This window comes from Phycisphaerales bacterium AB-hyl4, assembly GCA_041821185.1.
GTDB classification, from domain to species: Bacteria; Planctomycetota; Phycisphaerae; order Phycisphaerales; family Phycisphaeraceae; genus Natronomicrosphaera; species Natronomicrosphaera hydrolytica.
Window position 1 is genome coordinate 114,300 of the sequence record JBGUBD010000001.1, and the last position, 230,686, is coordinate 344,985.

At 64.1% G+C, this 230,686-nt stretch carries 187 protein-coding genes and 2 tRNA genes (2 of these 189 only partly in view); 110 read left to right on the top strand and 79 right to left on the bottom strand.

All coding sequences use genetic code 11. The annotated features are described in order from the left end of the window. The 8 genes from ACERK3_00490 to ACERK3_00525 all read left to right on the top strand — a co-directional run. Positions 1 to 225, top strand: the 3' end of a protein-coding gene (locus ACERK3_00490; protein ID MFA9476758.1) for an exosortase/archaeosortase family protein. The gene continues 1,860 nt to the left of window position 1, outside the view; the window shows 225 of its 2,085 coding nt (coding positions 1,861-2,085); its start codon lies off the left edge, out of view; its stop codon occupies positions 223 to 225. 30 nt (positions 226 to 255) lie between these two features. Continuing rightward, positions 256 to 4,713 carry a tetratricopeptide repeat protein gene (locus ACERK3_00495; GenBank protein ID MFA9476759.1) on the top strand — a complete coding sequence of 1,486 codons (4,458 nt, stop codon included), beginning with the start codon at positions 256 to 258 and terminating at the stop codon, positions 4,711 to 4,713. A 40-nt stretch (positions 4,714 to 4,753) separates the two neighbouring features. After that, positions 4,754 to 7,015 carry a polysaccharide biosynthesis tyrosine autokinase gene (locus ACERK3_00500; protein MFA9476760.1) on the top strand — a complete coding sequence of 754 codons (2,262 nt, stop codon included), beginning with the start codon at positions 4,754 to 4,756 and terminating at the stop codon, positions 7,013 to 7,015. Between the two features lie 67 nt (positions 7,016 to 7,082). Beyond that, positions 7,083 to 8,087, top strand: a complete 1,005-nt coding sequence (locus ACERK3_00505; GenBank protein ID MFA9476761.1) for an NAD-dependent epimerase/dehydratase family protein — start codon at positions 7,083 to 7,085, stop codon at positions 8,085 to 8,087. Beyond that, positions 8,084 to 9,427 carry a glycosyltransferase family 4 protein gene (locus ACERK3_00510; protein MFA9476762.1) on the top strand — a complete coding sequence of 448 codons (1,344 nt, stop codon included), beginning with the start codon at positions 8,084 to 8,086 and terminating at the stop codon, positions 9,425 to 9,427. The genes ACERK3_00505 and ACERK3_00510 overlap by 4 nt, the downstream gene beginning before the upstream one ends. A gap of 429 nt (positions 9,428 to 9,856) precedes the next feature. Then, positions 9,857 to 10,780: a 30S ribosomal protein S2 gene (gene rpsB, locus ACERK3_00515; protein ID MFA9476763.1), complete on the top strand. Its 924-nt coding sequence runs from the start codon at positions 9,857 to 9,859 to the stop codon at positions 10,778 to 10,780. Positions 10,781 to 10,931: 151 nt separating this feature from the next. Beyond that, positions 10,932 to 11,738 carry a translation elongation factor Ts gene (tsf, locus tag ACERK3_00520; GenBank protein ID MFA9476764.1) on the top strand — a complete coding sequence of 269 codons (807 nt, stop codon included), beginning with the start codon at positions 10,932 to 10,934 and terminating at the stop codon, positions 11,736 to 11,738. A 119-nt stretch (positions 11,739 to 11,857) separates the two neighbouring features. Further along, positions 11,858 to 12,562: a hypothetical protein gene (locus ACERK3_00525; GenBank protein MFA9476765.1), complete on the top strand. Its 705-nt coding sequence runs from the start codon at positions 11,858 to 11,860 to the stop codon at positions 12,560 to 12,562. Between the two features lie 121 nt (positions 12,563 to 12,683). Here ACERK3_00525 and ppdK read toward each other — a convergent pair whose 3' ends face one another. The 3 genes from ppdK to ACERK3_00540 form a co-directional block, all read right to left on the bottom strand. Beyond that, on the bottom strand, positions 12,684 to 15,392 hold the full coding sequence (ppdK, locus tag ACERK3_00530) for a pyruvate, phosphate dikinase (protein MFA9476766.1): 2,709 nt from the start codon (positions 15,390 to 15,392) through the stop codon (positions 12,684 to 12,686). A gap of 181 nt (positions 15,393 to 15,573) precedes the next feature. After that, on the bottom strand, positions 15,574 to 16,368 hold the full coding sequence (locus tag ACERK3_00535; protein MFA9476767.1) for a sugar phosphate isomerase/epimerase family protein: 795 nt from the start codon (positions 16,366 to 16,368) through the stop codon (positions 15,574 to 15,576). Positions 16,369 to 16,501: 133 nt separating this feature from the next. After that, the gene (locus tag ACERK3_00540) at positions 16,502 to 17,515 is read right to left on the bottom strand and encodes an amidohydrolase family protein (GenBank protein ID MFA9476768.1); all 1,014 of its coding nucleotides are present in this window, start codon (positions 17,513 to 17,515) and stop codon (positions 16,502 to 16,504) included. Between the two features lie 125 nt (positions 17,516 to 17,640). Here ACERK3_00540 and ACERK3_00545 point away from each other — a divergent pair, with 125 nt between their 5' ends. The 8 genes from ACERK3_00545 (at position 17,641) to ACERK3_00580 (ending at position 26,213) form a co-directional block, all read left to right on the top strand. Then, a complete protein-coding gene (locus ACERK3_00545; GenBank protein MFA9476769.1) occupies positions 17,641 to 17,967 on the top strand; it encodes a co-chaperone GroES in 327 nt (108 codons plus the stop codon). Between the two features lie 71 nt (positions 17,968 to 18,038). Continuing rightward, positions 18,039 to 19,385, top strand: coding sequence for a 3-phosphoshikimate 1-carboxyvinyltransferase (aroA, locus tag ACERK3_00550; GenBank protein ID MFA9476770.1), 1,347 nt, complete (start codon positions 18,039 to 18,041; stop codon positions 19,383 to 19,385). Further along, positions 19,382 to 21,238 (top strand): ABC transporter ATP-binding protein, encoded by a 1,857-nt coding sequence (locus tag ACERK3_00555; protein ID MFA9476771.1) that lies wholly within the window; start codon positions 19,382 to 19,384, stop codon positions 21,236 to 21,238. Before aroA ends, ACERK3_00555 begins: the two co-directional genes overlap by 4 nt. A 62-nt stretch (positions 21,239 to 21,300) precedes the next feature. Beyond that, entirely contained in the window at positions 21,301 to 21,612 is a 312-nt protein-coding gene (locus ACERK3_00560) for a hypothetical protein (protein ID MFA9476772.1), read from the top strand. A gap of 32 nt (positions 21,613 to 21,644) precedes the next feature. Continuing rightward, the gene (locus ACERK3_00565; protein ID MFA9476773.1) at positions 21,645 to 22,445 is read left to right on the top strand and encodes a TatD family hydrolase; all 801 of its coding nucleotides are present in this window, start codon (positions 21,645 to 21,647) and stop codon (positions 22,443 to 22,445) included. A gap of 90 nt (positions 22,446 to 22,535) precedes the next feature. Continuing rightward, positions 22,536 to 23,762, top strand: a complete 1,227-nt coding sequence (gene eboE / locus ACERK3_00570) for a metabolite traffic protein EboE (GenBank protein MFA9476774.1) — start codon at positions 22,536 to 22,538, stop codon at positions 23,760 to 23,762. Further along, on the top strand, positions 23,729 to 24,757 hold the full coding sequence (locus ACERK3_00575; GenBank protein ID MFA9476775.1) for a UbiA family prenyltransferase: 1,029 nt from the start codon (positions 23,729 to 23,731) through the stop codon (positions 24,755 to 24,757). Before eboE ends, ACERK3_00575 begins: the two co-directional genes overlap by 34 nt. 31 nt (positions 24,758 to 24,788) lie before the next feature. Beyond that, on the top strand, positions 24,789 to 26,213 hold the full coding sequence (locus tag ACERK3_00580; GenBank protein MFA9476776.1) for an alkaline phosphatase family protein: 1,425 nt from the start codon (positions 24,789 to 24,791) through the stop codon (positions 26,211 to 26,213). A gap of 9 nt (positions 26,214 to 26,222) precedes the next feature. Here the strand turns inward: ACERK3_00580 and ACERK3_00585 are convergent, their stop codons facing one another. Beyond that, positions 26,223 to 26,720: a hypothetical protein gene (locus ACERK3_00585; protein MFA9476777.1), complete on the bottom strand. Its 498-nt coding sequence runs from the start codon at positions 26,718 to 26,720 to the stop codon at positions 26,223 to 26,225. Positions 26,721 to 27,025: 305 nt separating this feature from the next. On the opposite strand from ACERK3_00585, the gene rplM reads away from it, so the two are divergent. From rplM to ACERK3_00600, 3 genes are all read left to right on the top strand, one after another. After that, positions 27,026 to 27,475, top strand: a complete 450-nt coding sequence (rplM, locus tag ACERK3_00590) for a 50S ribosomal protein L13 (GenBank protein MFA9476778.1) — start codon at positions 27,026 to 27,028, stop codon at positions 27,473 to 27,475. Positions 27,476 to 27,624: 149 nt separating this feature from the next. Beyond that, positions 27,625 to 28,023 (top strand): 30S ribosomal protein S9, encoded by a 399-nt coding sequence (gene rpsI / locus ACERK3_00595; protein ID MFA9476779.1) that lies wholly within the window; start codon positions 27,625 to 27,627, stop codon positions 28,021 to 28,023. A 132-nt stretch (positions 28,024 to 28,155) separates the two neighbouring features. After that, positions 28,156 to 29,115 (top strand): hypothetical protein, encoded by a 960-nt coding sequence (locus ACERK3_00600; protein ID MFA9476780.1) that lies wholly within the window; start codon positions 28,156 to 28,158, stop codon positions 29,113 to 29,115. Between the two features lie 143 nt (positions 29,116 to 29,258). Here the strand turns inward: ACERK3_00600 and ACERK3_00605 are convergent, their stop codons facing one another. After that, positions 29,259 to 30,473: a mechanosensitive ion channel family protein gene (locus ACERK3_00605; GenBank protein MFA9476781.1), complete on the bottom strand. Its 1,215-nt coding sequence runs from the start codon at positions 30,471 to 30,473 to the stop codon at positions 29,259 to 29,261. 288 nt (positions 30,474 to 30,761) lie between these two features. Between ACERK3_00605 and ACERK3_00610 the strand changes: the two genes are divergently transcribed. After that, positions 30,762 to 31,565, top strand: coding sequence for a phytanoyl-CoA dioxygenase family protein (locus tag ACERK3_00610; GenBank protein ID MFA9476782.1), 804 nt, complete (start codon positions 30,762 to 30,764; stop codon positions 31,563 to 31,565). 55 nt (positions 31,566 to 31,620) lie between these two features. Here the strand turns inward: ACERK3_00610 and ACERK3_00615 are convergent, their stop codons facing one another. Beyond that, positions 31,621 to 32,454: a transglutaminase family protein gene (locus tag ACERK3_00615; protein ID MFA9476783.1), complete on the bottom strand. Its 834-nt coding sequence runs from the start codon at positions 32,452 to 32,454 to the stop codon at positions 31,621 to 31,623. 371 nt (positions 32,455 to 32,825) lie between these two features. On the opposite strand from ACERK3_00615, the gene ACERK3_00620 reads away from it, so the two are divergent. From ACERK3_00620 to ACERK3_00630, 3 genes are all read left to right on the top strand, one after another. Next, positions 32,826 to 33,557 (top strand): cytidylyltransferase domain-containing protein, encoded by a 732-nt coding sequence (locus ACERK3_00620; protein MFA9476784.1) that lies wholly within the window; start codon positions 32,826 to 32,828, stop codon positions 33,555 to 33,557. Between the two features lie 20 nt (positions 33,558 to 33,577). After that, positions 33,578 to 34,480, top strand: a complete 903-nt coding sequence (locus ACERK3_00625; GenBank protein MFA9476785.1) for a hypothetical protein — start codon at positions 33,578 to 33,580, stop codon at positions 34,478 to 34,480. Between the two features lie 236 nt (positions 34,481 to 34,716). Next, on the top strand, positions 34,717 to 35,811 hold the full coding sequence (locus ACERK3_00630) for a glycosyltransferase family 2 protein (GenBank protein MFA9476786.1): 1,095 nt from the start codon (positions 34,717 to 34,719) through the stop codon (positions 35,809 to 35,811). A gap of 85 nt (positions 35,812 to 35,896) precedes the next feature. Here the strand turns inward: ACERK3_00630 and ACERK3_00635 are convergent. After that, positions 35,897 to 35,969 (bottom strand) — tRNA-Thr (locus tag ACERK3_00635). Positions 35,970 to 36,319: 350 nt separating this feature from the next. Here ACERK3_00635 and rpmF point away from each other — a divergent pair. The 9 genes from rpmF to ACERK3_00680 all read left to right on the top strand — a co-directional run bounded on the left by rpmF (position 36,320) and on the right by ACERK3_00680 (position 43,572). Continuing rightward, positions 36,320 to 36,502: a 50S ribosomal protein L32 gene (gene rpmF, locus ACERK3_00640; GenBank protein ID MFA9476787.1), complete on the top strand. Its 183-nt coding sequence runs from the start codon at positions 36,320 to 36,322 to the stop codon at positions 36,500 to 36,502. After that, the gene (plsX, locus tag ACERK3_00645; protein MFA9476788.1) at positions 36,502 to 37,533 is read left to right on the top strand and encodes a phosphate acyltransferase PlsX; all 1,032 of its coding nucleotides are present in this window, start codon (positions 36,502 to 36,504) and stop codon (positions 37,531 to 37,533) included. The genes rpmF and plsX overlap by 1 nt, the downstream gene beginning before the upstream one ends. Then, positions 37,530 to 38,540 (top strand): beta-ketoacyl-ACP synthase III, encoded by a 1,011-nt coding sequence (locus ACERK3_00650; GenBank protein ID MFA9476789.1) that lies wholly within the window; start codon positions 37,530 to 37,532, stop codon positions 38,538 to 38,540. Before plsX ends, ACERK3_00650 begins: the two co-directional genes overlap by 4 nt. Positions 38,541 to 38,609: 69 nt before the next feature. Then, positions 38,610 to 39,002, top strand: coding sequence for a four helix bundle protein (locus ACERK3_00655; GenBank protein ID MFA9476790.1), 393 nt, complete (start codon positions 38,610 to 38,612; stop codon positions 39,000 to 39,002). Positions 39,003 to 39,010: 8 nt separating this feature from the next. After that, the gene (gene fabD, locus ACERK3_00660) at positions 39,011 to 39,949 is read left to right on the top strand and encodes an ACP S-malonyltransferase (GenBank protein ID MFA9476791.1); all 939 of its coding nucleotides are present in this window, start codon (positions 39,011 to 39,013) and stop codon (positions 39,947 to 39,949) included. A gap of 61 nt (positions 39,950 to 40,010) precedes the next feature. Next, complete coding sequence (gene fabG / locus ACERK3_00665; GenBank protein ID MFA9476792.1) at positions 40,011 to 40,760, top strand: 3-oxoacyl-[acyl-carrier-protein] reductase; 750 nt, start codon at positions 40,011 to 40,013, stop codon at positions 40,758 to 40,760. Positions 40,761 to 40,910: 150 nt separating this feature from the next. Continuing rightward, positions 40,911 to 41,168 (top strand): acyl carrier protein, encoded by a 258-nt coding sequence (gene acpP, locus ACERK3_00670; GenBank protein ID MFA9476793.1) that lies wholly within the window; start codon positions 40,911 to 40,913, stop codon positions 41,166 to 41,168. 260 nt (positions 41,169 to 41,428) lie between these two features. Next, positions 41,429 to 42,673, top strand: coding sequence for a beta-ketoacyl-ACP synthase II (gene fabF, locus ACERK3_00675; GenBank protein ID MFA9476794.1), 1,245 nt, complete (start codon positions 41,429 to 41,431; stop codon positions 42,671 to 42,673). Positions 42,674 to 42,816: 143 nt separating this feature from the next. Next, on the top strand, positions 42,817 to 43,572 hold the full coding sequence (locus ACERK3_00680; GenBank protein MFA9476795.1) for a sugar phosphate isomerase/epimerase family protein: 756 nt from the start codon (positions 42,817 to 42,819) through the stop codon (positions 43,570 to 43,572). 86 nt (positions 43,573 to 43,658) lie between these two features. Here ACERK3_00680 and ACERK3_00685 read toward each other — a convergent pair whose 3' ends face one another. The 5 genes from ACERK3_00685 to ACERK3_00705 form a co-directional block, all read right to left on the bottom strand. After that, a complete protein-coding gene (locus ACERK3_00685; GenBank protein ID MFA9476796.1) occupies positions 43,659 to 44,960 on the bottom strand; it encodes a hypothetical protein in 1,302 nt (433 codons plus the stop codon). A 251-nt stretch (positions 44,961 to 45,211) separates the two neighbouring features. Next, complete coding sequence (locus ACERK3_00690; protein MFA9476797.1) at positions 45,212 to 46,372, bottom strand: PEP-CTERM sorting domain-containing protein; 1,161 nt, start codon at positions 46,370 to 46,372, stop codon at positions 45,212 to 45,214. A 211-nt stretch (positions 46,373 to 46,583) separates the two neighbouring features. Continuing rightward, positions 46,584 to 51,053 (bottom strand): DNA-directed RNA polymerase subunit beta', encoded by a 4,470-nt coding sequence (rpoC, locus tag ACERK3_00695; GenBank protein ID MFA9476798.1) that lies wholly within the window; start codon positions 51,051 to 51,053, stop codon positions 46,584 to 46,586. Positions 51,054 to 51,159: 106 nt separating this feature from the next. Beyond that, entirely contained in the window at positions 51,160 to 54,951 is a 3,792-nt protein-coding gene (gene rpoB / locus ACERK3_00700; protein ID MFA9476799.1) for a DNA-directed RNA polymerase subunit beta, read from the bottom strand. A 433-nt stretch (positions 54,952 to 55,384) separates the two neighbouring features. Further along, a complete protein-coding gene (locus tag ACERK3_00705; GenBank protein ID MFA9476800.1) occupies positions 55,385 to 56,566 on the bottom strand; it encodes a glycoside hydrolase family 57 protein in 1,182 nt (393 codons plus the stop codon). Between the two features lie 431 nt (positions 56,567 to 56,997). Here ACERK3_00705 and ACERK3_00710 point away from each other — a divergent pair, with 431 nt between their 5' ends. Continuing rightward, positions 56,998 to 57,696: a PEP-CTERM sorting domain-containing protein gene (locus ACERK3_00710; GenBank protein ID MFA9476801.1), complete on the top strand. Its 699-nt coding sequence runs from the start codon at positions 56,998 to 57,000 to the stop codon at positions 57,694 to 57,696. Positions 57,697 to 57,789: 93 nt separating this feature from the next. On the opposite strand, the gene ACERK3_00715 is transcribed toward ACERK3_00710, so the two are convergent. Both ACERK3_00715 and ACERK3_00720 read right to left on the bottom strand, forming a co-directional pair. After that, complete coding sequence (locus ACERK3_00715; GenBank protein ID MFA9476802.1) at positions 57,790 to 58,584, bottom strand: phosphatidylserine decarboxylase; 795 nt, start codon at positions 58,582 to 58,584, stop codon at positions 57,790 to 57,792. Positions 58,585 to 58,809: 225 nt separating this feature from the next. After that, the gene (locus ACERK3_00720) at positions 58,810 to 59,751 is read right to left on the bottom strand and encodes a helix-turn-helix domain-containing protein (GenBank protein MFA9476803.1); all 942 of its coding nucleotides are present in this window, start codon (positions 59,749 to 59,751) and stop codon (positions 58,810 to 58,812) included. 229 nt (positions 59,752 to 59,980) lie between these two features. Between ACERK3_00720 and ACERK3_00725 the strand changes: the two genes are divergently transcribed. After that, entirely contained in the window at positions 59,981 to 60,820 is an 840-nt protein-coding gene (locus ACERK3_00725; protein ID MFA9476804.1) for a metallophosphoesterase, read from the top strand. Between the two features lie 103 nt (positions 60,821 to 60,923). Here ACERK3_00725 and pheT read toward each other — a convergent pair whose 3' ends face one another. Continuing rightward, entirely contained in the window at positions 60,924 to 62,963 is a 2,040-nt protein-coding gene (gene pheT / locus ACERK3_00730) for a phenylalanine--tRNA ligase subunit beta (GenBank protein ID MFA9476805.1), read from the bottom strand. 90 nt (positions 62,964 to 63,053) lie between these two features. Between pheT and ACERK3_00735 the strand changes: the two genes are divergently transcribed. Further along, entirely contained in the window at positions 63,054 to 63,554 is a 501-nt protein-coding gene (locus ACERK3_00735) for a hypothetical protein (GenBank protein ID MFA9476806.1), read from the top strand. Positions 63,555 to 63,604: 50 nt separating this feature from the next. On the opposite strand, the gene ACERK3_00740 is transcribed toward ACERK3_00735, so the two are convergent. Next, a complete protein-coding gene (locus ACERK3_00740; GenBank protein MFA9476807.1) occupies positions 63,605 to 64,342 on the bottom strand; it encodes a ComF family protein in 738 nt (245 codons plus the stop codon). 59 nt (positions 64,343 to 64,401) lie between these two features. Here ACERK3_00740 and ACERK3_00745 point away from each other — a divergent pair, with 59 nt between their 5' ends. From ACERK3_00745 to ACERK3_00780, 8 genes are all read left to right on the top strand, one after another. Beyond that, positions 64,402 to 65,421 (top strand): hypothetical protein, encoded by a 1,020-nt coding sequence (locus ACERK3_00745; GenBank protein ID MFA9476808.1) that lies wholly within the window; start codon positions 64,402 to 64,404, stop codon positions 65,419 to 65,421. A 302-nt stretch (positions 65,422 to 65,723) separates the two neighbouring features. Continuing rightward, positions 65,724 to 66,686, top strand: a complete 963-nt coding sequence (locus ACERK3_00750; GenBank protein MFA9476809.1) for an FHA domain-containing protein — start codon at positions 65,724 to 65,726, stop codon at positions 66,684 to 66,686. 141 nt (positions 66,687 to 66,827) lie between these two features. Then, entirely contained in the window at positions 66,828 to 67,046 is a 219-nt protein-coding gene (locus tag ACERK3_00755; protein ID MFA9476810.1) for a hypothetical protein, read from the top strand. A 107-nt stretch (positions 67,047 to 67,153) separates the two neighbouring features. Beyond that, positions 67,154 to 67,837: a hypothetical protein gene (locus ACERK3_00760; protein MFA9476811.1), complete on the top strand. Its 684-nt coding sequence runs from the start codon at positions 67,154 to 67,156 to the stop codon at positions 67,835 to 67,837. Between the two features lie 329 nt (positions 67,838 to 68,166). Next, positions 68,167 to 69,582 carry a type I glutamate--ammonia ligase gene (gene glnA / locus ACERK3_00765; protein ID MFA9476812.1) on the top strand — a complete coding sequence of 472 codons (1,416 nt, stop codon included), beginning with the start codon at positions 68,167 to 68,169 and terminating at the stop codon, positions 69,580 to 69,582. 359 nt (positions 69,583 to 69,941) lie between these two features. Continuing rightward, complete coding sequence (locus tag ACERK3_00770) at positions 69,942 to 70,349, top strand: DUF1801 domain-containing protein (protein ID MFA9476813.1); 408 nt, start codon at positions 69,942 to 69,944, stop codon at positions 70,347 to 70,349. Between the two features lie 257 nt (positions 70,350 to 70,606). Next, the gene (locus ACERK3_00775) at positions 70,607 to 71,203 is read left to right on the top strand and encodes a hypothetical protein (GenBank protein ID MFA9476814.1); all 597 of its coding nucleotides are present in this window, start codon (positions 70,607 to 70,609) and stop codon (positions 71,201 to 71,203) included. Positions 71,204 to 72,006: 803 nt separating this feature from the next. Next, a complete protein-coding gene (locus ACERK3_00780; GenBank protein ID MFA9476815.1) occupies positions 72,007 to 72,975 on the top strand; it encodes a hypothetical protein in 969 nt (322 codons plus the stop codon). 137 nt (positions 72,976 to 73,112) lie between these two features. Here ACERK3_00780 and ACERK3_00785 read toward each other — a convergent pair whose 3' ends face one another. Continuing rightward, the gene (locus ACERK3_00785) at positions 73,113 to 74,759 is read right to left on the bottom strand and encodes a ribulokinase (GenBank protein MFA9476816.1); all 1,647 of its coding nucleotides are present in this window, start codon (positions 74,757 to 74,759) and stop codon (positions 73,113 to 73,115) included. Between the two features lie 5 nt (positions 74,760 to 74,764). After that, entirely contained in the window at positions 74,765 to 75,358 is a 594-nt protein-coding gene (locus tag ACERK3_00790) for a hypothetical protein (GenBank protein ID MFA9476817.1), read from the bottom strand. Positions 75,359 to 76,090: 732 nt separating this feature from the next. On the opposite strand from ACERK3_00790, the gene ACERK3_00795 reads away from it, so the two are divergent. Next, positions 76,091 to 79,036 (top strand): autotransporter domain-containing protein, encoded by a 2,946-nt coding sequence (locus tag ACERK3_00795; protein MFA9476818.1) that lies wholly within the window; start codon positions 76,091 to 76,093, stop codon positions 79,034 to 79,036. A gap of 161 nt (positions 79,037 to 79,197) precedes the next feature. Here the strand turns inward: ACERK3_00795 and ACERK3_00800 are convergent, their stop codons facing one another. Next, positions 79,198 to 80,604: a lysostaphin resistance A-like protein gene (locus ACERK3_00800; protein ID MFA9476819.1), complete on the bottom strand. Its 1,407-nt coding sequence runs from the start codon at positions 80,602 to 80,604 to the stop codon at positions 79,198 to 79,200. 146 nt (positions 80,605 to 80,750) lie between these two features. On the opposite strand from ACERK3_00800, the gene ACERK3_00805 reads away from it, so the two are divergent. The 6 genes from ACERK3_00805 (at position 80,751) to ACERK3_00830 (ending at position 86,682) form a co-directional block, all read left to right on the top strand. Then, the gene (locus ACERK3_00805) at positions 80,751 to 81,530 is read left to right on the top strand and encodes a phosphoribosylformylglycinamidine synthase subunit PurQ (GenBank protein MFA9476820.1); all 780 of its coding nucleotides are present in this window, start codon (positions 80,751 to 80,753) and stop codon (positions 81,528 to 81,530) included. A gap of 15 nt (positions 81,531 to 81,545) precedes the next feature. After that, positions 81,546 to 82,913 carry an MFS transporter gene (locus ACERK3_00810; protein ID MFA9476821.1) on the top strand — a complete coding sequence of 456 codons (1,368 nt, stop codon included), beginning with the start codon at positions 81,546 to 81,548 and terminating at the stop codon, positions 82,911 to 82,913. A 218-nt stretch (positions 82,914 to 83,131) separates the two neighbouring features. Continuing rightward, the gene (locus tag ACERK3_00815; GenBank protein ID MFA9476822.1) at positions 83,132 to 83,770 is read left to right on the top strand and encodes a hypothetical protein; all 639 of its coding nucleotides are present in this window, start codon (positions 83,132 to 83,134) and stop codon (positions 83,768 to 83,770) included. 5 nt (positions 83,771 to 83,775) lie between these two features. Then, positions 83,776 to 84,408, top strand: coding sequence for a hypothetical protein (locus tag ACERK3_00820; GenBank protein MFA9476823.1), 633 nt, complete (start codon positions 83,776 to 83,778; stop codon positions 84,406 to 84,408). Further along, positions 84,399 to 86,201 (top strand): hypothetical protein, encoded by a 1,803-nt coding sequence (locus ACERK3_00825; protein MFA9476824.1) that lies wholly within the window; start codon positions 84,399 to 84,401, stop codon positions 86,199 to 86,201. Before ACERK3_00820 ends, ACERK3_00825 begins: the two co-directional genes overlap by 10 nt. A 61-nt stretch (positions 86,202 to 86,262) precedes the next feature. Next, positions 86,263 to 86,682: a DUF1425 domain-containing protein gene (locus ACERK3_00830; GenBank protein MFA9476825.1), complete on the top strand. Its 420-nt coding sequence runs from the start codon at positions 86,263 to 86,265 to the stop codon at positions 86,680 to 86,682. A 28-nt stretch (positions 86,683 to 86,710) separates the two neighbouring features. On the opposite strand, the gene ACERK3_00835 is transcribed toward ACERK3_00830, so the two are convergent. The 7 genes from ACERK3_00835 to pilM (ACERK3_00865) all read right to left on the bottom strand — a co-directional run bounded on the left by ACERK3_00835 (position 86,711) and on the right by pilM (ACERK3_00865) (position 95,716). Then, positions 86,711 to 86,974, bottom strand: coding sequence for a hypothetical protein (locus ACERK3_00835; GenBank protein MFA9476826.1), 264 nt, complete (start codon positions 86,972 to 86,974; stop codon positions 86,711 to 86,713). 221 nt (positions 86,975 to 87,195) lie between these two features. Next, the gene (surE, locus tag ACERK3_00840) at positions 87,196 to 88,002 is read right to left on the bottom strand and encodes a 5'/3'-nucleotidase SurE (GenBank protein ID MFA9476827.1); all 807 of its coding nucleotides are present in this window, start codon (positions 88,000 to 88,002) and stop codon (positions 87,196 to 87,198) included. Between the two features lie 197 nt (positions 88,003 to 88,199). Continuing rightward, positions 88,200 to 88,883 carry a TetR/AcrR family transcriptional regulator gene (locus ACERK3_00845; GenBank protein ID MFA9476828.1) on the bottom strand — a complete coding sequence of 228 codons (684 nt, stop codon included), beginning with the start codon at positions 88,881 to 88,883 and terminating at the stop codon, positions 88,200 to 88,202. Positions 88,884 to 89,007: 124 nt separating this feature from the next. Further along, entirely contained in the window at positions 89,008 to 89,598 is a 591-nt protein-coding gene (locus ACERK3_00850) for a PEP-CTERM sorting domain-containing protein (protein MFA9476829.1), read from the bottom strand. Positions 89,599 to 89,917: 319 nt separating this feature from the next. Further along, positions 89,918 to 91,975, bottom strand: a complete 2,058-nt coding sequence (locus ACERK3_00855; GenBank protein ID MFA9476830.1) for a hypothetical protein — start codon at positions 91,973 to 91,975, stop codon at positions 89,918 to 89,920. A gap of 115 nt (positions 91,976 to 92,090) precedes the next feature. Further along, positions 92,091 to 93,473 (bottom strand): hypothetical protein, encoded by a 1,383-nt coding sequence (locus ACERK3_00860; protein MFA9476831.1) that lies wholly within the window; start codon positions 93,471 to 93,473, stop codon positions 92,091 to 92,093. Further along, positions 93,470 to 95,716 (bottom strand): type IV pilus assembly protein PilM, encoded by a 2,247-nt coding sequence (pilM, locus tag ACERK3_00865; protein MFA9476832.1) that lies wholly within the window; start codon positions 95,714 to 95,716, stop codon positions 93,470 to 93,472. Before pilM (ACERK3_00865) ends, ACERK3_00860 begins: the two co-directional genes overlap by 4 nt. A gap of 506 nt (positions 95,717 to 96,222) precedes the next feature. On the opposite strand from pilM (ACERK3_00865), the gene ACERK3_00870 reads away from it, so the two are divergent. The 3 genes from ACERK3_00870 (at position 96,223) to ACERK3_00880 (ending at position 99,888) form a co-directional block, all read left to right on the top strand. Continuing rightward, positions 96,223 to 97,287 carry a DUF4056 domain-containing protein gene (locus tag ACERK3_00870; protein ID MFA9476833.1) on the top strand — a complete coding sequence of 355 codons (1,065 nt, stop codon included), beginning with the start codon at positions 96,223 to 96,225 and terminating at the stop codon, positions 97,285 to 97,287. 401 nt (positions 97,288 to 97,688) lie between these two features. Beyond that, entirely contained in the window at positions 97,689 to 99,320 is a 1,632-nt protein-coding gene (locus ACERK3_00875; GenBank protein ID MFA9476834.1) for a DUF342 domain-containing protein, read from the top strand. A 295-nt stretch (positions 99,321 to 99,615) separates the two neighbouring features. Then, on the top strand, positions 99,616 to 99,888 hold the full coding sequence (locus tag ACERK3_00880) for a hypothetical protein (GenBank protein MFA9476835.1): 273 nt from the start codon (positions 99,616 to 99,618) through the stop codon (positions 99,886 to 99,888). 89 nt (positions 99,889 to 99,977) lie between these two features. On the opposite strand, the gene ACERK3_00885 is transcribed toward ACERK3_00880, so the two are convergent. Beyond that, positions 99,978 to 100,640, bottom strand: coding sequence for a protein-L-isoaspartate(D-aspartate) O-methyltransferase (locus ACERK3_00885; protein MFA9476836.1), 663 nt, complete (start codon positions 100,638 to 100,640; stop codon positions 99,978 to 99,980). 196 nt (positions 100,641 to 100,836) lie between these two features. On the opposite strand from ACERK3_00885, the gene ACERK3_00890 reads away from it, so the two are divergent. Both ACERK3_00890 and ispE read left to right on the top strand, forming a co-directional pair. Then, positions 100,837 to 101,541: a TetR/AcrR family transcriptional regulator gene (locus tag ACERK3_00890; GenBank protein ID MFA9476837.1), complete on the top strand. Its 705-nt coding sequence runs from the start codon at positions 100,837 to 100,839 to the stop codon at positions 101,539 to 101,541. A 189-nt stretch (positions 101,542 to 101,730) separates the two neighbouring features. Beyond that, positions 101,731 to 102,645 carry a 4-(cytidine 5'-diphospho)-2-C-methyl-D-erythritol kinase gene (gene ispE, locus ACERK3_00895; protein MFA9476838.1) on the top strand — a complete coding sequence of 305 codons (915 nt, stop codon included), beginning with the start codon at positions 101,731 to 101,733 and terminating at the stop codon, positions 102,643 to 102,645. A gap of 76 nt (positions 102,646 to 102,721) precedes the next feature. On the opposite strand, the gene ACERK3_00900 is transcribed toward ispE, so the two are convergent. The 3 genes from ACERK3_00900 to ACERK3_00910 all read right to left on the bottom strand — a co-directional run bounded on the left by ACERK3_00900 (position 102,722) and on the right by ACERK3_00910 (position 108,352). Continuing rightward, positions 102,722 to 105,049 (bottom strand): O-antigen ligase family protein, encoded by a 2,328-nt coding sequence (locus tag ACERK3_00900; protein MFA9476839.1) that lies wholly within the window; start codon positions 105,047 to 105,049, stop codon positions 102,722 to 102,724. A 172-nt stretch (positions 105,050 to 105,221) separates the two neighbouring features. Further along, on the bottom strand, positions 105,222 to 106,004 hold the full coding sequence (locus ACERK3_00905; protein ID MFA9476840.1) for a TatD family hydrolase: 783 nt from the start codon (positions 106,002 to 106,004) through the stop codon (positions 105,222 to 105,224). Positions 106,005 to 106,024: 20 nt separating this feature from the next. Beyond that, positions 106,025 to 108,352 (bottom strand): DUF255 domain-containing protein, encoded by a 2,328-nt coding sequence (locus ACERK3_00910; GenBank protein ID MFA9476841.1) that lies wholly within the window; start codon positions 108,350 to 108,352, stop codon positions 106,025 to 106,027. A gap of 199 nt (positions 108,353 to 108,551) precedes the next feature. Between ACERK3_00910 and ACERK3_00915 the strand changes: the two genes are divergently transcribed. The 10 genes from ACERK3_00915 (at position 108,552) to pilO (ending at position 119,489) form a co-directional block, all read left to right on the top strand. After that, positions 108,552 to 109,376 (top strand): hypothetical protein, encoded by an 825-nt coding sequence (locus ACERK3_00915; GenBank protein ID MFA9476842.1) that lies wholly within the window; start codon positions 108,552 to 108,554, stop codon positions 109,374 to 109,376. Between the two features lie 215 nt (positions 109,377 to 109,591). After that, complete coding sequence (gene rplU, locus ACERK3_00920; GenBank protein MFA9476843.1) at positions 109,592 to 109,915, top strand: 50S ribosomal protein L21; 324 nt, start codon at positions 109,592 to 109,594, stop codon at positions 109,913 to 109,915. Between the two features lie 139 nt (positions 109,916 to 110,054). Next, positions 110,055 to 111,317, top strand: coding sequence for a glycosyltransferase (locus ACERK3_00925; protein ID MFA9476844.1), 1,263 nt, complete (start codon positions 110,055 to 110,057; stop codon positions 111,315 to 111,317). A 389-nt stretch (positions 111,318 to 111,706) separates the two neighbouring features. Next, positions 111,707 to 113,593 carry a sensor histidine kinase gene (locus tag ACERK3_00930; GenBank protein MFA9476845.1) on the top strand — a complete coding sequence of 629 codons (1,887 nt, stop codon included), beginning with the start codon at positions 111,707 to 111,709 and terminating at the stop codon, positions 113,591 to 113,593. Between the two features lie 137 nt (positions 113,594 to 113,730). Beyond that, on the top strand, positions 113,731 to 114,066 hold the full coding sequence (locus tag ACERK3_00935; protein MFA9476846.1) for an STAS domain-containing protein: 336 nt from the start codon (positions 113,731 to 113,733) through the stop codon (positions 114,064 to 114,066). After that, positions 114,063 to 115,892, top strand: a complete 1,830-nt coding sequence (locus tag ACERK3_00940) for a GspE/PulE family protein (protein MFA9476847.1) — start codon at positions 114,063 to 114,065, stop codon at positions 115,890 to 115,892. Before ACERK3_00935 ends, ACERK3_00940 begins: the two co-directional genes overlap by 4 nt. After that, positions 115,889 to 117,148, top strand: coding sequence for a type II secretion system F family protein (locus ACERK3_00945; protein ID MFA9476848.1), 1,260 nt, complete (start codon positions 115,889 to 115,891; stop codon positions 117,146 to 117,148). The genes ACERK3_00940 and ACERK3_00945 overlap by 4 nt, the downstream gene beginning before the upstream one ends. A gap of 33 nt (positions 117,149 to 117,181) precedes the next feature. Continuing rightward, the gene (pilM, locus tag ACERK3_00950) at positions 117,182 to 118,273 is read left to right on the top strand and encodes a pilus assembly protein PilM (protein ID MFA9476849.1); all 1,092 of its coding nucleotides are present in this window, start codon (positions 117,182 to 117,184) and stop codon (positions 118,271 to 118,273) included. Then, complete coding sequence (locus ACERK3_00955) at positions 118,273 to 118,866, top strand: PilN domain-containing protein (GenBank protein MFA9476850.1); 594 nt, start codon at positions 118,273 to 118,275, stop codon at positions 118,864 to 118,866. Before pilM (ACERK3_00950) ends, ACERK3_00955 begins: the two co-directional genes overlap by 1 nt. A 47-nt stretch (positions 118,867 to 118,913) precedes the next feature. Beyond that, complete coding sequence (pilO, locus tag ACERK3_00960; protein MFA9476851.1) at positions 118,914 to 119,489, top strand: type 4a pilus biogenesis protein PilO; 576 nt, start codon at positions 118,914 to 118,916, stop codon at positions 119,487 to 119,489. Positions 119,490 to 119,562: 73 nt separating this feature from the next. On the opposite strand, the gene ACERK3_00965 is transcribed toward pilO, so the two are convergent. Both ACERK3_00965 and ACERK3_00970 read right to left on the bottom strand, forming a co-directional pair. Further along, a complete protein-coding gene (locus tag ACERK3_00965; GenBank protein ID MFA9476852.1) occupies positions 119,563 to 120,585 on the bottom strand; it encodes an N-acetylmuramic acid 6-phosphate etherase in 1,023 nt (340 codons plus the stop codon). An 85-nt stretch (positions 120,586 to 120,670) separates the two neighbouring features. Further along, on the bottom strand, positions 120,671 to 121,804 hold the full coding sequence (locus ACERK3_00970) for an anhydro-N-acetylmuramic acid kinase (GenBank protein MFA9476853.1): 1,134 nt from the start codon (positions 121,802 to 121,804) through the stop codon (positions 120,671 to 120,673). Between the two features lie 152 nt (positions 121,805 to 121,956). Here ACERK3_00970 and ACERK3_00975 point away from each other — a divergent pair, with 152 nt between their 5' ends. Continuing rightward, complete coding sequence (locus ACERK3_00975; GenBank protein MFA9476854.1) at positions 121,957 to 122,949, top strand: histone deacetylase family protein; 993 nt, start codon at positions 121,957 to 121,959, stop codon at positions 122,947 to 122,949. Between the two features lie 94 nt (positions 122,950 to 123,043). On the opposite strand, the gene flgM is transcribed toward ACERK3_00975, so the two are convergent. The 5 genes from flgM to ACERK3_01000 form a co-directional block, all read right to left on the bottom strand. After that, complete coding sequence (gene flgM / locus ACERK3_00980) at positions 123,044 to 123,331, bottom strand: flagellar biosynthesis anti-sigma factor FlgM (GenBank protein ID MFA9476855.1); 288 nt, start codon at positions 123,329 to 123,331, stop codon at positions 123,044 to 123,046. 463 nt (positions 123,332 to 123,794) lie between these two features. After that, positions 123,795 to 124,952 carry a hypothetical protein gene (locus ACERK3_00985; protein ID MFA9476856.1) on the bottom strand — a complete coding sequence of 386 codons (1,158 nt, stop codon included), beginning with the start codon at positions 124,950 to 124,952 and terminating at the stop codon, positions 123,795 to 123,797. Between the two features lie 197 nt (positions 124,953 to 125,149). Beyond that, a complete protein-coding gene (locus ACERK3_00990; GenBank protein MFA9476857.1) occupies positions 125,150 to 126,115 on the bottom strand; it encodes a prenyltransferase/squalene oxidase repeat-containing protein in 966 nt (321 codons plus the stop codon). A gap of 267 nt (positions 126,116 to 126,382) precedes the next feature. Beyond that, positions 126,383 to 127,186 carry a hypothetical protein gene (locus tag ACERK3_00995; protein MFA9476858.1) on the bottom strand — a complete coding sequence of 268 codons (804 nt, stop codon included), beginning with the start codon at positions 127,184 to 127,186 and terminating at the stop codon, positions 126,383 to 126,385. Then, complete coding sequence (locus ACERK3_01000) at positions 127,186 to 130,824, bottom strand: hypothetical protein (GenBank protein ID MFA9476859.1); 3,639 nt, start codon at positions 130,822 to 130,824, stop codon at positions 127,186 to 127,188. The genes ACERK3_00995 and ACERK3_01000 overlap by 1 nt, the downstream gene beginning before the upstream one ends. Before the next feature lie 141 nt (positions 130,825 to 130,965). Between ACERK3_01000 and ACERK3_01005 the strand changes: the two genes are divergently transcribed. After that, positions 130,966 to 131,673 (top strand): hypothetical protein, encoded by a 708-nt coding sequence (locus tag ACERK3_01005; protein MFA9476860.1) that lies wholly within the window; start codon positions 130,966 to 130,968, stop codon positions 131,671 to 131,673. 90 nt (positions 131,674 to 131,763) lie between these two features. Here the strand turns inward: ACERK3_01005 and recQ are convergent, their stop codons facing one another. Beyond that, a complete protein-coding gene (gene recQ / locus ACERK3_01010) occupies positions 131,764 to 133,611 on the bottom strand; it encodes a DNA helicase RecQ (GenBank protein ID MFA9476861.1) in 1,848 nt (615 codons plus the stop codon). A gap of 219 nt (positions 133,612 to 133,830) precedes the next feature. Here recQ and ACERK3_01015 point away from each other — a divergent pair, with 219 nt between their 5' ends. From ACERK3_01015 to ACERK3_01030, 4 genes are all read left to right on the top strand, one after another. Further along, positions 133,831 to 134,496, top strand: a complete 666-nt coding sequence (locus tag ACERK3_01015; GenBank protein MFA9476862.1) for an adenylate kinase family protein — start codon at positions 133,831 to 133,833, stop codon at positions 134,494 to 134,496. A gap of 289 nt (positions 134,497 to 134,785) precedes the next feature. Next, positions 134,786 to 135,241, top strand: coding sequence for a UvrB/UvrC motif-containing protein (locus ACERK3_01020; GenBank protein ID MFA9476863.1), 456 nt, complete (start codon positions 134,786 to 134,788; stop codon positions 135,239 to 135,241). Continuing rightward, positions 135,238 to 136,305 (top strand): protein arginine kinase, encoded by a 1,068-nt coding sequence (locus ACERK3_01025; protein MFA9476864.1) that lies wholly within the window; start codon positions 135,238 to 135,240, stop codon positions 136,303 to 136,305. Before ACERK3_01020 ends, ACERK3_01025 begins: the two co-directional genes overlap by 4 nt. A 125-nt stretch (positions 136,306 to 136,430) precedes the next feature. Continuing rightward, the gene (locus tag ACERK3_01030) at positions 136,431 to 136,928 is read left to right on the top strand and encodes a DinB family protein (GenBank protein MFA9476865.1); all 498 of its coding nucleotides are present in this window, start codon (positions 136,431 to 136,433) and stop codon (positions 136,926 to 136,928) included. 17 nt (positions 136,929 to 136,945) lie between these two features. Here the strand turns inward: ACERK3_01030 and ACERK3_01035 are convergent, their stop codons facing one another. From ACERK3_01035 to ACERK3_01045, 3 genes are all read right to left on the bottom strand, one after another. Beyond that, complete coding sequence (locus tag ACERK3_01035) at positions 136,946 to 137,389, bottom strand: hypothetical protein (protein ID MFA9476866.1); 444 nt, start codon at positions 137,387 to 137,389, stop codon at positions 136,946 to 136,948. A gap of 305 nt (positions 137,390 to 137,694) precedes the next feature. Beyond that, entirely contained in the window at positions 137,695 to 138,336 is a 642-nt protein-coding gene (locus tag ACERK3_01040) for a class I SAM-dependent methyltransferase (protein MFA9476867.1), read from the bottom strand. A gap of 36 nt (positions 138,337 to 138,372) precedes the next feature. Further along, positions 138,373 to 139,101 (bottom strand): TlpA family protein disulfide reductase, encoded by a 729-nt coding sequence (locus ACERK3_01045; protein ID MFA9476868.1) that lies wholly within the window; start codon positions 139,099 to 139,101, stop codon positions 138,373 to 138,375. Between the two features lie 209 nt (positions 139,102 to 139,310). On the opposite strand from ACERK3_01045, the gene ACERK3_01050 reads away from it, so the two are divergent. Together ACERK3_01050 and ACERK3_01055 are read left to right on the top strand one after the other, a co-directional pair. Beyond that, positions 139,311 to 140,141 carry a carbon-nitrogen family hydrolase gene (locus ACERK3_01050; GenBank protein MFA9476869.1) on the top strand — a complete coding sequence of 277 codons (831 nt, stop codon included), beginning with the start codon at positions 139,311 to 139,313 and terminating at the stop codon, positions 140,139 to 140,141. Between the two features lie 370 nt (positions 140,142 to 140,511). Continuing rightward, the gene (locus tag ACERK3_01055) at positions 140,512 to 141,120 is read left to right on the top strand and encodes a hypothetical protein (protein ID MFA9476870.1); all 609 of its coding nucleotides are present in this window, start codon (positions 140,512 to 140,514) and stop codon (positions 141,118 to 141,120) included. Positions 141,121 to 141,132: 12 nt separating this feature from the next. Here ACERK3_01055 and ACERK3_01060 read toward each other — a convergent pair whose 3' ends face one another. The 3 genes from ACERK3_01060 to guaA form a co-directional block, all read right to left on the bottom strand. Further along, a complete protein-coding gene (locus tag ACERK3_01060) occupies positions 141,133 to 142,419 on the bottom strand; it encodes an NAD(P)/FAD-dependent oxidoreductase (protein MFA9476871.1) in 1,287 nt (428 codons plus the stop codon). Between the two features lie 109 nt (positions 142,420 to 142,528). Then, the gene (locus ACERK3_01065; protein MFA9476872.1) at positions 142,529 to 143,422 is read right to left on the bottom strand and encodes an aminotransferase class IV; all 894 of its coding nucleotides are present in this window, start codon (positions 143,420 to 143,422) and stop codon (positions 142,529 to 142,531) included. A gap of 69 nt (positions 143,423 to 143,491) precedes the next feature. Continuing rightward, positions 143,492 to 145,120: a glutamine-hydrolyzing GMP synthase gene (gene guaA, locus ACERK3_01070; GenBank protein MFA9476873.1), complete on the bottom strand. Its 1,629-nt coding sequence runs from the start codon at positions 145,118 to 145,120 to the stop codon at positions 143,492 to 143,494. A gap of 262 nt (positions 145,121 to 145,382) precedes the next feature. Here guaA and ACERK3_01075 point away from each other — a divergent pair, with 262 nt between their 5' ends. Beyond that, positions 145,383 to 146,159, top strand: a complete 777-nt coding sequence (locus ACERK3_01075) for a hypothetical protein (protein ID MFA9476874.1) — start codon at positions 145,383 to 145,385, stop codon at positions 146,157 to 146,159. Positions 146,160 to 146,517: 358 nt separating this feature from the next. On the opposite strand, the gene ACERK3_01080 is transcribed toward ACERK3_01075, so the two are convergent. After that, positions 146,518 to 147,273 (bottom strand): LuxR C-terminal-related transcriptional regulator, encoded by a 756-nt coding sequence (locus tag ACERK3_01080; GenBank protein MFA9476875.1) that lies wholly within the window; start codon positions 147,271 to 147,273, stop codon positions 146,518 to 146,520. 275 nt (positions 147,274 to 147,548) lie between these two features. Between ACERK3_01080 and ACERK3_01085 the strand changes: the two genes are divergently transcribed. From ACERK3_01085 to ACERK3_01105, 5 genes are all read left to right on the top strand, one after another. After that, the gene (locus tag ACERK3_01085) at positions 147,549 to 150,002 is read left to right on the top strand and encodes a DNA topoisomerase (ATP-hydrolyzing) subunit A (protein ID MFA9476876.1); all 2,454 of its coding nucleotides are present in this window, start codon (positions 147,549 to 147,551) and stop codon (positions 150,000 to 150,002) included. Positions 150,003 to 150,067: 65 nt separating this feature from the next. After that, complete coding sequence (locus tag ACERK3_01090) at positions 150,068 to 150,442, top strand: hypothetical protein (GenBank protein ID MFA9476877.1); 375 nt, start codon at positions 150,068 to 150,070, stop codon at positions 150,440 to 150,442. Positions 150,443 to 150,473: 31 nt separating this feature from the next. Then, a complete protein-coding gene (locus ACERK3_01095; protein ID MFA9476878.1) occupies positions 150,474 to 150,929 on the top strand; it encodes a YhcH/YjgK/YiaL family protein in 456 nt (151 codons plus the stop codon). After that, a complete protein-coding gene (locus ACERK3_01100) occupies positions 150,926 to 152,833 on the top strand; it encodes a type IIA DNA topoisomerase subunit B (GenBank protein MFA9476879.1) in 1,908 nt (635 codons plus the stop codon). The genes ACERK3_01095 and ACERK3_01100 overlap by 4 nt, the downstream gene beginning before the upstream one ends. Before the next feature lie 51 nt (positions 152,834 to 152,884). After that, on the top strand, positions 152,885 to 153,532 hold the full coding sequence (locus ACERK3_01105; protein MFA9476880.1) for a hypothetical protein: 648 nt from the start codon (positions 152,885 to 152,887) through the stop codon (positions 153,530 to 153,532). A gap of 106 nt (positions 153,533 to 153,638) precedes the next feature. Here the strand turns inward: ACERK3_01105 and ACERK3_01110 are convergent, their stop codons facing one another. From ACERK3_01110 to ACERK3_01140, 7 genes are all read right to left on the bottom strand, one after another. Further along, positions 153,639 to 154,853: a type II secretion system F family protein gene (locus ACERK3_01110; GenBank protein MFA9476881.1), complete on the bottom strand. Its 1,215-nt coding sequence runs from the start codon at positions 154,851 to 154,853 to the stop codon at positions 153,639 to 153,641. A 90-nt stretch (positions 154,854 to 154,943) separates the two neighbouring features. Next, the gene (locus ACERK3_01115; protein MFA9476882.1) at positions 154,944 to 156,707 is read right to left on the bottom strand and encodes a GspE/PulE family protein; all 1,764 of its coding nucleotides are present in this window, start codon (positions 156,705 to 156,707) and stop codon (positions 154,944 to 154,946) included. After that, on the bottom strand, positions 156,707 to 157,045 hold the full coding sequence (locus ACERK3_01120) for an STAS domain-containing protein (GenBank protein MFA9476883.1): 339 nt from the start codon (positions 157,043 to 157,045) through the stop codon (positions 156,707 to 156,709). The genes ACERK3_01115 and ACERK3_01120 overlap by 1 nt, the downstream gene beginning before the upstream one ends. An 86-nt stretch (positions 157,046 to 157,131) precedes the next feature. Further along, entirely contained in the window at positions 157,132 to 158,784 is a 1,653-nt protein-coding gene (locus ACERK3_01125) for an HD-GYP domain-containing protein (protein ID MFA9476884.1), read from the bottom strand. 2 nt (positions 158,785 to 158,786) lie between these two features. Beyond that, positions 158,787 to 159,194, bottom strand: a complete 408-nt coding sequence (locus tag ACERK3_01130) for a response regulator (GenBank protein MFA9476885.1) — start codon at positions 159,192 to 159,194, stop codon at positions 158,787 to 158,789. Further along, positions 159,194 to 160,702 carry a sensor histidine kinase gene (locus tag ACERK3_01135; protein MFA9476886.1) on the bottom strand — a complete coding sequence of 503 codons (1,509 nt, stop codon included), beginning with the start codon at positions 160,700 to 160,702 and terminating at the stop codon, positions 159,194 to 159,196. The genes ACERK3_01130 and ACERK3_01135 overlap by 1 nt, the downstream gene beginning before the upstream one ends. A 106-nt stretch (positions 160,703 to 160,808) precedes the next feature. Next, positions 160,809 to 163,784, bottom strand: coding sequence for an autotransporter domain-containing protein (locus ACERK3_01140; GenBank protein ID MFA9476887.1), 2,976 nt, complete (start codon positions 163,782 to 163,784; stop codon positions 160,809 to 160,811). A gap of 229 nt (positions 163,785 to 164,013) precedes the next feature. Here ACERK3_01140 and ACERK3_01145 point away from each other — a divergent pair, with 229 nt between their 5' ends. Genes ACERK3_01145 through ACERK3_01155 form a run of 3 tightly spaced genes read left to right on the top strand, consistent with a single transcriptional unit; the run spans position 164,014 to position 166,596 of the window. Beyond that, positions 164,014 to 164,538, top strand: coding sequence for a CrcB family protein (locus tag ACERK3_01145; GenBank protein MFA9476888.1), 525 nt, complete (start codon positions 164,014 to 164,016; stop codon positions 164,536 to 164,538). Further along, positions 164,535 to 164,915, top strand: a complete 381-nt coding sequence (locus ACERK3_01150; GenBank protein ID MFA9476889.1) for a CrcB family protein — start codon at positions 164,535 to 164,537, stop codon at positions 164,913 to 164,915. The genes ACERK3_01145 and ACERK3_01150 overlap by 4 nt, the downstream gene beginning before the upstream one ends. A gap of 37 nt (positions 164,916 to 164,952) precedes the next feature. Next, a complete protein-coding gene (locus ACERK3_01155; protein MFA9476890.1) occupies positions 164,953 to 166,596 on the top strand; it encodes an ArnT family glycosyltransferase in 1,644 nt (547 codons plus the stop codon). A 31-nt stretch (positions 166,597 to 166,627) separates the two neighbouring features. Here ACERK3_01155 and ACERK3_01160 read toward each other — a convergent pair whose 3' ends face one another. Together ACERK3_01160 and galK are read right to left on the bottom strand one after the other, a co-directional pair. Beyond that, a complete protein-coding gene (locus ACERK3_01160; protein ID MFA9476891.1) occupies positions 166,628 to 167,908 on the bottom strand; it encodes an HD-GYP domain-containing protein in 1,281 nt (426 codons plus the stop codon). A gap of 270 nt (positions 167,909 to 168,178) precedes the next feature. After that, complete coding sequence (galK, locus tag ACERK3_01165) at positions 168,179 to 169,357, bottom strand: galactokinase (protein MFA9476892.1); 1,179 nt, start codon at positions 169,355 to 169,357, stop codon at positions 168,179 to 168,181. A gap of 206 nt (positions 169,358 to 169,563) precedes the next feature. Between galK and ACERK3_01170 the strand changes: the two genes are divergently transcribed. The 3 genes from ACERK3_01170 to ACERK3_01180 all read left to right on the top strand — a co-directional run bounded on the left by ACERK3_01170 (position 169,564) and on the right by ACERK3_01180 (position 172,662). Then, positions 169,564 to 170,205 (top strand): ATP-dependent Clp protease proteolytic subunit, encoded by a 642-nt coding sequence (locus tag ACERK3_01170; protein MFA9476893.1) that lies wholly within the window; start codon positions 169,564 to 169,566, stop codon positions 170,203 to 170,205. Between the two features lie 95 nt (positions 170,206 to 170,300). Beyond that, positions 170,301 to 170,897: a hypothetical protein gene (locus tag ACERK3_01175; GenBank protein MFA9476894.1), complete on the top strand. Its 597-nt coding sequence runs from the start codon at positions 170,301 to 170,303 to the stop codon at positions 170,895 to 170,897. A 274-nt stretch (positions 170,898 to 171,171) separates the two neighbouring features. Then, positions 171,172 to 172,662, top strand: coding sequence for an HDOD domain-containing protein (locus ACERK3_01180; protein ID MFA9476895.1), 1,491 nt, complete (start codon positions 171,172 to 171,174; stop codon positions 172,660 to 172,662). Positions 172,663 to 172,836: 174 nt separating this feature from the next. Here ACERK3_01180 and ACERK3_01185 read toward each other — a convergent pair whose 3' ends face one another. The 3 genes from ACERK3_01185 to ACERK3_01195 are packed head-to-tail and all read right to left on the bottom strand — an operon-like array spanning position 172,837 to position 175,691. After that, positions 172,837 to 173,643, bottom strand: coding sequence for a hypothetical protein (locus ACERK3_01185; GenBank protein ID MFA9476896.1), 807 nt, complete (start codon positions 173,641 to 173,643; stop codon positions 172,837 to 172,839). A gap of 45 nt (positions 173,644 to 173,688) precedes the next feature. Next, positions 173,689 to 174,342 carry an HAD-IA family hydrolase gene (locus tag ACERK3_01190; protein ID MFA9476897.1) on the bottom strand — a complete coding sequence of 218 codons (654 nt, stop codon included), beginning with the start codon at positions 174,340 to 174,342 and terminating at the stop codon, positions 173,689 to 173,691. A gap of 38 nt (positions 174,343 to 174,380) precedes the next feature. Then, a complete protein-coding gene (locus ACERK3_01195) occupies positions 174,381 to 175,691 on the bottom strand; it encodes a glutamate-5-semialdehyde dehydrogenase (GenBank protein ID MFA9476898.1) in 1,311 nt (436 codons plus the stop codon). A 290-nt stretch (positions 175,692 to 175,981) separates the two neighbouring features. On the opposite strand from ACERK3_01195, the gene ACERK3_01200 reads away from it, so the two are divergent. From ACERK3_01200 to ACERK3_01220, 5 genes are all read left to right on the top strand, one after another. Further along, entirely contained in the window at positions 175,982 to 176,290 is a 309-nt protein-coding gene (locus ACERK3_01200) for a hypothetical protein (GenBank protein MFA9476899.1), read from the top strand. 157 nt (positions 176,291 to 176,447) lie between these two features. Further along, entirely contained in the window at positions 176,448 to 180,536 is a 4,089-nt protein-coding gene (gene secA / locus ACERK3_01205; GenBank protein MFA9476900.1) for a preprotein translocase subunit SecA, read from the top strand. A 342-nt stretch (positions 180,537 to 180,878) separates the two neighbouring features. Beyond that, on the top strand, positions 180,879 to 182,321 hold the full coding sequence (locus ACERK3_01210) for an ATP-binding protein (protein ID MFA9476901.1): 1,443 nt from the start codon (positions 180,879 to 180,881) through the stop codon (positions 182,319 to 182,321). A 152-nt stretch (positions 182,322 to 182,473) separates the two neighbouring features. Beyond that, positions 182,474 to 184,453 carry a VWA domain-containing protein gene (locus tag ACERK3_01215; protein ID MFA9476902.1) on the top strand — a complete coding sequence of 660 codons (1,980 nt, stop codon included), beginning with the start codon at positions 182,474 to 182,476 and terminating at the stop codon, positions 184,451 to 184,453. An 85-nt stretch (positions 184,454 to 184,538) separates the two neighbouring features. After that, complete coding sequence (locus ACERK3_01220) at positions 184,539 to 185,687, top strand: site-2 protease family protein (GenBank protein MFA9476903.1); 1,149 nt, start codon at positions 184,539 to 184,541, stop codon at positions 185,685 to 185,687. Positions 185,688 to 185,922: 235 nt separating this feature from the next. Here ACERK3_01220 and ACERK3_01225 read toward each other — a convergent pair whose 3' ends face one another. From ACERK3_01225 to pilM (ACERK3_01245), 5 genes are all read right to left on the bottom strand, one after another. Further along, positions 185,923 to 187,746 carry a GspE/PulE family protein gene (locus tag ACERK3_01225; GenBank protein ID MFA9476904.1) on the bottom strand — a complete coding sequence of 608 codons (1,824 nt, stop codon included), beginning with the start codon at positions 187,744 to 187,746 and terminating at the stop codon, positions 185,923 to 185,925. A gap of 55 nt (positions 187,747 to 187,801) precedes the next feature. Further along, the gene (locus ACERK3_01230) at positions 187,802 to 188,545 is read right to left on the bottom strand and encodes a hypothetical protein (GenBank protein MFA9476905.1); all 744 of its coding nucleotides are present in this window, start codon (positions 188,543 to 188,545) and stop codon (positions 187,802 to 187,804) included. Further along, positions 188,542 to 189,117, bottom strand: coding sequence for a type 4a pilus biogenesis protein PilO (locus tag ACERK3_01235; GenBank protein MFA9476906.1), 576 nt, complete (start codon positions 189,115 to 189,117; stop codon positions 188,542 to 188,544). The genes ACERK3_01230 and ACERK3_01235 overlap by 4 nt, the downstream gene beginning before the upstream one ends. A gap of 64 nt (positions 189,118 to 189,181) precedes the next feature. Beyond that, positions 189,182 to 189,973: a PilN domain-containing protein gene (locus tag ACERK3_01240; GenBank protein MFA9476907.1), complete on the bottom strand. Its 792-nt coding sequence runs from the start codon at positions 189,971 to 189,973 to the stop codon at positions 189,182 to 189,184. A gap of 111 nt (positions 189,974 to 190,084) precedes the next feature. Continuing rightward, entirely contained in the window at positions 190,085 to 191,329 is a 1,245-nt protein-coding gene (pilM, locus tag ACERK3_01245) for a pilus assembly protein PilM (protein MFA9476908.1), read from the bottom strand. A 429-nt stretch (positions 191,330 to 191,758) separates the two neighbouring features. Here pilM (ACERK3_01245) and ACERK3_01250 point away from each other — a divergent pair, with 429 nt between their 5' ends. Continuing rightward, on the top strand, positions 191,759 to 192,418 hold the full coding sequence (locus ACERK3_01250; GenBank protein ID MFA9476909.1) for a hypothetical protein: 660 nt from the start codon (positions 191,759 to 191,761) through the stop codon (positions 192,416 to 192,418). Between the two features lie 462 nt (positions 192,419 to 192,880). Here the strand turns inward: ACERK3_01250 and ACERK3_01255 are convergent, their stop codons facing one another. Beyond that, positions 192,881 to 195,286: a hypothetical protein gene (locus tag ACERK3_01255; protein ID MFA9476910.1), complete on the bottom strand. Its 2,406-nt coding sequence runs from the start codon at positions 195,284 to 195,286 to the stop codon at positions 192,881 to 192,883. Beyond that, positions 195,283 to 197,400 carry a BatA and WFA domain-containing protein gene (locus tag ACERK3_01260; GenBank protein ID MFA9476911.1) on the bottom strand — a complete coding sequence of 706 codons (2,118 nt, stop codon included), beginning with the start codon at positions 197,398 to 197,400 and terminating at the stop codon, positions 195,283 to 195,285. Before ACERK3_01260 ends, ACERK3_01255 begins: the two co-directional genes overlap by 4 nt. 181 nt (positions 197,401 to 197,581) lie before the next feature. On the opposite strand from ACERK3_01260, the gene bcp reads away from it, so the two are divergent. From bcp to ACERK3_01275, 3 genes are all read left to right on the top strand, one after another. Then, positions 197,582 to 198,070 (top strand): thioredoxin-dependent thiol peroxidase, encoded by a 489-nt coding sequence (gene bcp, locus ACERK3_01265; GenBank protein ID MFA9476912.1) that lies wholly within the window; start codon positions 197,582 to 197,584, stop codon positions 198,068 to 198,070. Between the two features lie 329 nt (positions 198,071 to 198,399). Continuing rightward, positions 198,400 to 198,693: a DUF2934 domain-containing protein gene (locus ACERK3_01270; GenBank protein MFA9476913.1), complete on the top strand. Its 294-nt coding sequence runs from the start codon at positions 198,400 to 198,402 to the stop codon at positions 198,691 to 198,693. Positions 198,694 to 199,019: 326 nt separating this feature from the next. Continuing rightward, positions 199,020 to 200,033 (top strand): SGNH/GDSL hydrolase family protein, encoded by a 1,014-nt coding sequence (locus ACERK3_01275; protein ID MFA9476914.1) that lies wholly within the window; start codon positions 199,020 to 199,022, stop codon positions 200,031 to 200,033. Between the two features lie 17 nt (positions 200,034 to 200,050). On the opposite strand, the gene ACERK3_01280 is transcribed toward ACERK3_01275, so the two are convergent. Beyond that, the gene (locus tag ACERK3_01280) at positions 200,051 to 200,524 is read right to left on the bottom strand and encodes a Fur family transcriptional regulator (protein ID MFA9476915.1); all 474 of its coding nucleotides are present in this window, start codon (positions 200,522 to 200,524) and stop codon (positions 200,051 to 200,053) included. 211 nt (positions 200,525 to 200,735) lie between these two features. Between ACERK3_01280 and ACERK3_01285 the strand changes: the two genes are divergently transcribed. Both ACERK3_01285 and ACERK3_01290 read left to right on the top strand, forming a co-directional pair. Further along, positions 200,736 to 202,004 (top strand): hypothetical protein, encoded by a 1,269-nt coding sequence (locus ACERK3_01285; GenBank protein MFA9476916.1) that lies wholly within the window; start codon positions 200,736 to 200,738, stop codon positions 202,002 to 202,004. A gap of 27 nt (positions 202,005 to 202,031) precedes the next feature. Beyond that, positions 202,032 to 202,898: an NAD(P)H-hydrate dehydratase gene (locus tag ACERK3_01290; GenBank protein ID MFA9476917.1), complete on the top strand. Its 867-nt coding sequence runs from the start codon at positions 202,032 to 202,034 to the stop codon at positions 202,896 to 202,898. Positions 202,899 to 202,906: 8 nt separating this feature from the next. Here the strand turns inward: ACERK3_01290 and ACERK3_01295 are convergent, their stop codons facing one another. The 6 genes from ACERK3_01295 to ACERK3_01320 all read right to left on the bottom strand — a co-directional run bounded on the left by ACERK3_01295 (position 202,907) and on the right by ACERK3_01320 (position 207,149). Continuing rightward, positions 202,907 to 203,359 carry an RbsD/FucU family protein gene (locus ACERK3_01295; GenBank protein ID MFA9476918.1) on the bottom strand — a complete coding sequence of 151 codons (453 nt, stop codon included), beginning with the start codon at positions 203,357 to 203,359 and terminating at the stop codon, positions 202,907 to 202,909. A gap of 323 nt (positions 203,360 to 203,682) precedes the next feature. Further along, a complete protein-coding gene (locus ACERK3_01300; protein ID MFA9476919.1) occupies positions 203,683 to 204,645 on the bottom strand; it encodes a helix-turn-helix transcriptional regulator in 963 nt (320 codons plus the stop codon). A gap of 375 nt (positions 204,646 to 205,020) precedes the next feature. After that, positions 205,021 to 205,524: a beta-hydroxyacyl-ACP dehydratase gene (locus ACERK3_01305; GenBank protein MFA9476920.1), complete on the bottom strand. Its 504-nt coding sequence runs from the start codon at positions 205,522 to 205,524 to the stop codon at positions 205,021 to 205,023. Positions 205,525 to 205,592: 68 nt separating this feature from the next. Beyond that, positions 205,593 to 205,979, bottom strand: coding sequence for an acyl carrier protein (locus ACERK3_01310; protein ID MFA9476921.1), 387 nt, complete (start codon positions 205,977 to 205,979; stop codon positions 205,593 to 205,595). Between the two features lie 72 nt (positions 205,980 to 206,051). Continuing rightward, positions 206,052 to 206,459 (bottom strand): 3-hydroxyacyl-ACP dehydratase FabZ family protein, encoded by a 408-nt coding sequence (locus tag ACERK3_01315; GenBank protein MFA9476922.1) that lies wholly within the window; start codon positions 206,457 to 206,459, stop codon positions 206,052 to 206,054. 168 nt (positions 206,460 to 206,627) lie between these two features. Next, positions 206,628 to 207,149, bottom strand: a complete 522-nt coding sequence (locus ACERK3_01320) for a gamma carbonic anhydrase family protein (protein ID MFA9476923.1) — start codon at positions 207,147 to 207,149, stop codon at positions 206,628 to 206,630. Positions 207,150 to 207,257: 108 nt separating this feature from the next. Between ACERK3_01320 and ACERK3_01325 the strand changes: the two genes are divergently transcribed. Further along, positions 207,258 to 208,199, top strand: a complete 942-nt coding sequence (locus ACERK3_01325; protein ID MFA9476924.1) for an alpha/beta hydrolase — start codon at positions 207,258 to 207,260, stop codon at positions 208,197 to 208,199. A gap of 345 nt (positions 208,200 to 208,544) precedes the next feature. Then, positions 208,545 to 208,997 (top strand): 8-oxo-dGTP diphosphatase MutT, encoded by a 453-nt coding sequence (mutT, locus tag ACERK3_01330; GenBank protein ID MFA9476925.1) that lies wholly within the window; start codon positions 208,545 to 208,547, stop codon positions 208,995 to 208,997. Here mutT and ACERK3_01335 read toward each other — a convergent pair. The 4 genes from ACERK3_01335 to ACERK3_01350 all read right to left on the bottom strand — a co-directional run bounded on the left by ACERK3_01335 (position 208,988) and on the right by ACERK3_01350 (position 213,843). Next, positions 208,988 to 209,449 (bottom strand): DoxX family protein, encoded by a 462-nt coding sequence (locus tag ACERK3_01335; GenBank protein MFA9476926.1) that lies wholly within the window; start codon positions 209,447 to 209,449, stop codon positions 208,988 to 208,990. The genes mutT and ACERK3_01335 overlap by 10 nt on opposite strands. Before the next feature lie 78 nt (positions 209,450 to 209,527). Then, positions 209,528 to 209,959, bottom strand: a complete 432-nt coding sequence (locus ACERK3_01340; GenBank protein MFA9476927.1) for a DoxX family protein — start codon at positions 209,957 to 209,959, stop codon at positions 209,528 to 209,530. A gap of 102 nt (positions 209,960 to 210,061) precedes the next feature. After that, positions 210,062 to 212,836: a hypothetical protein gene (locus ACERK3_01345; GenBank protein MFA9476928.1), complete on the bottom strand. Its 2,775-nt coding sequence runs from the start codon at positions 212,834 to 212,836 to the stop codon at positions 210,062 to 210,064. An 80-nt stretch (positions 212,837 to 212,916) separates the two neighbouring features. Next, on the bottom strand, positions 212,917 to 213,843 hold the full coding sequence (locus ACERK3_01350) for an AAA family ATPase (GenBank protein ID MFA9476929.1): 927 nt from the start codon (positions 213,841 to 213,843) through the stop codon (positions 212,917 to 212,919). 864 nt (positions 213,844 to 214,707) lie between these two features. On the opposite strand from ACERK3_01350, the gene ACERK3_01355 reads away from it, so the two are divergent. Then, positions 214,708 to 216,366 carry a S26 family signal peptidase gene (locus ACERK3_01355; GenBank protein ID MFA9476930.1) on the top strand — a complete coding sequence of 553 codons (1,659 nt, stop codon included), beginning with the start codon at positions 214,708 to 214,710 and terminating at the stop codon, positions 216,364 to 216,366. 1,224 nt (positions 216,367 to 217,590) lie between these two features. On the opposite strand, the gene ACERK3_01360 is transcribed toward ACERK3_01355, so the two are convergent. Next, positions 217,591 to 218,076, bottom strand: a complete 486-nt coding sequence (locus tag ACERK3_01360) for a division/cell wall cluster transcriptional repressor MraZ (protein ID MFA9476931.1) — start codon at positions 218,074 to 218,076, stop codon at positions 217,591 to 217,593. 392 nt (positions 218,077 to 218,468) lie between these two features. Between ACERK3_01360 and ACERK3_01365 the strand changes: the two genes are divergently transcribed. After that, complete coding sequence (locus ACERK3_01365; protein MFA9476932.1) at positions 218,469 to 218,957, top strand: NYN domain-containing protein; 489 nt, start codon at positions 218,469 to 218,471, stop codon at positions 218,955 to 218,957. A 135-nt stretch (positions 218,958 to 219,092) separates the two neighbouring features. Continuing rightward, the gene (locus ACERK3_01370) at positions 219,093 to 219,302 is read left to right on the top strand and encodes a hypothetical protein (GenBank protein MFA9476933.1); all 210 of its coding nucleotides are present in this window, start codon (positions 219,093 to 219,095) and stop codon (positions 219,300 to 219,302) included. Positions 219,303 to 219,410: 108 nt separating this feature from the next. On the opposite strand, the gene ACERK3_01375 is transcribed toward ACERK3_01370, so the two are convergent. After that, entirely contained in the window at positions 219,411 to 220,463 is a 1,053-nt protein-coding gene (locus tag ACERK3_01375) for a M42 family metallopeptidase (GenBank protein ID MFA9476934.1), read from the bottom strand. Positions 220,464 to 220,592: 129 nt separating this feature from the next. On the opposite strand from ACERK3_01375, the gene guaB reads away from it, so the two are divergent. From guaB to ACERK3_01420, 9 genes are all read left to right on the top strand, one after another. Beyond that, on the top strand, positions 220,593 to 222,074 hold the full coding sequence (gene guaB / locus ACERK3_01380) for an IMP dehydrogenase (protein ID MFA9476935.1): 1,482 nt from the start codon (positions 220,593 to 220,595) through the stop codon (positions 222,072 to 222,074). A gap of 93 nt (positions 222,075 to 222,167) precedes the next feature. Beyond that, a tRNA-Ile gene (locus tag ACERK3_01385) sits at positions 222,168 to 222,241 on the top strand. A 114-nt stretch (positions 222,242 to 222,355) separates the two neighbouring features. Continuing rightward, positions 222,356 to 223,681, top strand: coding sequence for a tyrosine-type recombinase/integrase (locus ACERK3_01390; protein MFA9476936.1), 1,326 nt, complete (start codon positions 222,356 to 222,358; stop codon positions 223,679 to 223,681). Between the two features lie 154 nt (positions 223,682 to 223,835). After that, complete coding sequence (locus ACERK3_01395; protein MFA9476937.1) at positions 223,836 to 224,417, top strand: hypothetical protein; 582 nt, start codon at positions 223,836 to 223,838, stop codon at positions 224,415 to 224,417. 133 nt (positions 224,418 to 224,550) lie between these two features. After that, positions 224,551 to 224,730 (top strand): hypothetical protein, encoded by a 180-nt coding sequence (locus ACERK3_01400; GenBank protein ID MFA9476938.1) that lies wholly within the window; start codon positions 224,551 to 224,553, stop codon positions 224,728 to 224,730. Between the two features lie 21 nt (positions 224,731 to 224,751). Then, on the top strand, positions 224,752 to 225,450 hold the full coding sequence (locus tag ACERK3_01405; protein ID MFA9476939.1) for a hypothetical protein: 699 nt from the start codon (positions 224,752 to 224,754) through the stop codon (positions 225,448 to 225,450). Positions 225,451 to 226,195: 745 nt separating this feature from the next. After that, positions 226,196 to 226,615 carry a hypothetical protein gene (locus tag ACERK3_01410; GenBank protein MFA9476940.1) on the top strand — a complete coding sequence of 140 codons (420 nt, stop codon included), beginning with the start codon at positions 226,196 to 226,198 and terminating at the stop codon, positions 226,613 to 226,615. Further along, positions 226,590 to 226,754, top strand: coding sequence for a hypothetical protein (locus ACERK3_01415; protein ID MFA9476941.1), 165 nt, complete (start codon positions 226,590 to 226,592; stop codon positions 226,752 to 226,754). Before ACERK3_01410 ends, ACERK3_01415 begins: the two co-directional genes overlap by 26 nt. 164 nt (positions 226,755 to 226,918) lie before the next feature. After that, positions 226,919 to 228,109, top strand: a complete 1,191-nt coding sequence (locus tag ACERK3_01420; GenBank protein MFA9476942.1) for a hypothetical protein — start codon at positions 226,919 to 226,921, stop codon at positions 228,107 to 228,109. Between the two features lie 78 nt (positions 228,110 to 228,187). On the opposite strand, the gene ACERK3_01425 is transcribed toward ACERK3_01420, so the two are convergent. Together ACERK3_01425 and ACERK3_01430 are read right to left on the bottom strand one after the other, a co-directional pair. After that, positions 228,188 to 229,480, bottom strand: a complete 1,293-nt coding sequence (locus tag ACERK3_01425) for an McrC family protein (protein MFA9476943.1) — start codon at positions 229,478 to 229,480, stop codon at positions 228,188 to 228,190. Further along, positions 229,480 to 230,686 carry the final stretch of an MrcB family domain-containing protein gene (locus ACERK3_01430; GenBank protein MFA9476944.1) on the bottom strand. It continues 2,591 nt past the right edge of the window, so the window shows 1,207 of its 3,798 coding nt (coding positions 2,592-3,798); the start codon falls outside the window, past its right edge; it ends in the stop codon at positions 229,480 to 229,482. The genes ACERK3_01425 and ACERK3_01430 overlap by 1 nt, the downstream gene beginning before the upstream one ends.

Sequence of the window (230,686 nt, forward strand, 5' to 3'; positions counted from 1 at the left end):
CGTGACCGATACAGCTACTACTTCAAGGTCGAGCTTCAGATGCACCAGGTAGGTGACCGGGAACTAGCCAGCGAACGCGCGGCAGCGTTTCTGGAACACGCGATGCCGGAGTTGATGGCCTGCCTGCCGGATTGGGTCGATGTGACCGAAGGCCGATATCCAGTGGATGATCGACGTAGCTCGACAACCGCTGCTCAGGATCAACCCGCGTCGGCGTTGCCGTAACCCTGGCGAATGTGACGGAGAACTAAGTCGATGGCCGCACGTGTCAACACCAAATTTGTCTTCATGCTCAGCGCCGCGCTGATCCTTCTGGTCGGCGGGGTCGGCGCCTACTGGTTCATGTTCGTCCACCGCGATCCGGAGGAAATGATCCAGCGCGGCGACCAGGCCTTCGCCGCCCAACAGTATGACGAAGCGGTCGAACAGTACGGCCGGGCGCTGCGCCGTCGCTCGAACGACACGAACCTGCTCGAAAAATACATCGCCGCACTCGAAATCGCGCCGGTCGAAACCGAGCTGCTCGCACAGCGATACGCCGGCCAACTTCAGGAATCGCACCGCCTGGTCAGCGAACAACGACGCGACGATCCGGAAGCGCTCGAGCAATACTACGGCCTGCTCTGGCAGCTGGCGCGAGACAATCTCGCCTCCCATTCACGCATCTACACGCTCAGCGACCGCCGCCTCGCGGACGACCCGGACAACGTGGTCGCCCGGGGCTATCGCGGTATGACCCAGACCCGTCGCCTTACCCTCGACCGCTCGCGTGCCGATCAGCTACAGGCCCGCGAAGATCTTGAGTTCGCCCTCGAACGCCGGCCCAACGACACGGAACTGATGCACCACCTGGCGCTGTGGAAGCTGTTCGAAGCGAACCGGCTGGACAGGCCGGCGGGCAACCGCGAGCAGGCCGCCAACCTGCGGGCCGAGGCGGTCGCCTTGTCGCAGCAGATGCTCGAACACGCCCCGGACGATCGGCAGCGACAGGCGCTGCATCTGCGGCTACTGCTCGATCCGACGATCAACGAACAGGAGCAGGCCCGGCCCGTGCTCGATGCGCTCGAAGCACAGCTGCTGGAAGACCCCCAGCCGCGACATGTCGTGCTCGCTACGGTGGACATGCTCGTCCGCTCGGACCGCACGCCGGTTGAAGGCACGAACCGGACGCAAGGCGTGATGCGGGCGACGCAACTGCTGGAAGCCGCGACGCAGGCGTACCCCGACGAAGCGGTCTATCGCCTGACGTTGGGGCGATACATGGTCGCCCTCGGTGAACGTGACGAAGCACTCGACCAATTCGAACGAACGCGGCAGACCGCTCAACGAGCGCCGGCGCTAGCGTTTCTGCGCTGGCAGCAGGCCGGCACGGAGGCGGCGATCCAGCAGGCGGACCTGCTGATCGGGCGTATCCCGCAAGCCGAGTCCGACCAGCAGCGCGAAGCCCTGCGGCAAGAGGTGAATCAAATCCTCGAGCCGGTCCGCGAACGCGTGCCCGATGCACCGTCGCTCGCGTTGCTCGATGGCAAGCTCGCCCTGCTCGACGGTGAACTCGGCCAGGCCGCGATCATCTTCGACCAGGCCTCGGAGCGATACGACCATCGCAACCCCGAACCGCTGCGGCTGGCTGCCCACGCGCATCGGCGTCAAGGCGACTGGGGCGCCGCCGCCGAGCGACTGGAACAGCTGCTCACGCTGCAGCCCGGCCGTGTCGACACGCATGTCGAGTTGGCGGACATCTACCTCAGCGGCGGCCAGACCGAGCAAGCCCAGCAACGGCTGGATGCCGTGCTCAACGAAGTGCCCGATCACCCGCAGGCGCTTCGCCTGAAGGCCCGCCTGCTCAGCCAGCAAGGCGCGTCGGATGAAGCGATCGACATTTACCGCAGCCTGGAGAACCTTGACGACGGCCAGGCCGTGATGGAACTGGTGCAGCTTTACCTGCGGTCCGACCAGCAAGGCGAAGCCGTAACGCTGCTGAATCGTCGACTTGAAGCGGCGCCCAACGACCTGCGTGCACTTCAGGCATTGCTTGCCCTCAATGACGATGTCGCCGAGGCCGAGCAACTGTTCGAAGCGGCGCTCGCCGACGGCGCGAGCGAGCAAGCAGTCAGTCGGTTGCGTCGCCTGTACGCCGGTGAAGAGATCTCCGTTGACGAAGCCATGGAAGAAGCGATCGCGGCCCGCGAGGACCCGATCGAGCGAGCGCTGCTGCGGGCCGAGATCGCCCGCCGGCGGGGTGACATGGACCAGTTCCGCGCCGCGTTGGACGAAGCGGAACAGATCGACCGGCACCACCCGCGTGTGGTCGAGATGCAGTTTGACGTAGCACTGGCCAACGAAGACTGGGAGCGTGCCCAGCGATACGCGCAGGCGGGGCGCGACCGCAACCTTGACCTGGCGGAGGGTGAGTTTTACCGCGGTCGATTGGCGGCGGCGCGGGGCGAGTTCCGCACGGCGGTGGCGCACCTGCGGCGGGGCCTCTCCGCTCGGCCGGTCTACTCGGATGGATGGCGGTATCTCGGCGACGCCCAACGACTGAACCGCGACCTGGACGACGCGGCCGACGCGTATCGGCGTGCGGTCGAGCAGCGGCCGAACAATGTGCCGGCCCTGCGCGGCCTGGCGGCGGTGCACGACGGCCGCGGCGAGCATGATGCCGCGCTGAGCCGACTGCGCGAAGCGCTTCAGCATCAGGGCAACGATCCGCAACTGCTTGAACAGTACCTGCAATACGAGCAACAGCACGGCGACGTGCGGCAGGCAATTGCGTTGCGCCGGCAACTCGCGGAGCTTGCCAGCGATCAGTACGACAACCGCCGAACGCTTGCAGTGCTGCTGGCCCGCGCCGGCGAAGCGGACGAAGCCATCACCACCGCCGAGGCGTTGATCGAAGACGAAGGCGAAACGCGCACGAACGTCGCGCTGCTCGCCGAGGTGCACCGACTGGCGGACGATGCGGCGACCGGGCTGGCGACACTGGAAAATTACATCGCCCAGCGTGGCGATGAGCAATCGTCGGCCGACCAACGGCTGCTGGCCCGCTACAAGCTGTCGATCAACGACGGCGAAGGCGCGGTGGCCGCCTACGAACAGGCCATCGCGTTGGACGACGACCCGCAGCAGCCCGCCAAGCGCGAGTTCGCCGACCTGCTGTTCGACCGTGGCGTGTTTGCCGAGGCGTTGCCGTTCTATCAGAGCCTGCACGAATCGATGCCGGAGGACACGGTTGTCGCGCTTCGGCTTGCCGAAACGCACATCCAACTGGGCAACCCGGAGCATGCCGAGGCCATCCTCGCCGACGCGCCGGAGAGCGCGGAGCGATGGGCGCTGCAAGCGATCGTGGCGCGGGCGGGCGGCGACTTGGCGGGGGCGCGGCAGGCGATTGACCGCGCGATCGGCCGCAGCGATGCCAACGCGCTGCTTTATGTCGAGCGGGCGCGCATTCGAATTGAAGGCGAAGACGATCGGACCGCCGCGGCGTCGGACCTGCGTGAGGCGCTGCGCCTTTCGCCGGCGCTGCTGCCGGCCCGTCAGATGCTGGTGCAGTTGCAGTTGGGGCGCGGCGACACGGCCGCGGCCCAGCGAGAGCTTCGCACGATGCTCAGCCAGGCGCCGCAGCATCGGGCCAGCCGACTGCTGCTGCTTGAGTTGTACGTCAATGACGGTGAGTATCGCGCGGCGGACAGTCTCGCCGCCGAGGGCCAGCAGCTTTCGCCGCAGGACCCGACGTGGCCTCGCTTGCGTGCGCAGGTGGCGGCGCAGGCGGGCGAGACGTCCGCGGCGGTGGGCCACTGGCGTAATGTGTTGGCCGTGTCCGCGAACGCGTCGCATCTGGCGGGGATGGTGAGCTTCCTGCTGGAGCAGGAGATGTACACCGAAGCGTTGAACGTATTAGGTGAGCACGAATCGTTGCTGTCGCAGTTCGCGATGCTCGAAGCGTTGCGCGGCCGGGCGCTGGCGGGCACGGGTCAGAACGATGCGGCCGAGGCTGCATTCGCCGCCGCACTGGGCGCGGCGCAGAACCCGGGCCAACTCGGTTCGGTGGCGGCGTCGATGATGCAGACGTGGGACGCGAGCGGCGCGATCGATCGGCTACAGACGCTGGAGTCGGACTTGTCGCCGGTGAAGCGTCAGCTCGCCGCGGCGCAGATTGAAATTGCTTCCGGCCAGTATGAGCAGGCGTCCGACCGCTTACAGACGATGACTTCCGAACTGGAGCAGGCTGAGCAGCCGGTGCGTGTGTTTGGCATGCAGTTGCTGGCGACGGCATTGCATCAAGGCGGGGCTCATGCCGAGGCACGACAGGTTTACGAGCAGGTGCTCGAAGCGGCGCCCGAAGACGTGGCGGCGTTGAACAACCTGGCGTTTCTGCTGGCCACGCAGTTGGGCGAGCCGGAATCGGCCCTTCCGCTGGCCGAACGTGCAACGGAGCTGGCACCACAGAACGCCCGCGTGCTCGACACACTGGGCTGGACACAGTACAAGATGGGCCTCCACGAGCAGGCCCGCGCGACGCTCGAGCAAGCTCTGGCCATCGAACCGTTGGCACCGACGTATCTGCATCTGGGTACGTTGCATCACGAATTGGGCAATACCGAGCAGGCGCAGGAACTGCTCACCGAAGCCGTCACCCTGGCTGAGCGATCGGGCGATCAAACATCGCTGGAGCAGGCCAACGAATTGCTGGCCCGGATTGCCGGCTCGAATTGATCCGTAACGAACAAGACCGCGAACCGAGGACGAAGCACCGATGAGCGCGAATCTGCCATCACCCATCTCGCCGCTGGGCCCGACGACGGGCATGACGCCCGCGACCGGCGGCAGTCGTTTCAAGCCGATCGATCCGCTGCGCGTCCTGCGGAAGTACATGTGGCTGCTGATGCTGCTGGTGATCGTCGGCGTCTCGCTCGGTATCGGCACGTGGTATGTGCTGCGCACACAGGCCCCGAGTTATACATCGCAGGCCCAGCTTCGCGTCACCCCACTGCCGCAGGCCGACTCGACGCGGGTGGCGTCGGAAATGCATCAGCAACGACTGGATGTGCTCGCGACGTTCATTCAAAACGAGATCATGCGCTTGCGTTCGGAGGATATCCTCCGCGCGACGCTGGACCGCAGCGAAGTGCGAAACACGCGATGGTTCCAGCAGCATGGCCATGACCCGCTTCGCGCGAGTGAGAAGCTGGCGGACGATCATCTGCGCGTATCGATGATGCGTGGCACGACGTTGATCAACGTCAGCGTCAGCACGCGCCATGCCGCCGATGCCGCACCGATTCTCGATGCCCTGCTGGCGGTCTATCTGCAACAGATTCGCCGACAGTACTCGCAGGATCGTGACGACATGCGTGTCACCTACACCACCGAGCGCGACCGCTGGGCGGGTGAGGTGGAGCAGTATCAGCGGGAGCTGCGCGACTTCCTTCGACGCGAAGACCTCAGCTCGCTGGAAAGCCGACACAACGAAGCGAGTATTGCCTATCAGCAGTTGGCCAGCCAGCGTGTTGAACTGGAACTGATGCTCGACCAGATGCGTGCCAGCTACGAAGCGATGCAGGAGCAGCAGCAGGCCGGCGAGGTCGGATTGACGCCCGAACAGATGGTCGAACTCGAAGCTCGGCCAGGCATCGAACGACTGAACTCGGAACTTCGATCCTACCGCAAAGAACGCGAAGCCATGCTCGACCGCTTCGGCGAAGACCACTATCAGATCCGCCAGATGGACAACCGCATCCGCGCGACACGCGAAGAGCGGGATCGCGAAATGCAGCGGATGGCCCGCGAGCTTCAGTCCGCGCGGCTCGAACGCGCGGGCATGGACGTCCGATCGCTGGAAAGCCGGGCCGCCGCGCTCGAACCGCGGATGCGCAGCGCTACCACCCGGCTGACCGACTTGAACGATCGGCTGACGCGCTTCCGCCAGTTGCAGGAGCAGTTGGAATACGCCCGCGAACGGCGGGACGTCGCCTCCGAAGCGCTCGACTCGATTCGCGTGGAAGACGCACGCCCCGACGCCGTGCCCGTCCGTCCACACGTCCGCCCGACCGTAGCGCAGTTGACGTTCCCTCAGCCACGAGTGGTCGTACCCGGCGTCACGTTGCTGGTCGTCGGCCTGGGCGTCGGGTTGATCCTGCTGCGGGAAATGCTCGACCAACGCCTCCGCAGCCCCCAGGACGTCAAGGCCTGCGCCGAAGCGGACCTGCTGGGCATGGTGCCCGATGCCAGCGAAGACCCCACCGACCCCGGCCGCATCGAACGCGCCGTCGCCCGCAATCCCACCGGCCTCGTCGCCGAGTCGTTCCGGCAGGTTCGCACCGCCATCATGGCCAAGATGGACCGCCGCGGCTACAAGACGCTCGTCCTCGCCAGCGCCCAAGCCGGCGGCGGCAGCTCGGCGGTCACCGCCAACCTCGCCGCCAGCCTCGCGCTGAGCCATCGCAGCGTCTTGATCGTCGACGCCAACTTCCGTCAGCCTCACCAGCATGACCTCGCCGCCGTGCCGCAGACGCCCGGCCTCGTTGAATGCCTCACCGGACGCGCCAAGCTCGCCGACGCCGTCGCACGCACGGAAACTGAAAACCTCAGTGTCCTGCCCGTTGGCGATGTGAACGGCGCCGCGCCCGAACTGCTCGACGACGCCCGCTTCCGCACGCTGCTCAGCGAGGCCGAGCGCGAATATGACATCATCCTCATCGACGCCCCGCCCGCCCTGCTGGCGACCGACACGCAACTGATCGCCCGACATGTCGACGCGATCGCGCTGATCGTTCGCGCCGATCGCGACACGCGCGGCATGACCGACCGCATGCTGCGACTGCTCGACGGCCACCGCGCCGACGTGCTGGGCCTGATCCTCAACGGCATCCGACCCAGTGCCGGCGGATACCTGCGCCGCAACTACCAGGATTACTACCGCTACCAAAAGAACGGTAAAACCAACGGCACCACCCCACCGGCCGGCCGACTGGCCGCGCCCGAGATCAACGAGCCGCAAGACACCGCCAGCCGCTGATTCGCAACATGATGACCATGCTGCCGGCGCTGGGTGAGATTGTGGCCTGAACAAGCGAGGTATTTGCTTGGCCGACAAGGTTCTTATTACAGGCGGCGCGGGCTTTATCGGATCGCACCTGGCCGAGTGGTTTAAGCAGCAGGGCCGGGCGATCGTGCTCGTTGACGACCTGTCGACCGGCCGACGCGAAAACATTGCCCCCCTGCTCGACCGCGACTGCCAGCTCATCGAAGGCCGCGCCAGCGCCGTGCTGCGCGACCCCGCGGTGCTCGTCGGCGTCAGCGAGATCTACCACCTCGCCGCCGCGGTGGGCGTCAAGCTCGTCGTCGATCAGCCCGCCGAGATGGTGCGCAACAACATCGACGAAACCCACGCCGTGCTCGACGCCGCCCGGCAAGCCAACGCCGCCGTGCTCATCGCCTCCTCCAGCGAGGTGTATGGCAAATGCCCCACGCTCCCGCTTCGCGAGGACATGGAGCTCGTCTACGGCCCCACCACCGCCTCACGCTGGAGCTACGGCCTGACCAAGGCCCTGGACGAACATCTCGCTCTCGACTACCACCGACGCTACGGCCTGGGCGTGATCATCACCCGGCTGTTCAACACCATCGGCCCCCGACAGCTCGGCCGATATGGCATGGTCGTGCCCCGATTTGTCTCCAGTGCCGTCCGTAATCAGCCGATTCAAGTCTATGGCGACGGCCGGCAGACGCGGGCCTTTTCCGACGCGCGCGATATTGTCCGCGCCATGGCCGACCTGCTGGGCAAGCCCGCTTGTCATGGGCAGGTCTACAACCTCGGCTCAGACCGGCAGATCACCATCCGCCAACTCGCCGAGATGGTCATCGACCTCGCCGGCAGCACCGGCGGCGTCCGCGAAGTGCCCTATGAAGCCGTGTATGGCCAGAACTTCGAAGACCCGCCGCAACGCCTGCCGGCACTCGACCGAATCCGCAACGCCATCGGCTTCAAGCCGCGATACACGCTCGAACAGACACTCACCGAACTGATCGAACGCGAACAGCAGAGCCTCGCCATCACTTCCGGAACTGCTTCGGACGCCTGCGAATGATCCAGACGTTGGCCCAACTCGAACGCCACGCCCAGGACGCCGACGCCGCGCCCACGGTCAACCTGCTTTCGGTTATCGCCCCCTACATGGGTGTGTTCTTCGCCGCGTTCTTTGTCGCCATCATCCTCACGCCCATCATGCGATGGGCCGCCACACGCAACGGCGTCGTCGACTGGCCCGACCTCAAACGCAAAAACCACGTCCAGCCCGTGGCCTACCTCGGCGGCGTGGCCATCTTCCTCGGCTGGCTCGTGGGCGTCACCCTCTGCTACTTCATCGCTCCCCAGCCCAACGGCGACGGCGCAATCACCGCCTCGCTGATCAACTTCCCCATGAGCATCATCCTCGGCGCCGCCGCCATCACCCTCACCGGCCTGTTCGACGACGTCTACGGCATCAGCCCACGCGTCAAGGTCGGCGGACAGCTATTCGGCGCCGCGGCACTGGCCAACGAAGCCGTCGGCCTGCAACTGATCGAAAGCTCCATCCAACTCATGGGCCTGCCCGAAATGCCCGGCTGGGTGGTCTACCTGCTCGGCACCGCCGTCATCGCCGTGTTCGTCCTCGGCGGATGCAACGCCACCAACCTGCTCGATGGGCTCGACGGCCTCGCCGCCGGCGTCACCGCCATCGCCGCCCTCGGCTTCCTCGTCATCGCAGGCATCATCGTCCTGCGAACCCTCGACAGCCCCGGCGACGCCAGCGCCTGGGACCCGATCCGCATCGTCATGTGCCTCGCCATCCTCGGCGCCGTCCTCGGCTTCCTCCCCTACAACTTCAACCCCGCCACCATCTTCATGGGCGACGCCGGCTCACTCCTGCTCGGCTACCTCAGCGTCGCCACCATCCTCATGTTCGCCGGCACAAGTAACGGCATCGTCATCGTCACCGCCGCGCTGATCGTCTTCGCCCTGCCCATCGCAGACACCGCGCTCGCCATCTTCCGACGCAAAATGCAGGGCAAACCCATCTTCTCGCCCGACTGCCACCACATCCACCACCTGCTCCGACGATCCGGCATGAGCGTCAAGCAAGCCACCCTCACCCTGTACGCCTTCTCCGGCTTCTTCGCCGTCACCGGCGCCAGCCTCGTCTGGGCAGAGGTCCGATGGCGCTACATCCTCGCCGTCTTCGTCGTGCTCTACGGCTTCATCATCGTCACCGCCTACAAGTACGGCCAACTCCAGCAACTCCAGCAGGAACAACGCGCCCAACAGGCCGACGCCGACGACGCCTCAACAATCGCCCCACCCTCCGCAGGCCGAAACGGCCACGCCCACCCAAACGGCTCCGACAAGCCGTCGGACGCCAGCAAAATGCCCGCGGGCCCACCCGTCTGAACCCAACCTAAAGCCCACGGATGGCATCCGTGGGCACCTGCCCACCCCGAGTCCAACGGAAAACCCCTCCAACATGCCCCGGTCATAAAACCAGGGTATTCCCATCGCTCAAACGCAAAGATTCAAAGCCAACCCCGTTCCATCGGTTTGCAGGCGGGGTCGACCCTGATACAATACTTTGCTGGCGGGTCGGTGACCGCCAGTGTCGGTCTGCGCCCTCGCAGAATCGGCGTTCTTTCAGGTATGAGTCGTTGTAATACGACCGGTTTCGGCCGGTCTTTTTCGTCCTTGCCGCCCCACCGAGGTGGACAGGGAACGCGTTGCAGTCTCTCGAAGTTCCGAACAAACTCGGACAAGCAAGGGACTGGTCGGGCAGACGCCAAGCCCACAGCGTGAAACAAGCAAGGTTAGCGCCAAAAGGAGTCGGTCATGGCATCGCTGGTTAAAGATCTGGTCGAAGCAGGTATTCACTTCGGCCACCGCGCCACGAACTGGAACCCGAAGATGGCTCCGTACATCTTCGGCAAGCGAAATAAAATCCACATCATCGACGTCAAGGAGACCATCAAAGGCCTCCTGCTCGCTCGAAAATTCGTCACCCGCACGGTCGCCGGCGGCAAAGACATCCTCTTTGTCGGCACGAAGCGACAAGCCCGGGCCATCCTCGAACAACACGTGCCCGACACCGGTATGCACTACGTCACCGAACGTTGGCTCGGCGGCACGCTCACCAACTTCCGCACCATTCGCGAACGGCTCAAGCGACTCGAAGAGCTCGAAAAGCTCGAAGAGTCCGGCGAAATCGCCAACTACTCCAAGAAAATGGAGGCCAGCCTCAACCGCGAACGCGACAAGATTCAACGCAACCTCGGCGGCCTGCGAAACATGACCAAGCTCCCCGGCGCGATGGTCATCATCGACGTCGGCCACGAGCACAACGCCGTCAAGGAAGCCCGCAAGCTGGGCATCCCCACCGTCTGTCTGATCGACACGGACTCAAACCCCGACTTCGCGGACATTCCGATCCCCGGCAACGACGACGCGATCCGCGCCATTGACGTAATCGTCTCCAGCCTCTGTGCCGCCGTGATGGAAGGCAAGTCGACCCGCGCCCAGGCCCAGGCCGAACGCACCGGCGGAGCGGACGACGCCAGCGCCGAGTCGCAGCGCCGCCGCAGCCGACGCGCCCAGTTCCGTGCCGAGGATCAGCCCGGCCAGCCGAGCGAAGAGCCCGCCGAATCGCCGGACAAGATGGGCTCGGCCCGTGCCGAAGGTGACTCCGAAAAGGCTGTCACCAGCGCCGTCGGCCAGGCCGACACCACCCGCAGCGACCGCACCGCGCCCCCACAGTAAGCCACCCATCGGGAGCCCCCATTTAGCCGCGTCGCTTGCGACGCGCTCGTATTCGTCGTTCCGCGAGCCAGCGCATCGCAAGCGACGCGGCTAAAATGCGATCCTCCCTTTTCAGTAAAACACAACCCAAGATTGAACGAGGAGACTCACCATGGCGATCACCGCCAAGGACGTGATGGCACTACGACAGAAGACCGGCCTGGGCATGATGGAATGCAAAGAGGCCCTGACCGAAGTGGACGGCGATGTCGATAAGGCCGTCGACCTGCTGCGTCAGCGCGGCCTGGCCAAGATGGACAGCCGATCGGAGCGCACCAGCGCCGAGGGCCGCATCAACGCCGCCGTCAGCGATGACGGCAGCAAGGGCGCGATCGTCGAGATCAACAGCGAAACCGACTTCACCGCCTCCAACGACGCCTTCCTCGCCATGGCTGACACCGTCGCCACGGAAGCCATCAAGGGCGAGCCCGGCGAAGTGGTCACCAACGACGCCATGAAAGCCGCCATCGACGAAGTCCGCCTCACGACCAAGGAAAACATTCAGTTCGCCCGCGGCGCCGTGCTCGGCGGCCCCGGTTCGACCGTCGGCCAGTACGTGCACTTCACCGGCAAGGTCGGCGTGCTCATCGAACTCGACGGCAAGGCCGACGACGCTCTGCTCAAAGACCTGTGCATGCACATCTCCGCCGTCAGCCCCGCCCCGCTGGGTGTGACTGAAGACGAAGTGCCCGCCGAGGTCGTTGAGAAGGAACGCGAGATCGCCAAGGCCCAGGCCATCGAGTCCGGCAAGCCGGAGCAGATCGCCGAAAAGATGGTCGAAGGCAAGATCCGCAAGTTCTACGATGAAACCGTCCTGCTGCGTCAGCCGTTCATCAAGGACGACAAGAAGCAGATCAAAGACCTGCTGCCCAACGGCGTGACGATCAAGAAGTTCGTCCGCTATCAGGTCGGCGGCTGATCAACCCAACCCCACCCAACCCAAAGGCCCGCGCTCGCAAGAGCGTGGGCCTTTTTTGTTGCGCCCACCAATTTGCGCTAAACTGCAATCGACGCCATAAAGCCCACGGATGGCCATCCGTGGGCTTTACCCGCACCACCACTCCCCCACCGCCCATGACCCAATCGCCCGACCAACCCGCCCCCGACGCGCACTGGCTGCTCCACGGCGACCTGCCCTGCCTCGGCTGCCAATACAACCTGCGCGGCCTCGTCGGGCCGACGGTCAAGTGCCCCGAATGTGGCCACCTCAACGACCTGCGCGACCCCACTCCCTGGCGCACAAAGAAGCTGCCCACCGGCGAACTCGTCCGCGAACACTGGCCCGCCTCCGCAGCACTGGCGTCGTTCGCCGTCATGGTGACGCTGCCAGTCATGCTCGTCACGACGGGCACCGCCTTGCTGCGCAACGCCTTTCCCATCGTCGGCCTCATCGCACTCGCGGCGTTTGTCCTCATCGTGACCTGGTGGATGCTGTCATGCATCCGCTGGCTACGCTCATGCTCGTGGGGGTTGTGGGGCTGGAGCATCCTGATGGGCACGCACCTGGCGATGTGGGGCACGCTGGTCGGAGCCGTGGGCTGCTTCGCGTTCTTTGCCGACCCGCGCGGGATGCTCGTCACATCACCGTTGCTTGCCGTGGTCCTGATCGCGTCGGTGACAGGCTTATTCTGGTTGCGATCGCTTATTCGCCGCGCCGACCGCACCGGCCAGTTCCGAAGCGACTGGCGCAAGTGGCAACTCCCCACCGGCGAGCCCGACAACTCAGCAGATCCTCCTGTTTAGCCCCCGCGCCCACGCGGTGGCGGCGCTCCAGCGAGCCCATAAAAAACGCCGTCCACACATGATGCATAGCACCAGGTATGGACGGCGGGGGTTGGGGGCATCCAAAATTTAGCCGTGCGTCTTACTTGCTGTTTCGCACCGCAGCCTGTGCCGCGGCGAGGCGGGCGATCGGCACGCGGAACGGCGAGCAGCTCACGTAGTCAAGACCGACCTTGTGGCAGAACTCGACCGACGACGGGTCGCCGCCGTGTTCGCCGCAGATGCCGAGCTTGAGATCCTTCTTGGTCTTGCGACCCTTCTCGCAGCCCATCGCGACGAGTTGGCCCACGCCGGTCGCGTCCAGCGACTGGAACGGGTCCTTCGGCAGCAGTTCCTTGGCGAGGTAATCACCCAGGAACGTGCCCACGTCGTCGCGGGAGTAGCCGAACGTCAGCTGCGTCAGGTCGTTCGTGCCGAAGCTGAAGAAGTCGGCGTGCTCGGCGATGTCGTCGGCCGTCAACGCAGCGCGGGGGATCTCGATCATCGTACCGATGGAGATGTCGAGTCGGCCCTTGTGCTTGTGCTCCTTCTTGACGCTGGCGATGGTCTGCTCGGCGAGGCCGCGGAGCAGGTCCAGTTCCTCGGCCGTGCCGACGAGCGGAATCATGATCTCCGGCTTTGCCTGCACCTTCTTCTTCTGACACGCCATCGCCGCCTCGACGATCGCCCGCACCTGCATCTCCAGGATCTCGGGGTACGTCACTGCCAGTCGGCAACCGCGATGGCCGAGCATCGGGTTCATTTCATGCAGCTCGGCGACGCGCTGCTTGAGCTTCGCCGGCTTGATGCCGAGCGTCTTGGCCAGATCCTGCTGCGCCTTCGCGTCGTGCGGAAGGAACTCGTGCAACGGCGGGTCGAGCAGACGCACCGTCACGGGCAGGCCCTTCATCGCGGTGAAGATGCCGATGAAGTCTTCACGCTGGTACGGCAGCAGCTTGTCGAGCGCCTTACGGCGGGCGGCTTCCGTCTCCGCGACGATCATCTCACGCATCGCCTTGATGCGGCTGCCTTCGAAGAACATGTGCTCCGTTCGGCAGAGGCCGATGCCTTCCGCACCAAAGTCACGAGCACGCTGCGAGTCTTCCGGCGTGTCGGCGTTCGTGCGAACCTTCAGCGTCCGCATCCGGTCGGCCCACTTCATCAACGTCGCGAAGTCGCCGGAGAGCTTCGGCTCGATCGTTGCGATCTCGCCCGCAAGCACCTGCCCCGTCCCGCCGTCGAGCGTGAGCGTGTCCTTCGCGGTGAACGTTCGGCCGTTGACCGTGATCTTCCGCTTCTTCTCGTCAATGTGAATCGCACCCGCGCCGGCGACGCAAGGCTTGCCCCAACCGCGGGCGACCACCGCCGCGTGGCTGGTCATGCCGCCCGTGCTGGTGAGGATGCCCTGCGCGGCGTGCATGCCGTCGATGTCTTCCGGGCTCGTCTCGCGACGAACCAGCAGCACCTTCTCGCCGTCCTGCGTACGGTCGGCCGCCTCGGCCGCGGTGAACGCAAGCTTACCCACCGCCGCACCAGGCGACGCCGGCAAGCCCTCGGCGATCACGTCGCGCTTGGCCTTGGGGTCGAGCGACGGCAGCAGCAGCTGGTTCAGGTCGTTTGGCGGCACGCGGAGCACAGCCGTCTTCTGGTCGATCAGCCGTTCCTTGACCATGTCGCAGGCGATCTTCACCGCCGCCGGGCCGGTGCGCTTGCCGTTGCGGGTCTGGAGGATGTACAGCTTCTTGCGTTCGATGGTGAACTCAAGGTCCTGCACGTCCTTGTAATGCTTCTCGAGCTTGGTCTTGATCTTGATCAGCTGGTCGTACGATCGGCGGTCCCAACGCGGCATTTCCTTCACCGGCTTGGGTGTGCGGATGCCGGCGACGACGTCTTCGCCCTGGGCGTTGATCAGGAACTCGCCGTAGAACTCGTTCTTGCCCGTCGAGGGGTCGCGGGTGAAGGCGACGCCCGTGCCCGAGTCGTCACCCATGTTGCCGAACACCATCGTCTGAATGTTGACCGCCGTGCCCTGGAGCCCGGTGATCTCATTGATCTGGCGATAGCGAATGGCCCGCGGCGTGTTCCAGCTCTTGAACACGGCTTCGAGCGACTTCTCCAGCTGCACATACGGGTCTTGCGGGAACTGTTCGCCGGTGTGCTTCTTGTAGACCTTCTTGTAAGCGTCGACGAGCTCTTCCATGCCTTCGACGCCGAGGTCGTTGTCGGTCGCGGCGTTGTGCTTTTTCTTGATGCGGTCGAATTCGTCTTCGAACGCATGATGGTCAACGCCCATGACGACGTCGCCGAACATGTTGATCAGGCGGCGGTACGCGTCCAGCGCAAAGCGGGTCTTGCCCGTGGCGGACTGCAGGCCGTCGAGTGACTTGTCGGTCAGGCCGAGGTTGAGGACGGTGTCCATCATGCCCGGCATGGATGCAGCGGCGCCGGAGCGGACGGAGACGAGCAGCGGGTCGCTGTCCGAGCCGAACTTCTTGCCCGTGTCGCGTTCCATGCGCTTCATGTTTTCGCGCACTTCGTCCATCAGGCCGGCGGGCAGCTTGCCGCCGACTTTGTAGTAGTCCGCACAGGTTTCGGTGGTGACGGTGAAGCCGGGGGGCACGGGCAGGCCGATGTCGGTCATTTCCGCGAGGTTCGCGCCCTTGCCGCCGAGCAGCTGCTTCATCGAGCCGTCGCCGTCGGTCTTGCTCGGGCCGAAGTAGTAGACCTTTTTGTCGGTCTTGGCGCGACGGGTGGTGGTCTTCTTACGAGTGGTCTTTTTGCGTGTGGTTTTCTTGCGTGTGGCGGTGGCCATAGATTTGTTTCCTCGTCTTTTACGGACTTTTCAGGGGTGCGGATAGAGCGCGGATTGTAGTAGCTGCAACGAAAGCGTCAATTTAAAGGGGTTGGGGCATTGGGGGATGATCAACAACCGCGCGAGAGCTGTGATCTGCCTGCCCCCTTCACGCTGCCAGCAGCACCCGTGCCCCGGTGGGTCAGTTCAGGCCCATGGCCTTGAGGTTGTCGAGGCTCTTCTTGAGCGATTCGAACGGGTCGAGATCGCCTGAGTCGCGCTCGATGAGATACCACTGAACGCCGGCGTCTTTGCAGGCGTCGAGGATGGCGGGCCAGTTGAGGTTGCCCGTACCGACCTCGCACATCTTGTGCTCGCGTTCGGGGGTGACGATCATGTCCTTGACGTGGATCGCGGGGATGCGTCCCTTGCACTTGCGGATCCACGCCGCCGGGTCGCCGCCGCCGTGGGCGACCCAGTACGTGTCGATTTCGAACCAGGCGGCGTCGTCGAGCTTGTCGACGAGCAGTTGCATCGGGGTGTTCTTCGAGTCGACCTTGGCCGGGTCGTAGTCGAACTGGCAGAACTCGTGGCTGTGGTTGTGGTAGCCGATGCGCAGGCCCTGCTGGGCGAACTTCGGGGCGAGCGCGTTGTAGTCCTTGACGAAGCCTTCCCAGTCGGCGCGTTTGTCGTTGCTGTGGCCGAAGCCGCCGATGGCGGTCAGCTCGCAGCCGACGGTTTTATGCCAATCGATGACGGCGTCGGTCTCATTTTTAAGGCTGTCGAGGCTGCGATGCGTCGCGGCACAGACGAGGCCCGTGTCGTCGAGAATCTTCTTCAGCTCGCTCGCTTCGATCGTGTTGAAGCCCGCGGCCGAGGCCTGAATGGCGCCGAAGCCCATGTCGGCCAGCTTTTTGCAGGTTTTCGCGATGTCCGCCGGCGTCTGGCAGTGTTCGCGAAGGGTGTACATCTGAGCGCCAATCTGTGTCTTGGCCATGGTGCGTCGCTCCCTCAAAGCATGTCATTGAATCAGGTTCGATCAGGTTTGAAACCGCCAGTGTAGCGGTTTTTACGCGGTGTTGCGACATGACGCGACGCGGCACGGCGAGCGTGTCGGCCTCACCCCCGCCTCATCGCCGGGCCCAGCCGTTGAGCACCGCGTCGGCCGCATCGTGATACAGCGACCGCAACGTCGCGTCGTCCAGATTCGCGCCGCGCAGCTTGGCGGTGCTCTCGGCGGGCAGTGACGGGTCCACCAGCGACAGGTCGGGGTCGACGATCGGGCTCCGGCCGACGTAGTCCGTCTCCATCAACGTCCGCAGCGCCCAGTATCGGCTGGCGTAAAGATCGAAGTCGCGGTTGTCCGCCGACGCAACAATATCCGAGCCGAACAGCAGCCTGCCGCGGTTCCGCCGGGCAAAGTCTGCGAAGGCGTCCGCGTGCTTGCTCAACTCGCGCACCATCCACTTCGTGGCCGACGTGTCGAAGTAAAGGTTCTCATACGTGTCGAGCAACTGCTGGAGCAGCGGCAGGTTTTCGGGCGAGCCCGCCATGTGCGCCGCGATCCACGGCACGTCGCCGAAGTCGTCGAGCACGCGCTTCAACGGCTCGTAATGGTCCTGCTTCCTGCCATACCGACTCGCGTCGGCGTAATGCGTGGCGAACCATGTGTCCGGGTCGGCCACGTGGGTCATGAACATCATGCCCAGCGAGCGGGCCAGCCGCATCTGCTCGCGACGCTCTGGCGTGTCGAGCTTCATCGCCTCGGGGTCGAGGTCGAGCCCGCGCGGCGCAGCCCAGAGCTTGCACACCTTCACCCCCTTCTCGGCGAACCGCTCGATACGCCGCCGCCAGTCGGTGGTGAACGTGCCCGGCTCATCTTTCGCGGCATAGTTGGGCACAGCGATGAACTCGAAGCGATCGCCGAACCGCTCGCGCAATGGATCAACCTGCTCCAGCTGCGACATGGTCCAGGTCTTCTTCACGCCGTACAACTCGGCGACTTCCACATAAAGCTCCGCGGCCTCGACGGTGTTGATGTGCGAGTGGGCGTCGAAGATCGGGCCCGACCAGCGGAACCGGCGAGCCTGCTCACGGTAGTCCAGGTCGAGTTGGTTGGCGGGGTTGGGCGTGTTGGTGCTCATGGCAATGCGAGGGTTGAACGGTTCAAGTCTGTTTTAGCATACGTTCCCGGGCGAAGCACAGCCGGGACGGGCTTTGATACAATATATGTCTTGCGCTCATACCGGAGCGAGAAAGCTGAAAAACCATGGACGACGCCAAACCCACAACGCGAAAGCCGGTCATCGAAACCGTCGAGCCGATCGGCAAGCGAATCCTTCTGCGGAAGGATGAGGACAAGAAGCAGACCAAGTCGGGCATCCATCTGCCGGACAAGATGGAGATCCCCACGCTCACCGGCCGCGTGGTCGCCGTGTCGGCCGAGGTGTCTGCCGACTCGAACTACCCGATCGAACAATACGACCGCGTGCTGTTCAACCCCAAAGAAGCGATCCCCGTCGACTTCGAAGGCGACAACCGCCTGTTCGTCGTGCCAGTGGAACACATCGTCGCCGTGTTTCGACGAAACAAGTAAGCGGTTGACGATTGCAGCCCCACGCCGCGACCGTCGGCCAGCGAACTTCGGCCACCCGCCATAATCAGCCCATGCCCGACCAGCTTGCCATCACGCCACTGCCCGCCGCGTTCGATCTGACCATCGACGATCTGCCGGGCTCGAAAAGCCTCACCAACCGGGCGCTGCTGCTCGCTGCGCTGGCAACCGGGCAAAGCACGTTGACCGGGGTGCTGTTTTCCGATGACACACGACACATGCTCGACGCGCTCGGTCGGCTGGGCTTTGCCCTGACGATCGACGAAGGCAGCCGAGCCGTCACCGTCACAGGCCAGGGCGGCGCGATGCCGCGGCCGCAGGCGGAGCTGCATCTGGGCAACTCCGGTACGTGTGTCCGCTCGCTGACCGCCGCGTGTGCGCTCGGTGAAGGCCCGTACCGCATCGACGGTATCGCCCGCATGCGCGAACGGCCGATCGGCGAGCTGGTCGAGCCCTTGCGACAGATCGGCGCAGACGTGCAATACCTCGACAACGCCGGCTATCCGCCGCTGACCGTCGGCTCGCGCGGCGGGCTCGCAGGCGGTGAGCTGATCATGCGGCCGACGCTGTCGAGCCAGTTCATCACCGCCCTGCTGATGGTCGGCCCCTGCTGCCGGGCGGGGTTGACGCTGCGGTTTGAGGGGGCGGTCACGTCACGCCCATACGTTGAAATGACGCTGTCGGTGATGGAGGCGTTCGGCGCGCGAGCAAGCGTTGACGAAGCGTTTACGCGCGTACGGGTGGAAGCCGGCACGTACGCCGGGCGTGCGTATGCGATCGAGCCTGACGCCTCGAACGCGAGCTACTTTCTCGCCGCGGCGGCGGTGATGCCGGGCAGCCGATGCACCATCACCAACCTCGGCAAGGCGAGCTTGCAGGGCGACGTCGGCTTCGCCGAGGTGCTCGGGCAGATGGGCGCACAGGTGACGATGTCGGACGACGCCATCACCGTCGCATCGCCAGCAACGGGCCAACCGTTGCGCGGCGTTGACGTTGATCTCAACCGCATGCCCGACACGGCTCAGACGCTCGGGCCAGTGGCGCTGTTCGCAGACGGGCCGACGACCATCCGCAACGTGGGCAACCTGCGCGTAAAGGAAACCGACCGCATGGCCGCGTTGCAGAACGAGCTCACGAAGCTCGGCGCGACGGTGGATGTGGTCGGCGATGATCTGCGCATCACACCGCCGGGCGACGGCAAGCTGCGGCCGACCGCGATCGACACGTATGACGACCACCGCATGGCGATGGGCTTCGCCGTGGCGGGCCTGCGTTCGCCGGGCGTGGTCATCAACGACCCGGCCTGCGTGAACAAGACGTTTCCCGACTACTTCGATTACCTCGACCGGCTGCGCGGCGCGAGCGCATCGCCCGCCGCGGCGCAGGGACGCATGGGATGAATGACTTCTGGGCTTTCGCCCGCCGCATGCTCGATTACCGCCGACTGCTGGCCTTCGGCTTTGGCGCCGCGCTGCTCGATGCGTTGTGCGCCTTCGGCGGCTTCGCAACGCTGATGTGGGTGATCGACCAGATCTTCCGGCAGGAACGCACGGTCCGCGACGTGGTCGCGCAACGCCTCGACAGCGACGGCGTCCAACGCATCTTCGGCGATGTCTCCCACCTCGCCGAGTGGGTGCCCGCCGGCCAACTGCCGGGGCTCGCGATGCTGCTGGGCATCATCTTCGTGCTGGCGATCCTTGGCTCGGCGATGCGCTACCTTCACCACCTCACGAGCATCACCGTCTCCATGCGGACTATCCTGCGCATCCGCCGCGACGCCTTCCACCGCCTGCTGCACGCACCGATCGAAACCATCCTCACCATCGGCACGGCGGACAACCTCTCGCGCGTCGTCCGCGATACGACCCAACTCGCCCGCGGCTTCGAAGCGCTCATGGGCAAAGCCGTCCGCGACGTGCTGGTGGGCACGGCCTTCCTCATGGTCGGCGTGCTGATCGACTGGCAACTGAGCCTTATCTTCCTCGTCGGCCTGCCGATCATCTACGTGTGCATCCGCAAGTTCGGCAAGCGCATCCGACGCGCGGCACGCAGCGCGTTCCAGGCCTACGGCTTCATGACCGGCGCGTTGCAGGAATCGATGCAGGCGCTGCCCGTTGTCAAAACCCATAACGCCGAGGGGTACGAACGCAGGCGCTTTGGCACGATCAACCGCGAAGTGCTCCGACAGGAAATGCGCGCCCGCAAAGCCCGCGCGATGAGCTCGCCGGTGATTGAGCTGCTGGCGATCACGGGCGTGATGATCGTCACGCTCATTGCGGCGTGGATGGTGTTTCACGATGAATCGCGCCAGCCACAGGATCTGCTGATGGTGCTGCTGGCGCTCGGCGCGGCGGGCGGCTCGTTTCGGCCGCTGGCGAACATCAATAACGACTTGCAGGAGTCGTCCGCCGCGGCACGGCGGATCCGCGAAGTGCTCGACCTGCCGGTGGAAGCGAACACGTTGCGCGGCGAAGACCGCCACGCCGAGCCGCTGCCGCGACACAGTCGCGAGGTGCACTTTGATCATGTGAGCTATCGCTACCCCAACGCCGACCGTTTCGCGGTGCACCAGGTCGACCTGCATGTGAAGCATGGCCAGACGATCGCGGTGGTCGGGCCCAACGGCTCGGGCAAGAGCACGCTGTTGAACCTGCTGCCGCGCCTGACCAACCCCAGCGAAGGCCGAGTGCTCATCGACGGCGTGGACATCGCCAACGTCAACCTCCGCCAACTGCGATCGCAGATCGCGGTGGTGACGCAGCAGACCTACCTGTTCGCCGGCACGATCGCGGACAACATCGCCTACGGCCGAAGGCACATCACACGCGACGCCATCGAGCGGGCCGCGAAGTCGGCGTTCGCTCACGAATTCGTCGCCGCGCTGCCCGACGGCTATGACACGAAGCTGGGCGAAAGCGGCTCGGGCCTGTCCGGTGGTCAACGGCAACGCCTCGCGCTCGCGCGAGCCATTTTGCGCGACCCCGCCATCCTCATCCTCGACGAAGCGACCAGCCAGATCGACACCGACTCGGAGGCGAAGATCAGCGAAGCGCTCGCCAGCTTCCGCGAAGGGCGGACAACTTTCATCGTCGCTCACCGCTTGAGCACGGTCGTCGACGCGGACTGCATCGTGGTGATGGAAGCGGGCAAGATCGCCGACATGGGTACGCATCACGAGTTGCTCGAACGCTCGGCGATCTACCAGACGCTCACCCGCACGCAACTGATGCCCAGCGGTAAGGCAGGCGCGTAGACGCGTCGGCTGCTTGCGTATGATTCATGCGCCGCTGCACGCATTGAGTGAAAGGTCGAAGCATGTCCAACAGCTCGGCAAGCACATGTCCGCTGTCACGCGAGCAGGTGATCGAGCGATATTTCCTTGAGCATCGCGCAAAGCTGCTCGACGTCGCGGCGTTTCTCGATCGGCTGGATCGAGCCGAGGGCAGCCCCCCTGCCGAGGCCGACGACTACCGCATCGCGGCGCTGCTTCGTGCGATCGACGTGTTGCGCGATGGCGAGCCTGGCCGTGCCCGGCGGGTGCTTGAGGTGTTCTCCGATCCGTCGGCCGACCCCATCCCCACCGCAGGCGCGAAGGGCGCCACCGGCGCTCACAACCCCCAAGCCTGATCCCCCAAGCCTCAAGCCTCACCCCCCACCGCATGAACTACATCGACCCGCACATTCACATGGTCAGCCGAACGACGGACGACTATGTCCGCATGGCGATGGCGGGCTGCGTCGCGGTGACCGAGCCTGCATTCTGGGCGGGCTTTGACCGCAGCTCGCCAGCGGGGTTTTACGATTACTTTCGTCAACTGACCGAGGTCGAACCGAAGCGGGCGGCGACATATGGCATACGGCATTACTGCTGGCTGTGCATCAATCCGAAGGAAGCGGAGGACGTAGGTTTTGCGCGGGAGGTAATGTCGCTGATCCCTGAGTTTCTCAGTCGGCCGAACGTATTGGGCATCGGCGAGATCGGGCTGAACAAAAACAGTCGAAACGAGTTGACGATTCTCGAAGAGCAGATCGCGATCGCCAGTGAGCATGACCAGCTCATCCTCGTGCACACGCCGCATCTCGAAGACAAGCTCAAGGGCACTCGGCTGATCATGGACGCGATCAAGCGCAACGCGAAGATCGACCCCGGCCGAGTGTTGATCGATCACGTCGAAGAGCACACGGTGGGCGAGGTGCTCGACGCCGGCTACTGGGCGGGGATGACGCTATACCCGGACACGAAGTGCACGCCGCAACGCGCGGTGGACATCATCGAGACGTATGGCAGCGAACGGCTATGGATTAACTCCGCCGGCGACTGGGGCCCGAGCGACCCGCTGAGCGTGCCGAAATGCCGACAGGAAATGCTCGGCCGAGGGCATGATGTGCAGACCGTGACGCGGATCACATACGACAACCCGCACGCGTTTTTGTCGCAGTGCACGCGGTTCAGCGTTTAGCGGATGCCCCGCGGGGGCTCACAGCGCAACGCAGCGCCCCTGCGGGGCGGCCGCGAAACATGGCGGAGAATGGTGCGTTACACTCGCGGGATGATGTGTGACGCTATCGACGGTCGGCCGACGCTGGGCTACTGCACCAACGTGCACGCGGGCACGACGCTGGAGCAGACGCTTGCGAACCTTGAAACACACGCCCTCGCGGTGAAAGCGAGCGTGTCGCCCGACGCGCCGATGGGCGTCGGCCTCTGGCTGTCCGCGTCGGTCGCGCGCGAGCTGATCGACACGCAACAGATCGAACTGCTGCGCAAGTTCCTCGATGTGCACGGCCTCGTCGCGCACACGCTCAACGGTTTCCCGTTCGGCGACTTTCACCAACGCGTCGTCAAACACGACGTCTACCAACCCGACTGGCGACAACAGGCCCGCTTCGACTACACGCTCGACCTGGTGCACATCCTCAGCCAGTTGCTGCCCGACGGCATGACGGGCAGCATCTCAACCTTGCCGCTCGGTTGGCCGAGCCTGATGCGCGACGACGGCGACATCGAAACCGCCAAGCGAAATGCAGCGGCCCGGCTGCTCGACCTCGTTCACCAACTCGCCCGCGTGGAGCTGGATACGGGCAAGCTCATTCATGTCGATCTCGAACCCGAGCCCGGCTGCCTGCTGAGCACGAGCACGGACGTGGTCGATTTTTTCAACCGCTACCTGCTGGACAACCCCGACGAGCGGAGCGTGCGCGAATACCTGCGCATCTGCCATGACGTCTGCCACGCCGCGGTGATGTTTGAAGACCAGGGCGAGGCGCTCAGGCGATACACGCAAGCCGGGCTGAAGGTCGGCAAGGTGCAGGTGTCGTCGGCCGTGCGTGTAGACTTTGATGCGATGGACGAAACAACCCGCGAGCAGGCGATGCACGAACTACGCGGGTTTGCGGAAGACCGATATCTGCATCAGACGGCCGTGCGAAGCGACGACGGGCAAGTGCGGTTTTATGATGATCTGGGGGAGGCGATGAAGCGGGAAGGTGGGAAAGATCAAGACGTCCACGGCGTGACGCCGTGGGCTTCGCCGGGTGGGGAGTGGCGCGTTCATTTTCATGTGCCGATCTATCTTGATGAGATCGGTACGCTGGGGACGACGCGGGGGGCGATCGAGCGCTGCCTGCCTGTGGCGCGAGCGATGGGCGTGCAACATTTTGAGGCGGAGACGTATGCGTGGGGTGTGCTGCCGACGGCGTTGCGTGTGGAGCGGTTGGCGGACGGCATTGCGAAGGAGCTTTCGTGGCTGAGCAAGCGGATGACAAGCAGAACATGAAGCCGATCGACCCCGAGCATCCGCCGATGCGTGTGTGGCTGGAGGTGACGCGGCTGTCGAATCTGCCGACGGTGCTGAGCAACGTGCTGGTGGGGTTGGCGATGGCGTTGGAAGTGTACGGCCGACCGATCTGGGGCGGCTATCCGCGCGTCGAACAAGACCATGTCACGCTCTGGCGGGTGCTGATCCATGACGGCTGGCCGGTGCTGATTGCGATGGCGATGTTTTATTGCGCGGGCATGGTGCTCAACGATGTGTTTGACCGCGCGTATGACCGCGAGCGTCGGCCGGAGCGGCCGATCCCGTCAGGCCGACTCGCGACGCGGACGGCGGTAATCGCGACCGTGGTCTTTGCGCTCATCGGCATGTTTGTCATCGCGCGAACGGGGCTTTGGCCAACGGTTTTCAGCGCGGCGCTGCTGGTGTCGATCGTGGCGTATAACGCGCTGCATCGGCGGTGGGCGTGGACGGTGGCGTTCATGGGAATCAACCGCGGGGGGGTGTATGTCGTCGCGGCGGCGGTGACGGCGGCGGCCGTGGCGGCAGCGCCCGTGGCGGTTCCGATGAGCGCGTACTGGGCGGCGTTCGGGCGGATCGTGCTGCCGTTTGCCATAATCCTCGCGTTGTACACCGCGGCGATGACGTATCTCGCCCGTCGGGAAAATGACGCGGAAGTCGGCCGACGGCGGCTGCTCGCGTGGGCGCTGCCCGTGCTGGCGATCGCGGGCATGATGTCGGTCGTGCCGACGACGGTGGAGATGGTGGCGCTGGCGGCGGTGGTGGGGTTGTGCGTGCTGCTGTGGCTTGGCCGATGCGCGCAGCAGTACAGCGACGGCCCGCCCCACACGAGGCCGGCGGTGATGGGCTGGCTGGCGGGGATGTGCCTGATTGATGCGTACTTTTTGTCGCTGATGGGTCGCCCGGCGTTCGCGGGCGTGGCGCTGGTGTGCTTCGGTGCGACGCTGCTGTGGCAGCGGCGGGTGACGGGGACGTAATGCGCTTCGCGGCAAACGGAGGATGATGGGTATGAAGCCAGTCGCGCTGATCAACGTCGTGGGGCTGAGTGCGTCGCTCATCGGCGATGATGCGCCGCGATTGCGTGCATTGGTCGAACGAGGCCGCATGACACCGCTGCGGCCGACGCTGCCGGCGGTGACGTGCTCGGTGCAGGCGAGCATGCTCACGGGCAAGCCGGTTCGGGAACATGGCATCGTGGGCAACGGGTGGTACTTTCGCGAGCTGGCGGAGGTGCGGTTCTGGAATCGGTCGAGTCGATTGATCGAGGCAGAGCCGGTGTGGGAGGCGGCGAAACGGCGGGACGCGGCGGCGACGTGTGCGAATCTTTTCTGGTGGCATAACACGTACAGCTCGGCGGACGTGGTGTTGAACGTTCGGCCGATGTACAAGGCCGACGGCCGCAAGCTGCCCGACTGCTATAGCGAGCCAGCGCCGTTGCGCGACACGCTGCAGCGCGAGCTGGGCACGTTTCCGCTGTATCACTTCTGGGGCCCGCGAGCGGACATCACATCGAGCAGGTGGATCGTCAACGCGACGATGCGGGTGTATGACGAACATCGGCCGACGCTGACGCTGGTGTATCTGCCGCACCTGGATTATGCGTTGCAGAAGTTCGGGCCGGGGCATGCGGAGAGTGCTGCCGCGGTGCGCGAGATTGATGCCGAAGTGGGTCGATTGCTCGACTACTTCGATGAGCGTGGCGTGACGCCGATCGTGGTCAGCGAGTATGGCATCGAGCCGGTGGACGCGGCGGTGGCAGTGAACCGGGTGCTGCGCGACGCGGGGTTTTTGCGCGTGCGGATCGAAGATGGGCGCGAGCTGCTGGACGCGGGCGCGTGCGAGGCGTTTGCGGTCGCGGATCACCAGGTGGCCCATGTGTATGTGCGTCGGCCGGAGCGGGTGGCGAAGGTGGCGAGCTTATGCGCCGGTATCACCGGCGTCGAGGCGGTGCTCGATCGCGACGCGCAGCGGCAACGCGGCATCGACCACCCGCGAGCCGGCGAGCTGGTGCTTGTCGCCGATCGCGGCAAGTGGTTCACGTACGACTACTGGCATGATGATGCGGTCGCGCCCGACTTCGCCCGCACGGTCGACATCCACCGCAAGCCCGGCTACGACCCGCGCGAGCTGTTCATCGACCCGGCCATCCGGCATCCAAAGCTCGCCGTGGCGATGAAACTGCTGCGCAGCAAGGCGATGAACATGCGGACGCTGATGGACCTGATCCCGCTGGATACGTCGCTGGTCAAGGGATCGCACGGCCGAGTGGACGTCGCGGACGAGCGTCGGCCGGTGCTGATCGCGCCGGCGGACATCACAATGCCCGAAACAGACGGCGATACGCTTGCGTGTGAAAAGGTGCACGATGTCGTGCTCAATGCCATGTTCGGCGACGCGACGTCATCCGGCGACGACCTGTCTGTCGACGCGTAAAGCGAAGGCTTACTTCTGCCCGTTCTTCTGCCCGTTGTTCTTCGGGTTGTCGTTCAGCAGCTTGTGCTTACGGCGGAGCAGGTCGCCGAGGTGTTCAACCTCGGTCTTCGCATTCGGCGACCAAACCGCCCAGTGCAGCTCGACCGCACACTTGGCGGAGCGGATGCCGTCGCGAATGTACTTGTTCAATCGCTTAACGGGCAGCTTCGCCACGATCGTTTCCGGCAGCGGGATGCTGACCACGGGCGTTTCGGGGTTGGGCACGAGGTAGATCAGGTTGGCGGGCTCGCCGGTGTGGGTGGGGATGCGATACTCGATCGTCCACCGCCACGCGGGGCCGTACCAGATCAGGTGCTGCTCGGTCCCTTCGATCTGCTCGATCTGTTCCATCATGGCCTGGAAGATTTCGCGGGTCTGCTCGCGCAGCGGCTCGATGAGCTGCTCCAGCGTCGGCTGTGTCCAGCGGTCTTCCCAGGCAATGCGGGGTTTGATGGCGATCTTGGCCATGGCGAATTCAATCTTGGTAAGCGAACGCGCGGCCGACGGGCATCGCGACGACCGGCCGCAGTTTTTTCAGGTACAGTAGACGCGAAAACACCGGAAACGGCGTGCCTGCCCCGATCCGGGCCAAGCAGAGCAGTATAAGTCAAATCCGGGCCTGTGACAAGGGAGGCAAGGCCCTTTCGTCGGCTCGCGAAGCCCCGGGCCATGACGCCCGAGCGATCCCGCGCGAACCCGCCTTGACACAGGCGAGGCACCGGTTAAACTGCCTGATTCTCGATTGAACGCCAGTAACCATTGGAGCGGGCCGGATGAACCGCCAGACGTATCACGCAAAAAACCACGAAGTCGACCGCCGCTGGGTGGTCGTGGACGCCACCGACCAGGTTTACGGTCGCTTGGCCAGCCGGATTGCCCGCATTTTGCAGGGCAAGAACAAGCCGGAGTACACGCCGCATCATGACGTGGGCGACTTTGTTGTCGTGACCAACGTCGAGAAGATGCACTTCACCGGCCGCAAGCTCGATCAGAAGCTGTACCAGAACTACAGCGGCTATCCCGGCGGCCTGAAGACCTACACCTACCGCACGATGCTCGAGCAGCATCCCGAACGCCTGCTTGAAAAAGCCGTGCGTCGGATGATGCCGCGAAATCGCCTCGGTCGGCAGCAGTTTTCCAAGATGAAGGTCTACCGCGGCCCGGAACATCCGCACACCGCGCAGCAGCCTGAAGCCCTGGAAATCACGGCCAAGAGCGCCTGAACCACCTGATTCACCAACCAAACCCGATTCGCCTTACGGAACGCAAGACGATGGCAGAAGATCAGACTTCCACGATGACGGCCCCCCTCGGCGACACGCTGGGCGAGGTGCCCGCGCCCCCCGAAACGCAGCCGATCGCCCAGCCTGCCGTGCCTGACAAGGGTGGGTTTGTGTGGGGTACGGGTCGACGCAAGTCGGCCGTCGCCCGCGTCCGCGTCAAGCCGGGCGATGGCAAGTTCCTCATCAACAAGAAGGAAGTCAACGACTTCTTCTCCGAAGCCCAGCACCGTGAGCAGGCCCTCGCCGCGCTCAAGGCCACCAAAACCGAAGGCAAGCTCGACGTGTTCGTCAAAGTCCACGGCGGCGGCATCACCGGCCAGGCCGGGGCCGTCCTGCTCGGCCTCGCTCGTGCACTCAAGGGCTACGACCCCGCACTCGAACAAACGCTCCGCGACAACGCCTACCTCACCCGCGACCCGCGTGAGGTCGAGCGTAAGAAGTACGGCCAGGCCGGTGCTCGCAAGCGCTTCCAGTTCTCCAAGCGTTAATCACCTGCCTCCCCTACCGCACACACACCACCAGGACCTGCCCTCACCGGCGGGTCCTGTTTTTTTACCCCGAGCCATGCCGACCGGCGTTTGGCTTATCATGGGCCCACCTCGAAACGGAAGGCGTGTTGAATGCGTAATGTTCTTGCTGCGATGGCGGTCTGCCTGTCGACGATGCTCACCACGCAGGCGGTCGCCCAGACCGGAGCTCCGCTGCTGATCGAGCCCTGGCCGGAGGACGTTTACGCGCAGCATCGGCCGGAGGTGCAACTCTGGCGAACGCACACCAAAGGGCAGGCCGACGAAGACGTCGACTTCGTCAGCTTCCGCGATCGCGCACGCTACCGCCTCGACCCGACCGACCCACGCTCGCCTTCCGTCGGCTATGACGTGTATGGCCTGAACCTCAGCACCGACGACCCCGCCCTGCCGCCGCGACTGGTTGACGTCTCCGTCGGCACGGGGCTGCTGCTGCACGAAGACGAGCAATGGACGATCAGCATGCCGCTGGCGGTCGGCTTCGCGGGCACACGCCCGTTCAACGACGGCCGAGCGTGGTACGGCAAGGCGAGCATCCTCGCCTTCCAACGCCTGGATGAGCGCTCGCAGCTAATGTTCGCCCTCGAATACAACGGCAATCGCGCCATCCTGCCCGACGTGCCCATCCCCGGCTTCGCCTACATCCGGCAGATGAGCGACACGCTCCGCATGACCCTCGGCGCACCGGTCAGCGGTGTCGACTGGCGGCCGGACGACCATTGGCACCTGCGGTTCAATTACTACGTGTTCGCCTTCGACCTCGACGTCCGCTACCACATCACCCGGGAGTGGGCCATGTTCGCCAGCTTCAACCAGCACCAGCGCGCCTTCCACCAGCACGGCGACGACCGCCACCGTCGGCTGTTCTTCCGCCAACGCCATGCTGAACTGGGCACGCGATGGCAGGTGGCCGACCGCATCGAGCTCATCGCCGCCGGCGGCTACACCTTCGGCAGCCGACTGCAGCGCGGCTACGACATCCGCGACACCGACACGATCCGCCACTTCAGCGACACCCCCTACGTCCGCCTCGGCCTGTCCGCGTCGTTCTAAATCAACAACGCAGCTTCATCACTTGTGACATTTAGCAGCGGTGCTCGCACCGCCTTTTTCGGCCCGCAGGGCCGGACGCGCGGACCAAGGCCCGCAGCTAAATGTGAACCCGCGCGGGTGCCACACAGCAGCTTCGGTGTCACTCAGGAAGTCGCCCCGCCTGACCCTGTTCCGCCGTCATCATTCCAGACACGAAGGTTTGCCCGCGGATAGCCGGGTATGATTCGCCCGCGGTGCTCGGGCTTGTCCAGTTCAACCGCGGCCTGAAGCTGCAACAGGCTCGCCCACCGGCGGCGCTCCCGAGCCGGCACGAGATACCGGATGGTCAGATCCGTCCACGAATCCTCCAGCGATACGAATACGCTCGGCTCCACCTCGACATCAAACGCAATCCGGGCGCGCTCGAGCATCTGCCGATACCGGTCGGCTCGTTCCGCCATCGCAGTACCGAGCACCTGCCCCGCCATTTTCTCCATGACCTTGATCGCGTAAGGCAGATCGCTTTCGTTGGCCACCGGCACGGTGACCTCGTCCCAGACAAACGGAAACTCGCGCGTATAGTTGATGATGTTCGCCCGGAGCACTTCGGAGTTGGGAAAGGTGATCATCGCACCGGTCGGTTGAGCACCGGCCACCGGCTTGTCCGGCCCGCCCGCTTCCCACACGGTCGTCGTCAGGATGTCGACCTTATAGACATCGCCGAACACGTCGCCCACCGCGATGCGGTCGCCGATGCGGTAATAAGCTTTGAACGAATTCATCAGCCAGCCCGTGAAGCTTTCGATCGGCGCCTGCAACGCCCACGAAAGCGCAAGCCCCGCCAGGCCGACCGAACCAATGAGCGCCCGCGCGTCGCCGGCCAGCACGCTTAGCGCAGCGCCGACGGCAATCAACCAGATAAGCACCTGCGCCATCGCCGCGGAGGCGTCCGCTCGGCTCCAACTCCGCAACACGCGCCGCAGCACCATGCTCACGAGTTTGCCCACGACCGCGGCAGTCACCAGCAGCACGATCGCCACGAAGATGCGCGGCAACATCACATACGCGCCAAACAGCAGGTCGCGGATCGTACGCGTGGCTTGGCCCATCGCTTCGGCGGGGTCGTCGGGAAGCGTCGGCGTATCCCCGGGCGCGGCCGCCGGATCGTCGGTCGGCGGTTCGTCGGCCGGCGGTGTGTCCGCCTCGGCCCGCGCCGCCACCGCCTCATCAACGCCGGGCAGGGGTGGGCCTTCAATGCCCCACAGCAGCAGCAGCATCGCCGTCAGCGCCACTGCCAGCATCGACCCCCGCCGAAAGCGGCGCAAGCGTGACTGCGCGGTGGCTTGAAGGTTGCGCGTCCGCGCTGCCGGCTTCGCCACGGCTCGCTTCGGCCGATCATTTCGCCGGTTTGATCGGGCCGTACGTTGCGTCGGCCGCCTTGCTGGGGGAACACGGGATCTGCTGATAACGTCCCTCCTCGGATCTGCCCGCTCTCATCGCTCGTAGGAATACTATGCACCGCCCGAAAGGCAGGGCCACAAACACGGCGAAGCGGGGGCTTTCGTCTTATAATCAGGGCGTTCGCAACCCTCGCCGGGTCACACGTTCCGGCGTTCCACGCACCGCCACGCACCTTCAATTCCCTTAACGCAGCCGGAGGATCGTCGATGAGCTACCGCCTGTCCGATGAGCAGAAGGCCTTCTATGACGAGCATGGCTATCTCACCGGCCTGCCCCCGGTCTATACCGAAGCGGAGATCGCGGCGCTGCGCGACGAACTGCCGAACCTGACCAGGCTGCTCGAAGAAGGTGAAACCACCAAGGACATCCGCGAGTGGCACGAGACCAGCCGATACCTCTATGACATCTGCATGAACCCGAAGATTCTCGACATGGTCGAAGGCGTACTCGGGCCCGACTTCTACATGTGGGCGAGCAATTTCTTCATTAAGGAACCACGCAGCAAGGCCACCGTCGGCTGGCATCAGGACTCGTACTACTGGCCGATGGAACCGCAGCACTCCGTCACCGTCTGGCTCGCCTTCAACGAGGTGAATGAGGAAAACGCCGCGATGAAGGTCGTCCCCGACACGCACAAGGCCGGCATCATCAAGCACACCCGCAACGACAAGGCGCAGACCAACTCCATCCTCACGCTCGAACTCGAAGGCGGCAGCTTTGACGAAAGCACCGCGGTAAGCCTCAACCTCAAGCCCGGCCAGTGCTCACTGCACAACGACGCCCTCGTCCACGGCTCAGGGCCGAACACGTCCGACCGCCCGCGCATCGGCATCGCCATCCGCTACTCCGCCACCGAGTGCCGGAACGACTACGCGATCAACCCCAATTTCAAAATCTACATGTGCCGCGGCACCGACACGTATCAGCACAACAAACACGGCGAAGTGCCCACCCAACGCTTCGGCCGACCCGACTTCAAGCCGGTGAGCAAGGAAGAAGCGATGGGGTAAGGGAGGTCAGCACCGTCTGCTTTTCGTCTTGGCGACGTGACACGACCGACGCGTTTCAGATCGCCGCCACTGCGACGTCGATAGGTTGCACGGCGTCATCCGTATCCAGCGCGTGGGCATGGATCTCCATACTCGTCATCATCGCGGCACCGAAAATCAGCCCGAAGGAAACGTCGGTCGCGTCCCGTCCCGTGCCGATGCGCAGCATGTGCTGGGGCAACACCTGCCACGTCGGGTCGAACAGGTACCAGCCGTCGCCCAGCCAGACTTCGAACATGGCGTGAAAATCGGGGGGCGACAACTGGTAGGCATATCCGCTGACAAAGCGAGCCGGGATGTTGACCGCCCGGCAAAGCGCGATCCCGAGGTGGGCGAAGTCGCGGCAGACGCCCACGCGCGACGTGGCGACGTCGAAGGCGGAGGTGAGCGGCCCGGTCATGCCGACCAGGTAGTCGACGTTTCGGTAGATCCACTCGCAGATCGCCCGCACCTGTTGATAGCCCGGCGGCAGGCCGCCAAACTCGCGATAGGCCAGACGCATCAGGTGGTCGGACTGACAATATCGGCTGGGCAACAGGTAGGGCAGAATCCACAGCGGCAGCCGATCGGGCGGCGCGACGGTGAGCGTCGTAACGTCGGCGAGCCGTGGCGTATACGTCACCATGGCGGCATAATGCAGGCTGACCGCTTGTGACTCGGCCGCGAAGCGGTGATAGCGGTTGCCGGTCGTCGGCTCGACATGCTCCTCGACCGGGCCGGCGGGCGTGATCTCAAACCGCTCCTGCTCGATCTGCTGATGGGCCGTCCGCGCCGCGGCCACGTTCATCACGAAAGTGGACGCGTCGGGCAACTGGTATTTCAACGTGCATCCGACCGAAAACTTCGCCACAACAACATCTCCTGCCTCGGGCAGCGTCTCCGCCTGGCGGGGCGATCTCGTAAGCCCTCATCGGGCCCATAAACGGTGAGTCCAGATGAAAGCATAGCCGGCCTGTCAGCGATGAGGCGAAAAGCTCGCTCTGGAGGCCGAAAAAGGCCTGTCCGACTGACCCGCAGCCCGTGTTCGAGGCCGATTCACGCAAGGTTTTGTCATGCATGCCATCCGGGCGGTAGACGGGTCCGTAGCCCTCAATGAGGGGTGTCGATCGAATGCCATCTCACCATCCGGGATCGATTTCACGCTCAAAAACGAGCTTGACGCTTCGTTTGCGAAATGAAACAATCAGCTCCCGGCAACAAAAACTCACATAAGGTTTTGATGTGGCAAATATTGCAATCATTACGGCCAAAGGAGGCAATCAATCTATTGGGAACAAGAACGTCATCCCCGTGATGGGGGTCCCGATTATTCTGTATCCCATGCGAGCAGCGAAACTGGCGGCGAGTATTGACGCTGTCTATATCTCGACTGAAGATCCATTGATCAAGTCGCTGGCCGCCAAGGAAGGCATTGAGGTGATCGATCGGCCGGCTGAGCTCAGTGGTCCGGAGAGCATGCACAAGGACGTCATTCTTCATGCCGTCCGCGAGGTTGAGAAGCGACGGGATGATGTGGAAAACGTGGTCGTCCTGCTCGGCAACACCGTTCACGTGACGCCGGGTTTAATCGATCAGTCGATCGGGGTCGTGTCGTCAGGCGAAGGCGACTCTTGTGTCAGCGTCTGGAAAGCTCAGGACGACCATCCGCTTCGGGCCTTGAAAGTTGATGAGCAAGGGTACGTCAAGTCTTATCTCGGCATCGACGCTGGCTCCAACCGGCAGGCCTACCCGCCAGCATACTTTTATGACCAGGGCGTATGGGCATTTCAGAAGGAGTGCGCTTATGCTCAAAAGGGGCCGAGCCCATGGGTTTGGCTGGGTGAAAAGTGCCGGACCATTGAACGCCCATGGGTAACGGGTCGCGACGTCCATTCCTGGATCGATATATCCGCCAGCGTCTGGTACCTCTCTGCGATTCAGGTCAATGACTATATTGGCTATTCCGATTTATAAAAGCATGGCCGGAGCACTCCATGCACTCACGGACTCGAGATCTCAAAAAACGCCTGGCTGCATGTCGCAGCACTGATTCGGCGCTGGACGTTCTGCACAACGCCTACGAGGGGGAAGAATGCTGGGTGTTTACCTGCGGCCCGTCGCTTAACGACGTCAGCGCGGAGGACATCAGTCGTGTTCTGCAAGGCCGACTGGGGATCGCCGTAAAACAAGCGATGTTCAAGGCGCCCGAAGCTGACTTTCATGTGTTCAACCGATGGCATCATCAGAAATACCCGAAACGCGGGGATGATTGCATCGGCGTCGAATTGAAAGCGCCCAAAGACCCGGTCATATACGGCCAGTCTCCGGATGTGCGTTTTGAGATGGAAGTCGACCCATCGTTGAAAACAGACGAACGATTGCAGCGCAGCCTCGCTGCCACCTCTGAGTTTGAACGGTATACGCTGGAGCAGACGCAGATACGGCCGTGGGGGCCGGGAATCATGTACGAAGTTGTCATGTTCCTTGCCGTTCACCTCGGGGTGCGCAGGATTGTGTGTATTGGATGGGACCTCGGCTCGGCGAAAGCGGCGTCGCTTGAACATTTTTACGCTGAACGCGATTTCGGAAGCCGTATCGCTGATTGGCAACTCAATGAAAGACTACAGCGCATCACCCGTCGCGTGGGCGGAGACCGGACCCTGAGGGGTCTGAACTGGGCCATACGGCATGTGAAACGAAGAGCCCTCCACGACCTGGGCTACATCTACAATCGCACGCCCGTCCAGGTCGGTGAGAATGATCTGATCATTCGCTCGAGCGAACATCTCAATGCATGGCTAAAGGCCAGAGGTGTCGAACTGACGCTGGTGTCGGATCGCAGCCTGCTGCATCCTGGAATCCCCCGCATGACGCTGGCTGAGGCCGCTACCATATGATGTCAAATGGTCTGGCGAGGTTGGCCGTGTGGCCTGCCAATGCGTGATTTCTGTAGATCAGTGGGCAAAAACTTCAGTTTTCTTTTGAAGCGACCGACATACAAGATGGCAATGAAAAGGGTTCGCGATGCGCGCAGCATCGCATCCGGTTCGCTGCGAACGGGGAGCCGATCAGTATTTTGCATCGGACAAGCGGGGGCTGCGCCGTAGCCAGAACGGAGACGAGAGCAATCTGAATGGACTATGAAATTGTCATTGCCACGCGAAACCGCACATCGGCGCTCGAACTGTCACTGCCTTTGATGTTGCGGCAGCAACGCCTGCCCAAGGGCATCTTCATCGTGGATTCGTCAGACGACCACAAGGCCACCGCCGAGGTGGTCGACCGGATCTGCACTGACTCGCCGGTGCCGGTGACGCTCGAACAAGCCCCGCGTGGGCTGACACTGCAGCGGAACATCGGCCTCAGCCGTGTCAATTCGCCGGTGGTGATGTTTCCGGACGATGACGCGCTGTGGTCGCCGGATGTCGCAGACCGGATGATGAATGTTTACGAGCGAGACAAGGACGAGCGCATCAGCGCCGTATGCGCGGCGCCCGCGGCCGTGCCGCCAGCCGGCGTGCTCAGTGGATCGGCCGCGGGGGGTTATCGGATGAGCTTCGGCGCCCGGGTGCGGCAATGGGTGGCGCATCCGCGGACGGCGTTGGAGCGTCGGCTTTGTGCTGATCCGTTCGTCGTTCACGGCCGATCGATGTGGAACGCACGCGATCTGCCGGACTGGTTTGCAGAAGATGACGTCGTGCCGGTGGAGTACATGACCGGTTACCGGATGAGCTTCCGGACATCGGTGGCCAAACAAGTTGGCTTTGACGAGCATCTGGCCGACTACGCATTGAACGAGGACGTCGACGCTTCGTTTGGAGCCTGGCGGCACGGCATTGTGGCGGGCGCACGGCAGGCTCGTGTGTATCACTACCAGGCTCCGGGCAAGCGGGCCTCGGGCCGCCAGCTTGGTGTCATGGAAGTGCTCAACCGCGCATATGTGGTTTGCAAGCACGCACCGCTCGATGCCCCGGCGCGGCGCACCCTGAAGCGTTTCTCGCGATACAAGCTGCTGGGTTATCTCGGCGGCGTGCGAAGCACCTTCGGCCGGGAACGGGTGATCGGCGTCCGGATCGCGATTGCCCAGTTGCCAAAACTGCTTGCCGCGTCCGCTGACGAACTGCCCCAGGCGTATCGCACCGCATGGGCGGCATGCCTGGGATCGCAGGCGGCACCCACTTGCCCCGAATCGCGCCGAGCGGCCTTGACGCCAACTTCGCAGAACTGAAAGCCCGGTTCGGCTACACCTGTCCCTTCGCCCGTGATGGGCGGATAGCATCAGGTTTTACCCTGAAAACCGGGTTTTTCGGCAAAGCCACCTGCCGGACTTGAACCGGCAACCTGCAGTTTACAAAACTGCTGCTCTGCCAATTGAGCTAAGGTGGCGAGGGCTTGGCGTCGGATTTTACGTCGGCGAGCCGGCGGTGCAACATACGGCCTTGTGAGGCGGCGCAATCGGCGGAGCATTGTAGTACACTTTAGATGAAGCTGCGGTGGGTCTGGGTCGATCCGATGGATGCGATCGGCCGCGGTGGTGACCCGATGCCGACTTGGCCGACTATGATGAATGGTCGGGTGGGTGGGCGAGCCGCCTTGACGCGGCGGCTTTGGGCGGCTACTTTTTCCGTTTCTCCGTTGGGGCACGCTGCGGCCGCGCGCTGTCAGTGTCCCCTTTCCGTGTTCGCCAACCCGCCATCGAGATTTGCTCGATCGCGCCAGCCTGGAAGGTCATAGGCATGGTTCCCGTTCAACGAAAATCGCGGTCGCAGTCGCGACAGGGCCGCTCGCACCTGGGGCTTCGCGGCACGCAGGCGGTTCGGTGCCCGAACTGCGGCTCGCCGAAGCGGCCCCACGTGGCGTGCCGTGAGTGTGGGTACGTCCGCCCGGGCCTGAAGCTTGATTTTGACAAGGAAGACTAGTGCGTATCGCCATCGATGTGATGGGTGGGGATCACTCGCCTGATGCGATCCTGGCTGGGAGCCTGGATGCGCTGGAGCTGTTGTCCAGCGACGATCGGCTGGTGCTGATCGGCGACGAGACGATCATCCGCGAGGAGATGGCGGAGCGTCGCTTGCAGGACGAGCCGCGCGTGGAGGTGGTCGGGACGTCTCAGGTTATTGAGATGGCCGAGCCGCCTGTCAATGCGCTGCGCGAGAAGCCGGACAGCTCGATCACCCGCATGGCCGAGGCCGGCGGAAAGCGGGCGGGCGACAAGCGATGCGATGTGGTGATCAGCGCCGGCAACACCGGCGCGTGCGTGGCGGCGGCGGGCAAGTACCTGCGTCGGCTGCCGGGGGTGAATCGGCCGGGCATCGCGGTGACGATGCCGACGTTCTTCGGCCCGGTGGTGATCTGCGACGTCGGGGCCAACCCCGAGCCGCGGCCGCACCACCTGCACCAGTACGCCCAGATGTCGGCGATCTACGCTCAAAAACTCATCGAGCTGGACACCCCGCGGGTGGCGCTCATGTCCATCGGCGGCGAGGAAGGCAAGGGCAACGCGCTGGTACGCGAAACCCATAAGCTGCTGAAAGACGACACGAGCCTGAACTACGTCGGCTACGCCGAGGGCCGGGACATCTTCGACGGCAAGGCGGACGTGATCGTCACCGAAGGGTTCACGGGCAACGTCGTGCTCAAGCTGGCGGAGGGGCTCGCGGCGGGGTTGTTCCGGACGATCGCTCACGAGATCTTCGAGGAAGATCCGGACCTGGCGATGAAGTTCGAGCCAATCGTCAAGAAGATTTACAAGAAACACGACTATCACGAGTATGGCGGAGCCCCCCTGCTGGGCGCGAACGGCATCATGCTCATCTGTCACGGCTCAAGCGAGGCGCGGACGATCACCGCTGCTATACGAGCCGGCATGAAGTATGCCAAGCTGGGCATTAACGATGCGATCGTGGACGCCGTCTCGGCCAATGAGCCTGCCTCTGAGGAAGTTGCATGACACGTCGGCACACCCCGCCTCCCGCGGGCGTCCGTCTGGCCGGCACGGGGATGGCCGTCCCGACGCGGCGTCTGACCAATCATGACCTGGCCAAGATCGTCGACACGAACGACGAGTGGATCACCCAGCGTACGGGCATCAAAAGCCGGGCCCGCGTCAGTGAAGGCGAGAAGACCAGCGACCTCGCAGCCCAAGCGGTGCAGCAGGCGCTGGAAAACGCGGGCATGACGCCCGACGAGCTCGACCTGCTGATCTGCGCCACCATGACGCCGGACATGATCTGCCCAGCCACAGCCGCGCAGGTGGTCGCCAAGCTCGGGGCGGTCCCTTGCGGCGCGTTCGACCTGAACATCGCATGCACCGGCCTGGTAGCGGCGATCAACACCGCCAACAACTTCATCGCCAGCGGCGCGTGTGAGAACGTCGCCGTCGTCGGCGCGGAAGTGCTTTCCAGCGTCGTGAACTGGGACGATCGGCGGACGTGCGTGCTCTTCGGCGACGGCGCGGGCGCCGCGGTGCTCACCGCCTCGGACGACTCGACGCAGGGCTGCCTTTACCAGCGACTGTCGTCGGACGGCAACCGCGGCAACAGCCTGTACGTGCCGCGCACTGAAAAAGACATTCCGCCCGGCGAAGAGGAAGCGTACTCGGGCAAGCTCAACACGCTTCAGATGAACGGCAAGGCGGTGTACAAGTTTGCCGTGACCACCCTGGCCGACTGCGTCGCGGAGGCGCTGGACGCGACCGGGCTGACGGCCGCGGACATCAAGATGGTGATCCCCCACCAGTCGAACATTCGCATGCTGCAAAGTGCGTGGAAACGGCTGGGCTTCGATCAGGACAAGGTGTACATCAACATCGACCGCTTTGGCAACACCTCCGCGGCGAGCGTGGGCATCTGCCTGCACGAGTTGATGGATCAAGGCCGACTCGACCCCGGCGATCACGTGATCTTCGTCGCCCAAGGCGGCGGACTTTCGTGGGGGACGAGTTTGTGGCGGCTTTGAGAATTTCGGATTTCGAATTTCGGATTTCGGATTTGCAATTGGGGCTGATCAAAAACACGGGGGGCGTTGATGGATCGCGATCAGATGAAAGGCCGTACGCTGGCGTTTGGCGTGAGAATCGTGCGGCTGGTCTCGTCGCTTCCATCGGGACGCATTGGAGACGTGGTCGGCCGACAGGTGTTGAAGTCGGGGACATCGATCGGAGCGAACTACCGGGAGGCGTTGCGGGCCTCGTCTCGCAAGCAATTTGTTTCGATACTGGAGATTGCGGAGCGTGAAGCGGATGAAACGCTGTACTGGCTCGAACTGATCCACGCGGCCCAGATTATGACGGCCGACCGTTTGGCAGATTTGCAGCAGGAGTGCCGCGAGTTGCTTGCGATTTTGACCGCAACGCTCCGGAGCACGAAACGCCGACAACTCCCAACATCCGAAATTCGAAATCCGAAATCCGAAATTTGAGCAACGTCATGACTACCACCACCAACACCCCCACCGTCGTCCTATGCCCCGGCCAGGGGGCGCAGCATGTCGGCATGGGCAAAAGCTGGTTCGACCACCATCCCGTCGCAGCACAGACGTACGCAGCAGCGGATCGGGCACTGGGCTTTTCCGTCAGCGAGCTTTGCTTCAAAGGCCCGGAGACGCAGCTGAATCGGACCGACATCGCCCAGGCTGCCATCTACACGACCTCGGTCGCCTGCTATCAGGCAGTGTTCGAGGCGGAGCAGATCGGCACGGTCAAGGCGACCGCCGGGCTGAGCCTCGGCGAGTTTACCGCGTTGCACATCGCCGGTGCGTTCGACTTCCTCGACGGCCTGCAACTCGTCCGCCTTCGCGGACAGGCGATGCAGGCCGCTGCCGAGGCGACGCCGTCGAGCATGGTCGCACTGATCGGAGCAGACGAAGAAACCGCCAACCAGCTTTGTGAAGATGCCGCCAAGGGCGACGTCCTCGTCCCCGCGAACTTCAACTGCTCCGGCCAGGTCGTCATCAGCGGCAGCAAGGCCGCCTGCGAGCGCTCGCTGGACGTGGCGGAGAAGATGGGCCTGCGGGCGACGCAGCTCGCCGTCGCCGGTGCGTTTCACTCGCCGCTGATGCAGCCCGCTGCCGACCAGTTGGCGACCGCGCTGGACGAGGTGCAGTGGAACACGCCTGCGGTGACGGTGTACTCGAACGTCACCGCTCGGCCGCACGCGATCGAAGACCTCGCGTCCATCAAGCTTCGGCTGGTCGAGCAGCTCACCAGCCCCGTACGCTGGAGCCAGTCGATGGAGCACATGCTGGCCAGCCACGCGGAAGACCGCCTGGTGGAACTGGCCCCGGGCAAGGTGCTCTCCGGCCTCATGCGACGGATCGACCGCAAGGCGAAGGTCGAGAATTTCGCAGAAGCACCCGCCCCCGCGTAAGCTGGGGGCGCGACACAGATGTAAGAAAACCATTTGACTCAACTGGATTGGATGACCGATCATGGCGGATAATTCTGACAAGCGGGTAGCAGTCGTGACCGGAGCGTCGCGCGGCATTGGTGAAGCGGTGGCCCGGGCACTGGGCAAGCAGGGTCGGCTGGTGATCTGTGCCGCCCGCAACGTCGAGAAGCTCGAAGCGGTCAAGCAGGCCATCGAGAGCGACGGCGGCGAGGCGGCGGTCAAGCCCTGCGACATCACCGACCACGCGGGCCTGGCCCAACTGGTGGAAGCGGTCGCCGACGAGTACGGCCGACTGGACATCCTGGTCAACAACGCCGGCATCACGCGGGACAACCTGATGCTGCGGATGAGCGACGAGGAGTTTGACGACGTGATTCAAGCCAACCTTCGCAGCGTGTTCGTGTCGTGTCGAGCGGCGATCCGGCCTATGATGCGGGGGCGCTGGGGCCGTATCGTGAACATCGGCTCGGTGTCGGGCGTGGTGGGCAACGCGGGTCAGAGCAACTACGCCGCTGCAAAAGCTGGCGTGATTGGCATGACCAAGTCGATGGCGAAGGAAATGGCCAGCAAGGGCATCACCGCGAACGTGGTGGCGCCAGGCTTCATTCAGACGGATATGACGGACGTGCTGCCACAACCGGTGAAGGATTCGGTGCTTAAGATCACCCCTGCCGGTCGTTTTGGTCAGCCCAACGAGATCGCCGGGGCCGTCGCGTACCTCTGCTCGGAGGACGCGGGCTACGTGACCGGGCAGGTGTTGACGGTCGATGGCGGCATGACGATGGCTTAAGATGCCGAGGTGTGTGGCCTCGGTAACGTTGGCGGCTTGTGAGTGTGCCGACACAACGCTATATTCCGGCGTGCAATGACGTAACTGTTTTTTTCAGGCACCCCGATCCCCCGCCGCTTCGGCCGGCAGGACAACAAGGAGACGCAGACGATGGAAGAAAAAGAGATTGAAGAAAAGGTAATCTCGATCGTCGCCGAGCAGATGGGCGTGGACAAGGGCGAGATCAATCGCGAAACCAATTTCGTGAACGATCTGAACGCCGACAGTCTGGACACCGTCGAGCTGGTGATGGAATTCGAAGACGAGTTCGAAACCTCGATTCCCGACGAGGAAGCCGAGAAGATTCAAACCGTTGGCCAAGCGATCGAGTTCATTAAAGAACACGTCAGCAAAGCCAACCAGGGCTGAATCGCCGCTTCCGCCGGGAAGTATTTCGGGGGCGAGCAGCGAACTGTCGTGCTGTCGCGCGGGGCTTGCCGTCGTCGGCTGCCATGTGCATGTGGCTTGACGGGATTCGCCAGACCAGCGGTCAACACCGCTCATGCCCGGTCAGGAGACCCCTGAGTCGGGCTTGGCGTTTCGTCAGCTTTTTGTGCAACGGGCAGGATACGAGGGTAAGCCCCGCGCTATTATTTCCGGTGTCAGCTTCACAGGTTCATCAATCCATCATGCACAACAATCAACGCCGTCGTGTTGTCATCACCGGGCTCGGCTGGGTCACCAGCCTCGGCCATGACGTGAAACAGGTCTGGGCCGACCTGCTCGCCTGCAAGAGCGGTGTCCATGCCATTGAGCGCTTTGACGCTTCCGCTTATCCCGTGCGCTTCGGCGGCGAGGTGCTCAACTACCAGCCACGCAACATCGAAAAACGCGACGCCAAACGACTTGACCGCTTCGCCCAGTTCGCACTCGACGCCGCCGTCGACGCCGTCAAAGACGCCGACCTCGACTTCGCCAAAGAAAACAGCTGGCGCTGCGGCTCGATCATCGGCTCAGGCATCGGCGGCATCGAAGAGTTCGAGTACGGCCACCGCAAGCTCATGGAAAAAGGCCCCGATCGGCTCAGCCCGTTCATGGTCCCGAAACTCATGTGCAACGCCGGGTCGGGCAACATCTCGATCCACTTCGGCATCCAGGGCCCGAACAACGCCGTCGCCTCCGCCTGCGCCTCCGCAGCCCACGCCATCGGCGACGCCGCCAACGCCATCCGCTACAACGCCGCGGACGTGATGATCACCGGCGGCTCCGAAGCCGCCCTCACCCCGCTGGGCCTGGGCTGCTTCGTCGCGCTCAAAGCACTCTCGCGACGCAACGACGACCCCACCCACGCCTCACGCCCCTTCGATAAAGACCGCGACGGCTTCATCCTCTCCGAAGGTGCCGGCGTGCTCATCCTCGAAGAATACGAACACGCCAAGGCCCGCGGCGCAAACATCTACGCCGAGTTCCTCGGCTACGGCCAGTCCGCAGACGGCTCGCACATCACCGCCCCCGACGAACAGGGCCGCGGCGCCGCCTACGCCATGCAGGCCGCCCTCGAAGACGCCGGGCACGACCCCGCCGACGTCGACTATATCAACGCACACGGCACGAGCACGCCGCTCGGCGACGCCGCCGAGACCCGCGCCGTCAAGCGCCTGTTCAACGACGACGCCTACAAAGTCGCCGTCAGCTCCACCAAGAGCATGACCGGCCACCTGCTCGGCGCGTCCGGCGGCATCGAAGCCATCATCACCGCCAAGGCCATCGAGCTCGGCTGCATCCCCCCCACCGCCAACCTCGACAACCCCAGCGAGGAATGCGACCTCGACTACGTCCCCAACGAGGCCCGCCAGCTCGACGTCAAGCTCGCCATGAGCAACTCCTTCGGCTTCGGCGGCCACAACGTCAGCCTCGTCCTCGGCAAAATCTAAACCCACCACAAACCGACACCCCGTAAAGCCCAGGCATGGCCATGCCTGGGCTTTGTTGCAGCAACTCCGATTCCCGCGCCTCCATACAAACCCGCTATCCTGTCTCACATCACCAACGTTTACTTCAGCCGGAGAACCCAATCATGCCACAACCCACTCTGGATTTCGGCGTGCAGTCCTACTGCTTCCGCAACACCAAAGACAACGCTGAGCTCGCTCGCAAGGTGCGCGAGATCGGTCTGGACAAGATCGAAATCTGCGCCGTCCATGCCGACTTCAGCGACCCCGCCGCCTTCAAGGACATCGTCAAAACCTACGCCGACGAGGGCGTCGCAATCGTCTCCCTCGGCGTGCAGACATTCACCGGCGACACCGACACCGAACGCAAGTGGTTCGAGTGCGCCGCCGCCGCCAACGCCAAGTACATCTCCGCACACTTCAAGGTCGACTCGTACCAGACCGCCGTGCCCGCCACCGCCAAACTTTGCGACGAGTTCGGCATCAAAATCGCCATCCACTGCCACGGCGGCTACATGTTCGGCGGCTCGCCCGACGTCATCGAACACCTGCTCAAGCTCGGCGGACCCAACATCGGCCTCAACATCGACACCGCCTGGTGCATGCAGATCGGCCCCCACCGCGGCAACCCTATCCAATGGGCCGAGCAGTTCAAAGACCGGCTCTACGGCGTCCACTACAAAGACTTCACCTTCGACACCAACGGCCAGTGGAACGACGTCGTCGTCGGCACGGGCAATCTCGACCTGCCCGCCTTCGTCGACACGCTCGTTAAAAACAACTTCGCAGGCTTCGCTGTCATCGAATACGAAGGTGACGTCGACAACCCCGTACCCGCGCTGAAAGAGTGCGTCCAGAAAATGCGCGCCCTCACCGCCTGACCGGGTGCAATATCATCCTGACGTCAACGCAAGAAGCCCACGGCGGAACGCCGTGGGCTTCGCTGCATTTCATCATGTGACCCTGCTCAAAACGGCATGTTCAAGCCCACCATCACCTGGTGGTTGCGGTAGCTGTTTTCGCCGAAGCTGCCGGTGTAGTTGGCATTGAGAATGCCGCGATTGCCCAGCCGCATCCCCAGGCCCACCGTCGGGCTGATCCAGTCCCGCACCGCGGCGCTGCTGAGGTAGCGGGTGTACGACACGCCGCCGTCGACGAAGAAGGCCTCCGCGATCGGATAGGTCACGACGACGCCGTTCATGAGCACCTGCTGATTCAGGTCAGGCTTGAACTCGTAGTCGCCCGCGCGGAGGCGGATGCCCTCGTAATGGGTCAACTGCGTGCCGAGCGTGATGTCGAGATCGCCCACGCCGAGCACGAGTTGGTTGCTGCCGCCGACGCCCCAGATCAGCCCGCCCGCGACCATGTCCGCCGAGCCCGCGCCCGCGACGTTGAACACCGGCGTTACTTGCCAAGTCAGCGTCAGGCTGCCCGCGTCGTTCAGCGCCCGCCGGTTCATCACCCGCACGGGCACGCCGAACTCCGTACCGCCGTGCACCACCGCCGCGCCCGACACGTCCATGAACATCAGCATCGAGCCGAGGCTCAGCCCCAGGTTTTCCGTCAGCCATGTGCCCGTGTCGAACGCCACGCCGCCGCCATCGACGCTGAAGTCGCCCGCGCTGGCGAAGTTGCCCAGCCCGACCACGCGGAACCACCAGCCGCCTTCGGGGTTCGGGTCCATGCCATCTTCATCGAGCCCCTGCCCGCGCGTAAACCAGCTGGGCATCGGCCGAGCCATGCCGAATCGGCGGAACGTCTGCTGCGCGAGCAGCGCCGTCGTCGCGTTCGGGTTGCCGTCGAGCACGCCGACGAGCGACCGCTTCTGGATCTCCGCCTGGAACCGCGCGTAGGCCGACGCCCCATCCTTCTTCAGCCAGTCTTCGAGTTCATCTTCCGCCGCCGCCCTGCTGAAGCCGCGAAACTCCTCATCGAGGCCGGTGAGTTCGCTGCGCAGGATGACGACCCATTCGTTGCCGTCCTGAAACACTTCGAACGTGAGCGCGTCTTCAACGCCGCCGTAGTTCAGCGAGGCGTTGAAGTCCTGCGCGGTGAGGGCCGTGAAATCGCCCCGGCTGCGGATCAAATCTTCGACAAGGTCAGCCAGCGACGAGCCCTCCCCCTCCGCCTGAATCGTGCCGTCGTCCGACGCGGCAAACACCTCGAACAGGCTCCGCCCTTCCGCCGACGCGGTCCACACGAGCAAGCACAACACCACCGCCAGCAGCCCCCCCACGCCTTCACATGATCGCTTGAGATGTATCATCATCGCACTGTCCTCTAGCTTGATGGGATTCCAACACCCGGTCGAACAGATAGGCTGCTCGCGACCATCACGAGGGCCCGATACGACCTGTATCGGGCAATCCAAGTCCAGATCACCAATTCTTACACCTGCTTCGTACCGCCTCGGGCGGCTCTGTCATACCATCAATCACCGCGCGACAGGCGCGTAAAAACAGCGCCCGCCCTCATTGAAGAGCGGGCGCTGCATGTATGCAAATCTCACAGCGTGTCGGCTTACCGCGCCGCCGGCGGCATGCGAAACCGTCGACGGACGCCGACCAACAGGCCGGCCGCGATCAGCAGCGCCGACGCAGGCTCAGGCACGAGCACGATCGCCTGGCTGCCATCCGCGAGCGACACATGGGCCGTGATCAAACCGCTGTCGTTCAAAGCGGGGATGCCCAGGCCGGTGATCGCCACGCCATCGATCAGGTCGCCGGTTTTCAGCAGCAGTTCGTCATCGAGAAACAGGCCCGAACCGCCTTGGACGAACGTGCCAAGGAAAGCAACCTGGCCGGCGTTGTTGATATCAACGCCGCCGTTGAAACTGTGCAAAGTCAGTCCATCAAAGACATCGCCGTTCACTGCGACCACGCGGTCGTTGGTGAAAATGCCGCGGCGGGTATTGCCGGCGAAAAAGCCCATGAAGGCGATGTCGCCATGATCATTGATCGACCCGCCGTGGTCCATGCTGGTCAGGGTGATACCGCCGATCGTGTTCCCCTGCGAGACGATGACGCCGTTCTGCGTCGCATAATGCCGAATGTTGTTGTCGGCGAACATCACCAGGGCTTCGCCCTGGCTGTTCAGCGCGTGTCGGCTGAACGACGGGATGCTGGAAACGGGTACGCCGCTGATGGTGTTCCCCTGCTGGATGAGAAACTGCGTTGGCGTCGTGATCACACTTATGGACTGCGTGCCGTCCCTGAAAGAACTGGCCCATGCGATCATGCCCGCGTCATTGATCGACACCGCGCCGACGCTCGTCAGCGAGTGACCGTTCACCGTGCTGTCGCCGGTCCCAAATTGGAGCGTGGTGTCGGTGGCGAACAACGTCCCGGCTGGGCTGCTCTCGCGGAAGCTGAAGCCGACGACGCCATGATTGTTAATGACCGGCGCCCCCCCGTAGACATTGTTGTAAATGCGACCGCCGATATTCGTACCCGGAGCGATGTGGATCGCCTCGTCAATGAAAATGTGGTTGTTCGCCATCCAGACCACCTGCCCGGCGTTGTTGATGTCGGGCCGGTTGCCAATCGCGCCGCTGACGGTATGACCATCCACCACATCCCCCGTTCGCGCCAGCACCTGCACCGTTGCCGCCTCGGCCGACATGCTCACGACACCACTGCACACCATCACCATCGTCGCCAGCGCAGTTGCGCGGCTCTTCAAGCAATCCCTCAACATCTTTTTCCGTCTCCTGTAGGTTGTGACGTCAGACCGACGCAGCCTCCTGGGCCATGTGGACACAACCACTGCGCGGTTGACTTTTTTCGGTGGGCCCCAGTGAAGAAAATTATGCAGTGGCTTCCCACAAAAAACAACCCCCAGTGTTTACTGGGGGTTGCATGGTGGATTCTCTGGTTGTCAACGTGTTGAAGGCTTAGCGGTTGCCCTTGTTGCCGCCTTCGAGTTCGCCGAGCAGTTGAGCGACCAGCGACGATTCGCCGACCGTCTTCTCGATCTTGTCCGGCGCCTCGGCGCCGGCGGCCTCGGCCATCGCTCGCGCCGCTTCCAACTCCTGCTCGCGCGACGGAGCTTCCTGAGCCGGCGGCTCCGCGAGCTTCGTCACCTTCAGGTTCTGGTAGCGGTGGAAGCCCGTGCCCACCGGGATCAGGTGACCCAGCAGCACGTTTTCCTTCAGGCCTTGCAACGTGTCGACCTTGCCGGCGAGCGCCGCCTCGGTGAGCACCTTGGTCGTCTCCTGGAACGAAGCGCCCGACAGGAACGACTCGCTCTGGAGGCTCGCCTTGGTGATGCCCAGCAACAGCGTCTTCGCGGTCGCGGGACGACACTTGCTCGCCTTGGGCGGTTCCTTGCCGTCGGCTTCGAGCTTGGCACGAATTTCCTTCAGCTCGTCGCGGGAGATCTTCGTGCCGATCGGCAGACCGGAGTCGCCCGACTCTTTGATCTTGCCCACGTCGTTGAGGCCTTCGTTGGCTTCGCGGAAGCGGAACTTGTCGACCACTTCGTTCGGCAGCAGCTCCGTGTCGCCCGGGTTCTCGATGCGGACCTTGCGGAGCATCTGCCCGACGATTGTCTCAATGTGCTTGTCGTTGATGGTCACGCCCTGAGCACGGTAGACGTTCTGCACCTCTTCGAGCAGGTAGTTGTAGAGCGCTTCTTCGCCCTTGACGCGCAGAATGTCGTGCGGCACGAGCGGGCCGTCGATCAGCGGGTCGCCGGCCGACACGTAGTCGCCGGTGTGCACCAGCAGGTGACGGTCCTGAGGCACGTGGTGATCGACTTCCAGCCCGGCCTCGGACTTGATGATGATCGTCATCTTGCCCCGGCGACGGTCCGACTGCAGTTCGACCGTGCCGGAGATCTCAGCCATGATCGCCGCTTCGCGCGGCTTACGGGCCTCGAAGATCTCCGTCACACGCGGCAGACCGCCGACGATGTCGCTCGAACCGGTGACTTCACGCGGCTGACGAGCAAGCATGTGGCCGGCTTCGATGGCCTCGCCTTCCTGCACTTCGATACGCGACTTGGCGGGCAGGTAGTGGAAGTCGAGCACCTTGCCATCCGAGCCTTCGATGACGATGCGCGGATGCTTTTCGCCCTTATGCTCGATGACGACCAGGGCGCCGCCCTTGCTCTTGCCTTCCTGCTCCTGCCGAACGGTTTCGCCCACTTCGATATCTTCGAAGCGAACGGTACCGGGCTTCTCGGCGAGGATCGGCACGCGGTGCGGGTCCCACTTGACGAGAATCTGACCCTTGCGGATCTTGTCGCCAGGCTTCACCGTGACGTACGAGCCGTACTGGATCTTGAACTTCTCGAGCTCACGGCCCTTGTCGTCGACGATGGCCAGTTCGCCGTTGCGCTTCAGCGCGACCAGCACATCATTGCCATCTTCGTCCTTCACAGGCACTTCGTTGACATCGCGCAGCTGGACCGAGCCGGCGTGGGTCGCACGGTAGTCGGTTTCGACCAGCGTGCGGTGGCCGATGCCGCCGGTGTGGAACGTACGCATCGTCAGCTGCGTGCCCGGCTCACCAATCGACTGGGCGCCGATGATGCCCACGGCCAGACCCTCTTCCACCGGTCGGCCGGTGGACATGTCCGTGCCGTAGCACTTCGTGCAGATGCCATGCCCCGCTTCGCAGGTCAGCGGGCTGCGGATCATCACCGAGTCGATGCCCAGCGCTTCGATCTTGCGAGCCGACTCTTCGGTGATCAGCTCGTTTTCCTGAACGATCAACTCGTCGGTGATCGGGTTGCGGATCGTCTCGCGGGCAGCTCGGCCGACGATGTGCTCACGCAGCGGCACGTCGACCTCTTCCCCCTTGTAGATCGCGTGCTTCGTGACGCCTTGCTTCGTGCCGCAGTCGTCCATGTTGATGAACACGTTCTGCGCCACGTCCGCAAGCTTACGCGTCAGGTAGCCCGAGTCGGCGGTCTTCAACGCCGTGTCGGCCAGACCCTTACGAGCACCGTGCGTCGAGGAGAAGTATTCGAGCACGCTCAGGCCTTCGCGGGCGTTGGCCTTAATCGGCGTCTCGATGATCTCGCCCGACGGCTTGGTCATCAGACCACGCATGCCCGCCAGCTGCTTAATCTGCGAAACATTACCACGAGCACCCGAGTCGCTCATCAACCACACCGGGTTGAGGTAAGGCTTGCCTTCGCCACCTTCCAGCGGCGCGATCGAGCCGTCGGCGTACCGGCGGTCGCCCTTGAGTTCCTTCAGCAGTTCCTTCGTGACTTCCTCGCCGCAGTGCGTCCAGAGGTCGAGCAGCTGGTTGTATCGCTCGCGGTCCGTGATCGCACCGGCGTGATACGCCTTCTCGACACGGTCGACCTTCTTCTGCGTCGCGTCGATGATGTCCTGCTTCTTCGCGGGGATGCGAAGGTCCGTCACACCGAAGCTCAGACCCGCTGTGGTCGACCGCTTGAAGCCGATGGCTTTCAGGTCGTCCAGCAGCTCGATCGTCGCCGGTCGGCCGGCGCGAGCGTAGGTATCGTCAATCACACGCGAGCAGCCCTTCTTGCCCAGCGAGCAGTTGTAGTACGGCAGGCCGTCCACAAGCATCTCGTTGAACATCAGCCGACCCACGGTCGTCACCAGACGACGCGACGTGGGCATCTCCACAGGCTCGCCACCCTGGTCGGTGACCATGTCCACATACTGACCCTCGGGCAGCCGGACGACAATCTGCTGATGGACGTGGATCTTTTTCAGATCGTACGCCATCAACGCTTCCACCGGGTCTTTGTATTCCGGCACGGCCCGCATCTGCTTGATCAGCTCGTCGCTCAGGCTTTCCGAGCGGTTTTCCAGTTCCTTCACCAGGTCCACAGACAACGGCTCGGGGATCGACGTGATGTAGTACACGCCCATCACGATGTCCTGCGACGGCGAAATAATCGGCGCGCCGTTGGCAGGCGAGAACACGTTATGCGGCGAAAGCATCAGCACGCTCGCCTCGGCCTGCGCTTCAACCGACAACGGCAAATGCACCGCCATCTGGTCGCCGTCGAAGTCGGCGTTGAAGCCCGTGCACACCAGCGGATGGATGCGGATCGCGTTGCCTTCCACCAGCGTCGGCTCGAACGCCTGAATGCCCATGCGGTGAAGCGTGGGGGCACGGTTCAACAGCACCGGATGCTGGTAGATCACTTCTTCGAGCACGTCCCACACTTCGGGGTCGCGACGCTCGAGCATCTTCTTCGCCGACTTGATCGTGTCCACCAGGCCGTGCTCTTTGAGCTTGCGGATGATGAACGGCTGGTAAAGCTCCAACGCGATCTTCTTCGGCAGGCCGCACTGGTGCAGCTTCAACTCCGGGCCCACGACGATGACCGAGCGAGCCGAGTAGTCGACGCGCTTGCCCAACAGGTTTTCGCGGAAGCGACCCTGCTTGCCCTTGATCATGTCCGTCAGCGATTTCAGCGGACGGTTCGACGAGCCAAGCACCGGGCGTCGGCATCGGCCGTTGTCGAACAACGCGTCCACCGACTGCTGGAGCATCCGCTTCTCGTTGCGGATGATGACCTCCGGCGCGTTGAGGTCCATCAGCTTCTTCAGCCGATTGTTGCGGTTGATGATTCGGCGGTACAGGTCGTTCAGGTCGCTGGTCGCGAAGTTGCCCGACTCCAGCAGCACCAGCGGACGCAGGTCCGGCGGAATCACCGGCGTCACGTCCATCACCATCCACTCGGGATCGTTCTCGCTCTTGCGAATCTGCTCGACAATACGCAGCCGCTTGGAAATATCCTTGATCTTCTGCTTGCTGCGCGTGTTCTTCAGCTCATTGCGCAACTCGTCCGCGAGCTTGTCCAGGTCCAGCACCGCGAGCAGTTCCTTGACCGCTTCCGCGCCCATGCCCGCCTGGAAGCTGTTGCCATACTGCTCCATCGCCTGACGATGTTCATCTTCGGTGAGCAGCTGGTTCGGCTTCATCGGCGTGTCGCCGGGGTCGGTGACGACGTAGTCCTGGAAGTAGATCACCTTTTCCAGATCGCTGGTCTTCATGCCAAGCAGGTTGCCCAGGTGGCTGGGGATGGCTTTGAAGAACCAGATGTGGATGATCGGCGCCGCGAGGTTGATATGTCCCATCCGCTTGCGTCGCACGCGCGAGTGGGTCACTTTCACGCCGCAGCGATCGCAGATGATGCCCTTGAACTTCGTACCCTTGTACTTGCCGCAGGCGCACTCGTAGTCGCGCTCGGGGCCGAAGATCCGCTCACAGAAAAGGCCATCCTTCTCCGGGCGGTAGGTTCGATAGTTGATCGTCTCGGGTTTCTTGACCTCGCCGAAGCTCCACGAACGAATATCGTTGGGGCTGGCGAGGTTAATCTTCACCGAGGCGTAGTCGTTCACGCGGTCGTATGTCATTTCAGCCATGGTGTCATACGCTCCAAAAGGTTGAGCGTTAGCTGTCTAGTTTGCTTGGATCGGCAGGTCACCGTCGGCGGCTGCCGGGCCACGGTTCACGGAACAGGGCAGGGTTTTACAGTATCCCGCCGCCGTCGAACTCGGCCTTCTCCATCGTAATGTTCAGGCCAAGGCCCTTGATCTCGTTGCACAGCACGTCGAAGGCAACAGGCATGCCCGCTTCAAGCGTGTTCACACCCTTGACCATCGACTCGTAAATCTTCGTACGGCCTTCAACGTCGTCGCTCTTGACCGTCAGCAGTTCCTGCAGAATGTAAGCAGCGCCATACGCTTCCAGCGCCCACACTTCCATCTCGCCGAACCGCTGACCACCCGTTCGCGCCTTGCCGCCCAGCGGCTGCTGGGTGATCAGGCTGTACGGGCCCGTCGCTCGAGCGTGAATCTTGTCGTCGACCAGGTGGTGCAGTTTGAGCATATACATATGCCCCACCGTCGTCCGCTGATCGAACGGCTCACCCGTGCGGCCGTCGTAAAGCTGAATCTTGCCGCCCGCGGGCATCTTGGCAAGAATCTCGCGATCGCCCGGCGGCGTGCCGGCCTCTTCGCATTCACGCAGCCGATCGTCCACGTGCTTGTTCGCTTCTTCGATCGCCTGGTGGATCTCGTCTTCCGTCGCACCGTCGAACACGGGGGTGCAGGCCTGGAAGCCAAGCACGCCACACGCCCAACCCAAGTGCGTCTCGAGAATCTGCCCCACGTTCATTCGCGAAGGCACGCCCAGCGGGTTCAGCAACAGGTCGACCGGCGTACCGTCCTCAAGGAACGGCATGTCCTCTTCCGGCACGATGCGGGCAATCACGCCCTTGTTACCGTGTCGGCCGGCCATCTTGTCACCCACCGACAAGTGTCGCTTCGTGGCCAGGTAAACCTTGACCATTTCCAGCACACCCGAGGGCAGCTCGTCGCCACGCTTCATGTGAGCGAGCTTGCGCTCCTTCTCCTTGCGAAGCGCTTCGATACGCGGCCAGAACTGGCCATAAATCTGCTCCGCCTCTTCGCGGGTCGACTTATTGCCCTTGATCCACGTCTCGTCGAACGAGTCGATCTGCTCCATCACGACTTCCGTGATGTCGCTGGCACCGGCCTTCTGACGCGTCGACGGGTCGACCATCGGCGTGCCGGTCGCTTCGTTGATCTGCTCGATCATCTGCCGGAACAACTCCGCGGCACGCTCGTCCATCGACGCTTCGTACTCACGCATCTCCCGGCGAAGCTGCTTCTTCTGCTCATCATTCAGGTGCATCCGTCGGCTGAAACGCTTCGCACCAATCACGATGCCTTCCGTGCCCGCGGGCACTTCCAGCGAGTCGTTCTTCACGTCTTCGCCGGCTCGGCCGAAGATCGCGTGCAACAGTTTCTCTTCCGGCGTCAGCTCGCTCTTGCTCTTCGGACTCACCTTGCCCACGAGAATGTCGCCCGGCGTGACGTACGCGCCGATGCGGATGATGCCATGCTCGTCGAGCATCGACAGCATCTTCTCGCTGACGTTGGGGATGTCCTGCGTGAACTCTTCTCGGCCGAGCTTGGTCTCGCGGATCTCAACGTCGAACTCGTCGATGTGAATCGACGTGAACACGTCTTCCTTGACCAGTCGCTCGGAGATGACGATCGCGTCTTCGAAGTTGTAGCCGTCGAAGGTGTTGAACGCGACCAACGCGTTCTTGCCCACTGCCAGCTCGCCCTTGGACGTCGCCGCCCCGTCCGCGATGATCTGGTCCTTCTTGACCTGCTCACCGAGGCGGACGATCGGCTTCTGATTGAGGCAGGTGCGCTCGTTCAGGCCGACGAACTTGCGAAGCACGTACTCGTCAGCGTTGTCGACGACAAGCCGCTCGGAATCCACATACGTAATCGTGCCCGCGTTCTTCGCTCGCACGACCATGCCGGAGTAGCGGGGCACTTCCTTTTCCATGCCCGTCGCGACCGCTGGCGGCTCGGTCTTGATCAGCGGCACGGCTTGCCGCTGCATGTTCGAGCCCATCAACGCACGGTTCGCGTCGTCGTGTTCGAGGAACGGAATCAACGCCGCCGACACACCCACCAACTGCTTGGGGCTGATGTCGACGTAATCGATCTGCGCCGAGTCGACCTGCGCGAGGTCGCCGTCGACGCGAGCGAGCACTTGCCCCTTGGTCAGCTTGCCCTCAAGGTCGAGCGCGTCGGCCGGGCCGAGGGTGGACTTCATTTCCTCGTCAGCACGCAGGTGAACGATTTCGCCCGTGAGCTTGCCGTTTTTCACCTGCCGGTACGGCGTGAGGAGGAAGCCATACTCATCAATCTGGCTGTAAATACCCAGCGAGGCGATGAGGCCGATGTTCGTGCCTTCCGGCGTTTCGATCGGGCACACTCGGCCGTAGTGGCTGATGTGCACGTCGCGAACCTCGAAGCCCGCCCGCTTGCGGTTCAGACCACCAGGCCCGAGTGCCGACAGACGCCGTTCGTGCGTCAGCGTCGACAGCGGGTTGGTCTGGTCGACCACCTGCGACAGCTCGCCTCGGCCGAAGAAGTGGTCAATCGCGCTGCTGATCGACTTGGAGTTGATCAGGTCGGCGACCTTGGCCAGCTCGTCCGGGTCCTTGACGCTCATCCGCTCCTGCACGGTTCGGCGGAGCTTCAGGAAGCCCTTGCGCATCTCTTCCACCGCCAGCTCGTCCAGCGTCCGCAGACGCCGGTTGCCGAGGTGGTCGATGTCGTCGATGTGGGCCTTGTTTCGCTGGGCACGCAGGTCGAGCATGTACTCGACAACCTTGAGGAAGTCCTCGGCCCGAAGCTGCATTTCGGTTTCGGGGACTTCCAGGTCGAACTTGCGGTTGATGCGGAACCGGCCGACCTTACCGAGGCGGTAGCGGTTCTCGTCGAAGAATTTCTCTTTGAACAGGTCGCGGGCCTTGTCGACCTGCGGCGGGTTGCCCGGCCGCAGTCGGCCGTAGAGCGTCAGCAACGCCATCTCATGGTCCGTCACTTCCATCCCATCCAGGTGGCTCGCCTTTTCCTCAGCGAGCGTGTTAAGGATGAGCATGTCGGACGGGTTGGCGATGATCTGAACTTTTTCGAGCGGGCTGTTGAGCACCTGCTCGATGTTCTCGCCCACCTGCGCACCGAGACTCACGAGCTCTTCGCCCGTTTCCGTGTCGATGATCGGCTTGGCGACGTAGTGCTCCGGCTTGAGGTCGGCCACCGGAATGCTCTGCAAGTCGTAAAACAGACTCAGCAGCTTCTCGGTGGTCGAGTAATTCTCGTCCAGAGCGCGCAGGAAGGTGGTGGCGGGGATCTTGGTGGACTGGTCGATCCGCATCGACAGCACGTCCTTCTTCGTCACCTCCAGCTCGATCCACGAGCCACGCTCGGGGATCACGCGAGCCGAGTGCAGCGGCCGGTCGGCCTCCGCACTGGCGATCGAGAAGTCCACGCCGGGCGAGCGGTGCAACTGGTTCACAATGACGCGCTCCGCGCCATTAATGATGAACTCACCGCCGCCGAGCAGGATGGGGATCTCCCCGAGGTATATTTCCTCTTCGGGGATTTCCGAAACATCCTTCCGGACGAGGCGGACGCCGACCCTGAACGGCATGCCGTAGGTCAGTCGGAGTTCCTTGCACTCTTCAGGGGTGTAACGGGGCTCGTCGAGCTTGTAGTGAATGTACTCAAGCTGCATGCTCTCATCGTACGAGACGATGGGAAACACCTCGCGCAACAGAGATTCGAGACCCATTTTCTGGTCTCGCTTCTCGTGCGTTTTATCCTGCTGGAGGAAACGGGTGTATGCAGCTTGCTGAACTTCGACGAGGTTGGGGATAGCAGTAGCGTCCCCACGCTTCGAATAGTCGCGCACGGTCTTCAGCAGCATCGAATATCCTCGATCTTGCTAAGAGCAGATGATCAAAGTTAGGTTTTAGAGGGATTGCAGGGGTGCCGACCCAGCCTCTCTCACGCCACGAATGGGTGAGTATAGCGGCTGGCGCACGCCTTCACAAGGGCGGTGCCGAAATTTTTACCGCTTTGGGCCAAATTGGTCTTGACTTTGCCTTCCCGTTCTTTCCAACCATGTCCCGCAACGGGCCCGCTCATGCCCGCCACGATCGTCGAGTGTAGCACGACCGCAACCAAAAGCAAAGCGACAGGGTAAGGGAAGTTTCTAGTTCCGAGTTTCGAGTTTCTAGTTCAGGAGATTGGAAGCCCACGGCGTGACGCCGTGGGCGTCGATGGCGCACCGCACGCAAAGCGGCCCCCCGTCCTTCCCAACTCGAAACTCGGAACTAGAAACTAGAAACTCGTCCCCCTCACACCGCTTTCGCGGTCTCCAGCCGGGTACGGAGGTTGTCCAGCACGTTCATGAAATTGATGTAACTGTCGTAAGGCGAAGCGTATGGGTTGAAATACTTGTGCACGTCGCCGTCGGCGAAGTACTTGGTGCACATGTAATAAAAATGATCCGAACTGGTCAGCTTCCGCCAGTCGTGCAGCAAGTCCATGTCGCCGCTGGCTTTAATGTCAGGCTCGATCTTGAACAGCTCCTGTAGCGCACTGGCCTGCATCGCGTTGCCCACCCACGCAGAGAGGTCGCGTTCCGTGTCGGCCCACGAGGTGACGCGAGGTGAGTCGTACGTGCCCACCGAAGCGAACTGATCCACCACTTCGCCGGGCGTGAGGAAGTTGTCCCCACGGTCGAGCACCTTGCCCGGCAAGGCTTCGAGAAACTGGAAAATGCCTGTATCGCGCCACTGGTGCTCGCCGAACGTCTCAAAGTCCATGAACAGGTTGCACACCTGCCCGTGCGCGTCGTGAATCCAGTCGGCGAACTTGTCCGCGTTCAACGGCCATTCGCCCCAGCCCCGGTCGGAAAAGCGGAAGGCGATGTCGTCGCTGAGGCGGTAGTTTTTCAGCAGCAGCGTGATGTCCGGATGGCCCGGCGGGTTGTAGGGGTAGTTGGGCGAACGCTGGCCGAGCACGCTGTCGACGCCCTCAGCGAGGATGCCGCGGTATCGGCCGGTGCGGGCGATGTAGTCCGCAAGATCGTTCGCGTAGATCAACTCAGTATTGCGGAAAACCGTCGGCTGCTGATTGAACAACTCTTCAATCAGCTCGGCATGCTGGTCAACTTGCGCAAGAAACTCGTCGCGGTCGTAGAGAAAGGCGAGGCTGTGGTAGTAAGTCTCGGCCAGGAACTCGCAGCAGCCGGACTCGGCCAGCTCCTGAAAGCGTTCGATGACCTCCGGCGCAAGCTTTTGAAACTGCTCGATCACGCTGCCGGTAAGCGAGAAGGCCACGCGGAACCGGCCTTCGTGCCGTTCGATGAGCTTCAGCAGCAGTTCCGTGCCGGGCAGGTAACACTTCTGCGCGACGCGGCGGAGGATCTGGTCGTTGCGAGCATGGTCGAAATAATCGCGATGCGCATCGAAGACGCTGTATCGCCTTAGACGGTGCGGCTGGTGGACCTGAAAGTAGAGGCAGGCTGTGGCCATGGTTTCCCGCAAGGATCATCGGCCGGAGCGGCCCCGGCACGCCAACGACAGCCACAAATAGCGCGGGTGTCTTTCGACTCGCCCCGCCGATCACACATAGCGGCGCCGCAGGCTCACTCTATTTTCACGAACCTAAGCCGACTTGCAACTCCCAACCTCGGCGATCGCGGGAAGTTGGACACGAATGCCAGCGATCGTCCCACGCCTGTTGCACCATAGCCCACCCGGAGCCGGCTGGAACAGCCGAATCTTGTCAGCCGGGAACGATTTGTGCGAACCAAAGACTGTTGCAATCGAGTATGATATTAAACTAGGGAATACACCCCAGGGACTTGCGTGCTGTTATCTCAAGTCCACAAAAATCCGAACCAAGTGTAAGCCGCACGCCTTTGTTCGGCAGACGGCATGAACACGCTTTAAAGGGGGGAAAAATGAACATCCTGACCACGATTTCAACGCTCGGCCTGGCATTGAGCATCAGCGCTGCCGCGAACGGTGCGCCGATCACCGGCTCACTCGAAGCCAACCAGCTTCAAACCACCGACAGGTGGAACAACATCACGCCAACGGTCGAATGGCAGATCACCGACAACCAGGATGGCCAGACCTGGAATTACGCCTATACCTTCATCGGCTTCGACGGGCGAGCCATCCCGACGATCAGCCACTTCATCCTTCAGTTGAGCGAAGGCGCGCCAGCCGAGGACTTCACGTCATTCACCAGTTCCGGAGCCGGCTTCGACGGCAATAACTTCACAGACTTCCGCCTGTTCAACCAAGGCCAACCATCGGACCCGAATCTGCAAAGCAACGTGTATGGCGTCAAAATCGACCTGCAGAACACCGGAGACAACTTCACCATCGCCTTCGATGCCAACCGACTTCCCATGTGGGGCGACATTCACATCAAAGGCGGCCAGAGTGAAGCATGGAACCAGGATTTCGCGGTGGAAGTCGCCAACCTGCACGACTATTTCGCGGACCACGCCCTCGATGCGACCGGCAACGAACTGGCCAAGATCCTGGTTCCCAACTCAATTGTCCCCGAGCCGGGCACGCTCGCGCTGCTTGGCATCGGCGGCTTCACCCTGCTGATCCGCAGACGAGCTGCGGCATCGCCTGCACAGTGATCCGCACAGAGGGGGTGTGTTTAAGCCCCCGTGTCCACGTGGGGGGACGCGCGAGGAGGCGGGGGGCCGCCGCCACAGGCGCTTCATCGCAGGTCAGGCTGATGGCTCTTGCCTTGGCTGGTCCGCCTCCACATCGGACGCTTCGACCAGGCTGGATGCCTCTTGGTTCGACGCCTCGTCGCCAGGCTCGCTCTCGCCCGATGCGCGTGGCACGACCGTGGCGGTGCCTGTCTCGCGGGAAGCGGTCATCGCAACGACCGTTCGGCCGGCGAGCACCTTCTGCCCCTGCTGCACCTGCACCTCGGGGCCCAGCGATTCGGGCAGGTACAGCTCTGTCGTCGAGCCGAGCTTGATGATGCCGATCCGCTCGCCTCGCTGCAACACCTTGCCCACCTCCGCCGCACAGACGATCGTCCGCGCGAGCAACCCCGCCACCTGCCGCACCGCCGCCACCGGCTGCCGCCGAATCGGGTGCACCATCACCAGCAGGTTCGACTCGTTCACCTCGGCCGAGTCGGGATTGAGCGCGTTCAGATGCTTGCCCGGCTTGTGCGTGATCGAAACCACCTCGCCGTGGCAGGGGCTTCGGTTGATGTGCACGTCCAGCACGCTCAAAAAGATGCGGATGCACACCGCCGGCTCGTCGAACGGCTCGAAATGCTCCACCCGGTGCACCGAGCTGACCCGCCCGTCGGCCGGCGCGACGACCGCGCCGCGCTGCGTCGGCACACGCCGATGCGGGTCGCGGAAAAACAGCACCAGCGCAACCGTGGCGATCACCACCAGCACCGACAGCCACCACCAGCCGACCACGAACGTGACGCCGCTGATCATCAGGCCGACGGCGATAATCGTCAGCCACTCATTTCGCGCATAACCGCTGAGCATCGAGCGTTTTCATCCGAAGGAGGGTTACAGCCCGCTCGCAAGCAGGCCACGTCACACATCACAAACAGTCACGCATCATCACAAACAAACAACCCCACGGCCACGCGCAGGCGGCCGAGTCACCATCCAAAGCGACCTGTTGTATAAATCGACCCGGCAAGCGCGCGACGATGAAAACTCACTGCCGCCCGCCATGCCGTAAAGCACCAGCCGCCGGAGCAACGCTCACCGTGCCGCGGCCTTGCCGACCACCAGGCCAACCACGCCCAGCACGATGCTGCCCAGCAGCAGGCCGACCGACCAGATCATCAGGTGCATGTCCGACTGGGCCATCATCTGCGCCACCGGCGTCTGAATGCCGCCGATCCAGCCGATGACCACGATCAGGCCGAGGATCAAAGCGATCATCGCGCCCAGCAACATGCCCGCGCCAAACCCGCTCCCCGCCGGGTCATACGCCTCATCGCTGTATGTGACTTCCATCCGCGTGCCGGCGACGGTCTCGGTCGGCTCATCGCCGATCGATTCCAGCGTCGTCGCCGACTGCCCCGGCTCCATCGCGATCGCGCTCTCGAACACGCCTGACGAGCCCACCGATCCCGAGCCCACCGCCGACTCACCCGGCGTGCTCCCGCCGGAGGAAATCTCTTCCAGCAACTCGGCAGCGCCGAGGCTCGTGTCGTCACTTTCGCGCGTCAGGTCGAGCAGGCCCGAGCCTGAGCCGACGCTTTCCAGCGCGAGGTTGTCGTCATCTTCCACCGACTGCGTGACCTGGGTCTGCGCACCGGGATCGATCGGCTCGAGTTCGCCGGACTCAAACACGTCGACACCCGAACCGCCAACCGAAGAACCGCCAGACGTGCCCTGCTGCGTGCCGGGCTGCGTCTGCCCTGCCGTGTGCGTCTCGTCTTTCAGGTCGATCGCGTCTGTGTCGTGAGCGCTGTCGTCAGCCAGAGGGATGACCCCACTGCCGCTGGCACCCGCGTCGGCACTGCTGTCCGACGACGAGCCGCCGGCCATCTGGTCGATCTGCTCGCGCTTGAACATCAGCTTGTCACGGTCGCGAAACTGCTGAAGCTTGCCTTCCGCGGCCATTTCCTTGACCTGATCCTCATCCAGACCCAGCTTCTCGGCAGCTTCCTGAAGCGTATAGAACATCTTCGCCATTCGACCGGCTCCTGACGGGGGATAAGATGCGTCCTGCGATTCGCGAGCGAGCAGCCATCAACAAGCCGCCCACGCCTAACGTCCACTACTGTAGGATATTTCGTCCAGCGCCGCCTGACAACCCAGCCGATAAACAGTCCGACACAACGCGCCTGAAACCCAACCCCCAACCCTCAAGCCCCAAGCCCCAGGCCTCCTCCCCAAGCCTCCCCCCGAAGCCCCACGCACCATGCCCCTCACCCCCCGCCTCATCCAGCCTGTCGACCTCAGCCTCCCCCACCTGCCCGACAGGCTGGTTGGCCTGCGCATCGCCCACCTCACCGACCTGCACATCCGGCGACACACGCGCCTGCATACCCGCATCGCCCGACAGCTCGCAGACACCCCCTGCGACCTCCTCATCCTCACCGGCGACTACATGGAAAACACCGGCCACGAAGCCGCCACCATCGACACACTCGCAAAACTGCTCAATCCCCTGCACCCGCGACTCGGCACGTTCGGCGTCTTCGGCAACCACGACAACGCGCCCTTCCGCGACCACGCCCTCAACCTCCCCGTGCACTGGTTGATCAACGACACCGCCCTCCCCACGCCAGACCTCGAACTCTGGGGCCTCGACACCCGCACCAAATCCGACCACGAAGGCGCCGACGCCATCGCCATGCTCCGACACCGACAATCACATCCCACCAACACCCACACCAACGCCGACTCCAACGCCAACCCCAACAATCGCCCCCTGAAAATCCTGCTCGCTCACTCCCCCGCCCACCTCACCGTCGCCGCCGACCTCGGCATCGACCTCATGCTCAGCGGCCACACCCACGGCGGCCAATGCCGACTCCCCACCGGCCACGCCCTCGTCAACGCCTGCGACATGCCCCTCCACCTCATCGCCGGCGTCCTCCGACACCGCAACACCCTCGCCACCGTCTCCCGCGGCGTCGGACACTCCGGCCGCATCCCCCGCGCCTTCTGCCCACCCCACATCCCCCTCTACACACTCCACCAACAACCCCTCCCAGGCCAATTCACCCTCGGCATCAAAAACGTACACCCCTGGTAACGCGCTCACCGCATTCGCGCCCGGCGCACCCACACAAAGCCCACGGATTCCATCCGTGGGTCCCGCCCCCGCACTCATCCGCAGTCCCCCACTCCAAACCCCCTCACACCCGCAGCGCCGCACTCACCGCATCCTTCAGCGCCGCCACCACCGTCTCCACCTGCGGGTCCACCTCATCATGCCGCAGCGTCTTGCCCGGATCGCGGAACACCATGCGGAAGCTCACGCTCTTCTGCCCCGCCGCGATCGGCTTGCCGCGATACGTCCCGATAAACCGCACCGACTCCAGCAACGCCGGCTGCGCCTCCCGCACCGCCTGCTCAATCTCCCGCCACAACACATCCTCCGACACCAGCACCGACAAGTCGCGCTCGATCGCCGGGTGACGCGGCAGCGCCTGCACCTGACGCGTCGGCGGATACAGCTTCAACATCGGCTCAGCCAACAACTCCGCCGCGACCACCGGCGTCTTCACATCAAACACATCCCGCGCCCCGTCCGCGAGCAGCCCCATCACACCGATCGCCTCTCCATGCAGCCGAACCGTCGCCGCCGCCGCATACGTCTCGCGCTCCACCGGCTCAAAGCTCAGCCCCGCCCGCGCCGCCTGCCCGCCGAGTTGCTCGACCGCATCTTCAATCGTGCCGCGCAGATCGCGCACCGCCTGCTGCGCATCGCCCGCGTCAGCCAGCAACGCCAACTGCCGCTGCTCGATCATCTCACCATTCACTTCATGCCACGCCGCCGCCGACTCGAACAACCGCACGTCCGCGTTGCCCGCGTCCTGGTTCGCCTTTCGGCAGATGAGCAAACTCGGCAGCAGCGACGGCCGCAGCATCGGCTCCGCCTTACGCAAGTCATCATTCACCAGCACCGGGCTCGACCCCGCAGGCACGAACGGCTGCCCCTCCGCCTTACCCACAAAGCTCAGCGTGATCGTCTCATGGAACCCATGCGCCACCAGCGCCTGGCTCAGCCGCCGACGCGCTTCGACCGAGCTTTGCCTCGGCCGAGCTTCGATCGAGATCCGCTCCTGCCGATCGATCGCATCAAAGCCATGCGATCGACCAACCTCCTCAACCAGATCAACCTCGCGCTTCAGGTCCAGCCGAAACGTCGGGACGGTGCAAATGATCTTGCCCGCATCAATGCGCGGCGACAACTCAAGCCGATCCAGATAACCCGCCTGCTGCTGCGCACTCATCGCCGTGCCCAGCAGCGCATTACACCGCTCGACGCGCATCGTCACCTGCACCGCCGCCGGGTCGCTCTGCCCCGCTCGAATCACACCCTGCGCAAGCCGACCGCCTGCCAACATCACGATCAACTGCGCCGCCCGTTGGCTCGCACGCTCCACGCCCAACGGGTCCACGCCGCGCTCAAAGCGGTAGCTCGAATCGCTCGCCAGCTTCAGCCGACGACTCGTCCGACGCACGCTCAGCGGCGCGAAGATTGCCGACTCCAGCAACACGTTCGTCGTCCCCTCGCTCACCTCGCTGTCCTGCCCGCCCATCACACCCGCCACCGCGATCGGCCGCTTCGCGTCCGCGATCACCAGCATGTCGTCGCGCAGCTCATGCTTGCTGCCATCAATCGCGGTAAAACCTTCCCCCTTGCTCGCGCGGCGCACCACAATCCGCCCCTCCGTCAGCTTGCTCATGTCAAACGCGTGCAACGGCTGCCCGAGTTCCAGCAGCACGTAGTTCGTCACATCCACCACGTTGTTCACGCTGCGCAGCCCGACCGCTTCCAGCCGATCGACCAGCCACTTCGGGCTCGGCCCGACCTTCACGCCTTCAATCACCCGAGCCGTGTACAGCGGGCAAAGCGTCGGCTGCTCATTGGCAACCTGCGTCCGCTCGCTCACCGCCAACGACGCATCTTCCGCAATCTCGATCGCCGGCCGCTTCATCCCCGCCCCCGACGCCGCCGCCACCTCACGCGCCAGCCCCACATGGCTCAGGCAATCGCTGCGGTTCGACGTGATCTCCACGTCAAGCTGCTCATCCTGATTCCCGCTGGTCAGGTTCACCAGGTCCCTGCCGTCCAGCGGAAAGCCCACGCGCGTCAGCAGCCGCTCCGCTTCGTCCGCGTCAATCTTGCGATCCAGATAATCATTCAACCAGGCTAGGCTCGTCTTCATGGCGTCGGATGGTATCACCATCCGCAACACCGGCAACTTGCCTTGCACCCCCGAGCCGCCGACGATGATCCGTCAACAAGGGAGCTTCACGTGAAAACGTCAACCACACCGCCCATCCACTGGCCCGCCGTCATCGCCGCCCTCGCCCTCCTGTTCGTCGGCTGCGCCCCGATCCCCCCCACCGCCGCCGAGCATGGCTACCCGCCCGACTTCTCGCTCGTGTTCACCGTCAAGCACGACGACGCCCCATCCGACCTGCTTGACCCGCTTGCCATGCCCGCCCAGCACGTCGTCTCACCCGACCGCACGCTCCGCGTCGCCCTCGGCCCCGGCGCAGGCCACGACTTCCACCCCGCCGTCACCGCCCGCCTCTCGCCCCAACAGATGATCCAGCTCTACCGCATCGCCGAGGCCGGCAACCTCCTCGACGCCCCGCCCCACACCGACACCGACGTCGACCCCACCGGCCTGCACTACCGCATCACCCTCACCGCCCACGGCTACCGCCGACACTACACCACCACCCCCACCGACCACCCCGCCGCCACCATGCTCCTCGAACGCCTCATCAAACTCCGAACCCCCCACTAACCCCCAATTCCAAATCCGAAATCCGAAATCCGAAATCCGAAATCCGAAATTCACCCCCGCCCCTTCACCCCAAACCCCCGCCCCCGCGGGTCCGCCACCGCAGCCACCGCTGCCACAATGCTCTTCGCCCCCGCCTCGCGTAGCAGCCGCCCGCACGCCGACAGCGTCGCCCCGCTCGTCTTCACATCGTCCACCAGCACCACTTCCCACCCGCTCAGGTCGATCGGCTCGATCGCGAACGAGTCCGCCACATTGATCCCACGATGCTCCGGCAGCACCGCCGTCTGCGGCGGACGCCGACGCGGACGATGCAACACATCCACCATCGGCCACCCCCGCGCACGCACCAACCCATCCGCAATCAACCGCGCCTGGTTGTACCCCCGCCGCCACCGCCGCGCCCAATGCATCGGCACCGGCACCACCGCGACCGGCGCGCCCCCCGTCGGCGACCCGATCGCCTCGCCCAACTGACCGCCGAACCACAACGCCCGACGCCAGTCGCCCGCAAACTTCGACGCTCGCACCCACCCCGCCAACGGCTCCTCATACAGCCCCAGCCGATACAGCCGATCCCACACCAGCCGCTCCCCCACGCAAAACGCACAACCGCGCGGCGTCATCGCCTCCACCACCCCCGACGCACCGCAGCGCGGACAATACGCCGTCAACTCATCGCGCGCCCACACCCTGCCAGGCACTTCGCGCAACGACAACTCGATCGTGTCAGGCGACAATTCCTCCAACACGCCACGCAGCCATTGTCGAAAATACAATTCAGCGGGCATAGGCACCCTCGGCCGTTATACTTCCGACAGTGTCCAACAAACAACCCCATCCCGAAACCGTGTCATCCCCGACCGCGCCCGCGCCCCCGGCCCCGGCCCCGCGCAGCCGATTCGACGCCACCGTCGAATTCAACCGCTTCATCTGCCGCGAGCACTACCGCCTCCGCCTGCGCATCACCCGCCCCTTCCCCGCCACAAAGCCCGGCCAGTTCGTCCAGCTCGGCTGCCGACCGCCCAACGGCGCCATCGACGCCGACGCCCTGCTCGGCCGCGACCTGGCCTGGGAGCCCGGCCAGCGCCCCGACCTGCACCAACCCGAACTCTGCAACCGACTCGCCATGCTCCGCCGACCCTTCAGCCTCGCCGGCCGAGGCGACGACGAGCACGGCACGTGGATCGACATCATCCACCGCATCGTCGGCACAGGCACCGACTGGCTCGCACAACTCAACGTCGGCGACCCCGTCGACCTCATCGGCCCACTCGGCAACGCCTTCACACTGCCGGACGACAAACACGTCGGCCTGCTCGTCGGCGGCGGCGTCGGACTGCCGCCCATGTTCTACCTCGCCCAAGCCATGAAAACCGCAGGCTGGGACGCCGTCGCCTTCGTCGGCGCCATGACCCACGACCTGCTCGCCGTCGAATTCGTCGACGAACAGCCCGCCAACGTCGAAGGCCTCCCCCTCCCCTGCGTCGTCGACTTCGCTCGCTTCGACTACCCCACCGTCATCACCACCGACGACGGCTCGATGGGCCTCAGCGGACGCATCACCGACGGCCTCTCCCGCGTCCTCGAAGGCCTCCCCAACGCCACCGCCAACGCCGCCGTCGTCTACACCTGCGGCCCCGAGCCCATGATGGCCGCCGTCGCCAAGCTCGCCGAGGCCCGCGGCGTCGACTGTCAGGTCTGCGTCGAACAGGCCATGGCCTGCGGCATGGGCACCTGCCAGTCCTGCATCGTCCGCATCGAGTCCCCCGACGAGCCCCACGGCCAAACCGCCGTCGGCCGACCGTGGCGCTACCGCCTCGCCTGCACCGACGGCCCCGTCTTCCCCTCAACCAAAGTCGTCTGGTAACCCCAAACACTCCCCCCGCCCAAAAAAACGCCCCCCAAAGCCCCCGAAGCCCACGGACGGAGTCCGTGGGTCCCGCTGTCCGTGGGCCCCCCCGCGCCAAGGTTATCGCCCCTTCCCCGCCGCGTTATTCCCCTCCCCCCCAACCAATCGCCGATCAGGTAATAGCCGACTCGGATCAAAGTTGTGGCCGCGCCGCCATCGCGGCACATCAGTTGCATCACACTGCTGCAGGGATGGGATGAAAAGGTCGTGCCCTCGCCAAAGTGCCAGGGCCGCGACAAGTGGGCTGGAGGCAATGAACCATGTTGAAGTTGCTCGCGGTTCATCGCGATGGTTCGGAGAAACTGCTCCGTGTACACCCCGGCAAGGCCGACGTGCTCGGCCGACGGGCGCCGCGCCTGACACTCGAAGACTCCTGCGTCTCACGTCAGCATGCCCGGGTCTGGTTTGAAAATGATTGCTGGTGGCTGGTCGACCTCGACTCCACCCATGGCACGTGGGTGAACCACGACCGCGTCGAGCAGCCCACGCCCCTGCGACTCGGCGACGAGATCCGCCTCGGCCGTATGCTGCTGGTCGTCCGCGAAGCCGACGCCACAGCCGACGACTCGCCCACCAACCCGACCTCAACGCCACCCGCCGCCGCCGCGGAAACCCAGGCAAAAGCTGCCGCCGCGTCGCCCCCCGACGATCACCCCAAGCCCGATCGCGACGCGCGCGAAGCATCGTCCGCCTCAGCCTCACAAGATCGCCTCGACCCCACCACGCCCCTCCAGGCCGACGAGGTCATCATCGCGCCATCCGTCTCACTGGACGATGCCGCCATCGCCACGCCCTACGCCCCCTCGCCGACACCCCAACTCGCCGCCGACGAGTCTGCCCCCGCGATCACCTTCACAACCTTCGGCGACTCGCCGGCCAACGCCGACGACAACGGCCTCGCCCGACACGACCCGCGCCGCGAGGAAGACATCGACCCCCTCGCCGACGATCAGGCCAACGACCCCGACGCCACGCCGACCACCCTCAACGGCGCCGCCCGCCGCGACCCGGTCGCCGGCAACTTCGGCGTCATCTTCCCCCAGACCGGCCGACCCGGCGGCAGCCACCACAACCGCCACAGCCGACCATCTTCCAGCGACCGCACCGCCAGGCACAGCGATGCCGGCCAGAAGCACAGCCGATGGGTCACCCTCGCCGCCTTCGCCGTCGCCGGCACGATGGCCGCCGTCGCCACCACCGCCTGGCTGATGTACCCCGGCTGACCCCGGCCGAGCCGCCCGAATCGTCGGGCCAAAAACCTTGAAATCCCCCGTCGGCCGTAGACAATGGAACGGGCTGACTGGCTTTTCCACGTCACGCACACCCAGGCATGCATGTTATTTGTGTAAACAAGGAAGCCCGGCGTGTGGCATCGCCGCGATAAATCAAAGCCGCTGGAAACGCGCGAACGCATGATCGCCGAAACCGAGGCGTTCCTGAGCTGGGCTCTGGCCGACCGCAGCCAGCCCCTGCCCCGCATCCCCCGCCGCCGCGTCGCCGACGGCGGCTACACTGAACTGCTCCGCCGCCCCGGCGCTCGCGCCGCAGTGCTACACTGGTGGCGTCGCGTTCTGAATCAGTAATCATCCTCAGAACCCCGGCCGCGTTACGCCGTACTAGCAATTAACCGATACCAAAATCACGTTCACCCACACATTCATCCATAGACCTGTAGTGAGAGTTTGACCCCATGGCAGCAAAAGCATCCATCAGTTCCGGCTACCGCTGGCGGCTGGGCATCATCGCCGCCGCCCTGCTGCTGTTCGGCAGCGCGTTCGTCTACGACGCCGCCGTCACCTGGGAACCGCTGATGGAGATCCGCCGAAGCTACCCCGAACGCCAGCGCATCTACCAGCAATGGGAACAGGTCCAGCTCGACCACGACGGCGACGCCGCCGAAGCCAACCGCGCCTGGGCCGCCATCGCCGACGCCGAGGGCTACCCCGACCGCCCAAGCGAATACACCGACCGCGACATCTTCATCCAATGGGTCTGCGCCGCCATCACTCTCCCGCTAGGCCTGCTCTTCGCCGTCTCATGGGTCCGCACCGGCAGCCGATGGATCGCCACCGACGACACCGGCCTGCACACCAGCTGGGGCCAGCACGCCCCCTGGCCCACCCTCCGCAGCATCGACAAGTCCCGCTGGAAGGCCAAAGGCATCGCCGTCGTCCACTACGACGACAACGGCAGCGAACGCCGCATCACCCTCGACGACTGGAAATACGACCGCGAACCCACCGCTGAGATGCTCAAGGAAGTCGAAGCACAGCTCGGCGAAACCGACCCCGCCACCACCGAGCCCGAGCCCGTCGCAACAGCCGAAACGACCGAAGCGACCGAAGCGACCGAAAAGTCCGACGCCACCCCCTGATTGCCGCCCCCACCAGGCAAGCCAACACACAACCAGCAACACCCCCCGAAGCCCACGGCGTCCCGCCGTGGGTTTTTCAATACCCCGCGCCCCATGCGCCACAAGATCGCACACAACAAAGACCTACACCACCAACAAAAACACAACCACATGAAGAAAAAATCAACACACAAAACCCAACTGCTTTTTAAAAAGGCACTCCGTTTTTATCTTGCAAATATTTTGATCATTCGATAAATTACTGCCTAACAACATCGGTCGAGGCGACCAACGGACGCTCGCCCCCCAATCAGGGAGCAAAGACCACCCCTTGTTTTTAGGAGACGAAGATGACGCCTGACGAAGTAATCAAGCTCGCCAAGGAAAAGAACTGCAAAATGCTCGACCTGCGGTTCATGGACTTCCCCGGCAAGTGGCAGCACACCAGCTACCCCATCAGCGAACTCAACAAAGACTCCCTCGAAGAAGGCTTCGGCTTCGATGGCTCGTCCATCCGCGGCTGGCAGGCCATCAACGAATCCGACATGCTCCTTCGCCCCGTCCTCGACACCGCGTTCGTCGACCCGTTCTTCAAAGAGCCTACCCTCGTCCTCGTCTGCGACATCGCAGACCCCGTCACCGGCGAAGACTACACCCGCGACCCACGCTCCATCGCCAAGAAGACCGAGGCCTACCTCAAGTCCTCAGGCCTCGCCGACACCGCCTTCCTCGGACCCGAAGCCGAGTTCTTCGTCTTCAACAACGTCCAGTACAGTTCCGACCCACAGCACAGCTTCTTCCGCATCGACTCGCCCGAAGCCATCTGGAACACCGGCAAAGGCGAAGACGGCGGCAACCTCGGCCACAAGAACCGCTACAAGGAAGGCTACTTCCCCGTCCCGCCAAACGACACGCTCATGGACCTGCGCACCGAGATGACGCTGACCATGATCGAAGCCGGCATCGACGTCGAATGCCAGCACCACGAGGTCGCCGGCGCAGGCCAATGCGAAATCGACGTCCGCTTCGCACCCCTCGTCGAGATGGGCGACAAGCTCACCCTCTACAAATACATCGTCAAAAACGTCGCCGCGAAGCATGGCCTCTCCGCCACCTTCCTCCCCAAACCCGTCTACGGCGACAACGGATCGGGCATGCACACCCACCTCTCCCTCTGGAAAGACGGCAAGCCCCTGTTCGCAGGCGACGGCTACTCCGGCCTCAGCCAGATGGCCATGCACGCCATCGGCGGCGTCCTCAAGCACGCCCCCGCACTGCTCGCCTTCACCAACCCCTCCACCAACAGCTACAAGCGGCTCGTGCCCGGCTACGAAGCCCCGGTCAACCTCGCCTACAGCCAGCGAAACCGCTCCGCCAGCGTCCGCATCCCGGTCTACTCCAAGTCGCCTAAGTCCAAGCGACTCGAGTTCCGCTGCCCCGACCCCTCGTGCAACCCGTACCTCGCCTTCGCGGCGCTGACGATGGCGGCCGTGGACGGCATCCAGAACAAGATCGACCCCGGCGATCCCTTGGACGTGAACATCTACGACCTCGAACCCGAAGAAGCGGCCAACATCCCCAAGACCCCCGGCACACTCGAAGAGGCGCTCACCGCGTTGCAGAACGACCACGAGTTCCTCCTCAAGGGTGACGTGTTCACCCCCGACGTCATCTCCACCTGGATCGGATACAAGATGGAGAACGAAGTCGACGCCCTGAAGCTTCGCCCGCATCCGCACGAGTTCATGATGTACTACGACATCTGACCTCATGGAACCGTTTCAAATTCAACCGTCCCGACTTTGATCGAATTCAAGCCCTTCGGCAGATGCCGGAGGGCTTATTTGTTTCTGTTCCAGCACTTGCCTCACCGGCTGAGATTTTGTATCGGCTCAAAAGTGCCGAAACCGACGGGGGAGGCGGCTGGATTTGAAAACGAACTGCGACTGGCTCGCCCGTCGAAACCTGCTATAGAATGTCGACAAGCAGCACCGCTACCATTGACACGCCACACGGTCAGAACAGCGACACCGAGGAGCCAGCCATGTCCAGGAAAGTCCGCAGGCGTGCATCGTCGGCGAAGCAGGCATCGGTCACACCTGGTAAAGCGGGATCACGGGATGCCATGCCACCCCTCCTATCCGGTGGCAATCCTCAGATCGCAAAGGCCGACGGCGACGCCCCCGTGCAGTCCTACATCGCGGCCATGCCAGGCTGGAAATGCGATGTCGGACGCCGCCTCGACGCTCTGATTGTGCGGACCGTGCCCGACGTGCGCAAGGCGGTGAGATGGAACTCGCCGTTCTATGGCATCGAAGGGCAAGGTTGGTTCCTTACCTTTCATTGCTTCACAAAGTACGTCAAGGTGGCATTCCTCAATGGTGCGTCGCTGCGCCCCCTCCCGCCGGTCGAATCCAAAGATCCGAGCACGCGCTACTTTCACATCCATGAAGCCGACCACCTGGACGACGAGATCATGGCGAGTTGGATCAAACAGGCGTCGGAGTTGCCCGGCGAGCATCTGTTCCGGTGAATGGAAGATCGGTCCTGCAGCCCAGCAAATGCGCAATCATGCCCCAACATTTGCACCGTCATCGAGCAACCGCCGCTAGACGGTTTCGATACCATGACAATCACCCCGATTTGAGTAGACAAAGAGCCTTCCGTCAGAAACGGAAGGCTTTCTTCTTGCGCGGGCACGGCTTAGAATTACCGTCGGAAAAGACCCATTCAAACTCGCCGGAAAGGCGACTGGATTTACGAACCGGGGCAAGTTCGGGGCGACACCAAATGACACACATCGTCAACATTGACGCTTTGCCTCATCTCTATCCTACCCACATTCAGGAGCCAAAATTCTGGGAGAGCCTGGGTCGTGCCGTTGCAACTTTCGGATTACTAGAGGAAGTACTCGGTAAAGCCATTTTCGCGCTAACGGCAACCCGCCGCTGCAAAGACAAGGCAGAGGATCAGCGGGCGTATGCCAAGTGGCTGCCCCAGTTAGAGCATGCGCTCACTGATACGTTGGCTCCCCTTATCAATTCATACGATAAAGCGGCTCGCAATCATCCGGATGTAAAACTCGATATTCTCAATGATCTGGTGAGGGACTTACGCAAAGCGTCGGAAATGCGAAATATCCTGTGCCATGGGTCATGGGGGAAGCCCGATGCTAACGGAGCTTCGCTTCCACGATTCGTGAATCGTAAAAAAATGATCGTAGATAGCCCGATGGATTGCTCATTTCTTGATCAAGTTCAGCGACACACTGCCGAGTTGGCGTGTGCTGTGATCAGCACGGTTACTCTGACGGGCTTGCAGTTCCCTGGATCGGATGGGCCGGGCCGTGCAGTCTGGCAAGAATCACCAGCGAAATCGTCTACATAAGGTAGTCGTGAAAAGGTGTCAGGAACTGTTTTCTCGCCTGGTCAGGCGCGCACCAACTCATCACACCGCAGCGCACCAACCCGGCGCAGCGGCCAACAGATAACGAGTGCCTGACTCTGGGTTGGGTTTGCTTGCGGTTGACCTCGCCAGCGGTTTACAAAACCGCTGATGGACAGGGCGACGTCCACGCCACGCAAGCGGCCCCGAAAGGTCGGCACGTCGGGACTCGACGAACGACGCACGCCAGGCAATCGCCTTGTGCGGCGTCGATCGCCGGGCTTGCGTGTTGCGCCTCACCTGTCCGGGGCAACAGCACACCACGACCCCACGTTCTCCCGAATCGGCCGACAGCCGCGGGCACTCGTTTGATGCATGTGTTTTTGATGAATCTGTTGATGATCGCCACCGTTGTCGTCGACGCGGGCCCGCGAGAGCGCGCCCGCGCCGATGGCAGGTAGTCCCGCCGAAGCCCACGGATTGCATCCGTGGGGCCCGGCCCGCCCAACACTGACTGGGAAATCGGCACCGATCGAAAAGCCCCCTTAAACGGGGGATTTCCCGGTGTTGACGGCGATTCGCGATCCTCGGCGAACCATGAATCGTAAAATACGCAAGGCCAAAGGCTGGGCCGTAGGGCCTATAGCCGGTATCATGAGTAATGTTCATCTAGTCTGAATCCACCCTGCGCGAGCGTCTGGAAGCGAAAACGCTCGTCGCCTGCAATCTGGGTCGCCAGCGCGACACGGCACGGAAGCGTGGGTGCCCGACCGTTTCGTTTTTTTGTTCTGATACGGGAGGCAAGCATGTATCGAGGCATTTGGATTGCAACGCTGGCGATGACGGCCATGAGTTTCGTGGCAGCGCCGGCGGCGGCGCAACGTCTGTCCGAACGAATTGAACACGTCCGTCAGCAGCGGGCGCAAGAAGAGCGCGCGAATAACGAACGGGCCCAGGAGCAAGGCGTCGCGCAACGACTGCAAGGCGTGATCGACAACGCCAACTTCGAAAACACCACAGCCCAGGAAGCAGTGCGGTGGTGGTCGGAGCAGACCGGCATTCCGGTGGTCGTCGACTGGGACGCCATGTTGATGGAAGGCGTCGACGGCGACACGCGCATCACGATGAGCCTTCGACGCGTGCCGGCCAACCAGTTGCTCGTGGTGTTGCTCCGGATGGCGTCGCCGGACGTGGAGCTGATCGCCGAGGCCTCGCAGTGGTATGTCGAAATCATGACCCGCAGCCAGGCCAACCGTCGGCCGACGGTTCGCATCTACGACATCAACGACCTGCTGCACGTCGTTCCCAACTTCAACAACGCGCCGCGGTTCGACCTCGAAAGCGCGCTTGACGCGGACCACGTCGGCGGCGGGCGTGGCGGCGGCGGCCGAGGCGGTGGTGGCGGTGGTGGTCGCGGCGGCGGTGGCGGTGGCGGTGGTCTGTTCGGCGACACCGGCACGGACCGCGACGACACGGAGATCCCCTCCCGCCGGGAGCGCGCCGAGGAATTGATCGACATGATCCGCAATACGATCGCGCCGGAAATCTGGCTTGAGCATGGCGGCGAGTATGGCTCGATCCGCTACTACAACGGCCACCTGATCGTCAGTGCCCCGAACTACGTGCATCAACAGATCGGCTCGCCGATCAACATGCGACCTCGGCCGACGGCCCGAGGCGGTTCGCGTACGCGAGCCGACAACGAACGTCGATCCACCGCTCCGCTGCAGGGCGAACGACCTGCCCGATCGCGCGGCGTGGCCGGGCGTCAATGACACGACCGCCGGTCAATGATGCACAGCGACTTTCCACACGACAACGCATCAACGATAAAGCCCACGGATAGCCATCCGTGGGCTTTTTCATTCGTGAGCTTTGTTGTGCCCGTAACAGGCGACGCGTTTGCGTTGCATCAACCCGGCGCGGCCGCGAGCGTGTCGGCCCACTGGCGATAACGGATGTACTGCTCGGTGTAGATGCGGGTCGCTTTGCGGTCGGGTTTGACGATGATCGGCTTGCGATCTTTACGCTTCGGGTCGGCCTCGGCCATCGCTTTGATCGCAGCACCGGGCGAGGCAAAGCCGCTGGCGGACTTGCCCGCCGCGAGCACGCCGAGAATCGCTGCCCCCAGCGCGGGCCCCTGGGTCGATGGGTGCACGGTGATCTGCCGCCCCATCACGTCGGCGTAGATCTGCACGAGCAGCGGGTTGTGATGCGGCAGGCCGCCCGTGGCGACGAGCTTGCGCACCGGCACGCCGCCCTCTTCGAGCAGATCGATGATCCATCGCACGCCGAAGGCCGACGCTTCGAGCAACGCGCGATACATGTGCTCGGGCCCGTGGTTGAGTGTGAGGCCGAGAAACGCGCCTTTGAGTGAGCCGTCCATCAACGGCGTTCGGCAGCCGTTCATCCAATCAAGGCACAACACACCTTCCGCGCCGGGCGGCAGGTCGCGGGCTTTGCGGTCGAGCGCCTTGAACGACTTCTCGCCGACCGTACGACGTAGCCAATCGAAGGCGTCGCCCACCGCGGCCTGTCCGGTTTCATAGCCGAAGTAGCCTGGCAGGATGCCGCCTTCGACCACGCCGGCGACGCCGGGCACGAGGCGCTCTTCTTTGTTGTTGAGCATGTGGCAACTGCTCGTGCCCATGACCATGACAAACGTGCCCGCCTCGGAAACGCCCGCGCCGGGCACGCCGGCATGCGCGTCGATCACGGCGGCGCTGACGGGTGTGCCCGCCTTCAGGCCGAGCTTGCGCGCCATGCGCGGCGTGAGTTCGCCCGCCTTCTCGCCAGGCGCGAGCAGTCGGCCGGGCATCTTGTCGCGTACGACATGCTCCAGCTTCGGGTGCAGCGCTTTGAAAAAGCCTGGCGATGGATAGCCGGTGTCGCTGTTCCACATCGCCTTGTAGCCGGCCTGGCAGGTCGAACGAGGCAGGTCTTTCGCTTCGCTGCCGACCAGTTGCCAGACATACCAGTCGCCCGCTTCCAACCAGACGTCAGCCGCGTCATATACCGCCGGCGCTTCTTCGAGTGTTTCGAGCACTTTGGGGAAGAACCACTCGAGGCCGATGATCCCGCCGTAGCGGTCGAGCCAGGGCTCTTTGCGCTGGCGGGCGAGTTCGTTGAACCGCAGGGTCTGCGACTTCGCGCCGTGATGCTTCCACAGCTTCGGCCAGGCGAACATATGTTTGCGGAATGACTGGAACGTGCACAACGGCGTCCCGTCGCGCAGCGTCGGCAGCATGGTGCAACTGGTGAAGTCCACGCCGACGCCGATGACCTGTTCACCATCGGCGCGGGCCTGCTTGAGCGCCCGCTTCACCGCTCGGCCGGACGCGTCGAGCCAGTCCTGCGGATGTTGAAAGGCGAAGTCCGGCGGCAGCTTCGTGCGCGTGCCGGGCAGCTTGTCGGTGATCTGGCCGTGCTTGTAACGCTCGGCGGCCGAGCCATGCTCCACGCCATCCAGCGTCACAAGCAACGCCCGGACCGATTCAGTGCCGAAGTCCAGCCCGAGTGCCAGCGGCAACTTTGTTGAACGTGATCGGGAGCGAGGCATGTGGTTTACTCGTCGGCCGTGCCGTCGGCGGCCTCGGCCATCGCCGCTTCGATCGAGTCGTCGTCGTCCTCAGGCGAGCCTTCATCTTCCGTGTCCGCCTCTACGTCATCCGCATCCGGCTCGGCCGACTCGTTGACGTCAAATTCCACGGCGTCCTCGTCGACCGCCTCGGGGATCGCTTCGGGCTCGGGCGATCGGGCACGTCGGCGGGGCTCGTCGTAGTCCACATTGATACGAATCGCGCGACTTTCAAGCTCGACGCGCCCGCCGCCGACGCGTCGGCTGGAGAACTCGGCCATCGAGCCGCTTTCCATCTGGTGCAGCTTCCAGTTCATGTGCGTCGCCGGCCGACCGCTGACGCGCATCGCCCCGACTTCGCCACTGTTGGCCAGGTCGAGCGTCAGGCGATGGTTCGGCGGGATGTCATACGCCCAGAGTGCCTCGCCATCGGCCGCATCAATGACCGCCACACTCGTCGGCCGATCTTCCGTGCTCTGAAACACGTGGCGGTCCCATGAGGCGCAACCGCCAGCAGAAGTGACCAGCAGCAGGGCGAGCCCCAACATCATCGGCATCGCAAAGCGTTCGCGAACGTGCATGTCATCGACCTTTCAATAACTACCGACTCACCCGGCTTCAACCGGCGCGGATCGGATCAGGCTATACCATAAACCCTGTCGCTCCATCGGGCCAGCCCCGGTATCGAAGCGGCAGGGCCGACGCAGCTAATCGCTCATTACGCCAAGACGCAGAGACGCCAAGACGCCAGAAAGAAAGGCAAGCCACGAAGGCACGAAGGGGATGAAGGGGGAAAAAGAATTAGAAGGAAGGGGCGTATGACTGGGAGGGGCGGGTGTTTCGGAACAGATTCACGCTTCCCTGCCTTGCCAAAAAAACCTCTGCCTTTCTTCGTGTTTTCTTCGTGTCTTCGTGTCTTCGTGTCTTCGTGTCTTCGTGTCTTCGTGGCAAGAACGATCTGCTGTCCTTGGCGTCTTGGCGTCTTGGCGTTAAAAATCGAACGACTAAATCAGATGCGATGGCCCTGGTCGATACAAGCGGCCGATGGGCCGCCGGGCGGATTGCCTGCCGCGCGAAGTAGGGATTCCCGTAACCGCTTTATCGGGCTTTGCTGGATTGACATCGACCGGCCGGTTTACCTCCGGAACCGTTTGACACTGCCATGGCCACGACTTAGGCTCGCCCGGTCGCCGCGGGCTTGCCGGCCGCCCGTGCCGACTGGCAGTCAAGTTACAGCCGATTCGCGGCCCGAGCCGATTTACATTCAAGGTCTTTACCTGCAACGACGCAACTACATAGAAGGTGGTAAATAGATGGGACGTCTGCAAGCATCGGTATGGATGTCAGCGGTGGCAGTGACATGGGCGCTCGCGGCCGGGCCGAGCTTCGCGGCGACAATCACCTGGACCGGCGACGGCGGCGGCGACCCCAGCTGGAACAACGCCGGCAACTGGGACGACTCCTCACCGCCGCAGCCCGGCGACGACCTCGTCTTCGCCGGCCAGGATCAACTCAGCGCGTTTAACAACCTCGGCGACGGCATCAGCTACGGCGGCATCACCTTCAACAGCACCGCCGGCGCGTTCACCCTCGCGGGCGACGACATCGTCATCGCCGCCGGCGGCTCGCTGGTTAACCAGTCCAGCAGCACGCAGAACATCGCCCTGGACATCGAAGCCGCGGGCAACCTCAACCTCAACGCCAACGCCGGCAACCTGCAGGTCCTCGGCAACGTCGCGATCAGCGACGCCGCCAGCACGCTGACCGTCCTCGGCGGCTCCAACACACGCTTCGGCGGACAAGTCACCGGCGACGGCGCACTCGCCTTCCAGGGCGGAGGCCAACTCACCCTCACCCGGGCCAACACCTACTCCGGCGGCACGACCATCGACGGCGGCAACGTCCTCATCGAAAACCACCAGGCCTTCGGCACGGGCGACGTCAGCGTCACCGGCAACAGCTTCCTCGCCGCAAACGCCGAGCTCGACAACGCCATCGCCAACGACTTCAACATCAGCAGCGGCGTCACCCTCACCCTCGGCGGCGATGAGCAGATGAGCTTCGCAGGCAACCTCTCCGGCGAAGGCAATATCCTCAAAACCGACGACGCGTTCGTCATTCTCGTCGGCGACGACAGCACCGACTTCACCGGCACGCTCACCATCGAAGACGGCGTAATCGCGCTGGCGACCCCGCTCGGCGGCGATGTCGTGCTCAACGACGGCGAACTGCAGATCTTCGCAGACGACGTCGTCGCAGCGGACCAGGACCTCACCCTCGCAGGCGGCACGCTAGTCGTCGGCGGCAACCACGCGCTCGACGCGAACGTGCAACTGACCGGCGACATCAATGTGCTCGGCGGCGAGTTCGTCACGCTCGAATTCGGCGGGCCCTTCCAGGTGCAAGGCGACCGCACGCTCGACATCGCAGCCGACACCCGCCTCCTGCTGGACAACCTCACCAGCGACACCGCCGGCCGAACGCTCACCATGGTCGGCAACGGTTGGCTGGAAATCGCCGACGACGGCAGCAACTTCAACGGCGACGTCCTCATGAACGCCGGCACCCTCGCCGTCGGAGGCGACCTCAACGCCAACATCACCGTCAACGACGGCGCTCAGCTTCAAGGCAACGGCTCGATCGTCGGCAACGTTCGAATCAACACCGGCGGCAGCCACGCCGCGGGCCAGTCCATCGAAGGCAACTACACCCTCGTCTCCGGCGGACAACTGAGCATCAGCTACAACGTCGTCAACGGCGAGATCAACGCCACCAGCCTCGACATCGACGGCCAGGCCACCCTCGAACAGAACAGCACCGTCGCCATCTCCGGCCAGGGCACGATCGCCGTCGGCGACAGCATCGTCGCCATCACCACCACCGACGGCATCACCGACTTCGGCGCGCTGCTCGACGCCCAGTCCAGCTTCCTCGTCTGGTCTTCCGCCGTCGTCGGCAACAACTATGTCCTCACCGCCCTGCAAGGCTCGCTGTTCGTCGACGACGCCGTCGGCCGTAACAACCGAGCCGTGGCGACCGCGCTTGATCGGATGGCCCTGACCGGCATCAACGACTCGCAGCAAGCGATGCTCGAAGAGCTTGAGCAGCTGCTCGAAACCGACAACGCCGCGTACAACCGCGCCCTTCGGCAGCTTGCCCCCGAGCAGGTGCAGGCCATGCCCACCACGATCGTGCAGGTCGCTCGCAACATGCAGCAGACCTTCAGCACGCGCATGGGCCAACAGCGCCTCGGCATCGTCGCCGCGCCGGGCAGCAGCTCGCCCAACGCCTCGCCCACGTTCGCCGGCGTGGGCGGCCTCTCGCTGGCCAGCGCCGAGCTGAGCCCCACCATGCTCGCGCACGCGATCAGCGCTGCCCAGCCCGGCCAGCCACGCGTCGACCCCCGCCTCCAGACCCGCGACTTCGTGCATGACTGGCATGTCGACGTGCAGACGTTCGGCCTCTACCGCAGCCAGGATCGCTCGGGCGAACAGCTCGGCTACACCGCCCACACCGGCGGCTTCCTCGTCTCCGCTGACCGCAGCATCACCCCCAACTGGCGCGTCGGCATGAACGCCGGCTACGCCCACTCCAACTTCGACTTCCGCGACAACCGCGGCGCAGGCTACACCGACCACTTCCGCGCCGGCCCCTACGCCAGCTACAACCGCGGCGACTGGTTCGTCGACACCGCACTCAGCGCCGGCTACCACCGCAACAGCCTCAGCCGACGCGTCAACGTCGGACAGTTCGAGGCCGGCGCCAGTGCCGACAGCCAGGACTTCGACGTCGCCGCATACCTCGGTGCAGGCTACGACTTCCAACTGCCCTATGGCGTTACCCTCACCCCCTTCGCCGCCCTCGATTACCTCTTCTACATGCAAGGCAGCTTCAACGAGTCCGGCGCGGGCCCGGCCAACCTTGAAGTCGACCGCACGACCACCAACTCGCTGAACACCACATTCGGCGCGCGAGCGTTCCACGTTATCCCCGTCGGCAACGCGGTCGTCGTGCCCGAACTCACCCTCGGCTATCGCTACGCCCTCTTTGACGAACACGAAACCACCGCCCGCTTCGCCGGCACGCCCACCAGCTTCACGGTCACCAACGACCTCGACAGCAAGCACACCGCCCTCCTCGGCGCAGGCGCGTCCGCCCTCATCGGCGAAACCATCTCCATCTACGGAAAGCTCCAAAGCGAGCTCGGCTCGAACAACACCAACCACCTGCTCAGCCTCGGCATGCAGTTCCGGTTCTAACGCAGATATGATCCAACCGTCGCAGCCAACTTGAACCCCCTCGTTTAGCCCCCGCGCCCACGCGGGGGCTTTTTTATGTGGAGCGCGCCCCGCCGTAGGCGGCGGGGCTAAACGCGAACACGCTCAAGTATGCGCCGCGCCTGACACGCGGCTGACGAAACTCAACGCATCACCAGCAACAGGATCATCGTTGCTCCGAAGTTGTGCACCGCGTGCGCCGCGATCGGCCCGATCAGGCTCCCTCGCCATTCGCGGATCATCGACAGCACCACCGCCACCGCGGTCAGCACCGGGATGCCCGCGATGCCCTGCGGGTGAATCGCCGCAAAAATCACCCCCACCACCAGCCCCGACACGACCGCGTTCCACCGCCGACGCATGTGGTGGTAAAACGCTCCACGGAAGATCGCCTCTTCCACCACCGGCGCCCACACCACAGCCAGCAGCAGCACCAGCACCAGTTCCATCGTCCCGCCGGTAAAAAGCTCTTCCGCCACCGGATGATCCGCGTCTTCCGCCAGCCAGCCTGACAGCAGCACCGTCATCGCCAGCCCCAGCGCGATGATCGGCAGGCCGGCCACATACCCCACCAGCCCGCTGCCCACCTCCCGCCACACGCCCGCGCCCTGCTGCCACCCCATCCCATTGCACCATCGCCGCCAGCTCACCCCGCGCACCAACGGCCAGAACATCGCCAGCGGCACGAGCACATACAGCAGCGGCGACATCGGCACGCCGATCATCGCCTCACCCAGCCCCAGCCCCACTGACAGCACCAGCATCAGCAACAGGAACAACGCCGCCGCTTCAAGGAACGGCCCCGTCGGCCCGCGCACCGGCCGATACCGCATCCGCAGCCGACCGTCCGCCCACAGCACCACCGCCAGAATCAACAACCCCAGCCCCACCAGCACCGCAACCACCAGCCCCACCAGCACGCCCACCGCCGCCAGCACCGTCCGCGTCGCCTCGCCCAACACCGACTCGCGGAAGCTCGGCGAAGCCTCCCGCGTGGCCGGGTCATGACTCAACGCCAGTCGGCCAAACCACCCCTGCCCGGCCAGCAGCATTGCCCGGTCCTCGTCGGTCAGGTCCATCGTCGGCTCGCCGAGCACCGCCGCCTCGTAGATCGCGTGCAACGTCTGCGCATCCCGCCATGACGTCTGCACCATGTCCCCGATGTCTGTCTCCCCCTCCGCCGCATCCATCGCCGCCAGCACCGCCGCCAGCCGCTCGCGTGCCGGCTCGGGCCCGTCCAGTTCCGCCTCCAGAATCACCACACGCAGATGCGCGCCCGGCGAAAAAGCCGACGCCTCAAACTCCTCCAGCATCGACCGTGTCGTCTGCTCCACATCCACGCCGGCCTGCTCGCCCAACTGGTTGATGCCCACGATCAACCGACCGGAGAACGTCTGATCCATCGTCGGCCCGGCATCGATCGCCATGCTCGGCTCGGGATCGCCGACCCGTTGCAGCAGCATCATCACCACGACACACACCAGCATCACCACCCACGCAGCGGCAATCGCCCCCCCGCCACGCCTCGTCCCACCATCCGCTGCGTTCATCTTGCGCCCTCTCAGTGAACGGCCCCAGTATCCCACCATCTGCCACAGCAACTGCCCCGTCAATCAAAAAACATAAACCGAAAATTCCCGATCCCCGCCCCCTATCATTCCGCGCCGCACCCAACTTGGCTATCATGGCTCATCCGATGAAGCCCAATACACTCATTATCCGTACCGCCGGCACGAACTGCGACCGCGAACTGGCACACGCCTTCCAGCTCGCCGGCGCAGACACCCACACCCTGCACCTCAACGAGCTGATCGAGCACCCCGATCGCCTTGAAACCTTCGACATCGTCGGCTTCCCCGGCGGATTCAGCTACGGCGACGACATCTCCGCAGGCCGAATCTTCGCCAACCGCCTTCGACACCGCCTTTACGAGCCCCTGCTCGCCGCCATCGACCGCGGCGTGCCCATGATCGGCATCTGCAACGGCTTCCAGGTCCTCGTCAAGCTCGGCCTGCTGCCCGACCCGCACGCCAGCGAGCAGCTCGTCACCCTCGCCGACAACACGCTCGGCCGATTCATCGACAAGTGGACCCCCATGGCCGCCGACCCCGCCTCCGCCTGCGTCTGGACCAAAGGCCTCGACCCGTTCGACCTGCCCATCGCCCACGGCGAGGGCCGACTCGCGGTGCGCAACGACAACGTCCTCCAGCAGCTCCGCGAGCAGGGCCAGATCGCCCTCCGCTACGCCCCGGGCCACAACCCCAACGGCTCGGCCGACGACATCGCCGGCCTCTGCGACCCCACCGGCCTCGTGCTCGGCCTCATGCCCCACCCCGAACGCTTCGTCGACCCCACCCAGCATCCCCAATGGACCCGCCGCGGCGACAAGTTCCTCCAGGCCGAAGCCCCGGGCCTGACCTTCTTCCGCAACGCCGTGCAACACGTCCAGACCCCCACCAACGTCAACGCCGGCTGACAACACCACACCCAAATGCCCGCCCACCACAAAGCCCAGGCATGGCCATGCCTGGGCTTTAACCGCTACACTCCACTGATGCTCTTTTTCCGCTTGCCCACTGCCGAGCGCGCCAAATTCTTCTTCCGCGCCCTCCGATCTCGCAACTACCGCCTCTTCTTCCTCGGCCAGCTCACCTCACTCGCCGGCACGTGGATGTCGCTCATGGCCATGGGTTGGCTCGTCTACCGCCTCACTAACGACCCGTTCATGCTCGGCCTCCTCGGCTTCTGCATGCACGTGCCCACCTTCATCCTCTCGCCCCTCGGCGGCGCGCTCGTCGACCGATGGAACCGCCGTACCGTCATGATCGTCGCCCAGAGCGTCGACATGCTCACCATGCTCACCCTCGCCACGCTCACCCTCACCGGCAACGTCGAGGTCTGGCATATCCTGCTCGGCTGCTCCGCGCTGGGCATCGCCAAAGCCTTCGACCTCCCCGCCCGACAATCCCTCGTCGTCGAAATCATCGAACACCGCGACGACCTGCCCAACGCCATCGCCCTCAACTCATCCATGTTCCACGGCGCTCGCATGCTCGGCCCTGTGCTCGGCGGCGTCATCATCTGGCTCGCGCCAGTCAACGGCGAAGGCTTCTGCTTCCTGCTCGACGGCCTGAGCTACATCGCTGTCATCGGCGCACTGTTCGCCCTTCGACTCACCGCCCGACGCGAACCAGAAACCCGCAAACACCTGCTGCACGACATGCGCGAAGGCTTCGCCCACGCCTTCGGCTTCGCGCCCATGCGAGCCCTGATGATCCTCATGGGCACGATCGCCCTCGTCGGCATCCCCTACGGCACGCTGCTGCCCGCCATCGCCCGCGACGTGCTCCACGGCACGGAGCGCACTTACTCGCTGCTCGTCGCCGCCGGCGGCATGGGCGCGTTCGTCGGCGCGATGTATCTCGCCGGCCGAAGCAGTGTGCTCGGCCTCGGCCGCATCATCGCCATCTGCACCATCATGTTCGGCCTGTCACTCGCGCTGTTCTCGTTCTCCACGCACCTGGCCTTCTCCTTGCCGCTGCTCGTTATCGCCGGGGCCGTGTCCATGGTCGCCATGGCCGGCACGAACACCATCATCCAGACGCTCGTCGACGACGCGATGCGCGGCCGCGTCATGAGCTTCTTCGGCATGACCTTCATGGGCGCCATGCCCATGGGCGCGCTGATGGCAGGCAAGCTCGCCACCATCATCGGCCCCACCACCACCATCATGATCGGCGGCTTCGCCTCCGCCCTCGCCGGCGTCGCCTTCGGCTGGCAACTGCCCGCACTCCGCGAAATCGTCCGACCCATCTACGTCGAACGCGGCATCCTCCCGCCCATGACCGAAACCAACTGACCGCCCCCCGACCGCAATGGAAACACGCCCCCGGACGTTAACCCCACATCGGCGATAACCTCGCCAGCCAAACGCGGCCAGGCTTCCTAAACCTTGCCACCGCAAACAGATGGCGAATCCACGCCCGACACACCCCACGGTTCCACGATACAATGACCCACCATTGCCGGGAACATCACAACCCCCCCGAGCGTTCTAAAGACCAGGAGATACAAACCATGCCCAACCATCGCTTCCTCACGCATCGCGTTGCCCGTGGTTCCACCCTTGCCCTGCTCATGCTGGCGTTGCTCGTCTCCGTCGGCTGCGGCTATCGCGGGCAGACCTCCGGCCGTGTCGACACCGGCACCACCACCGAAGCCGAGCGAACCGACCGCGAGGGACGCATCCTCCCGGTCGCGCTGGTCGAGTTTTCCGATCAGACGGCTCAGCAGCTTGTGCAGGATCTCCCCGCCGTGCGACACATCCGCGACCACGACGGCCGCGTCACGGTCCTGCTCGGCGACCTGAACAACCGCACGCGCGTCGTCTCCAGCAACGACTTCGAAGCCATGCAGCGTCGCCTCCGCTCCAACCTCCTGCGCTCCGGCACTGCGACCGAGAAGCTCGCCTTCGTCGAACGGCGCGGCCGTATGCAGGACCTCGCCGCCCGCGAGCGCGTCGCCTCCGACGGCTTCCTTGCCGACCCGGAAGACTACGACCCGCAAACCACGTACACGCTCAACGGCAACTTCTACCGGATCAACCGCGGCGGCACGAACCACTACTACATGGACTTTGAACTCGTCCACTTCGCCACGAACGAGATCGTGTTCAACGACATGTACGAAGTCAGGCAGGTCCGCACCGACCGGTGAGCGCGATGCGTCTGCACCCCCCGACATCATCCCGCGCCGAACCTCGCGCCGAAGCCCACGCTTTGAAAGCGTGGGCCTCCGCGCCCTGCCTGTTGCTGCTCGCCCTACTGCTGTCCGCCTGCGCCACCCCCCAGCAGTCCACGCGCATGACCGTCGACGACTTCGACGCCATGGCAGCGGAAATGGCAGCCAGCCTCGCTGACAGCGAAGCCCTCGCGCAGCGAAGCCCCGACAGCGAGCCGTGGGTGATCTCCATCGAACGCGTACTCAACCTCACCAGCGATGTCATGACACAAAGCGAACAGTGGTCCATCATCGCCCGTCTGCGCAGCTCGACGCCCCTGCGATCGTTGGCTGACGACAAGAACGTCCGCTTCGTCATGGCCCCGGATCGCGTGGTCGCGCTCCGCGAGGAACTCGTCGCGGAAGGCGAGCAAGGCGAAGCCTTCGGCAGCGAACGCCTCACCCCCACCCACACCATGACCGCCACCTTCCGCTCCATGACCCGCGCCCACACCACCGGCCGAACCGAACTCTACTACTGCGAATTCGAAATCCTCGAACACGCCACAAGCGTCCCGGTCTGGATTGACCGATTCGAATACAAACGCGAAGCCCACGGCCACATATGGGACTGACACCCCCCACCGCCGACTGCCGATTCACCATTGCCGATTGGCTCCCGCCATCGCCCCCAGTTGCTCCGCGCGCGTTCCTCAAATCCGAAATCCGAAATCCGAAATTCCAAATCCTCCTCCTGCTCCCGCTGCTGCTCGCGCTGACCGCCTGCCACCAACGCCCCGTCGCCACCCCCTACGCCGCCCTCGGCCAGGGCGACTTCGGCTCCGCCCGCGTCAACATCCACAACAACATGGTCGACCAGCGAAGCGATCGACAGTTCATCCTCGATCGCATGCGCACCGGCGTCCTCACCCTCGCGGACGGCTATCCCGAGTCCGCCCAGACCGTCTTCGAACCCACCTACGAAATGCTCCGCACGCAGGGCATCAACCGCGACCGCACCGTCGCCTCCGTCGTCTTCCACGAAGGCGTCCGCATCTGGAAAGGCGAGCCCTTCGAGCAGGCGCTCACCATGTTCTACTACGGCCTGACCCACGCCCAGACCGGCTCGTGGGACAACGCCCGCGCCGCTTCTCAAAACGCCTTGTTCTACCTCCGCGACTTCCGTCGCCCCGGCGACCGCGACAACATCGACGCCCAGGAACTCGCCCGCCGATCGCTCGTCCACGAACGCGCCGGCCAGACCGACGCCGAATACCTCGACCACGGCTACGTCGCCCGCGAGTCCGACTTCACCCTCGGCTACCTGCTCAACGCCGTGTCCAACCAGCAGCTCGGCCGCGATGAAGAAGCGTCCGACAACTTCAACTACGTCGTCGAACTCAACCCCGAACTCGGACCGCTCGTCGACGCCTTCCGCACCGGCGAATACAACACCGTGCTCGTCGTCAGTTGGGGCCTCGGCCCGCGCAAGATCGCCTACGGCCCGGACAACGCGCTCACCCGCTTCGCCACCCGCTACCCCAGCAACAACGCAGGCCTGCGCGTGCAGGTCGGCGACCGCGGCGGGCGAAGCTACGACCAGGTGCTCGACGTCAACCGCATGGCCCGCGACCATCGCTGGAACAACATGGAAGACGTCCGCATCGCCAAGAGCGCCATCGGCCGAGCCATGTTCCACGGCGGGGCGATCACCACCATGATCGGCGCGGACCGTGGCAGCAGCCGAACCGCCATCGCAGGCCTTGGCGTCATGCTCGCTGGCGCGCTCACCGCCTCCGGCGCGCAGGCCGACACCCGCTACGCCGACGTCATGCCCCAGCGCGTCTATGTCATCCCGCTGAACCTCACCGAACAGGATCAGCCGATCACGCTCCAGGTCGAAGGCAACTACGCTTCCCGCCTCGTGCTCCGCGGCCTCACCGCCCCGCGCGACGGCCAGGCCCAGCTTCGCTACGTGCGGCTCGTCAGCCGAACCCAGCCCACCAGCACGCCCCCCGCCTGGGCGACCTCCGGCCGAATCGTCTACAGCAACCCCCACACCGGCGCGACCAACGGCCCGCAACTGCCCTACATCCTCGGCGGCGACTGCGTCCGCCTCCCCACCAGCGCCACCATGCAGGACTACCACCGCTCGGGCCACCTGCTCGACCTCACCACCAACGACCTGCGCGAGCTGTACCGCCAGGAAGACATCCGCTTTGAAATCGAAGACCAGCGCGGCTACGCCGACCGCCACATCCTCGAAGGCGGCCGATCACTCGTCGCGCCCCAGCCGGGCACGACGGGCTTCATGCGACTCTTCGGCGCGCCGCGGCCGCCCTACCGCCCGACCAGCCGCGACGTCGCCGACCACGCCCGCGAAGAAAACCAACGCCAGCGCGAAAGCCTGGTACACGATGATCGATAACCAAACAACCGCGCGGATGAGCAACACGCCGCCGCGACTTTCACGCCACAGGAGATTGACCATGACCACGCGAACCACCTTGTCGATGACCGTGCTGACCCTCACGATCGCCATGCTGTTCGTCGGCTGCGCCCGCACGCAGCCCTGGGGCTCCGTGCAGGACCCCGTCCCACAAGGTCAGCACCCCCACATCGTCCTCCACGATGACATTCACAACCGCGTTTCACACGGCCAGCCCACCGTCACGCCCAGCGACGGCCAGACGCCCATGCGCGTCACCGTCCCACTCCGCCTCCTCGACAACCGCGACCACGCCATCCAGTACCGCTTCATCTTCTTCGATGAACGCAACCAGCAGGTCCGCCCGGAAATGAGCTGGCGGTACAAGGTGCTCCCCCCGCGAGCGCAGACGGAAGTCGACGCAGCGGCGCTGAACCCCGACGCCGTCGACTGGCGGCTTGAAATCCGCTTCGCCCGCTGAAGTGGCCGTCGTTACAAACAGACGCCGGTTATTGCAATGTCAATGCCGGGCCGTCGTCGGTCTCTTCCAGGTCGAGTGTGCGGTCGTTCAGCAGCTCGGAGATCTGTTCGTCAACGAGCAACACGGTTCGGCCGTCGTGTTCGTAGGCTTCGTCGCCGGACCGCTGTTTGTCCAGGTGCAGCGACAGGCCTTCCGGACCGGCGACAAACCGGGCCGCTGCGCCTTCCGGTGCGTCCGCTTCCAGCAGCAACTGCCGCAAGTGCTCGGCAGCGGTATGGGTCATGATGAGCATCTTCACTGTCTCCTTTCCCGGCGCATGCCGACACAACCGGCACGCGCGTACGCTCCACCATGACTCGATGCAATCGCGATGCCCGCAATCACCCCCCGACCCCGGGCACGCCCCCAAAAAACAGACAAAGCCCAAGTACACCCACGCAACAAAGCCCAGGCATGGCCATGCCTGGGCTTTAACGATTGGGCACTGTCTCACCCCCACTCCACTATCACCCATCACACTTCCGCCGCGGCACCGTCGTTGACATGCCGCTGCCATGCCGCAAGATGCTCGCGATGCGTCAGATCAAAATGCAGCGGCGTCAGTGTCACGTAACGCTCATGCAGCGCTTCCACATCCGTGTTCGGCTCGTGGTGGTCGTAGCTGAACGAACTGCGTATCTCGTAATGATGCCCCGCCTCCCCGTCGGCCGTCACCGTGTACGCGTCCGCGTTGGGCACGCGCGACACTGGCACGAACTTCATACCACGCGGCTGCGGATCATCATCCAGCACCGGCACGTTGATGTTCATCACCGTATGCGGCATCGTCGGCCCATCCAGCACGCGATCAATCGCATCCCGTGCATGTCGCGCCGCCTCCGCCCAGCGCACCGCCTGCTGATCCCCCAGCTTGCGCAGGTGCAGGCTCACCGCGATCGAGCGAATGCCCATGAACGCCGCCTCCATCGCCGCCCCCACCGTGCCGGAATAGATCACGTTCAACCCGACGTTCGCCCCCGCGTTCATGCCTGAGATCACAAGGTCCACGGGCCCACCGACCAGATGCTGCACCGCTAGCTTGACGCAGTCCGCCGGCCGACCGTCGACCGAATGCGCTGCACAACAAATCGCCTCCCGCGAGGGCACGTTTGAAGGTTGGCAGACACGGATCGGCCGATGAAACGTCACCGCGTGGCTCGTCGCCGACTGCACCCGCGACGGTGCGACAACATGCACCTCGCCAAGGTCGGCCACCGCCTCGCACAACGCCCACAAGCCGGGCGCGTCGATCCCGTCATCATTGGTCAAAACAATTCGCATAGGCTCTATTATGCAAAAATCGCCACACAGCCGCTGAGCAGGCCCGCCACCTCACCGCGTCTTCACAATCACGCCAACACCCGCCAAACAGCATGCCCCCATTTAGCCGCGGACCTTGGCCCGCGCGCTCGGCCGACCTCCGGGGGCGGGGCACTGCCCAAAAAAGACGATGCAACCGCCGAATTCGTGTCGTCGCGTTATGGCGTGTTTTCGCTCGGCGGCCGAAGGCCGTGGATGATGGTCTGGATCATGTGCTCCAGCCATCGCTCGCGGAATGCGTCCGTGCTGGTGTCGATGTCCAGAATCGTGTTCAACGACGCGGCGTTGGTGATCGGGTACAGACTCATGCCGAGGCAGCTCATGATGATTTGCGTCGGATCGAGGTCACCGCGGCATCGCCCGTCGGCGACCGCCTCGTCCAGCAACACCTGGAGCTTCGGCCGAGCGCCCTTGATCACCTGCCCGGCGACGGGTACGGTGCGCAGCCCCTTGGCGCCGCGCAGGTTCTCCCACATCAGCATCTGCACGAACGGCCGATGGTCGAGGCAGAACTGAAAGAACGTGCGACAAAGAACGTCCACGAACTGCTCAATGTTCGTCGTGCCCGGCAGCAGCGCCTGAGCCAAACCAGTCAACTCGCCGTAGATGCTGGCGAGCACTTCGAGATACAGCTTGTCCTTGCTGTCGAAGTAATGATAAACCAGGCGTCGGTCGACGCCGGCCGCATCAGCGATCATCTGAACGCTCGTCGCTTCCAGGCCTTGTTCTGCAAAGAGTCGGCTGGCGTGATCGAGGATGTGGTCGCGCCGGTCGGTCGCGCCGTTGCCTGCGGGTCGGCCGCGCGATCGGGCATTGTTCGAGATGATGTCCTGCCTGGCCAAGATATGTCAATCATAGCAGCGCGGGGCGCGCGGGTGCGAATATAAAAAAAGGCGGTCGCCTCTTATAAGAGTCGCGACCGCCTTCGCTCGGAACGGAATTAAACTGTCTTCGAAATTCGCTGACTCAGGCGCAGACCTGCGCCGGCCGACGACGCAGCATCGCGAGCGCCCCACCCACCGCCAGCAACCCCAGCGTGCCCGGCTCGGGGATCGGAATCATGTTGATGTCAGCGCCGAAACGAACAGCCTGAATAGCATTCCCAAATTGAATATTGGTCAATTCAGCCTGCCCGTAGCCGTTTTCGTCAACAAAGATCAAAACATCCGCCACGACAGATAGCCCGCCAGACCCGGCGTCGAAGGATTGATTGATGATGTCACCTGGCAGCCCGGCAAGGGTGCCGCCACCAACAAGATCACCAGAATCCACCAGACCCAGATTTATTGCTGATAGCCACGTAAAAGCCAACCCAGTCCCAGTGAGGTCCGCGTAAACACTCAATGTCGTAATTTCATAATCGTATGTGTAGCTCGGAAAACCCAGTTCCACCGCCGTGGGCGAAGTCCAAAGCACATCCTCATCTGACGTCTCCAGTGTCCCCGTGCTCCAACTCGCCGGCGTACCCGCCTGCACTGCAGGTGCAGCGACCATTCCCACCGCGACAACCGCCGCAGCCGCGCCTCGAGACATCCAAGAACTTAGCAGACCCTTCATTTTGACCTCCTCTTAGGCCCCGATCCCGCTTTTCACACGGCGAACATGGGCGAACTGGAAAGAAATCGCGCCTCTGTGAATAAAATACCTCAATCCGGCCGCCGGTCAAGAAAAATAATCACACCACTGTGATTTTTTCGCGCCCGCCCGGAGGCAAACGAAACAAATTGCCCAAAACCACACACCCCCCGGGGCCGCCCACAAAAAAAGCCACACAACCGCCCTGAGGCGGCTGTGTGGCGTGTTTAGACAATAAAAGACCTGGTGACGGCACGTCGACCCACCCTGCCTTTTGGGCAGGCGTCGCGCGGGCCAAGCTTTACCGGCCGGCGGAGCGGTCGGCCAGCTCGGCGGTGCGATCCAACTCGTTACGCAGGCGGATGCGGTGGTCGCTGTCGCGGTCTTCGTCCGCCACGCGCTCGCCGATGAGGTTGGTTTCCTGATCCATGTAGATCATCCGGGCGCCGCTGCCGCTGCTCGTGCCCTCGGAGACCGAGACGAGGTCGACCAGCATGGCGTCCACCCGCATCGACACGGTCTGGCCGTCGATGCGCGTTTCGCCACCGATTATGTCGCCCGGCCGAACGTCGAACTCTTCAAAATGCCACTGCCCGCGGAACAGCCGCCAGACTTCGACCTTCGCCTCTTCACGCGACGGCGAGCCTTCCACGAGGAAGAAGTAATGCTCGGGGTCAAGCGTCACCGGGCTCGACCAGTTGGACGCCTCGGCGCTTTCCAACTCGTCCTGCTCCGGCCAGAGCGCGATCCGGTTGAAGTACTCTTCCTGCTGCTCCGGGTGCAGCCGACGCTGCTGGAACAGCGGGTTGAGCACGGTCACGATCACGCGGTAGCGATACGTTCGGCCGGGCTCGGCGGTCAGGTCATGCGCCCAGACTTGAATCTCACCGCTGAGCGCTTCGCCCGCGTCGCGACCGCGCCGCTGATTGCCGCGCGGGTCGCCGCCACGCGGGTCCATGCCGGGCCCGAACTCCCCGAACTCGCCGAAGTCATCAAACTCACCAAACATGGCATCGTCCTGCCACTGCTGCTGCTGGCGACCTCGGCGGTCCCGATCGTCATCATCGCGCGTGATGCCATAAAGCTCGTCGCGCTGCCGTTCGAGATCACGAATCCGCCCCATCTCAGTCACGACTTGACGGTACAGCCGAGGCTCTTCATCCGATCGGCCGCGGTCCTGTTGCTGCCGCTGGCGGTCGCGCCGGTTGTCGCGCGGGTCTTCGAAGCCCATATCGTCGAACTCGTTCATGCCGCGCTGCTGCCGCTGCTGCTGCTGGCGGGCACGCGCGTCGCGTTGCTGCTGCGCGCCCCGCTGCGGATCGGCCTGGTCGAAGTCAATCCGCCTGCCGCGTTCAAGCTGCTCGCTGGGCGTTTCATGGCCTTGTCGACGCAGCGTACGCTCCCAGCCGTCAATGCGGTTCTGGATGGTCTGAATCTGTTCGTTAATGCGGTTGAGCTCGCGCTGCTCCTCACCGCTCAACTCGCGTGGCGACTGGTCCGGCGGCAGCCAGACCGTCGGGCCGACCATGGGCACGAACTCCGGCTGAATGATCCGCATCTGGTTCTGCCGAATCCGTGCAACGGCACGGTCCGCCTCCTCCACATCCCAACGACGGTTCTCGCCCTCCGCGCCGTACGCCACCTGCGTGGGCAGCGGGTCGATGATCTGACGATTGCCCCACTCGCCGGTCACCGGGTCGCGCTCTTCACGTTGCAGATACACGCCGGCGATGCCGTTCATCGCCCGCCACCAGCCCTCGGGCAGTTGCTGATACCCCGGCGGCGCTTGCGACTGCAGCCGACGGGCGAACGCATCCATATCAAACTCGGCGCTGACGCTTACCGCCCGGAAGTCGCGGGTCTGGTTGTCAACCATGAAGCGGTTGAGCCGCTCCTGTACGTTGCGGTCTTCCACTTCACCCAGCACGCCATAGGACGCGCGAGCGATCGGCTCGTCGGGAATCTGCGGCCGGGGCACGTAGAACGGATCGGGCGCTTCACGCTCGGCAAGCGTGCCCTCGCCCAGGCCAGGCATGTTCAACGCGATCGCGTACCTATCGACGCCGATCACCTGCTGGAAAATCCGCTCGCGGAAATCGCCCGCGTACGAGGGGATGTCACGCTGACTGATCGTGGCTTCCAGGCCGTCGTCCGCCCGCAGCCGTTGCTCGAGCTGGTTGGCCTGGGTGAGCAGGCGAGCTTCCGCTTCGCGCGGCGAAACCCGTTCGCCGCTGACTTCCACGGCGTATGGATTGCCGATGAAGATGTAAGCCGCGATCACCAGCAGGAACAACGCACCCGCACCGAGCACGACCTTTTCAACATGCTTCTGAATGAAACCGGCGTCTTTGGTTTTCATAAGCCAACCCTCGTGGTATACGACCGATTTCGCCTCGGTCTGCGCTGGTTTGCTGAACTTCTGATTCGCGAGTCAACGTACGCTGCCATCCACCCAATGCGCCATCGGCATTGGATCAATAGTACATGTAATCGTCCTGGAACCGATCCGTGTCGTCCCGCTCGGCCTCGTCGATACCGAGGTATTGGCGAACGGGCTGAGGCATCATTTGCTTGGTCCACTCGCGAAGCAGGATGGCTTCGATGATCATCTCCGCTTCGACCACATTGCCCGAGCCGTAGACGAAACCTTCGCGAAGCGCTTCGTATTCATCGACGTCGCGGATGGTGGTGTGCAGCACGGTCATGAAGTTCACCGCACCAAGGGCGTTGAACAGATCCGGCAGCTGCTGGTCATCCACAATCGCCCGAACGCGCACGTGTCGCACATCGTACATCGCGTTGGAGACTCGGCCGGTGGGCCCGACGCGGAAGTTCACCGGGAGCGCCCCATTGCCATCGCTCGCCCGCGTCATCCGCGAGGGAATCGGATACGAACCATCTCTCGCGCGGTTGACATTGCCGCTGCCCGCTACGCCGCCAAGCGTATGCAGCCCGACGTATCCGGGGATGACCTCCACGCGCAACAGCCGCTTCACTGGCGCGTTGAGCACGTTGGAATTCGGGTCGTCGACACGGTTGGCCCGGGCGATTGCGCGGGCGATGTCCTGCTGAAGCCACAGGCCGACCTGGCCTTCCCAGAGGTGCGACGGCTCGGGCCGATCGCTGGCCCGGCTCCACTCGCCGACATGGAACGGGAACTCGGAATCGTTCAGCCGTGTCACCGCGTATATGTTGATCTGCTCCGCCCGTTCGCGCAGCAGGGCCAGATGCGATTCACGCAGCTCGCGCTCCAGTTCACGCCGTTCGCGATCGGACAGTTCCGACTGGCGTTCGCCCGGCGGCCGGTAGGTGGCGCGAATCTGTTCTTCCAGTTGTTCGAGGTAGCGTTGAATCTGATCCGCCCTCGGCGGCGAGCCGGCGCCGAGGCGCGGGTCGCTTTCATCACCGGACGGTGAGCCCATCATCCGTTCGAACGCGCGACGGTAAGCGCTTCGCGCTTCGTATGGCACGTTCGGGCCAGCATCATCTCTGAACAAAGCGTCAACCAGTCGCCTGTGGTAGCCGCGATTGAATTCGACAGCGGCGTCGAAGACTTCGCGATACTCCTCATCAATGCGGCCGTACAACCGTTCGAGCTGACGGATCGCGCCCTGCGTGATGGTCACGCCGGTGATATCGTCCGAATCGTCGTCCGGCCGTTCCGGTGGAATCTGCACCGTTTCACGCATGAACCGCTGAATTTCACGGCTTTCCGATTCGGCGCGGGCCTGCACCTCACTGCGGAACGCTCGCCCCTGGCTGGTGAAATATCCGATGATCCCCAGCGACACCACTGCCACGAGAATCGAGGCCACAGTCAGCGGATTCGCCTTGATCCACTCCATCAACGTCTTCATGATCGCGCCTCCTCGCCGATGGCGGTTCGTTCGCTGTCTTCACGTCGCGCGTTTTCGGTAGCGGCGTCCGGGTCGGATGCCTGCTGCGCCTGACGGGGGTCGTCTTCGCCTTCGGGCTGTTCCGGGGCGTCGTCCACATCCGTGTCGTCCGGTGCGGATTCAGATCGCGCTTCGGAAGGCGAACGCAGTTCCACCTCCCACTGAATTTCAAAACGCCAGTCGCCCGCCTGCCCGCCGGCCGCGACGGGCCGCTCGGGCAGCGTCGCCGCGAGTGCATCGCCGCCCCGGCCACGCGTCGTGCGGGTGGTGGTGCGCGTCGTTCGGTCAAGCATGTCAGAGTCTTCGAACTCGTCCATCCCTCGCTGTGCGGCGGCTCGGCCGCGAGTCGCCCCCCGCTGATCGGAGTCCACGTCCGACTCGCGAATCTGATCCATGGAGCGGATGGCTTGGCCCATATTGACCACGATGCGGTACGGGCGATCAGGCCGGTCCGCGTTGTCCTGCAACCAGCGGAGGAAGTGGTTGCTGATGAACGCAGCGCCATCGCGGTGCGGCGTCGTACCGCGGAGCGTGATCACGAATCGGGGTGGGCGATCGTTGTCGTTGAAGAAGTCGCTGACGCTGCCGCCGCTCATCTCGTCGCCCGACCGTCCGCCGCCGCCGCCGTCCATCCCGTAGCGGTCCATACCCCCACGCCCGCCACCGCCGCGACCGGCCGGCTGTCGTCGCGCACCGCCCGCCGGCGAATCCGCGCCGTCGCTGCCCACGGCGTAGCTAGCTTCGACCTCGTCAATGAAAATGCGACGACGCTGGTCACGCGAAATCGACTCCATCTCGGAATAGTCGCTGGAGATGTCGGCCGGGTCCGGGTTCACCGCGTTGGCAGCGTGGCTGAGGTCTTCCATCAGCTTCGGCCAGACGTCGCGATAGTCCAGCAACCGACGCAGGTTCTCGATCTGATCGCGCGGGTCCGCCCCGCTGGCGACGTCACGCCACTCGTTGGAGTTATCCCTCGCCTGGCTAAGGATCGGACTGATCTGCCCGGCCGTCTGTTCATACTGGCTCTGGTAGGTACGCTGCACCGTCACGTGGTTGGCAACCATAGCGCCGGCGGCGACGGCCAAGCACGCGGCGGCGGCGGCGAACCACGGCTGCTTCGCACGCCACATCCGCTGCGTGAGAATGTTGCGCGGCAGGAGGTTGGCGGTCACCGTCTCCATGCCCAGGCCCTGGATCGCCAGGCCGTATGCCGTCGCCATGTTCAGCGCGTGCTCGGTGAACTCGGCTTCGCGCTTGCCCTCCGCGGCGATGCGCTGGAAACCGTCCGGCCGAATCACTTCAATCTGCAACTGCTGTTTGAGGAACTTCTGCAAACCCGGCAGGCGGAAGGTCGAGCCCACGCCCACCAACTTGGTCAGGTTCGCGTCGCGGTTGATGCTCTGGTAATAGCCCAGCGAGCGCTGAAGCTCCTGCACCAGATCGGCGAAGACGGGGCGCATGGCCTGGAAAATCTGCCGGGCGTACTTGCTCGTGCCCGCCTCGCGCTTGAGCTTCTCGGCTTTGGGGAAGCTGAGCTTGAACGCCTTGACCAACGCTTCGGTGAAGTGGTTGCCGCCGATCGGCAACGTACGCGGCAGAATCTGCCCCTGCTCGGCAATGACCACGTCCGTGCTGCGCGTGCCGATGTCCATATAAATGACGCCGTCGTCATTTTCGTCCACCCGGTCGAACGCGAAGGCGTTGTACATCGCCAACGGCGACTGCGTCAGCGCATCGACCCGCATATTCACCTGGCGGAAGTTGCTCAGATAGTTGAGCACCCGCTCCTTCGTGATCGCGAAGATGCCCACCTCAACGTCCGGTGAGTCGGCCTGCTGGAAAACCTGGTAGTCCCACTCCACCTGCTCGATCGGGAAGGGAATCTGCTGCACCGCCTCGAAACGGACAATGTCCGGAATCTTCTTCGGCTCCACCGGCGGCAGCTTGGCAAAACGGGCAAAACCCATATGCCCCGGCACAGACACCACCACCGTTGAGTGGCCGACGTCATGCTTGCTCAGCAGCGTGTCCAGCCCGACCTGAATCAGCTCTTCAACGTTCAGGTCCGGCGTCGTGAGAATCTGCTTGAACGGCAGAATCTCAAAGTCCTTGAGCACCACATCCGAACCCGATCGGCTCAGACGCACCGCCTTGATGGCGTTGGCGCCCACTTCGATGCCCCAGGCGTCATTTCTACGCGGCATGCGAACCTCCTGCTATGGGCGACGAGCCACAACGGACGTTCTATCGGCCAACTCGCCCGATATACGCCCGAATCAATGATCGATCACACGCGCTGACTGGCGGACGAACACCATCGCACAGGACGGCGTCGTAAAGGCGGGCACGCTGGAACGTATGAATCGTGATAAATAAATCCAGCGCTTCGCGTTGCAAAATCGACCCCCATTTCGTCGGCGGGTCTGTCATGATCCAGCAGCATTAAAGCCGCTATCACCATTTCGGTCAAGGCTGTGCCCCAACGCCAAATACAGCCCGTCGGGTCATCAGCTTCTTCTACATACGCCAACCCACCCCCGTGGGATCGCTGTTCACTGCCGCAATCTTCCGAAAACCAACCGCCGACCGCCTCCGTAGATCATAAATAATGCGGACCGGACATGAATCCAGCTAGAGTACGCTCGAAGCCCACGGCGTGACGCCGTGGGCGTCAGCCTCATCGCCCGAGCCCCGCAAAGAGTCGGCCAACATGCATCGAACCCGCCCAACCACCCTCGCACACCTCGCCTTAAGCCTCGCCCTGCTCATCCTCCTCGCCGGCTGCACCAACCCCGCCCAGCCGCGACTCCGGGCCGGCAGCCTCCCCTTCCCAGGCCTCCTTACCCTCTACGAGCCGTTCGACGCAGAAAACTTCGACTCCCACAGCTACGGCATGCCCCCGCTTTTCAAAGACGGAAGCAAGGGCATCGTCTACACCGAGTACGGCGGGTTCATCGACGTCGCACACCTCCGATGGACCGTCGACTGGGGCTGGTACTACTACCAACGCGCCCAACGCGCCCTCGCCAAAGAGAAAACCAACCTCACCCTGCCCACCGACAAGTTCACCCGCTTCACCGTCGAATTCGACTACCCCGACCACTGGCACACCCTGTCGAAGGAACAGCGCGAAACGCTCGCCGACGAAATCGCCCTCCGCCTCGGACAGGAGCTCGCCTTCCTGCAAGGCCACTGGCACGAAATCGCCACCTTCTACGGCTACAAAACCACCGTCATCATCTCCGAGTACGAGTCCGCCTTCGCCTACTGCGACACCATCTCCCACATCGTCGGCCTGCACGTGCTCGAAGACGCGATCAGGGAATACAAGAAGAACGACTTCGACCAGGCCGTCACCGTTGCATTTTTCGACCACCTCCACCGACTCAAACCCTACTCCGTCGACGATACGTACGCCGCCATCGACGCCGTCGAAGGACGCTGGTGGACCGGCCGACGACTCATGCGACGCCAGCTCGACCTCGGACTGCAAGGCGAACCCATCCGACCCTGGCTGATCCCCAATCGCGAAGGCGATCCCGGCCGCTACGGCGAACCGCTCATCGCACCCGGCCTGCATGACCTCGACCCGCCTGCCTACCGCGACTTCGCCACCATCCGCATCAAGCCTCGCATCTTCGAAGCAGGCGCAATCCGAGCCGCCGCCAACACCGACGACGATGCGATCAACCCCTACGTGCACTTCCCCCTCATCATGAACGACATCCGCCAACGCCACTACATCGAGAACGGCCACGGCACCGCCCAGCCTTAAGACCGACTCAAGGCATCCTGTGACTCAAGCACCCTGTTCAGCCCACGCGGGGGCGCTTCCGGGGGCCGCCGCAGGCGGCGGGGCTAACATGTGACACTTGCATATCCCACCTGCAACATTTAGCCGCGGTGCTTGCACCGCGCTCTTCGACGCGACGGCGCACGCGCGGGCCAAGGCCCGCGGCTAATGATGGAGGTGCGCTTTGGATCGACGCCGTGTGACCAACCCATCAATTACGGCATAGGAGAAGTCCCTATGCGGCCAACTCATTCAGCCCCACGCCGCGACCGATAGTTAAGAGTGTCAGCGATCATGTGGGACGAAACCAGCGGTTCGACGCTCACTTCCACAGATCAGGCCGGCAACTTAGGTCAGGGGGGCCTTTCCAGGAGTCGCCGTACATGGGCTCACGTAGCAAAACCGTCAATGCACCGTCGGAGTATTCCGGTCGAATCACCCGCCAGCTCGTCGATCGAGCAGAAGAACTGTTCAACACCGCCATCCATCGGGACAAGCTCGAACCGGTCCTCGATGAGATTCTCGAACATGCGGACGAGCTTGCCGACTCCGAACGCGAGCAGCTTCAACAGATCGCCCGCCTGATGGACGGTGCCAACGGCGGCCTCGGCAGCGACCGCCGACTGTCCCTGCCCGGCTCGTTTGAACTCGAACCCTCCGCGGACAAAATGTTCCTCCTGCTCAAGGTCCACCCCCCCGTCTCCGGCGGCTCGGCCGTCTCCGTCGACGAAGTGCTCAACTGGCTCAAGCAACGAAACATCACGACCGGCGTCGACCTGAAAACCGTCCGCCGTGCTGTCGAACAGGCCTCGCAAGGCGAAGAAGTCAGCGACACCGTCATCGTCCGCGGCCGACCCGCCAAGCCCGGCCAGGACGGCAAGCTCGAACGCTTCGGCCGACGCACCGCCGACGGTCCGCTCGACCGCCTGACCAGCATGCAACTGACCAGCGGCGATATCTGGATGTGTCGCCCAGGCGACGTCGTCATGCGCCATCAACCCGCCACCCCCGGCGAACTCGGCTTCACCGCCCTCGGCGAGGAAATCGCCCCGCCCGAGCCCAAAGCCCTCGAACCCGTCGCCGGCCGACACATCCGAGTCGACGGCAATGACTTCATCGCGGAAGTCGCTGGCGTCGTCCTCTTCGACGACGACCGCGTCGAAGCACGCAAAGCTCTTATCGTCACACAAGACGTCACACGCCAAAGCGACCCGATCGACTTCGACGGCGACGTCCAGATCCGCGCCGGCGTCCGCTCCGGCGCACGCATCAAAGCCACCGGCAACATCCTCGTCGAAGGCCCCGTCGAAGCCGCCGAGATCGAAAGCACGGAAGGCGACGTCATCCTCCGCTCCGGCGTCGCCGGCCAGCGCGCCGCCGTCATCCGCGCCGCCCGCGACATCGAGGCCCGCTTCGCCGAGTCCGCCAGCCTTTTCGCCGGCCAGAACATCAACCTCCAGGTCGGCTCGCTGCACTCACGCCTGCTCGCCTACAGCGAAATCAACGCCACCCAGGGCAAGGGCCACCTCGCCGGCGGCGCGATGATGGCAGGTGAAAAGATCGCCGTGAAGCAGCTCGGCGCCCGCGGCGGCGTGCGGACCGACGTCACCGTCGGCCTCGGCCGGGAAGTGCTCGAAAACCTCGCCCAACTCGACCAGCTCACCGCCCGCGCCGCCCAGCGACGCAACGCCGCCGCCGAGCTTGCCGACCAGATCCGACGCGCCGTCGGCGACCCCGCAAAGCTCCAGCCCAAAGAGCTCGGCGTCTACACCAAACTCGAACAGCTTCAACTGATCTGCGACGTGCAAATCCGCAAGCTCAACGAACGACGCAAGGAACTGCTCGACGAGGCCGCCCGCGATTCCAACGGCCGTATCGAAGTGCTCACCAGCATTATGTCCAACGTCCACGTCACCATCGGCAGCGGCGACCTGACCGCCGAAGACACCCCGGGCCCCTGCACACTCGTCTTCGACGAAGCCAAGGAAAAGGTTGCGATCCGACGCGGCCGATGACGGTCTCGATTCGCACCACTTGCAACATTTAGCCGCGGTGCTTGCACCGCGCTCTTCGAGCGTACGGCCCGAACGCGCGGGCCAAGGCCCACGGCTGAACGGGAACCCGCGTGGTCGTACCTAACCGACCCGTCCAATACACCGAGTGATCCATCGGCCGTGCGATCGCCCGCGTCGGCAAGGTTCGCGCCGAGATGGCATGATGATGTATTGGACCGCATTGAAAAATCTCACCCGCCGAGCATGAACGCGGGACCGTCTATCGACACACGGACTGTGACGCACAGGGGAAACCATGGAAGGCTTGCTCATCGCGGTGTTTCTCGTCGGGGTCGTGCTGTTCCTGATCTGGCTGCGCCGTCTGGTTCGGAAGATGCCGCGGGAATCGGAGCGGGAGAGCTATCGGCGATGGCGGATGTGCACGCGCAAGCGAGCCTATCGCACGAAGAAAGCGGCCCGACAGGTGGTCCGCCGCCACGCTCTCGAAGGCGACACGGTCCAGGCGTACCACTGCCCGATTTGCGGCCGCTGGCACGTCGGCCACGCGTCCCCCCAGCATCGGCGCTGAACCAGGCGAGCAGGCCACCCTCGCGCCCCTCCCATGTGCAACCCGCGCGCCCGCTCACGCCGACACCATCGGCACTGCCGCTTGCACAATCACTCGCCAAAACCCCACGCATCTTCACCCACCAGCGGAACGAATCGACACGTCAAGCCCTGCGATTCGACAAACTCATCCTTCTTGCGATCCACCACGGTGAGCACCTGCTTTTCGCGATCGCCCACCGGCAGCACCAGTCGCCCGCCCTCGGCCAGTTGTTTGCGATAGGCCCCCGGCACGCGCGGCGCCGCCGCCGTGACGATGATCCGGTCATAAGGCGACGCCAGCGGATACCCCACCGTGCCATCGCCCACCACCACCTGCACCCCCGCGCCCATCTCGCCTGGCAGCACCTGATTCAACGCGACCCGCGCCCGGTCCGCCAGCCCTGCGTGTCGCTCCACACTGATGACCTGCGCCCCGAGCAGCGCGAGCACCGCCGTCTGATAGCCGCTGCCCGTGCCGATCTCGAGCACCTTCACGCTCGGCTCGATGCGCAGCAACTCCGTCATGTACGCCACGATGTAAGGCTGACTGATCGTCTGCCCCTCGGCGGTCGGCAGCGCGTGATCCGAATACGCCGTCTCGATATCCACATCCGGCACGAACAGATGGCGCGGCACGCGCTGCATCGCCGCGAGCACGCGCTCGTCGCGAATGCCGCGATCGCGCAGTTGCTGCTGCACCATCTGCTTCGCCGCCAGTTCCGCCCGCCCCATGACAGTCTCCCCTGCTAGGGTGCGTTTGCCCTTTCCACACCCCGCGCATCGTACCGCCGCCCCCCGCCCCGCTCCACTGTCCGCCGTCGGCCGGGCCGCTTTCTCGATCGGGTATACCCCTCACAATCGAGCCTTGACACAGCCACCCCGAACGCGGACACTGAACCCGTTCACAAGGAGGTGAACTTTGACTGACATGGACGTGAAAAGCCAATCCCCCACCGTTACCGCGACCTACCCTGCCGCTGGCGTTCAACGCGACGCGCTTGCTCGCTTGCGCAGCAGCACCGAGCCGGTGCAGATCGACGCGCCCCGCCCGGCCCAGCCGCGCACGCCCCCGCCGGCCCCCACGCCCACGCTCAGCCGCAAGCAGATCCTCGACGCCACCGAAGCCGTGCTCGACGAAGCCGGCTACGACGGCGCCACCATCCGACGCATCGCCAGGCAACTCGACTGCGCCGTCGGCTCGATCTACCGCTACTTCCGCGACAAACGCGAACTGCTCAGCGCCGTCACCCAACGCCGATTCCAGCCCGTGCTCGAAAAGGTCGAAGCCGGCGAATCGTGGCAAACCACCGCCTCGGCCTACGTGCGCACCGCCCTTGAGCAGCCGCAGCAGTACCGCCTCATGTTCTGGCTCGCCGGCTGCGACCAGCGCGGCCCCGCCGACGCCCCCGAAATCGTCGGCCAACTGCTCGTCGGATGGGCCGACCAACTCGGCGACCGCCGCGAAGCCGAACGACGATGGGCCCCTCTCCACGCCGGCATCATGCTCGGCCACACCGCCGCCGACATCCTCCACCCCGCCGCACACGAAAACGGCAGCCCCACCCCCGCCCGTGCCCCGGCACGCCCCCTCGCCCCGATCGCCATCCAACGCGACGACCTCACCCTCCTGTAACCAGCCCACCGCGGCAGCCAGCCTGCCAGCGCACGCCCCATCCAATCGCAATGTTTAGCCCCGCCGCCCACGGCGGGGCACTCCCCGTAGACGCGATATCGCAACACACTGCGTAGATAGACGTGCGTAAATACACGGTGCGTGAAGCGACCACGACACCTGGTTTAAATCTGCTTTAAGCTGTCCACCATGACCAGTCATGCGACCGCGACCGAACTCGTCCGCCACTGCCCCGCCAAGGTCAACCTTGCCCTCTCCGTCGGCCCGCCGCGTGCCGACCGCCTCCACCCCATCGCCAGTTGGATGGTCGCCCTCACCTTCGGCGATCAACTCACCCTCCGCCGCACCAACCAGCCCGACAGCACGTGGCGCATCGCCTTCGCCGACGACGCCCCCGTCCCGCAGCCGATCGACTGGCCGCTCGAACGCGACCTCGCCTACCGCGCCCACCGCCTGCTCGCCGACCACGTCGGCCAACCGCTCACCGTCGACGCCGACCTGTGCAAACGCATCCCCGCCGGCGCAGGCCTCGGCGGCGGCTCAAGCGACGCCGCCGCCACGCTCGTCGGCCTCAACGATCTATTCAACCTCAACCTCACCGCCAACGACCTGACCCCCCTCGCCGCCACGCTCGGCTCCGACGTCGCCTTCCTCGTCGCCGCCATGCTCGGCTCACCTTCCGCCATCGTCACCGGCGTGGGCGAGCACATCACCCCCGCCCCACAACCCGCGCCGATCGACCTCGTCCTCATCCTCCCCCCGTTCACCTGCCCCACCGGCCCCGTCTACGCCGCCTTCGACGAGCAACACCCTCACGACGCCGCCCTCCGCTCCAACGACGTGCAAGCCCTCCCCACGCAACACCCGCTCCCGCCCGACGCCCCTTTCAACGACCTCGCCGCCCCCGCCTGCCAGGTCCAACCCCAACTCGCCGAAGCCATCGCCAACCTGACCGACATGCTCGACCAGCCCGTCCACGTCACCGGCTCCGGCGCTGCCATGTTCATCATCGCCCACACCCCCACCCACGCCCGCGACCTCGCCGCCACCCTCACCCGCTCCACCCCCCTCGCCCCCGTCGCCACCCAAACCCTGCCCCAATAAAGCCCACGGATATAGCGCAGCGAATCCGTGGGTTCCCCCACCTCCCAACCAGAAACTAGAAACTCGAAACTAGAAACTAAAAACCCGCCCCCGCCTCAACCGCCGCAATCCGCGTCTCCAACCGGCGATGCTCCAACTCCGGCAGCTGCTTCACCGGATCGAGATAGCTCCATCGGCTGATCTGCAACGCCCGCCGATACAGGTCCGCCGCCTGCTCACGTTCGCCGCGTTCCCACAGCCGATCACCCAGTTCGACATGGTCCGACAGGCTGTACGGTGCACGCTCCGTCGCCCGCTCGCGAGCCGCGATCGCCTCATCCAGTCGTTGCGGTTCGTCCAGCACCTCGGCCGCGAGCCCATGCACCTGGGCATACTGCCGGTGCAGCCCCGCCGTATCCACCCCCGCCGCCCGCGTCGCATCGAGCACCGCGACCGCGTCAGCGAACATCTGCCCTGCCACGTCGCGCCGCCCCATCGCCGCCGCCTGCTGCGCCGCGCCAAGCCGTAACCCCACCCGCCACCGCCACACCGTCGCGTCCGTCGGCCGCATCTGCCCCGCCTCATCCAGCCACGCCATCGCCTGCGGAAAACGGTCCATCTGCAACGCCCGCGCCGCCGACGCCACCCGCTCCTGCTGCGCCGCGATCGGCAGCGCATGCCCCACCACCATCACCCCTGCCACCAACGCCAGCGCCCCCGCCGGCACGTACCCCGCCCATCGCCGCCCCGCCGTCGCATCGTCAGCCGCCGTCGCCGTCGAGCCCCCTGCCGCCACCGGCGTCGGCCCCCGCCACGCCGCCGCCGCCAGCCCCACCAGCACCCACACGATCGGCGCCGAGTTGAACTGGTAAAACGTCATCTCGATCTGGTTGTGCACCAGCACCACCGTCGCCCCGCCCAGCAACCCCGCCACCGCCCACCAGCCGCCCCATCGCCCCGGCACCGCTACCAACGCCATCACCCCCACAAACGCCAGCGCCCCGCCCAGCCACAAGAGCGCCGACTCGATCACCAGCGTCGGCAGCATCAGCGTGTACTCCACGCCGAACACCACCCCCGCCACGAGCCCCGCCACCACCAGGTTCACCCGAGGCAGCCCCACCGACGCCACCTCGCCCCCCGACGCATGATTCTCACCGCCGCCCGCCCCCCGCACCGCCGCCACCGCCCCCTGCGTCAGCCACATCACCAGCACTGCCGCAAACGCCCACCCGCCCACGCCGAGCATCGCGATGTAGTCGACGAACACGTTGTGCGCGTTGGTCACCTCTTCCGGGTTCAGCGGATTCTTCGCCCACAAGTAGCCTTGCGCAAACCCCGCCGACCCCAGCCCCAGCAGCGCGCTGCCCGGCAGATCATGCAGCATCAGCTCCGCCGCCGCCTGCCAGTAATGAAACCGGAACAGCACCGTCCGTTCGCCCTCGATCGTCTCAGGCGGCCCCACTGCCCCCCGCACCAGCACCGCGACAAACGCCAACCCCACCAACGCCACCGGCAGCGCAACCGCCCCCCATCGCCAGACGCCCCCCCGCCGCGTCGCCACCGTCACCGCCACGAGCACCACCGCCCCCGCCGGCAGCGCCAGCACCGCCCCCGTCGATCGGCTGAGCACCACCGTCACCGCCCCCAGCAACACCACCGGCAGCAACATCCACGCCCCTCCCGGTATCCCCGACCCCCGCGGCTCCCCCCGCTCCGCCAACGCACCCATCGCCCGCCCCCGCCGCCACATCCCCAACATCACCGCCAGCCCCGCCAGCGTGAAACCCGCCACCACCGATCCGAACACGTTCGACAACCCGAACGCCCCCACCGCCTGCCAGTCCATCAGTCGCCTTCGATACAGCTCATGCTGGGGCGAGCCTTCCTCCCACCCGCGACTCTCCAGCAGCGCCGCCTCCCCCGCCAGATACGACGCCACCGTCGCCGGGTGATCCACCATCACATACCACACCGCCTGCAATCCCATCGGCACGACGATCGCCACCAGCCCCGCGATCAGCCACCGCCGTGCACCCGCGAACTGCCCCACATGCACCGCCGCCAGCCCCATCGCCGCCGCCGCCAGCCACCCGCCGCTCGGCAGCGCATTGCTCGCATGCCCCGGCAGGTGATACGCACACATCGCCATCCCCACCGCCACCAGCCCGATCGCCCCCCACCGCACCACCGCCCCCGCCCACACGCTCACCCCCAACGCCACCGCCGACACCAGCACCGCCACCACCTGGTACCACGCCGCCCCCGTCGGCCCGAACGCCACCGCCGGCGAAAGCCCCGCCTCGCTCCGCGGATCAACATCAAAGTAAACCTCAGGCAGAAACTGAACCACGCAAGGCAACAGCACCAGCACCAGCAACGCCAGCCCGCACCCCGTCACCGCCACATGCCTCTGTTCAACCATCCCCCCAGTCTACCTTTCCCCCCAAAAGGCTGAGCAACTTCAGTTGCTCAGCACCCCCCCAATACCCATCGCACCCACCTCTCCCGTCCACTCGTCCGCTCGAAGCCCACGGCATAACGCCGTGGGCGTCAGCCCTCATACACAGAACCCCAAGTTTGATGAGTCATCCACATCACCCCCTCAACCCAAAAAACCGCTCCGCATTCCCATCCACCACCTTCACAAACTCCGCCTCGCTCATCCCCCGCCGCTTCGCCAGAAACCGCGCCACCTCGCGCACATACCTCGGCTCGTTCGGCCGAACCTTCCGATACGGCTCAGGCGTCAAGTAAGGCGAATCCGTCTCCACCATCAACCGCTCCAACGGCACCACATCCGACGCCGCCGCCAAATCCCGCGCACTGTTAAATGTCACGATCCCTGTAAAACTCACCATCGCCCCGATCGCAAGCACCGCCTCCAGTTCCGCACGCGATCCCGTAAAACAGTGAAACACAAACCGCTCGCCCGCCAGCCCCGCCTCCCGAATCATCGCCAGCACATCATCCGTCGCCTCGCGATTGTGTATCACCACCGGCAGCGCGCCGCCATGCTCGCGCACCACCTCAAGCTGCCACGCAAACACCTGCCGCTGCACCTCCGCAGTCGGCTCGTCATAGTGATAGTCCAACCCCATCTCCCCCCACGCGACCACCCCCTTCAACCCCGCCACCGCAAGCATCGCCTCCACCAACGCATCCCTGTCCGCCCACTCGCCCGCGTAATGCGGATGCACCCCCACCGTCGCGAACACCCCCGCCTCATCCACCGCGAGCGCCGCTGCACGCTTCGCATCGTCAGGCGTCGTCGCCACCGAAATCATCCGGTCCACCCCCGCCCCCCGCGCCCGCGCGAGCACCGCGTCCACCTGCTCAAACAACCCCGGAAACGTCAAATGGCAATGCGTATCAATCATCCCCCGATCATACCCCAACCCTACGCCCCCACCTTCACCGGCAGCACCAGTTCCTCCGCTTCCATGCACGCCCTGTCCGAGCACGCCTGATACCGCAGCCGCAACCTCACCTCCCCACTATCCCCTTCACCGCCCACCCGCCGCAGCCGCGCCCCGATCACCACCTGCCCCTCATACACATGCACCGGCTCCTCCGCATACGCCAGCTCGCGCAACGTCCCCGCCGGGTACGCAACCTCCATCTCCCACGCATCGCCTGGCTCAACCGCCAACTCCGTCGCCACCAACCGCTCATCATCCACCCGCGCCGCGTTCAAGTGATGCCCCTGCTCCACCTTCACGCTCACCGCAACCTCCACCTCGCCCGCCGCCATGTCTACGCGCTGCGTTTCCACCGTCGCCGACACCACCTGCGGGCGCGCCGCGCCTCCCGCCGCCCGCACCTCGGCCGACGCGCGAAGCAAAGCCGGGTCGATCTCGATCAACCGCATCAGCGCATGCATCATGTGCAGCATCGCAGGCCCTCGCTCGCGCAGCGCCGCGCCGAACGCAAACAAGTCGTCCGCCGCCCGCTCCAGGTACGCCCGCTCGTCGCTCAGCGAATACAGTTCGATCAGGTTGTGCGCCATCTGACTGTTCGCCGACGGAATCACACCGTCATACGTCGACCGCAGCCGAACAAACAGGTCTTCCTGGTCCGCCAGCGTGTCGTAGTACCCGCCGCCGGGTGCCTTGAAATGCTCCGCCGCATACTTCGTGTAATGCTGCGCCCGTTCGAGGTATCGCCCATCACCTCGCTCGGCCCGATGCAGCGCGAGCAACCCGTGCACGAAAAACGCATAGTCCTCCAGGTACGCCGGCAACCGCGCATCGCCGCGCCGCATCGTATGGCGTAACCCTTCCCCGTCGCTCATCTGCTCCATGATCGCTTCCGCCGCGCGCTCCGCCGCATCGAGGTATCCCGCCTCATCCAGCACCGCCCCCGCTCGCGCCAGCCCCGCGATCATCATCCCATTCCACGACACCAGCACCTTGTCGTCCGTGCTCGGCTGCGGTCGGCCATCCCGCACTTCCTTCAACACCCGCATGATCCGCCGCCGCTTCTCCAGCAGCGATTCCATTGGCTCCTTCAACTCCGTCGCCAACACGTCCAGCGACTGTGGCAGAAACAGCACGTTCACCGGCTGGGCGTCAGGCGAATGCGGATCGCGGAAGTTCGTCCCACGATCCAGCCCGAACATCCGCACCGCCACCGCCGCCAGCGCTTCGTCGCCAATCGCCTGTTCCACTTCCTCCCGCGTCCACACGTAGTTCCCGCCCTCGCGTGCCTCCACCTCCGCATCCTGCGCCGACCACAACGCCCCGCTACCATCCGTCATCTCACGCAACACGTAATCGCAAGTCTCACGCATCACCCGCGCCCACTGCCCCGCCAGCGAATGCCCCGGCCACCGCGCGTACGCATCCGCATACAACTCAACCAACTGCCCATTGTCATAAAGCATCTTCTCGAAATGCGGCACCAGCCACTGCTCGTCCACGCTGTACCGGTGAAACCCGCCGCCAAGCTGATCGTATATCCCACCCCGCGCCATCCGGTCCAACGTATGCAACAGCGCCTGCTCCACGCTCCCACTATCCGAGTTCCGCCTCACCGCCAGCAGAAACGCGAGTTGGCTCGGCTGCGGAAACTTCGGCGCGCTGCCAAACCCGCCATGCTCCGCGTCATACACCCCAAGCAACCGGTTCGCCGCCGTCTGCACCACGTCCACATCCACCGACCCGCTCAGGTCGCGATGCCGCAACTGCTCCCGCACCGCACTCGCCACCTGCGACGCCTGTGCGAGCACCTCCTCCCGCCGATCCCGCCACGCGCTCGACAACCCTTCCAGCACCTGCCCGAAGCTTGGCATCCCATGGCTCGGCTCAGGCGGCAAATACGTCCCCGCCCAGAATGGCTTCAACCCATACCCCCCCGCGTCTGCCCCCGCTTCCGGCGAAGGCGGCGTCAAAAACACGCTCATCGGCCAGCCGCCACGCTGCGTCATCAACTGCACCGCCGTCATGTAAAGGTCATCAACGTCCGGCCGTTCCTCCCGGTCCACCTTCACATTCACAAACGAAGCGTTCATCTGCTCCGCGAACCGCTCATGCTCAAACACCTGCCGTTCCATCACATGACACCAGTAACACGTCGAATACCCCACGCTCAAAAAGATCGGCTTACCTTCCCGCCGCGCCGCCTCAAACGCCTCCTCCCCCCACGGATACCAGTCCACCGGGTTATGGGCATGCTGCAACAGATACGGACTGGTCTCATTCACAAGGCGATTCGTATATTCAGCCATAGCTTCCAACTTTCCTAATAAAGTCCATTTCACCCCCATCATAGGCCCCACCCCCCACCACCCCATTAAAGCCCACGGATGTAGCGCAGCGAATCCGTGGGACACCCTCAACTCCCAACCAGAAACTAGAAACTGGAAACCAGAACCCCCCCCTCCCCCAGGTTTCACCTTCCCCCCACCCCAGTTACAATGCCCCTCTATGATCCGACCCCCCCGCTCGGTTGCGATCACCCTCGTCCTCCTTGCCACACTGACCACCACCCTCGGCTGCGAAATGCAGACGCGCGTGGTCAGTGAGCCGTGGTGGAGCAAACTCCCCGCCGACCCCCCGCCCGACCAGGCCGGCGGACCGCGCGGCGGGATGTGGACCATCCCCCTCGAACGCTTCACCGGCCGCGACCGCCAGGCACACGCCCAGTCCATGCTCACCCGCCTCCAGCAGCAGGCCGGCCTGCGCAGCCTCTGGATCGAAGACGTCGACGGCACTGCCACCCTCTACCGCGGCCGATTCGCCGACCCCTCCGCTGAGGAAGCACGCCAGGCCCTGCATCACAGCCGACGCATCCGCCTCGACGACGGCCAGCCGTTCTCCGACGTCCGCCTCGTCAACCTCGCAGGCGGCGGCGAGCCACGCATCACCGACCCGCACGACCTCCGCCAGTACCCCGGCTTTTACACGCTCCAGGTCGGCTATTTCGACGGCGAGTACGACGGCGACTTCCGCGCCGCCGCCGAGGACGCCGCCCATCGCCTCCGCGAAGACGATCACGACGCCTACTTCTACCACGGCCCCCACCGCTCGCTCGTCACCGTCGGCCTGTTCAGCTACGAAGAAGCCTTCGTCACCGCGGACGACCCCACCGCCGCCCAGGCCCAGGTCGACGCCTACGCCCCGACCATCCGCGAACTCCAGCGAAACTTCCCCCACAACCGCGGCAACGGCCGATCCCGCCCCCAACGCCCCCCCGAGGGCCAGGACCAGGCCCAGGACCAGGCCAACAGCTTCGTCGTCCGCGTGTTCTAGAAACGACCACACGGTTTACACTGGCAACATTGAGCCGCGGTGCTTGCACCGCGATCGGTCGGCCGAAAGCGCGGGCCAAGGCCCGCGGCTAAATGAGAGGACCCACGCGTCCCCACCCCGCAAAGTGGCCCTTCAAGCCCCCGCAACCCCCACTTTGCAACCGCCCGCCAACTCGCTACACTGTTGCGTTCCCCCTACCGATAGAGGACCAGACGATGTACGCAATCATCGAAGACAGCGGAACGCAGATCAAAGTCAGCGAAGGCGACGTGATCCGCATCGACACCCGGGACCTGCCCGAAGGCGCGGAAGTGCCCAGCATCACCTTTGACAAGGTGCTGCTCGTCGGCGGCGAAGGCGTTGAAGCCAAAATCGGCCAGCCCCTGCTCGAAGGCGCGAAGGTCGTCGCCGACGTGCTCAACGAAGACGTCAGCGACAAGGTCGAAGTCGTCAAGTTCAAGCGACGCAAAAACTATCGCCGCCGCAACGGCCATCGCCAGCATTACATCCAGGTGAAAATCACCTCGATCGACGCATGAGTCGGCGACATACTGCAAACACTACAGGAAACGGGTGCCGGCATACGGCATCCGTTTTTCTTTTGCGCCGCAGCAGCCTACGGTAGATGATTGAAGATGCTCAGCCGACTCGCTGCCGTCATCCCCATGTGAATCACTCATGCTCGCATTGCTGCTGAATAGCTTTCTCATCCTGCTCTGGATCGGCTGGGCGACGCAGGCCGTCGTGTCCGTGATCCAGGTCCGCAAGTACGGCCGACTGCTCCAACGGCCGCGACGCGAAAAGTACATGGCCTACCGCCCCCGCGCCGCGGTGATCGTCCCGTTCAAGGGCGTCGAAGCAGCGCTGGCGAACAACATCCGCAGCCTCTGCCAGCAGCACTACCCGGAGTATCGCCTCGTCTTCGTTGTCGAGTCGGCGGACGACCCAGCTTACCCCGTGCTGAAAAAAGCGGTCGCGGCGGACACCGGCCGAACGATCGACCTGCTCATCGCCGACCGAGCCGACCCGACCGTGGGACAGAAGGTGCACAACCAACTCGTGGCGCTGGCACACCTCGAGCGGGTGGGCAGTGAACATGAGGTGCTCGTGTTCGCCGACAGTGACGCCGTGCCCGGCCCGGAATGGCTGGACGACCTCGTCGGCCCGCTGGTGAAACCGGAGGTGGGCGTCACGACAGGCTACCGCTGGCTGGTGCCCGAAGCGGACGCGTCAGACCCGGTCGGCAAGCCGACGATCTGGGCGAAGTTGGCCAGCGTGATGAACAGCTCGGTCGCGTGCTTCGCCGTGATTCCGATGTTCCACCTGGCATGGGGCGGGTCGATGGCGTTGCGCGTCGACACGGCTCGCGAGGGCGACCTCGTCGGCTCGCTGCGCGGCTGCATCACCGACGACTACCCGTTATCGCAACTGAGCAAGCGGGTGGGCAAGCGCGTTTACTTCGTGCCGCGCTGCCTGATTGCGAGCCCGGTGAATTTTTCGCGTGATGAGTTGATCAACTTCGCGCATCGCCAATACTTGATCACGCGCGTCTACGCGCCCTGGCTTTACGTTGGGGCGGTCACATTGCCGCTGCTGTACATATTGAGCTTCGTCACCGCGTGGGCCGCGGTCGCGGCGGGCCTGCTGAATGTCGAATGGCTGCAGCCGGAAACATGGTGGGCAGCCGTGGGGGCGATCGTGACGGTGACGGTGGCGAACCACATTCGAGCGACCTACCGCAAGCGCGTGGTGCGCTACGCCTTTGGACAGGCGATGGCGGACCGGCTGCGCTCGACGCTTCGGCTGGACCGGTGGGCGACGGTGGTGTGGATGACGTTGCACTGGCTGTTGATCATCCGGGCGGGCGTCGGCCGAACGATGCGATGGCGCGGCATCGCGTATGAGATCCGCGGCCCACAGAACGTCCGTCGACTCGCGTGACCGCGGACAAATCTTGCTGTTGCCGGGTATTCGAGCGGGTTCAACCCAAATGTCGTTTAGCCCCGCCGCCCACGGTGGGGCGCCCCCGGAAGCGCCCCGGAAGCGCCCGGAAGCGCCCCCGCGTGGCCGCGAGGGCTAAACATGGAGCTTGAGTCGGCCGTTATATTTGGATTAAACCTGCTCCAGGCCCTTCGAAGCCTTGATCACATAGCACCCTGGCTGCTGGCGTGTCCGCTTGATCGATTATCGGACAGCCCCGCGACACACCGCCCTTTCGACGCGTCTGAAAACTACCTGAAAAGCATAACCGGCGCGGTCGGACTAAAAGCACCTTTGTAAAACGTCGATAACCCGTCTGTGTCACCATTTGCACAGAGGGGACAGGTTCCGTGAGCGATCAGTCAATTGATACCAGGCCAAGCCCTGCCTCGCGTCCCGGCCGACGCTGGCTGCAGCGTGGCGAGTCGACCATCGCGACGATGTCGCTTTCGCTGGCGGTCATCCTCGTGGCCACGTTGCTGGCGTGTGGCGTGTGGATGATGCAGACCCAGCGGCAGACGCTTTCCCAGGCGCGAGAGTCGCAGGTGACCGCCACCGCCGACCTGCTCGCCGACGCGTGCGAAGCGTTGCTCAGCCAGGGCGAACTGACCGCGGCGAGACGAATGATCATGGACGCGTCGGCAACGCATCGGCTCGAACGGGCGCGCATCGTGCTGCCCAACGGCACGGTCGTCGCCGACGCCGACGCCGGGCGGATCAATCTTGAGTCGCTGCCCGAGCAGTGGTCGCATGAAGATGTGGTCAACTTCGATCAACCGACCACCGCGCAGAGCGTCGGCCTGCTGGTCGTCGAACGGCCGATGCAGGTGGGCACGCAGGGCGTTGCCCGGCTGGAGATCATCGCCGAGCTTAACGCGGACACCTGGCTGGGGACATCGAGTTGGGAAGCGCAGGCGGGTGTGGGTGTGATCGGCGCGGGCGGGATGCTTGCGCTGTTGCTGACATACCGCCGATTCCGCGGCCGACTGCAGGCGGTGGGCGTGATTCGTGAAGCGCTGCTGGCGATGGGCAAAGGCGAGCGAGCCGAGGCGGCGCTGGCGGTCGCCGACGGGCTGGGCGACGAAGCCGTCGCGTGGAATGAACTGCTGGCCGAGCGGAAGCAACTTCGCGAAGCGGCGAAAGTACGCACCGTGCAAGAAGCGCTGACCGGCGACCTCGGCGGCGGCGATCTGGCGCAGGCGTGCGACGCCGTGTCGCAGGGGCTGTTGCTGGTCGACGATCATCAGCGCATCCGCTACACCAACCATGCCGCGAGCGTGTTTCTCCAGGTCGGCCGAGAGCAGATGCACGGCAAGGCCGTCCGCGATGTGGTCCAGATCGACGAACTGACCGAACTGATCGAACAGACCGCCAACGGCCAGGTTCGGCGGAAGGTCACGCGCGAAATCGAACGAGATGAAAACGATAACGTCGGCGTGCTGCGCATCAGCGTGCACCCGGTGCGCGGCAGCCATGGCGCGACCGCGATGGTCGTGCTCGAAGACGTCACCCAACAGCGGGTGGCGGAGCAGTCGTCGCGACAGTTTGTCGCGCAGGCGACGCACGAACTGCGTACGCCGCTGACCAACATTCGGCTATACATGGAAACGCTGATCGAAGACGGCGAGCAGGTCGAACCGCAAACGCGGGCCAAATGCCTCAACGTGATCAACCAGGAAACGTTCCGCCTCGAACGACTGGTCGGCGACATGCTTTCCGTCGCGGAGATCGAAGCCGGGTCGATGCAGATTCAACAGGACGATGTGCGCATCGACACGTTGTTGAACGCGATCGAAGCGGAGTACAAGCCCTCCGCCGACGAAAAACAGATTGCGATCTCGTTCAAGATTCCGCCGAAGCTGCCGATCGTGCAGGGCGATCGCGACAAGCTGTCGATGGCATTACACAACCTTGTCGGCAACGCCATCAAGTACACGCCTGAAGGCGGGCGGGTCAACGTGAGCGTGGTGGCCGAGGAAGAGAAGCTTGGCGTTGAAGTGACCGACTCGGGCATGGGGATCGCGCCGGAAGATCAGCTGCGCATCTTCGATCGCTTCTATCGAGCGAAGGACAAGCGGATCGCCGGCATCACCGGCTCGGGCCTGGGCCTGGCGCTGGCGCGCGAAGTGGCTCGACTGCACGGCGGCGACATCGACGTGGACAGCCAGATCGACCAGGGCAGCACGTTCACGCTCACCCTGCCGGCCCGCGAAGACGCGGCGACGGCGACGGAATAGGAGATTTGGGGATTTGGTGATCTGGCGATTTGGTGATGTGCAGACGAGTACGACGGCGGATCGACGTATCACGGTCGTTTGCTTGCCGCTCGGGAACATCACCAAATCTCCAAATCGCCGGATCACCAAATAACACCATGCAGATTCAGGAAGAGAAAAAAGGTGCGGTCACGGTGCTTCGCCCGGCGGGGCCGCTGACGCAGCAGGATGCTGAGCAGTTCAAGAGTCGGCTGCTGGCGGTGCGCGATCGGAGCATGGGGCGGTTTGTGGTGGACGTCGCGGGCGTGCCGTACGTGGACTCGCGCGGGCTGGAAGTGCTCGCCGAGGCGCATGACGAACTGGTGAAATCGGGGCAGTCGCTGAAGCTTTGCGCGGTGAATGAGACGTTGCGCGAAGTGCTGGATCTGACGGAGATGGCGTCGCTGTTCGAGCAATACGAAGACGCGCACTCCGCGGTGAGGAGTTTCTTGTGAGCGATGCACGCCGAGCCATGCCGCGTAAACGCCGTATCGGTGAAGCCCTCGTCGAACAGGGTGCGCTGTCCGAGCAGCAGTTGCAGCAGGCGTTGGCTGAGCAGAAAGTGTCCGGCCAGAAGCTCGGCGAGATGCTGGTCGACCAGGGCGTGATCAACACGGGCACGCTGGTGCACGCACTGGCGAGTTGCCTGGGCATCAAGGGCTGTCATCTACGGCACGGCCTGATCGACCCGGCGGCAATTCAACTGGTCGGCGAAGAGGAATGCGAACGGCTGATGGTCGTGCCGATGTTCAAGGTGCACGACACGCTGACGGTCGCGATGGCGGAGCCGCATTCGCTGCCGACGATCGACCTGCTGCGGAATGTGACGGGGTGTCGCAAGATTCGGCCGGTGCTCGCGCTTGAGAGCAACATCGAGGAGTTTCTCAAGAAGTACGCGGGGGGCAATGTTGACGTCGATGCGTTTCTCACGTCGCTGGTCGAGCAGGACGTGGAAGTCATCGAGCGCGAAGCGACCGACGAAGGCCCGGCGACGGACCTGGAGAAGATGGTCGCGGGAAGCCCGATCATCAACCTGGTCAACGTCGCGATGCTGACGGCGATTCGCGACAAGGCCAGCGACATTCACATCGAGCCGTCGCGCAACGGCACGCGTATTCGCTACCGCATCGACGGCGTGCTGCGCGATCTGATGAAACCGCCCGCCGGCATGCACGCCGCGATCACGTCGCGTGTGAAGGTCATCGGCAAGATGGACATCGCGGAGAAACGGCTGCCGCAGGAAGGCCGTGTGCGTCTGGTCGCGGAAGGCCGGGACATCGACCTGCGAATCAGCTCGATCCCCACATTGCTCGGTGAAAAGCTGGTGATTCGTATTCTGGACAAGACGAATCTGCATGTGAAGATGGAAGACCTGGGCTTTCGCGATGAATGCCTTGAGGCGTTCAAGCGCGTGCTCAAGCGACCACACGGCCTGGTGCTCGTCACCGGCCCGACGGGCAGCGGCAAGACGACGACGCTGTATTCGGCGCTCGACCTGCTGCGCAGCCCTGAGCGGAATCTGGTCACGGTGGAAGACCCGGTCGAATACCAACTGGACATGGTCAACCAGATCCAGGTGCAAAGCTCGATCGGCATGACGTTCGCGCGGGCGCTGCGGTCGATCCTTCGGCAGGACCCGGACATCATCATGGTCGGCGAGATCCGCGACGAAGAGACGGCTCGCGTCGCGGTGCAGGCGGCGCTGACGGGACACCTCGTGCTCGCCACGTTGCATACTAACGACGCGCCGGGCGCGGTGGCGCGGCTGGTGGATATGAACATCGAGCCTTACCTGCTCAGCAGCGCGATCAATGGCGTGGTGGCGCAGCGGCTGGCGCGAACCATCTGTCCGCATTGCGAGACGAAGTATTACCCCTCGGAACAGGTGCTGGAAGATGCGGGGCTGAAGGCGCACGCCGGCCGAAGCTTCCGCAAAGGGGCGGGTTGTCAGCAATGTCACAACTCCGGGTTCAAGGGGCGGATTGGCATTTACGAAGTGATGGAGATCACGCCGGGCATTCGTCGGCTGATTCACCACGCGGCGGCGGCGCACGAGTTGCGTACGAAACTGCGCACCAAAGGTACGTTCAAGACGCTGCGTGAAGAGGGTGTGATGATTGCGCTCGATCACCAGTCGAGCCTGGAGGAAGTGCTTCGCGTAACGCATTGCGACGACGAGCCGGGCGCGGAGGAGCCGACCCCGGCTGCCGCTGCGGCGGAACCGGCTTCGGCGGGCGAGTCGCCGACGGTGGATGAAACGGAATCACGGGGGGCGGCATGAGACTGGCGTACCAGGCCTACAACAAGTCAGGCAAGGCGGTGCGCGACACGATTGAAGTCGGCTCGCGCGACGAAGCCTACCAGCAGTTGCGCGCGGAGGGCCTGTTCGTGACGGGCCTGTCGGAAGCGGGTAAGTCGCCGGTACGGTCCACAGGCCGAGCGATGCCGACCGCGATCGCGGCCGCGAGCAAGACGGTCGCGCGGCGGCGGATGGGGGCCAGCCGACGGATTCGCAACCTGACGGTGTTCACCCGGCAGATGCACGTGCTGTTCAGCACGGGCACGCCGTTGGTGGATGCATTGGGCGCGTTGGAACGACAAAGCCGTGACGAGCAGTGGAAGGCACGGCTGCGCGACATTCAGCAACGCGTGGAAGAAGGCTCGTCACTGTCGGACGCGATGGAATACCACGTCGACTGCTTCGACACGGTGTACCGGGCGCTGATTCGTGCGGGCGAGTCGGGCGGCAAGCTGCCGGCAATGCTCGAACGACTGGCGACGCTGGTGCAGCGGCAACAAAAGGTGCGCAACACGATTGTGGGCGGCCTTGCGTATCCGATTTTGCTGCTGGTCGTGTCGGGTGGTGTGCTGGGGTTGCTGATGATGTTCGTGCTGCCGCGCTTTTCGGGGCTGTTTGAATCGCTGGACGTGCCATTACCGCCGAGCACGCAGTTGATGATGGCCACGTCCGACGTGCTTCGCGTGTGGTGGTGGGTGATATTGCTTGGACTGATCGCGGGCGGCTTTGGTTTGCGAAGCTGGTTGCGTACGGCGCAGGGGAAGGTCGCGTTCGACACGGTGGTGCTGCGCGTGCCGGTGATCAACAACATGGTGCGCGGGTTTGTCACGGCGCGTATTGCTCGGCTGATGGGCACGCTGGTGATGAGCCACGTCCCGCTGCTCGACGCGATGGACCTGACCCGCCGAGCTGCGGGCAACGTGCATTACGTACGACTGATGGAGCGGGCGGAAGATGCGGTGACCAGCGGTGAACCGATCAGCACGGCGTTTAACGATGTGCATCTGATCAACCCGTCGGTGTACGAAGCGATGCGCAGCGGCGAGTCGACGGGGCAACTCGGCCCGCTGCTGCTGAACATGGCGGAGTTTCTCGATGATGAAAACGAAGTGACGTTGCGGTCGGTGACAAGCCTGCTCGAACCGGTGATCCTGGTGGTGCTCGGCGTGCTGGTGGGTGTGGTGGCGTTGAGCATGTTCCTGCCGTTGTTCGATCTGACGGCGTCGGCAGGGGGCTAAGTGTACGGGGGTGAAACGGGTAAAGGTGAAGCCATGGTGTTTTCTTTTTCGACAACGCGGTCTGCCATCGGGGTGGACATTGGTAGCCGATACGTGAAGGCGGCGCAGTTGTCGTATGGCAGAGATGGCGTGGCGAAGCTGTCGGCCGGGCTGGTGTTGGAACGTGAGTCGCCGGCGGAGGTCTTTTCGGCGGACGAGGCCTGCCGACTGATGACGGTGCTGGATCGGCGGGGGTTTGTGGGGCGTGAGCTGGTGGCCACGGTGCCGAGCGAGTCATTGATGACGAGCTTGTTGACGCTGCCGCCGCGAGGGTCGGGCGCGCCGCTGACGGAGATTGCCACCGCGGAGATGGCACGCACGCATCGTGTGGATGCGGACGCGTTGGAAGTGGCGTACTGGGATCTGCCCAGTGGAGCGAAGCCGGATGTCACGCCGGTGATGGCGGCGGCGTGTCGGCATGAGCATGCCGAGGCGTTGCTGGATGCGCTGGAGTGGCCTGGCTTTGAGGTGCTCGCGTTGGATGCGGAGGGTTGGGCGCTCTGCCGAGCGGCGCGAACTTGGATGACCGCGGAACAACCGTTGGCGGCGGCGATCGACATCGGCTGGCGGGGGGTGAACTTTGTGCTGCTGCATGGCGCGTCGGTGGTGTATGAGCGCACGCTCGGCGGGACGGGGATGCACGCGCTCAGTGAGATGATTCATCGCGAGCAGGCGTTGGAGCAGCCGGTGATTGATTACCTGCTCGGGCAGGTGGGCCTGTCGCGCGACAGCGACACGGTCGACCCGGACGACCTTCGGCTGGCGGAGCGGCTACGCGGGCCGTTGGAGCAGCATGTTGATGCGCTGGTGCAGGAATTGCGTCTGTCGGTGAGTTACGCGACGCATCAATACCCCAACGCCACGCTGGATCGACTGCTGCTAAGCGGCGGCGGCGCGATGGTTCGCGGGCTGGCGGAGCAGTTGGGACAGGCGTTGGAGATGGAGGCGGTGGTGATGACGCCGAGCGCGATCTGCCAGCCGACGGTTCGCGGGCTGAACGAGTCGGCGGAGGCGTCGTTGAGCGTGGCGTTGGGCCTGGCGATGTATCCGCGACAGGCGGACGGCCAAAGCGAGGAGGCGGCGTAATGAAAGCGATCAACCTGATACCGGCGTGGCGTCGCGAGGCGCGGCGGCGACGAAGATATGTAAGACATTGGGGCCTCGGCGTGGCGATGTACGCCGTGCTGATGGTCGGCGCGTGGGCCGCGACGCAGGTGATGTTCGGCGGACCGGAGCGGGCGGCGGCGGAGACACTGGCGGAACTGCGCGACGAGGCAACGCAGACAAGCAAGCAGATCGACGCGCTGAAGCCGAAGCTGGCTGAGGCGCAGGTCACGCTCGCGGCGAGCCGATCGGTGGGCAGTCAGCCGGACTGGTCGCTGCTGCTGCGCCTGCTGGCGGGGGAGTTGGGCGACCATGTGATGTTGTCGACGCTGCGGCTTGAGCCGGTGTCGCGAACCGGCGCGTCGTTGGAGCGTGGGGACGAGGCGTCGAATCAGAACCAGTATCGGCTGCGCATGTCGGGCATCGGCCGAGACCAGGCGGCGGTGTCGGCGTTTGTGTTGCGGCTGGAGCGGGCGGGCTTGTTCGACAATGTGACGCTGATCGATACGCGTCGCGAGCCGTTTCGCGAATCGACCGCGGTGGGGTTTCGGATGGAGTGTGAGTTGTCGCCGTGAGGGTGTGGCATCCGGGGGTGTGATCCGGGGGATGATGGAGGTATGAGATGATGAACTTCAAATTGAATCAGGCGGACGGCGGGAACGCACGGCGGACGATCGACGGCGTGGGCGTCGCGATGTGCCTGGCGCTGACCGGGCTGCTGTACGCGGTAGGTGTGCATCCGCTGCTGGAACAGCGGCGAGAGCAGCAGGCGCTGTCGCGCGAAGTCGTCACGGAACAGGACGAAGTGGCGATGCTCACCGCGTCGCTGATGGAGGTTCGCCGTAAGTATGTGCAGGTGCAGCGCGAGGTGGCGGACAACGCGCTACGGCTGGAGCCGTTGTCGGCGCTGAACCGGCGGGTGGCGGAGTTGACGGAAATGGCGCGCGGCGCGGGGTTGGCGGTCAATGGTGTCAGGCCCGGCAGAGCGACGACGAACGAACACTATCGCACGGTGCCAGTGCAGGTCGCGGGCGATGGCAGCTTTTATGCGGTGGAACGATTTTTGAAGCAGCTGTACGAGCAAATGCCGGACGTCGGCGTGTGGTCGCTGCAACTGGAACGGCGCGGGAGCGACCTGGAGATGGACCCGCAATATCAGATTGATCTGGTGTGGTATGCGGCGCCGCCGACGGAGTGAGGGGTGTGGGGGAGACCCACGCTCGCAGAGCGTGGGCTTCGGGGGGGCGGAGTGGTGAGGGGCATGTCTTTAATCAGCGGGGGGGGCCGATGAGGGGGCGGAGTTGGCCGTTTGATTCGTCGAGGCGGCGCTGGGCGTCGTGAGCGCTGAGGTCGAGGCGGGCCATGACGAGCGCGAGCTTGACGGAGCCTTGCGCTGTGTCGAGCAGGTCTTCGGCCTGGCTGTGGGCGAGGTTGGCTTGATGCATGAGGATGCGCAGGGCACGATCGCGCAGCTTGGCGTTCGTCGCGCGAAGGTCGACCATGAGGTTGCCCCACGTCTTGCCGAGCTGAATCATCGTGGCAGTGGAGATCATGTTCAGCGCGAGCTTGGTGGCGGTGCCGGCTTTCATGCGCGTGGAGCCTGTGATGGCTTCGGGGCCGACGGGCAGTTCGATGATGTGATCGATGGCGACCGGCAGGCGCGGCGGGGCCGGGGGCGCGATCGGTTGATTGGCTTTGACGACGGGAGCACGCTCGCGGGTCATGAGCGTTTTGGCGAGCACGCAGGTCATCAGCGCGGTCGCGCTGCCCTGCTCGCGGGCGTACGCGAGGGCGCCCCAGACGTAAGGCGTCGTGCCGCCGGCGGCGATGCCGACGAGCGTGTCGTTTTCGTTGAGGCGGATGCGACGAAGCTCCGCGTGTGCGCCGTCGTGTTCGTCTTCTTTACCTTCGCTGGATTGGCGAAGGGCGTTGTCGCCGCCGGCGATGAGGCCGACGACCTGGTCGGGGTCGGTGTGAAAGGTGGGCGGACATTCGCTGGCATCGAGCACGCCGAGCCTGCCGGACGTGCCCGCGCCGATGTAAACGAGTCGGCCGCCGCGTCGCATGCGTTCGACGACGGTTTCAACGAGCTTTGTGATGGCGGGGATGGCATCGCGGACGATGCGCGGCACGTTCATGTCCTGCGTGTTGATCGCACGCAAGGCCTGCTCGACCGAGAGCGCGTCAATCGCCGCGGTGGAGGTGTTTCGCTGCTCGGTAAGCAGGTGGCCGCGGTCGGGGAATTTCGAATTTGGAATTTCGGATTTCGAATTTGTTGTGTCGTGAACGGTCATGACTCTATTAGCGCCTCTGGCGGGCGGAAACGCAACTCCGGACTCCAATTCCCAAATCCGAAATCCGAAATTCCAAATTCGAAATTCATCTCACCCCTGCCCACGTGCCCGCGACGCCGGGGCGGGTGCTGCCGGTGACGCTGGGCAGCGTGATGGGCAGGCCGTCTTCGCAGAGGCCGCCGAGCACTGCGAAGGCGATCGCTTCGCGGGCTTCGCTGGGGATGCCCAGCTCGTCGGTGAGCAATACCTCGTGGGCCGGGTCGACGTGATCACGGATGCGCTCGACGAGCACGGGATTGCGAGCGCCGCCGCCTGCGAGCACGATCTGCCAGGGTTGGTCGACGTCGCTGGTGTGAAGCGCGACGGTCATGGCGACCGTATCGACCATCGTGGCGATGATGTCTTGTGGGGAGTGATCGGGGCGTAGGCGATCGAGCAGGCGGTCGATGTCGTGGGGTTGCAGTTGCTCGCGGCCGAGCGTGCGTGCGTCGGCCTCGGCGAGCGCTTCATGCCAGAGGTCATCGGTCAATTGAACGGGTCGGCCCGCTGCGGCGAGTTCGCCGTTGTGGTCATAGCGTTTGTCGGGGAAGAGGCGTTGCACGACGCCATCGATCAGCAGGTTGCAGAGGCCGACATCGCCGCCGGCGACGTGGTCGGGCGCGGCGTCGACGGGCAAGGTGGTGATGTTGCAGACGCCGCCGAGGTTGACGATGAAGCGCGGCTGCTCGGGGTCGCGGTACATCACCCAGTCGGCGATGGGCGTGATCGGCGCGCCTTCGCCGTCGGCGATCAGGTCGGCTTGGCGCATGTCGTAAACGACCGGCACGTCGAGCTTGCGAACGATCGGCCAGGGATCGAACAGTTGCCAGCTCAATCGCTCGGCAGGCGCGTGGCAGATGGTCTGCCCATGCGCGGCGACGAAGGCAAGCGCGGCATCGCTCGGTAGATGCTGCTGACATAGCTCGGCCACCGCGGTCGCGTGCAGCGCGCCAAGCTCGCGGGCGGCGCGGAGGTAGTCGATCGGCGGATGGGGTTGGCCGACCGCGAAGCTATGCAACGTGGTGCGGAGGTGATCGGGCAGCGGCTGGCTGTGGTGGGCGATGAAGCGGGCGGTGAGGTCGCGGCCGCGGCCGGTGAGTCGGGCCAGCGCGACGTCGAGCCCGTCGAGGCTCGTGCCGGTCATGCAGCCGACGGCGAAGCGGGTCAGTGGCGTGGACATGCAGGGCATGATACCGACGCTTCCCGTCCCCGCCGTGGGCGGCGGGGCTAAACGCGATCTATCGGGGCGCCCGCCGAACCGAATCTGAAACCGTGCGATCACTGGCTTTTTCATCGCCAAGCGGGGAACATGCAGCAATAATGAAAGTTGCCATGCGTACGGGTCTGATCTACAGCGAGCGGTTTCTTCAGCATGACACGGGGCCGGGCCATCCCGAACGGCCCGACCGGTTGCTGGCGATCCACAATCAGCTTCAGGCGCGCGGCCTGCTCGACGCGCTCGCCCCCCTGCCGTTCGGCCTGGCGGATCGGCGGTGGCTGGAACTGGTGCACACTCCGACGTATGTCGAGCGCGTGTTCGCGGCGTGCGAGGCGGGCGAGCCTTACATCGACTCGGCGGACTCGACGACCTGCCCGCAAAGCGCGGAGATCGCCCAGCTCGCCGCCGGCGGCGCGATCACGGCCGTCGATGCGGTCATGGCGGGCGAGCTGCACAACGCCTTCTGCGCCATGCGCCCGCCGGGCCATCACGCCGAGGCGAACCTGTCGATGGGCTTTTGCCTGTTCAACCATGTAGCCATCGCCGCGGCGTATCTCATCCGCCGCCACGGCTTGCAGCGGGTCGCGATCGTCGACTTCGACGTCCACCACGGCAATGGCACGCAGCACCTGTTCGAACGCCGAAGCGACGTGCTGTTCATCTCCATGCACCAGGACCCGCGCCACCTCTACCCCGGCACGGGCCACGCCCACGAAACCGGCCGAGACGCCGGCGAGGGCTACACCCTCAACGTCCCCCTCCCGCCGGACAGCGGCGATGATGTTTACCTCAACGCTTTGCGATCGAAGGTGCTGCCGAAGCTCGAAGCGTTCGACCCGCAGTTTCTGCTGCTGTCCGCCGGCTTCGACGCGAGCGCCCGTGATCCGCTGGCCCACATGCTGATGACGCCCAAAGGCTTCGGCCAACTGACGCGCGAGCTGCGCGCGGTGGCGGAAACGCACTGCCGCGGGCGGCTGGTCTCGCTGCTGGAAGGCGGCTATCACCTGGAAGAGCTCGCCAACTCGGTATGTCACCATGTCCGGGCGCTGCACGAGACAGACGCCCATGACGTCGCGCCGCGGGCGTCGACGCAGATGAAGACATGAAAACGCAGCCATAAAAAAAACCCGCCGCGAGGATGCGACGGGTCGGAGGAGGAAGAGGCAAAAGTCGAACTTCCCAAGCTCGGCTGTCGATCAATCAGCCGAGATCTTCGAGCATGGCGTCGACGGCGACTTCGATCTTCTCAGGCGTTTCATAGCTGCCGTCGGCGATTTCCTGCTTGACGCGGTCGACAAGCTCCTGCCGGATCTCAGGCATCTCATTGAGCTTGCTGAGCAGGCGGGCCGTGTCGGAAAACTCGACCTGATCGTTCCGCCGCGCCTGAGCGGCGGGTGCGGCCGAGTTCTGGTAGCCGGGCGGGATCCGGCCGTTGTTGTGCCCGAAGGCGCTCGCCCCCGGCTGACTGATCCGTCCAATGTCACTCATGGCGGTACTCCTGGCAACCCTGGCACTTGCTTGCTTCCCGCCCTCCGTTAGTGGGCCGGGCTTGACGACCGACACTCGGTCGCCTTCGGGGCTCGTCCTTGAGCGGGGAGGCACGCGTTCCAGTTCTACCCCTATCTATCGCCCAAGCTTGGCCTGTAGCTTGAAGTAATCCACATCAATGCGGATAACTCTGTAAGAACGCAAAATATAAGGGTTTATTACACACAAGAAGCATTAGAGTCCGGTAATTTTATACACATCAGCATTGACTGGATCGGCAAACAGGGTCCGATTCGTCCACCCGTTATCCACAGGTTGTACGCATGAGCCCGCATAACCGATTCATCCGCGCCAGACATACTTGCTGCAAACCCGATGAACCCAAGTGCGATAGACGCCCACGGCGTGACGCCGTGGGCTTCAGACTTCGATCGGAACATTCGAGATTACGGGAAATCCACCATCACAGACCCGCGTCGCTGGCGGGGCTGGGGTCGGTGGGCTCGTGGATGAGCAGGACCGCGTCGCGGAGCTGGAGGCGGTCGAGGATCGGGCCGTTGACGCCGGGGTCGAGCTCCAGGCGGAGCGTCGCGTCATCGAGGGCCAGGTTGATCGACACTTCGCGTTGCGACCCGTGCAGGCGGTAGCGTTGCTCGTGGTCGCCCTGCTGGACGATGACTTCGAAGTCGGCCCAGTCGGGCAGGTGGGCCGGGGCATCGCCGTCGAGGGCGAGCTCGGCCACGGCCGCGAATCGCTGAGCCGACTCGGGCAGCTCGAATTGCACGACGATCGGCGCCTGGAGGCGGAGACGCTTGCCCACGGTGCGCGGCGGCGTGGGCAAGCCGAACACTTCGCCGCCTTCGATCACGGTCATGGGCTGGTCCACCAGCGGCACGAGCCGTCGGCCGTGGGCGGTGAAATCGACGCCAACGAGGTCATCAAGCCCCATCTCGCCCCGCTCGCCGTCATCACGCAGGCCCGATGCGAACTGCACCTGCTCGCGGCTGATCGCCAGCCCGGTTACATGCGCCCGGCTACCGTCGCCGAGCACCATGACCTGATGCCCCGTCGCCGGCGGCTCGTCCGGGTTGGCCAGCCGAAGCATCGCAATCCGCGCGTGTGGCAGCGACCACGGCTCGTCGCCGCCGTCCGGCTGCAACACGACCGCATCGTCTGTCATTTCGAGCACGAACCCGCGAAGCTCGTCACCGTTGACCAGCGTCACCGTGTCCTGCGCGGGGGTGGGCCCATGAGCGATCGGCTCGGCGTCCCAGCCGTCAAGCGTGCGGAAGCGCACCGCCCGCAGGCGATCCAGCGGCAAGGTCATCGTGCCCAGCGTCGGGTGCTCCCATCGCAACGACTCCCCCCCGGAAGCTCCCCCGGACGCTCCCCCACGCCATTCGCCGACGAACCGCTGGCCGTCGGTCAGCTCCACCACCGCCTCGCCGGGCGACAGCGACGCCGATCGGCCGCCGATGGCGTCAAGCTGCACAAACGCCTGCACGCGCTCCTGCTGGAGCCGACGCTCGCTGTCGAAGTAGCTCAGCGTGCCGTTTTGCAAACTGGTGATGGCGACCTGCTCACGCTTTAGCTCGTCATCGACCAGCTCGGCGGGCGTCATCGCGTGTAGCGGGAGGGGAGTTGCGAATGGCAGCAGCAGCAGAACAAGGAGTAGGAATTTCGGATTTCGGATTTCGGATTTCGGATTTGATTTCGGATTTGATTCCGGATTTGGGGCAGGATCGCCTGTCGGGCCGTTCGCGGGGGACGACCGGGCGGGTTCCGAAATTCGAAATTCGAAATCCGAAATCACAATGCTCACCTCTGGAATATCGGCAGAAGCCGGTTGGGAATTTGCAAAACAAGCAGGCTCATCGCGGTCGCGTAGGCGTCGCCATGGTTCGAGGCCCATCGGCCGTCGTTGTTCTGATTGCGCACAAGTTGGTCGCGGGCCTCGGGATACCACTGCCGCCAGTGGTCGCCGCCGGCGAGGAACATCGCCTGCGCCGCGTAATACTGCCCGTAGTAAAAATGCCCGCCCCCGCCGTGGCTGAGCCCTCGGCCGGTGCGCTGCATGTAGTCGAGCCCACGCTCGATGGCTTCGCCTTCGTAAACGCCGGCGTAGTACAGCGTCGCCACGCCCGCCGCCGAGCGGGGGAAGGCCGAGCCGCCTGCGTTGAGCATGTAGCGGAACCCGCCGTCGGAGGGGTTCTGGCAGGCTTTGACGTAGGCGATTGCGCGGTCGATGGTTTCGCGGGGCACGTGGAGGCCGGCGTTGCGTGCCGACCGCAGGCCGTGCACCTGCGTGATGGTGACACTCACGTCGGCGTCGAGGGGGATGGGGTGATACCGCCAGCCGCCTTCGTCGTTTTGCGTGTTGACGATGAGTCGCACTGCCTTGAGCAGCACGTCGCGGACGCGTGGGTCCTGCGTTTGGCCGTAGATCTCGCCGAGGAAGAGCGTGGCGAACCCGTGGCCGTACATCGGGCCGTGCGACGTATCCGCCGCGATGAGGCCGGACTCGCTGGCATTGGCGAGCACGAATTCCAGCCCGCGTTCGACCTGCCTGCCGTAGCGGCCTCGGCCGGGCAGATGGCCGTCCGCCAGAAACGCCATGCACGCCAGCGAGGTGATGCCGACGTTCCGCGGATAGCGGTCGCCGCCCCAACTGCCATCGTCCGACTGCACCGAGGCCAAGTACGCCAGCCCGCGCTCGACCGCCTCGCGCGCGTCCGCGGTGATCTCCGTAAAGCCCGGGCCGACTGTCATGTCGTCCTGAGCCATGGCGGGACTCGCCAGGCTCATCGAGAGAACGAACGCCAAGGCGGTTACGCCAAGGCGCCAAGACGCCAAGACGCCAAGAAGAGAAAGCCAAGAAAAAGTAAAAAGCCCACAGTGACGCAGGGATTTCAGATCGTTTTTCAGCTCAGTGCCAACGCATGATTCAACACCTCTCGCCTCCGCCTTCCCCTTGGCGGCTTGGCGACTTGGCGTCTTGGCGTAATCCCCACGCCCACGCGTTGTCGAAAATCTCCCCATCCTTAGCCTTCCTCAGTCTTCCTCGGCCAGCCGACGGTAGTACGCCTCCGTCATGGAACGATAGGCCGGGCTGAACCGTTCCTGCAACCCTTCCGAAATTTCATCACGCAATCGCGGCGGAAGTTGCCCCCACTCCCGGCGGAGCTCTTCCAACGCACCTTCGCCCTGCTCGGCCTCAACGACACTGCCCGGCGAAGCATCATCCCCCGCCGCTGTGCTGCCCTCGGCCTGCCCGGCCTGACCCTCGGCCTCGCCCGCCTGGGCATCGCGGGCCTGCTGAGCGAGGTCTTCCGCACCGGCATCCTGGTCGCGCGCCTGCTGCTGATCATCGCCATCACCGTCGCCGTCGCCGCCCTGCGGGCTCATCTGCTGCTGGCGGGCCGCCTCAATGACCTGATCGAGCTTCGCGAGAATCGACTCCTGCTCCCGCTGCGTCACCAGACCCGGGTCGAGGTCGCTGCCCAGCCGACGGGCCACGCCATCCATCTGCCGCACCGCCTGCTCAAACGCGTCGGCGACCTCCTCGCCACGCAGCATTCGGCGAATATCGTCCTCCAGATCAACCCCCGGCCGCTCCACCGCCTCACGCTCCGCGTCCCGCTCCGGCTCCGCCTCACGCTCCGCCGGCTGACCGGGCTCAATCTCCAGCAACTCATCCAACGTCGGCTCATCCGCCACCGCCCCCGTCGGCAGCACCATCGCCAACATCACCACCACACTCACCCCCACCGCCCGGCTCGGTCGCAATCGCAGATCGCGGATCGCGGATCGCGGATTGCATCGCCTTCGGCCCGCCATTGAAAAATCGCGCATCATCACTGCTCCGCTCCATCTCCCCCATCAGGCCCCCCCGGTCCCCCCGGCCCCGGCATGCCCCCCTGCTCGCGCATCTGCTGCATCTGTCGCATCTGCTCAATCAGACGCTCGCCGACCGCCGACAGTTCGCGTTGTTCGCTGCTCAGATCACGCAAACGGTCGGCCACGGCGTCCGGCCCACGCGCCTGACCCTGATCGCTCGCCTCTCGCGTACGATCATAAACGACTTGCTGCATTTCTCTTAGCATTTTCAGCTCAGCCGCGGGCGGCACGATCGGCGTCTCACCCCCGCCGCCGCCGTCGCCGCCTGCCATTTCGCCCGCGAAGTCGGCGTCCTGCTCATCGTCCTCCAGCACCGCCGCGAGCATGCGTAGCATCCGCTCCACCTCCGACTGCTCCCACTGCAGCGCCGCGTCCGCCGAGGCTCGCCGCAAATCGCGCACCACGCCCGACAGCGAGCGATCGATTCGCCCGTGAATCAGCTCGAACATCATCACCTGGCCCGCCTGCTCGCCCAGCCGCTCCGCCTCGATCCGCAGGTCCGACTGCTCATGCCCCAGCTCGATCAGCCGGGCCCGCTGGCGACGATCGCGCGCCCCCGCCTCCGCCGCCGCCTCGGTCTGCTCGCGCAAGTCCTTCTGCGTCTCGGCCAACCGCTCGTACGCCTCGCGAAGCTGCGCCCGCTGCTGCCGTGCCTGCTCCTGCTGCGCCTCGCGCTGCTGCTCGCGCACGCGCTCCAGCGCCGCCTCCAGATGCTCCAGCGCCTCACGCTGCGCCACCTGCGTCGCCGGCCGCTGGTCGGCCCGCATCGACACGATCGCCTCGCCCTGCGACGCCACCGCCTGATCCAGCACCGTCGCCACCGCCTCGGTCTCCTGCGACCGCCCCGCCTGATCCGACACGGACATCGTGTTCCGCCGTACGCCCGCCTGCCCCTGCTCCAGGTCGGGCAATCGCTCAGCGTCCTCCGCCCGCTGATTCTGACTCCGCTGCTGCTCGATCAGCCGGGTGATCGCCCGCGCCAGCTCATCCAGCCGACGCTGCAACATCGCCTGCATCCGCTCCTGCCCGCGACCCATCTCGCTGAGCATCTGCTCCATCAGCTCCATGCTGTCATGTTGGCCCTGCCCGGCCTGCGAAAGCTGATTGTCATCAATCGCCTCGCCCGCCTGTTCCATCTGCTCACCGAGGCCGCCGCGCTCCGCCATTGTCGCCGCCTCGTCCAGCAGCTCGCCGCTGACCCGGTCGCGATCGCTCGCATCCTCACGATTCAGCGCCGTGGCCGTGCTGCGCATCTGCCTGACCAGCTCGTCCGCCTGCTGCCCCGTCTCGCGCTGCTGCTCTGCCAGCTCGCGCAACGCCTGCTGCAATTCCTCCGGCAGGTTCGCCACGTCCTCACCCACCGTCTGCGGCAGCAGCCGCCGTGTGTCCGCCTCCAACGTCTCCTGCTCCGTGAGCAACTGCCGCAACCGCAACTGCAACGTCAGCGCGTCACGGCTCTGATCCAGCAGTTCCCCCAACTCCGCCAGCGCTTCGCGCACCTCGCCCTGCCGTTCGCGGGCCTGCTCGCGCCCCGCCGCCGCTTCGTCCGCATCCTCCGCCCCGGCCGCCTGCTCAAACTGCTGCTCCGCCGCCTCGCTCGCAGCGCGGGCGTCCTCCAGCAACTCACCCGCTCGGCTCATCATCTCCGACAGCGCCGGCTCCTCCAGCCGATTCCGCTCCATCCGCTGCTCAAGCCGATCCACCAGCGACGCCTGCCCCTCCACCCGCTCGGTCAACCGCTGCTGCTGCGTTCGCGCCTCGCTCGGCTCGGGGTCTTCCTCGGTCAACCGCCGCTGACGCTCGTCAATCCGCTGCGCCTGCTGACGCACCGCCGACAGCTCGCCGCGCAGCTGCCCGATAAACTCCGGCTCATCAATAATCCGCAGCCGACGCTCGCTCGACCGCACCGGCTCATGCCGATCGCCCTCAAAGTCGTACACATCCACCGCCACCGCCGACAGCACCACCGCATCGCCAGGCCGCAAGTGCATCTCCGCCAGATCCAACGCATGCCGCAACGCCAACTGCGGCTGACGCCCGCTCTCCGACGCCAGCTCCCGCGTCCCCACTTCCCCCTCATCATCCGCCGAGTCGCGCACCGGCAGCTCCGCCTCCAACGTCAACTGCTCCACCGCCACATCGTCCTGCGCCATCGCCTCCACATCTACCAGCGCCCGCGGCAGCACCGCCTGATCCGACACCGGCTCAACCATCGACACGCTCGGCGGCTGGTCCGCCACCGCCTCCAGCCGATACCGCCGCTCCGACCGACTCTCGAGCCCATGCCGGTCCACCAGCTGAATCGGCGTCTCCACCGTCTCCCGCAACACAAAGCTCACCAGCAGCGCCCGCGCCTGCACCGCCTCGCCGTCGGCCCCCGCCGACGAGCGCATCGCATCAGCCCCATCGCTACCGGCATCGCCGCCTCCCACCACCTCAACCTCGGCCGACGTCGGCAGCCCCGGCAGCACCGTCGCCAGCGCCGCCTCCGTATCGCCCGACATCACCACCGGCTTGTTCATCTCCACCGCCAGCGTCACACGACTCCCCGCCCGCGCTGTCGCCGTCGCCACCTGCCCGCTCTGCCGATGCAAGTGAATCGTCTGCTCGGCCACCAACCCCTCCGCATACGCAGGCGGCTCGATCTGCGCCGTCACCCCCGTCACCGCCGGCCGACTCACCAGCTCAATCCGCCTCGGCTCCGTGCGATGATCCCCCGCGATCAGTCGATACTCCACCGTCCCGCGATAGTCCGCATCGCCCGCGCCGAGCAGATGCTCCGGCAGATCGATCAGCCGTTCATACCTTGCCCCGCCATCACCGTCCGCATTCGCCCCCGCCTGCTCGCTCATCAGCAAACTCTCGCGCGGCCCCCGCCGTTCCCCGTCAGGCGTCGGCTCAAACAACCGATACTCCACCCACACCCGCATCCCCGCGCTATGACCACGCTCCACCTCCGCCCGCAGCCGCAGCGGCGCGTCCGTCGGCCAAACCCGGTCCTCCGTCAGATTCACCACCTCCACCCGCCTCGGCCACTCCGCCCCCGTCCAAGGCGTCAGCCAACGCTCCGCCGCCGTCGCCGCCCCGCCAGGCGATGCCAGCAACACACCCCCAAACGCCAGCAGCACCACCAACAGCACCGCCAGCACCCGCCACGTCCGCGTCGGGTCGATCAACCGCTTCAACTCAATCCGCTCAAGCTGCTCCCGCACATGGCTCACACTCGCCCCGCTCAGCACCGCCGTCGTCGACGGGCTCGCGTACGCCTCCGGCCGAAGCGAAAACTCCACCGCACTCGCCAGCGACCCACGCAACACCGGAAACAACCGCTCCGCCCGCAATGCCAGGTCGCTCAAGCTCGGCCGAAACCGCAGCGCACGCCCCAACTGCGTCCACAACCACGTCCCCCCCGCCGCCACCGCCACCAACACAATAAACACCCGCCCCCACGTCGGCAGGCGCAGCAGAAAGTCCAGCCCCCCCAACGCCATCATCACCACCAGCGCCCCCGCCACGAACTGCGCCAGCCGTTGCACGACCAGCAACCCCCGCCCCCATCGGCGAACCCACACCAGTTGTCGCGCAACAGCTTCCATTCAGTTGACATCCCACATAAAGCGTCGGCTCCGTCCGTCCCGCCACAGTGTACGCCCCCCGCCCCCCAACCTGAACCCCCATCCTGACGGATTCCACCCCCCACCGGTTCGCGCGGCCAACCCCAACCCACCAAACTGGACATGCCACACAGCATCACGAAGCGTGCTGCGTCCGATGCGTGTGCATCGTTCGGGCAGTACGATAATCATTGGCACGCTGTCAACGGGGTTGGAAAAGGGGTCCCAACTTTGTCCCATGAGAGTTCATCCCATGCCGCGATTCACTGTTTGGTTCCGTCCGGCCTGCGCCCAGCATGCAGGCTGCTGGTTTGTTTGGCCCTTTGCATGAGCGCGGTTATGAACACGTCATGCGGTCGATTCGGCGATGCGAATTATCGGCAGGCCGTTGAATCCGGCCGCTCGACGATTGAGACCGTGGCCGAGATGGAACAGGTGTTCGCAGACTTCCCTATTCAGCATTTCATCGGGCACAGCGGCGGCGGCAGGCGGGCGATGACCTGGAACACGGAGGTGCTGCTGCATGACCGCTACATCCTGACCATGCAGGTGCCGATCGCGGTCGATCGCAGTCTGTCTCGGGTGGATGAAGTTCTGGGGGAGCCTAATTTCTGGATTTGGGAAGTGGTCGAGGTGCAACTACGTCCAGGTGGGGGCTCGTCGCAAAAGATCGGCCAAAATTGGGATTTCGATTCGGAAGCGTGGGCTCGGGTGGTCGAACACGGTGGGGAATTGCAAGCCATCGGTGTTCACCTCATCGAAGATCGACCAGTCACCGACTTTCGAACCTCCCAGAACGAGGCGCGTCGGCAGCGTCAGGTGCCCCGATGATGAGTGCCACACAGCTTGCTCGACGCCCACGGCGTGACGCCGTGGGCGTCAGCCTCATACACAGTGCCCAAGTTTGACGGACAACCCCCATCACCCCACGTGTTCGCGGATGACTGCCATAAACGCTTCGCCGTAGCGGGCGAGCTTCTGCTGCCCCACGCCGTTGACCGCAAGAAATGCCTCATCGCTCGTCGGGTACTGCCTGCTCATATCGCGCAACGCCACATCGGAAAACACCACGTAAGGCGGCACGCCCTGCTCCCGCGCAAGCTCGCGCCGCAACCCGCGCAACTTCTCAAACAGCGCATCATCAATCGGCGTGTCATCCTCAATCCGCGATCGCCCCCCCGCCCCCCGTCGCGATTCGCTTCGGCCAGACGACGCCGACGCGCGGTTCATCGGCACTTCCACCTCCGCCTGCCCGCGCAGCACCGACAGGCTCGCTTCCGTCAGGTGAGCCACGCGAAACTCGTCCGGCGTGATCGCAAGCTGGTTGTCCTTGATGAGCGTCTGCGCAATCAGTTGCCAATACGCTTTGGGCTTGTGACTCCCCAACCCATGCACGCTCAACGCATGATGCCCGTTGGTCATCACCCGCTCCGCCTTCGACCCGCGAAGCACATCGATCACATACGTCAGCCCGAACCGCTGATCCGTCCGCGCGATGGCCGACAGCAGCTTCTGCGCGTCTTCCGTCGCATCGGTCATCTTCGGCGGATCGAGGCAATTATCGCAATGCCCACAATTCCCCTCATGCGCCTGACCGAAATGCGTCAACAGCGGCACACATCGACACTCCGTCGTATTCGCAAAGCGGATGATCTGTTCGAGTTGCTCGTACGCGTGGGCCTTCTCCGCAGGGTCGGTCTTCTGCTCGATGAAGTACTCGATCTTCGCGCGGTCCGTGCCCGAGTAATACAAGATGCACTCGGCAGGCAGCCCATCGCGACCCGCTCGGCCGGTCTCCTGGTAATACCCCTCCAAATGCCGCGGCAAGTCGGCGTGCATCACAAACCGCACATCCGGCTTGTCCACCCCCATGCCGAACGCGATCGTCGCCACCATCACCTTCGCCTCGTCATGCAGAAACGCCTGCTGATTCGCAGCCCGATCCTCCGACGCCATCCCCGCGTGATAAGGCAACGCAGCAAAACCCTGCTGCTGCAACCGCGCCGCCAGGTCGTCAACCTTCGCTCGACTCTGGCAATAGATAATCCCCTCCGCGTCCGGCCGATCGCGCAAATACCGACAGATATGCTCGAACACCTGCTGCTTCGGACGCACCACATAATGCAGATTCTTACGCTCGAAATCGCCACGATGAATCGTCGGCTCGCGCAGGTTCAACTGCCGAACCACATCGTCCGCCACGCGCGGCGTCGCCGTCGCCGTCAGCGCCATGATCGGCACATCCGCAAACCGCCCCTCGAAGCCGGTCCGCAGTTCGCCCAGCATGCGGTACTCCGGGCGGAAGTCATGCCCCCACTCGCTGATGCAGTGGGCCTCGTCAATCGCAAACCGCGACACCGGCAGCCGTGCCAGCAGCGATCGGCCCCAGCTGCTCATGATCCGCTCCGGCGCGAGGTACAGCAGCTTGAACTCGCCCGCCAGCGCCCGCTGTTCGCAGTCGCGCTGTGCGTCCCGGCTAAGCGTCGAGTTGAGATACGCCGCCGGCACGCCGTTGGCCGACAGCAGATCGACCTGGTTGTGCATGAGCGCGATCAAGGGCGACACGACGATGGTCACCCCATCCCCCACCACCGCCGGCAGCTGATAGCAAAGCGACTTGCCCCCGCCCGTCGGCAGGATCACAAACGAATCCCGCCCCGCCAGCGCGTCGGCGACAATCGGCGCCTGCATCGGGCGGAAGCGCTCGTGGCCGAAGTGGGTCTTAAGTGGGTGCAGCAGGTCGTCGCGGACCTCGGTCGCGTCCATCATGGCAGGGTATCAGATCGGCTGTCCGATGTCGGGGTGAGCAAAGTATCCACGACCACCCCCCAATAACCGCCCTCGCCCCCTCATATCCCCCCTGAAACGCAGAAATTCCGCGCCTTTGCCTTGCCAAGCGCTGGCATGGCCTGATGATATGTTATGGTAGTGCTCGCCCGTGGGTCGAAACCCCCCGGAAACTTTTCATCCAGATCGCGAGACCGAACTATGCCCGGCCCCGCCGCCAACCCCCAACTGACCAGCAACAACACCGTCGAAGTCGGCAAGCAATACAAGAGCGTGCTGCTCTTCGGCGCCCCCGGCGCGGGCAAGGGCACGCAAGGCCGAGTCCTCGGCTCCATCCCCGGCTTCTACCACTTCGCCTGCGGCGACGTGTTCCGCTCGATCGACATCAACTCCGAGCTCGGCCGAATCTTCTACGAGTACAGCTCGCGCGGCCAGCTCGTGCCCGACGATGTCACCATCAAAATGTGGGCCGAGAACATGCACGCCCGACGCATCATCGGCGCGTTCAAGCCTCGCGTCGACCTGCTCGTGCTCGACGGCATCCCCCGCACCCTCGAACAGGCCAAGCTGCTCGACCAGTACATCGACGTCCTGCTCGTGATGCACCTGCATTGCACCGACGAAGAAGCGATGTTCGAGCGACTCCGCCGCCGCGCGCTCAAGGAAAACCGCTTCGACGACGCCGACGAAAGGGTCATCCGCAAGCGATGGGAGGTCTACGAAGCAGAGACCGCCCCCGTGCTCGCACACTACCCCAAAGAAAAGGTCGTCGAGATCGACTCGCTCGGCTCGCCCGCCCGCGTGCTCCGCGACATTCTCGAAGTCGTCGTCCCCATCCAGGACGCCCACTTCGCCGCGTTCGAATAATCGCCCCTTCATCCCACCTCACCCGAAGCCCACGGTCTTCGACCGTGGGCCCGAACCGCAATGATCCTCCGTTGCGGGAGGTTGCCTATTGAACGCGTTGCGGGTCAACCCTAGAATCGCACAAAACTTGGACGCTTCCCGGAAGCCCCCGGAAGTTCCGCACCCCCCCGGACGTTTCCGGACATCCCCCGATGCCCCCGCCCCGCAAAAGGGCCGCTGCTCCGAACAAAGGCCTGCCGCTGTGAACCGCAAATGTGACAAATGCGACCGCCCCGCCACGAACCACTCCGTGGAGATCGTCAAGGGCAAGAAAATCGAGCAGCACCTTTGCGACCTCCACGCCGCCGAGGAAGGCATGGCCGTCAAGGCCGCCCACACCCCGATCAACGAGCTGCTGACCAACTTCGTCAAGCTCCACAGCGGCGGCACGCAGACCAGCACCTCCGAACTGACCTGCGAAGAATGCGGGCTGAGCTTTTCCAAGTTTCGCGAAAGCAGCCTCATGGGTTGCCCCAGTTGCTACAAATCTTTCGAAGGACCCCTGAGCCCGCTGCTCGAACGCGCCCACGAAGGCGGCTCGCATCACGTCGGCAAAGTGCCCCGCCGCGCCGGCGCCGGCGAGCAGCGGCAGGCCCAGCTCACACGGATGCGCAAAAAGCTCAACGAAGCCGTCACCGCCGAGGACTACGAACTCGCAGCTCGGCTACGCGACGACATCCGCCGATATGAGGAGCAGGCGGAATGAGCATCAGGCAGCTGACCGACCACGCCGGCGAATGGCTCCGCGGGGCAGGCCCGCATAGCGATATCGTCATCTCCAGCCGCATCCGCTACGCGCGCAACCTCGCGGGCTATCCGTTCGTCAACCGCGCCAACCGCCGCCAGCGCTTCGAAGTGCTCGACCGCTGCAAGCAGGAGATCGTCTCCAAACGCCTGGCCGACAACGTGCTCTGGGTCGACCTGCCCGACAGCCCGAGCATGGACCGCCAGCTGCTCGTCGAACGCCACCTCATCTCCCGCCAGCACGCCACCGCGGGCGACGACATCCCGCGCGCCGTCGCCCTCGACGCCGCCGAGACCTTCGCCATCATGGTCAACGAAGAAGACCACCTCCGCGTGCAAGTGCTCCGCTCCGGCATGCAGCTCGCCGAGGCGTACGACCAGATCGACCGCATCGACGATGTGCTCGAAGAAAAGCTCGACTTCGCCTACTCCCGCCGCTTCGGCTACCTCACCGCCTGCCCCACCAACCTCGGCACGGGCATCCGCGTCTCCGTCATGCTCCACCTGCCCGCGCTCAAGCTCACAGGCGAGATCGAAAAAGTCCGCCGAGCGTCGCGCGACATGCACCTCGCCGTCCGCGGCCTGTTCGGCGAAGGCTCCGAAGCGCTCGGCGACCTCTACCAGATCTCCAATCAAACCACGCTCGGCAAAGCCGAACAGGAAATCCTCGCCGACTTCGAGCACACCGTCGTCCCGCAGATCATCGCCTACGAACAGCAGGCCCGACAGGCCCTGCTCAAGCAGCGGCAAGCCCAGCTCGACGACAAAGTCTGGCGCGCGTGGGCCCTGCTGACCAACGCCCGCGTCATGGGCACGGACGAAGTGTTGCAACTGCTCAGCCACCTCCGCCTCGGCGTCAACCTCGGCCGCATCGAAAAGGTCGACATCCGCGCAATCAACGAACTGTTCCTGCTGACGCAGCCCGCGCATTTGCAGAAGTTGTCTCAACAGGAAATGGACGCCGCCGAACGCCGCATCGCCAGAGCGAAGCTCATCCGCCAACGCCTCGAACAAGCCACGCGGTAACCGCCGCACGCGCTGTCGTAGGGCAGGGCTTGCCCTGCCACGAATGGCCATCACCTCTCGGCAGGGCAAGCCCTGCCCTACTCACTGCGTAACACTCGGCGGTGAAAGTTTACTTGGAGAATCCGATGCCCAACGTAATCGAAGACTTGAAGCGGTCGGTGTTTCGACTGGGGGACGTCGACCCGCTCTATGGTGGGCCGACGCTGGCGGAAGTCGTTGCGGACATCGACGCTGATGCCGCATTGTTCCGCTTGAATAAGCACGGCCACTCGATCTGGGAAATCGTGCTTCACGCAGCATTCTGGCGGTGCGAAGTCGCTCACGCGCTGTCCCATGGCAAGATCGACAGGCTGGCGCGAGCGCCCGAGAACTGGCCGGCGCTGCCGCAGCGGCCGAATGAAGACGCCTGGCGTGCAGACCGTAAACTGCTCGATGAATCGGAGCGAGCATTGCAAGTCGCGCTGGATGGCTTCGCGGTGTCCGACTGGTCAGCCGCGCCCGAAGCGGGTGGGGATTGGTCCCTCGGACAACTCGCCATCGGCCTGATCGCTCACGACGCCTATCACATCGGCCAGGTCGCCCTCCTGAAGAAGGCGGCGCAGACGGCGACGCGATCGCATTGAGACCCCGGCGCTCGCGTTCACGCATTCGGCGGGGTCGTCGCGACGGGCAGCTTTCGCACCCAGGCCACGAACACCGCTGCCGGGTTGCGCATCGGCCCGGCCGGGTAGCGCAGCCGCGCCAGCTCCCGCGCCTTGCCCGTCAGCAGCCGCCGGACATACCCCCGCCCCTGGGCCGGACACAGCCGCCCTTCCTCGCACTGCTGGACCAGTTTCTCGTACATCCGCAGGCTGCCGTGATCGTCCAGCACCTCCGCCAACTTGAGCGCCAGTTCGCCATAGCCGCCCGCCGGTGTCTTTCGGCTTTCTGCGGCCGACGTCGGCGGGCTCGGCCGATCGGCCGGACGCGCAAGACGCCCCTCCCGCGCCCAGCGGCCGCCCAGCTTCGCCCATTGCTCCGCCAGTCGTCTCGCTTCAGGTGACAGCTTCGACGTCGCCTTTGCCCGCGCATCCGCTTCGCTCATCTGGATCTCCCGAATCGTGGTTGGCTGTCACGTTGAACGTTGAACGTTTCTTCTTAAAGAACAGAGAAAGGAAACGTTCGTCGACTGCCGTTCAACGTACTTAGCTGGCGACACCGTCGAGCCCATGCGCAAAAACATCGCGCAAGCTGAAACGCCAACGCGTCCACGCCATTGAAACCACGCCATTCATCGGGAAGGATCAGACTGAAAAAAACAGGCCGCCCGCCATGCAGCGCCCCCCGGGCCATGCGCATCGGCCCATCGTCAACCCCGTGGCTTTGAATTCACGACCCATCCGCCGCGAGCTATGCCGACTCGGCCGACTCGCGGTCGGTCAGCACCACGATCTGCCACAAGTCCACCAGGCTCATCTTGAAGCGGTAGAGCACTTTCAGGTCGACGCCTTCCAATGCTTCTTCGAGCGAGAGGTCGCTTCGCCAACCGACCTTGACGCAGATGGGGTTGACCACTTTTTCAACCAGCGCGACGGGCTTGTTGTTCGACTGGAAGTGGTTGAGCACGATGACGCGCCCGCCGGGCTTGACGAGCCGCTGGGCCCAGCGCATCAGCTTCGGCGGATCGCTGACCACGCTTACCGTGTGGCTGATGATGATGTGGTCGAAGCTCTGCTCGGCAAAGGGGGGAAACATCGCGTCGGCCTGGATGACCTGGCAGTGGCGGAGGTTGTCGTCACGGATCTTGTCGACGGCTTTGCGCAGCATGCCGGCCGAGAGGTCGAGGCCGACGACCTTGATGTTGTCCGGGTAGTGGCGAAGCGTCATGCCCGTGCCGACGCCGATGTCCAGCACGCGGTCGCCGGGGCTGGGGCGAAGCTCTTCCAGGGCGCGGATCTGGCGTTTGTGAACCAAAGCGCCGAACGTGTAGTCGTAAAATTTCGACCACAGGTCGTAGCAACGACTGGTGGCCGACTCGCGCATCTTCATCATCGTCGATTCGCTCCCTCGATCGCCCCGGTTTACATATCAGTGTTGGTGAGCCCGGGCCTGGGCTTCGTCTGTTTCGTCGGCGTCGTCGGCGTCGTCGGCGTCATCCGCATCGTCCGCTTCATCGTCGGCTGCCGCCAACGCCTGCACGCGTTCGAGGATCGGCGGCACACGGCTGTCGTCGATGAACTCGCCGGCCAGGTTGCCGTCCCGGTCGTATACCAAAATAGCCGGCACGACCAGGTCAGTCCAACGCTCGCCCAGGCCGGCGACCACGGCGATTTGCCCCTCGGACGTCCGCACGAGCGCGTACGCATCCGTGAGCGCATCATGCTCAGCGAGAAACTCCATCGCCTTCACCTCGTCCGCCGGCTCGTCGAGTGTCACCGTCACCGGGCGAACGGCGTCGCCCATCGCTTTGAGCCCGCTGTGCAACTCGGGGAACATCACCACGCAGGGCACGCACCAGGTCGCCCAGAAGTCGATCACCAGCACCTGGCCCCGCTCGGCGGTCTCGGTAATCAACGCTTCAAGGTCGGCCAGCTCCACCTCCGGCAGCGACTCGGGCAGCTTGCGCTCGTCCGCCTCATCCGCGTCGTCCGTCTCGTCGGCCGGGGCATCGGCCGTGGGCGACGCCGTGGCGGCCTCCGGCTCGGCGATCGGCTCGGGCGGGGGCGCGTCGGGCAACTCGCCCCGGTCGCAGCCGACCAGCACGAGGGCACACGTCATCGTCAGCAGGGTCAAACACCGCATGGGTCGGTTCAGCATGACACGAAACTCCTGTATGGATCAAAACGCCAGTGCGGGTACAACGCGCCGCGGCCCCGGAATAGTCCACGCCCACATACCACGTTACCCGATCCCGGGCAGGATGCCACTACAGTCGGCGGCGGCCGTGGCCGGGCGGGGCGATATCGACTAACGTCATCGCAGCCGACCCACCGCGAGCACGGTCGGCCGAGCATGAAGGCAAACCCATGAAGCTGATCGCATGCCAGTACGACATCGCGTGGGAGGACAAGCCAGCGAACCACCAGCGGCTGTCGGCCTGGCTGCGCGAGCGTCGGCCCGAGCCGGGCACGCTGGTGCTGCTGCCGGAGATGTTCGCGACCGGGTTCAGCATGAATGTCGCGAAGATCGCCGAGGGCAACGGGGCCGCCGAGGGGGCCGATCGGCCGAGCGAGCGGTGGCTGGCGGAGCTCGCCGCCGAGTTGGGCGTCTACCTGCTCGCCGGCGTGGTGAATGTCGGGCCCGACGGCCGAGGGCGGAACCAGGCAGTCGTGTTCGATCCGCAGGGCGCGCAGCTGGCCCGCTACGCGAAGCTGCACCCGTTTTCGCACGCCGGCGAAGACGACCATTTCGCAGGCGGCGATCGGCTGGCGCTGTTCGACTGGCAGGGATTAAAGGTCGCGCCGGTAGTCTGCTACGACCTGCGATTTCCCGAGCTGTTTCGACACCTCACGCGAGCCGGGGCGGAGCTGTTCGCGGTGATCGCCAACTGGCCCGCCGCGCGAGCGCACCACTGGCGGCCGCTGCTGCAGGCGCGTGCGATTGAAAACCAGGCGTTCGTGGTCGGCCTGAACCGCTGCGGGCAGGACCCGAACGTGCCTTACAGCGGGCAGAGCGTGGCGTACGACCCGCAGGGCCGAGCCGTGGCCGAGGCGGGTGAGCAGCCGGCGATGCTCGACTGCGACATCGACCGCGAGGTGCTCACCACGTTTCGTGCGAAGTTTCCCGCGCTGCGCGACATGCGGGCCGACCTGCTTGGCCCGCGCTGGCCGAGGGTTGATGGAGCCGATCGCGATTAAGTCAGCAGGAAGCGAATCGAATCATGCAGCAAGAAAAGCCGGGCAAAGAAGAGAAGGTCGCATTCTGGATCGCGCTGGCGGTGGGCGCGGTGGTGGTGATCGGCGGGATCGAGCTGGTTCGCTGGCTGATCTGGTAAGGCGGATCATGTTTATTCCTCGTGCGTTCTATAGCCCCACGCGGGAGCGTGGGGTTGGCCGCACACGCAGAAAACCCCACGCTCCCGCGTGGGGCTATTGGTCATGAGCACGAGGATCAAATAGAAAGCGTACAAGACGATGCCGATGGCCGGGCGATGTCGTGCGAGCCTATGATTTACTTTGCTGACCGAGTTGCTTAACCGCGCCAGCTGCTGAAGAAAGGAACCTGGTTGTGAAGACTGAACGATCGACTTTCGCGGCCGTCTGCCTGACGCTGATGGTGGTTGCGCCGCTGCTCATGTTGTCGGGCTGTCAGACGCCGGCGCAGCCGCGGGCGTGGTATGACGAGTTCAGCGGGGAGCATGGGCAATTCGTGTATGCATCGCGGCAATCGGGCGGCTATGACGTTCGCTTCGTCATCAACGACAACGACCCGGAACACGTGATCATGCACGTGCGGTCGACCCGCTCGCCGATCCGCGGCGATCGGGCTTACTTCCTGCTCGATGGCGAACGGGTCACGCAGCCGATGTCGTTGAATGTGCATACACGAACGACTCGGGCGCACTCGTCACACGTCGGCGTGGGCGTCGGCCGCGGGGTGGGCACGGGTGTATCGACGGGGGTGGGCATGTCGTTTCCGAGGTATACGCATGAGTCGGTGCACGACGCGCGGGTTCGCATGCCGATCGACTTTGTGCAGCGGATGATCGCTGCGGACGAAGCGCGGTTTCGCGTGGGTGAGTCGGCCGGCCCGAGCTATACGCTCAGTGAGCGGACGCGCGAACGGTTGGCGGAGTTGACCGGGCCTTACGCGTCGGGCCAGCCGGTCGACGAGTAGCTGAGCGTTGCGTTATGCATAGCGGGCCGGGCTCATCGCGTCGAGGTTCATGGTCGGCGGTTCGTTGGCGACGAGTTCCGCGATGAGTTGCCCCGTGCCGGGCCCGAGGCCGAAGCCGAGCATGGCGTGGCCGGTGGCGATGATGACATTGTCGATGCGCGGCGATCGGCCGATGACGGGCAACCCGTCGGCTGTGCACGGGCGCAGGCCGCACCATGTCGACAGTTCCGCCGCTTCGTCGACGCCTTTGAGAAACCGCGCTGCGTTGATGCGCAGCATGTTCAGCCGACGCTCGACGACGTTGTGATTGATGCCGGAAAACTCCAGCGTGCCCGCGAGGCGAAGGCCCTGGCAACTGGGGTTGACCGCGACGAACGCCTCGGCCAGCAGGCAGGCGCGCGTGGGTGCGACGTCGGGCATGGCGAGGTTGATGTGATAGCCCTTGGCGGCCTGCATGGGCACGCGCAGGCCGACGGTCTGGGCGAGTTGCTGCGACCAGATACCCGCAGCGACGACGACCTGGTCGGCTTCGATCATGTCGCCGGTCTCCAACTCGACGCCGTGCGCGTGATCGCCTGACGTGACCAGGCGTGACACGGCAGCGCCGACGCGAATGTCGACGCCCTGCTGCTTGACATGCTCCGCCAGCGCGGCCACGCATCGGCCCGGGTCGGCCCAGCCGCTGTCCTTGTAGCAGATCGCGCCGACCACATTGTCGCGCAGCGCCGGTTCCTGCTGGCGGATCTCGTCGCCGGTGAGTTCGTCGAACTGGTAGCCGTGCTTTTTGAGGATGTCCGCGTCGGCTCGGCCGTGCTCGAAACGCTTTTCGGTTTCGAAGATTTCCAGCCAGCCGTCGCGGTGATAGTCGCAGTCGAGCTTCGCCTCATTGACGATTTCATCGAACGCCTTGCCCGCGATCCAGCCGAACTCGGCGAGCACTTCCATCGAATGATGAAACTGTTTTTCGTTGCACGCTTTTCGAAACTGCCACAGCCAGCGGAACAGCGCCGGGTCGAAGCGCGGCGGCACGTAGAGCGGGTTGGCCGGGTCGAACAGCATCTTCAGCGCCTGACTCGTCAGGCCCGGCCGAGGCAGCGGCGGGTGGCCGAGCACGATGAAGCCGGCGTTGCCGGTGGACGCGCTTGAGGCGAACCCGTCGCGCTCCAGCAATGTGACGCGAGCGCCTTTGCGCTTGAGGAAGCTGGCGGCGCTCAAGCCCACGATGCCTCCGCCGACGATGACCACATGTTCTGATTGCATCGCTGACAAGCCTACCTTCCTCTGTCTAATGGTTTGCATTTAGCCGCGAGCCTTGGCCCACGCTCTCGGTCCGCGAGGCGAGAAAAAGCGGTGCAAGCACCGCTGCTAAATTTCGAGAATGCGAAGCTATTCCGCGTGGGGCTATGGGTCAGGCGTGAGGCGACGTTTGCCCGGCGGTGCAACAGGCCTGCATCAACTGCTGTTCGTACGCGTCGTGCAGGCTGGCGGTGACGGGGCCGACTTCGCCGAGTTGAATCGGGTGGCCGTCAATGTGCGTGATGGCGGTGACGTGCGTCGTCGTGCCGGTGACGAACACCTCGTCGGCCTGCCGAAGCTCATCGAGGGTCACAGCCGTTTCGTGCACGGTGAGATCCATCGCGCGGGCGTAATCGATCACGAGGTCGCGGGTGATGCCGCGAAGGATCGCTTCGTTGGCCGGGTGCGTCCACAGTTCGCCGTCGCGGACGACGAAGACGTTGGTCGAGCCGCCTTCCGTCACGGCCACGCCCTGGTGGAGGATGGCTTCCTGGCAACCGTCGCGCTTCGCCTGCTGCTTCGCAAGCGTGTTGGGCAGCAGCATGAGCGTCTTGTAGCAGCATCGCTTCCAGCGCAGGTCTTCGTGTGTGATGGCTTTCCATTGCCGGGCGGGTGGGTTGCTCGACAGCGGCTGCGTCGGTGTGGTGGTGACGAGCACGGTGGGCGTGGGGTCGCTCGGCGGAAGGTGGTTGCGCGGCGCGGGGCCGCGCGTGACCTGCCAGTACACCCGCGCGTCGGGCATGTCATTGCGGCGGATCAGTTCGTCGCTGATCGCTGGCAACTCGTCGACCACGCTCGGCGGGTCGATGCAGATGCCTGCGAGCGAATACTTCAAGCGATCGACATGCTGCTGCATGGCGAACGGTCGGCCGGCGAAATATTCGAGCACTTCGTAAACGCCATCGCTGAACAACGTGCCCCGATCGTCAATCGAAAGCGACGCCTGATCGTAAGGCAAAAACTCACCGTTGAGATACACGAGCGTGGCGGGCGATGTGGCGTTCATGTGACTCCATATCCGGGTCAATGCAAGCCAGGCAGCGGACACAAACGGCGGTCGAAAACAGCCCGGCTGTTATTCCCACTCAATCGTGGCGGGCGGCTTGCTGGAAATATCATAGACGACGCGGTTGATGCCGCGCACTTCGTTGATGATGCGATTGCTGATCGTCGCGAGCACGTCGTAGGGGATGCGGGCCCAGTCGGCGGTCATGAAGTCCTGGCTTTCCACGGCACGCACAGCAGCGACGCTGTCATACGTTCGGCCATCACCCATCACGCCGACCGACTTGACCGGCAAGAGGACGACGAACACCTGCGCGGTTCGGCGATAGAGATTGTTGGCGACGATCTCTTCGAGCAGGATTTCGTCGGCGTCGCGGAGCAGGTCGAGCTTGTCGCGGGTGATCGCACCGAGCACGCGCACCGCCAGGCCGGGGCCGGGGAACGGGTGTCGCCAGACGATGGCGTCCGGCAGGCCGAGCACTTCGCCGAGCTTGCGGGCTTCGTCTTTGAACAGGGCGCGCAGCGGTTCGATCAGGTCGAAGCCGAGCTCTTCGGGCAGGCCGCCGACGTTGTGGTGGAGTTTGATGTTGGCGGCGGCGCCGGAGTAGCCCTGGCCGGACTCGATGACGTCGGGGTAGAGCGTGCCCTGGGCGAGGAACTGAATGTCGGACTTCGAATTTTGGATTTCGGATTTGATTTCGGCGGCGGTTTGTTTGAAGACTTCGATGAAGCGGTGGCCGATGCGTCGGCGTTTTTCCTGCGGGTCTTCGATGCCTTCGAGGTCGTTCAAGAAGTCGTCGGCAGCGTCGATGACGCGGAGGTCGATTTCAAAGTGATCGCGGAAGGTTTGCTCGACGAGTTCGCGTTCGCCTTTGCGCAGCAGGCCGTTGTCGACGAAGATGCAGGTCAGTTGATCGCCGATGGCTTTGTGCAGCAGCGCTGCGACGACGGAGGAGTCGACGCCGCCGGAGAGGCCGCAGATCACGTGCTTGTCGCCGACGATGTTGCGGATGCGGTTGCTCTCGGCTTCGAGGAAGTCGGCCATGTGCCAGTTGCCCTTGCACTGGCAGATGTTGAACAGGAAGTTGCCGAGGATGTCATGGCCATGCGGCGTGTGTGTGACTTCCGGGTGGAACTGCACGCCGTAGAACTTGTGTTGTTTGTGTCGGACAGCGGCGTAGGGGCAGGTGGGTGTGGTGGCGAGGGGTTCGAAGTCTTCGGGGAGTGCGACGACCTGATCGCCGTGGGACATCCAGACGCTGGTGTTGGCGGGGATGCCGTGGAGGAGGTCGGCGTCGTTTTCGATGCGGAGCTGGGCGCGGCCATACTCGCGGGCGGTGGCGTTTTTGATTTGCGCGCCGAGCAGTTGGCAGGCGACCTGCATGCCGTAGCAGATGCCGAGGACGGGGACGCCGAGGTCGAAGAGTTTGGGGTCGCAGGTTGGGGCGTTTTCTTCGTAGACGCTGGACGGTCCGCCGGAGAGGATGATGCCGCGGGGGTTGAGGGCTTTGAGCTGTTCGACGGTGATGTTGGGTCCGACGAGCATGCTGTAGACGCCAGCTTCGCGGACGCGTCGGGCGATGAGCTGGACGTACTGCGAGCCGAAGTCGACGATGGGGACGACCTGGCCCTGCACGCCGGGCGGAAGGTCGGCGAGGATGGCGTCGATCGCGGCGGAAGCTGGGGCGCTGGTGGTCATGTCGCACCTTGTTTTGCGGCGGTTTCGCTTAGGGGGAAAGGGCCAATGATAGCAGGAACGCAAGGGGGCGGGGGCGGGGTGGGGTGATTTCGGATTTCGGATTTGGGATTTCGGATTTGGGATTTGGGGAAGCCGAGCTCTGAGCGAGTTCGCGAGCGAAGGGCCGGATTGGGGGGATTTCTAATTTCTAATTGCTGATTGCTGATCGCGCAAGGGTGCTTCATGTCGTCACGCGCGGGCGGGCCTGCTTTACAATGGTGGGATGATTCACACGATGGTCTGCTTGTGGCTGGCGGCGGTGGTGGGTGTGCCGGCGTTGAGCGACGGGCAACGGGCGCAGCTTGATACCGCGACGGATGGCAGCAGACAGCTTGACGAAGGGGCGCTGTACCCGCTGCTGGAGAATATGCTTGCGTTCGAGCCGGGCGATATGCGCGGGGCGCGCGTGCCGGATTATGAGGCGATCCGGGCCGACCCGGCAGCGGCGCGGGGGGAGCTGTATCTGATCCGTGGGCAATTCATCGGCACGACGCCGCGCCATCGGCTGACGCGACGCGGGGCGTGGGGCGACGCGCTGACCGGTTGGGGCGTGGTGGTGAGCCCGGAGCCGCCGGCGGTGGTGGTTTATTTCGTGGACCCGGCCGGCGAGCTGGACGCGAGGCCGCCACGGTATGGGGCCGAGGTGGAACTGGTCGGGCGGTTTTACAAGGTGTGGGCCGACCGCGATGCCGACGGGCGAGCGTGGGAGTATCTGACGTTTGTGGCGCGGTCGGCAGAGGTGATCAGCCGTGGCGCGGGCGGCGGGCCGGGGCGGGGCATGGGCGGGTCGATGTTTGTGGTGATGTTGATGATGCTGGGGGCGTTGTTGTTCGTGTTGTGGCGTGTGCGGGGGATGGTTCGGCCGAGGGTGGCGGAGCGGCCGCGTCGTGAGTTGGATGAGCCGGGGTTGGCGGCGGCGGGTGAGGAGGAGCAAGCGCCGCTGCCGAATGATCCGGAGGCGGCGCTGGCGGAGTTGGCGCGGCGGCGTGGGGAGGCGTAGGTTTGTGGGGGTGTACGCGGTTGGATGAGACGGATGACCCTTCGAACCCGGGCGCTGTGTATGAGGCTGACGCCCACGGCGTGACGCCGTGGGCTTCGAGCGCACTCGAGATGCATGTCCGATCCGTACGAGGTGGGGGCATAAAAACGCCCCTGTCGCGCACGCGCCCCCCCATCAGCGTGCAGCGACAGGGGCGGGACGACCCCGGGCGCCCATGTCTGAGTCAGGCGTGCCCACGTTGGTAAGGGTGGGGTTCGCCGATGGCTGTGTGATTTTCGCAGGCCAGCTTACTGGCTGGTGTTACCGCGCCAACCCGACAGATGTCGGGTTAGGGAAATTGCGGACGGCGGGGCGAGGATCAGGTAGGTGGGGTGATGTCCTGGCCGTTGCCCTGGGCGAAACGCTGGATGAGTTCGACGTGGGAGCGGACTTTGAAGTGGCGGTAGACGTCGCTGATGTAGCCGCGGACGGTGTGCTCGCTGAGGGAAAGCTGGTTGGCGATCTGCTTGCGGTTGTAGCCTTCGATGAGCAGGCCCATGACGGTGCACAGCCGAGGGGTGAGGGCGGGCAGGAGGGTGTTGGCGTTTTCGGGGGGTTGGTGGTGATGCAGCCAGGGGATTTCGGACGCGATGATGTGGATCATGCGTGCCTGTTCGGGGGTGAAGACCGGTCGGCCGTAGGTGCGGTGGAAGCCGAAGGCGCTCCAGCAGTCATCGCCGAGCGGGTAGAGCGAGAAGATGAAGTCGTCGATGCCCGCCGGCTTGCGGACGAGTCGCACGTGGGGGGAGTCGTACCAGGCGCGGTCGTCGATCATCTGCGATCGGCGGCGGGTGAAGGGCTTGCCGCGGCGCATGAGCTTCAGGAGCGGAGCCATCTCCGGCGTTTGCAGCTCGGGTTCGTAGCTGTTTTCGTAGAAGACTACGAGTTGGCGTTCGCTCATTCGGCCGTGCAACACGTTGAACGCGGTCGGCCGTTGGCTACCTTGGGGTAAGTGGGTGTGAACCCACATCCAGAAGTCGGCGTCGACGAGGTCGCACATCTCTTCGGCCAGCGCGGTGCGACGCTCGGGCAGCGGGCCGGTCATCCCCGCCACTTTCCCCAGTAAACGAACCATCCGGCGAACATCGGATTCCGGCAAAGCCCACGATGGCATGGCATCCCCCTGGCAAGGCTCAAACTAAGTCCGCGTGCAGTGTAGCGAATGTGCTGCGGTCGGCCACGAAAAGAGGCATCCGCCGCGCCTGCCCGTTTGGTTTCTGTTTGCGTTTTCGACTACGATGATTTGTCTGTCACCGCTGCATGATGCTAGATTCGCCGCTTCAGCGATGGCCCTCGGACGCATGCCGCCGCGCAGATACTCCCCGCGAACACCATGGAAGGTGACACGCCTTGGCTCGACGAAGCAAACGCCAATCCGCCGACGACGGCGACAGCCTCTTCGAAACCCCGGACAACGGCGACGGCCAGCCGATCGACGCGCGCGAGTCCGCGCTGGGCGTTGAAGACCGCATCCCGTTGCGCGAAGCGGCGCAAAGTCGCTACCTCAACTATGCGCTGTCGGTCATCACCAGCCGAGCGCTGCCTGATGTGCGCGACGGCCTGAAGCCGGTGCAGCGGCGCATCCTCTACACGATGTGGATCGACGGCATGCGGGCCGACGCGAAGCACCGCAAGTGTGCCAACGTGGTCGGCCAGGTGATGGGCCGGTTCCACCCGCACGGCGACTCGGCGATCTACGAAGCGCTGGTCCGCATGGCCCAGCCGTTCATGATGCGCATGCCGATGGTCGACGGCTCGGGCAACTTCGGCTCGCTCGACGGCGACCCCCCTGCCGCGATGCGCTACACCGAATGTCGCTTGCAGCCGATCGCCAGCGAACTGCTCAGTGAGATCGCGCAGCAGACGGTGCACTTCCGCCCGAACTATGACGGCACGAAGGAAGAGCCCGTCGTGCTGCCGGCCAGGCTGCCCAACCTGCTGATCAACGGCAGCGCGGGCATCGCGGTGGGCATGGCGACGAACATCCCGCCACACAACGCGGACGAGGTCTGCCAGGCGCTGCTGCGCCTGATCGACAACGCGGAGCTGACCAGCGCCCAGCTGGCCATCACCGTCAAGGGCCCGGACTTCCCCACGGGCGGGCAGATCATCACGTCTGCCAGCGAAATCCGCGACATCTACAAGACCGGGCAAGGCTCGATCAAGATTCGCGGCACGTGGGAGAAAGGCCCGGCCGGGCGCGGCGGCAAGACGCTGTTTATCACCAGCATCCCCTACGGTGTGAACAAGAGCGTGCTCGTCGAACGCATTGCCGACGTCGTGATCTCGCGCAAGCTGCCGCTGCTGATCGACGTGAAAGATGTGAGCACGGACGACGTTCGCATCGAGCTGACCTTGAAGAAGGATGCGGACGAGCAGATCGTCATGGCGTACCTGTTCAAGCACACGCCGATGCAGACGAACTTCGGCGTGAACCTCACCTGCCTGCTGCCGACGGAGAACCCCGAGGTCGGCAGGCCCGAACGCTGCGACCTGCGCGAGATCCTGCAAAGCTTCCTCCAGTTTCGCCTCGACGTGGTGACGCGTCGGCTGGCGCATGAGCTGGGCCAACTCGAAAAGCGCATCCACCTGCTCGAAGGCTTCGCGTTCGCGTTTGATGTGCTCGACGACATCATCGCCATCATCCGCAAAAGCGACGGCAAGGCCGACGCGGCGCAGAAGATTCTCAAGAAGTATGGCCCCGAGCAAGTCGGCAAAGGCGGCCTCGACGAAGAGCAGATCGACGCGATCCTCGAACTGAAGCTGTACCGCCTGGCGCGTCTTGAAATCAACGTCATTCTCGATGAGCTGAAGGACAAGCAGAAGCGGGCGAAGGAGATCCGCAAGCTGCTGGCCGAGGAAGACGCGGCCGGCCGATGGCAGATCATTCGTGATGAGATCGACCAGCTTCGCAAGGATTACACGAAGGCGGACAAACGGCGGACGCTCATCGAGAGCATTGACGACGAGCCGACGTTCAACGCGGAAGACTTCATCGTCGCGGAGGACAACCATGTGCTCGTCACGGTCGACGGTTGGGTGAAGCGGCAGAAGGAGATCGCCGACCCGACCAAGACCCGCCTGCGCGAAGGCGATCGTGTGCTCACCTGTCAGCCGGGCTCGACGCGGGCGACCATGTGCTTCCTTTCCAACAAGGGCACGGCGTATACCGCGCGTATCATCGACATCCCCGCGACCACCGGCTACGGCGAGCCGATCCAGAAGCTGTTCAAACTCAAAGACGGCGAACGCATCATCGCGGCCTTCAGCCTCGACCCGCGCGTCATCGGCAACATCCACGAAGACCCCAAACACCCGGACTATGCGCCGGAAGTGCACGGCCTGGCGGTCGCCAGCGACGGCTACGCGCTGCGGTTTGGCATCAGCAACTTCATTGAACCTTCCACCAAGGCCGGCCGACGCTTCGCACGACCGGCCAAGGGCAGCGAAGTGCTCTTCGCAGGCACGATCGACGGCAGTGAAACGGTGATCGCCGTGACGCGCGAGGCCCGCTGCCTGCTGACCAGCGCGGAGGAGGTCAACTACCTCTCCGGCGCGGGCAAGGGCGTGCAGTTGATCAAGCTGAACAAGGGCGACAAAGTGCTCGGCGTGAAAACCGCGGTCGACGATCGCGACACGCTGGTCGCCAAGACCAGCCTCGGCGGCGAGCAGCGGATCAACACCGCCAAGTACAAGCTCGTGTCGCGCGGCGGCAAGGGGCATGAAGTAATCAAGCGCGGCAGGCTGACCGAGATCGTGCCCGACGCGCCGCAGCCGCCGCTGCCGTTGGATGAACTGTCGTAAAGCGGACGACTTTTTTCGCCTGGCCTGCAACACATAACACAGAGGAAGCCAACTTCCGGGAGCCCATGATGAAAATGTTGAGGGGATTTGCCGCCATCGTTTTGACCTTGCCGTTGATCGCCTGCGGCGAGTCGGCCGAGGCGCCAGAGCGTGTGTCGTACACGTTGACGAACGACACGACGCATGAGATTCGCGAGGTGATCGCCACGGGGGCGAACCACCACCTTGCGTTCAACGAGGTGGACGCGGGCGAATCGCAAACGCTTCGCGGGCCCGGCCTGGACGTGCCGGAGTCGCTGACGCTTTACTGGACGAACCACATGGATCAGCGCCGTAGCATGCAACTGAACCTGCGCAACGAAGTGGGCGAAGACTACGCCGGGCCGATCCGCCTGACGGTCGACCGTCGGCAACTGGTGACGGTGCAAGCCGGGCGATGAACTGCCGAACCCTAACTGTGATGGAACCATCATGATCATTGACACGCTGCAAAACGCTGCGACGTACGCCAACCTTCAGCGGGGCTTCGATCTGGCGTTTGCGTTTATCGCCAGCGACCGGGCGACCTCGGCCGACGAAGGGCGATATGACCTTGACGGCGATCGCGTGTTTGCGCTCGTGCAGTCGTACACAACCAAGCCTGTTGAGCAGAGCGTGTGGGAGGCGCATCGCAAGTATGCGGATGTGCAGTTCATCGTCGCCGGCCGCGAGCGGATGGGCTACGCGCCGCTGACGACGATGACGGAATCGCAAGCGTACGACGCGGAGAAGGATGTGGCGTTGTACACGGGTGAAGGCACGTTGCTGCCGTTCGCCGCTGGGGCGTTCGCGGTGTTCATGCCGCAGGACGTGCACATGCCCTGCGTGTTCGACGGCGAAGCGGGCAAGGTGCGGAAAGTTGTCGTGAAAGTTCAGGTAGATCAATGAGCACGTATACCGCCAAAGATATTCAGGTTCTCGAAGGCCTTGAGCCCGTACGCAAACGCCCCGGGATGTACATCGGCGGCGTGTCGTCGGCGGGGCTGCACCACCTCGTGTGGGAAGTGCTCGACAACTCGGTCGACGAAGCCATGAACGGCTACGCGACCGAGATCGTGCTCACGCTCCACAAGGATGGCACGAGCATTACCGTGGCTGACAACGGGCGCGGCATTCCCGTTGACATTCACCCGAAGCATAAGAAGTCCGCGCTCGAAATCATCCTCGGCACACTGCACGCCGGCGGCAAGTTCGAGCACGATAACTACAAAACCTCCGGCGGCCTGCACGGCGTGGGCTCGTCGGTCGTCAACGCACTGAGCAAGAAACTCGTCGCCACCGTCAAACGCGACGGCCACGAGTGGCAGATGACCTTCGCCGCGGGCAAGCCGCAGGGCAAGCTGAAGAAAGTCGGCAGCGCGCGCGGCAGCGGCACGACGATCTACTTCCACCCCGACGCGACCATCTTCCCCAAGACCGAGTTCGATGCGGAGTTGATTCGCCATCGACTGGAAATCACCAGCTATCTGCACAAGGGTGTCAAGGTCGTCTTCAAAGATGAAACGACCAACAAGGTCGACACGTTTCAGCATCGCGAAGGACTGGTGCAGTACCTGGCGAAGCTGACGAAAGAGCGCGAAGCCAAGTCGGTTGTCGATCAGCCGTTCAGCTTCGAACGTGAAAGCGATGACGGCAAGGTGGAAGTCTGCTTCCACTGGACGGAGTCGACCGAAGAGCACGTGCGCAGTTATGTCAACGGCATCCCCACCGGCTCGGGCGGGTCGCATGAAACGGGCCTGCGGACGGGGATCAACAAGGCGATCCGCAATTATGTGGAGACGCATAACCTCACGCCGCGCGGTGTGAACATCTCGGCGGAGGACATTCGCGAAGGCGTGATCGGCGTGCTGAGCGTGTTCATCACCGATCCGCAGTTCCAGGGGCAGACCAAGGATCGGCTGAACAACCCCGAAGCGCAGCAACTCGTCGACGCGGCAGTGCGGCAAAGTTTCGAGCATTGGCTGAACGAGAACCGCACGTCGGCCGAGGCGATCGTGCACCGCATCATCCTCGCGGCGCGGGCGCGCGAGGCAAGCCGGGCGGCGAGCGCGTCGATCAGTCGCAAGACGGCGACGTCCGGCCGACTCAATCTGCCGGGCAAGCTCAGCGACTGCGCCAACAGTAACCGCGGCGACAGTGAGCTGTTTATCGTGGAAGGCGACTCGGCCGGCGGCAGCGCGAAGCAAGGGCGAAATCGTGCGACGCAGGCGATCCTCCCCCTGCGCGGCAAGGTGCTCAACACGGAGTCGGTCGCGCTGGCGAAGGTGCTGGAGAACAAGGAACTGGCGGACCTTGTCACGGCCATGGGCTGCGGCGTGGGCAAGGATTTCGACCTTAAGAAGCTGCGCTACGATCGCGTGATTCTGTTGGCCGACGCGGACTCGGACGGGCATCACATCACGACGTTGTTGCTCACGTTTTTCTATCGCCATCTGCGCGAGTTGCTCGCGGCGCACCGGGTGTACCTGGCCGTGCCGCCGTTGTATCGGCTGGACATTGGCAAAGAGACATACTGGGCGGCGGACGACCCGGACCGCGACCGCATTTTGAAGAAGCATCGCAAGGGCAATGCGAAGGTGGAGACAACGCGCTTCAAGGGCCTGGGCGAGATGATGCCGAAGGTGTTGTGGGAGACAACGTTGAACCCCAAGACGCGGCGGCTGCTGCGTGTTGATGTGGACGATGCGCTGGAGACGGATCGCGTGATGAGCGACCTGATGGGCAAAGACCCGTCCGCCCGCTTCCGCTTCATCATGGAGCGCGCGGAAGAGGCGGAGGAGTTGGATGTGTGAGGTGATGCAGGGACCTGCCCTATCACTTTTCTCCTCATAAGGGGGCGACTCATGCCTGAATTCGAAGTGATTGGCTATGGACGGGAAACCGGCAGGCTTCGCAAACGGCGATATTCGGCGACCGATGAAGAACACGCAATTCACCGTGCAGGAGACGACGGCACGGTTGTGGAGAGCGTGAAGAAGTTACCGGAACGGCCTGCGACCGATGCACAGAAGGCCTACGCGACCCGCCTCGGGATAAGCTTTGATGAGAACATTGGTATGGATCGGATAAGCGAGTTGATCACGAGCGAAGAAACGCGGGAGCTTCGCGAAAAGGCAAAAACATACGGCCTCGAAGTGCCTGATGGTTGGGCATATGAACCTTTTAGTGACTATATTCAAGATTTCGAGTGTGCTCGAACCTGGGTATATAGCGTTACCCGACACTTGGCAAAAGCTTCGTGGGCACGCTATCGCGATGTTCCAGTAGATCCCAATGTGGTACGTCGTATTGCACTCACACTTATGCAGCATGCAGACCTGATGAATTACATCTATGACGCGCCCGAAGGCTCCACCGACGATGCATATTTTGATGAGTTGCATCACTTGGAAATCGATTGGGGCGACGAATGGTATTTCTTCGGACGAAAGGCAGGTGGGCCAAGTCCTACGTCGAAGGCTTATCGGTTTGTCGCCGAATTTGATGTCTAACTCGTAAGGCCGGATGCCGGGTGCCACTGGTGGCTTGCCCACCAATGGTCCGTCGACGTTTATCGCTCTGGTGGGCAAGCCACCAGTGGCACGCTCATGAACATTCTCACCCCGCGACGACGCTTGAGAGCTGGAAGATTGGCAGGAGCATGGCGATCGCGACGAAGCCGATGATGGCACCCATGACGATGATCATGGCGGGCTCGATGTAGCGGGTGCTTTGGGCGATCTGTTCGTCGAACGCTTCTTCGGTGAAGGTGGCGACGCGTTCCATAACGCGGCCGAGTCGGCCGGACTTTTCGCCGGCGAAGATCATCTGCGACACGCTGCGCGGGACCAGGGGCGAGTCCATCATGGCTTCGCTGAGCTGAACGCCGCGGCGGAGGCGGTCGTCGATGTCTTTCCAGAGGCGGTCGAAGTAGACGTTGCGTGTGGTTTCACGGGTGATCTCGATCATGTCGAGCACGGGGACGCCGGCGTTGATGAGCGTGCCCATCGTCTGGCAGCCGCGGGCGAGGTAGACCTTGTGAAACAGCGGGCCGATGACGGGCGTGTGCAGCTTCAGCCAGTCGTAGGTGTACCGGCCCGGCGTGGTTTGGCCGAACGAGACGAGGCCGACGGTGACGGCGATGAGGCCGATGAGGTAGTAGTACCAGTAGTGCATCAGCGAATGGCTGGCGTCCATGAGGAAGGCGGTGGCCCAGGGGAGGGTGACGCCGCGCGTGTCGTAGATGCCGACGAAGCGGGGCATGACGAACGTGAGCAGGAAGAGGGTGACGCCGAGGACCATGACCATCATGACGCCGGGGTAGGTGAGGGCGCCGCGGATCTTGCGTCGCGTGGCGAGTTCTTTTTCGAGATGCTTGGCGAGTCGTTCGAGCATTGGGCCCATCGAGCCGGACGCTTCGCTGGCGCGCAGCAGCGAGATCATGACGGGCGGGAAGGTGCGCGGGTAGCGGGCGAGTGTGGCGGAGAGCGCGTTGCCGGCCTGCACCTGCTGGCAGACGTCTTCGAGCACGGCTCGGAAGTTTTCGTCGGCGGTCTGGTCGGTGGCGGCCTGGAGCGCTTCGCTCAGCGGCACGCCGGTGTCGACCATGACGGCGAGTTGGTGGGTGAAGCTGGCGACGTCGGCGCGGTTGACGCGGATGCGACGGGGGTCGCGTTTGCGTGCGGCAGCGCCGTCGCGGGCGGGCTTGAGGTCAACGACGAACTTGCCTTCGCCGCGCAGCCGTCGGCCGGCCTCTTCGAGGCTGGTGGCTTGGAGGATGCCGGTGAGCATCTCGCCCCGATTGTCGCGTGCTTTGTAGCTGAACTGGCTCATGGCGTGGTGATTTCTAATTTGTGATTGCTGATTTCTAATTGATTCGCACGACCAGGCAATCTGCAAGCATCATTCGGTCATGTTGATTGCTCACACGGTGGTGGCGGTAAACAGTTCTTCGAGTGTGGTGACGCCGGCGCGGACCTTGGCGATGCCGTCGTCGCGGAGGGTGTGGTAAGCGCCAGCGTCGGTGGCCATCTGTCGAAGTTCCTGCAGGCTGACGCCGCGGCTGATGGCGTCGAGCAGGTTGTCGTCGGGCACGAGCAGTTCGTACACGCCGACGCGGCCGCGGTAGCCGGTCTGGCGACACTTGGGGCAGCCTTGGCCCTGGTAGAGCGTTTTGATCTCAACGCCCTGCTCGGCAAGGCGGTCGAGGCTGTGGGCGACGTGGCTGTCGGGTGTGACGGCTTCTTTGCAGTCGGGGCAGATTTTTCGCACGAGTCGCTGGGCGATGACGGCGCGGATGGAGGCGGCGACGAGGTAAGGTTCGACGCCGACGTTGAACAGTCGTGTGACGGCGCTGGGCGCGTCGTTGGTGTGCAACGTGGAGAGTACGAGGTGGCCGGTGAGGGCGGCCTGTGTGGCGATGCGTGCGGTTTCCTGGTCGCGGATTTCGCCGAGCATGACGACGTCCGGGTCTTGCCTCAGGAGCGAGCGAAGCGCGCCGGCGAAGGTGAAGCCGGCCTTTTCGTTGACCTGGAACTGGTTGACGCCGTCGAGGCTGTACTCCACGGGGTCTTCGACGGTGGAGATGTTGATATCGTCGCTGTTGATTTCGTTGAGCGTGGCGTAAAGCGTGGTGGATTTACCCGAGCCAGTGGGCCCGGTGACGAGGATGATGCCGTTGGGCTGGTGGACGGCGCGGCGGTAGCGTTCGAGTGTGTCTTCGGGGAAGCCGAGCCGTTCGAGACGGACCATGGCGTTCTGGGTGTCGATGATGCGGATGACGACTTTTTCGCCGAATCGGCCGGGCATGGTGGAGACGCGGAGGTCGATCTGGCGTTTGTCGATCATGACGCAGATGCCGCCGTCCTGGGGCAGGCGTCGTTCGGAGATATCGAGGCCGGCCATGATTTTGATACGGCTGACCATGGCGGGGAGCATCTGGTGCGGCGGGGTCATTTTTTCGAACAGTCGGCCGTCGACGCGATAGCGGACGCGCAGCGTCTGGTCGCCGGGCTCGATGTGAATGTCGCTGGCTTCTTCGTGGACGGCCTGGTAGATCAGGTAGTTCACGAGTTTGATGACGGGCGATTCGTTGGCGGCGTTCTGAGCGTCGTTGAGGTCGGTGACCTCTTTTTCGACGAGGCTCATCGCATCTTCCTGCACGTCTTCAACGAGCTGGTCGATGACGAACACGTTTTCCTGCGGCAGGAACAGGTGCAGCGTGTGCTGGATGTCTTTGGCGGTGGCGGCGACGAGTTGCACGCGATGGCCGGTGAGTCGTTCGATCTCTTCGATGACGAACACGTTGGCGGGCTCGTGCACGGCGACGGTGAGCACGTCGCGGACGAGGAACAGCGGGAGGACGCCCTGCTTTTCGAGGAAGTCGCGCGGCAGCTGGTCGACGACCGCGGGGTCGGCGATGCGTGGATGGATGCGGGCGAACGGGATGCCGTACGCCTCGGCGAGCACTTCCATGACCTGCTCTTCGCTGACGATTTTCATCTCGACCAGCGTTTCGCCGAGCAGTCTCTTGTGGCCGCGCTCGCGTTGGGCGGCGAGCGCTTTGTCGAGCTGGTCCTGTTTGATGACGCCTTTTTCAAGCAGCAGATCGCCGACACGAATGGCGTGCGGCGGAATGATCGCGCCACGGTCGCTGCCTGTGCTTGTTGAGAGGAATGACAGATCCATTAGGCGAGGCTCCTGATCGCGGCTTCGACGTCGTCGTGGCGTGCAAACTGATCGGCCAGGCGGGTCAACTGAAGAATCGTGGTGATGTTTTCCGGGCATGCGGCGAGTCGCAACTGCCCGAGTTTTTCCGTGCAGTTTTCCTGCACCCAGAGCATGGCTTCGAGGCCTTGCGAGTCGATGAACTGCAACTCGGCCATGTCGAGCACGATGTCGTGCACCGTTCCGGCGTCGAGTCGCTCGCGTACGGCCTGGCGGAGCTTTTCGCCGTCGTCATCGGCGAACTCGCCCTTGAGGTGAAGCACGCTGAACTGTTCTTGATCTTCGCAGGTGAGTTTCATGGTTGATGGTCCGTGTGGTCCGTGCGATCCGGCCCTTCGTTGCTGCACTGCTCAGGGCTCGGCTTGGCGGTGAATCGGTGTTGATGTCAGGCGGACTTGCGAACTTCCTCGTTCTGGTGTCGTTTGATCATCTGGAAGTATGGGCCGAAGTCGAGCTTGACGAACAGCTTGACCAGCTCGGGGTCGAACTGGCTTCCGCTGCAACGGTGCATTTCTTTGAGCACTTCGTCCATGGCCATGCCGCGTCGGTAGGTGCGGTCGCTGCTCATGGCGTCGAAGGCGTCGGCGAGTCCGATGAGTCGGCCGAAGAGGGGGATGCCTTCGCCCTTGAGACCATGGGGGTAGCCGCGGCCGTCCCATCGTTCGTGGTGGTAGAGCACGCCGGGGATGAGGTCGCTCATCTGTCGGATGTCCTGAAGGATGCGAGCGCCGATTTCCGGATGGCGTTTGATCAGGCCAAACTCCTCTTCAGTCAGTCGGCCGGGCTTGCAGAGGACGGACTCGGGCACGCCGATCTTGCCCACGTCGTGGACGAGGCCGGCGACGTAGACGCGTTCACAGGCCGCTTCATCGAGGCCGGCGGCGCGGGCGAGGGCACGGCTCATCTGGGCGACGCGCTCGGAGTGGCCGTGGGTATAGCTGTCTTTCGCGTCGATCGCGGCGGTGAGTGCATGCAACGTGCCCATGAACATGGACTGCATGTCGTCATAGAGCATCATGTTGTCGAGGAAGATCGAGAGGCTGTTGGCCAATGAGCTGCAAAGCTTCGAGTCGATGCTGCCGAGGTGCGTTCCGTCGAGTTTGTCACCGCCCAGCAGCAAGCCGAGCAGTCGGCCGTCGGAATGCAGGGGGACCATGAGCAGGCTTTGCGAGAGGCTGTCAAGGCCGGCGATGTTCAGCGACGTTGTGTCGTCGACGACGACGGGGTTGATCTGGTCGCCCATGCGGCGCATGAGGTGTCGGCCGATGTTTTTAATGGTTTTCGTGTCGGCATTGAGCGGGCCGGCGCGGAACAGCTCACCGGCGAACGATTCGAGTCGGGGCTCGTGGTCGATCAGTTGAAGCGTCATCCATCGCAAGCCGGCGACCTGTTGCAGATCGCTGCACGCATCGGTCAGGAAGGTGCGCGGCGACTGGTTGACGGTCATGCTGCTGGACAGTTTGTAGAGCAGGCTCAACTCTTCGTATGAGTCGGCAAGTTCCTGGCTCATGCCTTCGAGTTCGCGATCGCGACGTTCGAGTTCGCCGAGGTCTCGTTGCATCCAGTCGAGCGTCAGGGCAAGGCGTTCCGCCTCGACTCGGCCGAACAGTTGATCGAGCTGAACGCGGTTGCGTACCACCTGGGCGTCGAGTTGCGCGTGCTGGCAGACGAGTTGAAACTGGTCGGCCTGAAGGAAGTCAGGCCCGAGCATCAGGCCGGCGAGCACAAGTTCAGGGTTGCGTCGGCCTTCGGACCGCCGTCGGCGACCGCTTGGCAACGGCAGCAGCCACACGCCGGGCCACGGCTCGACGACTTCGCCGACGGATGATTCGAGGTCCGCCACGCGACTGCGCAGGGTGGCGGTGAACGCGGGGCATGCGACGACCTGCTGTTCAAGCCAGCCGGCACCTCGCATTGCGTGCACCCGGCCGTCCACCTCGATCTGTACAACGCTGACCTTCAGTGTGGTCAGTCGGCTGTGCAGACAGTCGGTCTTACGACGAGCGTCCGAGTTTTGAGTGATTGACAGTTTCGTCATGATCATGGCGCCTGTACAGCCTCCGCGTTTGTCTGCTTGCCAAGCAGTTCCTTCACCCGCGCAAGCACTTCGCGCGGGCTGAACGGCTTGCTGAGGACGAGGGCGATGTTCGTCTGCTTGAGCACGTCTTCACCGATGCTGAACCCGCGAGCGGTCAGCATCAGCGCGGGCGTGTCGCTCGTGCGCGGATCGCGCTTGAGCTGCTGGCAGAGCTCCAGACCGCTGAGCATCGGCATCTGGTAGTCGGTGATCACCAACGCCGGGCGCTGCTCCAGCGCCAGGGCGAGGGCTTCTTCGCCGTCCTCGGCGGTGATGACGCGGTAGCCTGCGTTTTGCAGCTTCAGCGACACCACATGCACGATATGGCTTTCATCATCCACCACCAGAATCAATGAGCGGTCGTCGGCCATCACTTCTCGTCCTTTCGAGCCGCGTCCCCCGACAAACACGGAACTACATCGCCAGTCGCGGGCAGCGGACAAACACCGTCCACCAGCCGCGAGGCACGATCCCCCCCTGTTTCCTTGTCGGCCAACGAAAGCCGGAACGTGAACGTACTTCCGGATCCAGGCCGACTTGCTACATAAATCTTGCCCCCGTGCACCGTTTCGATCACATGCTTGACCAGGTTCAGACCCAGGCCCGTGCCTTTGATCAACTGGCGGTGCGACGCCACGCGATAAAACTTGTCGAAGATAAACGGCAGATCCGCTTCGGGAATGCCCATGCCCGTGTCGGACACGGACACTTCAACCACGCCGACCTTCGGGTTGACACGAAGTGCGACGCTGACACGGCCGTCCTTGGGCGTGTACTTCACGGCGTTGCCCAGCAGGTTCAACATCACCTGCAACAACATGTCCGCGTCGGCGATCACGTTGCAAGGCTCGCCAACGTCTGGCGCTTGCAGTTGCACGTTGGCTTTTTCCGCCTGCGTGCGAACGAGTTTCATGGCCTGATCCACCAGGTCGCGCACATCGACGAGCGTGCTTTGCACGTTCGCCAGGCCGGATTCGATCTGGCTGATGTTCAGCACGTTGTCGATCAGGCGGGTGAGGCGGTTGGTTTCGGCCTGGATAATGGCGTAGAACTCCTGCCGCGTGGGTTCGTCCTGCGCTTCGCCGTCGACGAGCATTTCGATGTAGGCCTTGATGCTGGACAAGGGTGTGCGCAGTTCGTGCGAGACGCCGGAGACGAAGTCGCTGTGCATCTCGGCGACGCAGCGTTGCTGGGTGACGTCGCGCAAGATCGCGACCACACCGCCCGGCCGACGGTCGCTTTCTGTGGGCTGGTCGCCTGGCAGCTCGAGGCCGGCAAGTGTGAGGTCGAAGACCATCGATTCGCCGCCCTCGTTGATTCGATGTTCGAGGTGGCGGTAGCTCGACCCGTTCGTGTCTTCGCGTGTTTCGCGGATCAGTTGCAGCAGGCGAGGGTCGTTGACAACCTTCTCCAACGGGGTCGGGAGGGTGTCGCCGTCGGGCAGGCGGAGCAGTCGGCCGGCGGCTTCGTTGACCAGCTCGAGCGTATCGTCCGCGGAGGTGACGAGCACGGCGTCGCCGAGCGCGTTGAAGATCGTTTCCAGCCGTTGCCGTTCGATCTCCAGCAAACGAACCTTGTATGCCAGTTCGCGTTGGCAGACGTTCAATCGATCCTGCCGGTCGTGCAGTTTGGTCCAATTGTGACGATCAGTGCGGGTCCAGCCGTAGTGTGTGAAGCCGACGAGCATGCTCACCGCCGCGGCGCCGAACATGGTGGTCACCCACGATTGGTTGATTTCCAGGCTGAGCGATCGGGCAATGACGAGCGACAGCGCCACCGCCGTGCCGGCTATGGCTGCAATCCCCAAGCTCTGAAAACGCGCTCGCCGCAACTGAACCTCCCCTTTGCCGAACGTCGAAGCGACCACTTGCGTGCGCAAGCGGTGCGTCGACTGAACACTTGATCGGCGATATCAGAGGTCCGATTTACTTGACTGTGCATTCTCAGCAGCAAGTGATCGCAAGCTGTGTTGAAGGAAGGTCCGATTACCAGGCGAAACTCATCGCCACCGACCCGTGGTGGCTGACGAAGTGGCTGTTGAGCGTTGCGTCGTAGTGCACGCCGAGGCTGGTGCGTTCGTTAAGTTGCCAGCCGAGGCCCGTGCCGAGGACAGCGGTGTGGCGGTCGACGGTGGCGGACTCGACGGTGAACGCGTCGACGGCGTCGGCGAAGCGGGCGGTCACGGGGCCGGCGTCGTCGAGGAACTCGTAGACCCATCGGCCGCGCAAGTGCAGCATGAGGTGCGCGTCGGGCTGCTGGTAGAGGCTGCGCGACAGGTTGAAGCCGAGGCTGGATCGAAGCGACTGCGTGCTCTCGGCGTTGACCTGAAGGTTGGCCGAGCCCGCGCCGGACTCGCTGAAGCCCGCGCGGCGGAGGTAGACATACTGCACGCCCGCGATGGGTTGGAAGGCCCATGCGTCCTGCTGAAACTTTCGGCCGACCTCGAAGGCGAGCCCAAGGTGGCCGCCGTTGTACTTGGCTTTGCCTTGGCGATCGTAGTCGGCGAAGCGGATGCGGCGCTGCGAGTCGTAGCGTTGATAGCCTGCGAACGCACTGCCGAGGCCGTACCACGCCTGCTCGTTGTATCGCGCGTGCACGCCGACCTGGTAGTGGTCGATGTCGTGTCGATGTCGATCGTGATCGCTGTTGACGCGCGTGCGTGCGTATGCGGCGCGGCCGCCGACGAGCCAGTGGTCGTCGACTTCGCGGTCGATGCCGACCATCATGCCGCCGCTCCAGTAGTCGTAGCCGGTGGCGGTGGCGTTGCGTGAGCCGCTGACGTCGCCGTACTCACCAAAGCCCTGGACCCAGGGCATCCATCGGCCGGGCTGGTCGCGTTGGCCCGCCATCGGGTCTGCGAAGAACGGCTGAACGTTGCTGCCCGCCAGCGCGAGCGGCTGGCCGACCTCGGCGTTGAATGCGGGGCTGTCGAGGTCGCTTGCGATGTGAGCGCCGGGTCGGATGCGGTTGAAGGCGGACTCTTGTGCGCGGGCGAGGGTTTGCAGTGTGGCGGTTGCGCCGCTGCCGATGGTTTCGCCGGTGAGTTGCTGGATGGCGTTTTGTTTGCCTGCGTCGTCGAGTGATTCGAGATTCTGGAAGAGGTCGACCATGTCGCCGGTGGCGGTGGTGAATCGGCTTTCGAGGTATCGGCCGACGGCGCGTTCGCCGCGGTTTCGGCCGAGCGATTCGTAGTCGGGCGTGTTGAAGACGATGGCGAAACGGGCGCTGTCGGCGGTGTAGCTGAGTTCGGTGGTGAACAGGTAGCTGAGGTTTTCGTGGGTGATGTTGTCGAACGTGCCCGTTCGGCCGTCGGCGGCGTGGAGGAAGGTGTACTGCGTGCCGGCGGTGTAGTCGCCGGGCTGGGCGACGACGTGAACGCTGCCGCCTTCGAGCGTGGCGTGGCCGGTGATGTCGACGAGGTCGTTGTTGACGCCGGGGGTGTTGCCTGCGTCGTTGAATTCGATGCGCAGGGTGGCGGCGGCTTCGTGGGTGTAGTCGCCCTGGATGGTGATCGTGCCGATGGAGTTGCCGGGGCTGAGGATGCCGGCGTTGGTGAGGCTGCCGGCGATGATGCCGTCGCCGGAGAGGATGGCGTCGCTGGAGATGAAGGCGTCGCCGGCGATGGAGCCGGTGAGGTGGAGTTCGCCTTCGTTGATGTGTGTGTCGCCGGTGTAGGTGAAGTTGGTGGGGAGGACGAGCGTGCCCTGGCCGGTCTTGGTGATGCCACCGGGGCCTGAGATCATCTCTGCGAAGACGAGTGCGTTGTTTTCGGAGACGCCGATCTGCGCGTTGATGTTGTGCATGAGGTAGAGGCCCGCGCCGTCGGTCGTGCCGGCGCTGCCGCTGAAGATCGTGCCGCTGCCGCCTTGGCCGGCGGTGATGCCGCTGCCGGAGATGTTGGGGTCGATGATGGTGAGCGAGCCGCCTTCGCGTACGAAGATGGCTCCGCCGTAGGCATCGCCGCCGCCGCCGCCGACCTGGTAGTTGCTGCCATCGCCGCCGCCGAAGCCGCCTGTGCCAGGCGAGGGGCCTGCGCTGAAGTTGACGCCGCGTCCGCCGCCGCCTGCACCGAAGCCGCCATCGCCGCCGCTGCGGTTGATGCCGCCGCCGCCGCCCCCGCCGAAGTCGCCGCCCTGCCCTGCCGCGCCGCCGCTGGTGCCGCTGCCGTCACCGCCGCCGCCGCCGCCGCCGCCGTGCGTTTGGCCGGGGCTGCCTTGCTGCCCTTCGCTGCCGCCGTCGCCGCCGGGCCCGCCGCCGCTGCCGCCGTTGTCGCCGGGGTTGGTGACACCGCCACCGCCACCGCCGGTGGTGGATACGCCGCTGCCACCCGCCGCGCCCTGTCCGCCACCGCCGCCGCCAGCCGTGCCGCCGCCGGGCCCGCCATCGCCGCCGAGTCCGCCGCCGCCGCCACCGCCTTGTGGTGCACCGCCGCCGCCGAAGGCGTTGCCGCCGTCGCCGCCGCGGGCGTGGTTGTCGGTGAGTGTGACGTTGGAGAGGGTGACGTGTGCGTGTTCGTTGACGAACAGTGCGCCGCCGGCACCCATGCCGCCGCCGCCCGCGCCGGAGTTGGCACCGTCGCCGCCGCGGCCGCCCTGGGCGAGGCCGTCGACGAGGTTGAGGTTGTGGATGGTGACGTTGCCCTGGTCGACGAAGAAGATGCGGTGTTGGCCCTGGCCGGAGATGGTCAGGCCTGCGCCGCCTTCGACGACGAGGTCGCTTGCGATCAGGGGCAGGGCGCTGTCGAGGGCGAGGGTCTGGCCGGCGAGGCTGGCGTCGAATTGGATGGTGCTGGCGCTGCCGGAGGCGTTGGCCTGGGCAATGGCGTCGCGGAACGAGCCTGCGCCGGCGTCGTGGGTGTTGGTGACGACGATCGGCGAGGCGAGGGCGCTGCCAGCGGTGACGAGGCTCGTCAACAGAACCAGCAGCCGACCGGCCCGCGTGATGCGCGTGTGTCCATCCATGCTGAACCTGCCTTTACGTTCGTCGTTTCGGCCGTGAGGTGAGCAGCCGACTGCTCGATCACGTGGGGGAGAGAAGCATGACCCCTGCCGCGGTATCGTTATAAACATCGGCAGAATCAGGGACTTTACGTGAGTTTGCCGGGCTTTCCCGAAGCTGTCGCGACGGGCTGCGGGGCAGCGTGGCCGAGGGTGGTTGCGTCATTTGCGTGTGTCGCGGAAGCTACGCGGAATGTCGAGCGTGCAATCGACCGTTGATGAGGCCCGGATGCAGGTGAACCCGCCCCGGCCGGGCGAGCGCGGGCGGTGGCTGCCGCCGATGGGCAATGTGGCGGCGGTGGCGGCGGGCGGGATGATCGGGGCGGTGCTGCGGGTGGGGTTCGTGGTGGTGTTTCCGAACTCGGCGGGGCAGTTTCCGTGGACGACGTTCGTGGAGAACGTGGTCGGGGCGTTTTTGCTCGGGTGGGTGCTGGTGATGCTGCTCGAACGATGGCGGCCGCGGTGGTCATCGGTGCAGCCATTTCTGTGCACGGGGGTGTTGGGGTCGTTTACGACATTTTCTAATTTCAGTGTGGAATGGACTTTACTGGCAAATGACGGTCGATTGTGGCTGGCGGTGGGTTACCCGGCGGCTAGCGTGGCGGCGGGGCTGGCGGCGGCGGGGCTGGGCATGTTGCTCGCCCGGCGGATGAGGCCTGCGGGGCGAGGCTCGTCGCGCGCGGCCCCCGGCTCGGCTGAGCGGGAGGGTGGGGCATGACGATCGCGGTGGCGATGCTTGTGGCGGTGGCGGGCGGCGGGGGCGCGGTCTGCCGATATGTGCTGGACTACGCGATCACGCAGCACGTCGGCGGCGGCCTGCCATGGGGGACGTGGCTGGTGAATGTCACCGGCTCGCTGGGGCTGGGTGTGCTGGTGGGGCTGGCGCTGGTTGTCAGCGTTCCGGTTGAGGTGCAGATCGTGGTGGGCGGGGGGTTTCTGGGTGCGTATACGACTTTTTCGACATGGATTTACGAAAGCCTGCGCCTGTTCGAGCAAGGCGCGTGGCGGACGGGGGCGATGAACCTCGTGGGCAGTATCGTGACGGGCGGCATCGCGGCGGCGGCGGGGTTGGCCGCGATGCAGTGGTGGGTCTGAGGCGAGTGGCACGAAGGCGCGGGCACTGCTAGATTGAGTGGCTCGATTCACGGTCCGCCGTCGGGAAGCGGAGGAGTACCCCAGCATTATGGCCTTGCCTTCGTCGTCGGTCGATCAGACTCAACCCGCCCCACAGCCGCAGCCAGCCACCGTCAAGCCGGGCCCCGTGACCGGCTACCTGACCGCGGGGGCCGAGCGGTGGCGTTGGGTGCTGCTGGTGCTCGTGCTGGCGTTTTATGGGCTGGCGTTCCAAGGCGAGTTTCGCGGGCAACCCGATTCGGGGCTGCATCTTACGATCGCGCGCAGCTTGTACATGGGCGAAGGCTTCGTCCACCCGCTGGGCGATGAAGTGCGGGCGAATCCGGGGCTGGCGTATCTGCTGGCGGGAGTGATGTTTGTGGGCGGGCCCGAGCCGTTCGCGCTGGCAAACGCGGTGATGCTGGGCATCGGGCTGGCGACGCTGGGGGTGGCGTTTTTGTGGTTTCGGCTGCACCTCGGTCGGCCGACGGCGGTGCTGCTGACGACTTTCCTCGCCCTGTCGCTGATGTTTTTCAAATACAGTTTCCAACTGATGACGGACATGCCGTTCCTGCTGGGGGTGATGCTCTTCCTGCTGGGGTGGGATCAGTTGCTCAAGCGCAAGGCGGTTCGGCCGGGCGATCTGGCGCTGCTGCTGTGCGGGACGGCGATCATGGTGGCGTTCCGGACGGTGGCGATCACGTTTCTGGGGGCGGTGATGCTGGCGCTGCTGTGGCATACGCTGCGGTCAAGCGATCGGCGGGTGTGGGCGGCCGGGGGCGTGCTGCTGGTGTTGTGCATTGTCGGACTGGCTGCGGCGCTGATCACGTCGCATGGCACGAGCAACGACAACGGGCCGCGCATCGCCGCGGACACGCAGCTGATCGCCGGCCGATTGCAGAACCTCGGCCGAACGTTGACCGATACCGTGCCGGAGAATGTGACGCGACTGGTGACGGCGCACATGGCACACGCGGTGACGGGTGTTCGGCCGGACCCGTACACGAGTTCGCTGATCGGGCTGACGGCGATCGGCTTCGGGCTGGCGCTGTTTCGCCGACACCCGCTGGGCGCGCTGCTGGTGCTCGCGTTTATCGTGCAGACGCTTTTGTTCATCGTGACGGAGCGGTACTACCTGGCGATCCTGCCCGTGCTGCTGCTGGGCTGGTGGTACGCGGCGCGTTGGCTGGACCAGCGCAGGCAGTGGTGGAGTGTGGGCCTGTGTGCGCTGCTGCTGGCGGGATGGCTTGTGCCGAACTCGATTCGGATGGGCAACTTCGTGCTGCTGCAACGCGAGACGCCGTTCCTCGACCACCACGGCGGCGGCCGATACGGCGCATTGTTCACCTTGCGCGACTGGCTAAGCGAGCCGGACACGCTGCCGAGCGGGGCTGCCATTGTCACCGACCATCGCGACCTGCATGTGCTGGTGTATCTGACGATGCCGCTGGACGTGACCGTCACATCACACCGGCATATTGAAGCCGGGCTGGACGTGGGCTCGAACGTCTACGTGCTCGAACCGATGAACCGCGGTGTCCAACGGCTGATCGAGCGGCAGGACTGGCGGCTGGGTCGGCCGGTGCTCACCGTGCCCACGCAACGCGCGACCGAAACGCTGCGCCTGCGGCCGGTGGTCAAAGCCAAAGCGGATACGGAATAATCACAGCTTCGCATGCGCGGCGGTGAGTGAGTCACACTGCCTCGGCGATGCGGCGCAACGGGCGACGCTCTTCGAGCGCGAACAGGTGCTGCGCGACATCATGGCCGGAGCATGTGGCGATGTGTACGTCGGGCGTTTCGCGCAGGTCCAGCGTCGGGTAGCAGCCGTCTGCTTCGCGGTCGGCCTCGCCGAGCAGTCGCACCGCCGGTCGGCAAGGCTGCTCCACGCTCGGGCGAACGACCGCGGCCGCGCGGCCGTCGCTCAACGTCACCTGCGATCCAATGACGAACGGCGGAATGCAGCGTAACAACGTGTCGCGCACCACCGGGTCAAACCACCCTTCGAACTGTCGCGATGCCAGCGCCGACAACGCCGACACCGCCGGCCGCGTCTTCCCCGACGCGTCGTGCATCAGGTGGTCGAGGACGTCGGCCGCGGCGACGATACGGCTGAAAATGTGAATCGCCTCACCCTGCTGCGTGCCTTCGCGACGACTCTCGGTCGCGTCGCTCATGTCCGGAAAGCCGCTGCCGTCCCAACGCTGATGGTGGTTGAGCACGATCTGCGTCGCGGGCGCGGGCGCACGCGAGCCGCGCAGCAGGTGATAGCCGGCGAGCGTGTGGCTGCGATACGCGTCCCGTGGGTCGTCCGGCAGGTCGTCGAGCCACTCGTCAGCCGAACCGTCAGCGAGCGCCGCGGCGGCGTGGTCGTCGGCGGAGAGCACCTGCCAATGATGCATCTGCTTCGGCAACGTCAGCTTGCCCATGTCATGCAGCAGCGCGCCGATGCCGAGGCTGGTCAGGTCGCGTGCGTGGTCGGCCGTGAGACGCTGCCGCTGGCCGACGACGTAGGTTTCCAACTCCAGGCCGACGAGGACGGAGAGGTAGGCGACGTTGGTCGCATGTGTGAACAGGCCCGGCGGGCCGCCGATCAGGCGTTCGCTCAGCCCGCCGACCGCGCGGTTGCCCGCGAGTTCGCAGACCATGTCCATCACCGCCCGGCGGTAGATTTGCACGTGGCCACTGGTGACGGTGATGTCCGCCATTTGTTTGAAGTCTTGATAGAGCTGTTCGCAAGCCGCCCGCCGCGCTTGGCCGAGCGTGGGCGGGATCAGCCGATCGAGGTCGGCCAGCGCCTCGTGATGCACCCACAGCTCGCGCACGCCCAATTGCTTGAGCCGACGCAGCAGCCTGGCGTCCAGCTCGACGCCCGGTTCGAGCAGCTCGCGGTTCGGCCTTGCCGGGTGGAACACCGCTCCCGCGAGCGTGACGCCCGGTTCTACATCATTGATATCACAAACGATCAACGACAAACCCGCTTTCTGTCAGCGTGATCCCCGGTTACGTCATCGGCCGATCGGCCGTGCCGCTGAAGCGCACCTGCATGGGCGCGGGGACTAACTACGGATCAGACATCAAACTCAAGCATCACGGGGAATAGCCCTCCGCGGAAGCGGAGGGTTAGCGCCGAACGAACCAAACCCGTCCGCTTCCGCGGAGGGCTATTGGGGACATGCGATTCATGGCCGATCGTTACAAACGGCATCGTTGATGTAGATGTAATCGTTCGATCCGGGTCGGCGTCAAAGCTCGACCACGCGTGCGCCGGCGGCCGGGCGGGTGACGAACAGCGCGGGGTGAATGCCGGTGATGTGCTCGTACTGGTGAGCGAGGAACTTGCCCACCGCGTCGGCGGCGTCGGCGCGGACGAGGCTGACGGTGCAGCCGCCGAAGCCGCCGCCGGTCATGCGCGAGCCGTACAACTCGCCCGAGGCGATGCGGCGGGTCGCCAACTCGACGAGGATGTCCAGCTCTTTGCAACTGATCTCGAAGTCGTCGCGCATGGAGGTGTGACTTTCGAGCATGAGTTGGCCCATCGCGGCCCAGTCGCCGGCGGCGAGCGCCTCGGCGGCGGCAAGCGTGCGCGCGTTTTCCGTGATGACATGCCGAGCACGACGAAACGCCACGTCGCTCGGATCGGGGTACGCTTCATCGAGCATGTCCAACGTCGCATCGCGGAGAGCGGGCACGTTCATCGTCCTGGCAGCGGCTTCACATTGGGCGCGGCGCTGGGCGTACTCGCCGCCGACCAGTTCGTGCTTGACGTTGGAATTGACGATCAGCACGACAACATCGGGGTCGTGCATCGGGACACGACGGGTTTCGTACGATCGACAGTCGATCAACAGGGCGTGGTCGGCCATGCCCATCGCGGAGATGAACTGATCCATGATGCCGCAGGGCATACCAGCGAAGTCGTGCTCGGCCTTTTGACAGAGCAAGGCTTTCTGCACCGGGTCGAGCGGCTGGCCGGTGAGCGATTCGAGGAGCGTGGCGGTGCCGACTTCCAGCGCGGCGCTGCTGGACAGACCGCCGCCGGTGGGGACGGTGGAGTCGACGAGGGCATCGAAGCCGGGCGGTGTGAGGCCGCGTTCGATGCAGCCGGCGATCGCGCCGCGGACGTAGTTGGCCCAGCTCGGCTCGCCGGGGGCCAGTGGCTGGTCGAGGTTGAGCTCGGCCTGCTCGGGCACGCCGGTGGAGGCGAGGCGGACCTTGCGGTCGTCGCGCGGGCGAGCGAGCAGGAGGATCTGGCGTTCGATGGCCATCGGCAGCACGAAGCCGTCGTTGTAGTCGGTGTGTTCGCCGATGAGGTTGACACGGCCGGGGGCAACGGCGGCGTGGGTGGGCGGCTGGCCGAACGTCTGGGTGAATTGATCGACCGCGGCGGCGGTCTGCTGCTCAAGCGTAACGGCGTCGGTCATGGTCGGTCTCCTGTTCGGAGGGGGATGATAACTGGCAAGGGAAGGTGGTTTCTGGTTTCTCGTTTCGGGTTTCGGGTTGTCCGGAACGAGAGACCATAAACGAGAAACCAGAAACCTGCGTTGCCGACGCGTAGCGTCGCCCCCCGATGGTCGCTACAATTCGGCTCGACACATTGAAACGACTTTTGCCCAAGGGAAACAGCCGCATGGCATCGCTGGTACCCATCGTCATTGAAAAATCCGGCCGCGGGGAGCGGGCGTACGACATCTACTCCCGACTGCTGCGCGACCGGATTATCTTCCTCGGCGGACCCGTCACGGACGATACCGCCAACCTGGTGATCGCCCAGCTCCTGTTCCTCTCCAACGAGGACCCGGACTCGGACATTCACTTTTACATCAACAGCCCCGGCGGGTCGGTCACGGCCGGTCTGGGCATCTACGACACGATGCAGTTCATCCGCCCGAAAGTGGCGACCTACTGCATCGGCGTCGCCGCCTCGATGGGCTCGCTGCTGATGATGGCCGGGGCGAAGGATAAGCGGTTCATGCTGCCCAACGGCCGCATCCTGCTACACCAGCCGCTGATCTCCGGCGTCATGCAGGGGCCCGCCACCGACTTGTCCATCCAGGCCAAGGAAATGGTCCGCACCCGCGAGCGACTCTATAAAATCATGGTCGACCACACCGGGCAGGACCACGACACGATCGCACGCGACTGCGAACGCGACAAGTGGCTCGACGCACAGGAAGCCGTGGACTACGGCGTGGCCGACTCCGTGCTCACGCACATTCCCGAGAGCTACGGCCAACGCAACGACGAAGACCAGAACGACGACAGCGAATGACGCGCCAAACTCGCGCATGCAGGCCTCATCCATTCACACGACCGGCTTGCCGGTCGGCGTGGTGGTTCGGCCCGCTGCTGCTGGCCTTGGCCGTTATGCTGCCGTCAACGACGGGCTGCCAGATCACGGTCGGCGGCGAACGCACGGTCGGCCAGGAAAACGACCGCCTGCGAGCTGAAAACCTCAGCCTCCGACGGCAGAATCGGCAGTTGCAAGAGCAGGTCGACGCGCGCGACGACCAGGTGCAGGGCCTGCGCGAACGGATCTCGACAGCGCAGGACGCGCCGGCGATCGAAGGCGTCGACCCGCCGCAAGTCGCCCGCCTTTCGTTCAGCCGTATCTCCGGGCCGGTAGACCTCGACGGTGACGATCGTCACGACGTCATCCGCATCTACCTTCAGACGCAGGACCAGCACGGCCGCATCCTGCCCGTCGCCGGCCGAGCCACCGTCCGCGCGATTCATCTGACCGACGAGGGCGAATCCCAGATCATCGCCATGCGTGTTTACGAGCCGGCCGAACTGGACGCGGCGTGGCGACATAACTTCACGGGCATCCATTACACGCTGGAACTGCCCCTGCCCGAGACGCTGCCGACGGGCACGACCGAGTTGACGGTGCATGTTTCGCTGTTGGAAGCGCAGACCGGCGCGCGGCTGACACGTCAAGAAGCCATGACTGTCCGCCGATAGCAAATAAGACGCAGTGCGCGATGAAATTTTCGACGATCGGCGTTTATCGTATCGCCAGCGTCGGCCTTCATAAAAGGCAGACGTTTTAGCAATCCTCCCTATCAAGTCGCTCGATGAAAATGACGATCTCTGGGTCAACGGCAGGCCTTGGGGGGTCGGCCGATAACACTGTCGTCTCACATACTAAAACTTAGGTTTCGCGGAATCCACGGTCTTTCGTATCGCCGTCTGATCTCCGTACAGCTAAGGTCGCCGGCCGATGAATCAAGAGTTGATGGAACGTTTGCTCGAATCGCCCCGCCTGCCAAGCCTCCCGGCTATCGCGCTGGAGGTGATCGAGCTGGTTCAGCAACAGGACGTCAACGTCAAGCAGATCGCTCAAACCATCCAGCACGACCCCGCGCTGGCGACCCGCATCCTCAAAACCGTCAACTCCAGCTTCTACGGCCAGACGCACGCGATCAGCACCATCAGCCACGCGCTTGTCGTACTGGGCCTGAACAGCGTCAAGACGCTGACGCTCGGGTTCAGCCTCGCCAACAATCTTAAACACTCCGGCGGCGAAGGCTTCGACCACATGGGCTTCTGGAAGCGGAGCCTGTACAGCGCCACTGCCGCTCGCGTGCTCGCCGGTGAAGTGTCGCTGCCGCAACAGGAAGAAACCTTCATCGCCGGCCTGCTCCAGAATCTGGGCATGTTCGCGATGAACCAGGTGCTCGGCGAAGAGTACACCCGCCTGCTGATCGAAGTCGGCGACGAACACCAGCAACTCGCCCCGCTCGAACACGAAGCCTTCGACCTCGACCACGCCCAGGTCGGCGAAGCGCTGGCGCGCAAGTGGCATTTGCCGCCGCTGCTTTGCACCGCCATCGGCAACCACGAAAACCCCGACGTGGTCAACGAGGATGAAGCGTTACACAAGCTGATCCGCTGCGTCTCGCTGGGCTCGCGCGCGGCTGACGTGTTCATCACGAGCAACCCCGGCGAGGCGATGGAGCAGTATTACCTCGATGCGGAGCAATGGTTCGACCTCACCGACGAGCAGGCCGAGCCGCTGCTGCGCACCGTGCATACCCAGACCAACGAGATGCGCCGCCTCTTCGACCTGCCCACGGGCCCGCTGGCGAACCCTGACGACATTCTCGCCCGCGCCAACGAAGCGCTGCTGCAAATCAGCTTGCAGACGCAGCAGAAGACGTCGCAGTTGCAGAAAGAAAACCGCGAACTCGCGGAGCAGGCCTGGACCGATTCGCTCACCGGCGCGGCGAATCGCGGACGATTCAACGTTTTCATCAAAGAGCAGTTTGAGCGCACCACCCACGGGGCCGGGCCGGTGAGCCTGCTGTTCCTCGACACGGACCACTTTAAAAAGTTCAACGATACGTACGGCCACCAGACTGGCGATCATGTGCTCGTCCAACTCGCCGGCCTGCTGCAAAACACGCTGCCCGACGCGGCGATGGTCGCCCGCTACGGTGGCGAAGAGTTTGCCGTCGTGCTCCCCGAAACCGACCGCCGTACCGCCGCCCGCCTCGCGGAACAGCTTCGCCTTGATATCGCCAACGAGCCGATAAAGGCCGACGAAGGCGAACAACTGCAGATCACCGCGAGCATCGGCGTGGCGACACACGACGGCAGCTTCTTCAACAACGTCGAGCAGTTGATCAAGGCCGCCGACAAGGGCGTTTACGCGGCGAAAGACGCCGGGCGTAATGCCGTCCGCATCTTCACGCCTCACCAGTCCAGGCGAAACCCCGCCGCGTGAGCGCGTGTGACGTGCGAGAAGGTCAATCGCGATCTGAGATGACAACGCGGTTGCGGTTTCGCGCCCCATTTAGCCGCGGTGCTTGCACCGCGCTCTTTGGACCGATGGACCGAAAGCGCGGTGCAAGCACCGCGGCTAAATGTTGTAAGTGTGAAATGGTGGGTCGTGCGAACGTCACTGCCCGCTCGGCCGAACGACCGCCGGCCGAAGCGTGCCCACACGATCGGGGAAATCGAACCACGTCTCCGCGTCATAACGCACGTGGTAGTCCGTCGGCTGAGGCGGACGCGAAATGCGGTACAGCGTGTCATACACCGGCAGGTAAACAAACCCGCGCCTGTCGGTTTCCAATGCCGGGTACACGAGCACCAACGTATCATCCAGCCGCTGCCCGTCACTGCGCGCGTGGCTAAGCTCGAACGTGCCGACGACCTGCCCCGCCAACGGCTGATTGTCCGTTGTGACATAACGCTGCTTCACCACACCATGCGCCCGCTCGAACGACGCGCGGTACGCGGCGTTGGCCGGCTCGCTTTCGCCGCGCAGCCGATGCCAAGTGCCCAGCAGGTATGACGGGTAAAAGCTCTGCGGCGCCTGCCGGGCAAGCTGCTGCAACATGCTGCCCATACCCGGCTGGGTGAACGCTTCGAGATCGTCTTCCGCCATGCGAGCGAGCACGATGCACTGTCGAAGCACTGCCTCCTCGTGACTGCTCAAGTTGAAATCCAGCTCACGCCAGGGCCCGCGGTTGGCCGACACAGCCAGGCCTTGCCGCTCGACGGTCGTCCATCGCACGGGTGTGTTCCGCCAGCGTTCGCGATCGTTCCAGTTCAGTCGGGGCGTTTCGATCAGCCCTGACTCGACCCAGCGCAGGGTGGCCCATGTTGCGAGGGGCACGAGCAGCAGTGCGCCGCCGAACAGCGCAAGCAACACCCACACGCCCTTCACCGGCCGACCACGCTCGGGATGATCTGATGTCACATCGTCTCCAGTATCTTTCGCGGCCGGGCACGTTTGGCCTGGATATCAGGTACGACGCAACACGCCACGGCGTTCCAGTTCCATCGAAACCTGCGCAAGCGGGTCGTCACGGTCTGTCACCTGCACCGCCTGCCAGCCCCGCTCGGCCGCGGCCGCGACGTTCGCAGGCAGGTCATCGAAAAACAAAATGCGCTCCGCCGCGATGCTCGTCGCCTGCTCTACATGCTCATAGATCGCCGGGCTCGGCTTCGCCACTCCCAGCAGATGGCTGGCAAAGCGGTAGTCCAGTCGATCCAGCGGCAGTCGGCAAGGGCCCGGCCGGCCGTACATCATCGCCCAGTGATGCGCGTTCGTATTCGAGAGGCAGGCCGTCCGCACCCGCGCCGCCGCGAGCGCATCGAGCAATGCCTCCAGCCCGGCAAATGGCTCGCACAGCCACGCCGTGCTGACCTGCCGCACGTCCGCCGACGTCAGCCCCGCCACGGCCGCGCTGCGCTCGAAGTATTGCTCGCACGCCAGCGCCCCGGTCTCATGCTGCTGGCCAAGCTCCGCCAGTTGACGGCGCGTCGCCTCGGCCTGCCAGGCCTCATCGATCGGCACGCCCGCCCGCTCGCACGCATCCGACCAGTCGTCCACGATGCGGATCAACACCCGCCCGAGGTCGAAGCAGACCAGTTCGATGTTGCCTTGTTGTGTCATCGTTTCCGTTTCATCCGCGTGGGTGTCGGGCCGCGCTCTTAGCTGCGCACCTGCCCGTTGCCGTACGCGACCCACTTGTAGGTCGTCAGATCGTCGGCGCCCATCGGCCCGCGGGCGTGCAGTTTGTCGGTGCTGATGCCGATTTCCGCACCGAGCCCGTACTGTCCACCGTCGCTGAAACGCGTCGAGCAGTTGACGAATACGTTCGCCGAGTCGACCGCCTGCACGAACCGGTCGGCCGCGGCGACCTGCGTCGTCACGATCGCGTCGGTGTGCTTGCTGCCGTAGCGGTTGATGTGGTCAATCGCGCATTCGATGCCGTCGACCACACGCACCGCGACGACCAGGTCGAGGTATTCCGCGGACCAGTCGGCTTCCTCAGCGGTCTTCGCCTCGGTGTAGTAGCAACACGTTCGTGCGTCGCCGCGCACTTCCACGCCCTTGCCTGCGAGCGCTTCGCACACCTGCTTGAGCACGCCGCGGTCGGCGGCCTCGCGATGCACGATGATCGTCTCGGTCGCATTGCAAACGCCCGGCCGCTGCGTCTTGGCGTTGACCGCAATCTCCACCGCCATCGCCTCATCGCACGCCGCGTCAATGTAAAGGTGACAGTTGCCGGTGTAATGCTTGATCACCGGGATGTGGGCCTGCTCAACCACCGCGCGGATCAGCGACTCGCCGCCGCGTGGGATGCACACGTCGATCCGCCCTTCCATCTTCAGCAGTTCGCTCACCGCGGCACGGTCTGTTGTGGGCACGAGCTGCACAGCATCGCTCGCCCCCGCAGGCAAGCCCGCCTTCTCCATGCCCGCCCGTACGCAGTTTGCGATCGCGGCGTTGGAGTGCTTCGCCTCCTTGCCGCCGCGCAGGATCACGGCGTTACCGCTCTTGAGGCAGAGCGCCGCCGCGTCACAAGTCACGTTCGGCCGACTCTCGAAGATGATCAGCACCACCCCGATCGGCACGCGCACCTTCTGCAGCCGAATCCCGTTCGGCAGCACCCGCCCTTCCATCACCCGCCCGAGCGGGTCGGCCTGCGCCGCGATCTGCCGTACCGCGTCCGCCATGCCCGCGATCCGAGCGTCGGTCAGTGTCAGGCGATCCAGCATCGCCGCCGCGAGCCCCGCCTCACGCCCGGCCGCGAGGTCTTTCTCGTTGGCCTGCTTGAGCGCATCGCCCGCCGACGCGATCGCCTCGGCGATGGCGTGCAGCGCCGCGTTGCGCTGCTCGCCCGACACGCCCGCAAGCGCTCGGCTGGCAGCACCGGCCCGCTTGGCAAGGTCGTTGCACAATTCCGTCACACTGGCGGCGTCGGCCTGGCCCGCCGTCTGAGCCGTGGGTGAGGTCAAAGTTCGGTCTCCTTTCGCGAATCGAGCATCCTACCCCCAAAAACCGCCCTTGGCGAGCGTCAACCCCTCATTTAGCCGCGGTGCTTGCACCGCGAGGCCCGCGTCATGAGCGCCCGTGGGAGCGCGGTGCAAGCACCGCAGCTAAATGGGGTTGCCTGCCTTCAAACGCAAATCTCGCAACGGAATACGACTCGCCGCTTGCCCAACCGCCGATTCTGGTCGATAATTCCCTTGTGAGCATCAAGCGAAAGGGGCCAACCTCCGCACCTGCCCTGCTCGTGGCGCTTTCCATGGCTGTATGCCTTGGCGCCGCGGTAGATGTCAGTGCGTCCTCGCAGCGCGTGCGGGCCGAGCGGGTGGGCTCATTCACTGCCGAGCAGCGCGACGCGCTCGCCTCATTGCTCGCCTGCCTCAGCGACACGCGCAAGCAGCGCCTCGCCGAGCAGCAAGCTCATCGCCTGAACCTCACCCTCGCGCCGCGTCGCATCGTCGACGCTCCGCTCGACCAGCCGACCCACCGCCTCACCGCCGACGCCGACCCGCTCGGCCCCGGCGTGCTCGCGCGGTCGCATTTGCTCAATCTCCCCCCGCCCCGCTGATCATTCCGATCCGCGCCTGACTAAACCCCATACTCACCCATAAAGCCCACGGATGTAGCGAAGCGAATCCGTGGGTTCCCGCGCCCCGGCCGTTGCACCGCTCGGCCGCGCGAGCGCCTCACCAAACCCATACACCGTCCAACAGATCGGCATCACCATGGTTATCCAGACATTCAGCAAGACCCTCACCAAGATTTTCGGCTCACGCAACCAGCGGCTCATCAAGGCCTACCGCCGACGCGTCGAGTTGATCAACGAACAGGAAGCCAGCGTCAGTCAGCTCACCGACGCTGAGCTCAAGGCGAAGACCAGCGCGTTCCGCGAACGTCGCGAGAAAGGCGAGCGCGTCCGCGACATGCTCCCGGAAGTCATGGCGGTCGCCCGCGAAGCGATGGACCGGGCGGTGGGCATCCGCAACATCTTCAACCCCCACGCCGAGTTCGACGCGTCGCAACTGCCCGCCGACATCCGCAAGACCTACGACCGCATCAAGGCCGAGGCCGACCAGCTCGAACCCAAGCCCGTGCTCGGCGGCGAGGGCGAAGCCGGCGCTCTGCCCGGCTGGATGCAGGTCGAAATCCCCAACGAGATCTACAGCGCCGTCCGTGAGATCTACCCCAAGAGCAAGCCCCCCTTCCGCGCCCGCCCGTTCGACGTGCAGCTGATCGGCGGCATGGTGCTTTATGAAGGCAAGATCGCCGAAATGAAGACCGGCGAAGGCAAGACCATCGTCGGCCCGCTCGCCTGCTATGCCGCGGCGATCGACGGCCTGCAATGCCACGTCATCACCGTCAACGACTACCTCGTCCAACGCGACCGCGACTGGGTCTTCCCCTTCTACCAGTGGCTGGACCTGACCGTCGGCGCGATCCACCCCTACCACATGCAGCCGCCGCAGCTCAAGGCCCAGGCCTACCAATGCGACGTGCTCTACGGCACGAACAGCGAGTTCGGCTTCGACTACCTTCGCGACAACATGAAGCTCTCCGCCGCCGAGCAGGTGCAAAAGCGACGCGACTTCTGCATCGTCGACGAGGTCGACTCCATCCTCATCGACGAGGCCCGCACACCGCTGATCATCTCCGGCCCGGCGAAGAACGACGCGCCCCGCTACAAGCTCGCCGACGACATCGCCAAACACCTCATGGTCAAGCAGCGTGACTGGGACGCCGCCAACGCCAAGGTCGAAGCCGCCGAGCGCAAGCTCAAAGGCATGGAAGGCGACATCCGCAACGCCCGCGACAAGGCCCGCTCCAACGAGCTGCGCGAGCAGATGAAGCAGCTTGAACAAGAGCTGCCCCAACTCGAAGACCAGCGCGACCAGTTCATCCAGTATTACGAAGTCGAGCTGGACAAGAAGGCGGCGCACCTGACGCACGAAGGCGTCGCCGAAGCGCAGAAGCAGGCGGGCATCGGCTCGTTCTACGTCGGCAACAACATGGACTTCCCGCACCTGCTTGAAAATGCGCTGCGGGCCCACGCCGTCTATAAGCGTGACAAGGACTACGTCGTCCGCGACGGCGAGGTGATCATCGTTGACGAAAACACCGGCCGACTGATGGTCGGTCGGCAGTGGTCCGACGGCCTGCACCAGGCGGTCGAGTCGAAAGAAAACGTCAAGATCAAGCAGGAGACGCAGACGCTCGCCACCGTCACGCTGCAGAACTTCTTCAAGCTCTACAAGCGACTCGCGGGCATGACCGGTACCGCCATCACCGAGGCGACCGAGTTCAACGAAATCTACAAGCTCGACGTCGTCTGCATCCCCACCAACGTGGCCGTCGTGCGCAGCGACCGCAACGACCTGATCTTCCTCTCCGCGAAGGATAAGTGGAACTCGATCCTCGATGAGATCAAGCGCGTGCACGACCTCGGCAGGCCTGTGCTCGTGGGCACGACCAGCGTTGAGAAGAGTGAGATGCTCTCGCAGATGCTCACCAAGAAGCATGGCGTGAAACACGAAGTGCTCAACGCCAAGCAGCACGAACGCGAAGCGAGCATCGTTGAGCACGCCGGCGAACTGGGCATGGTGATGATCGCGACCAACATGGCCGGCCGCGGCACGGACATCAAGCTCCGCCCCATCAAGCGCGAAGACCTCGTCCGCCACTGGCAGCAGCGCAACCTGCTGCCCGCCAAAGCCACCGCCGAGATGAGCGACGACGAGCTGATCGCCCAGAGCTATCGCCATCAGGCCCAGCATACGCTTGGCCTGAAAAAAGGCGACGCCGAGGCGATGAGCGACGACGACCTCAAGCTCAAGCTGCTTCAACACTGGTGCGAGCAGGACGCGTGGATCGAGCACGACAAGGCGTTGCGCATGGACATGGAGCAATGCCTCGCAACCCTCGACACGCTGCCGGACTATCAGCGGCATCGCCTGCGCATTTACACGCACACGGAAGAGATGGGCGGCCTGCACATCGTCGGCACGGAGCGGCACGAGTCTCGCCGCATCGACAATCAGCTTCGCGGCCGAGCGGGTCGACAGGGCGACAACGGCTCCAGCCGATTCTTCATCAGCCTCGAAGACGACCTGATGAAGATGTTCGCGGGCAAGGCGACGCTGACCGCGCTTTCCAAGCTGGGCATGAAGGAAGGCGACGCCATCGAGCACAAGTGGGTCACGAAAAGCGTCGAGCGCGCCCAGCGCAAGGTCGAAGAACGCAACTACCAGATCCGCAAGCAACTGCTCGACTACGACGAGGTGATGGAGCACCAGCGCAACGGCTTTTACGGCATTCGGCAGGACGTGCTCGAAGGCAAGCATGTGTCGGAGTTGATCTTTGAATACATCGCCGACTCGATCGACGATGCGGTGGAGACGTATCTCGCGGCCGACTATGTGAAATCGCAGGCGGCCGAGTGGTGTCGGTCGAATCTGGACGTGAGCATCGATCCGGGCAAACTGCCGGCGTTGGAAGATCTGGACGAGATCGCGGAAGCGGTGCGCAAGTCGGCGCGGTCGGATGTGGAGCAGGTGGTGGAGTTGTCGCTGGGTGAATACATGTCCGACGACATTCCGCCAGACGACTGGGACCTGCGCGGCTTGCAGCAGTGGGCGATGAGCCGATTCAACGTCGACCTGAAGCAGAACCAGGTGCGGGAGATGAATCCCAAGCAGGTGCAGCATTTGCTTGTGGCCGCGGCGATCGAGCAGATCGAAAAGAAAGACCTCTCCGGCCTGAGCAAGTACATCGACAAGTTGTACGGCCAGAAGGAGCTTGCAAGCTGGGCACGAAACAAGTTCGGCATTGAGCTGAACCCGGAAGAGCTCGCCGAGTGGGATGCCGACGAAGCCGGCGAAAAGATTTTCGAGCAGGCGAAGCAGGCCTACCAGCGGCGCGAGATCACGTACCCGGTTGAGTTCATCATGGACCTGGTGTTCCAGGGCGCGCAGCAGGATCAGAACTGGGCGATCGGCCAACTGATCGGGTTCGCGAAGCAGCGGTTCCAACTCGACTGGACACCCGAGACGGTCGTGGGCATGAACGGCAAGGAGATTCATGCCAAGCTCACCGAGGCCGCTGAGCAGTGGCTTGAAGGTGACAAGCTCGATGAGCAGGCGAAGCAGAAGGCGACGCAGTACGGCGACGACGTCGACGGCCTCGCGGCATGGATGCAGGAACGCTTCGGCGTGAAGGTGGATAAGGATGAACTGGCGAAGGAAAGCGACCGCGCTGCGTTCATCGCCCGTCGCGGACGCGAAGTGCTTCGGCAGGAGCTGACGCAACTCGAACGGTTCGTGCTGCTTCAGATTCTGGACATGGTCTGGAAGGACCACCTCTACGCGATGGACCAGCTCAAGGACTCGGTCGGCCTGCGCGGTTACGCGCAGCAGGACCCGCGCATCGAGTACAAGCGCGAGGGCAGCCGACTGTACGGGCAGATGCAGAGCAACGTGCGCGACCGCGTGACGGAGCTGATTTTCCGAGCGAAGCTCACGCCCAACGTGCAGCTGAAAAGCGCCTATGGCAACCAGCAGCAGGCCCGCCACGAGGAGGCCGGATCAACGGTGCAGCGGACGGCGGCGCAGCAGCCGGTGGGTGCGGGTGCGGCGGCGGCCGCGGCGGGCGCCGGCTCGGCGGACCAGCAGGCGGACCGCGACGCGGCGGAGCAGGCGGGCGGAGGTGACGAGGCCCGTAAGCGAAACATGACGCGGAAGCAGCGTCGCGCCGCCGAGGCCCGGGATCGCAAGACCGGCCCCGCCGACGCCGCGAAGAAGCGCCGAAAGAAGAGCCGCTGAGTCGGTTTTGAGAATGATCAGGCGATCGATCGCCCCGTTCGCGGGTGCGATGGCTGCTCACGGCCTTCGCACCCGCGAGGTCGTTCTGCGATGCGTGGTTTTACCGCTTGGCGGGATTATTTCACAGCTGCGCAAGAAAACTATTTCATCTCAGGGGAAACCCCCTCGGGAAAAGCTTTATACGCCTATCAGTAAATGCCGATAAAGAAGCCAGAGTGGGCAACTTGTCGACTGTCCGCATCGCTCGGCAGTGTAAATACGGTTTTGCCCCGCCATTGTTCCCAAAGCGATGTCTTTTGAGTGATCAGGCATCTCAGTAACTGGTGATATGAGGGGGCTTTCTTGGCCACGTACGACTGGAGCGATAACGACCCACCCCGCACGCTGTGGGCGGAGGCCTGGCGACCGGCGCTTCGGTTGGCGGGGGTGTATCTCGTTGTCGCGACGACGTGGATTATCGCCTCCGACTGGGTGGTCGACCAGATCACGGATGATCCGGTGCTTGTCAAACAGTTGCAGACGTTCAAGGGCATGTGCTTCGTGCTGATCTCTGCCGGGCTGCTGCTGTTCATGGCGTACACCCGTCTGGCACGCCTGACGCAATCCCAGCAGGAGCTTGCCCGGTCGCGGCGTGTACTGAAAACGCTGCTGGGCAATCTGCCGGGCATGGCCTACCGCTGCCTCAACGACGGGGCCTACACACCCATCATTGTCAGCGAAGGGGCCAAGGAACTCACCGGCTACGAAGCCGAAACCTTTCGCAACGGCCAGCGGTCGCTCATCGAATTGCTACATCCCGATGACATGTTGCGCGTCAGGCAACATGTCGACCGCGCGGTGGCGCTGAAAGCGCCGTTTCGCCTCGAGTACCGTCTGCCCCGCGCCGACGGGACCATACGCTGGGTCTGCGAGCAGGGCATTCCGGTCTTCAACGAGGAAGGCGAGCTTGAAGCGCTGGAGGGTTTCGTCACCGACATCCACGAGCGCAAGCGAGCCGAGCAGCTCGAACGCGAACGCCGACAGCTTGTCGAAACCCGCCGATCCATGGAGCATGACCTTGGTGTGATCGGGCACGAGATGCGAACGCCGCTGGCGAGCCTGCGAGCCGTCGCCGAACTGCTCATGACCGAAACCAACGTCGACCTCGGCCAGCAGGAGCAGCTGCTGCGGGCGATCCACGACGAGACGCTTCGCATGACGGAGATGGCGAATAACATGCTCGAAGCCGCCCGACTGAAGCAGGCCGGCGTAAGCAGCCAGTGGGACACCGTCTCGCTCGCCGAGCTGTGCCAGAGCGCCACCTCGGTCATTCAGCCGTTGGTGAACCCCACGCGCGTCACGCTCGAAACCGAGATCGAGGCGGCTGGCCTGACCATGCGCGGCGACTTCTCCAGCCTGCGACGCCTGCTGATCAACCTGCTGAGCAACGCCGCCCGCCACACCCAGGACGGCAGCATCCGCCTCTGCGTCCGCACGGAATACGACGCGGAACACCACCCCTGTGTCCACCTCTCCGTACAGGACAGTGGCAACGGCATCCACCCCGATCGCGCGAAGCTATTGGGAATCGCTTTCGCCCTGCACCACGGCCGCGAGGACAACAGCGGCGCGGGTCTGGGCCTGACCATCTGCCGGGACATCGCCCGATCGCACGGCGGCAACATTTCCTTCCAGAGCATGCCCGGCGAAGGCGCGACCTTCCACGTCCGCCTCCGCACGGATCTGGACGGTCCGCAAGAAGCCGACGAAGACTCGGCCATCGAATCCGAATCTGTCGTTATCTGATTGCCGCCCCAACCAAGCCCTGAATCAGCCTGCACGCGAACGGCCGGGGTGGTGGTGATGGCCGACCGCGCCGACGATGCCCCCGATCAGCAATAAGCAATAAGAACTCATCAATCACGCCCACGCCCGGCTACAATGGGGCAGCCGAGCTTATGGGTTTTCTCTCTCCGATCACCGCGATGGTCGCCGCCGCACTTGCCGTGCCGGCGTTGGTGGCGTTGTACTTCCTTAAACTGCGCCGGCGCGAGCTGGCCGTGCCTTCGACGCTGCTGTGGCGGAAGGCCATCCAGGACATGCAGGTGAACGCGCCGTTTCAGAAGCTGCGGCGGAACCTGCTGCTGCTGTTGCAACTGCTGCTGCTCGCGGCGCTATTGGTGGCGATGGCCAGGCCCACCCTGCTCACCGCCGCCCCGCCGGGCCAGCAGGTGATTCTCATCATCGACCAGTCCGCTTCGATGAACGCGACTGACGGCTCGCCCACCCGCCTCGACGACGCGAAGGCCGCAGCGCTGAACATCATCGACGACCTCGGCTCGGGCACGCTCACCGGCGGCGCGAGCGAAGCGATGGTGATCGCCTTCGGCGAGCGCGCTCGCGTCGTGCAGAACACCACGACGGACCTCGCTCGCCTGCGGGCCGCGGTGCGCAGCATCCAGCCGACCGATCAGCGAAGTCGACTCGGGCCCGCGCTGCAACTGGTTGAGCCTTACGCGCAGCGGGCCGCCGCGACCGATGCGGAAGACGTGCTGGTGTATGTGATCAGCGACGGCCGAGTGCATGAAGAGCCGGGCGAGCCGATGTCGCTGCCGGGCGCGGCGTTGGTGTACGTGCCGATGGGGACGGAGGCGGTGGACAACGTGGCGGTGATCGCCTTTTCCGCGCGGCGGGACTTCGAACAGCCGGAGCGGGTGCAGGTGTTTGCAAGGCTGGCGAACTACGGCGCGGCAGCGCTGTCGCCGAATGTGGAGTTGCGCATCGACGGCCGAGTGCATCGTGCACAGCGGGTCGAGCTTCCGCCCGCCGGCGCGGATGGGCCGGGCATGCGATCGGTGCAGTTTGAGTTCAACCTCGCGGACGAAGCACTGGTGCAGGTGGGTCACGATCACAACGACATGCTCGCCGGGGACGACCGGGCAAGCATCGTGCTCGCTCCGCCGCGGCGGTTGCGCGTGTTGCTGGTGACGGAGGGCAACACGTTTCTCGAACGCGTGGTGCGCAGCATCGGCGTGCGTCGCATGGTGGCGATGACCCCGAACCGCTACGCGGCGCAAGACCCCGAGCGCCTTCGCCGAGGCGGCTGGAGCGACGTCGGCCAGAGCGTCGGGGATGAAGACGGGTTCGACGTGATCATCTTTGATGCGTATGCGCCGGAGCAACGGCCGGCGGTGAACAGCCTTTACTTCGCGGCCGTGCCGCCGATTGAGGACCTGGCGCTGCGAGCAGCGCGCGAAGATGAGCGGGCCACGCAGGTCGTGCTCGACTGGCAACGGGACCATCCGATCATGCGGCATGTGGTGCTCGATGATGTGGCGATGTCGCGGCCGGGGCGGTTGATGCTGCCGATGGACGCGGACATGCTGGCGATGGGCGAAGGCGGGCCGGTGATCGCGACGCTTCGACATGAAGGTGTGCAGCATGTGGTGACGGCGTTCGACACGTTGCAGACCAACTGGCCGTTGTATGTGAGCTTTCCGGTGTTCATCTCGAATGTGATGCAGACGCTGGGGCTCGGCTCGCTGGCGGACGAGGCGGGGGTGATGTATCGCGCGGGGGAGGCGGCGGCGCTGCCTTACGCGGGCGACGCGGCGACGGTGAGCTACACCGGCCCCGTGCCGTTGAGCGGGCGACGGTCGGGGCGTGAGATGGTGTTGTCGCCGTTTGAACGTGTGGGGGTGTATCGCACGACGGATAGCGACGTCGAGCCGCCGTTCGATCGCCTTGCTGTGAATCTGCTCGACGCGCGGGAAAGCGACCTTCGCCCGGCCGAGCAGTTGCAGGTCGGCACGCGCACCGCCACAACGCAAGGCCGCGATGCGACGACGCGACGCGAAGTGTGGCCTTGGTTTGTCTGGGCGGCGCTGGCGTTTCTCATGGTGGAGTGGCTGGTCTACACTCGCCGAATGCACATCTGATCAGAGGCGTGCTCGTTTCGTCACGATGCTTGGCTTGCGATATCGGCTGCGCTAAAGTTGCTGAAGAAGAAGGAGTGTCATCTGCATGTTCGGACCCCGGTTTCACATACTCAACCTGTTCGGCTTTCCCATTTACGTCGACCTGAGCTGGTTCATCATCGTGGTGCTCATCACGTGGTCGCTGGCGGAGGGGTTGTTCGGCGCCGAGCAGTGGTATCCCGAGCTGGCTGACGAGCCGACGTTGCGGTGGGCGATGGGGTTTGCGGGCGCGATCGGTCTTTTCGTGTCGGTCGTGCTGCACGAGCTTGGCCACGCGAAGGTGGCCGAGTGGTTCGGCGTTCCGATGAAAGGCATCACGCTGTTCATCTTCGGCGGCGTGGCGGAGATGACACAGGAACCGCCGAGCGCGAAGGCGGAGTTCTGGGTCGCCATCGCCGGGCCGATCGTCAGCGTGGCCGTCGGGTGCACAGCGGCGGTCTTGTGGGGCGCGGGCCACTTCGTGGGACTCGGCGTGCCGTTTACTTCCGTCATCGGCTACCTGGCGATCATCAACATCGTGCTCGTCGTGTTCAACATGATCCCCGCCTTCCCGCTCGACGGCGGACGCGTGCTCCGCTCGATCATCTGGGCATGGTCGGGCCAACTCAACAAGGCCACCCGCGTAACGTCGCAGATCGGCTCAGGCTTCGGCATCGCGCTGATGATCCTGGCGGTGCTTCGGCTGATCATGGGCGACATCCTCGGCGCCGTCTGGTGGTTCCTCATCGGCATGTTCCTCCGCGCCGCAGCGCAGATGTCTTACCAGCGATTGCTCGCAAGGCGGGCGCTCGAAGGTGAAACACTCGAACGCTTCATGAAGCAGAACCCGGTCACGCTGAACGTCGACGTGCCGATCGATCGCGTCGTCGATGACTTTCTCTATCGCTACAACTACAAGATGTTCCCCGTCGTGGAAGACGGCGACCGCGTCGTCGGCTGCATCACCATCAATCAGATCAAAGCGCTGCCACGCGAAAAGTGGGAGCAAACGCGTGTGTCCGACGTGTACGAGCCTTGCGATGACACGAACACGATCCAGCTCGACAAAGACCCGCTCGACGCGCTCACCGCCATGTCGCAGACGCAACGCTCACGACTGATCGTGCTCGAAGGTGATCGACTTGTGGGGATCGTGTCGTTGAAGGATCTGATGGATTTTCTATCAATGAAGATCGAGTTGGAAGAAGTACGTTGATCGGCCCTTAAGTTCGAAGCGTTATCGGCCGACGTATAAGGCATCGCGGTCAAACGGCCGCCTGGAACGGGGCGCAGGGGAAATATCGGCCTCGAAGTGCGAGGTTGTGCGGCGATCAAAAATCGACGCCAATCTCTGCTTCGAGGTCGTTTTTATTTGATATTGAAGTACGCGCAAGATAAAGCCCAGGCATGGCCATGCCTGGGCTTTGCAGTTTTACATTTGTATACCTACGTCAGATCGTGCTTTCAGTGACGCGAAGCACTTCTTCGACCGTGGTCTGGCCCGCGGCGACCTTGCGGAAGCCGTCCTCACGCAGCGTCACCATACCGCGTTCAACGCATGTTCGGCGAAACTCGGTCACGTTTGGATTGCCCGCGATACGGTCGCGCAACGTGTCGTCAAGTAACAGCAACTCATACAAGCCGAGTCGGCCGGCGTAGCCGGTGTTGCGGCATTTGTCGCAACCTTCGCCCTGCATGACCTCATCGAGCGCGATGCCATGCATCGCGAGATGGTTCGCTGTCACGTCGTCCGGCGGAACCTGCTTCGCGCAGTTTGTACATATCTTTCGCACGAGCCGCTGCGCCATCGCACCGTTGACCGCAGCGCCGATGAGGTACGGCTCGACGCCGATGTTGATCAGTCGCGTGACGGAGCTTGGCGCGTCGTTGGTGTGCAGCGTGGAGAGCACGAGGTGGCCGGTGAGCGACGCCTGGATCGCGATGCGGGCGGTTTCGCTGTCGCGAATCTCACCGACCATGATCACGTCCGGGTCTTGTCGCAGCAGGGCTCGCAGCGCAGCGGAGAAGCTCATGCCGATGCGTTCGTGCGTCTGCGTCTGGTTGATGCCGTTCAAGTGATACTCCACCGGGTCTTCAACGGTGGAGATGTTGAGCTTTCGTTTGTCCATCTGCGCGAGCGACGCGTAAAGCGTGGTCGTCTTACCCGAACCGGTCGGGCCGGTGACGAGGAGGATGCCGTGCGGCTGATCGATCTGCCGCTTCCACATAAGCAACGCGTCTTCGCCCATGCCCAGTTCGTCGAGGGGCACTTGGATCGATCGCGTATCGAGAATACGAAGCACTGCCTTTTCGCCCGCGGCGGTGGGCAGGGTCGACAGTCGCAGGTCGAGCTTTCGGCCGTGCACGACCGCGCGGATGCGGCCGTCCTGCGGCAAGCGTCGCTCGGAGATATCGAGGTTCGCCATGATCTTCAAACGCGAGATGATCGCGGCGTGCATGTGATGCGGCGGGCTCATCGTGTCGAACAGCACGCCGTCGATGCGGTAGCGCACCTGCAGGCGTTTTTCCTGCGGTTCGATGTGAATGTCGCTCGCGCCTTCTTTGACCGCGTTGAAGATCAGGTAGTTGACCAGGCGGATGACGGGCGATTCGCCTGCCATCTTTTCCAGGTCGAGGTCTTCTTCTTCAGTTTCGACAACTTCGACTTCGTCCTCGGCCATGTCGCCGATGATGTCGTCAACTTCGACTTCTTCGTCGGACTCTTCTTCCTTGCGTGATTCAATGAACGCGGCGATCTGCCCGGCGGTAACGACCACGGGCTTGACCGACTGGCCGAGCTTGTGACGGACCTCGTCGATGACGAGCAGGTTGTCCGGATGCGTGACGCCGAGCACGACGCGAGCGCCTGCGACGCGCAGCGGCAGCACACCGTTGGCCTGGCAAAACTCCAGGCCGAGTTTGTTGATCTGCCTGATGGCGTCGACCGTGGCGGGGTCGATTTCCTCAAAGGGCATGCCGGCGAAGCCGGCGATGATGGCCTGCACCCTGGCTTCGTCGGCGCCGAGGTCCATCGCGATTTCGGCGAGGCTGCGGCCGGGCGATTTCTTGGCCACCGCTCGGATGTTGGTCAGCTGCGCCGGCGTAATCACACCGGCGTCGAGCAACGCCTGCCCCATGTCATGCGCGACCGACGCGGCCGCCGGCTCGTCGTCCGGTGTCCACAAGTCGCTCAACGACGACGCCTGCGCCGGCCCGGACTCGGGAGCGAAGCGGTCCATCATGTTCGACACGTTGTTCGCGGGATCGTCAGGCATGGCTACCCGGATTTCTTTTGTAGGGTTGTTCGCTGTTGCTCGAAGGCAAACGCGGTCAGTCCTGCATACTCAAGGTGAAGCGTTCGTCTTCGTGTACGAGCACAACGGTCAGTTTGTCCGCCGAGATCGACTCGACTTCAAAGCTGCCGATGGTCTGACCTTCACGGAGAAACTCGTTATTGACGATGGCGATCGGCGTCCGACCGCGCATAACCGACTGAAGGCGCATGCCCTGTATCTCGCGTTCGAGTTGAGCGCGTCGGCGTGCACGGCGTTCCGCATCGCTTGGGCCGGTGTCGGCCGGCTTTTCAACAACCTGCACTTCAGGCAAGTTCGTGCGGAAGGGGTTCTTCTGCACATAGGCGACGGGCACCTGGCTGGCGGTGCGATCGGTGGCGAACATCGCGACGATCGTGTCCGTGTCGTCGAACAGCGCGCGCAGGTTCTGCTGCGCGAGTGGGTCGTCGTCGCGCATGGTCTGCGGCTGCGTCAGGCGGGCGAGCGCCGCTTCGACGCGGGCCTCGACCTGTTGGTCTGCGCCGCCGCTGAGCTCGCCCTGCGCCACTCGCATGCCATAGAGCACACCGCCGGCGGTCAAGACAACGAGCGCGATGAGAATCGCGCCCTGACCGAACAGTTTGGAACCGCCCTGGCCGCCTTCCATTTCGAGGCGCTCGGCCTCGGTGAGGTCGTCCATCTTGGCTACGCCGCCAAGCAGCGACAGCGATTGCGGCTCCTGCTCGGGCGTGGCGCTTTTCGGGGCGTTATTGAGATTGTCGTTGGGGGGCATCCCTGTCATGACCGGCGTCCTCCTGCCGACGGGCGCGACTCGCCGGGCGAATCCTTGCTGTCGAAGAAGATGCTAAGCGTCACGTCTGCCTGCATCTTTCCCTCCTCGTTGCGCACTTTGCGAAGCTTCATTTCGGGTGTTCGTGTAATTCGCGGCAGCTTCTCCAGATCCAGCAGGAAGCTGTAGAACCCGTCGAAGTCGCCGACGATGACCATTTTGATCGGCAGCTCGGCGTAGTGGGCGGTGGGCACGATGCGCTCCGTGCGAACGCTGCGCGGCGTGAGGTCGCGGGCGGTGGCCAACTCCCACACTTCTTTGAGGATTACTTCAACCTCGCGCTGGGCGGGCAGTTTCTGCTCGAAGAGCGTGATGGCTTCGCCGAGCTTGTCGATCTCTTCGCCCAGATCGGCGATGCTCACGGTCGCGGCCTCAAGCTGCTTGAGCTTGGACTGCTTCGCGACGATCTCTTCGTGCGCTTCGTCCAACTGCATCTGGCGTGGCTGAAAGACAAAGAAATACGCTGCCACCGGCATGGCCAGCAGCACGAGTACAAACACCAGTTCTCGCGTTCCGAATCGCATGGCTTCTTACTCCCAAAGTCGGCGTCGGTTCACCCGGCCGCCGCGATCATTCCGTTCACGCCGTTTACGGCTGGCCCCACTTCGGCGCGACATTGGCGCCGGGGGCGACCAGTTCGCCCGATTCGTCGATCTGCAGCCGACTGCCCATCGGGTTCTGTTTCAGCTCACGGCTGACGAGCGTGGGCTCCATCGCGTCGAAGTCGACGTCCTGGTTCACTTTCAGCTCAATGCGGAACTGTCGCATCCGCTGTTCGCTGATGGTGGTCTGTTCGGAGAACAACAGGTTCACGTCGTAGAACATGTTGTGCCTGCCGAGCGCGGTCATGAACCGGGCGACCTCCACGTCCGTCGGCGCGACGCCGACGAGGTTGACGGTCATCTCGGTTTCGGGCACTTCGATCTGGCTGAACATGTCGTTGGCCTTCGACCGGCTGGCGAGGCGTTGCTGTTCGCGTTCGATGGCGGTGCGTGGCCGGGTGGTGGTGCGCAGCTCGCGTGTTTCGAGATCCATCTCGGTCAGGCTGAGCGTGGCGGGCATGTGGTTGATCAGCTCGGCCATGAGCAGGCTTCGCGGTACGCGTTCGAGTAGCACGCCGGTGACCTGCGCCTTGTGGATCATCTGCTTTTTCTGTTGCTGGAGCTGTTCGAGCTGCTCAATGCGTCGGGCGGCTTCCTCGAATTCGAGATTGACCTGACGATGCAGCTCGCGCACCTCGGCGTCGTGTCGGCCGCTGACGACGTAAGCGCCGACGAGGCCGACCATGACGATGCCGAACAGCGTGAGACAGAGGATATTGGTCCGTCGCGCGGCGCGACGTTCCAGGTAATCCTCAGGCAGGAAGCTCATATTGTCCATGACTCACTCCGATTTCAGTCAGTTTCGAGTTTCGAGTTTCCAGTTTCGAGTTGAGGCGATGCGGGTCAGCAGGGCATAACTCGAAACTCGAAACTGGAAACTCGAAACGCCTTACAGGTTTGCTTCACTCAAGCAGAGGCCGAACGGCACGGCCCATGCGGGTTGGGGTTCGTCGAGGTTGACGCCTACGGCGGGCTGGCTTTGCGTGATGCGGACCACGCTGGCAAGCGGGTCGCCGAGCTGGGCGGCAATGCGTACGGCTCGGGCGATGCTCTGGCAGGTCGATACGTGCCGCGCCTCGCCGCCGAGGAACACCAGCCGATCGATCGGCGTGTCGGGGCATAGCCGTTGGTAATAGCGGATCGACATCTGCAACTCGTCGACGAGGCATTCGATGGTGTCGCTGGCGAGCGTTTGATCGTTCGCGGGCGGCGCGGCGGCCTCGGCAGTGCGCTGGCCTGCCTGGGCCTGTGCATCGAGTGCGGGAATGCCGGTGGCGGGGGCGGCTGACGCTGCGGCGGCGTGTTGCTCGGCAGCGGCGGCGGCGGCCATGGCGTGTTCCGGCGCGTGTGCGTCATCGCCGAAGGTTTGTTCGCGCGTACGGCCGGCGGCCTGGTCGATGCGCAGTTGACGGGCCTGTTCGAAGTCGACGTGCCGAGCGGCGGCGAGGCGGCGGGTGATCTCATCGCCGGCGGCGTGCACCGTCTTGGCGAACTTGAGTCGACCGTTGGCGGCAATGACCAGCTTCGTGCTGGCGGCGCCGATGTCGATGTAGCAGACGGCCTTGGCGGGGGTGGCCGGTGTCGTGTCGTTGTTTTCGTCGAAGGCCTTGCAAAGGGCCCAAGACTCGCTGTGCATGCCGACGACGTCGAGCTTGGCTTTGCTTGCGATCTCGATGTAGCGCATCACCACTTCGCGCGAGGCGGCGATGCATAGCACTTCCATCTGAGCCGAGTCTTGTCGATTGACCGGGCCGACCGGCACGTGACGGACGACCATACGGCGAGGGTCGATTTCGAGCCGTTCGCGCAACTGCTGTTCGAGCATGAGCTGGAACTGGCTGGCGTCATCGGCGCGCGGCACTTCGAGGTGCTGCACGACGGTTTGAAACGCCGGGAGCGAGCAGATGGCGCGTCGGCCCTTGAACGGCTGGGACTTGACCAGCCGTGGCAGGGCCTCGGCGAGGAACGCCTCACGCGCAACGGGGTCTCGCCGCGCGGCGGCGGGGATGACCTCGGCGGCGGCGGCGGCGAGCTGGATTGGACGGCCTGGGATCACCTGTAACAACTTGAGGCTGTCGGCCCCGAAGTCAATGGCGATCGGAGAGTACCGTGTTTTGGAAAAGCCGAAAGCCATACGTCTGCTTCGCCTCTCTTTGACGGTCGGTGCGTCGGGGTGGGCGTGGCGCTCGGTCTGGTAACACTGCTCAGACCGACCTGGGCCACGTACCCGCGGCGCGGATGAAGCCTCCCTTCATGCATCGGAGCTTTAGTCGCCCCGGTTTAGCTCGTCCGCCACGGTTATCCCGCCGATTTTTTCGTTACAGGCGATACAGACCGAATCACCCTTATGAACGGCGGTCATCGGGTGCGAAATCATTGAGATGCGCAAAAAATTGTAAGTGATTGTCCCTGCGATCCGGCTGCTCACGCCCGCTTGGTCGGCTTCGCGTTGGCGGGCGATCAGTCGACGTGATGACGTATGGATTGCCCGGCACTGGCGGAGGTACGGTCGGGCGACCGATAAAATGGGGGACGGATGACCCAATAAGGAAGGTGTCAATCAATGCCGATGTTCGCGATTGATCGACTGGTGAGCCTTGCAGCGACGGCGGGCCTGGTGACGGTACTGGGCGTGGCGGGCTGGGCCGGCTTTCGGCTGACGCAGGCTCACCTCAAGGCAGAGGTGTATCAACATCGGCTGGTGGAACTGAGCCATCAGTACGAGCAGCTTCGCGGGCAGTACAACGAGGCCGTGCGACGGACTGCGGTAACGGAACTGGTCGTGGCGGACGGCGAGGTGACCGTGCACATCCGCACCGCCGAGGGACTGCTCAAGACCGTGCCAACGGGGCTGGACCCGCAGCAGGAAATCTATGTCGACTATCTTGTGCTCGACGGTCGACTGTGGATTCGCCGAGTGTTTGACGACCGCACGCCGCCGCGCAGTGGCGTGGTGATTGACACGGAGTTGAGTGAGATCGACTGGGACTCGCCGCGCGTGGCGCACGGCCAGGCGGTCTATCGGCAGCTGGACGAGGGGCGGTGGGTTGTCACCGTCACGGGCAGCGGTGCGCTGGGGCTGACGCGGATTGAGGCGGATGACGTGGTGGAGCTCGCGCCGCCGCCGCAGGTGCGCGACTATCAGCAGGTGGAGACGGAAGTGTCGGATCGGCTGCGTGAGATATCGACGGGCGACGTGGTTCGGCAGTTGTTTGCGCGATGAATCGGGCGCTCGGGATGTAGAAGCTGCAAGGGACCGGGGCATATCTGACAAAGCATGGGGGAAGCGCGTAATTGTTACGAAATTGGCAGCTACCGCTCGCCTGACAAGCGCGGCCGGGTAAAGTGTGCTCAGCGATGAAGGACGTCGGACACTACGACGCTTGGCATCGTGACAAACGGCGAAGACTCCCCGGTCGGCACGCTTTTAATGCAGTACCAAAGGAGGCAGAAGGAAGCGTGCAACCCCTTTAGTCGGCCTGTCGGCAGAGTGTAACCTTGAGCCCACGCAGCCCTAGCCCGCTGCCGGCAGGCCATTCACGGCGGGGGAGAAAGTCGTGCCCGCACCGGATTTTAACGATCCGTTGCGGGTTTTTTTATGGCTGGGATCATGAGAAGTGACCTTCGTTGAAGATCCACCGCCGACACGCCCCTGTTCGCCGAGCACCTGATCCGCCCGCCCCCCTCACACCAACCCCGCCCGCCGACGCCCCCACCACTCCAACGTCAAGCAGCCGACAATCATCGCAAGCACCTGCCAACGTCCCAACCCCGACCACGACCGCGGCCGCGTCGGCTCCGCCTCCGTCCGCGCCAGCCGCCGGTCCGCCATGTCCGCCAACAGCCGACCCGCTTCGCCCAGCTCAAATCGCTTCCCGCCCGTCGCCGCCGCCAGTTCCGCCAGCACGCTCAGCCGGGCCGACGGGTCCAACCGCTCGACCGACCGCTCCGTCACCATCAACCGCGCCTCTGCCGACACATCCGCAAGCTCGCCCGCCTCATCCGCCGCCGCGGTCAGCTCAAACCGATGCACCCCCGCCTCATCCGACTGGTAGCTGCCGCGAAACGAACTCGCCCGGCGATCGTCCCGCGCGAGCGTCACCGCCCGCACCTCACCGCTCGGCCCCGTCACGCGCAGCCTCGGCTCAAAGTCAGGCGACACATACCGCGTACTGACCGTCACCCCCACCGCCTCGCCAGGCTCAACCGCCAACCGCTCCAGCGACAACGACACAGCCTGTCCGGGCAGAAAATCACCCGCCCCCGCCAGCCACCGCACCGCCCGCGACCAGAACAGGTGATACACCGTCTCATACGCCTGTAACTCGCTCGGCAGCATCGCCCACCGCCAAAGCCCGTCCGTCAACACCGCCAGCACCCGCCCACGCCCCGCGCTTAACTGCACCACCGCCGCCATGCCGGGCGAATCATCGTCCCCCGCCGCCTGCCGCATCAACACCACCGACGCCGACCGCTCGCGCACCACCCGCGTCGCCGCCAGCATGCCCGGCAAGCGCGTCGTCAACACGTCCGCCATATCCGCATCCGCATCTGCTAACTCACCCAGCGCATCAAACTGCAACAGCGGGCTCGCCGCCCCCGCCTCCGTCAGCCGCAAGGCCAACCCCGCCACCTGCGCTTCGCCCCACTCGACCGGCGCGATCGGCTCGAACACCGCCATCGCCGCCGCCCCCGCCTCCGTCGTCACATCAAACGGCCGACCGCGCGCCAGCACCACCGCCCCGCCATGCTCCCGCACAAAATCCACCAACCCCCGCGCCGCCTCACCCGGGAAAAACCGCTCCACACGTCGGCCAAGCACCACCACGTCAAACGCCGACAGCGCCGCGCCGTCCAATGCATCCGCATCAAAGTCCACCCCGCCCGCCGCAGGCCGCTGCACGATCCGCCGACCCCCGCCAAGCTGGTGCACCGCATGCAACGCCACCTGTGCATCATCCCGCAACACCCGCCCCAGCCATCGCGTCTCCCAGTAAGGCTCACCTTCGAGCATCAGCACCCGCAGCCGGTCGCCCGTCACCTGCACAAACACCACCGACCGCGCCGTCGAAGATTCAAACTCCGCCTCATCCCCCGCCCGCTCATCCACCGGCGACACCCGCACCTCATACCCATGCACCGTCACCCCCCCACCTTCCGCCCCCCCATCTCCATCTTCATCCCCCCAAAGCCCACGGACTCCGTCCGTGGGTCCCCCCGCCCCCGGAAGCCCCGGAAGCCCCCCCGAAATCGCCCCCGGCTCAATCTCAAACGCCACCGCCTCCGTCACCCCACCCTCATCCAACCACACCCGCCGCGACGCCACCACCTCCCCCTCATACGACACCTCCACCGCCACCTCACGCTCACCCAGCCCCCGAGGCCACAACTGCACATGCAGCATCGTCGTCTCCCCCGACAACAACACATCCGCATCCACCCACGCCTGCACCGCAAGCCCCGGCGAACCATCCACCTCACCCACCGGCACGACATGCACCGTCGCCCCCGCCTCCGCCAACCGCCGCGTCACCGCCGGGTCGCGGCCGCGCTCCGTATCATGCCCGTCGCTCAACACCACAAACACAGGCGACCCTTCACCCCGCGCCGCCGACGACGTCAACGCCTCATCCAGCGCGGCAAACAACCGCGTCTGATCCCCGCTCGGCTCATGGTCCGCCAACCCCGCTGTCTCCATCGGACGCACGTCCGCGTCAAACCCCAACACCCGCACGTCTCCCGCCTCGCTCAGGCGACCGAGTTGCGCTTCGCTCAACCACCCCGCCGTCAACGCCGACCATCGCGACATCGCCTGCCCGTCATCGCCCACCACATCCGCCTCGCTCATGCTCGCCGACGTATCCACCAGCAGCGTCACCGCGCCCCCATCATCCGCCGCCTCTCCCGCCTCTCGCTCCGCAACGCCATGCCCAGCCAGCACCCACGCCGCTCCCGCAATCGCCGCCATCCGCAGCCCCAGCCACACACTCGCCCGCCCCGCTCCCGCCGCAGGGCAATCCACCCGCCGCCATCGCCACACCGCCGTCCCCGCCGCCGTCACGATCACCATCACTACAACCCATCCGCTCATCTCACACCCCCTCTCCCGACCCACATCCCCTCCACTGCCAGCAGCACCAGCCCCGCCACCACGCACCACATCCAAAGCTCAACCCCCGCCCGCCCATCATCCCACCCGCGAAGCCCACGGACTGCGTCCGTGGGCCCACCCACCACACGCCCATCCAACTCCGCCACCCGCTCCGCCCCCACCGGCCGCAAATCGCTCGCCCCCGGCTCCACCGTCACCCAAACCCCGCCCACCACCACCTCATCCTCCCCACCATCCGACGCCCTATCCCTCCCCCGAAGCCCACGGACTCCGTCCGTGGGTCCGCCCCCCTCCCCCTCACGCACCACATACCCGCCCGGCCGCCCCCCTGGGTCACTCGCCCCTCCCGGGTGCACCTCAACCGCCCCCGCCGCGCCCGGCGAAAGATGCCGCACCAACTGATGCACCAGCGGCGCCATCGCAGGCCCACGCACAAAATCACCCCCGCCCTCCCCAGGCGACAAACTCCCCGCAACCATCGCCAACCGCCCCTCATCCACCACACCCCACGCCACCGCCGGCGAACCGTCCGCAAAGTAAACCAACCCCGTCGCATCACCCGCGAGCGTCCCCGCCCATGTCCGCCCCAACCGCGACCGCAACAACGCCGCCCGCGCCGGCCCCTCGAACACCGCCAGCACATCGTGATCAAACCGCCCCGCACCGAACCGCCGACCGCCCCAGGCCCCCGCCGCGTCCGGGGGGTCCGCCTCATCCGTCGGCAGCATCGGCAGCGTCACCTGCTCCGACAGCAACCCCGCCGACCGCAGCGCCGCCGCATCGTCCACCACCCACATCACCCCGCCGCCGCGCCGCAGGTGCGCCGCCAGCCCCGCCCGCTCTGCTGACGACAGCGCCCCCGCCTCCACCAGCAACACCACCGCATCGCGATCGATCGCCGCCGTCAGCGCGCTCGGCGAACCCACCGTCAACGCCACCCCCGTCAACCGCCGCGCATCATTCTCATCATCATCACGACCGCTCGGCCGCAGCGCTCGCGATACGAAGTACGCCGCGCCCGACGCATCATCCACATCCCCGCGCGTCAGCAGATGCACCGCCCGCGCCGCCCGCACATACACAAACACTCCCGCCCGATCGTCCGCTGCCAGCGCATCGTCCGCCCCCACCCGGTCCACCACCACCTCCTGCAACCCCGCCTCATCAAACACCACCTCAAAGCTCACCGTCGCTCGCCCCCCATCACCGTCGAGCTCAACTGAAACCACCCGCCTGTCCGCCTCATCACCCGCATCATCATCCCCCCCCACGCGCAGCGCCACCGTCGCCGAGACCGCCGCCGGCCCATAGTTGCTCACCTCCCCCATCACCGTCGCCGACTGCCCGACCACCGGCTGCGCGGGCGACACACGCACCCGCCCCACCGCCACGTTATCCGTCGGCCCTTCAATCGCGTGGTACCGCACCGCCGCCCCCGCAGGCAATCTCGCCGTCGCCTGATCCGACCATTGCGTTGCCTGTGCATCGCCGAACACCTCAACGCGCAGCGCCCGCGGCGGATCGTCCGCCAATCGCCGATGCGCTTCGCCCGCCCTGACCATCGCCTCCCCCATTCGGCCGTGCTCGTACGTCACCTCCACCTCACGCAGCCGAGCGATCAGCGCATCCTGCCGACCCGTCGGCTCAGGCAGCAGAAGCGTCGGCCGCGCGTCGAGCAGCACCACGCTCGCGCGATCGCGCACCGGGTCGACCGCCTGCAACAATTCAATCGCCCGCCGACGCGCCTCGTCGAACAGCATCGCCCCCCGCACGCTGCGCTGCATCGACACCGTCCGATCCACCACGATCACCACATGGTCACCCGCCCGCGCATCCACCCCCGCCGCCGTCGGCGATTGCCACCTCGGCTGCATGAACGCCAGCGCAATCAACCCCACCGCGGTCGCCCGCAACAACATCACCGCCCAATGTCGTAACCGCCGCCACCGCGTCGCCTCTGCCTGCGATGCAATAACAAACCGCACCGCCGGGAACATCACCCGCCGCCCGCCGCGTCGACTCAACAGGTGCGCAGCCATCGCCGCCGCCATCGCCGCCGCGACGCCCAAGCCCCACCACGGACTGGCAAACATCAGATTAGCCAACAGATTTGCGATAATCTGTATCTTTCAAACCCCCGAACAACCCGAACCCAGACACCCCCCAATAAAGCCCACGGATGTAGCGCAGCGAATCCGTGGGACCACGCAAACCAACCCGCACCAACCCACCCCCCACACTCGCAACACCCATTCTAGAAAGGACCGCCCCCGCATGGCCACAGAACCCGCCAGCCTCATCGACCCCGGCAAAACCGCCCCCGCCTTCACCCTCAAAGACCAGCAAGGCAACACCCACCGCCTTTCCCAATACAAAGGCCGCTGGGTCCTGCTCTACTTCTACCCCAAAGACAATACGCCCGGCTGCACTAAACAGGCCTGCCAGTTCCGCGACACAGGCGACACCCTCGACGCCCGCGGCGCCGTCGTGCTCGGCGTCAGCCCCGACGACGAAGCCTCGCACGCCAGGTTCGCCGACAAGTTCAGCCTCCCCTTCCCACTGCTCGCCGACCACGACGCGAAACTCTGCACCAAGTACGGCGTGTGGCAGGAAAAAAACATGTACGGCCGAAAGTACATGGGCGTCGTCCGCACCACCTACCTCATCGACCCGCAAGGCAAAGTCGCCCACCGCTGGGACAAAGTCAAAGTGCCCGGCCACGCCGACGACGTTCTCGCCCAACTCGACCAATACACCGGCTGACACACACCACGCCACAACCCCACACTGCCAACCCGATGCGCAGCGCCTCCCCCGATGCCCAACCATCGCGCACGCGCGTTGCCCGCCACACAACCCCACGCACATGGCATGAGCTTTGCAAAGAAGCAAGGTTCATCACGAAAGGTTCAAGAACTTCTAATCAGGATTTTACCTTAGCGCACGCAACTTCGAGTTGAACGCGCTTACAATGCGATCGCCAAGTCGGCGGCAGCAGAAAAGTTGCCGCCTGCATTCCGGACGCTGAAGACACTGGACGTCTCCAGCCAATAGTTAAGCACACGAGATTGCTTGAGAAAGGAAGTTCAAGGATGGCTCGTACACGAACGCAAAGCAAGTCGACCCCCGAAACCAAAGCCCCCGCCAAGCCGCGCACCGCCGCCAAAGCCAAGGCCGACACGAAGGCCGACACCAAGGCCAAGACCAACGGCAACGGTGCCGCCACCACCGCCAAGCCCCGTCGCACGAGCAAGCCCAAGGCCGCTCCGATCGGTCACGAACAGATCGCTGCGAAGGCCTACGAAATCTGGGAATCCAAAGGCCGACCCCTCGGCACGGATGAACAGAACTGGCAGGAAGCCGAAGCCGCGCTCGCCCCGCGCTGATCGCATCCACACCAGAATCTGCTTCCCCCTGAAACGGCGCGTCACCCCACGATCGCCGCAGCGCGATCCCATTGCACACAAGGTCGGCCAACACGCCGTGCCCGACCACTATCATCGCGCGTGCAATCGGCCTGCGTACCATAGAAGTAAACGCCGATTTACATTCGAGCATGCTCGATCGATTGATTTACGAATTAGCGGCTTCTAAAGTCCATTGCCGCGCGTAATGCGTAGTTCAGGAGGGCCACCTTTGTGCAGTGTCATTTTCGGTGGGGCGTCGCCGCCGACACAATCAAGGCTCATCGATCTGTGGAAAGCGATCAAGGATGATGATGTTCCTTCGGCTGTCACTCGTTTTGGCCCTTACCGTTTCACTCACCACGCCACTCATCGCATCGCCGTTCCGTGATGGCATCGTCGTCTTCGGCGACAGCCTCACCGACACAGGCTTCTTCAACAGCGTCACCGACGGCGCCGTGCCCGGCCCCGGTTACACCGACGGCCGATTCTCCAACGGCCCGGTCTGGATCGAACACCTCGCCAACGCACTCGGACACAGCGACCCCCTCCCGCCAACGCTCGGCGGCACGAACTACGCCTTCGGCGCGGGCATGACCCACTCCAGCCTCGACCCCACGCCGGACCTCGTCCACATGGACCAGCAGGTGGGCATGTACCTCGACACCCTCAGCCAATCGCCCGGCCGACCGCCGCGACATGACCTGTTCGTCCTCTGGGGCGGCGCGAACGACTTCATGCGAGCCGACCCCAACACCCCGATCGACCCCGTCGCGTCGGCGCAAAACATCGGCCAGTACATCGAACAACTCTACAACGTCGGCGGACGCAACTTCCTCGTCGGCGATCTGCCCCAACTCGGCAACGTCCCCGCCACCGTTCACGACCCCGAAGCCCGCGACGCGCTCAACAGCCTCTCCAGCGCATTCAACAGCGCGCTGGCCCAGGTCCTGCTCGACCTCGAACAACTGCAAGGCCTCAACCTCTACCGCCTGCCCGCCGCCGACCTGTTCGACGCGGCCTGGGCAGGCGAGTTGGGCTTCAGCAATGTCGATGAGCCCGCCGTGCCAGGCCTCGAACCCGGCGCCCCCGTTTGGGGCGACCCCGTGCCCAACCCCGACGAGTACATGTTCTGGGACGCCATCCATCCCAGCGCCGCGATGCACGAGTTCATCGGCGAAGCCGCTTTCGACGCGGTCGACGGGCTCGGCCCCCGCGGCTGGTATCGGGTGAACGCGATCCCCGAGCCGACCAGCGGCACGCTCGTCATCGGCGCAGCGATGATGTTGCTGGCACGTCGTCGGCGACGTGCTCATTCATAAAGCTCGTTTGTAATCATTCAGGAATCCGACGCCGACCGGCGCGGCCCCTCGAATTCGCCCACCAACTCGACCTGGATCTGCTCGATCCGGAACCCGAGTTTGTGCTCGATCTCGGTCAGCGCCTCGCGCGGCAAATGCCTCAACAACGCGTCCCCCAGCGATTCGGGCACGTCCGCCACCGCGCCGCTGTGTCGGCAGCGCAGGTGCAGGTGGTCGTCGCGTACCGCGTCGTATCTCGCAGAGCCGTTCAACCCCGCCCCGGGTAGCTTCTGCACCAGCCCCGATCGGCAAAACGCCTCCAGCGTGTTGTACACCGTCGCCAGGCTCATGCCCGGAATCTCACGGCCCACATCGCGGAACAGGTCGTCGGCCGTGGGATGCTCACGCGTCGCCTCCAGCGCAGCGTAAATCGCCTTGCGCTGCCGCGTGCAACGCAAGTTGTGTGCCGAAAACAGCACTTCGATGTGATTGTCCGGCTCATGGTCGAACAAAGGATGACTCCCGAGCGAACAGACTCCAGCCAGCGGGCCGCAGTTTCATAACGGTCTTGCTTGCATCATCCTACGCTCTCGGGCATCATCGGTCCACCGTCGCGATCAAACCGCCCCCAACGAGGCCCGCTCCGGCGTGGCCGAGCCCGGCCGAGGTGATTTAAACTGTCGCAAGCGCCGTCGGCCGACGGCCGCTGCAGAAAGACACCGGATGTCCCCCAACTGGCATCGATTGAACCGTCTCGCGTCCTGGTCATTGCTCGCCGTCTGCCTGCTGCTGGTCGGCACGGTGATGGCGGCCTCGACGCGCAACGTCACCGTCGTTCTGGACGACGGCCGACGACTCCACGGCGCACTCGTCGCCGAGGACGACCACCGCGTCGTCCTCGAAGTCGCCGGCATCCGCATGCCCATGCGTCGCGACGAAATCTCACGCATCGAAGAACGCCCCACCCCCCAGGTCTACTACCAACGCCAACGCGCCGAGCTGGACGACGACGACCTGCTCGGCCGAGTCGAACTCGCGATCGCGCTCAGCGACATGGGTGCCCACGACCTCGCTCTCATCGAATTGGGCGAACTGCGCGAAGCTCACCCCGACAACCAGTCGCTCGCTCGCATCCACCGCACGATCGAAGCCGGCCAACGCCTCGCCCAGCAGCCCGCCAGCGAACGCCGACGCTCCGCCGACAACGCCCGCACACCGGCCAACCGACTCACGCAGGAACAGATCAACCGCATCCGCGTCTTTGAAGTCGACCTCGACGAACGCCCACGCATCCACGTGCCCGACAGCACACTCGACAAATTCTTCAACAAGTACGCCAGCCATGAACGCGTTCCAAGCGACCGCGCCGGACAAACCAGCCTCCGACGCGCGCCGGGCTTCGAACAACTCGCCCTCATGTTCGACGTCCAGGCACGCGATCTCTATGGCGAAGTCCGCGTCCGACACGATCCCGTCCCCTTGCGCGTCTTCCGCACACAGATCCACCGCCAGTATGTCCTGAACTACTGCGCCACCAACCAATGCCACGGCGGCGACGACGGCGCGGGCGGCCTCAAACTTCTCAACACGCACGGCAACACCGACGCCACCGTCTACACCAACTTCTACACCCTCCACCGGTACGCCAACGACGACGGCCGCATGATCGACCGCAACAACCCCGATCGATCCCTCCTGCTACAGTACGGCCTCGCCCGAAACAGCGCCGCCACACCACACCCCGAAACACCCGGCTGGCGCCCACACTTCCGCACAAGTGACGACGCCCGCCTGCAAAGCTTCGCCCGCAACATCAGCCGACTCTATCGCCCCACGCCTGACTACGGCATCGACTTCAACCACAACATCACCACCAATAACAACGACAACGACAACAACACCAGCGATCGAGATCACAACCTCGACGCGGAAGACACAGACAACGCCGACACGTCCGAACCGACCAACGACAACGCAACACCAAGTCGATAGCCTTTTCACGTACAACAAGCATCTTCCATGCCAGATCTGCAAAACATCACGACAACCCCCGCCGCCCCACCGCGACCGGCCGACGCCCACAAAGGCACGTTCGGCACGGTCATGATCGTCGGCGGCAGCGCCACCATGATCGGCGCGCCCGCCATCACCGCCCGCGCCGCGTTCCGTACAGGCAGCGGCCTGGTCAAGCTCGCGGTTGATTCGGCCATCCTCCCGTTCGCGCTCACCATCGAGCCCGGCGCGACCGGCCTGCTGTTCACCGGCGAGCTTGATCATCGGCTCGCCGCGCTTGATGCCGCCGACCCCGACAAGCACGCCGTGCTCGCCGTCGGCCCCGGCATGGGTCAAGCCAGAGAGGCCGGCGAGTTGGTGGTCGCCCTGCTGCGTGGCAAGCGCCCGGTCGTGCTCGACGCCGACGGCCTCAACCAGCTTGCCTGGTCCGACTATCGCCACACACCCGGCGGCGCGCCGCTCGTGCTCACGCCCCACCCCGGCGAGTTTCGCCGACTCGCCACGCCGATGGGCATTCGCCTCGACCCGACTCGGCCCGACCAGCGCACCGACGCCGCCGCCGCCCTCGCCCAGATGCACCAGGCCGTCGTCGTCCTTAAGGGCCAACACACCGTTGTCTGCGACGGCGACCGCGTCTTCGTCAACGACACCGGCCATCCCGCGCTCGCCACGGCCGGCAGCGGCGACGTGCTCACCGGCGTGATCGCCAGTCTCATCGGGCAGGGCTTGGCCCCCTTCGACGCGGCGGTGCTCGGTGTACACGCGCACGGCTGTGCCGCCGAGCAATGGGCCGCCGCCCACGGCCGAGCCGGCCTGCGCGCAATCGACCTCTGCGACGAACTGCCCGCCGCGATCGAAAAACATCGCCTCTGATTCGTCTGTCAGTCGCCCATCACGACGCCGAGCGTCAGCAGCAGGTTCGCGTAGATGCGCTGCTCACCGGTCTGAATCGTCACCGCCACATCAGGCGACTCGCCGGCCTCGTAAAACGCGAAACGCTCGATCGGCTTGAGCTTGAGATCCGCATACCCCGCGGTGCGAAAGATGCCTCGATACTCATCCCAGATCGGCGGGTCTTCGCTTAACCCGTACGGCCCCGTGCGGGCGTAATCCATCGTCGCCGCCGCCTCAACAGGCACCGCAGGCAGCAACGCCTCAAGCACTTGCGTGCATGACACCAGGCCCGGTGAAAGGTTCAAGTGCACCAGCCGAGCGTTCGGCCCCAGCTTCGTCGCGGCCGGGTAGTTGCCGTCGGCAATCAACACCTGCGACCCATGCCCCGCCCGGCCGATCGCGTCCAGCAACTGCGGATGAATCAAACGTGACTTAAGCATGATGGTTTAATGATCAGGGAAAGGTTTCTGGTTCGTCTACCCTCAAAAGCCGAGGGCTGAGGAGCAAAGCGACGAAGCCCCGGATCTCTCTGAGAACCACTTCTCCAAGAACGATCTCTCCGAAAACCAAAATAAAAAAGCGGGCAGGGACGGCAGCTCTGTCGGGGGGTCCAAAATAGAGCTAACCGCAACCCCTGCCCGCAAAGCGGAACATACGGACGCTGTCGCGCCCGCTCCACAACTCAACACTCGAGAATCAGGCAATTGCCCCTTGATCTGACACTTCAATAATCAATCCGGATCAAACGATAACCAACAGTAGTTTACCGATAATTCATCAATGCTGCATGCAACATTTTTCCAACGCGTTCACGCAGCGCATCAGGCTTGCGAACTTTCACCTGATCCGCGTAGCCACACAGCCACCACGCGATCTCTCCGAGCCCGTCGACCGTGAACCGCATGACGCACCGACCGTCCGGCAGCAGCTCGTGCTCCTGCGTCGGATGCCAGCGCACTTCCGACACGTTCCGTCCCACCATCGCGCTGAATTCGAGCTCGACTTCGTGCTCTTCCCCTTCCGGAATAAGCTGCCACGCCTTGCCTAGTTTGTCGCGAGCCTGGAACCGCTTCGGCCGACGGAAACAGCGCGGCAACGGGTCGATCGATTCAAACCGCGCCAGCTTGAACACGCGCACTTCCTGATGCACGCTGCTGCGTCCGAGCACGTACCACGCGCGGTTCACAAAGTGCAGCACGTAAGGCTCCAACTCGCCGCGGATCGGCTCCGCCTCCACCGGACTGCCGTACACCACCTGGCACGCCCGCCGTTCGTCCACGCACTGCTGCAGCATCGGGTAGAACGCACTTTCGCGTTCGCCCATGCCCACCGCGCCGGGGTCGACGGACACGTGAGCCATCATCTCCCCGCACGCCGAGCGGATCGGCTCGGGCACGGTGCTCAGCAGTTTGTAGATCGCCGAGAGCGCCGGCATCACCATCGGCCGCTGCCGATCCGCCGACGCCGCCTTGCCCAGCATCATCAGCCCCACCGTCTCGGCGACCGTCAGATTCACCGGCGGCAGAAAAAACTCGCTACGCAGGCGATAGCCTTCGCCCGGCGTGTGGTAATACGGAATGCCCGCGGCCTGCAGCATCTTCAAGTCTCGAAACAGCGTGCGTCGGCTGACATTCAGCTCTTCCATCAACTCCGGTGCTTTGCGCGGACGACCGCTCTGCATCAGCGTGATCAATCGCAACAGACGATGGACTCGACTTACATTCATGATCGGTGCAAAGCGGCCACGACGTCCAGCGTCAAAGTGCCATCAGCCTGGCACGGGTACAAAAAAAGCGGCCCCGGATTCAATGACAAGACGCCAAGTCGCCAAGTCGCCAAGGACAGGAGATCTTCTTGCCACGAAGACACGAAGGACACGAAGCAATCACGAAGGAAGGCAGGGACGTGTTCTCTTTTTTTAAAGACCCATCTCTCTGAATCATTCTCCCCCACGCCTTTTTCTTCTTCCCCCTTCTTCGTGTCCCCTTCGTGTCCTTCGTGCCTTCGTGGCTTGTCTTTCTGCTTGGCGTCTTGGCGTCTTGGCGTCTTGGCGTCTTGGCGTCTTGGCGTTTTCATTCTCACGCTACGCAACCGCCTCGCCTCACTGCACGCCGGATTCGCGCAGCAGGTCCATGAACTGGCTGGTGAACACGAAGTTGTGCTCGGGGAAGGCCAGGCCCGCGCGGTTGTGATCGATATGGCTGAACATCAGCTCGATGCTCGCCAGCGGCGTGACCTCGCCCGTGCCCGGGTCGAGCAGCTCGGTGACGCCGGTGGTCGACGCGCCGGTCGCATCGAGGCGGTCAATGGTGGCGGTGTGGCGGAGGGTGAAGCCCGGCCGAGCGTCGGCGGTGAAGCTGGCGCGGCCGATCTTGGCGAGAATGACCTTCTCTTTGAAGTCGTTCGCGTGGCCGACGAGGATGCCGGCCGTCTGCGCCATGCCCTCGATGATCAACGTGTTCGGCAACACGGGCTGCGCCGGCCGATCGCCATGCGCGGGGAAGTGATCGTGCAGCACGTCCTCCGCTGCGGAGACGTTTTTGATCGCCACGCAGCGCTCGCCGCGATCGAGCGACAGAATGCGGTCAATCCAGATCCAGCGCATACATCAGCCTCATTCAGCGGGAGCGCGTCGCGAGCGACGCGGCTAAATGGCGACGCCATCGTCCGCGTTCACGAAAGCTTCGACTGGACGAACTTCACAATCGCGTCCACCGTGAAGACGTTGGAGAAGTCTTCCACCTTTCGGCTGCTCTCGAATTCGGAAAGGTCGACGTGCGGCAACCGCTTGCGCAGCTCGGCCATGCCCTCGTCGGTGACCTCGCCGTCCTGCACGTATTGCGGATCGTTGAGCACGTTTTCGGGGAACAGCTCGCTCTGCTCGATCTTGATGCCGAACGCCTTCTCCAGGCGGAAGACGATGTCGAGGAAGTCGATCGACTCCGCGCCGAGATCCTCCACCAGCTTCGCCTCGGGCGTCACCTCGTCGTCATCGACGCCGAGCGCGTCTTCGAGCACGTCCTGCACCTTGCTGAATACTTCATCCTGCGTCATGGGCATTTTCTTATCTCCGGCGGACCGTGGACAACCTGCCCACCGTGCGCTTGCGTTGGCAATACCTGCCTGTCCCGTTCATCCCTGACCCGGCTGCGTCCGCTCGGCCAGCGGCGCCAGCCGAAACCGGCCCTGCACCGCCACCTGCCCGGCGACCGTGCCCTTGCCCTGAAACTCGCAGCCGGCGTCGTCCCGACTACGCAATGTTACTTCCACTTCCAGCGTCTGGCCCGGCCGAACCATCTGGCCGTAGCGCACGTTGCGCACTTCCCGCACCACCCACGCCGACTCACAAGGCGAAGTCGCCTCCGCGTCGGCCAGCAGCCGCGCGGCCTGCACCAGCGTCTCAAGCATCATCACACCCGGCAGGACGGGGAACCCGGGAAAGTGGTCGCCCAGGTACTCCTCCGCCGTGGTGACGTTCTTGATCGCGGTCAGCCGGTCGGGCGCCCGCTCCAGTACTTGGTCGATCAGTTCAAAACGCAAAACCTTGGGCCTCGATGGATTCGGCGAGTGTAGTGAGCCAGCACACGCCATGCAAGCTACAGCCGGCACGCCCCCGTCCAAGCCGAGCCCTCGGAATTTCTAATTGCTGATCGCTAATCGCTGCCTGCCTCGGCGTGGGACCCCAAATGAGCAATCAGCAATTAGAAATCAGCAATCACCCCACCCGCGGACGCGCGGGTCGTTCGGCTGCTCATGGTGCAGCTTCGCCTGTTTCACGTAATGCGGTGCCAGCCACGCGAGGTATTCCTGCTCCTTCGGCCGAGTCGGGCGCACCACACGCCCCGGCACGCCCATCACCACCATGCCGTCCGGCACGATCAGGCCCGGCGGCACGACGCAGCCGGCAGCAATTAGACACCCCTTGCCGATCTCCGTCTGCCCCAGCACGGTCGCGTGCATGCCGATCAGCGTGCCGTCGCCAATCCGCTTGCCGTGCACGATCGCGCTGTGCCCGATCGTCACATCCCGGCCGATGTGGTTGGGCACGTTCGAGTCGCAGTGCACGACGGCGTTGTCCTGTATGTTCGTACCCTCGCCGACCGTCACCGCCGCGACGTCGCCGCGGATGACCGCGCCGTACCAGAGGCTGACGTTTTCGCCGAGTTGCACCTCGCCGCGGACGCGGGCGGTGTCTGCCAGGTAGACATTCTTCACGCGCTTCATGGTCATGATGCACGTCAGTGTCCGCCGCTTCGCCCGGCATGTCCAGCGGCGACGTTTCTCTGCCGCCCGGCGGGGCCTACAATTCCCCGCGTCCGGGTACAACACTGCATCGTTATGACCGAAACTGACAACCCACCCAGCCCTGGCAAAGCTCAACACCAAGCGCCGGCCAAAGCGCCGTGGCTCGCCCGCAAGCTCGGCCGCGCGGCGCTGCGCTTCAGCGGCTACCCGGGCAGGGGCATCATCGGCGCGGTACGCCGCAAGCAGGCCAAAGAGCGCGGCGGCCGGGCGTTTAAAGTCAAAACCGACGACGGCGTCGAGCTCGACGCCTGGTTCAGCCCCGCTGACCCACGTGCGAAACACGCGGACGCCGACGGCCCGCCACGCCTGCCGATCTTCATGCTCCACGGCTGGGTCGAGGTCAAAGAGTTTCACTTCCCCCGCGCCTGGTGCCTCAATCATCAGGGACACGACGTCATCCTCTTCGACCATCGCGCCCACGGCCGAAGCTCGGGCGAATTCGCCACCTTCGGCGTCCGCGAACGACATGACCTGCGACAGGTCATCGACACGGCCATCGAACAAAAACTCATCGCCGACCATCGCGTCATCACGCTTGGCTTTTCCATGGGCGCGTCGACCGTGCTGCAACACGCGCCGACCGACGAGCGCGTCGCCGGCGTGATCGCTTTCGCACCCTTCGTCAACTTCCGCGAAGCGATCCGCTCGTTCCGCTTCAAACTCGCGCCGTGGATCGACGACAAATGGCTGATGCGCGGCTTTGAAGCAGCAGCAACACACGATGCCGGCTTTGATCTGGATGAAGCGACGACGCTCGACGCGGTCAAGCAGATCGCGGTGCCGGTGTTGATGATCGAAGGCACGCTTGATTCAAATTTGCCGCCGCGCTGGCATACGCAGAAGCTCGCTGCGGAGAAGAAGCAAGGCCCGTTAGAGGTGATCACGATCGATGAAGCGACGCATGTTTCGCTTTGCCGACGAACGTGGCCGGGGCTAAATGAAAAGATCGCAGCATTTTGTGCGCGCTTGCGATGAGGGTGATGATGCTTCGCGACGCGTGCGACGTGGGTAAAAAAAACCTCCGCCACAGGGCTCCGATCCTGTGGGCGGAGGCGCGCCACGGCATTCGAGATTGTCAGAGCCTGGCCTCGCGACCCGGCGGCATCTATCGTATCGGCTCGTTTCGCGACGTGTCAACGAAGCGGGTCGCGGATTCGCGAAAAGTCTCAAATACATATTATGCAAACATTTATGCTACGATTTAGCCCCCTGTCAGGTATGTTTGCCGGCTGGGAGCGTGCAAATAGCGGAAAATTGATTTTTTTGAAATAAGCCCGTCCAAACAAAGTGCTTAAAGGCTTTTTTCGGAAAGGGGAGACCGTGGTCGAGGCGATTGAAGTGGCGGTTGGCGTGCTCGCGGAGCGGGGGGCGGACGGGGTGTGGCAGGTGTTGATCGCCCGTCGGCCGCACGACGGTGTGCTCGGCGGGTACTGGGAGTTCCCCGGCGGCAAGTGCGAAGCCGACGAAACGCTGCGGCAGTGTGTCGTTCGCGAGTTTGAGGAAGAGCTCGCGCTCCAGGTCGCGGTGACGCAAACGCTCACGCACATCGAGCACAGTTACGACCACGGCTACATCCGTCTGCACGCCTATCTTTGCGAACACGTCGCGGGCGAGCCGAAGGCGATCGCCGTCACCGAGTTTCGCTGGGTGAACGTCGACACGCTGCCGACCTATCGCTTTCCGCCGGCCAACGACGCCCTGCTCGACCGCATCCGCGTGGTGCTCAGCGAGGATGAAGGCAATGATGTGGTTGAGGCCGACGCTCAGTCGTGATGCACCCGTGGTCGTGCATCGCTGCGCAGGAAGCGGTCGATACCGAAGCGGCCCGAGCCGATGAAGAGAAACTGCAGGCAGAGGAACCAGAACAACAGCGCCAGTTCATAGCCTCGGAACGGGTCTTCGCGGACGACGACGTGCGAGTAGACCGCGACGGTCATCGTGCAGAGGATGAAGAACGCGGAGAGGCGGGTGAGCAGGCCCAGCGCCAGCAGCAGTCCGCCGACGAACTCGGAGAGCGCCGCCGCCCAGCCGAACAGCGTGGGCATGGGGAAGCTGAGGCGTGCCGCGCGTTCGGCGATCTCTTCCGTCGGAGCGGTGACCTTGCCCAGGCCGTGCGCCAGCGCCATCGCCAGACCGGTGAAAATGCGGACAGCGGTCAACACCAGGTCCGCCACGATCGCGTTCGGCAACCAGCCGCCGAACAACAGCCAACGTAAGAACCGCATTTGACGCCTTTCAGGGGTTGAAGAAGCCCACGGCCGGCGGCCGTGGGCGTTCGGTGCATGGCCGTCACTTTGTAAGCACTACCGCAGCCAGCGGTCGACGCCGAAGCGGCCCGCGCCGAACACGACATACTGCAACGCGAGCATCCAGAAGAGGAACGCCAGTTCCCAACCCTGCACAAACGGATCGCCCCATCGAAACGCGTGCGCGTAGATCGCCACGCTCATCGTGACCAGGATCAGGAACGCCGCCGGCCGAGTGAGCAGGCCGACCGCCAGCAGAATGCCGCCGCCGAATTCCGACAAGGCCGCCATCCACCCCGCCAGCGTCGGCAGCGGGAATCCCAGGCTTTCCGAAACGCCGATGATCCCGGATGGGTCTTTAACCTTGCCCCATCCATGCCCCAGCGCGATCGACAGGCCCGTCCCGATGCGCACCGCCGTCAGCACCGCATCGCCGACCGTAATCGGCGGCGTCAACCCACCCAGCAACAACCAGCGTAAAGCTTTCATACCACAGTTCCTTTTTTCTTCTGTTTAAAAACACGCCCGCCGCCGCACCACGACATCAGCCGCGTGGCGGCGGGGTTTGATTCAACGGTCACACGATTGATTTCATTCCACGTCCGCTTCCGTCGGCCGTACATCTTTCATCTGGAGCAACTGGTTCAGGATCGCCGGCCCGTTCGCTTCGCGGACGCCCACGCGAACCGGCCGACCCTCTTCCATGCCTTCGTTGACACCTTGAAAGCGGAACCGCCGTACCACCGACTCACCCGGCGCAAGCCGAGCGACGATCCGCTCCTGCCGCGGATGATCCCGCAGATTCGCAAACACGTAAAGCGCAAGCACCGCCTCGCCCGTGTTCGTCAGGATGCAGGTCGCCACCGCGTCGAACTTACCCTCCTGATCGCCAGGCTCGATCGTCAACGTCGCATCGAACGCCACGTCGCTGAGGCCCAGCTCCATCGGCGCGCCCATGTCGACCTCGTACTGACGGTCAGCGGTGAAGTCGAACCGCGCTTCGAGCCGCTTGGGGCCCGCCACTTCGACAATGGGGAACTGCATTTCGATCGGCAGCCGAAGCGTCTCGCCCGCCGCGATGGAAAAGTGATGCCGCGCCGGCGAGATCCGCCAACCCTCCGGGCCGACCATCTGCAAATGGCCGCTGATCGTGCGTGGCCAGGGGTTGGTCAACTCAAGCGTTCGTTGATGCGGCTCCTGCCTCGACTCGACAAACGGCTCGGTCACGCGGTAGCTCGCCCGAAACAGCGCCAGCTCCGGGTCGATGCCTTCAATAAACCGTGGCGTGCGAGCCAGCTCAACGACATGTCGGCCGTCCTGCCGCGACACGCCCTGCCGATTGCCCCACACGTCCGCGACCGTCGGCTCGCCGCCGAGGTCCATGTGCAACCGGCCTTCGCTGGCGGGCGCCTGTTCGTTCCATGCCACGAGCATGCCGCCGGCTGGTCCGTCGAGGATCAGGCAGCGCAACCCTTCGCCGATCGGCAGCTCACCGACCACCCGCCGACCCGCCAGCCGATGCGCTACATTGCGATACACCCCCAGCAGCGGGTCCGGCAACAACTCCGGCTCGCGCGCCGCCGAGCCCGTCCAAGGCCGCGACAACGCCAACCCGCCCGGCTGCTCGGCCCAGGCGTACACCATCCGCAACGCAAGGTCCGTCACACGATGCCGATGCGCCACCTCGTCCGCCGGCCGCGAGCGAAGCACGAGCAGACCCGATCGACCATGCTCGCCCCAACCTTCGAGATGATCCGCCAACCGTTCGGCCGCAATGCCCGGCGGCACGTCATACACAAACGTACTCGACGCCGAAACATCTTCACGCACCATCTGCTCAAGCGACCAGGGCAACACCAGCCGCGGCCGCGGCGCAAGCGCGAGAAACTGCCGCTCGATCCGCTCAAGCAACCGCGGCAACTCCGGCTCGTAAAACGCTTCCGCCTGCGTCGGCGTGCCCAGATGCCAACGCTGCACCCGCGGGCCATGCCGCAGCAGCACCGGCGTCAGGTAAGGCAACCACGCTTCCTCGTCATACGCGAATACCTCCAACGCCCGATCGAGGTGGTTGTCCGTCCGCTCAAGCAATTCCGTCGGCAGCGGATGCAGCGAGATGCCAAGGTCCTGTTGCCCCGGCGCCATCGACTGCACCAGTTCGTCCAGCAGCTCGACGCGGTCGTCGATGTTCAGGCGCGTCGTCTCGCGATCCCACGCACTGACAACCGCTCGACGAAGCCCCGCCTCGGTCAACAAACGCGGCAGCATACGCATCTGCCTCGCCGACACGTCCTCCGCCAGCAGGCTGAACCGCGACGCATCTTCGCTGAGCATCGACTGCTCGTCCGGCATCCACAAAAACGCCCCCACCGTTCGCGCGATCGGCTCGTCGCGGCCCACCGGCGAACCGCCCGCGTCCGCCGGGTCGCGATCGTGCACGATCAGATCAATCAAATACCAACCATAGCCCGGCAGTTCCGGCTCCCACGTCCATCGCGGCGGCGCACCGTCGCCGACCTGCAACTGCCTTTCATCCACCGCTGCGCCAAGGTGGTCATACACCGTCATCCGTGCCTGCATCCGCCTGCCGGTCAGGTCGCGCACCGTCGCCGACAGTCGCGGCGACTGCGAGCCGGTGATCAGATTCGTACGGCTTTGCGTGCCGACCTCCAAATGCGGAATCTGCCAGATCGTGATGTCGTCAAACCATGCCGTGCCGCGCACGTCCGGGAGCACGATCTGCTGCCCGCGCAACGGATGGTCCACGTTCGGCGTCGGCTGCCGCAGCTCCAGCTCCATGCCGATCCACGCCGCGTCGGGGTGCTCGCCGGTGAGGTGCACCGTCACCGGCAGCCACGCGTCGTTGCTGCGGATCGCCGGGCTGCGATACACGCTGGCGTCAATCCGCTCGCCGTCGGCGTCGATGAAGTAGGCCGTCACATACGCGCCCGCCCGTTCGAGATGACCCGTGCGGACATGAGCGATGATCATGTAATCGCTGCCCGGCACGGCCGGCAGTGTGCCCACCTCCAGATACGCCCCGGCGTTGCCGCCGTCGAGCCCGAGGTAAAAGCTGTGCTCGCCCGCGATGGCGTGACGGGTGTCGAACCGGATCTGCGTATGCCGGGGATAGCCGAGTCGGCCGATCAGCTCGCGATGCAGCGGCTGCCGGTGAAAGCCCGGCTCGGGCGTCTGGGCCGACCTGCCGATCGGGTACCAGTGCATGGGCATCTCTTCGAAGTTGCCCAGCTGGCGCTCTTCAAAGTCAAAGCGATGCACCAGCCGCTGCGGGCGCACGACCGCACTCTGGGCCAACAGTTCCGCACCGATGGCCGCCAGCAGCAACGTCGCGAGGATGTGCCACTTCATCAATCCCACGCAACTGTTATCGGGTCTGCGAGGGGTGAATGGTTAGAAGAAAAGAAGCCAACCCATCACGGCAGATCGGCTCACACGGGCGATGGCACGGTCTCAAGCAACTGCTGCATGACCTGCTGGCTGGACGAGCCGTCCGCGTCGTGCATGTACGTTTTCGTGATCACCCGGTGTGCGAACACGGGCACGACGTTGGAGGTGATGTCGTCAGGCACGACGTAGTCGCGTTTGTGCATCATGGCGGTGGCTTTGCACGCATGAATCAACGCCAGCGTGCCGCGCGGCGAGACGCCGATCTGCAACTGCTCGTTGTTCCGCGTCGCGTTGGCAATCTGCACGATGTAGTCGACCAACGCCGGGTCGACCTCCACCTCGTTGACCTTGTTCTGCAACTCAACCAGGTCCTCCGCGGTCATCACCGGCTTCAGCTCGCGAAGCGCGGTCCGCAGCGGGTCGACGGTCGCGATGCGGGCCTCGTCGTCCGGGCTCGGATAGCCCAGGCAGACGCGCATCAGGAAGCGGTCCAGCTGCGACTCGGGCAGAAAATACGTGCCCTCGAACTCAAAGGGGTTTTGCGTGGCGATGACGATGAACGGCTGCACGAGGCGACGCGTGTGGCCGTCGATCGACACCTGCCCCTCGTTCATCGCTTCCAGCAGGGCCGACTGCGTCCGCGGCGTGGTGCGGTTGATTTCGTCAGCGAGCACGATGTTGTTGAAAATCGGACCCGGCTTGAACGTGAACTCACCCTTTTTCTGATCCCACACGGTGACGCCAAGCACGTCGGCGGGCAACAGGTCGGGCGTGAGCTGAATGCGGGCCATCGAGCAATCGAGACTGCGGGCCAGCGACGTCGCGAGCATCGTCTTACCGACGCCGGGCACGTCTTCGATGAGAATGTGTCCCCCGGCGAGCAGACAGGTGATCACCTTGTCGATGGCCTGCTGGTTGCCAATGAAGCACTTCTGAATATTGGTCCGCAGGCGTTCGAGTCTTTGCATGGGGCCGAAGTATACCGCGCCAAGCCTTCACGCGCGAGGCTTCCGGATGACGCGAAATCAACGCGCAAAAAACAGACCCGTCCCATCTTGGCGGAAAGCGGGGCGGGCCTGAAACGGAAAGCGGAGTGTAAAAGGCGGGAGAGACGAGACGCACGGTGAAAGCCGGGTGGGGGTGGTGTAAATAATGCTTCCAGAGTCGCCTCCATCTCTCCCGGCCAGCCAGGAGCATGAAGTTGTGCCGCGTCATGTAGCCGCCTTTTTCGGCCGTCCCGCGACACCGACAACATTATCTTATAAAAAGACCTTCTTGTCAACTGATAAGGATTGAAATTTTTCGCCGCGCCGAAATCGACGCTTGTTACGCGAGCTGCAATCCGACTTGGCCACGCCATCGCATCCGTGCTTTGCACGGAAAGAGCCAACGCATCTAATCGCTCATGACGCCAAGACGCCAGAAAGAAAGGCAAGCCACGAAGGCACGAAGGGGATGAAGGAGGCACGAAGGGGGAAGCAAGAATTAGAAGGAAGGGGGATGACTGGGAGGGGCAGGTGTTCAGGAACCTATTGCACACTTCCCTGCCTTTACCAAAAAAACCTCTGCCTTTCTTCGTGTTCTTTTCGTGTCCTTCGTGTCTTCGTGGCAAGAACGATTTGCTGTCCTTGGCGTCTTGGCGTTAAAAATCGAACGACTAAATATGCGATCGCCCTGAGGCAAGCGCTGCCCTCCTGAGGCAAGCGCTGCCCTATTGTTGCACCACCGTTGGTTGCGATTGACTGGACCTTTCCGCGGCTCGCGCCCGCGGCGGCGGATCAGCCGATAGAATGTCCGCGACTCGCAGTATCCCTACCAAAGAGGCCGATCGCTTGAGCAAGCCCGCCACACCGACAACCCAACACACGCCTCGGCGTCGAGGCGAGGAATCGATCAAAGAAACCTTTGAAGCGATCGCGATCGCCTTCATCCTCGCGTTCGTGTTCCGCGCGTTTGTCGTCGAGGCGTTCGTCATTCCCACCGGCTCGATGGCCCCCACGCTGCTCGGCCAGCACCTGCGCGTGCCCTGCCAGCAGTGCGGCCACCGCTTCGCAACCGACGTGCCCGACCGCCGCGGCGAGCAGCGCACCGCCATCCCGCTGCGCTCGCGGACGGGCATCACCTGCCCCATGTGCCGCTTCACCAACCACCTGCCCCAGGGCACTCGGCCGAGCTCGGGCGACCGCATCCTCGTCCAGAAGTACATCTACAACGTCCGCTCGCCACAGCGATGGGACGTCGCGGTGTTCAAAAACCCGCAGCAGCCGGAGGTGAACTTCATCAAACGGCTGGTCGGCCTGCCCAACGAAGCGGTGCACCTGTTCGAGGGCAACGTCTACACCGCCCCACTCGACGACAGCGGCAACCCGGTCGAAAGCGGCTGGCGGATCGCTCGCAAGTCCGATCGGCCCGACGTGCAGCGGGCCGTATGGCAGCCGATTTATCACAGCCAGTACATCCCGCTGGACGAGGGCGACCCCGCCCGCAACCAGCTTCGCGATCGGCGTTGGCGCACGCCCTGGGTGGCGGAAGGCCCGCGGCAGGACGCATGGCAGATCGACAACCGCCGAAGCTATCGCTTCGACAGCGACCGCGACGGCCGAGTCCGCTTCGACTTCTCGCGTGGCGGCGACGATGAGACCGCCGGCCTATATCCCTACAACCAGCATCGCGCGTGGATTGACCCCGAACCGATGGAAGACATCCGCCTCGCCGTCGGCGTCGAGCCGGACCAGGCAGGCCTGCGCATCGCACTGACCACCACCGCCCGCCTCCACGACGGCCAGCATCAGGACACCGAACTCGGGGCCGAGCAGCTGACCGCGACACTCGATGAGACAGGTGAGCTTCGCCTCACCGCAGGCGACCTGGAGACGGGCGAGATTCGCGCGGAGCTCGATCGCGTGCAGGTTCGTCCGCTTCGGCCCGGCCGAACGACGCGGCTGGAACTGTGGTATGTCGACCAGGAAGCCAGCGTCTGGATCGACGGCCGACGTGTGCTCCAACGTCGCTTCGACCCGCCGATGGACGTGCTTCGCGAGCGCCCCGGGCCGCTGGATCGCCCGGAGACGTTGCACATCTCCGTCGCCGGAAGCCCCGTGACGTTGCACCAGGTGGAACTCGACCGCGACCTCTACTACTCGACGCTCAGCGGCGCTGACCAGCGGCGGGCACGCGGCGCGATGGTTCGGCTGGGCGATCGCGTGGCCGGCTGGCGTCGGCCGTTGATCATCCGCGATAACGAGTATTTCCCCGTCGGCGACAACGGACCACAAAGCGACGACGGCCGATTCTGGCAACACGTCGACGAAACCATCGCCGAGCAATACTTCGCCGACCGCCTCGCCGACGGCGAAGATGCCGCCGGCCTCGTCCCGGAAGAGCTGATGATGGGCCGAGCGTTCTTCGTCTACTTCCCCGCCCCCTACCCCTGGCAGGCCGGCGGCAGGCAGATCGTGCCCAACTTCGGCGACATGCGGATGATTCGCTGACGCGGCCCTCAGCGGTTTACCGACCGTAAATATCCGGCGATATGCTGGTTAACACCCCCCGGCAAGCCCGGCTTTTCCACACCGCCACTGCTGGACAGACCATCCGCAACCGCCCGGCCGCGCGGTGCCCCACGACCGCCTGGCGCTAAAGCCCCACAAGGCGTCAAACACCACCGGAAACGCGGTTTACGCCATGAACGGCGCTCCCGCCCGCGTCCCGGCCGTCACGCCGTTCACACGGTTTTCCGCATCCCGCCGAGCCAACCATTCGGACGCGAATCGTCTCCACCATTTTGATCAACAGGTTTTCCACATCACCCACGGCCGACCTCGGGGCCACCGGCCCTTTGCCCGACTGCCCCTCGATCGGGATCGAATCCGAAGATCGCTATATGTCCTGCCCCGGTCTTACTATCCGGTAATTCCCGATAGCAGCGATCGGTGCTCCACGACGGCTGATGATTGAGGCCGGCGCCGATCGACGATCCGCTGAAGCCATAAAAAAACCATGCCCCGCGGATAGGATTCCGGGGGGCATGGCGGAGGAGAAAGAAGCAAAGTTGTGCGAAACCAGTCCCCGACAGCCGGGTCATCAATCAGCCGGGCAAGCCAGCGTTAGACCGTCAAACAACCTGAGTGGAAGCCCCTCAAACGATGAACGACTGTTCACGCCGACGCTTGGTCGGCCTCTCTCGGTCGCGGCTCGGCATAGCGAACCGCCCGGAAGATCGTTCAAATCGTTACGACCCGAACCTTCTTTAGCCTAACATCGGATGGTGGGTTTGGAAAGCTTGATAAACTGGGTAACTTTTTCGTTCCGCCACGCCCATGCAAAAAGGTGGCTGAAAACCAGGTCCAGGAGGCCCGTAACCTCCCCGCCGCAGACCAGAACGGCCTGCGGCCAGCGTCTACACAAGACAGCGAAGGTGCCACCTCGTTCATTGACGTTGCCGGCGGTAACACGGAAGCCTGGGTCCAAAGCGTCCGATCACTGATGCCTGCCAGCGCCGAGTTCCGGGCATCCCATCCATGGGCCACCCAAAGTCGGCATCCGTCAACCAACGGCGGCGGCAGCGAGTCCGTTCGACCTTCGCTGACGCTTTCGGCCCCCGTTGCCGGGAGCCTGCCTTACAAAATGGATCGGCCCTGTTGCTGGCCCGCGCCGTCGGCGATCCTTGCCGACGCTGCGTAGCCTGGCCAATCCCTTGCGACCTTCCGACGTCGCTAAGTCGCGCTCGTCCGCGGCGATCGCATCGCCCGACGAGGATTCATCAACATCTGCGGTTGGCTCTTGAGCATCTGCTGCACATACTCTTGCCAACTCTGCCGGTCCCGTACTTCCAGGTGATCCTTCACGCCGAGAAGCACAACTTCCGCCCCAAGACCAGCCTGCTTCAACAAGTTGTCCGGCAGACGCACACGCCCCTGCCGATCCAACTCCACCCGCCTCGCGAGCGAAAACAGCAGCCGCTCGTAGGCCAGCAAGTCTCCTGCCTCAAGCTCGGAATCATCCAGTTCCCGTGCTCGCTGCTCGAAGCCCTGCTCGGTGTAGAGGCTCAACGCCTGATCATCACCCAAAGTCACGTAGAGATAGACCGAGTCGCCTTCCGCTGCTCCGACTGACCGCTGAATCTGTCCGCGGATGTCAGCCGGTATGGCAAGGCGATTCTTCTTGTCAATCGCGTGTTCATACGTGCCCGTGAAAACCAAGTGTCACCTCGTGCGGATGGGATAGTAACCCACTCCGCCCCACTACGCAACACATTTTGCCCCACTGCCCCCCACTTTCTGCCACCCGCCAAAGGCCGGTTTGCTTTAAGTATCGATTTGCCCAATAGAAAACGAATCCGCTACGGGCTTACCACGACCTTCAAGTTTTTCACGCAAGGTCCGAGAACGCGAACCAACGTGGATAACTCGCTTTTCAGCCGACCGAATAGGAGCAAATATGGTCGTAGATAATGCTGTCCATCCACATTTAGCCGCGGGCCTTGGCCCGCGCGTAACGGTTCAACACACCAAAGAGCGCGGCACAAACACCGCAACTGAATGTTGCAGGCGCGGCGATGCGTTGTCGGACTAAGATGTGAAGTCGTGACGCCATGCTTTTGATTGATGCTTACAACGTGCTGCACACGACGATGCCGCCCGCGCTGGCCGGGCTGGACGCAGCAGGCCTCTGCCTCGCGCTGGCGCGTACGCCGTGGCGTGAGCAATCGATCAAGGTCGTCTGCGATGGTCAGCCGGGCCCGCTGGGCTTGCTCGACTCCCCTACCGACGCGGTGGAGCTGCTCTACTCCGGCGTGAACCGCACTGCCGACGCGGTCATCATCGACCACGTCAACCACCACACCGCGCCGCGTCGGCTGACCGTTGTCAGCTCCGACCACGAGATCCGCAAAGCCGCCCGCCGCCGCCGAGCCACCACCTGGACCAGCGAGCAGTTCATCCACCAGCTTGTCGAAGCCCTCCGCCAGGGCAACCACCCCACCGTCGGCCCCGAAAAACCCACCGGCACACTCGACGACGCCCAGACACGCAACTGGCTCAAAGCCTTCGGCTACAAACCCGAAGACAACACCTCCACCTGACGCCGACTGCATCGCGACGCCGTCTCACTACCGAAATGACACCGGTTCTCACTGGATTTCCGCACGTACCAATCACAGAATGAAACGTTGGGCAACGCGTTATGCAACGCCAACCACTTGCGAAAGGAACCGGCCATGTACGAACTGCACGACGGACAATGCGGCCTGTGCTCACACTTCGGCGAGCAACACCCCCAGAACGAAAAGCTCGTCACCATCCGCATCAAGGGCGAAGGCCCGGAAGACTACATCGACGAATGTCACCACCCCCGCCACGAAAGCCTGCACCTGAAGGTCACACCCATCAGTGGATGTGATGGCTTCGAACCCGCCCAGGCCGCGTGAACCACCGCCAGAGGACAACCCACCAACACGCGAGGCCGTGCAGCTTAAGCTGCACGGCCTTTTTAACGTGAATCACCCTGTTTTCCCTCTCACTCCCCATCCTCAGCTTCACACCTGCTCCAGATACCCCGCAAGCAGATCACGACAGGCGTAAAGGTCATCCAGGTGCACCATCTCCGTCACCGTATGAATGTAGCGCGTCGGACATGACAGCGTCATCGTCCGCCGACCGCGCCCGGCCCGCTGCATCGTGCCCGCGTCCGTCCCGCCTCGCGCGAGGATCGACCGTTGATGCTTGATCTTTTTCTTCTTCGCCACCTGCTCGAATGCGTCCAGCACATCCACGTCTGCGATCGACGCCGAGTCCATGACGGTCAGTCCCGCGCCGGCCCCCTGCTCGGTCACGCGCTGCTCGTTCGGCACGCCGGGCGTGTCCACACACAACGTCGTGTCCACTGCGATGCCGATGTCCGGCTGAAGCTCATACGCGGCAGTGCCCGCGCCGCGCAGGCCCACCTCTTCCTGCACGGTGAACACCGCCTGCACTTCGCAGTCGTGATGCTCCAACTGCTCCAGCGCCCGGAGCACGATCCAGCAGGCCACGCGGTTATCCAGACATTGCGACACCGCAGTAGCGCCCACCTCGATCAACGCTGATCGCAGTACGACCATGTCGCCGATCTTCACCTGCTTCCTCACCTCGTCGCCCGGCAAGCCCAGGTCGACGACGAACTCTTCGATGTCGGGCACCTTCTTGCGATCCTCATCGCTGGCGATGTGAATCGGCTTGCCCGCCGGGTTGAGTACGCCGGGCAAGTCCTTCGCCGGATCTTTCAGATCCGGGCAGACCGTGACCAGCCGAGCGAAGAGGTTGCGGGTATCGAACCCGCCCACGGGGTTGAGGCGGATGAACCCGCGCTCGTCGACATACTTCACGAGGAAGCCGATCTGATCCATGTGCGCCGCGAGCATGACCCGCGTCGGCTGCTTCGCCGGCTTGCCCTTGCTCGGCCGAGGCTTGCGGATCGCAATCACCGACCCCAGCGCATCGACCCGCACCTCGTCCACCAGGCTCGCCACGCGCTCGCGCACCAGCTCGCGCATTCGATGTTCACGTCCGGGCACCGCCGCCGCCTCGACCAGTTCTTTGAGTAGTTCCATAACGTCGAAATCTACCTGCCGCGCCTATGATGAGCAATTCCCCCCACCCACCGCAAGGCAGTGCACCTTAAGGTGCACTGCCCCACCCTTGACCTTGACGAAATTCCCATGATCCGGTAACAGTGTGCCATGGAAGCCAAAATTATCACCGACGGCATCACCTTCGACGACGTCCTGCTCATCCCCGCCCGCAGCGACGTGGTTCCCACCCAGACCGACGTGTCCACCCAGCTGACGCGCCGCATCCGCCTGAACATCCCCATTCTCTCCTCTCCGATGGATACCGTAACTGAGGCGGCGCTGGCCATTGCGCTCGCACAGGAAGGCGGCCTCGGCGTCGTCCACAAGAACCTCGACGCCGACGAACAGGTCCGCGAGGTCATCAAGGTTAAACGCTCGGCCAACGGCATCATCACCGACCCGGTGACCCTGGCCCCCGACGTGCCCGCCGCCCGCGTTCGCCAGCTCATGCGCGAGCAGAACATCTCCGGCGTGCCCATCACCGTCGACGGCAAGCCCAACAGCGAAGTCGTCGGCATCATCACCCGCCGCGACATGATGTTCCTCACCGACGACGAGACCCCGCTGCATCAGGTGATGAGCAAAGACCGCCTCATCACCGCGCCGCCCACCACCACCCTCGAACAGGCCGAGGCCATCCTCAACAAAAACAAGGTCGAGAAGCTGCTGCTCGTTGATAACAACATGCAGCTCACCGGCCTGATCACGATGCGCGACATCGCCAAGCTTGAGCAGTTCCCCCTCGCCTGCCGCGACGATCGTGGCAGGCTGCGTGTGGGCGCTGCCGTGGGCGTCAACCAGCTCGACCGTGTCGATGCACTGATCAAAGCGGAAGTCGACCTGATCGTCGTCGACTCGGCGCATGGCCATAGCAGCAACGTCATCGAGACGGTCAAAGCCATCAAAGCCCGCTACGACATTGACGTGATCGCGGGCAACATCGCCACCGAGCAAGGCGCTCGCGACCTCATCGCCGCCGGCGCGGATGCGATCAAGGTCGGCATCGGGCCCGGGTCGATCTGCACCACCCGCGTCGTGACCGGCGTGGGCATGCCGCAGGTCTCCGCCATCTTCAACGCCTGCCGCGCCGCCGACGCAGAAGGCGTCCCCGTCATCGCCGACGGCGGCATCCGCCAGAGTGGTGACATCGCCAAAGCCATCGCCGCCGGGGCGTCGGCCGTGATGCTCGGCTCACTGTTCGCCGGCCTCGACGAAGCGCCCGGCGAAACCATCATCCACATGGGCCGACGCTACAAAACCTACCGCGGCATGGGCAGCCAGGGCGCCATGATGCAAGGCTCCGCCGACCGCTACGGCCAGTCCGGCGTCAAAGAACGCGGCAAGCTCGTCCCCGAAGGCGTCGAAGGCCGAGTCCCCTACCGCGGCCCGCTCGGCGACTTCGTCTACCAACTCGTCGGCGGCCTGCGAGCCGGCATGGGCTACTGCGGTGCCCACACCGTCCCCGACTTACGCGAACACGCCCGCTTCGTCCGCGTCAGCGGCGCGAGTCTGGTCGAGTCACACCCACACGACATCACGATCACGCGTGAAGCCCCGAACTATTCCGTGGAGGTTCGCGTGGACGAGTAAGCTAGCCGTCTGCAGGGTGTAGCCATCAGGCGTGCCGGACCAAGGTTTGCTTGGCTGGATTGTCCCCGTTATGATTACGCCCCGCCCGTAACCGGGCTCGTAGCTCAGCTGGTCAGAGCGCACCCCTGATAAGGGTGAGGTCGCAAGTTCGAATCTTGCCGGGCCCATTAACATAAGTCAGGCTGAAAGCGAAAGTTTCGCTTACCCGTCGTTCGACGGCGCGGCCGTAACCCGAAGGCAAAAACGTACCCATGGGTACGTTGCACCGAAGGGAACGAGCCGTGGCCGCTTCAACATCAAAACTCCCGAAATTACGTCGCCAGAAGGAAAAAGGCCGCGCTGACCGTGCGTTCGTCATGCTCGATGACTGCAAGGTCTGGTGCGGACGCTGGGGCACGGAGGAGGCCCAGCAACGTTATGACCGCGCTATCGCCGAATGGCTGGCCGCCGGCCGGCGGCGCGCCGTCCAAGCCGCTGAGCAGGTGACCGTGACCGTCCTGGTCGACAGGTTCCTCACACACGCAGACCGTCATTATGTGCATTCGGACGGCACACCAACCAGCAAACACTCTGACTACCGCCAGACTATCAAACCGCTGCTCGCCCTTTACGCGGACCTGCCAGCCACAGAGTTCTCCCCCCGCTGCCTGCGGGCCGTTCGCCAGCGAATGGTCACGGCCGGATTGGCCCGCAACACAATCAACCAGCGCATCCGACTGATCCGGCACATTTTCAAATGGGCAGCCGCTTGGGAGCTGGTCTGCCCCGACGTGCCGGCTGCTCTAGCAATGGTCGAGGGGCTGCAGATGCACCGTAGCGACGCTCCCGAGACGGAACCAGTCACGCCCGTTGCCGACGAACTGCTGAATGCGGCGTTGCCGCACCTGACGCCAACGCTTCAGGCGATGGTCCGACTTCAGCGAGTGACCGGAATGCGGCCGGATGAGGTTTGCTCGATGATGGGCGGCGAAGTCGACGTATCGGGCGAGGTCTGGGAATACCGCCCCAAGAGCCACAAGACAGCCTGGCGAAGTCGTACGCGGACCGTCTTCATCGGCCCGGAAGGCCAGAAAGCCCTTCGTCCGTACATGAAAACTGATCCCACCGCACCGATTTTCAGCCCCCGACAGAGCGAAAGGGAGCGGCGTGAGGCAATGCGGTCAGCCCGCAAGACCCCGGCGAGTTGCGGCAATGGACCGGGCGATAATTGCCAAGCTACACCTCGTCGTCAGGCTGCCGCACGATGGACAACGCAGAGCTACGGTCGTGCGATTCAGTACGCTTGTGACAGCGCTTTTCCTCCACCTGCTGACCTCCAACGTCGACGTGTGCCTACCACCGGTCGCAAGGCTGAGCGATGGGAGACACGTACCGAATGGCATGACCGCTTACGGAGTGAGAAACGCCTGGACGAACTGAAGCGGTGGCAGAAGGATCATCGTTGGGCCCCGAACCAACTCCGCCACGCGTATGCGACGGAAGTCCGGCAAAAGCACGGCCTGGAAGCTGCGCAGGTTCTTCTCGGCCATGCACGAGCAGATGTAACCCAGTTGTATGCCGAGCGCGACGTGGATCGCGCCCGGCAGGTAGCGAGGCAGGTGGGATAAGGCCATGTGCCAGACCTTGGGCGACCGTGAGTCCGTGGGGCAGAATAGAACGCAGGCGCCCCGAATCCGTCCAGGGCGTGATCGACCAACTTCGCTGGCGCCGACCGTGACCGCTCGTCCGCAGCATTGGCGAAAATGCGAAAGGAACCCTCGGATGCTCAACATTCCCCAGATCCAGGATCAACTCGTGGTCATGCGGCTGGTCGCCGGCCGCGATGCACAGAGCATTGCCGAAAAGTGGTCCCAAGCGATGGAATTCGGCGAAGCCTTAGCGGCAGCCATCGACGCCGGAGCGTTCAGCGGTCCAGCCTATGCCCCGATCAGGGACAAGATCGAGCGACCAATGCAACTCCGCGCCTATGAGGTGGCACTCAGTCGACTGGCCCGCTGGCTCGATCCCAGCGGCCGGTTCCACGGAAAATTCGCTCCAATCATCCACACAATCGAAGAGCAGATCGCAGGCCAGTGCGACGATGAGAACTGGGCGAAAACAGCTGCCGAGACGGCAAGCAGCCAAGCTTCTGAATCGCAGACACTGGAAGCTCCCACGCGGCCGAGCGTTGCTCACGCTCGCGTCAATTGGGAGACAGCCCAAGCGGAAGCGGAGCGAATCGTGCGTGACCGAGGCGGTCACTGGCCTGGGCTCAACGCGTTGGCGCGGGAGATCGGGTGCGCCAAGGGCACAATTCTCAAAGCGATTCGGCATTCGACTTACCTGCAAGCCTGTGCGCCCTGATGCGGTTTTGTGCCGCATCCGTTGGTTCCGGCGGGCATATCGTCGACCGCTGTGACCGATGAAGCTGCATTGTGCAACAGACAACGTGTTCGCTTCAATGTTCCCATCCGGTCTCGCTGTGACTGCGCCCCGCATGCACGGCAACACGATCCAGTTCGTGCCGACAGGCTCGCGCGTGACCGCGCTGGCGCCGACGTCGTCCGGTCACGATGGCCCGATCGACGGTACTGACGTGGCGATTTCGTTGCCACTTTGCGCCAACCTTGAGCAAATCCGTCACAATCAAAACGGACGCCATAGGTCGAGCAGCTGACGCGGCCGTGAAGGAAAAATCATGTACAAGCTTGAGCTGGACCTGCACTTGTACTTTGACCCGCCGATGGAGGACCGGGGAGGGGGCATCGTGGTCACGCGGACGATTGAGTTGCCGTTCGCCCCGTCGCCAGGCCTGATGGTCTACGGTCAGGATCTGGACGAGTGCCCGGAACCCGGTGGTTGGCCACTGAAAGATCTGACGTGGGATATCGACCGCGAGGTCTTCCTGGCTACAACCTCGCTCAGCAGTCACGGCATGCCCATGGCCATGATCCCCGACGTGCTGCAGGGCTGGCTCGCTCGCGGTTGGCGGCTGGGGAGCTACATGGAAACGTACCCGGAACCCGACGACGACGCCGAGGAAGCGCCGGACCCTGCGGCGGCGGACGAGGAGGACCTGGAGGATGAAATGGATCGCTGGCCCAGCCTGCCGCCTTCCAAGCGTCCGAAGGCGTTCAATCGGCTGATGCGGACCTTGGTGCGGGCGATGTCCGAGCGGTACAACAACCTGGCCGTGGCGTACGCCATGGATCAAACAAAGCGGTATTTTGACGAGCACCAGCTGAAGCAGGATACGTCGCGGGCTGCTGAGCGGTGGCGGCAGGCCACGCGGGCGTTCGAGGAGTTGCCACCCGAACAGCAGTCGGCGTGGCAGGAGCATGTGGAGAACCACTATCCGCGGCTGGATCGACTCGTGAAGGAACACGAAGGGTGGTGAGCCGATGCCGCAGGTGGTCATCGGCGCCACGTCGGTTTGCATGAGCGTAGGCGGTCGGTGGTCGCCCACTACCGGTCAAACCCTTGCCACGCCGTCATCTCAATGGCGTGAGAGCCATGTCCCGCACGGCGTGACCGATGAAGCTGCTTTCTGTAGCCGACGGCCTGTTCGCTTCGCCATGTGCTTGTGACCGGCCTGCAACCGCATCCCGAAAGCCCCGCCGTATACTCCAATTCATGCCATTCGGCAGTCTCGTGACCGCTTCACTGCCAGGCCCGGCGCGGTCACGATCGCCAGAATGACCTTGTGAGATGAGCGATTTCATGACCACTTTGCGCCAACCTTGGGAAAATCCGTCACATTCCGATTGATCCAGAAATCGCGCAGCACAGTACGGTGTCGCGGCTTCACAGCCGCATTGACAGGGCCGTGACGGATTCGTGCCGCTCTGAGTTAAGCCGGCAGAAACCCAATGTTCTGCCACATTGTTTGCGATCCATTTCACAGCGTGGACGCAACGGAAGTGCGGTCAGAATATTCGTAGGGTTCCGGTGGAAAAAGTGGCAATTGCATCATATCCCTTTGCATTTTTTTATCCCTTTGCGAAGCATGCTGAGGCATCAATCACCGGCCTTCGTCGTGTCCTTGGCCTCCGTTCGGTCCTGTTCTTTCGGCAAATCTGCTGAAACTTGTCGGTCCTGACCGTGAGACTCTGTTCAAAGGTAGGCGATGTGAAGCCCAAGGATTGGGGGTCGGAGCCTATGCCTATTACCGGCGCATTGTCGAAGCCCAGAGAGGCCGGCTGTTCGACCGCATGATCAAGGTCACGAGGCTCAAGCCCGGCGCGGATGATCTGGTGAAAGAGTTGGAGGCTGCAAAGCAGGAAACGCAGTTCGAGAAGTCGATTCGGGGCATCAAGCATGCACTACCTGATAGCCTGCTGATCAATGGGCACAACCCGCTGCTGTTGCTTCACAACGCCTTGAGCGAAGGCCTTCATGCTGAATCGGACGAAGATTGCCTATCCTTGGCCCACGACATCCGTGTCGTTCTGACCGCAGTGGCGGAGCGGATGGCCGAGGCACTGCGTGAGGACGCGGAACTTCAGGCGTCGGTTGGACGGCTGATGCAGCCAAAGGGTGGCGAACAACGCAGCGTTCATTGAGAAACATGCGGGTGTCGGCGGGGACTTCCTGCGCGACGATGCCGAAGGGCACTTCCGGGACGAGCATTCCACGTACGACTGGGTCATCGAAGGGCTGCTGAGGCGCACGGGCTTCACGATCGAGCACAAGCAGATGTAGCCGGGCGTGACCGGCACGTACCGGTGCACATCCCGTGACCACAGTTGATCGAGGCATGGAACGGTGCGCCTGCCCGCCCGCCTCCGCCCCGCTCGTTGAGCAACGCGCCCCTGTTCGGCATGATGATGCAAGGAATATCATCGTCATGCACGGAGATGCACTCCATGTCCAACAGCGATCCCACGGAACGGTTCAAGGACATTCCCGCCCTGATGAACCCCACGACGCCGGCCCTGCGGCGGCTGCGGGCTCGGCTTGAGGGTAGAGCCATCGTGATCCCGCGCGAGTTGAAGCGGAAGAAAGGGCGCAGCGCGGCGAAAACTGCTGAGGAGAGGCGGAAGAATTCAGAAGCCCACGCCCGTCGCCGCGCTGCCCAGCGGGTCCAGGTGCCACTGAAACTGGTCGATCCGCATCCACTCATTGAGGAGACACGTCGTGCGTTCGAGGGCGCAACGCCGGAGAAGGACGGCATCATGCGGCCGGCGAAGGTACGCCGCTTGGACATCGAAGCGAGCGAGGCACAGCTTGACCGGGCGCTGCTCATCTTCGACACGCTGATCAAGGCACTCGAGCAGCGGGGTTTGACCATCGAGATCGCCAAGCGCAAGCCACGCTGCACGCGGATCACGGTCGCCGGCAGACAGCTGACTTTCAGCCTCACAGAGCTCCCGGATAAGAAGCCGCACAAGCTCACGGCGGAAGAGAAGCGGCGGGAGAAGGAAGATCGGTGGCGCTTCTCGCGCGACGAACCACCGCAGTGGGATTACTTCCCTTCCGGAAAGCTTCGCCTGCGGCTGGAAGGCGTGCCGGAGGTCCGCGGCTGCTGGAGCGATGGCATGCGGTACCTGGTGGAGGATTGCCTGCACCATTTCCTCAAAGCAGTGGACGCGGCACCGCACCGTCTGACGCTGGACCAGCTTATGGATACGCTGGACGATCAGGACGATGCGCTGCGGGCGCGTCGGCGCGAGTTCGTTGAGATGCGGAACAATCGTCTGAAATGGTTGCGCGAGCTTCGTGCCAAGCGGAAGAAGCGAAAGCGCAAAGCCGAGCTGGCTCGCCTTCGTCAGCTGGAAAAGGAATTCACCCGATGGCAGCAGGCAGAGGCGCTTCGTGCCTACGCCAGTTATCGCGAGATGGCCGCCACGTCGGAAGGTGCTCCACTGCCGCCTCGCAGCGAGCTTGGGAAGTGGTTGCGATGGGTGCGTCGTTATGCGGACCGCCTGGATCCGAGCAAGCCGGAAGCCGGTGAACCGCTTGAGCTGCCCAAAGAGCCGGCGCCGAGCGCGCCGCCAGCCGATCATTATCGAGAGGCTGTCATGCATCAGCGGCCGTACTGGTTCTACCGTCGATGACATGGCCGCTTGGCAAGGGAGCAGGTCGGCTGCGAAACCGTCGGCAGGCCTGCCATGCGTCCGAGTTGACGCATGCTTTTAGGCAAGAGCCGCCTGTAGCTCATCAACGAACCGTCCATTATTGGCTGCGAGGTCGACACTCAGGTCGATGAATGCGATCTTGATTTGCCGTTCATGCGCGTCGTGAGCGATCCGGTAGCACTTCGGTGAAACGCCGGACACGGCTGGATAGAGCAGGATGCTCAGTGGACACTGGTACTGCTGAGCGTAGGCGAAAAGCTGGTAGATGTCCGCTTGTGAAACGCCATTCCGCGCGTCCTCCGCATCTGTCCTGAGCCGCTTCCACTTGGTATCGAGGATCAGCTGGGGCAATCTCCCCGCTCCTTTGACCACCACGTCGGGAATGAGTCGGAACCGTCCCTGGTCCGTCGAGGTACGGAGCAGCCAACGGCGGTCGCCGTGGGCCTGAAGTCGCACCTGACGGCGATCAAATCCGAGGCTATCGGCGTGACGCCGGATCATTCGGCCGACGAATTCCTCGAACAACTGATCCATCGCAAACAGCAACGTGAAACTCGACAACTCACCCGCTGTTGGCGCGGGCGAACGATTAGAGAGCACGAGTCGACAGAAGTCCACCAAATGCTCGAAACGTTGGGAATTCCGGCTCAAATGAACCTGCTCGAAGTGGTGGTTGTCGATTCGCTGCGCGTCCACCTGCTCCATCTCGATAAGCGCTTCCTGAAGCAGCTGCCGCGTCCGCGTGACGCGCGTCAGGCTCACCAGTCGCATGCAGGTCGCCTTCAAAATGCGGTTAATCAGGTTATCCGGCAAGAACTCGTCAAATGCGACCCACATCCGATCACGGCGGGCGACATTGGCCCGCAGATGCTGCGTGAGCAAAAGCTTTCCCTTCAGCCGATGACCATTCTCCTCACGTCGGACATAGTCGTGATGGAGACCGCGCCGCAGCTCATCCACCAGTGCCCGGGCGAAGATCGCAATCAGCGCTTCCAGCAGTGACATCCGTTGCACGCGAAGCGCCGCCAGGTGGCGTTCCCGAATTGGTAGACAACGTGTCACCGCGAGCATGTAGAGCAGGTTGTGACGAGCCCGCTGCGGAGGTATCTCGCCGTCGTTGGTCATGTCGTTGACCTGCTCGATCTTCGGCAGAATTTCGACCGTCAGCCCCGGTACCTGAACCACCCCCACGTGGTTCAGTGCCCGAATTGTGTCCATGGCAGACCAGTCAAAGATGTGCTCGCCCGAACCGGCGGCATGGCTTCGGTCAAGCCGCTCCAGGCGCTGCAGCCGGGTAGCGCCGATCTGCTCCCGCGGGATCTTCTGGTACTCGGTGATGGTGAGGTGCATCAGAGATTGGCCAGGAGTTGCGCGGATTTAACGGGCCTTCCGGTGACGCCGTGGAAGTAAGGCTCAAGCGTCTCCTCATCAGTCGCCTGACAAAAATCGCTGCTGACATGACAGCGAACACGATTCTCCATGTCACTCAAATCCCCATCCAGCAGGTCATCGGCCGAGAGCAACTCCGTCTGAATGATCGGCGTCACCTGCTTTACCTTCCCCGTTTCCGAATCGTATGGACACCCCAGTACCGCGCACACCTTGGCCCAGTCTTCATAGAAATACTCCTGCAGCAGCGGAATGACCGTTGAAACGAAGACGTCGCGCAGGTCCGCCAGCGTCTGCACGCCCAGCAGGTATGAGTGTCCGATTTGGTGATCCCGATCAAAGAGCAGTTCGATCCGGCGGTTGATCGTTTCGAGTACCTTCGCCACATCCACGTCACCGATGCGACCATTATCGCCGACTAGATGTCGGATGACTCCGAGTTCAGGCATCATCTCGCGAAAGACGAATCGCCGGCGAAGGGCGACGTCGAGGAAGGCGATGGAGCGATCGGCGGTGTTCATAGTCCCGAGCACATGCAGGTTGGCCGGAACGCCAAAGCTGTCGCCGGAGTAAGGCAGCGTGATCTTGAGCTCATTTGGTTCACCAAGACGTTTGTCCGGTTCCAATAAGGTGATGAGTTCGCCCAGAATCTTGGAAATGTTGCCGCGGTTGATTTCGTCGATGATCAGGACGTACGGAAGAACCTGGTTGGCACCGTTATCCTTCGCAGAGAGCATGTCACGCAGGGCGTCAAGCTTGAGTGACTGGTGATTCAAGCGGTGAATGGTGCGTTGAGAAAACACCTTGGTACTGATCTTTTCACGTGGCAGACTTTCGTCACACACAACCAGCCACTCGACGGGACGCATCTGACGATAGCTCTCGCGGTCCTCGTTCTGGAGAAATTGATAATCGCCGGCGATTCGTCCGATGGCGCGAAACTTAAAATTTCCATCTGAGATCACGACCAGGTCGCCGATCTTCATCTGATGTTTCAAGGCGTGGACGAGAGAAGCTGATGTTTTGAGCCGCTTTGGATGGCCATACTCTTTCAAATGCAGCTGATGGACGGCCGAACGGGAATTGCATTTGGAGAAATCAATGTCGTCGCCGTAGCCCAGTAGGATGTAGTTGTTCTCCAGGCACTCGTCGTAGATTGCGGATTGC

Coding starts and splice junctions, on each gene's coding strand:
- ACERK3_01240 (MFA9476907.1), bottom strand. CDS start 189,973: ATGGACAATATGAGCTTCCTGCCTGAGGATTACCTGGAACGTCGCGCC.
- ACERK3_01000 (MFA9476859.1), bottom strand. CDS start 130,824: ATGGAAGCTGTTGCGCGACAACTGGTGTGGGTTCGCCGATGGGGGCGG.
- ACERK3_01200 (MFA9476899.1), top strand. CDS start 175,982: ATGGCTGTATGCCTTGGCGCCGCGGTAGATGTCAGTGCGTCCTCGCAG.
- ACERK3_00975 (MFA9476854.1), top strand. CDS start 121,957: ATGCGTACGGGTCTGATCTACAGCGAGCGGTTTCTTCAGCATGACACG.
- ACERK3_00860 (MFA9476831.1), bottom strand. CDS start 93,473: ATGAAGACGTTGATGGAGTGGATCAAGGCGAATCCGCTGACTGTGGCC.
- ACERK3_00680 (MFA9476795.1), top strand. CDS start 42,817: ATGCCACAACCCACTCTGGATTTCGGCGTGCAGTCCTACTGCTTCCGC.
- ACERK3_01050 (MFA9476869.1), top strand. CDS start 139,311: ATGAAGCTGATCGCATGCCAGTACGACATCGCGTGGGAGGACAAGCCA.
- ACERK3_01175 (MFA9476894.1), top strand. CDS start 170,301: ATGCTGCCGTCAACGACGGGCTGCCAGATCACGGTCGGCGGCGAACGC.
- ACERK3_01230 (MFA9476905.1), bottom strand. CDS start 188,545: ATGACAGGGATGCCCCCCAACGACAATCTCAATAACGCCCCGAAAAGC.
- ACERK3_00650 (MFA9476789.1), top strand. CDS start 37,530: ATGACACGTCGGCACACCCCGCCTCCCGCGGGCGTCCGTCTGGCCGGC.
- ACERK3_01250 (MFA9476909.1), top strand. CDS start 191,759: ATGCCGATGTTCGCGATTGATCGACTGGTGAGCCTTGCAGCGACGGCG.
- ACERK3_00790 (MFA9476817.1), bottom strand. CDS start 75,358: ATGCACGTTCGCGAACGCTTTGCGATGCCGATGATGTTGGGGCTCGCC.
- ACERK3_00585 (MFA9476777.1), bottom strand. CDS start 26,720: ATGGCCAAGATCGCCATCAAACCCCGCATTGCCTGGGAAGACCGCTGG.
- ACERK3_00685 (MFA9476796.1), bottom strand. CDS start 44,960: ATGATGATACATCTCAAGCGATCATGTGAAGGCGTGGGGGGGCTGCTG.
- ACERK3_00760 (MFA9476811.1), top strand. CDS start 67,154: ATGGCAGCAAAAGCATCCATCAGTTCCGGCTACCGCTGGCGGCTGGGC.
- ACERK3_01345 (MFA9476928.1), bottom strand. CDS start 212,836: ATGAAGTGGCACATCCTCGCGACGTTGCTGCTGGCGGCCATCGGTGCG.
- ACERK3_00725 (MFA9476804.1), top strand. CDS start 59,981: ATGCCCCTCACCCCCCGCCTCATCCAGCCTGTCGACCTCAGCCTCCCC.
- ACERK3_01095 (MFA9476878.1), top strand. CDS start 150,474: ATGATCATTGACACGCTGCAAAACGCTGCGACGTACGCCAACCTTCAG.
- ACERK3_01370 (MFA9476933.1), top strand. CDS start 219,093: ATGTACGAACTGCACGACGGACAATGCGGCCTGTGCTCACACTTCGGC.
- ACERK3_00705 (MFA9476800.1), bottom strand. CDS start 56,566: ATGGCCACAGCCTGCCTCTACTTTCAGGTCCACCAGCCGCACCGTCTA.
- ACERK3_00825 (MFA9476824.1), top strand. CDS start 84,399: ATGGGACTGACACCCCCCACCGCCGACTGCCGATTCACCATTGCCGAT.
- ACERK3_01125 (MFA9476884.1), bottom strand. CDS start 158,784: ATGACGAAACTGTCAATCACTCAAAACTCGGACGCTCGTCGTAAGACC.
- ACERK3_00900 (MFA9476839.1), bottom strand. CDS start 105,049: ATGGTTGAACAGAGGCATGTGGCGGTGACGGGGTGCGGGCTGGCGTTG.
- ACERK3_01170 (MFA9476893.1), top strand. CDS start 169,564: ATGGCATCGCTGGTACCCATCGTCATTGAAAAATCCGGCCGCGGGGAG.
- ACERK3_01030 (MFA9476865.1), top strand. CDS start 136,431: ATGCCCAACGTAATCGAAGACTTGAAGCGGTCGGTGTTTCGACTGGGG.
- ACERK3_00750 (MFA9476809.1), top strand. CDS start 65,724: ATGTTGAAGTTGCTCGCGGTTCATCGCGATGGTTCGGAGAAACTGCTC.
- ACERK3_01045 (MFA9476868.1), bottom strand. CDS start 139,101: ATGCTGAACCGACCCATGCGGTGTTTGACCCTGCTGACGATGACGTGT.
- ACERK3_00820 (MFA9476823.1), top strand. CDS start 83,776: ATGCGTCTGCACCCCCCGACATCATCCCGCGCCGAACCTCGCGCCGAA.
- ACERK3_00805 (MFA9476820.1), top strand. CDS start 80,751: ATGAAGCCCAATACACTCATTATCCGTACCGCCGGCACGAACTGCGAC.
- ACERK3_00775 (MFA9476814.1), top strand. CDS start 70,607: ATGACACACATCGTCAACATTGACGCTTTGCCTCATCTCTATCCTACC.
- rpsB (MFA9476763.1), top strand. CDS start 9,857: ATGGCATCGCTGGTTAAAGATCTGGTCGAAGCAGGTATTCACTTCGGC.
- ACERK3_00885 (MFA9476836.1), bottom strand. CDS start 100,640: ATGGGGCGGGCGGAACTGGCGGCGAAGCAGATGGTGCAGCAGCAACTG.
- galK (MFA9476892.1), bottom strand. CDS start 169,357: ATGACCGACGCCGTTACGCTTGAGCAGCAGACCGCCGCCGCGGTCGAT.
- ACERK3_01365 (MFA9476932.1), top strand. CDS start 218,469: ATGCTTTTGATTGATGCTTACAACGTGCTGCACACGACGATGCCGCCC.
- ACERK3_01100 (MFA9476879.1), top strand. CDS start 150,926: ATGAGCACGTATACCGCCAAAGATATTCAGGTTCTCGAAGGCCTTGAG.
- ACERK3_01130 (MFA9476885.1), bottom strand. CDS start 159,194: ATGGCCGACGACCGCTCATTGATTCTGGTGGTGGATGATGAAAGCCAT.
- ACERK3_00815 (MFA9476822.1), top strand. CDS start 83,132: ATGCCCAACCATCGCTTCCTCACGCATCGCGTTGCCCGTGGTTCCACC.
- ACERK3_00800 (MFA9476819.1), bottom strand. CDS start 80,604: ATGAACGCAGCGGATGGTGGGACGAGGCGTGGCGGGGGGGCGATTGCC.
- ACERK3_00875 (MFA9476834.1), top strand. CDS start 97,689: ATGGGCTCACGTAGCAAAACCGTCAATGCACCGTCGGAGTATTCCGGT.
- ACERK3_00830 (MFA9476825.1), top strand. CDS start 86,263: ATGACCACGCGAACCACCTTGTCGATGACCGTGCTGACCCTCACGATC.
- ACERK3_00985 (MFA9476856.1), bottom strand. CDS start 124,952: ATGACGCCCGCCGAGCTGGTCGATGACGAGCTAAAGCGTGAGCAGGTC.
- pilM (MFA9476832.1), bottom strand. CDS start 95,716: ATGCCGCGTAGAAATGACGCCTGGGGCATCGAAGTGGGCGCCAACGCC.
- ACERK3_01035 (MFA9476866.1), bottom strand. CDS start 137,389: ATGAGCGAAGCGGATGCGCGGGCAAAGGCGACGTCGAAGCTGTCACCT.
- ACERK3_00555 (MFA9476771.1), top strand. CDS start 19,382: ATGAATGACTTCTGGGCTTTCGCCCGCCGCATGCTCGATTACCGCCGA.
- ACERK3_01420 (MFA9476942.1), top strand. CDS start 226,919: ATGTCCAACAGCGATCCCACGGAACGGTTCAAGGACATTCCCGCCCTG.
- ACERK3_00925 (MFA9476844.1), top strand. CDS start 110,055: ATGCTCGCATTGCTGCTGAATAGCTTTCTCATCCTGCTCTGGATCGGC.
- ACERK3_01215 (MFA9476902.1), top strand. CDS start 182,474: ATGGGTTTTCTCTCTCCGATCACCGCGATGGTCGCCGCCGCACTTGCC.
- ACERK3_00630 (MFA9476786.1), top strand. CDS start 34,717: ATGGACTATGAAATTGTCATTGCCACGCGAAACCGCACATCGGCGCTC.
- ACERK3_01400 (MFA9476938.1), top strand. CDS start 224,551: ATGCACGGCAACACGATCCAGTTCGTGCCGACAGGCTCGCGCGTGACC.
- ACERK3_00995 (MFA9476858.1), bottom strand. CDS start 127,186: ATGATGCGCGATTTTTCAATGGCGGGCCGAAGGCGATGCAATCCGCGA.
- glnA (MFA9476812.1), top strand. CDS start 68,167: ATGACGCCTGACGAAGTAATCAAGCTCGCCAAGGAAAAGAACTGCAAA.
- acpP (MFA9476793.1), top strand. CDS start 40,911: ATGGAAGAAAAAGAGATTGAAGAAAAGGTAATCTCGATCGTCGCCGAG.
- ACERK3_01040 (MFA9476867.1), bottom strand. CDS start 138,336: ATGATGAAGATGCGCGAGTCGGCCACCAGTCGTTGCTACGACCTGTGG.
- ACERK3_00720 (MFA9476803.1), bottom strand. CDS start 59,751: ATGGCGAAGATGTTCTATACGCTTCAGGAAGCTGCCGAGAAGCTGGGT.
- ACERK3_01285 (MFA9476916.1), top strand. CDS start 200,736: ATGTCCCCCAACTGGCATCGATTGAACCGTCTCGCGTCCTGGTCATTG.
- ACERK3_00560 (MFA9476772.1), top strand. CDS start 21,301: ATGTCCAACAGCTCGGCAAGCACATGTCCGCTGTCACGCGAGCAGGTG.
- ACERK3_01115 (MFA9476882.1), bottom strand. CDS start 156,707: ATGGATCTGTCATTCCTCTCAACAAGCACAGGCAGCGACCGTGGCGCG.
- ispE (MFA9476838.1), top strand. CDS start 101,731: ATGACCAGTCATGCGACCGCGACCGAACTCGTCCGCCACTGCCCCGCC.
- ACERK3_00955 (MFA9476850.1), top strand. CDS start 118,273: ATGAAAGCGATCAACCTGATACCGGCGTGGCGTCGCGAGGCGCGGCGG.
- ACERK3_00545 (MFA9476769.1), top strand. CDS start 17,641: ATGGACGACGCCAAACCCACAACGCGAAAGCCGGTCATCGAAACCGTC.
- ACERK3_01025 (MFA9476864.1), top strand. CDS start 135,238: ATGAGCATCAGGCAGCTGACCGACCACGCCGGCGAATGGCTCCGCGGG.
- guaA (MFA9476873.1), bottom strand. CDS start 145,120: ATGACCACCAGCGCCCCAGCTTCCGCCGCGATCGACGCCATCCTCGCC.
- ACERK3_00795 (MFA9476818.1), top strand. CDS start 76,091: ATGGGACGTCTGCAAGCATCGGTATGGATGTCAGCGGTGGCAGTGACA.
- rplU (MFA9476843.1), top strand. CDS start 109,592: ATGTACGCAATCATCGAAGACAGCGGAACGCAGATCAAAGTCAGCGAA.
- pilM (MFA9476849.1), top strand. CDS start 117,182: ATGGTGTTTTCTTTTTCGACAACGCGGTCTGCCATCGGGGTGGACATT.
- ACERK3_00710 (MFA9476801.1), top strand. CDS start 56,998: ATGAACATCCTGACCACGATTTCAACGCTCGGCCTGGCATTGAGCATC.
- ACERK3_01220 (MFA9476903.1), top strand. CDS start 184,539: ATGTTCGGACCCCGGTTTCACATACTCAACCTGTTCGGCTTTCCCATT.
- surE (MFA9476827.1), bottom strand. CDS start 88,002: ATGCGAATTGTTTTGACCAATGATGACGGGATCGACGCGCCCGGCTTG.
- ACERK3_00835 (MFA9476826.1), bottom strand. CDS start 86,974: ATGCTCATCATGACCCATACCGCTGCCGAGCACTTGCGGCAGTTGCTG.
- ACERK3_01015 (MFA9476862.1), top strand. CDS start 133,831: ATGCCCGGCCCCGCCGCCAACCCCCAACTGACCAGCAACAACACCGTC.
- ACERK3_00855 (MFA9476830.1), bottom strand. CDS start 91,975: ATGAAAACCAAAGACGCCGGTTTCATTCAGAAGCATGTTGAAAAGGTC.
- ACERK3_00565 (MFA9476773.1), top strand. CDS start 21,645: ATGAACTACATCGACCCGCACATTCACATGGTCAGCCGAACGACGGAC.
- ACERK3_00580 (MFA9476776.1), top strand. CDS start 24,789: ATGAAGCCAGTCGCGCTGATCAACGTCGTGGGGCTGAGTGCGTCGCTC.
- ACERK3_01270 (MFA9476913.1), top strand. CDS start 198,400: ATGGCTCGTACACGAACGCAAAGCAAGTCGACCCCCGAAACCAAAGCC.
- rpoB (MFA9476799.1), bottom strand. CDS start 54,951: ATGCTGCTGAAGACCGTGCGCGACTATTCGAAGCGTGGGGACGCTACT.
- ACERK3_00495 (MFA9476759.1), top strand. CDS start 256: ATGGCCGCACGTGTCAACACCAAATTTGTCTTCATGCTCAGCGCCGCG.
- fabD (MFA9476791.1), top strand. CDS start 39,011: ATGACTACCACCACCAACACCCCCACCGTCGTCCTATGCCCCGGCCAG.
- ACERK3_01260 (MFA9476911.1), bottom strand. CDS start 197,400: ATGTTTGCCAGTCCGTGGTGGGGCTTGGGCGTCGCGGCGGCGATGGCG.
- flgM (MFA9476855.1), bottom strand. CDS start 123,331: ATGAGTGACATTGGACGGATCAGTCAGCCGGGGGCGAGCGCCTTCGGG.
- ACERK3_01005 (MFA9476860.1), top strand. CDS start 130,966: ATGCCACACAGCATCACGAAGCGTGCTGCGTCCGATGCGTGTGCATCG.
- pilM (MFA9476908.1), bottom strand. CDS start 191,329: ATGGCTTTCGGCTTTTCCAAAACACGGTACTCTCCGATCGCCATTGAC.
- ACERK3_01145 (MFA9476888.1), top strand. CDS start 164,014: ATGTCGAGCGTGCAATCGACCGTTGATGAGGCCCGGATGCAGGTGAAC.
- ACERK3_00715 (MFA9476802.1), bottom strand. CDS start 58,584: ATGCTCAGCGGTTATGCGCGAAATGAGTGGCTGACGATTATCGCCGTC.
- recQ (MFA9476861.1), bottom strand. CDS start 133,611: ATGATGGACGCGACCGAGGTCCGCGACGACCTGCTGCACCCACTTAAG.
- ACERK3_00535 (MFA9476767.1), bottom strand. CDS start 16,368: ATGGCCAAGACACAGATTGGCGCTCAGATGTACACCCTTCGCGAACAC.
- ACERK3_01110 (MFA9476881.1), bottom strand. CDS start 154,853: ATGAGCCAGTTCAGCTACAAAGCACGCGACAATCGGGGCGAGATGCTC.
- ACERK3_00780 (MFA9476815.1), top strand. CDS start 72,007: ATGTATCGAGGCATTTGGATTGCAACGCTGGCGATGACGGCCATGAGT.
- ACERK3_00655 (MFA9476790.1), top strand. CDS start 38,610: ATGGATCGCGATCAGATGAAAGGCCGTACGCTGGCGTTTGGCGTGAGA.
- rpoC (MFA9476798.1), bottom strand. CDS start 51,053: ATGGCTGAAATGACATACGACCGCGTGAACGACTACGCCTCGGTGAAG.
- ACERK3_01190 (MFA9476897.1), bottom strand. CDS start 174,342: ATGACACAACAAGGCAACATCGAACTGGTCTGCTTCGACCTCGGGCGG.
- ACERK3_01290 (MFA9476917.1), top strand. CDS start 202,032: ATGCCAGATCTGCAAAACATCACGACAACCCCCGCCGCCCCACCGCGA.
- ACERK3_00880 (MFA9476835.1), top strand. CDS start 99,616: ATGGAAGGCTTGCTCATCGCGGTGTTTCTCGTCGGGGTCGTGCTGTTC.
- ACERK3_00990 (MFA9476857.1), bottom strand. CDS start 126,115: ATGGCTCAGGACGACATGACAGTCGGCCCGGGCTTTACGGAGATCACC.
- ACERK3_01395 (MFA9476937.1), top strand. CDS start 223,836: ATGCTCAACATTCCCCAGATCCAGGATCAACTCGTGGTCATGCGGCTG.
- ACERK3_01150 (MFA9476889.1), top strand. CDS start 164,535: ATGACGATCGCGGTGGCGATGCTTGTGGCGGTGGCGGGCGGCGGGGGC.
- ACERK3_00600 (MFA9476780.1), top strand. CDS start 28,156: ATGCGTAATGTTCTTGCTGCGATGGCGGTCTGCCTGTCGACGATGCTC.
- ACERK3_00905 (MFA9476840.1), bottom strand. CDS start 106,004: ATGATTGATACGCATTGCCATTTGACGTTTCCGGGGTTGTTTGAGCAG.
- ACERK3_01425 (MFA9476943.1), bottom strand. CDS start 229,480: ATGCACCTCACCATCACCGAGTACCAGAAGATCCCGCGGGAGCAGATC.
- ACERK3_00935 (MFA9476846.1), top strand. CDS start 113,731: ATGCAGATTCAGGAAGAGAAAAAAGGTGCGGTCACGGTGCTTCGCCCG.
- ACERK3_01225 (MFA9476904.1), bottom strand. CDS start 187,746: ATGCCTGACGATCCCGCGAACAACGTGTCGAACATGATGGACCGCTTC.
- ACERK3_01065 (MFA9476872.1), bottom strand. CDS start 143,422: ATGAACGCCACATCGCCCGCCACGCTCGTGTATCTCAACGGTGAGTTT.
- ACERK3_00625 (MFA9476785.1), top strand. CDS start 33,578: ATGCACTCACGGACTCGAGATCTCAAAAAACGCCTGGCTGCATGTCGC.
- ACERK3_01090 (MFA9476877.1), top strand. CDS start 150,068: ATGATGAAAATGTTGAGGGGATTTGCCGCCATCGTTTTGACCTTGCCG.
- rplM (MFA9476778.1), top strand. CDS start 27,026: ATGAACCGCCAGACGTATCACGCAAAAAACCACGAAGTCGACCGCCGC.
- ACERK3_00970 (MFA9476853.1), bottom strand. CDS start 121,804: ATGTCCACGCCACTGACCCGCTTCGCCGTCGGCTGCATGACCGGCACG.
- ACERK3_00910 (MFA9476841.1), bottom strand. CDS start 108,352: ATGGCTGAATATACGAATCGCCTTGTGAATGAGACCAGTCCGTATCTG.
- fabG (MFA9476792.1), top strand. CDS start 40,011: ATGGCGGATAATTCTGACAAGCGGGTAGCAGTCGTGACCGGAGCGTCG.
- ACERK3_00965 (MFA9476852.1), bottom strand. CDS start 120,585: ATGACCGTTCACGACACAACAAATTCGAAATCCGAAATTCCAAATTCG.
- guaB (MFA9476935.1), top strand. CDS start 220,593: ATGGAAGCCAAAATTATCACCGACGGCATCACCTTCGACGACGTCCTG.
- ACERK3_01105 (MFA9476880.1), top strand. CDS start 152,885: ATGCCTGAATTCGAAGTGATTGGCTATGGACGGGAAACCGGCAGGCTT.
- ACERK3_00870 (MFA9476833.1), top strand. CDS start 96,223: ATGCATCGAACCCGCCCAACCACCCTCGCACACCTCGCCTTAAGCCTC.
- ACERK3_00850 (MFA9476829.1), bottom strand. CDS start 89,598: ATGAAGGGTCTGCTAAGTTCTTGGATGTCTCGAGGCGCGGCTGCGGCG.
- bcp (MFA9476912.1), top strand. CDS start 197,582: ATGGCCACAGAACCCGCCAGCCTCATCGACCCCGGCAAAACCGCCCCC.
- ACERK3_01300 (MFA9476919.1), bottom strand. CDS start 204,645: ATGAATGTAAGTCGAGTCCATCGTCTGTTGCGATTGATCACGCTGATG.
- ACERK3_01075 (MFA9476874.1), top strand. CDS start 145,383: ATGATTCACACGATGGTCTGCTTGTGGCTGGCGGCGGTGGTGGGTGTG.
- ACERK3_01325 (MFA9476924.1), top strand. CDS start 207,258: ATGACCGAAACTGACAACCCACCCAGCCCTGGCAAAGCTCAACACCAA.
- ACERK3_00770 (MFA9476813.1), top strand. CDS start 69,942: ATGCCACCCCTCCTATCCGGTGGCAATCCTCAGATCGCAAAGGCCGAC.
- ACERK3_00890 (MFA9476837.1), top strand. CDS start 100,837: ATGGACGTGAAAAGCCAATCCCCCACCGTTACCGCGACCTACCCTGCC.
- ACERK3_01120 (MFA9476883.1), bottom strand. CDS start 157,045: ATGAAACTCACCTGCGAAGATCAAGAACAGTTCAGCGTGCTTCACCTC.
- ACERK3_01180 (MFA9476895.1), top strand. CDS start 171,172: ATGGAACGTTTGCTCGAATCGCCCCGCCTGCCAAGCCTCCCGGCTATC.
- ACERK3_01140 (MFA9476887.1), bottom strand. CDS start 163,784: ATGGATGGACACACGCGCATCACGCGGGCCGGTCGGCTGCTGGTTCTG.
- rpmF (MFA9476787.1), top strand. CDS start 36,320: ATGGTTCCCGTTCAACGAAAATCGCGGTCGCAGTCGCGACAGGGCCGC.
- eboE (MFA9476774.1), top strand. CDS start 22,536: ATGATGTGTGACGCTATCGACGGTCGGCCGACGCTGGGCTACTGCACC.
- ACERK3_00740 (MFA9476807.1), bottom strand. CDS start 64,342: ATGCCCGCTGAATTGTATTTTCGACAATGGCTGCGTGGCGTGTTGGAG.
- ACERK3_00510 (MFA9476762.1), top strand. CDS start 8,084: ATGATCCAGACGTTGGCCCAACTCGAACGCCACGCCCAGGACGCCGAC.
- ACERK3_01295 (MFA9476918.1), bottom strand. CDS start 203,359: ATGCTTAAGTCACGTTTGATTCATCCGCAGTTGCTGGACGCGATCGGC.
- ACERK3_00945 (MFA9476848.1), top strand. CDS start 115,889: ATGAGACTGGCGTACCAGGCCTACAACAAGTCAGGCAAGGCGGTGCGC.
- ACERK3_01305 (MFA9476920.1), bottom strand. CDS start 205,524: ATGCGCTGGATCTGGATTGACCGCATTCTGTCGCTCGATCGCGGCGAG.
- pheT (MFA9476805.1), bottom strand. CDS start 62,963: ATGAAGACGAGCCTAGCCTGGTTGAATGATTATCTGGATCGCAAGATT.
- ACERK3_01255 (MFA9476910.1), bottom strand. CDS start 195,286: ATGAGCGGATGGGTTGTAGTGATGGTGATCGTGACGGCGGCGGGGACG.
- ACERK3_01350 (MFA9476929.1), bottom strand. CDS start 213,843: ATGCAAAGACTCGAACGCCTGCGGACCAATATTCAGAAGTGCTTCATT.
- ACERK3_00915 (MFA9476842.1), top strand. CDS start 108,552: ATGATCCGACCCCCCCGCTCGGTTGCGATCACCCTCGTCCTCCTTGCC.
- ACERK3_01080 (MFA9476875.1), bottom strand. CDS start 147,273: ATGGTTCGTTTACTGGGGAAAGTGGCGGGGATGACCGGCCCGCTGCCC.
- fabF (MFA9476794.1), top strand. CDS start 41,429: ATGCACAACAATCAACGCCGTCGTGTTGTCATCACCGGGCTCGGCTGG.
- ACERK3_00810 (MFA9476821.1), top strand. CDS start 81,546: ATGCCCGCCCACCACAAAGCCCAGGCATGGCCATGCCTGGGCTTTAAC.
- pilO (MFA9476851.1), top strand. CDS start 118,914: ATGATGAACTTCAAATTGAATCAGGCGGACGGCGGGAACGCACGGCGG.
- ACERK3_01310 (MFA9476921.1), bottom strand. CDS start 205,979: ATGCCCATGACGCAGGATGAAGTATTCAGCAAGGTGCAGGACGTGCTC.
- tsf (MFA9476764.1), top strand. CDS start 10,932: ATGGCGATCACCGCCAAGGACGTGATGGCACTACGACAGAAGACCGGC.
- ACERK3_00610 (MFA9476782.1), top strand. CDS start 30,762: ATGAGCTACCGCCTGTCCGATGAGCAGAAGGCCTTCTATGACGAGCAT.
- ACERK3_01320 (MFA9476923.1), bottom strand. CDS start 207,149: ATGACCATGAAGCGCGTGAAGAATGTCTACCTGGCAGACACCGCCCGC.
- ACERK3_00785 (MFA9476816.1), bottom strand. CDS start 74,759: ATGCCTCGCTCCCGATCACGTTCAACAAAGTTGCCGCTGGCACTCGGG.
- ACERK3_00500 (MFA9476760.1), top strand. CDS start 4,754: ATGAGCGCGAATCTGCCATCACCCATCTCGCCGCTGGGCCCGACGACG.
- ACERK3_01060 (MFA9476871.1), bottom strand. CDS start 142,419: ATGCAAACCATTAGACAGAGGAAGGTAGGCTTGTCAGCGATGCAATCA.
- ACERK3_01375 (MFA9476934.1), bottom strand. CDS start 220,463: ATGGAACTACTCAAAGAACTGGTCGAGGCGGCGGCGGTGCCCGGACGT.
- ACERK3_01335 (MFA9476926.1), bottom strand. CDS start 209,449: ATGCGGTTCTTACGTTGGCTGTTGTTCGGCGGCTGGTTGCCGAACGCG.
- secA (MFA9476900.1), top strand. CDS start 176,448: ATGGTTATCCAGACATTCAGCAAGACCCTCACCAAGATTTTCGGCTCA.
- ACERK3_01275 (MFA9476914.1), top strand. CDS start 199,020: ATGATGATGTTCCTTCGGCTGTCACTCGTTTTGGCCCTTACCGTTTCA.
- ACERK3_00540 (MFA9476768.1), bottom strand. CDS start 17,515: ATGAGCACCAACACGCCCAACCCCGCCAACCAACTCGACCTGGACTAC.
- ACERK3_01405 (MFA9476939.1), top strand. CDS start 224,752: ATGTACAAGCTTGAGCTGGACCTGCACTTGTACTTTGACCCGCCGATG.
- ACERK3_01235 (MFA9476906.1), bottom strand. CDS start 189,117: ATGCGATTCGGAACGCGAGAACTGGTGTTTGTACTCGTGCTGCTGGCC.
- aroA (MFA9476770.1), top strand. CDS start 18,039: ATGCCCGACCAGCTTGCCATCACGCCACTGCCCGCCGCGTTCGATCTG.
- ppdK (MFA9476766.1), bottom strand. CDS start 15,392: ATGGCCACCGCCACACGCAAGAAAACCACACGCAAAAAGACCACTCGT.
- ACERK3_01340 (MFA9476927.1), bottom strand. CDS start 209,959: ATGAAAGCTTTACGCTGGTTGTTGCTGGGTGGGTTGACGCCGCCGATT.